Annotated in this window: 223 protein-coding genes, 1 tRNA gene and 1 pseudogene (2 of these 225 cut by a window edge); 126 read left to right on the forward strand and 99 right to left on the reverse strand. The window is 68.3% G+C overall.

Going from position 1 to position 230,686, the window contains the following annotated elements:
- A protein-coding gene (locus tag R2707_10840; GenBank protein MEZ5245585.1) for a ribonucleotide-diphosphate reductase subunit beta crosses the window boundary here: on the forward strand, positions 1–208 show its end. It extends 881 nt beyond the left edge of the window; the window shows 208 of its 1,089 coding nt (coding positions 882–1,089); its start codon lies off the left edge, out of view; it ends in the stop codon at positions 206–208.
- A gap of 140 nt (positions 209–348) precedes the next feature.
- On the opposite strand, the gene R2707_10845 is transcribed toward R2707_10840, so the two are convergent.
- Positions 349–1,581 (reverse strand): threonine ammonia-lyase, encoded by a 1,233-nt coding sequence (locus R2707_10845; GenBank protein ID MEZ5245586.1) that lies wholly within the window; start codon positions 1,579–1,581, stop codon positions 349–351.
- A 97-nt stretch (positions 1,582–1,678) separates the two neighbouring features.
- Here R2707_10845 and R2707_10850 point away from each other — a divergent pair, with 97 nt between their 5' ends.
- A complete protein-coding gene (locus R2707_10850; GenBank protein MEZ5245587.1) occupies positions 1,679–3,886 on the forward strand; it encodes a cation:proton antiporter in 2,208 nt (735 codons plus the stop codon).
- 47 nt (positions 3,887–3,933) lie between these two features.
- Positions 3,934–5,589 carry a thiol-activated cytolysin family protein gene (locus tag R2707_10855; protein ID MEZ5245588.1) on the forward strand — a complete coding sequence of 552 codons (1,656 nt, stop codon included), beginning with the start codon at positions 3,934–3,936 and terminating at the stop codon, positions 5,587–5,589.
- Here R2707_10855 and R2707_10860 read toward each other — a convergent pair.
- The 6 genes from R2707_10860 to R2707_10885 form a co-directional block, all read right to left on the reverse strand.
- Positions 5,583–6,188, reverse strand: a complete 606-nt coding sequence (locus tag R2707_10860) for a hypothetical protein (protein ID MEZ5245589.1) — start codon at positions 6,186–6,188, stop codon at positions 5,583–5,585. The genes R2707_10855 and R2707_10860 overlap by 7 nt on opposite strands.
- 19 nt (positions 6,189–6,207) lie before the next feature.
- A complete protein-coding gene (locus tag R2707_10865; GenBank protein ID MEZ5245590.1) occupies positions 6,208–7,497 on the reverse strand; it encodes an aminotransferase class III-fold pyridoxal phosphate-dependent enzyme in 1,290 nt (429 codons plus the stop codon).
- A 26-nt stretch (positions 7,498–7,523) separates the two neighbouring features.
- Positions 7,524–8,810 carry an aminotransferase class V-fold PLP-dependent enzyme gene (locus R2707_10870; protein ID MEZ5245591.1) on the reverse strand — a complete coding sequence of 429 codons (1,287 nt, stop codon included), beginning with the start codon at positions 8,808–8,810 and terminating at the stop codon, positions 7,524–7,526.
- The gene (locus R2707_10875) at positions 8,807–10,234 is read right to left on the reverse strand and encodes a pyridoxal-dependent decarboxylase (protein ID MEZ5245592.1); all 1,428 of its coding nucleotides are present in this window, start codon (positions 10,232–10,234) and stop codon (positions 8,807–8,809) included. Before R2707_10875 ends, R2707_10870 begins: the two co-directional genes overlap by 4 nt.
- 27 nt (positions 10,235–10,261) lie before the next feature.
- A complete protein-coding gene (locus R2707_10880; protein ID MEZ5245593.1) occupies positions 10,262–11,599 on the reverse strand; it encodes a cytochrome P450 in 1,338 nt (445 codons plus the stop codon).
- A 65-nt stretch (positions 11,600–11,664) separates the two neighbouring features.
- Positions 11,665–12,807 carry a citrate synthase gene (locus tag R2707_10885; protein MEZ5245594.1) on the reverse strand — a complete coding sequence of 381 codons (1,143 nt, stop codon included), beginning with the start codon at positions 12,805–12,807 and terminating at the stop codon, positions 11,665–11,667.
- Between the two features lie 103 nt (positions 12,808–12,910).
- On the opposite strand from R2707_10885, the gene R2707_10890 reads away from it, so the two are divergent.
- Positions 12,911–14,107, forward strand: a complete 1,197-nt coding sequence (locus R2707_10890) for a citrate/2-methylcitrate synthase (protein MEZ5245595.1) — start codon at positions 12,911–12,913, stop codon at positions 14,105–14,107.
- Between the two features lie 6 nt (positions 14,108–14,113).
- Here R2707_10890 and meaB read toward each other — a convergent pair whose 3' ends face one another.
- Positions 14,114–15,106 (reverse strand): methylmalonyl Co-A mutase-associated GTPase MeaB, encoded by a 993-nt coding sequence (meaB, locus tag R2707_10895; protein ID MEZ5245596.1) that lies wholly within the window; start codon positions 15,104–15,106, stop codon positions 14,114–14,116.
- 24 nt (positions 15,107–15,130) lie between these two features.
- Here meaB and R2707_10900 point away from each other — a divergent pair, with 24 nt between their 5' ends.
- The 3 genes from R2707_10900 to R2707_10910 are packed head-to-tail and all read left to right on the forward strand — an operon-like array spanning position 15,131 to position 18,475.
- Positions 15,131–15,598 (forward strand): nuclear transport factor 2 family protein, encoded by a 468-nt coding sequence (locus R2707_10900; GenBank protein MEZ5245597.1) that lies wholly within the window; start codon positions 15,131–15,133, stop codon positions 15,596–15,598.
- 8 nt (positions 15,599–15,606) lie between these two features.
- Positions 15,607–15,900, forward strand: a complete 294-nt coding sequence (locus R2707_10905) for a Dabb family protein (protein MEZ5245598.1) — start codon at positions 15,607–15,609, stop codon at positions 15,898–15,900.
- A gap of 25 nt (positions 15,901–15,925) precedes the next feature.
- Positions 15,926–18,475: an amino acid permease gene (locus R2707_10910; protein MEZ5245599.1), complete on the forward strand. Its 2,550-nt coding sequence runs from the start codon at positions 15,926–15,928 to the stop codon at positions 18,473–18,475.
- On the opposite strand, the gene R2707_10915 is transcribed toward R2707_10910, so the two are convergent.
- Genes R2707_10915 through R2707_10925 form a run of 3 tightly spaced genes read right to left on the reverse strand, consistent with a single transcriptional unit; the run spans position 18,456 to position 23,143 of the window.
- Positions 18,456–19,205, reverse strand: coding sequence for a hypothetical protein (locus tag R2707_10915; protein ID MEZ5245600.1), 750 nt, complete (start codon positions 19,203–19,205; stop codon positions 18,456–18,458). The two genes, R2707_10910 and R2707_10915, sit on opposite strands and share 20 nt — an antisense overlap.
- Positions 19,202–21,322: a methylmalonyl-CoA mutase gene (scpA, locus tag R2707_10920; GenBank protein MEZ5245601.1), complete on the reverse strand. Its 2,121-nt coding sequence runs from the start codon at positions 21,320–21,322 to the stop codon at positions 19,202–19,204. Before scpA ends, R2707_10915 begins: the two co-directional genes overlap by 4 nt.
- 30 nt (positions 21,323–21,352) lie before the next feature.
- Positions 21,353–23,143, reverse strand: a complete 1,791-nt coding sequence (locus R2707_10925; GenBank protein ID MEZ5245602.1) for a methylmalonyl-CoA mutase family protein — start codon at positions 23,141–23,143, stop codon at positions 21,353–21,355.
- Between the two features lie 146 nt (positions 23,144–23,289).
- Between R2707_10925 and R2707_10930 the strand changes: the two genes are divergently transcribed.
- The 6 genes from R2707_10930 to R2707_10955 are packed head-to-tail and all read left to right on the forward strand — an operon-like array spanning position 23,290 to position 29,674.
- Positions 23,290–24,753, forward strand: coding sequence for an ABC transporter substrate-binding protein (locus R2707_10930; protein MEZ5245603.1), 1,464 nt, complete (start codon positions 23,290–23,292; stop codon positions 24,751–24,753).
- 10 nt (positions 24,754–24,763) lie between these two features.
- Positions 24,764–27,025 carry an ABC transporter permease gene (locus R2707_10935; protein MEZ5245604.1) on the forward strand — a complete coding sequence of 754 codons (2,262 nt, stop codon included), beginning with the start codon at positions 24,764–24,766 and terminating at the stop codon, positions 27,023–27,025.
- Positions 27,018–27,740, forward strand: a complete 723-nt coding sequence (locus R2707_10940; GenBank protein MEZ5245605.1) for an ABC transporter ATP-binding protein — start codon at positions 27,018–27,020, stop codon at positions 27,738–27,740. The genes R2707_10935 and R2707_10940 overlap by 8 nt, the downstream gene beginning before the upstream one ends.
- On the forward strand, positions 27,737–28,453 hold the full coding sequence (locus tag R2707_10945) for an ABC transporter ATP-binding protein (protein MEZ5245606.1): 717 nt from the start codon (positions 27,737–27,739) through the stop codon (positions 28,451–28,453). Before R2707_10940 ends, R2707_10945 begins: the two co-directional genes overlap by 4 nt.
- Entirely contained in the window at positions 28,453–28,812 is a 360-nt protein-coding gene (locus R2707_10950; protein ID MEZ5245607.1) for a hypothetical protein, read from the forward strand. Before R2707_10945 ends, R2707_10950 begins: the two co-directional genes overlap by 1 nt.
- A gap of 1 nt (position 28,813) precedes the next feature.
- Positions 28,814–29,674 (forward strand): amidohydrolase family protein, encoded by an 861-nt coding sequence (locus R2707_10955; GenBank protein ID MEZ5245608.1) that lies wholly within the window; start codon positions 28,814–28,816, stop codon positions 29,672–29,674.
- 12 nt (positions 29,675–29,686) lie between these two features.
- Here R2707_10955 and R2707_10960 read toward each other — a convergent pair whose 3' ends face one another.
- From R2707_10960 to R2707_10975, 4 genes are all read right to left on the reverse strand, one after another.
- On the reverse strand, positions 29,687–31,240 hold the full coding sequence (locus R2707_10960; GenBank protein MEZ5245609.1) for an MFS transporter: 1,554 nt from the start codon (positions 31,238–31,240) through the stop codon (positions 29,687–29,689).
- A gap of 190 nt (positions 31,241–31,430) precedes the next feature.
- Positions 31,431–32,981, reverse strand: coding sequence for an AMP-binding protein (locus R2707_10965; protein MEZ5245610.1), 1,551 nt, complete (start codon positions 32,979–32,981; stop codon positions 31,431–31,433).
- 85 nt (positions 32,982–33,066) lie between these two features.
- Positions 33,067–33,492, reverse strand: a complete 426-nt coding sequence (locus R2707_10970) for an arsenate reductase ArsC (protein MEZ5245611.1) — start codon at positions 33,490–33,492, stop codon at positions 33,067–33,069.
- A 60-nt stretch (positions 33,493–33,552) separates the two neighbouring features.
- Complete coding sequence (locus tag R2707_10975; protein MEZ5245612.1) at positions 33,553–34,347, reverse strand: SDR family oxidoreductase; 795 nt, start codon at positions 34,345–34,347, stop codon at positions 33,553–33,555.
- A gap of 64 nt (positions 34,348–34,411) precedes the next feature.
- On the opposite strand from R2707_10975, the gene R2707_10980 reads away from it, so the two are divergent.
- Positions 34,412–35,314: an LLM class flavin-dependent oxidoreductase gene (locus R2707_10980; GenBank protein ID MEZ5245613.1), complete on the forward strand. Its 903-nt coding sequence runs from the start codon at positions 34,412–34,414 to the stop codon at positions 35,312–35,314.
- Here the strand turns inward: R2707_10980 and R2707_10985 are convergent.
- Genes R2707_10985 through R2707_11000 form a run of 4 tightly spaced genes read right to left on the reverse strand, consistent with a single transcriptional unit; the run spans position 35,292 to position 40,553 of the window.
- Positions 35,292–35,870, reverse strand: coding sequence for a GNAT family N-acetyltransferase (locus R2707_10985; protein MEZ5245614.1), 579 nt, complete (start codon positions 35,868–35,870; stop codon positions 35,292–35,294). The two genes, R2707_10980 and R2707_10985, sit on opposite strands and share 23 nt — an antisense overlap.
- A gap of 8 nt (positions 35,871–35,878) precedes the next feature.
- On the reverse strand, positions 35,879–38,140 hold the full coding sequence (locus R2707_10990) for a molybdopterin oxidoreductase family protein (GenBank protein ID MEZ5245615.1): 2,262 nt from the start codon (positions 38,138–38,140) through the stop codon (positions 35,879–35,881).
- 32 nt (positions 38,141–38,172) lie between these two features.
- Positions 38,173–39,312, reverse strand: coding sequence for a nitronate monooxygenase (locus R2707_10995; protein MEZ5245616.1), 1,140 nt, complete (start codon positions 39,310–39,312; stop codon positions 38,173–38,175).
- Entirely contained in the window at positions 39,312–40,553 is a 1,242-nt protein-coding gene (locus R2707_11000; protein ID MEZ5245617.1) for an acyl-CoA dehydrogenase family protein, read from the reverse strand. The genes R2707_10995 and R2707_11000 overlap by 1 nt, the downstream gene beginning before the upstream one ends.
- A 244-nt stretch (positions 40,554–40,797) precedes the next feature.
- Here R2707_11000 and R2707_11005 point away from each other — a divergent pair, with 244 nt between their 5' ends.
- Together R2707_11005 and R2707_11010 are read left to right on the forward strand one after the other, a co-directional pair.
- Positions 40,798–41,880, forward strand: a complete 1,083-nt coding sequence (locus R2707_11005; protein MEZ5245618.1) for an alpha/beta hydrolase — start codon at positions 40,798–40,800, stop codon at positions 41,878–41,880.
- A gap of 96 nt (positions 41,881–41,976) precedes the next feature.
- Entirely contained in the window at positions 41,977–43,161 is a 1,185-nt protein-coding gene (locus R2707_11010; GenBank protein ID MEZ5245619.1) for a steroid 3-ketoacyl-CoA thiolase, read from the forward strand.
- A 91-nt stretch (positions 43,162–43,252) separates the two neighbouring features.
- Here the strand turns inward: R2707_11010 and R2707_11015 are convergent, their stop codons facing one another.
- Complete coding sequence (locus R2707_11015; protein MEZ5245620.1) at positions 43,253–44,485, reverse strand: DUF3048 domain-containing protein; 1,233 nt, start codon at positions 44,483–44,485, stop codon at positions 43,253–43,255.
- 49 nt (positions 44,486–44,534) lie between these two features.
- Positions 44,535–45,062, reverse strand: coding sequence for a nuclear transport factor 2 family protein (locus tag R2707_11020; protein MEZ5245621.1), 528 nt, complete (start codon positions 45,060–45,062; stop codon positions 44,535–44,537).
- Between the two features lie 42 nt (positions 45,063–45,104).
- On the opposite strand from R2707_11020, the gene R2707_11025 reads away from it, so the two are divergent.
- Positions 45,105–46,106 carry a Gfo/Idh/MocA family oxidoreductase gene (locus R2707_11025; GenBank protein MEZ5245622.1) on the forward strand — a complete coding sequence of 334 codons (1,002 nt, stop codon included), beginning with the start codon at positions 45,105–45,107 and terminating at the stop codon, positions 46,104–46,106.
- Here R2707_11025 and R2707_11030 read toward each other — a convergent pair.
- Genes R2707_11030 through R2707_11055 form a run of 6 tightly spaced genes read right to left on the reverse strand, consistent with a single transcriptional unit; the run spans position 46,079 to position 49,993 of the window.
- The gene (locus R2707_11030; protein ID MEZ5245623.1) at positions 46,079–46,444 is read right to left on the reverse strand and encodes a hypothetical protein; all 366 of its coding nucleotides are present in this window, start codon (positions 46,442–46,444) and stop codon (positions 46,079–46,081) included. The genes R2707_11025 and R2707_11030 overlap by 28 nt on opposite strands.
- Positions 46,445–46,449: 5 nt before the next feature.
- Positions 46,450–47,202, reverse strand: a complete 753-nt coding sequence (locus tag R2707_11035) for a 3'(2'),5'-bisphosphate nucleotidase CysQ (protein ID MEZ5245624.1) — start codon at positions 47,200–47,202, stop codon at positions 46,450–46,452.
- 6 nt (positions 47,203–47,208) lie between these two features.
- Entirely contained in the window at positions 47,209–48,048 is an 840-nt protein-coding gene (locus R2707_11040; protein ID MEZ5245625.1) for an SDR family NAD(P)-dependent oxidoreductase, read from the reverse strand.
- Between the two features lie 41 nt (positions 48,049–48,089).
- Positions 48,090–48,680 (reverse strand): class I SAM-dependent methyltransferase, encoded by a 591-nt coding sequence (locus R2707_11045; GenBank protein ID MEZ5245626.1) that lies wholly within the window; start codon positions 48,678–48,680, stop codon positions 48,090–48,092.
- A 4-nt stretch (positions 48,681–48,684) separates the two neighbouring features.
- Positions 48,685–49,317, reverse strand: a complete 633-nt coding sequence (locus R2707_11050; GenBank protein ID MEZ5245627.1) for a Crp/Fnr family transcriptional regulator — start codon at positions 49,315–49,317, stop codon at positions 48,685–48,687.
- Between the two features lie 25 nt (positions 49,318–49,342).
- On the reverse strand, positions 49,343–49,993 hold the full coding sequence (locus R2707_11055) for a FaeA/PapI family transcriptional regulator (GenBank protein MEZ5245628.1): 651 nt from the start codon (positions 49,991–49,993) through the stop codon (positions 49,343–49,345).
- Between the two features lie 104 nt (positions 49,994–50,097).
- On the opposite strand from R2707_11055, the gene R2707_11060 reads away from it, so the two are divergent.
- Together R2707_11060 and R2707_11065 are read left to right on the forward strand one after the other, a co-directional pair.
- Positions 50,098–50,472, forward strand: coding sequence for a VOC family protein (locus tag R2707_11060; GenBank protein MEZ5245629.1), 375 nt, complete (start codon positions 50,098–50,100; stop codon positions 50,470–50,472).
- A 42-nt stretch (positions 50,473–50,514) separates the two neighbouring features.
- Entirely contained in the window at positions 50,515–52,125 is a 1,611-nt protein-coding gene (locus R2707_11065) for a SulP family inorganic anion transporter (GenBank protein ID MEZ5245630.1), read from the forward strand.
- Here the strand turns inward: R2707_11065 and R2707_11070 are convergent.
- The 3 genes from R2707_11070 to R2707_11080 are packed head-to-tail and all read right to left on the reverse strand — an operon-like array spanning position 52,118 to position 57,562.
- Positions 52,118–53,881 carry an SLC13 family permease gene (locus R2707_11070; protein MEZ5245631.1) on the reverse strand — a complete coding sequence of 588 codons (1,764 nt, stop codon included), beginning with the start codon at positions 53,879–53,881 and terminating at the stop codon, positions 52,118–52,120. The genes R2707_11065 and R2707_11070 overlap by 8 nt on opposite strands.
- Before the next feature lie 12 nt (positions 53,882–53,893).
- Positions 53,894–54,901 carry an LLM class F420-dependent oxidoreductase gene (locus tag R2707_11075; GenBank protein MEZ5245632.1) on the reverse strand — a complete coding sequence of 336 codons (1,008 nt, stop codon included), beginning with the start codon at positions 54,899–54,901 and terminating at the stop codon, positions 53,894–53,896.
- Positions 54,902–54,943: 42 nt separating this feature from the next.
- The gene (locus R2707_11080; protein ID MEZ5245633.1) at positions 54,944–57,562 is read right to left on the reverse strand and encodes a hypothetical protein; all 2,619 of its coding nucleotides are present in this window, start codon (positions 57,560–57,562) and stop codon (positions 54,944–54,946) included.
- A 44-nt stretch (positions 57,563–57,606) separates the two neighbouring features.
- On the opposite strand from R2707_11080, the gene R2707_11085 reads away from it, so the two are divergent.
- From R2707_11085 to R2707_11100, 4 genes are all read left to right on the forward strand, one after another.
- Entirely contained in the window at positions 57,607–58,638 is a 1,032-nt protein-coding gene (locus R2707_11085; protein MEZ5245634.1) for an aldose epimerase family protein, read from the forward strand.
- A 20-nt stretch (positions 58,639–58,658) separates the two neighbouring features.
- A complete protein-coding gene (locus tag R2707_11090) occupies positions 58,659–59,438 on the forward strand; it encodes an SDR family NAD(P)-dependent oxidoreductase (GenBank protein MEZ5245635.1) in 780 nt (259 codons plus the stop codon).
- A 106-nt stretch (positions 59,439–59,544) separates the two neighbouring features.
- Positions 59,545–60,744 carry a D-alanyl-D-alanine carboxypeptidase family protein gene (locus tag R2707_11095; protein MEZ5245636.1) on the forward strand — a complete coding sequence of 400 codons (1,200 nt, stop codon included), beginning with the start codon at positions 59,545–59,547 and terminating at the stop codon, positions 60,742–60,744.
- A 4-nt stretch (positions 60,745–60,748) separates the two neighbouring features.
- Positions 60,749–62,251 (forward strand): AMP-binding protein, encoded by a 1,503-nt coding sequence (locus tag R2707_11100; protein ID MEZ5245637.1) that lies wholly within the window; start codon positions 60,749–60,751, stop codon positions 62,249–62,251.
- A gap of 43 nt (positions 62,252–62,294) precedes the next feature.
- Here R2707_11100 and R2707_11105 read toward each other — a convergent pair whose 3' ends face one another.
- Together R2707_11105 and R2707_11110 are read right to left on the reverse strand one after the other, a co-directional pair.
- On the reverse strand, positions 62,295–62,864 hold the full coding sequence (locus R2707_11105) for a hypothetical protein (protein ID MEZ5245638.1): 570 nt from the start codon (positions 62,862–62,864) through the stop codon (positions 62,295–62,297).
- Between the two features lie 71 nt (positions 62,865–62,935).
- Entirely contained in the window at positions 62,936–63,460 is a 525-nt protein-coding gene (locus R2707_11110; protein ID MEZ5245639.1) for a flavin reductase family protein, read from the reverse strand.
- A 124-nt stretch (positions 63,461–63,584) separates the two neighbouring features.
- Here R2707_11110 and R2707_11115 point away from each other — a divergent pair, with 124 nt between their 5' ends.
- Positions 63,585–63,719: a hypothetical protein gene (locus tag R2707_11115; GenBank protein ID MEZ5245640.1), complete on the forward strand. Its 135-nt coding sequence runs from the start codon at positions 63,585–63,587 to the stop codon at positions 63,717–63,719.
- A 27-nt stretch (positions 63,720–63,746) separates the two neighbouring features.
- Positions 63,747–64,142: a hypothetical protein gene (locus R2707_11120; protein ID MEZ5245641.1), complete on the forward strand. Its 396-nt coding sequence runs from the start codon at positions 63,747–63,749 to the stop codon at positions 64,140–64,142.
- A gap of 1 nt (position 64,143) precedes the next feature.
- Here R2707_11120 and R2707_11125 read toward each other — a convergent pair whose 3' ends face one another.
- Positions 64,144–65,067 (reverse strand): phytanoyl-CoA dioxygenase family protein, encoded by a 924-nt coding sequence (locus R2707_11125; GenBank protein ID MEZ5245642.1) that lies wholly within the window; start codon positions 65,065–65,067, stop codon positions 64,144–64,146.
- Between R2707_11125 and R2707_11130 the strand changes: the two genes are divergently transcribed.
- A complete protein-coding gene (locus R2707_11130) occupies positions 65,060–65,686 on the forward strand; it encodes a DJ-1/PfpI family protein (protein MEZ5245643.1) in 627 nt (208 codons plus the stop codon). The genes R2707_11125 and R2707_11130 overlap by 8 nt on opposite strands.
- Before the next feature lie 4 nt (positions 65,687–65,690).
- Here the strand turns inward: R2707_11130 and R2707_11135 are convergent, their stop codons facing one another.
- The 6 genes from R2707_11135 to R2707_11160 all read right to left on the reverse strand — a co-directional run bounded on the left by R2707_11135 (position 65,691) and on the right by R2707_11160 (position 71,840).
- Positions 65,691–66,815 carry a nitronate monooxygenase family protein gene (locus R2707_11135; protein ID MEZ5245644.1) on the reverse strand — a complete coding sequence of 375 codons (1,125 nt, stop codon included), beginning with the start codon at positions 66,813–66,815 and terminating at the stop codon, positions 65,691–65,693.
- 69 nt (positions 66,816–66,884) lie between these two features.
- Positions 66,885–67,757 carry a hypothetical protein gene (locus R2707_11140; GenBank protein ID MEZ5245645.1) on the reverse strand — a complete coding sequence of 291 codons (873 nt, stop codon included), beginning with the start codon at positions 67,755–67,757 and terminating at the stop codon, positions 66,885–66,887.
- The gene (locus R2707_11145; GenBank protein MEZ5245646.1) at positions 67,758–68,729 is read right to left on the reverse strand and encodes an LLM class flavin-dependent oxidoreductase; all 972 of its coding nucleotides are present in this window, start codon (positions 68,727–68,729) and stop codon (positions 67,758–67,760) included.
- Positions 68,730–68,761: 32 nt separating this feature from the next.
- Positions 68,762–70,009, reverse strand: a complete 1,248-nt coding sequence (locus R2707_11150; protein ID MEZ5245647.1) for a cytochrome P450 — start codon at positions 70,007–70,009, stop codon at positions 68,762–68,764.
- Complete coding sequence (locus R2707_11155) at positions 70,009–70,848, reverse strand: SDR family NAD(P)-dependent oxidoreductase (protein MEZ5245648.1); 840 nt, start codon at positions 70,846–70,848, stop codon at positions 70,009–70,011. Before R2707_11155 ends, R2707_11150 begins: the two co-directional genes overlap by 1 nt.
- Entirely contained in the window at positions 70,845–71,840 is a 996-nt protein-coding gene (locus R2707_11160) for an NAD(P)-binding domain-containing protein (protein ID MEZ5245649.1), read from the reverse strand. The genes R2707_11155 and R2707_11160 overlap by 4 nt, the downstream gene beginning before the upstream one ends.
- 23 nt (positions 71,841–71,863) lie before the next feature.
- Here R2707_11160 and R2707_11165 point away from each other — a divergent pair, with 23 nt between their 5' ends.
- Both R2707_11165 and R2707_11170 read left to right on the forward strand, forming a co-directional pair.
- A complete protein-coding gene (locus tag R2707_11165; GenBank protein MEZ5245650.1) occupies positions 71,864–73,516 on the forward strand; it encodes an alkaline phosphatase D family protein in 1,653 nt (550 codons plus the stop codon).
- Positions 73,513–74,688 (forward strand): cytochrome P450, encoded by a 1,176-nt coding sequence (locus tag R2707_11170; protein ID MEZ5245651.1) that lies wholly within the window; start codon positions 73,513–73,515, stop codon positions 74,686–74,688. Before R2707_11165 ends, R2707_11170 begins: the two co-directional genes overlap by 4 nt.
- A gap of 29 nt (positions 74,689–74,717) precedes the next feature.
- Here R2707_11170 and R2707_11175 read toward each other — a convergent pair whose 3' ends face one another.
- The 5 genes and pseudogenes from R2707_11175 to R2707_11195 form a co-directional block, all read right to left on the reverse strand.
- A complete protein-coding gene (locus tag R2707_11175; protein MEZ5245652.1) occupies positions 74,718–75,011 on the reverse strand; it encodes a hypothetical protein in 294 nt (97 codons plus the stop codon).
- Positions 75,012–75,032: 21 nt separating this feature from the next.
- Positions 75,033–75,296: a hypothetical protein gene (locus R2707_11180; protein MEZ5245653.1), complete on the reverse strand. Its 264-nt coding sequence runs from the start codon at positions 75,294–75,296 to the stop codon at positions 75,033–75,035.
- Between the two features lie 121 nt (positions 75,297–75,417).
- Positions 75,418–75,516, reverse strand: a pseudogene (locus tag R2707_11185) (IS1 family transposase).
- 757 nt (positions 75,517–76,273) lie between these two features.
- A complete protein-coding gene (locus tag R2707_11190) occupies positions 76,274–77,458 on the reverse strand; it encodes an acyl-CoA dehydrogenase family protein (GenBank protein MEZ5245654.1) in 1,185 nt (394 codons plus the stop codon).
- A complete protein-coding gene (locus R2707_11195; GenBank protein MEZ5245655.1) occupies positions 77,455–78,558 on the reverse strand; it encodes an acyl-CoA dehydrogenase family protein in 1,104 nt (367 codons plus the stop codon). The genes R2707_11190 and R2707_11195 overlap by 4 nt, the downstream gene beginning before the upstream one ends.
- Before the next feature lie 67 nt (positions 78,559–78,625).
- Here R2707_11195 and R2707_11200 point away from each other — a divergent pair, with 67 nt between their 5' ends.
- Both R2707_11200 and R2707_11205 read left to right on the forward strand, forming a co-directional pair.
- Positions 78,626–79,477: an SDR family oxidoreductase gene (locus R2707_11200; GenBank protein MEZ5245656.1), complete on the forward strand. Its 852-nt coding sequence runs from the start codon at positions 78,626–78,628 to the stop codon at positions 79,475–79,477.
- Between the two features lie 72 nt (positions 79,478–79,549).
- On the forward strand, positions 79,550–80,455 hold the full coding sequence (locus R2707_11205; GenBank protein ID MEZ5245657.1) for a transposase: 906 nt from the start codon (positions 79,550–79,552) through the stop codon (positions 80,453–80,455).
- On the opposite strand, the gene R2707_11210 is transcribed toward R2707_11205, so the two are convergent.
- The gene (locus R2707_11210) at positions 80,452–82,029 is read right to left on the reverse strand and encodes an AMP-binding protein (GenBank protein MEZ5245658.1); all 1,578 of its coding nucleotides are present in this window, start codon (positions 82,027–82,029) and stop codon (positions 80,452–80,454) included. The genes R2707_11205 and R2707_11210 overlap by 4 nt on opposite strands.
- Positions 82,026–83,192: an amidohydrolase family protein gene (locus R2707_11215; protein MEZ5245659.1), complete on the reverse strand. Its 1,167-nt coding sequence runs from the start codon at positions 83,190–83,192 to the stop codon at positions 82,026–82,028. The genes R2707_11210 and R2707_11215 overlap by 4 nt, the downstream gene beginning before the upstream one ends.
- A gap of 77 nt (positions 83,193–83,269) precedes the next feature.
- Between R2707_11215 and R2707_11220 the strand changes: the two genes are divergently transcribed.
- Positions 83,270–84,556, forward strand: a complete 1,287-nt coding sequence (locus R2707_11220) for an amidohydrolase family protein (protein ID MEZ5245660.1) — start codon at positions 83,270–83,272, stop codon at positions 84,554–84,556.
- Between the two features lie 5 nt (positions 84,557–84,561).
- On the forward strand, positions 84,562–85,317 hold the full coding sequence (locus R2707_11225; GenBank protein ID MEZ5245661.1) for an SDR family oxidoreductase: 756 nt from the start codon (positions 84,562–84,564) through the stop codon (positions 85,315–85,317).
- Between the two features lie 13 nt (positions 85,318–85,330).
- On the opposite strand, the gene R2707_11230 is transcribed toward R2707_11225, so the two are convergent.
- Positions 85,331–86,092, reverse strand: a complete 762-nt coding sequence (locus tag R2707_11230) for a glucose 1-dehydrogenase (GenBank protein ID MEZ5245662.1) — start codon at positions 86,090–86,092, stop codon at positions 85,331–85,333.
- A gap of 90 nt (positions 86,093–86,182) precedes the next feature.
- Between R2707_11230 and R2707_11235 the strand changes: the two genes are divergently transcribed.
- Genes R2707_11235 through R2707_11260 form a run of 6 tightly spaced genes read left to right on the forward strand, consistent with a single transcriptional unit; the run spans position 86,183 to position 92,706 of the window.
- On the forward strand, positions 86,183–87,364 hold the full coding sequence (locus R2707_11235; GenBank protein MEZ5245663.1) for an amidohydrolase family protein: 1,182 nt from the start codon (positions 86,183–86,185) through the stop codon (positions 87,362–87,364).
- 1 nt (position 87,365) lies between these two features.
- Positions 87,366–87,560 (forward strand): ferredoxin, encoded by a 195-nt coding sequence (locus tag R2707_11240; GenBank protein MEZ5245664.1) that lies wholly within the window; start codon positions 87,366–87,368, stop codon positions 87,558–87,560.
- A gap of 7 nt (positions 87,561–87,567) precedes the next feature.
- Complete coding sequence (locus R2707_11245; protein ID MEZ5245665.1) at positions 87,568–88,728, forward strand: cytochrome P450; 1,161 nt, start codon at positions 87,568–87,570, stop codon at positions 88,726–88,728.
- On the forward strand, positions 88,728–90,185 hold the full coding sequence (locus tag R2707_11250; protein MEZ5245666.1) for an aldehyde dehydrogenase family protein: 1,458 nt from the start codon (positions 88,728–88,730) through the stop codon (positions 90,183–90,185). Before R2707_11245 ends, R2707_11250 begins: the two co-directional genes overlap by 1 nt.
- Positions 90,182–91,402: a CoA transferase gene (locus R2707_11255; protein ID MEZ5245667.1), complete on the forward strand. Its 1,221-nt coding sequence runs from the start codon at positions 90,182–90,184 to the stop codon at positions 91,400–91,402. The genes R2707_11250 and R2707_11255 overlap by 4 nt, the downstream gene beginning before the upstream one ends.
- 47 nt (positions 91,403–91,449) lie before the next feature.
- The gene (locus R2707_11260) at positions 91,450–92,706 is read left to right on the forward strand and encodes a TetR/AcrR family transcriptional regulator (protein MEZ5245668.1); all 1,257 of its coding nucleotides are present in this window, start codon (positions 91,450–91,452) and stop codon (positions 92,704–92,706) included.
- 8 nt (positions 92,707–92,714) lie between these two features.
- Here the strand turns inward: R2707_11260 and R2707_11265 are convergent, their stop codons facing one another.
- Both R2707_11265 and R2707_11270 read right to left on the reverse strand, forming a co-directional pair.
- Positions 92,715–94,598, reverse strand: coding sequence for a KUP/HAK/KT family potassium transporter (locus tag R2707_11265; protein MEZ5245669.1), 1,884 nt, complete (start codon positions 94,596–94,598; stop codon positions 92,715–92,717).
- Positions 94,599–94,624: 26 nt separating this feature from the next.
- Positions 94,625–95,191, reverse strand: a complete 567-nt coding sequence (locus R2707_11270) for a TetR family transcriptional regulator (protein ID MEZ5245670.1) — start codon at positions 95,189–95,191, stop codon at positions 94,625–94,627.
- A gap of 87 nt (positions 95,192–95,278) precedes the next feature.
- Between R2707_11270 and R2707_11275 the strand changes: the two genes are divergently transcribed.
- Positions 95,279–96,244, forward strand: coding sequence for an LLM class F420-dependent oxidoreductase (locus R2707_11275; protein ID MEZ5245671.1), 966 nt, complete (start codon positions 95,279–95,281; stop codon positions 96,242–96,244).
- 18 nt (positions 96,245–96,262) lie between these two features.
- Here R2707_11275 and R2707_11280 read toward each other — a convergent pair whose 3' ends face one another.
- Positions 96,263–97,090 carry a class I SAM-dependent methyltransferase gene (locus R2707_11280; protein MEZ5245672.1) on the reverse strand — a complete coding sequence of 276 codons (828 nt, stop codon included), beginning with the start codon at positions 97,088–97,090 and terminating at the stop codon, positions 96,263–96,265.
- 1 nt (position 97,091) lies between these two features.
- A complete protein-coding gene (locus R2707_11285; protein MEZ5245673.1) occupies positions 97,092–98,240 on the reverse strand; it encodes an acyl-CoA dehydrogenase family protein in 1,149 nt (382 codons plus the stop codon).
- 115 nt (positions 98,241–98,355) lie between these two features.
- Here R2707_11285 and R2707_11290 point away from each other — a divergent pair, with 115 nt between their 5' ends.
- Genes R2707_11290 through R2707_11320 form a run of 7 tightly spaced genes read left to right on the forward strand, consistent with a single transcriptional unit; the run spans position 98,356 to position 106,204 of the window.
- Positions 98,356–99,780, forward strand: a complete 1,425-nt coding sequence (locus tag R2707_11290; protein ID MEZ5245674.1) for an ABC transporter substrate-binding protein — start codon at positions 98,356–98,358, stop codon at positions 99,778–99,780.
- A gap of 31 nt (positions 99,781–99,811) precedes the next feature.
- Complete coding sequence (locus R2707_11295) at positions 99,812–101,899, forward strand: ABC transporter permease (GenBank protein ID MEZ5245675.1); 2,088 nt, start codon at positions 99,812–99,814, stop codon at positions 101,897–101,899.
- Positions 101,896–102,684: an ABC transporter ATP-binding protein gene (locus tag R2707_11300; GenBank protein ID MEZ5245676.1), complete on the forward strand. Its 789-nt coding sequence runs from the start codon at positions 101,896–101,898 to the stop codon at positions 102,682–102,684. The genes R2707_11295 and R2707_11300 overlap by 4 nt, the downstream gene beginning before the upstream one ends.
- On the forward strand, positions 102,681–103,403 hold the full coding sequence (locus tag R2707_11305) for an ABC transporter ATP-binding protein (GenBank protein ID MEZ5245677.1): 723 nt from the start codon (positions 102,681–102,683) through the stop codon (positions 103,401–103,403). The genes R2707_11300 and R2707_11305 overlap by 4 nt, the downstream gene beginning before the upstream one ends.
- Positions 103,403–104,569, forward strand: a complete 1,167-nt coding sequence (locus R2707_11310; protein ID MEZ5245678.1) for a thiolase family protein — start codon at positions 103,403–103,405, stop codon at positions 104,567–104,569. The genes R2707_11305 and R2707_11310 overlap by 1 nt, the downstream gene beginning before the upstream one ends.
- Positions 104,566–104,994, forward strand: a complete 429-nt coding sequence (locus tag R2707_11315; protein MEZ5245679.1) for an OB-fold domain-containing protein — start codon at positions 104,566–104,568, stop codon at positions 104,992–104,994. Before R2707_11310 ends, R2707_11315 begins: the two co-directional genes overlap by 4 nt.
- 10 nt (positions 104,995–105,004) lie before the next feature.
- Positions 105,005–106,204, forward strand: coding sequence for a cytochrome P450 (locus R2707_11320; protein ID MEZ5245680.1), 1,200 nt, complete (start codon positions 105,005–105,007; stop codon positions 106,202–106,204).
- Positions 106,205–106,287: 83 nt separating this feature from the next.
- Here the strand turns inward: R2707_11320 and R2707_11325 are convergent, their stop codons facing one another.
- Genes R2707_11325 through R2707_11335 form a run of 3 tightly spaced genes read right to left on the reverse strand, consistent with a single transcriptional unit; the run spans position 106,288 to position 108,845 of the window.
- Positions 106,288–107,151, reverse strand: coding sequence for an enoyl-CoA hydratase (locus R2707_11325; protein ID MEZ5245681.1), 864 nt, complete (start codon positions 107,149–107,151; stop codon positions 106,288–106,290).
- Positions 107,152–107,178: 27 nt separating this feature from the next.
- Positions 107,179–107,874 (reverse strand): class II aldolase/adducin family protein, encoded by a 696-nt coding sequence (locus R2707_11330; GenBank protein ID MEZ5245682.1) that lies wholly within the window; start codon positions 107,872–107,874, stop codon positions 107,179–107,181.
- Entirely contained in the window at positions 107,874–108,845 is a 972-nt protein-coding gene (locus R2707_11335) for an NAD(P)-dependent oxidoreductase (GenBank protein ID MEZ5245683.1), read from the reverse strand. The genes R2707_11330 and R2707_11335 overlap by 1 nt, the downstream gene beginning before the upstream one ends.
- A gap of 40 nt (positions 108,846–108,885) precedes the next feature.
- On the opposite strand from R2707_11335, the gene R2707_11340 reads away from it, so the two are divergent.
- Positions 108,886–110,241 carry an FGGY-family carbohydrate kinase gene (locus R2707_11340; GenBank protein MEZ5245684.1) on the forward strand — a complete coding sequence of 452 codons (1,356 nt, stop codon included), beginning with the start codon at positions 108,886–108,888 and terminating at the stop codon, positions 110,239–110,241.
- Positions 110,238–111,149 carry an LLM class F420-dependent oxidoreductase gene (locus R2707_11345; GenBank protein ID MEZ5245685.1) on the forward strand — a complete coding sequence of 304 codons (912 nt, stop codon included), beginning with the start codon at positions 110,238–110,240 and terminating at the stop codon, positions 111,147–111,149. The genes R2707_11340 and R2707_11345 overlap by 4 nt, the downstream gene beginning before the upstream one ends.
- 22 nt (positions 111,150–111,171) lie before the next feature.
- Here the strand turns inward: R2707_11345 and R2707_11350 are convergent, their stop codons facing one another.
- Genes R2707_11350 through R2707_11365 form a run of 4 tightly spaced genes read right to left on the reverse strand, consistent with a single transcriptional unit; the run spans position 111,172 to position 116,506 of the window.
- Positions 111,172–112,005, reverse strand: coding sequence for a hypothetical protein (locus tag R2707_11350; GenBank protein ID MEZ5245686.1), 834 nt, complete (start codon positions 112,003–112,005; stop codon positions 111,172–111,174).
- A 36-nt stretch (positions 112,006–112,041) separates the two neighbouring features.
- Positions 112,042–114,162, reverse strand: a complete 2,121-nt coding sequence (locus R2707_11355; GenBank protein MEZ5245687.1) for an acyl-CoA dehydrogenase — start codon at positions 114,160–114,162, stop codon at positions 112,042–112,044.
- Positions 114,162–115,772, reverse strand: a complete 1,611-nt coding sequence (locus tag R2707_11360; GenBank protein MEZ5245688.1) for an AMP-binding protein — start codon at positions 115,770–115,772, stop codon at positions 114,162–114,164. Before R2707_11360 ends, R2707_11355 begins: the two co-directional genes overlap by 1 nt.
- Before the next feature lie 38 nt (positions 115,773–115,810).
- A complete protein-coding gene (locus R2707_11365) occupies positions 115,811–116,506 on the reverse strand; it encodes an enoyl-CoA hydratase/isomerase family protein (GenBank protein MEZ5245689.1) in 696 nt (231 codons plus the stop codon).
- A 54-nt stretch (positions 116,507–116,560) separates the two neighbouring features.
- On the opposite strand from R2707_11365, the gene R2707_11370 reads away from it, so the two are divergent.
- From R2707_11370 to R2707_11380, 3 genes are read left to right on the forward strand one after another with little or no spacing between them, the layout of a single operon-like run.
- Entirely contained in the window at positions 116,561–117,760 is a 1,200-nt protein-coding gene (locus R2707_11370; protein ID MEZ5245690.1) for an amidohydrolase family protein, read from the forward strand.
- A 2-nt stretch (positions 117,761–117,762) separates the two neighbouring features.
- A complete protein-coding gene (locus R2707_11375; GenBank protein ID MEZ5245691.1) occupies positions 117,763–119,265 on the forward strand; it encodes an acyl-CoA synthetase in 1,503 nt (500 codons plus the stop codon).
- Complete coding sequence (locus tag R2707_11380; protein MEZ5245692.1) at positions 119,265–120,047, forward strand: hypothetical protein; 783 nt, start codon at positions 119,265–119,267, stop codon at positions 120,045–120,047. Before R2707_11375 ends, R2707_11380 begins: the two co-directional genes overlap by 1 nt.
- On the opposite strand, the gene R2707_11385 is transcribed toward R2707_11380, so the two are convergent.
- Positions 120,035–120,859 carry an SDR family NAD(P)-dependent oxidoreductase gene (locus tag R2707_11385; GenBank protein ID MEZ5245693.1) on the reverse strand — a complete coding sequence of 275 codons (825 nt, stop codon included), beginning with the start codon at positions 120,857–120,859 and terminating at the stop codon, positions 120,035–120,037. The genes R2707_11380 and R2707_11385 overlap by 13 nt on opposite strands.
- Positions 120,860–120,902: 43 nt before the next feature.
- Between R2707_11385 and R2707_11390 the strand changes: the two genes are divergently transcribed.
- Positions 120,903–121,403 carry an SRPBCC family protein gene (locus R2707_11390; GenBank protein MEZ5245694.1) on the forward strand — a complete coding sequence of 167 codons (501 nt, stop codon included), beginning with the start codon at positions 120,903–120,905 and terminating at the stop codon, positions 121,401–121,403.
- A gap of 21 nt (positions 121,404–121,424) precedes the next feature.
- Here the strand turns inward: R2707_11390 and R2707_11395 are convergent, their stop codons facing one another.
- The 5 genes from R2707_11395 to R2707_11415 all read right to left on the reverse strand — a co-directional run bounded on the left by R2707_11395 (position 121,425) and on the right by R2707_11415 (position 125,707).
- On the reverse strand, positions 121,425–122,009 hold the full coding sequence (locus R2707_11395) for a hypothetical protein (protein ID MEZ5245695.1): 585 nt from the start codon (positions 122,007–122,009) through the stop codon (positions 121,425–121,427).
- Positions 122,010–122,012: 3 nt separating this feature from the next.
- Positions 122,013–122,387, reverse strand: a complete 375-nt coding sequence (locus R2707_11400) for an HNH endonuclease signature motif containing protein (GenBank protein ID MEZ5245696.1) — start codon at positions 122,385–122,387, stop codon at positions 122,013–122,015.
- Positions 122,388–122,770: 383 nt separating this feature from the next.
- Entirely contained in the window at positions 122,771–123,739 is a 969-nt protein-coding gene (locus R2707_11405; protein MEZ5245697.1) for an LLM class flavin-dependent oxidoreductase, read from the reverse strand.
- Positions 123,736–124,500, reverse strand: coding sequence for a class II aldolase/adducin family protein (locus R2707_11410; protein MEZ5245698.1), 765 nt, complete (start codon positions 124,498–124,500; stop codon positions 123,736–123,738). The genes R2707_11405 and R2707_11410 overlap by 4 nt, the downstream gene beginning before the upstream one ends.
- A gap of 1 nt (position 124,501) precedes the next feature.
- The gene (locus tag R2707_11415; GenBank protein MEZ5245699.1) at positions 124,502–125,707 is read right to left on the reverse strand and encodes a cytochrome P450; all 1,206 of its coding nucleotides are present in this window, start codon (positions 125,705–125,707) and stop codon (positions 124,502–124,504) included.
- A gap of 106 nt (positions 125,708–125,813) precedes the next feature.
- Between R2707_11415 and R2707_11420 the strand changes: the two genes are divergently transcribed.
- The 4 genes from R2707_11420 to R2707_11435 are packed head-to-tail and all read left to right on the forward strand — an operon-like array spanning position 125,814 to position 130,601.
- A complete protein-coding gene (locus tag R2707_11420; GenBank protein MEZ5245700.1) occupies positions 125,814–126,656 on the forward strand; it encodes a nitrilase-related carbon-nitrogen hydrolase in 843 nt (280 codons plus the stop codon).
- A gap of 11 nt (positions 126,657–126,667) precedes the next feature.
- Positions 126,668–128,074: a dihydropyrimidinase gene (gene hydA / locus R2707_11425; protein MEZ5245701.1), complete on the forward strand. Its 1,407-nt coding sequence runs from the start codon at positions 126,668–126,670 to the stop codon at positions 128,072–128,074.
- Positions 128,075–128,089: 15 nt separating this feature from the next.
- On the forward strand, positions 128,090–129,577 hold the full coding sequence (locus tag R2707_11430) for a CoA-acylating methylmalonate-semialdehyde dehydrogenase (protein ID MEZ5245702.1): 1,488 nt from the start codon (positions 128,090–128,092) through the stop codon (positions 129,575–129,577).
- 25 nt (positions 129,578–129,602) lie between these two features.
- The gene (locus R2707_11435; protein ID MEZ5245703.1) at positions 129,603–130,601 is read left to right on the forward strand and encodes a TIGR03842 family LLM class F420-dependent oxidoreductase; all 999 of its coding nucleotides are present in this window, start codon (positions 129,603–129,605) and stop codon (positions 130,599–130,601) included.
- A 64-nt stretch (positions 130,602–130,665) separates the two neighbouring features.
- Here R2707_11435 and R2707_11440 read toward each other — a convergent pair whose 3' ends face one another.
- On the reverse strand, positions 130,666–131,232 hold the full coding sequence (locus R2707_11440) for a TetR/AcrR family transcriptional regulator (protein ID MEZ5245704.1): 567 nt from the start codon (positions 131,230–131,232) through the stop codon (positions 130,666–130,668).
- Positions 131,233–131,283: 51 nt separating this feature from the next.
- Here R2707_11440 and R2707_11445 point away from each other — a divergent pair, with 51 nt between their 5' ends.
- Positions 131,284–131,688, forward strand: a complete 405-nt coding sequence (locus tag R2707_11445) for a DUF6326 family protein (GenBank protein ID MEZ5245705.1) — start codon at positions 131,284–131,286, stop codon at positions 131,686–131,688.
- Between the two features lie 2 nt (positions 131,689–131,690).
- Here the strand turns inward: R2707_11445 and R2707_11450 are convergent, their stop codons facing one another.
- The 7 genes from R2707_11450 to R2707_11480 form a co-directional block, all read right to left on the reverse strand.
- A complete protein-coding gene (locus R2707_11450) occupies positions 131,691–132,476 on the reverse strand; it encodes an ABC transporter permease subunit (protein ID MEZ5245706.1) in 786 nt (261 codons plus the stop codon).
- Positions 132,473–133,357, reverse strand: a complete 885-nt coding sequence (locus tag R2707_11455) for an ABC transporter permease subunit (GenBank protein MEZ5245707.1) — start codon at positions 133,355–133,357, stop codon at positions 132,473–132,475. The genes R2707_11450 and R2707_11455 overlap by 4 nt, the downstream gene beginning before the upstream one ends.
- 69 nt (positions 133,358–133,426) lie before the next feature.
- Positions 133,427–134,593 carry an ABC transporter substrate-binding protein gene (locus R2707_11460; protein MEZ5245708.1) on the reverse strand — a complete coding sequence of 389 codons (1,167 nt, stop codon included), beginning with the start codon at positions 134,591–134,593 and terminating at the stop codon, positions 133,427–133,429.
- Positions 134,594–134,618: 25 nt separating this feature from the next.
- Positions 134,619–135,470 (reverse strand): nitrilase-related carbon-nitrogen hydrolase, encoded by an 852-nt coding sequence (locus R2707_11465; protein MEZ5245709.1) that lies wholly within the window; start codon positions 135,468–135,470, stop codon positions 134,619–134,621.
- A gap of 6 nt (positions 135,471–135,476) precedes the next feature.
- Positions 135,477–136,490 carry an LLM class flavin-dependent oxidoreductase gene (locus R2707_11470; GenBank protein MEZ5245710.1) on the reverse strand — a complete coding sequence of 338 codons (1,014 nt, stop codon included), beginning with the start codon at positions 136,488–136,490 and terminating at the stop codon, positions 135,477–135,479.
- Complete coding sequence (gene hydA, locus R2707_11475) at positions 136,487–137,914, reverse strand: dihydropyrimidinase (GenBank protein MEZ5245711.1); 1,428 nt, start codon at positions 137,912–137,914, stop codon at positions 136,487–136,489. The genes R2707_11470 and hydA (R2707_11475) overlap by 4 nt, the downstream gene beginning before the upstream one ends.
- The gene (locus R2707_11480; protein ID MEZ5245712.1) at positions 137,914–139,281 is read right to left on the reverse strand and encodes an aminotransferase class III-fold pyridoxal phosphate-dependent enzyme; all 1,368 of its coding nucleotides are present in this window, start codon (positions 139,279–139,281) and stop codon (positions 137,914–137,916) included. The genes hydA (R2707_11475) and R2707_11480 overlap by 1 nt, the downstream gene beginning before the upstream one ends.
- A 107-nt stretch (positions 139,282–139,388) precedes the next feature.
- On the opposite strand from R2707_11480, the gene R2707_11485 reads away from it, so the two are divergent.
- Together R2707_11485 and R2707_11490 are read left to right on the forward strand one after the other, a co-directional pair.
- Positions 139,389–140,171, forward strand: a complete 783-nt coding sequence (locus R2707_11485; protein ID MEZ5245713.1) for an IclR family transcriptional regulator — start codon at positions 139,389–139,391, stop codon at positions 140,169–140,171.
- Positions 140,168–141,028, forward strand: coding sequence for a nitrilase family protein (locus R2707_11490; GenBank protein ID MEZ5245714.1), 861 nt, complete (start codon positions 140,168–140,170; stop codon positions 141,026–141,028). The genes R2707_11485 and R2707_11490 overlap by 4 nt, the downstream gene beginning before the upstream one ends.
- 6 nt (positions 141,029–141,034) lie before the next feature.
- Here the strand turns inward: R2707_11490 and R2707_11495 are convergent, their stop codons facing one another.
- The 5 genes from R2707_11495 to R2707_11515 all read right to left on the reverse strand — a co-directional run bounded on the left by R2707_11495 (position 141,035) and on the right by R2707_11515 (position 145,081).
- Entirely contained in the window at positions 141,035–141,832 is a 798-nt protein-coding gene (locus R2707_11495) for an ABC transporter ATP-binding protein (GenBank protein ID MEZ5245715.1), read from the reverse strand.
- Positions 141,829–142,239 (reverse strand): carboxymuconolactone decarboxylase family protein, encoded by a 411-nt coding sequence (locus R2707_11500; GenBank protein MEZ5245716.1) that lies wholly within the window; start codon positions 142,237–142,239, stop codon positions 141,829–141,831. Before R2707_11500 ends, R2707_11495 begins: the two co-directional genes overlap by 4 nt.
- A 115-nt stretch (positions 142,240–142,354) precedes the next feature.
- A complete protein-coding gene (locus R2707_11505; GenBank protein MEZ5245717.1) occupies positions 142,355–143,575 on the reverse strand; it encodes a hydantoinase/carbamoylase family amidase in 1,221 nt (406 codons plus the stop codon).
- Position 143,576: 1 nt separating this feature from the next.
- A complete protein-coding gene (locus R2707_11510; GenBank protein ID MEZ5245718.1) occupies positions 143,577–144,470 on the reverse strand; it encodes an NAD(P)-dependent oxidoreductase in 894 nt (297 codons plus the stop codon).
- Positions 144,467–145,081, reverse strand: a complete 615-nt coding sequence (locus R2707_11515; GenBank protein MEZ5245719.1) for an amino acid synthesis family protein — start codon at positions 145,079–145,081, stop codon at positions 144,467–144,469. Before R2707_11515 ends, R2707_11510 begins: the two co-directional genes overlap by 4 nt.
- An 86-nt stretch (positions 145,082–145,167) precedes the next feature.
- Here R2707_11515 and R2707_11520 point away from each other — a divergent pair, with 86 nt between their 5' ends.
- A complete protein-coding gene (locus R2707_11520) occupies positions 145,168–145,881 on the forward strand; it encodes a hypothetical protein (GenBank protein MEZ5245720.1) in 714 nt (237 codons plus the stop codon).
- Between the two features lie 24 nt (positions 145,882–145,905).
- Here R2707_11520 and R2707_11525 read toward each other — a convergent pair whose 3' ends face one another.
- Positions 145,906–146,655 carry a hypothetical protein gene (locus R2707_11525; protein ID MEZ5245721.1) on the reverse strand — a complete coding sequence of 250 codons (750 nt, stop codon included), beginning with the start codon at positions 146,653–146,655 and terminating at the stop codon, positions 145,906–145,908.
- Between the two features lie 25 nt (positions 146,656–146,680).
- A complete protein-coding gene (locus tag R2707_11530) occupies positions 146,681–147,301 on the reverse strand; it encodes a histidine phosphatase family protein (GenBank protein MEZ5245722.1) in 621 nt (206 codons plus the stop codon).
- A gap of 56 nt (positions 147,302–147,357) precedes the next feature.
- Here R2707_11530 and R2707_11535 point away from each other — a divergent pair, with 56 nt between their 5' ends.
- A complete protein-coding gene (locus R2707_11535; protein ID MEZ5245723.1) occupies positions 147,358–148,449 on the forward strand; it encodes an alcohol dehydrogenase catalytic domain-containing protein in 1,092 nt (363 codons plus the stop codon).
- Between the two features lie 36 nt (positions 148,450–148,485).
- On the opposite strand, the gene R2707_11540 is transcribed toward R2707_11535, so the two are convergent.
- Genes R2707_11540 through R2707_11550 form a run of 3 tightly spaced genes read right to left on the reverse strand, consistent with a single transcriptional unit; the run spans position 148,486 to position 151,224 of the window.
- On the reverse strand, positions 148,486–149,463 hold the full coding sequence (locus tag R2707_11540) for a sulfotransferase (GenBank protein ID MEZ5245724.1): 978 nt from the start codon (positions 149,461–149,463) through the stop codon (positions 148,486–148,488).
- Positions 149,464–149,504: 41 nt separating this feature from the next.
- Complete coding sequence (locus R2707_11545; protein ID MEZ5245725.1) at positions 149,505–150,698, reverse strand: amidohydrolase family protein; 1,194 nt, start codon at positions 150,696–150,698, stop codon at positions 149,505–149,507.
- A gap of 4 nt (positions 150,699–150,702) precedes the next feature.
- On the reverse strand, positions 150,703–151,224 hold the full coding sequence (locus R2707_11550; GenBank protein ID MEZ5245726.1) for a WYL domain-containing protein: 522 nt from the start codon (positions 151,222–151,224) through the stop codon (positions 150,703–150,705).
- Between the two features lie 105 nt (positions 151,225–151,329).
- Between R2707_11550 and R2707_11555 the strand changes: the two genes are divergently transcribed.
- Positions 151,330–151,746 (forward strand): hypothetical protein, encoded by a 417-nt coding sequence (locus R2707_11555; protein MEZ5245727.1) that lies wholly within the window; start codon positions 151,330–151,332, stop codon positions 151,744–151,746.
- A 1-nt stretch (position 151,747) separates the two neighbouring features.
- Here R2707_11555 and R2707_11560 read toward each other — a convergent pair whose 3' ends face one another.
- A complete protein-coding gene (locus tag R2707_11560; protein MEZ5245728.1) occupies positions 151,748–152,251 on the reverse strand; it encodes a GNAT family N-acetyltransferase in 504 nt (167 codons plus the stop codon).
- Between the two features lie 23 nt (positions 152,252–152,274).
- On the opposite strand from R2707_11560, the gene R2707_11565 reads away from it, so the two are divergent.
- On the forward strand, positions 152,275–153,369 hold the full coding sequence (locus tag R2707_11565; protein ID MEZ5245729.1) for an NAD-dependent epimerase/dehydratase family protein: 1,095 nt from the start codon (positions 152,275–152,277) through the stop codon (positions 153,367–153,369).
- Here R2707_11565 and atzF read toward each other — a convergent pair.
- Positions 153,362–155,185, reverse strand: coding sequence for an allophanate hydrolase (atzF, locus tag R2707_11570; GenBank protein MEZ5245730.1), 1,824 nt, complete (start codon positions 155,183–155,185; stop codon positions 153,362–153,364). The two genes, R2707_11565 and atzF, sit on opposite strands and share 8 nt — an antisense overlap.
- An 81-nt stretch (positions 155,186–155,266) precedes the next feature.
- Here atzF and R2707_11575 point away from each other — a divergent pair, with 81 nt between their 5' ends.
- Genes R2707_11575 through R2707_11585 form a run of 3 tightly spaced genes read left to right on the forward strand, consistent with a single transcriptional unit; the run spans position 155,267 to position 159,720 of the window.
- Positions 155,267–156,505: a cytochrome P450 gene (locus tag R2707_11575; GenBank protein ID MEZ5245731.1), complete on the forward strand. Its 1,239-nt coding sequence runs from the start codon at positions 155,267–155,269 to the stop codon at positions 156,503–156,505.
- 7 nt (positions 156,506–156,512) lie between these two features.
- Entirely contained in the window at positions 156,513–158,156 is a 1,644-nt protein-coding gene (locus R2707_11580; GenBank protein ID MEZ5245732.1) for a class I adenylate-forming enzyme family protein, read from the forward strand.
- Positions 158,157–158,199: 43 nt separating this feature from the next.
- Entirely contained in the window at positions 158,200–159,720 is a 1,521-nt protein-coding gene (locus tag R2707_11585) for an S-layer homology domain-containing protein (protein MEZ5245733.1), read from the forward strand.
- 29 nt (positions 159,721–159,749) lie between these two features.
- Here R2707_11585 and R2707_11590 read toward each other — a convergent pair whose 3' ends face one another.
- Together R2707_11590 and R2707_11595 are read right to left on the reverse strand one after the other, a co-directional pair.
- On the reverse strand, positions 159,750–160,913 hold the full coding sequence (locus R2707_11590; GenBank protein MEZ5245734.1) for an acyl-CoA dehydrogenase family protein: 1,164 nt from the start codon (positions 160,911–160,913) through the stop codon (positions 159,750–159,752).
- Positions 160,913–161,698, reverse strand: coding sequence for a phytanoyl-CoA dioxygenase family protein (locus R2707_11595; GenBank protein MEZ5245735.1), 786 nt, complete (start codon positions 161,696–161,698; stop codon positions 160,913–160,915). Before R2707_11595 ends, R2707_11590 begins: the two co-directional genes overlap by 1 nt.
- A 137-nt stretch (positions 161,699–161,835) precedes the next feature.
- Between R2707_11595 and R2707_11600 the strand changes: the two genes are divergently transcribed.
- The 7 genes from R2707_11600 (at position 161,836) to R2707_11630 (ending at position 168,457) form a co-directional block, all read left to right on the forward strand.
- Positions 161,836–162,441 carry a nitroreductase family protein gene (locus R2707_11600; GenBank protein ID MEZ5245736.1) on the forward strand — a complete coding sequence of 202 codons (606 nt, stop codon included), beginning with the start codon at positions 161,836–161,838 and terminating at the stop codon, positions 162,439–162,441.
- Positions 162,431–162,817: a nuclear transport factor 2 family protein gene (locus R2707_11605; protein ID MEZ5245737.1), complete on the forward strand. Its 387-nt coding sequence runs from the start codon at positions 162,431–162,433 to the stop codon at positions 162,815–162,817. The genes R2707_11600 and R2707_11605 overlap by 11 nt, the downstream gene beginning before the upstream one ends.
- Positions 162,814–163,974, forward strand: coding sequence for an acyl-CoA dehydrogenase family protein (locus R2707_11610; protein ID MEZ5245738.1), 1,161 nt, complete (start codon positions 162,814–162,816; stop codon positions 163,972–163,974). The genes R2707_11605 and R2707_11610 overlap by 4 nt, the downstream gene beginning before the upstream one ends.
- Positions 163,975–164,057: 83 nt before the next feature.
- A complete protein-coding gene (locus R2707_11615) occupies positions 164,058–165,512 on the forward strand; it encodes a CoA-binding protein (GenBank protein ID MEZ5245739.1) in 1,455 nt (484 codons plus the stop codon).
- A gap of 5 nt (positions 165,513–165,517) precedes the next feature.
- On the forward strand, positions 165,518–166,963 hold the full coding sequence (locus R2707_11620; GenBank protein ID MEZ5245740.1) for an AMP-binding protein: 1,446 nt from the start codon (positions 165,518–165,520) through the stop codon (positions 166,961–166,963).
- 28 nt (positions 166,964–166,991) lie between these two features.
- The gene (locus R2707_11625; protein MEZ5245741.1) at positions 166,992–168,011 is read left to right on the forward strand and encodes an alcohol dehydrogenase catalytic domain-containing protein; all 1,020 of its coding nucleotides are present in this window, start codon (positions 166,992–166,994) and stop codon (positions 168,009–168,011) included.
- Positions 168,008–168,457 (forward strand): hypothetical protein, encoded by a 450-nt coding sequence (locus R2707_11630; protein MEZ5245742.1) that lies wholly within the window; start codon positions 168,008–168,010, stop codon positions 168,455–168,457. The genes R2707_11625 and R2707_11630 overlap by 4 nt, the downstream gene beginning before the upstream one ends.
- 15 nt (positions 168,458–168,472) lie before the next feature.
- Here R2707_11630 and R2707_11635 read toward each other — a convergent pair whose 3' ends face one another.
- Together R2707_11635 and R2707_11640 are read right to left on the reverse strand one after the other, a co-directional pair.
- Positions 168,473–169,720, reverse strand: coding sequence for a phytanoyl-CoA dioxygenase family protein (locus R2707_11635; protein MEZ5245743.1), 1,248 nt, complete (start codon positions 169,718–169,720; stop codon positions 168,473–168,475).
- A 33-nt stretch (positions 169,721–169,753) separates the two neighbouring features.
- Positions 169,754–170,803, reverse strand: coding sequence for an acyl-CoA dehydrogenase family protein (locus R2707_11640; GenBank protein ID MEZ5245744.1), 1,050 nt, complete (start codon positions 170,801–170,803; stop codon positions 169,754–169,756).
- Positions 170,804–170,870: 67 nt separating this feature from the next.
- Between R2707_11640 and R2707_11645 the strand changes: the two genes are divergently transcribed.
- Genes R2707_11645 through R2707_11655 form a run of 3 tightly spaced genes read left to right on the forward strand, consistent with a single transcriptional unit; the run spans position 170,871 to position 174,099 of the window.
- Positions 170,871–172,073, forward strand: a complete 1,203-nt coding sequence (locus R2707_11645; protein ID MEZ5245745.1) for an acyl-CoA dehydrogenase family protein — start codon at positions 170,871–170,873, stop codon at positions 172,071–172,073.
- Positions 172,070–172,903, forward strand: a complete 834-nt coding sequence (locus R2707_11650; protein ID MEZ5245746.1) for an enoyl-CoA hydratase — start codon at positions 172,070–172,072, stop codon at positions 172,901–172,903. Before R2707_11645 ends, R2707_11650 begins: the two co-directional genes overlap by 4 nt.
- Positions 172,900–174,099, forward strand: coding sequence for a CoA transferase (locus R2707_11655; GenBank protein MEZ5245747.1), 1,200 nt, complete (start codon positions 172,900–172,902; stop codon positions 174,097–174,099). The genes R2707_11650 and R2707_11655 overlap by 4 nt, the downstream gene beginning before the upstream one ends.
- On the opposite strand, the gene R2707_11660 is transcribed toward R2707_11655, so the two are convergent.
- A complete protein-coding gene (locus R2707_11660; protein ID MEZ5245748.1) occupies positions 174,096–175,172 on the reverse strand; it encodes a Gfo/Idh/MocA family oxidoreductase in 1,077 nt (358 codons plus the stop codon). The genes R2707_11655 and R2707_11660 overlap by 4 nt on opposite strands.
- Before the next feature lie 27 nt (positions 175,173–175,199).
- On the opposite strand from R2707_11660, the gene R2707_11665 reads away from it, so the two are divergent.
- Together R2707_11665 and R2707_11670 are read left to right on the forward strand one after the other, a co-directional pair.
- Positions 175,200–176,102 carry an aldo/keto reductase gene (locus R2707_11665; GenBank protein MEZ5245749.1) on the forward strand — a complete coding sequence of 301 codons (903 nt, stop codon included), beginning with the start codon at positions 175,200–175,202 and terminating at the stop codon, positions 176,100–176,102.
- Positions 176,099–177,190 carry an LLM class flavin-dependent oxidoreductase gene (locus tag R2707_11670; GenBank protein ID MEZ5245750.1) on the forward strand — a complete coding sequence of 364 codons (1,092 nt, stop codon included), beginning with the start codon at positions 176,099–176,101 and terminating at the stop codon, positions 177,188–177,190. The genes R2707_11665 and R2707_11670 overlap by 4 nt, the downstream gene beginning before the upstream one ends.
- Here the strand turns inward: R2707_11670 and R2707_11675 are convergent.
- Positions 177,187–178,362, reverse strand: a complete 1,176-nt coding sequence (locus R2707_11675; GenBank protein MEZ5245751.1) for a steroid 3-ketoacyl-CoA thiolase — start codon at positions 178,360–178,362, stop codon at positions 177,187–177,189. The two genes, R2707_11670 and R2707_11675, sit on opposite strands and share 4 nt — an antisense overlap.
- A gap of 85 nt (positions 178,363–178,447) precedes the next feature.
- Here R2707_11675 and R2707_11680 point away from each other — a divergent pair, with 85 nt between their 5' ends.
- The 35 genes from R2707_11680 to R2707_11850 all read left to right on the forward strand — a co-directional run bounded on the left by R2707_11680 (position 178,448) and on the right by R2707_11850 (position 209,830).
- The gene (locus R2707_11680) at positions 178,448–179,548 is read left to right on the forward strand and encodes a ferritin-like domain-containing protein (GenBank protein MEZ5245752.1); all 1,101 of its coding nucleotides are present in this window, start codon (positions 178,448–178,450) and stop codon (positions 179,546–179,548) included.
- 108 nt (positions 179,549–179,656) lie between these two features.
- Positions 179,657–180,187, forward strand: a complete 531-nt coding sequence (locus tag R2707_11685) for a DUF222 domain-containing protein (protein ID MEZ5245753.1) — start codon at positions 179,657–179,659, stop codon at positions 180,185–180,187.
- Between the two features lie 150 nt (positions 180,188–180,337).
- The gene (locus R2707_11690; protein MEZ5245754.1) at positions 180,338–180,931 is read left to right on the forward strand and encodes an HNH endonuclease signature motif containing protein; all 594 of its coding nucleotides are present in this window, start codon (positions 180,338–180,340) and stop codon (positions 180,929–180,931) included.
- A 112-nt stretch (positions 180,932–181,043) separates the two neighbouring features.
- Entirely contained in the window at positions 181,044–183,083 is a 2,040-nt protein-coding gene (gene flhA / locus R2707_11695) for a flagellar biosynthesis protein FlhA (protein MEZ5245755.1), read from the forward strand.
- Positions 183,083–184,249: a hypothetical protein gene (locus tag R2707_11700; protein MEZ5245756.1), complete on the forward strand. Its 1,167-nt coding sequence runs from the start codon at positions 183,083–183,085 to the stop codon at positions 184,247–184,249. Before flhA ends, R2707_11700 begins: the two co-directional genes overlap by 1 nt.
- Positions 184,242–184,643, forward strand: a complete 402-nt coding sequence (locus tag R2707_11705; GenBank protein ID MEZ5245757.1) for a hypothetical protein — start codon at positions 184,242–184,244, stop codon at positions 184,641–184,643. Before R2707_11700 ends, R2707_11705 begins: the two co-directional genes overlap by 8 nt.
- Before the next feature lie 25 nt (positions 184,644–184,668).
- Positions 184,669–185,103 (forward strand): flagellar assembly protein FliW, encoded by a 435-nt coding sequence (gene fliW, locus R2707_11710; GenBank protein MEZ5245758.1) that lies wholly within the window; start codon positions 184,669–184,671, stop codon positions 185,101–185,103.
- 25 nt (positions 185,104–185,128) lie between these two features.
- Positions 185,129–185,431 (forward strand): carbon storage regulator CsrA, encoded by a 303-nt coding sequence (gene csrA, locus R2707_11715; GenBank protein ID MEZ5245759.1) that lies wholly within the window; start codon positions 185,129–185,131, stop codon positions 185,429–185,431.
- Positions 185,352–186,353 carry a flagellar hook-associated protein FlgK gene (gene flgK / locus R2707_11720; GenBank protein ID MEZ5245760.1) on the forward strand — a complete coding sequence of 334 codons (1,002 nt, stop codon included), beginning with the start codon at positions 185,352–185,354 and terminating at the stop codon, positions 186,351–186,353. The genes csrA and flgK overlap by 80 nt, the downstream gene beginning before the upstream one ends.
- Positions 186,354–186,364: 11 nt before the next feature.
- The gene (gene flgL / locus R2707_11725) at positions 186,365–187,255 is read left to right on the forward strand and encodes a flagellar hook-associated protein FlgL (protein MEZ5245761.1); all 891 of its coding nucleotides are present in this window, start codon (positions 186,365–186,367) and stop codon (positions 187,253–187,255) included.
- 159 nt (positions 187,256–187,414) lie between these two features.
- On the forward strand, positions 187,415–187,660 hold the full coding sequence (locus R2707_11730) for a flagellar FlbD family protein (GenBank protein ID MEZ5245762.1): 246 nt from the start codon (positions 187,415–187,417) through the stop codon (positions 187,658–187,660).
- A 1-nt stretch (position 187,661) separates the two neighbouring features.
- The gene (locus R2707_11735; protein ID MEZ5245763.1) at positions 187,662–188,447 is read left to right on the forward strand and encodes a motility protein A; all 786 of its coding nucleotides are present in this window, start codon (positions 187,662–187,664) and stop codon (positions 188,445–188,447) included.
- A complete protein-coding gene (locus tag R2707_11740) occupies positions 188,440–189,366 on the forward strand; it encodes a flagellar motor protein MotB (GenBank protein ID MEZ5245764.1) in 927 nt (308 codons plus the stop codon). The genes R2707_11735 and R2707_11740 overlap by 8 nt, the downstream gene beginning before the upstream one ends.
- 16 nt (positions 189,367–189,382) lie before the next feature.
- Positions 189,383–189,874: a flagellar basal body-associated FliL family protein gene (locus R2707_11745; GenBank protein ID MEZ5245765.1), complete on the forward strand. Its 492-nt coding sequence runs from the start codon at positions 189,383–189,385 to the stop codon at positions 189,872–189,874.
- A 424-nt stretch (positions 189,875–190,298) separates the two neighbouring features.
- Positions 190,299–191,489 (forward strand): flagellin, encoded by a 1,191-nt coding sequence (locus R2707_11750; protein ID MEZ5245766.1) that lies wholly within the window; start codon positions 190,299–190,301, stop codon positions 191,487–191,489.
- A 107-nt stretch (positions 191,490–191,596) separates the two neighbouring features.
- The gene (gene fliD, locus R2707_11755; protein ID MEZ5245767.1) at positions 191,597–193,498 is read left to right on the forward strand and encodes a flagellar filament capping protein FliD; all 1,902 of its coding nucleotides are present in this window, start codon (positions 191,597–191,599) and stop codon (positions 193,496–193,498) included.
- An 18-nt stretch (positions 193,499–193,516) separates the two neighbouring features.
- Positions 193,517–193,909 (forward strand): flagellar export chaperone FliS, encoded by a 393-nt coding sequence (gene fliS, locus R2707_11760; GenBank protein ID MEZ5245768.1) that lies wholly within the window; start codon positions 193,517–193,519, stop codon positions 193,907–193,909.
- Positions 193,906–194,742 carry a hypothetical protein gene (locus R2707_11765; GenBank protein ID MEZ5245769.1) on the forward strand — a complete coding sequence of 279 codons (837 nt, stop codon included), beginning with the start codon at positions 193,906–193,908 and terminating at the stop codon, positions 194,740–194,742. The genes fliS and R2707_11765 overlap by 4 nt, the downstream gene beginning before the upstream one ends.
- Positions 194,742–195,149: a flagellar basal body rod protein FlgC gene (flgC, locus tag R2707_11770; GenBank protein MEZ5245770.1), complete on the forward strand. Its 408-nt coding sequence runs from the start codon at positions 194,742–194,744 to the stop codon at positions 195,147–195,149. The genes R2707_11765 and flgC overlap by 1 nt, the downstream gene beginning before the upstream one ends.
- Positions 195,146–195,472, forward strand: coding sequence for a flagellar hook-basal body complex protein FliE (locus R2707_11775; protein MEZ5245771.1), 327 nt, complete (start codon positions 195,146–195,148; stop codon positions 195,470–195,472). Before flgC ends, R2707_11775 begins: the two co-directional genes overlap by 4 nt.
- Before the next feature lie 67 nt (positions 195,473–195,539).
- Positions 195,540–197,147 carry a flagellar basal-body MS-ring/collar protein FliF gene (gene fliF, locus R2707_11780; protein MEZ5245772.1) on the forward strand — a complete coding sequence of 536 codons (1,608 nt, stop codon included), beginning with the start codon at positions 195,540–195,542 and terminating at the stop codon, positions 197,145–197,147.
- A complete protein-coding gene (gene fliG, locus R2707_11785) occupies positions 197,144–198,151 on the forward strand; it encodes a flagellar motor switch protein FliG (GenBank protein MEZ5245773.1) in 1,008 nt (335 codons plus the stop codon). Before fliF ends, fliG begins: the two co-directional genes overlap by 4 nt.
- Positions 198,135–198,707: a FliH/SctL family protein gene (locus R2707_11790; protein MEZ5245774.1), complete on the forward strand. Its 573-nt coding sequence runs from the start codon at positions 198,135–198,137 to the stop codon at positions 198,705–198,707. Before fliG ends, R2707_11790 begins: the two co-directional genes overlap by 17 nt.
- Complete coding sequence (locus R2707_11795) at positions 198,704–200,044, forward strand: FliI/YscN family ATPase (GenBank protein MEZ5245775.1); 1,341 nt, start codon at positions 198,704–198,706, stop codon at positions 200,042–200,044. The genes R2707_11790 and R2707_11795 overlap by 4 nt, the downstream gene beginning before the upstream one ends.
- Positions 200,041–200,466 carry a hypothetical protein gene (locus R2707_11800; GenBank protein ID MEZ5245776.1) on the forward strand — a complete coding sequence of 142 codons (426 nt, stop codon included), beginning with the start codon at positions 200,041–200,043 and terminating at the stop codon, positions 200,464–200,466. Before R2707_11795 ends, R2707_11800 begins: the two co-directional genes overlap by 4 nt.
- Positions 200,463–201,104: a lytic transglycosylase domain-containing protein gene (locus tag R2707_11805; protein MEZ5245777.1), complete on the forward strand. Its 642-nt coding sequence runs from the start codon at positions 200,463–200,465 to the stop codon at positions 201,102–201,104. The genes R2707_11800 and R2707_11805 overlap by 4 nt, the downstream gene beginning before the upstream one ends.
- Positions 201,101–202,663, forward strand: coding sequence for a flagellar hook-length control protein FliK (locus R2707_11810; GenBank protein ID MEZ5245778.1), 1,563 nt, complete (start codon positions 201,101–201,103; stop codon positions 202,661–202,663). Before R2707_11805 ends, R2707_11810 begins: the two co-directional genes overlap by 4 nt.
- Positions 202,664–202,672: 9 nt before the next feature.
- Positions 202,673–203,167 carry a flagellar hook capping FlgD N-terminal domain-containing protein gene (locus R2707_11815; GenBank protein ID MEZ5245779.1) on the forward strand — a complete coding sequence of 165 codons (495 nt, stop codon included), beginning with the start codon at positions 202,673–202,675 and terminating at the stop codon, positions 203,165–203,167.
- A gap of 61 nt (positions 203,168–203,228) precedes the next feature.
- The gene (locus R2707_11820) at positions 203,229–204,464 is read left to right on the forward strand and encodes a flagellar hook protein FlgE (GenBank protein MEZ5245780.1); all 1,236 of its coding nucleotides are present in this window, start codon (positions 203,229–203,231) and stop codon (positions 204,462–204,464) included.
- Between the two features lie 243 nt (positions 204,465–204,707).
- Positions 204,708–205,457, forward strand: coding sequence for a response regulator transcription factor (locus R2707_11825; protein ID MEZ5245781.1), 750 nt, complete (start codon positions 204,708–204,710; stop codon positions 205,455–205,457).
- Positions 205,444–206,091: an ATP-binding protein gene (locus R2707_11830; GenBank protein MEZ5245782.1), complete on the forward strand. Its 648-nt coding sequence runs from the start codon at positions 205,444–205,446 to the stop codon at positions 206,089–206,091. The genes R2707_11825 and R2707_11830 overlap by 14 nt, the downstream gene beginning before the upstream one ends.
- A 76-nt stretch (positions 206,092–206,167) precedes the next feature.
- Positions 206,168–207,634, forward strand: a complete 1,467-nt coding sequence (locus R2707_11835) for a hypothetical protein (protein MEZ5245783.1) — start codon at positions 206,168–206,170, stop codon at positions 207,632–207,634.
- A gap of 71 nt (positions 207,635–207,705) precedes the next feature.
- Positions 207,706–208,677, forward strand: a complete 972-nt coding sequence (locus tag R2707_11840; protein ID MEZ5245784.1) for a pentapeptide repeat-containing protein — start codon at positions 207,706–207,708, stop codon at positions 208,675–208,677.
- On the forward strand, positions 208,677–209,516 hold the full coding sequence (locus R2707_11845) for an HDOD domain-containing protein (GenBank protein MEZ5245785.1): 840 nt from the start codon (positions 208,677–208,679) through the stop codon (positions 209,514–209,516). Before R2707_11840 ends, R2707_11845 begins: the two co-directional genes overlap by 1 nt.
- 128 nt (positions 209,517–209,644) lie before the next feature.
- Positions 209,645–209,830, forward strand: coding sequence for a hypothetical protein (locus R2707_11850; protein MEZ5245786.1), 186 nt, complete (start codon positions 209,645–209,647; stop codon positions 209,828–209,830).
- 21 nt (positions 209,831–209,851) lie between these two features.
- Here the strand turns inward: R2707_11850 and R2707_11855 are convergent, their stop codons facing one another.
- On the reverse strand, positions 209,852–212,314 hold the full coding sequence (locus R2707_11855) for an EAL domain-containing protein (GenBank protein ID MEZ5245787.1): 2,463 nt from the start codon (positions 212,312–212,314) through the stop codon (positions 209,852–209,854).
- A 68-nt stretch (positions 212,315–212,382) separates the two neighbouring features.
- On the reverse strand, positions 212,383–213,171 hold the full coding sequence (locus R2707_11860; protein MEZ5245788.1) for an enoyl-CoA hydratase-related protein: 789 nt from the start codon (positions 213,169–213,171) through the stop codon (positions 212,383–212,385).
- Positions 213,172–213,200: 29 nt separating this feature from the next.
- Here R2707_11860 and R2707_11865 point away from each other — a divergent pair, with 29 nt between their 5' ends.
- On the forward strand, positions 213,201–213,632 hold the full coding sequence (locus R2707_11865; protein MEZ5245789.1) for an OsmC family protein: 432 nt from the start codon (positions 213,201–213,203) through the stop codon (positions 213,630–213,632).
- A gap of 73 nt (positions 213,633–213,705) precedes the next feature.
- Here the strand turns inward: R2707_11865 and mscL are convergent, their stop codons facing one another.
- Positions 213,706–214,068 (reverse strand): large conductance mechanosensitive channel protein MscL, encoded by a 363-nt coding sequence (gene mscL, locus R2707_11870; GenBank protein MEZ5245790.1) that lies wholly within the window; start codon positions 214,066–214,068, stop codon positions 213,706–213,708.
- Between the two features lie 179 nt (positions 214,069–214,247).
- On the opposite strand from mscL, the gene acs reads away from it, so the two are divergent.
- Positions 214,248–216,239, forward strand: coding sequence for an acetate--CoA ligase (gene acs, locus R2707_11875; protein MEZ5245791.1), 1,992 nt, complete (start codon positions 214,248–214,250; stop codon positions 216,237–216,239).
- Positions 216,236–216,733 carry a hypothetical protein gene (locus R2707_11880; protein ID MEZ5245792.1) on the forward strand — a complete coding sequence of 166 codons (498 nt, stop codon included), beginning with the start codon at positions 216,236–216,238 and terminating at the stop codon, positions 216,731–216,733. The genes acs and R2707_11880 overlap by 4 nt, the downstream gene beginning before the upstream one ends.
- On the opposite strand, the gene R2707_11885 is transcribed toward R2707_11880, so the two are convergent.
- Positions 216,709–217,227 carry a hypothetical protein gene (locus R2707_11885; GenBank protein MEZ5245793.1) on the reverse strand — a complete coding sequence of 173 codons (519 nt, stop codon included), beginning with the start codon at positions 217,225–217,227 and terminating at the stop codon, positions 216,709–216,711. The two genes, R2707_11880 and R2707_11885, sit on opposite strands and share 25 nt — an antisense overlap.
- A gap of 87 nt (positions 217,228–217,314) precedes the next feature.
- Here R2707_11885 and R2707_11890 point away from each other — a divergent pair, with 87 nt between their 5' ends.
- A complete protein-coding gene (locus R2707_11890; protein ID MEZ5245794.1) occupies positions 217,315–218,166 on the forward strand; it encodes a zinc metalloprotease HtpX in 852 nt (283 codons plus the stop codon).
- On the opposite strand, the gene R2707_11895 is transcribed toward R2707_11890, so the two are convergent.
- Entirely contained in the window at positions 218,163–218,651 is a 489-nt protein-coding gene (locus tag R2707_11895) for a YajQ family cyclic di-GMP-binding protein (protein MEZ5245795.1), read from the reverse strand. The two genes, R2707_11890 and R2707_11895, sit on opposite strands and share 4 nt — an antisense overlap.
- Before the next feature lie 30 nt (positions 218,652–218,681).
- Between R2707_11895 and R2707_11900 the strand changes: the two genes are divergently transcribed.
- Together R2707_11900 and R2707_11905 are read left to right on the forward strand one after the other, a co-directional pair.
- Positions 218,682–220,553: a glycosyltransferase family 2 protein gene (locus R2707_11900; protein ID MEZ5245796.1), complete on the forward strand. Its 1,872-nt coding sequence runs from the start codon at positions 218,682–218,684 to the stop codon at positions 220,551–220,553.
- Between the two features lie 26 nt (positions 220,554–220,579).
- A tRNA-Tyr gene (locus tag R2707_11905) sits at positions 220,580–220,662 on the forward strand.
- A 167-nt stretch (positions 220,663–220,829) separates the two neighbouring features.
- On the opposite strand, the gene R2707_11910 is transcribed toward R2707_11905, so the two are convergent.
- Entirely contained in the window at positions 220,830–221,318 is a 489-nt protein-coding gene (locus tag R2707_11910) for an N-acetyltransferase family protein (protein MEZ5245797.1), read from the reverse strand.
- A complete protein-coding gene (locus R2707_11915; protein ID MEZ5245798.1) occupies positions 221,318–222,082 on the reverse strand; it encodes an SDR family oxidoreductase in 765 nt (254 codons plus the stop codon). Before R2707_11915 ends, R2707_11910 begins: the two co-directional genes overlap by 1 nt.
- 62 nt (positions 222,083–222,144) lie before the next feature.
- On the opposite strand from R2707_11915, the gene R2707_11920 reads away from it, so the two are divergent.
- A complete protein-coding gene (locus tag R2707_11920) occupies positions 222,145–222,528 on the forward strand; it encodes a DUF2237 domain-containing protein (GenBank protein MEZ5245799.1) in 384 nt (127 codons plus the stop codon).
- A gap of 33 nt (positions 222,529–222,561) precedes the next feature.
- On the opposite strand, the gene R2707_11925 is transcribed toward R2707_11920, so the two are convergent.
- A complete protein-coding gene (locus tag R2707_11925) occupies positions 222,562–223,599 on the reverse strand; it encodes a TIGR03617 family F420-dependent LLM class oxidoreductase (protein ID MEZ5245800.1) in 1,038 nt (345 codons plus the stop codon).
- Positions 223,600–223,797: 198 nt separating this feature from the next.
- Here R2707_11925 and R2707_11930 point away from each other — a divergent pair, with 198 nt between their 5' ends.
- From R2707_11930 to R2707_11950, 5 genes are read left to right on the forward strand one after another with little or no spacing between them, the layout of a single operon-like run.
- Entirely contained in the window at positions 223,798–227,046 is a 3,249-nt protein-coding gene (locus tag R2707_11930) for a bifunctional diguanylate cyclase/phosphodiesterase (protein ID MEZ5245801.1), read from the forward strand.
- A gap of 56 nt (positions 227,047–227,102) precedes the next feature.
- Positions 227,103–227,237 (forward strand): mycofactocin precursor MftA, encoded by a 135-nt coding sequence (mftA, locus tag R2707_11935; GenBank protein ID MEZ5245802.1) that lies wholly within the window; start codon positions 227,103–227,105, stop codon positions 227,235–227,237.
- 4 nt (positions 227,238–227,241) lie between these two features.
- Complete coding sequence (mftB, locus tag R2707_11940) at positions 227,242–227,508, forward strand: mycofactocin biosynthesis chaperone MftB (protein ID MEZ5245803.1); 267 nt, start codon at positions 227,242–227,244, stop codon at positions 227,506–227,508.
- Positions 227,505–228,677 carry a mycofactocin radical SAM maturase gene (mftC, locus tag R2707_11945; protein MEZ5245804.1) on the forward strand — a complete coding sequence of 391 codons (1,173 nt, stop codon included), beginning with the start codon at positions 227,505–227,507 and terminating at the stop codon, positions 228,675–228,677. The genes mftB and mftC overlap by 4 nt, the downstream gene beginning before the upstream one ends.
- Positions 228,677–229,690 carry a dienelactone hydrolase family protein gene (locus R2707_11950; GenBank protein ID MEZ5245805.1) on the forward strand — a complete coding sequence of 338 codons (1,014 nt, stop codon included), beginning with the start codon at positions 228,677–228,679 and terminating at the stop codon, positions 229,688–229,690. Before mftC ends, R2707_11950 begins: the two co-directional genes overlap by 1 nt.
- Positions 229,691–229,699: 9 nt before the next feature.
- Here R2707_11950 and R2707_11955 read toward each other — a convergent pair whose 3' ends face one another.
- Positions 229,700–230,233 carry a hypothetical protein gene (locus R2707_11955; GenBank protein MEZ5245806.1) on the reverse strand — a complete coding sequence of 178 codons (534 nt, stop codon included), beginning with the start codon at positions 230,231–230,233 and terminating at the stop codon, positions 229,700–229,702.
- A gap of 63 nt (positions 230,234–230,296) precedes the next feature.
- Between R2707_11955 and lon the strand changes: the two genes are divergently transcribed.
- On the forward strand, positions 230,297–230,686 hold the beginning of the coding sequence (gene lon / locus R2707_11960; GenBank protein MEZ5245807.1) for an endopeptidase La. 1,950 nt of this gene lie beyond the right edge of the window; 390 of the gene's 2,340 nt are visible here — the first part of the coding sequence; it begins with the start codon at positions 230,297–230,299; the stop codon falls past the right edge of the window.

Here is a 230,686-nt window from a genome sequence, read left to right on the forward strand (position 1 = left end):
GTCGACCGGCGACACCCGCACCTATCTGGAGTTCGTCGCCGATCAGCGCCTTGCTCAGCTCGGTCTGGCCAAGCGATACGGCGCACAGAACCCGTTCTCGTTCATGGAGCTGCAAGACGTCCAGGAGCTCTCGAACTTCTTCGAGCGCACCGTCTCCGCCTACCAGGTCGGTGTCGAGGGCGACGTCTCCTTCGACGAGGAGTTCTAGCTCCGCCCCATTCCCCATGCGTCCGGCGGCCACGGCCGTCGTGCCACCACCACCCCGTCTCGCGAGGACGGGGCAACCCCCCTGACGGCCGTCCCGATCGCTTCACCGAAGCACGGGGCGGCCGTCCCGCGTCCGACCCGCTACCAGTCGACGAGGTCCGCGTTGAGGCCCTCGGCGCGGATCGCCTCGAGGACCCGGTCGGCATGGGCCGCATCGAGGGTGTCGATCCGCAACTCGAGAATCGTGCTGCGGGCACCGCTCGATCCGAGACCGTCGTGGTCGACCTCGACGACGTTGGCCGCTTCGCGGGCGATGACCTGCGACACCAGGGCCAGGCGGCCGGGGGTGTCGTCGAGCTCGACCCGGATGCGGTTGAGTCGACCCTGCACGGCCAGGCCCCGCAGCGCCACGACCGAGAGGGTGCGGGGATCGATGTTGCCGCCGCACAGCACGAGTCCGACCTTCTTCCCGGCGAAGCGTTCGGGGTAGGTCATGAGTGCGGCCAGGCCGGCCGCGCCGGCTCCCTCGACGACGGTCTTCTCGATCTCGAGCAGCATCGCGATGGCCTGCTCGATCGCCGCCTCGGGCACGACGAGTACGTCGACAGCGTGGGCTTCGAGGATCGCCGAGGTGATCCTCCCCGGCTCGGAGACGGCGATGCCATCAGCGACCGTCGACCCGGAACGGGCAGTGGAGGCACGTCCGGCCAGGCGATCGGCCATCGAAGGAAACCGCTCGGTCTGCACGCCGATGACCTCGACCGGGCGGCCGTGGCCGGTGGTCGCCACCGCGATCCCGGCCGACAGGCCGCCACCGCCGACCGCAGCGACGATCATGTCGAGGTCGGGCTCCTGCTCGAGCATCTCGAGCCCGACGGTCCCCTGCCCGGCGATCACGACGGGATCGTCGAACGGGTGGATGAACTCCAGATCCCGCTCCTCGGCCAGCTCGCGGGCCCGCACGGCGGCAGCCATGACGTCGGCTCCGGCCAGCACGACCTCGGCGCCGAGGTCGCGGGTGCGAGCGACCTTCACGAACGGGGTGTTCTCGGGCATGACGATCGTCGTGGGAAGCCCGAGCAGGGCGCCGTGGTGGGCCACTCCCTGCGCATGGTTTCCGGCCGACATCGCGATGACGCCGCGCCCGGGCGCGACGGCGAGCAGCCGGTTCCTCGCGCCGCGCCCCTTGAACGAGCCGGTGTACTGGAGGTTCTCGAACTTCAGATGGACATCGACCCCCGTGATGTCGCTGAGCGTCTGCGAACGGGTCAGCGGCGTGTATTCGATGACCCCGCGGAGCGCGTCGGCGGCCCGGCGAATGGCGTCGAGCGTCACCTCGTCGGGACTCGGACCGAGGGGTGCTCCTGCAGACATGCACCGAGGGTAGGGCCGTTGTGATCTCGGTGGGGCGAGGGCGCCGACCTTCGTTACTTTGTGAGAACCCCCATTTTCGACCCGTACCGGCACCGAGATGAATCTGAACCCCCCGACCGAGCATCAGCTCCTCGTCTTCTGGGTGGCGCTCCTCGTCATCCTCGTGGTCGCCCGAGGCCTCGGCGCACTCATGCAGCGGATCGGGCAACCGGCGGTCGTGGGAGAACTGGCCGCCGGTCTGGTGCTCGGGCCTTCACTGCTGGGCAACATCGCCCCGGATGTGACCGACTGGTTGTTTCCCGCCGACGACGCCCAGACGGCAATGCTCTTCACCGTCGGGTGGCTCGGCGTGTTGCTTCTTCTCGTGGGCACCGGATTCGAGACCGATCTGGGGCTCATCCAACGTCTCGGACGGGCCGCGTTCTTCGTCTCGGCCGGCTCGCTGATCGTGCCCGCGGCCGCCGGGTTCGCGGTCGGTTGGTTCATCCCGAATGCGTTCGTCGGCAGCGAGACGGAGCGCTACATCTTCGCCCTGTTCGTGGCCGCCGCGCTGTCGATCTCGTCACTACCGGTGATCGCGAAGATCCTCGGCGAGATGGGGCTGATGCGCCGCAACTTCGGGCAACTCACTCTGGCGGCGGGCATGGCGAACGATGTCATCGGCTGGATCCTGCTCGGCTTCATCGCCGGCCTCGCGCAGGCCGGCGGGGTCAAGCTCGACAAGCTGGCGTTCACGGTCGGCGGCGTCGCGATCTTCTTCGTCCTCGCCTTCACCGTCGGCCAGCGGATCGTCGACGCGTCGCTGCGTCGGGTGCGCGCCTCCGGTGGCGATGCCCTCTCGGGGCTGACGGTGGTGTTGATCACTGCCCTCGCCTTCGGCGTGATCACCCAATGGCTCCATGTCGAGGCCGTGCTCGGCGCGTTCATCGCCGGCGTGATCCTCGCACGATCGCGTTTCGCCGATCACGAATTGATCCGCCCGCTCGAGACGATGACGGCAGCGATCTTCGCCCCGATCTTCTTCGCCACCGCAGGCCTTCGCGTCGATCTCGGCCTCCTCGGCGACGGAGAGACCATCGTCTGGGCGATCGTCGTCCTGCTTGCCGCATCGCTCTCGAAGTTCATCGGTTCGCTGGCCGGTGCCCGGCTGTCGGCCATCCCGACCCGCGAGGGCGCCGCGCTCGGCGTGGGGCTCAATGCCCGCGGCGCGCTCGAGATCGTGATCGCCACGGTCGGCCTGTCCCTCGGGGTCCTCAACGACCGGTCCTACACCGTGGTCGTGCTGATGGCCATGGCCACATCCATGGCCGCACCGCCGATGCTGCGCCGCGTGCTGCGCAACTGGGAGGGGACGCCAGAGGAGCGCCAGCGCCTCGACCTCGAGGCACAGTTGACGGCGAATGCGGTCGTGCGCGGCGGGCGGGTCCTGATCCCGACCCGTGGTGGCATGTCATCGCTGCTGGCCGCCCAGGTCACCGGGCTCACCTGGCCCGACGACACCGATGTCACCCTGTTCACGGTCGGCACCGGACCCGCCCCCGACCTGAGCGCCCACGAGGCCGTGCTGCACCACTGCAACGTCGAGAGCGAACAGGTGGATGCCGAGAACGCGACCAACGCGATCCTCGCCGAAGCACGGCTCGGCTACGACGCCATCGTCGTCGGCGCGGGACCACACCGATCGGCGACGGTCACAGCCGAGATCGACGAGCTGCTCCGACGGAGTCCCATTCCGGTCGTGATCGTGCGGTCCGCCCCCGGGAACGGCGGGCGACTCCCGTGGGCGTTCGCCCGCGCGGTGGTGCCGGTGAACGGCGGCCGGTCGTCGCGCCCGGCCCAGGAGCTCGCCGCCTACCTCAGTGCCCGTATCGGCACCCACGTGCACCACCTCCACGTCAGCGCCGATCCGGCGAGCCGCTTCGAGACGATCCTCGGCGAGTACCCCCGACCGGGCTCATCCGGCCGCGGCGTCCTCAACGATGCGGCCGCGCTCGCGTCCACCGCAGGTGCCAACTTCTCCTCGATGCTCGAGCACAACACCAATCCTGCCGAGCAGATTCTCGCGACGGCCGATGAGGTCGCCGCAGACCTCGTGGTGATCTCGGGCGCCAGCCGCACGAGCGACGGCACCCTCTTCCTCGGCCACACCATCCGCCACGTCATCGACAACGCCGCGGCAACACTCATCGTCGCCCTCGTCCCGGAGCGGGATCGACCGGCCGACGACCACCTCGCCGCGGCATCGGGTGGAACCTCCACGACGGAAGAACCGGGTACTCGAAACCACGCCGATCCGCCCACGTGATCTCCGGAATCCACGCCACGCGCACCTCGGGAGGCCACCATGTCACGGTGATTCGCCCTGCCATCTCCCGCCACCGTCGACCGTCGGCACTGCTCGCCACGGCGATCTCCGTCGCCGTCGTCGCCTCGTCGTGTGGCTCCGACAGTGCCGGAGACCTCGTCGCGACGACCTCGACGGCTGCCGTCGTCGACACGACCACGACGATCGACACGACGACGACCGACACGACGACGACCATCGCGCCGGCCGCCGACCCGATCGTCGCCGCCACGCTTTCGGCCTATTCGAACTGGTCGACACCGACCCGTGCGTCGGTCGACGAGCGCGGCCTGACCACCGACGAGTGGGTCGACGTCGCCGACGACAGCACCAAGACCAGCGTCGCGTGTGCGCCGGCCGCGCTCCCCCAGCTCAGCCGGTCGTTCGACCAGTTCCCTGCGTTCGGGTTCTCCGGAACACTCGCGCCCGGCCTGGTCGTCGAGGGGGCAGGGGTCGAGCCCGGCGACCTTCGGGTCGTGCCGTTGGGGCGGGCCCCGCTGACCCTCGTGTCGAGCCTCGCCTCGGAGAATCCGACCGTCGTGGTCGACGATCCGGACTCGACCTCTCTCGCCGAAGCGGTGGCCCGGCTCAAGCGTGATGCCGACGCCCGCCTCACCGGCATCGACGTCGTCCCGAGCGACATCACCTACACCAGAACGGAAACCCACAGCTTCGAGCAGTCGTCACTCGAGATCGGGGTGTCCCTTCGCTACGACGGTCCGCTCCGTCAGGCCGGCCTCGACTCCTCGTTCAACCAGGAGTCACAGACCGAGAAGCACTCGATCGCCGTGCAGCTCATCCAGCCGATGTACACCATCCGGATGGCCGACGACGCCGTGCGGACCGCCGGCGACTTCTTCTCTGCCGACGTGACTCCGCTCGACGTCGAGGCGCTGGTCGACTCCGGCGAAGTCGGCCCCGACAACCCGCCCCTGGTGATCGACGAGGTCACCTACGGCCGCGTCATGTACTTCACGATGACGAGCACGAGCGCAACGAGCGCCCAGGACCTGATGATCGCCGTCGACGCGGCACAGGCCAAGTTCTCCGGCAGCGCCGAGCTGACCGAAGAGCAGCGTCAGACGCTCTCCACCAGCGACATCGCGATGCTCTCCTACGGCGGCGACCAGAGCCTGGCCCTCGGGGCGATCAAGAGCGGCGATCTCGGCCAGTTCTTCGGTCCGGCCAACACCACCACGGCCGCGCCGTTGTCGTTCTCGCTGCGCACCCTGGGCGGCCAGCTCGTGGAGGTCGCCGACACGGCCGACCTGCAGCAGTTGTTGTGCAGCCGCACGGAGATCCCCTACTCGTTCAACGTCTCGGTCTCGAACATCACCGGGCGGGTCCGCGTGCTCGTCAATGGCGCCGAGGTGCTCGATGCGGCGAACACGCCCGACAACCTGCTCACGCTCTTCACCAACGAGTTCCGGCCCGGAAGCGGCAGTGCCAACATCGACAGCAAGCTCCAGCCCGGGATCGACAATGTCGTCGAGGTGAAGTTCGATCGGCTCACCTGTGTCGACGCCCAGTTCAGCCTGCGCATCGACCGCGACGGCACCAACGTCATCAACAAGTCCTTGTCGCCACGATGCGCCTTCTTCTTCACGTGGGAGTACGGCATCGACACCACGACGGGTCGGATCACGGACAACAACGACTACTGAGGCCGACGGTCTCCGGGGCCGAGCCAACGGACCCCGGCCCACGAGCCGAGGAGGCCGCCCGTGCTCGAGAGCACGAGATCGCCGATCGTGTCGCCGTAGGTGAGGGAGAGTCCGTCGGCGCCGCCGATGCCGTCGGTGGACACCAACCACTCGAATGCCTCCCACCCGACGATGGCGAGGGCGCCGAAGCCGTAGCCGAGCAGGAGCGCATCGCGCCGGTCGCCGACGTTGCGGAACCGGAACGCGTGGAACGCGGCGACGAGGGCGATCCAGTTGACGAAGTGCAACACGTCGTCGGTCGACGCGGCGGCGTCGTAGATGCCCAGCAGGTTGCCGAGGGTGTCGAGCAGGAAGGGCAGCGCCAGCAGGGCGTCGGCGACATGCGGGTAGGGATCCCACTTCCGTCGACGGGCGATCAGCGGGACCAGGACGGCACTGGCGAGGAAGATGGGCGCCCGCGCCGGCATGGCCTTGCCGTCGAGATGGTCGAGCGGCACCAGCAACGCGATCGCGAACGCTCCGAACAACGCACACTTCACCGCGGCGTTCACGCGTGCTGCGGCCGGCGTCGGATCGAGAAGGCGAACGCCGGTGGTCATGACGCCGACGTCGCGATGCTCAGCCGCGGCCGGCGTCGTCGATGGCGGCGATGAGAGCGGCCGCTCCCTCGTCGAGCTCCGCCGCGGTCACGTTGAGCATCGGTGCGATCCGGATGACGTTGCCGTACAGGCCGCCCTTGCCGACGAGCACGCCGTGGCGACGGCAGCCCTCCAACACCGCAGCCGCTCGCACCGTGTCGGGCTGCAACGAGCCTTCGTGGACGAACTCGAGCGCCTGCATCAGCCCCTTGCCCCGGAGCTCGGCGATCCACGGAGTCGCCTCGACGACCGGCGTGAGGTGGGCCGCCAGCCGTTCGCCCATCGCGAGCGCGTTGGCCTGCATGCCCTCCTCCTCGACCGCTTCGAGGGTGGCCAGGGCCGCAGCGCAGGCGAGCGGGTTGCCGCCGAACGTGGAGAACGACGTGACCTCGATCGTGTCCATGATCTCGGCTCTGGCCACGACGCCGGCGAGGCCGACTCCGTTGCCGACCCCCTTGGCGAACGTGAGCATGTCGGGCACCACGCCGTGCGCCTCGTAGCCCCAGTAGTGCTCCCCCGTGCGGCCCCAACCGGTCTGCACCTCGTCGGAGATCAGGAGAATGCCGCGAGCGTCGAGTTCCTTCGCGAAGGCACCGAAGAACCCGTCGGGCGGTGCGGCGAACCCACCGACGCCCTGGATCGGCTCGGCGATCAGGCATGCCACCTGACCGGCCGTGACCATGTCGAGCACCTGGACCAGATCGTCGACGCACGCCTGGGTGAAGGCGGCGTCGTCCATCTCGCGAAACGGGCTCCGCAGCCGGTAGCCGCCCTGGATGAAGCTGACGTCGAGACCCGAGATCGAGGTCGACGACCACGAGCTGTGCGAGGTGACCGCCTGCGCGGTGAACGACCGACCGTGGTAGCTGTTGCGCATCGCCAGCACCTGATTGGACTTCCGAAAGGAGGTCGCCAACAGGAGCGCGGTGTCGTTGGCCTCGGTGCCCGACGCGGTGAAGAACACCCGCGCGTCGGGGATCCCCGACAGGGCCGTGATCTTCTCCGCCAACGCGATCATCGGCTCACTGAGGTACAGCGTGGACGTGTGCATCACCTTGGCGGCCTGCGCCTGCACGGCAGCGACCACCTTCGGGTGGGCATGGCCGATCATGGTCGTGAGAACGCCACCGAAGAAGTCGAGGTAGCGGTCGCCCTCACGAGTGAAGACGTAGCTCCCCTCCCCCCGATCGATCGAGATGGGTTCGGCATACATCGGCCGCACGAACGACGGAAGGCTGGCGCGATAGCGGGCGAAGAGATCGTCGGTCATCGCGCCGAACATTACGCCATCGGCGGTCAGGTCACTGCGGAACGGTCGTTGTCGAACTGCTCGTGAACGCCGGATTCGACGACACGCGCCAGTCGCTCGACCGCGGTGTGGACATCGAGGAACGAAGTGGTGAGCGGCGACAGGCCGAGCCGGATGTTGTCTGGGGCCCGGAAGTCGGGCACGACCCGGCCCACCTCGATCAGGGCGCGGGTGATCCGCCAGGCATCGGGGTGGGCGAGCGCGGCGTGGGCACCTCGACGACCCGGATCGGTCGGCGACGCCCAGGCGAACCCCAGCGGCGCGAGCCGCGATGACCAGAGTTCACCGGCCTGCGCAACGAGTGCTCGGCCCTTCGCCGCGATCCCTGGCATTCCCGCCTCGACCACCAGGTCGATGCCCGGCTCCGCGCCGGCCAAGGAGAGGATCGGCGCCGTGCCGACCTGGAACCGCCGGATACCGTCGGCCGGCTGATGGTCGAGGCCGAAGCCGAACGGCTCGGCATCGCCCCACCATCCGGCGATCGGGTTCCGGAGGCTGTCCTGCAGATCCTGTCGGACGTAGAGGAACGCCGGCGATCCCGGCCCCCCGTTGAGGAACTTGTAGGTGCACCCGACCGCCAGGTCGGCTCCGGCCCCACCGAGGTCGACCTCGATCGCCCCGACCGAGTGGCTCAGGTCCCACAGCACCAGCGCACCCGCCTCGTGGGCGGCGGCGGTGATGGCCGCCAGGTCGTAGGTGTAGCCCGACTTGAAGGCGGTGAGCGACAGCGAGACGAGGGCGGTGCGGGCGTCGAGCGCAGCGAGCAGACCGGCCACCGGACCGTCGATGCCGTCGGACGCCACGATCTCGAGCTTGCGACCCGATCGGGCGGCGAGGCCGGCCAGCACGTGCACGTCGGACGGGAAATTGAGATCGTCGGTGACGATGGTCGTGCGATCGGGTCGGGCGTCGAGCGCGGCACCCGCCAGCTTGTGGAGATTGGTGGTCGTCGACTCCGACACGATCACCTCGCCGGCCCTCGCGCCGATCAGTGGTGCGATCCGATCGCCGATCTCTGCCGCGAGATCCCACCACGTCTCGTTCCACGACCGGATCAGCCGGTCGCCCCACTCGGATCGCACCGCGTGATCGACACGAGCGCGCGCGGTCCGGGGCAGTCGACCGAGCGAGTTGCCGTCGAGATAGATCAGCCCGGGGTCGGACACCTCGAACCGCGACGCGAAGGAAGCCAGTGGGTCGGCCTCGTCGCGTCGCACCGCATCGGCGAACCCTGCGACCTCTGGGTAGGGGCCGAGCTCGATCTCGACGCTCACGTGGCGACCGCGTCCTGCAGCAGTTCGACGAGCCGCTCGAGGTGATGGCGCTCGGTCGACTCCACACCGACCGAGATCCGCACCATCCACCGGTCGTCGAGCATCGACGGTGACAGGAACGCTGCACCCGAGGTGTTGATCGCCCGCACCCACTCCAAGGTGTGGGCATCGAGGGCCTCGGCCCGTGACGGATCATCGAACCCGGGCGGCACGTGACGGACGCACACGGTCTGCAGCCGCACCGGAGCCACCACCTCCCATTCGGGCAGCTCGCGAAACCGCTCCGCCAACCAACGAGCGTTGTCGAGGTCGCGTCGCAAGCGCGTCCGGATCGCCTCGACCCCGTCGATGCGCAGCTGATACCAGAGCTTGAGCGCCCGGAAGCGGCGCCCGAGAGGGATGCCCCAGTCGCGGTACTGGGTCGCGTCGCCGCCGGCCGTCGAGCGCAGGTAGCTCGGGCTGGTCGACATCACCCGGATGAGATGGTCGGGATCCCGCAGGTACATCAGCGAGCAATCGAGGATCGTTCCCATCCACTTGTGGGGGTTCCACGAGAGCGAGTCGGCCCCTTCCAACCCGGCGAAGAGCGAACGCATCTCGGGCAACAGCAACGCCGAGCCGGCCATCGCCGCGTCGACGTGCACCCAGGCACCGTGCGGCGCCGCGGCCGACACGATCTCGCCGATCGGGTCGAAGGCGGTGGTGCCGGTCGATCCGGCCGATGCAACCACGACAGCGGGGCGCGAACCAGCGGCTCGATCGGCCGCCATCGCCGCGACGAGAGCATCGGGGAGCATGTCGTGCGTCCACGGATCGACGTCGACGAGGCGGATGTGGTCACCCCCGAAACCGGCGAGCAGCGCCGCCTTGCGAACCGACGAGTGCGCTTCGACCGTGGTGTAGACGCACAACGGTTCGGCGACGCCGGCAAGGCCGGTGGTGACCTGCGCATGATCGGTGACCCGCTCGCGGGCCGCCAGCATCGCAACGAGGCACGCACTCGACGCCGTGTCCTGGATGACCCCGTGCCAACCGTCGTCGAGACCGGTCAGCCGGCGGAGCCAGTCGACCACCACCTCCTCGACCTCGGTGAGCGCCGGCGACGACTCCCACGAGATGCCGAGCGAGGCCAGCCCCGACGACGCGAAGTCGCCGAGCACCGACGAAAGGCTCGCGTTCGACGGGAACCACCCGAAATGCATCGGGTGCTGGACCTCGGTGATGCCGGGAGCCACGATCTCGTGAAGATCGCGCAGGACCTCGTCGGCACCCACGGGCTGATCGGGCGGGTCGGCGGGGAGCCGAGCGACGATGTCACCGGGTTCCACATCGGGTCGCACGGGGCGCGACTCGACATCGGCCCGCCGGTCGGCGATCCAGTCGACCAGTTCGTGCGCCGCAGCGCGGAACTCGTCGGGTGTCATGTGCGTGCCCCGGACATGGGGCGGACGCTAGCCCTCGCGCTCGACCGCGCCGCCGTAGCCGTCGGTACCCGACGCGCCGGCCGCCGAACCGAGCCGATCGAGCGGCATGGTGTTGGTCGACGGGCTCGGGGTGAACTCGACCGGCATGCTCTTGACGCCACCGATGAAGTTCGACCGGAGGTACGCGACATCACCGGCGAGGTGGATGTCGGGAAGACGCTCGGCGATGCCCTTGAACATCAGCCGGATCTCCATCTTCGCGAGATTCGAGCCCAGGCAGAAGTGGGGGCCGCCGCCGCCGAAACCGACATGGTCGTTGGGGCTCCGCGTGATGTCGAACGTCCACGGGTCGTCGAAGGCACGGGGATCGCGATTGGCGGCGATGTGCCACATCACGACCTTGTCGTCCTCCTTGATCTTCACCCCGCCGATCTCGTAGTCACGCATGGCCTGACGGCGGAAGTTGAGCACCGGCGTGGCCCAGCGCACGACCTCGTCGACCATCGTGTCGGCGTACTTGTCGGGGTCGCTCTTGTAGAGCTCCCACTGGTCGGGGAACTCGAAGAACCCGTGCATCCCCCGGGTGATCGAGTTGCGGGTGGTCTCGTTGCCGGCCACGCACAGCAGCAGGAAGAACATGTCGAACTCGACCTCGTCGAGCGCTTCCCCGTCGACATCGGCCGACAGCAGGGTGGTGATGATGTCGTCGGCGGGCTTGCCGCGACGCTCCGTCTGCAAGGCGTTGGAGTAGGCGAAGAGCTCGGCGAACGCGGCCATCACGAATTCTTCGCTCTTCGCGAAGTCGGGGTCGTCGGCGCCGATCATCGAGTTCGTCCAGTCGAAGATCTTCTTGCGATCCTCGAAGGGGATGCCGACCATCTCGGCGATGGCCTGCAGCGGCAGCTCGGCGGACAGCTCGGTGACGAACTCGGCCGAACCGCGCTCGCACACCCGGTCGATGATCATCTGGGTTCGGTTGTGGAGGTAGTCCTCGAGCAGATTGATCATCCGCGGGGTGAAGCCGCGGCTGACGATCCGCCGGTAGCGGGTGTGCTTCGGCGGATCCATCGACAGCATCAGCGAGTCGTTCTGGAAGTCGTCCATCACGTCGGCGCGGGCCCGCTCCTGCATCTGGGTCCCGCCCTTGTTGGACGAGAAGATGTCGGCCTGGCGATTGATCTCCTTCAGGTGCTCGAGCCGGGTGATGGCCCAGAACCCCGGGCCCATGTCGCCCTCGTCGATCCAGTGGATGCCCGGGTCGGTCTCGCGCAACTGTTCGAGCATCGCGTGATGTTCCTGACGCTGGAACGCGTCCATGTCCCAGAGATCGATTCCCTCGAAACCTGTGTTCTCAACCGCGGTCATGCAAACCACTCCTCAGAAGTCTTCCCTGGAAGGTAACCCTAGGTCGCCGGAGACGGGCGGGGAAGTCAGGCCGAAACGCCGACCTCTGGCGCAGGCCCGATGTAGCGGGCGCTCGGGCGCACGATCTTGCCCACGCCGTGCTGCTCGATCACGTGCGCGGACCACCCGATCGAGCGACTGACCGAGAACGTCGGCGTGAACATCGCCCGGGGAAGGCCGGCGAGCTCCAACACGACCGACGCCCAGAACTCCACATTCGTGACGATGCGCTGATCGGGCTTCCACTCGGCGAGAACGCCGAGGATCTCCTCTTCGATGCCTGCGGCGCGAGTGACCAGCTCGCCGCCGAGTCGTTCGGCCGCTTCGCGCAGCACGACGCCGCGGGGGTCCTCGGCCCGATAGACCGCGTGTCCGAATCCCATGATCTTCCCCCCGGCGTCGAGCTCGGCACGGACCCAGTCCGCGGCGCACTCGGGAGTGCCGATCTCGTCGATCATCTGGATGCAACGACTCGGTGCCCCACCGTGCAACGGACCGGTCAACGCGCCGACTGCGGCGACGAGCGCCCCGGCCATGTCCGCACCGGTGCTCGCGACCACGCGACCCGTGAAGGTCGAGGCGTTGAAGCCGTGATCGACCGTTGCGACGAGGTACTGCTCGACGGCCCGGGCCGCCGCGGGGTCGGGCCGTCGACCGGTCGCCATCCGGAGGTAGTCGGCAGCGTGCCCGCTCGTCGGGTCGGGCTCGACGGGCGCATCACCCTGGCGCACCCGATGGTGCCGGGCGAGAATCGTCGGCACGACGGCGACGAGTCGGCGGGCATCGTCGTGGATCTCCTCGATCGAGCGGTCCAGCATCGAGCCGCGGCCCTCATGGTCGCCGAGCGCCAGCAGCCCGACCCGCAACGTCACCATCGGGTCGCCGACCCGTTCGGCGGTGGCATCGACCAGCTCCCCCACGACGGTCGGGAGGCCGCGATGCGCGCCGGCCTCCACGACGGGGGCTGCCGGCGGCAGCGCACCGCGCAGTTGCAGGGTCCACACCTCTTCGAGCGTGTTGTTGCGGGCCAGCTCGGCGGCGTCGTACTGGCGGTAGTGGAAGAAGCCCTCCTGGCCACGGACATCGCCCAGCTCGGTGTCGGCGACGGCCAGACCCTTGAGACCGGGCGGTGCGATGAGTTGTTCGGCATTCTCGGGTGACGTGTGCATGCCTCCACGTTGCGGCATCCTCGATACATTGACAACATTGATTGCATCAACATTGATTGCATCAACATTCACGGCACCACCACATGCGCGAGGGCGACATCACATGAGTGAAAACGACCGGATCGGTGCGGCCGAGGCGGCCGCGCGTCTGGGGGTGAAGCGCGAGACCATCTACGCCTATGTGAGCCGAGGCCTCCTGCACTCCCAACGCCATCTCGACGGCAAGTCCTCCACGTTCGACCCGGCCGAGATCGACCGCTTCCGACGCCGCAAGGCCGACGACCGCCCCGGTCGTCTCGAAGTCCCGATCGCGTCGGGGGTCACCGAGGTCACCGACGGCCGGGTCGAGTACCGCGGCCATCCGTTGGCGGCGCTGGTCGAGGCCAGCCACTCCTACGAAACCGTTGCCGAACTACTGTGGAACGGGACCGTCGCACCGGCCGACGCGTGGACCTCGCACCGCACCGTCGAGGCCGCGGTACGGCGGGCGGGCAAGGCATTGCCGCGCCACGCGACACCGACCGACCGCATGATGGCCGGGGTTGTCGCCGCCGGCGCCGCCGATCCCTTCCGTGACGACCGCTCCACGCAGGGAGCCACCCGCACCGCCCGACAACTCATCCGGGCGATCGTCGACTCGCTGCCGACCCGCACCGACGCCGACGTCGATGCCGACCGGATCGCCGAGCGGCTCTGGGTCCGGCTCACCGCCACGGCCCCGCACCACTGGCCGCTTCTCGAAACAGCGCTCGTCGTCCTGGCCGACCACGGCATGGCCACGTCGACGCTCGCGGCGCGGCTCGCGGCTTCCACGCGCGCCGCGCCGCACGCCGTGCTCCTGGCCGGGCTCGGTCCGCTCGCCGGTCCGCTCCACGGCGCGGCGAGCCGAACCGTCCATCTGATGTTCGAGGATGCGGCGAACCACGGAGCCGAGGCCGCGATCGCCGAGGTCATGCGGCGCGATGGCAAGGTCCCCGGCATCGGCCATTTCATCCACCGGACCTGCGATCCCCGCCACGACATCTTGTTCGACGTGCTCGCCGACCATCCCGTCGACGACGCACGGATGGACGTCGTCGCCTCGGTGATCGCCCTCACCAGCGACCGCATCCCGGCGGCACCCAACGTCGACCTGGCCCTCGGAGCGATGACCTATGTCGCCGCCATGGGACCCGATGCCGGCGAGGTGATCTTCGCCATCGCCCGCACCGCGGGCTGGGTCGCCCACGCGCTCGAGGAGTACGACGAGGCGCCGATCCGCTTTCGCCCGGTCGGGCGCTACATCGCCGCGCGCGCCTGAAACCGGTCAGTCGGCCAGGAGGATCTCGACCGCCATCGACGGGGTCATGTCGCCGGCCAGCACGGCGGCCTCCACGACCCGGCGGCGCTCGACGATGTCGGGATCGGCCTCGAACCGGGCGACCAGCTGGTCGACGAGCATCGCGTTCATCCATTCGAGCTGCTGGGCGCGGCGCCGGGCGGCGCGCTCCCCGGACGCTTCGAGCTTGCGGCGGTGCAACTCGATCTGTTCCCAGATCTCGTCGAGCCCCTCGCCCGTGAGGCCCGAGCAGGTGAGGACCGGTGGAGTCCAGTTCTCGCTGGCCGGCTGGAGGAGATGCAGGGCACGGCGATAGTCCCCGGCGGCCAACGCAGCCCGCTGGGCGTTGTCGCCGTCGGCCTTGTTGACGGCGAGCAGGTCGGCGAGCTCGAGCACGCCCTTCTTGATGCCCTGGAGCTCGTCACCGGCACCGGAGAGCATCAGTACGACGAAGATGTCGACCATGCCGTGCACGACCGTCTCGGACTGCCCGACCCCGACCGTCTCCACGATCACGATGTCGTGACCGGCCGCCTCGAGCACGAGCATCGACTCGCGGGTCGCCCGGGCCACGCCGCCCAGCGTTCCCGCCGACGGCGACGGTCGGATGAACGCCCGATCGTCGACGGCGAGCCGGGACATCCGGGTCTTGTCGCCGAGAATCGATCCGCCGGTACGCGAACTCGAGGGATCGACCGCGAGCACTGCGACCTTGTGATCGGCCGCGGTCAGCGATGTGCCGAGTGACTCGATGAAGGTCGACTTCCCGACGCCGGGGACACCCGTGATGCCGACCCGGTCGGCGTTGCCGGTGTGCGGGAGCAGGGTCGCCAGGAGCGCACCGGCGCGGGCCCGGTGGTCGGCTCGAGTCGACTCGACGAGCGTGATCGCCCGCCCGATCGCGGTGCGGTCGCCGGCCAACACTCCCGCGGCGAGCGCCTCGTCGTCGTCGGGATCGGCCCCGAGCATTTCCGCTGACATCGCCGCCGACGTTACCTTCTGGCCATGGCCCATGAACGAGCAGAGATCGAAGCAACGATTCAGCGCTACCTGGATCTGCGCCGAGCGGCGATCGCCGGCGAGATCCCCTGGAGCGACCTCAAGGAGGTCTTCACCGACGACGCCGTGTTCGTCGATTCGGTGTGGGGCCGACACGAGGGCGTCGACGCGCTCGTGGAGTTCCTCGACAACTCGATGGCCGGCCTCGACACCTGGGACTTCCCCCACTTCTGGGAGGCGATCGACGGCGATCGTGTGTTCCTGCGGTGGAGCAACCGGCTTCCCGGCGAACTGGCCGACGGCTCCCCGATCGACAACTTCGGGATGTCGTACCTGGAGTACGCCGGGAACGGGAAGTTCTCCTACGAGGAGGACATGTACTCCGAGAGCCACCTCCGGCTGACGATGAAGCAGTCGACCTGGGTGCCGAGTGCGGACATGGTGGCACCGCCGGCCGATCGCGACTGGGTCTAGCGACGCCGATGATCCGCCACACGGTCCTTCTCACGTTCGACGGCAGCGACGACGCGCAGATCCGACGGGTCATCGACGAACTCCGCGAACTGCCCTCACTCATCCCCGAGATCCAGGCCTACACGGTCGGACGCGACCTCGGGCTCACCGAGGGGACGGCGACGGTCGTCGTGTCGGGTGACTTCGCGACCGTCGCCGACTACCAGACCTACTCGGGTCATCCCGAGCACGTCCGGGTCCTCGATGACCACATCCGCCCCCACGTCACTGCACTCACGCGGGCCCAGATCGAGCTGCCCTGATCGAGGTGCTCGGCGAGGCCGGCTCATGAACACGCCACGACCGAGGTCGAACAGCGCCCCCTCGGCGGGGACGCTCGGTACGTTCGGTGGGGTCTTCACGCCCAGCCTGCTCACGATCCTGGGCCTCGTACTCTTCCTGCGGCTCGGCTATGTCGTCGGCAACGTCGGTCTCATCGGGTCGCTGCTGATCCTCGTCATGGCGACCTCGGTCTCCGTGCTCACGTCGATCTCGCTCGCCGCGATGGCGACCAACATGAAGGTCCGGGGCGGGGGCGTCTACTTCCTGATCTCCCGAACCCTCGGGCCCGCCTTCGGCGGCGCGATCGGGATCGTGCTCTACGGGGCAATGTCGGTGTCGGTCGCCTTCTACGCGATCGGTTTCGGCGAAGCCGTGGCATCCATGATCGGAGAGGACCCGGCCGACTGGGCCCAGCCGATCGCCGCCCTGACGGTGCTGGCGCTCCTCGGTCTCGGGTGGCTCGGCGCCGACATCGCCACCCGCCTCCAGTACGTGGTGATGGTGCTGCTCGTCCTCGCACTCGGTAGCTACTTCCTCGGCATCGTCCCCGACATCGACGCCGCGCAGATCGGCGACAACGCGTCGGCACCCGTCGGCGCCGACGACTTCTGGCTCGTGTTCGCGATCTTCTTCCCGGCGATCACCGGCTTCACCCAGGGAGTGGCGATGTCGGGCGATCTCCGCAACGCCGGCCGCAGCATCGCGGTGGGCACCTTCGCCGCCGTGGGTCTGTCGACGCTCGTCTATCTGCTGGTCATCATCACGCTGGCCGGTCGGTTCGACACCGCCGACCTGCGCACCGATCCCAACGTGATGAAGAACGCGTCGGCGATCAGTTGGATGATCGACGCCGGGGTGATCGCGGCGACCCTGTCGTCGGCGATCGCCTCGATCCTCGGCGCCCCGCGGACCCTGCAGCGACTGGCCAACGACAAGCTCATCCCGCGCCTCGAGCTCTTCGGTCAGGGTGCCGGCGCCCAGGACAATCCCCGCCGGGCGACCACGCTCACTGCGTGCATCGCCCTGATCACGATCGCGGCGGGCGACCTCAACGTCGTGGCCCCGATCATCTCGATGTTCTTCCTCGTCTCCTACGGCCTCATCAACTACGCCACGTTCTACGAGGCTCGGGCGGCGAGCACGTCGTTTCGTCCTCGCTTCCGGTTGTTCGATGCCCGACTGAGCCTGCTCGGGACGATCGTCTGTGCCGGCGTGATCGTCGCGATCGACCCACTCGCCGGGCTGGTGGCCGGACTGCTGCTCGCCGCGATCTTCGCAGGGCTGCAGCGCACCGCACGCGCCGCCCGGTGGTCCGACAGCTCGCGGGCCCACTACGCCACCGAGGCCCGGCGCCACCTCCGGGCGGCAGCCGCCCAACCGAGCGACGGCCGTGACTGGCGACCGTGTTCGCTGGTGTTCGTACCCCGCGACGCGACTCGCCGTACCCGGCTGATCATCATGGCCGAATGGCTCGAGGGCGGGGTCGGTTACACGACTGCGATTCGAATGGTGGAGGGATCCGGTGCCCGGGTACGCCAGCACGCGGCGATGATCGAGCGTGAGCTCCAGCGGGAGATCAGCACCCGCCATCCGGGTGTGTTCGGTCGCGTCGTCGCCGCTCCCGATCTGGGAAGTGCCACCGCCGCAGCCGTCCAGATGCACGGGTTCGGCGATCTCCGCACGAACCTCGCCGTCCATGGCTGGGCCGATCTCGAGGCCCGACTCGCGCTCGACGGCGCGCCACAACGCGAGGCGCTGTTGCAGAGCACGCGACTCGGCGCCAACGTCGTGATCGCGGCCTGCGAGACGAACGCCTGGAAACAGCTCGGCAGTGTCCCCTCCGATCAGCGGTCGATCGCCGTGCTGTGGACCGACGACCACTCGGGTTCGATCATGACGCTGCTCGCGTGGCTGACCACCCGACACCCCGACTGGACCGGCGCGTCGTTGAAGGTGCTCGTTCCCGACTCTCCCGGAGAAGCCGACCGCATCCGCATCCTGCTCGACGAGGCCCGTATCGACTGTTCGATCGAACGAACCGCCGAGGATCTCGGTGCCGGGCTCCGAGCACTCGAGGCGGCCCATCTGGCGTTCGTCCCCCTTCGTCTCCGGCAGGGCCACCCCCTCGGTCCGGCCGACACCGAGGTCACCGAGCTCGTCGGTCGACTCGGGGCAACCTTCCTCGTCCATGTCGCCGAGGACGTCGAGCTGATCTCCGAACCCGACGAAGGGATCGTCGCCCAGCTCGCCGAGGCCCGCGACCGCGCTGCTGCCGCCACGAGACGGGCGGCCGACCTCGACGCCGAGGCCGCGCGCCTGCTGGTCGAAGCAGAGGCGATGCGGATGTCGGCCGACCGGTCGGCCGACGGGCAGACGAAGTCGGCTGAGGTCGCGGCGCTGGAGGCCGTGGAGACGGCTGCGATCGCGGCACGGCGCCAATACGCCGACGCGCTGACCCGAGCGCGTGAGGCGACCGCCCGCGTCGCGGAACTCGAGGGGGCCACCCGGTCGATCGATGCCGCGCTGTGGCGCAGCGTCAGCGAGGCCGACGACTGAGCAGGTGCCGGCGCGAGCCGGCGACGGCGACGCCACCCACCATGACGAACCCGATCGCGAGAGCGACCAGGACCCCGGCACCGAAACCGGTGACGGCCAATTGCCCGTCGTTCGTCTCCTGCGTGCCGAGGACCTGGGTGGCGACGGTGGTCGGCGGAACCGTCGACGACGCAGACGGCGCGGAGAGTTCGATCGTGGTCGTGGTGGCCGGTGAGACGGAGGTGGTCGTGGTGGACCCCGTCACCGTCTCGTCGAAGCGCACGGGAGCGGACACGGCGCCCTGCGCAGAATCGAAGCTCCACGTGTTGAACACGACGACACAGTCGGCGATCGCACAGTCGGTGCCGTCACCGGTCCACCGGGGAAGCGCCACCGATGTCGACACGACCGCGATGGGCCGGGGCTGCACGGCGAGCGGGCAGCCGGTGGCGAGGATCCGTGAAGCGAGGTCCATGTCGCCGTCGTGGAAGCACACGAGGCCGGTGCAGACGTTGCGGAGCGACACGAGGTCGGTGGCGTCGGCCCCGACCGTCGGTGCCGCATCGGCCGGGCAGAGGGCCAATGTCGCGTAGTCGGAGCCCGTGGTGGTGGCCGACACATCGACCGTCTGGCCGTCGAGCAGGTCGACGGCGGGAGTGACGGTGATGTCGTCGGTCTGGGCCGACACCGGAGCCACCGAGGCGACGACGAGCATCGCCGCTCCCATGACCAGCGCCGCCGGCCGTCTCACAGCAGATCCAGCAACTCGAGTGCTGCGTCGGCGATGACGGTGCCGGGCGGGTAGACGGCGACCGCTCCCATGTCGAGCAGGGTGGGAACGTCGTCGGGCGGGATCACACCGCCGACCGTGATCTTGATGTCGCCGCGCCCGAGCTTCGCCAACTCGTCGCGCAACTCCGGTACGAGCGTCAGGTGACCGGCGGCGAGCGACGACGCGCCGACCACGTGGACGTCGGCCTCGACCGCCTGACGGGCGACTTCGGCCGGGGTCTGGAACAGCGGTCCGATGTCGACATCGAAGCCGAGGTCGGCGAACGCGGTGGCGATCACCTTCTGGCCTCGGTCGTGGCCGTCCTGGCCCATCTTGGCGATGAGAATGCGCGGGCGACGACCGTTCGCCTCGGCGAACGCATCGACCTTGTCGCGCACGGCGGTCACGGAATCGGCGTCGGCTCCCACTTCGCTTCGGTACACCCCTTCGATCGTTCGAATCGTCGCGACGTGACGACCGTAGACCTTCTCGAGCGCGTCGCTGATCTCGCCCACGCTGGCCTTCTCGCGAGCGGCATCGATCGCGAGGGCGAGCAGGTTGCCCGTGCCATTGGCCGCGGCCTCGGTCAGCGCGGCGAGCGCGGACTCGACGGCGTCGTTGTCGCGTTCGGCCCGGAGCTGTTCGAGCTTGGCGATCTGGGCCGCACGGACCTCGGCGTTCTCGATCTTGAGGACGTCGATGTCCTCGTTCTCGTCGAGGCGGTACTTGTTGACGCCGATCACCGCCTGGCGACCGGAGTCGATCCGCGCCTGCGTGCGCGCCGCAGCCTCCTCGATGCGCAGCTTCGGGATGCCGGCCTCGATGGCCGCAGCCATGCCACCCATCGCCTCCACCTCGGAGATGTGGTCCCAGGCCTTCTTGGCGAGTTCGTTGGTCAGCCGCTCGACGTGGCGGCTGCCGCCCCACGGATCGACCGTGCGGGTGGTGCCACTCTCCTGTTGCAGGAAGAGCTGGGTGTTGCGAGCGATGCGCGCCGAGAAGTCGGTCGGGAGCGCCAGGGCTTCGTCGAGCGCATTGGTGTGGAGCGACTGCGTGTGGCCCTGGGTGGCGGCCATGGCTTCGATGCAGGTGCGGGCGACGTTGTTGTAGACGTCCTGCGCGGTCAGCGACCAGCCGCTGGTCTGGCTGTGGGTCCGCAACGACAGCGACTTGGGGTTCTGCGGGTCGAACTGCTTCATCAGCTTCGACCACAGCAGGCGGGCGGCGCGCAGCTTCGCCACCTCCATGAAGAAGTCCATGCCGATCGCCCAGAAGAAGCTGAGGCGGGGGGCGAACGCGTCGACGTCGAGGCCGGCCTCGATCCCGGCCCTGACGTATTCGACACCGTCGGCGAGTGTGTAGGCGAGCTCGAGGTCGGCGGTCGCGCCGGCCTCCTGCATGTGGTAGCCGGAGATCGAGATCGAGTTGAACTTCGGCATCTCCTCGCTGGTGAAGGCGAAGATGTCGGAGATGATCCGCATGCTCGGGGTGGGCGGATAGATGTAGGTGTTGCGGACCATGAACTCCTTGAGGATGTCGTTCTGGATGGTCCCGGCCAGCTGTGCGGGCTTGACGCCCTGTTCCTCGGCGGCGACGACATAGAGCGCGAGCACCGGTAGTACCGCGCCGTTCATGGTCATCGACACACTCATCTCGTCGAGCGGGATGCCGTCGAAGAGCTGGCGCATGTCGAGGATCGAATCGATCGCCACGCCGGCCATGCCGACATCGCCCGACACCCGGGGATTGTCGGAGTCGTAGCCGCGGTGGGTGGCGAGGTCGAACGCGACCGACAGACCCTTCTGCCCGGCCGCGAGGTTGCGCCGGTAGAACGCGTTGGACGCCTCGGCCGTCGAGAACCCGGCGTATTGGCGGATCGTCCACGGCTGGTTGACGTACATCGTCGGGTACGGGCCCCGAAGAAACGGCGGCAACCCGGGGAGCGTCTCGAGGAAGTCGAGGTCGGCGATGTCGTCCGCGGTCGTGACCGCAGGGATGTCGATGCCTTCAGGGGTCTCGTTGACGACGTCGCTCGTGGTGGCGGCCGACACCGGCTCGCCCAGGTCGATCGTCGTGAAGTCCGGGATCACGCTCATCTCCCCACGGTACCCGCGCGCACCCGGAGGTCAGATTCCGAGGTCGGCGTGGAGCCGCGTCAGCGCGTCGAGCACGTCGACGCCGACGTGCCAGAACTCGTCGACCCCCGCAGCCAGGAGTTCGTCGCGGAGATCTCCGGGCGCCCCGGCCAGCACCACCTTGGCGCCCGCCTCCTTGAGCGCGGTCGCAGTCGCCGCGGCCCGCTCGGCGTAGACCCCGTCGGAGGAGCAGATCACGGCGACGGACGCGCCGGTTTCGGAGAAGCGCGCCTCGGCCTCGATCGGCGATGCCGATCCGTCGGTGTCGCCACCGACGGCCGCAACCCCGCCGACGGCGAGGAAGTTGGTGATCCATGTCGATCTGGCGGTGTGGGTCGCGAGCGGCCCGAGGGCGGCGAGATGCACGGACGGGCGGCTGCCGGTGGCGGCGAGGGCACGGTCGGCCGCGTCGCGCAGCGCCTCGAAGGGCGCCGCCATCCGGCGGACCGGGAACCCGGAAGCGGCGGGACGGGCCGATCTCACGACCGGTGTCTCGTCGATGTCGGGGAACTCCGACACGCCGGTGATCGGCGCACGACGCGTACCGATCTCGGCGAGACGGCGATTCCAGGCGGCCTCGAGATCGTCGGCGATCGAGCCATCGGCGAGCGCAGCCTCGATGCCCCCCTTGGCCTCGATTCCCTGGAAGACCCCCCAGGCCGCGGCTGCGAGCCGGTCGGTCAGCGACTCGACGAACCACGAACCGGCGGCCGGGTCGACCACCGTGGCGAGGTGTGACTCCTCGATGAGGAGGAGCTGGGTGTTGCGGGCGATCCGCCGCGAGAACGCATCGGGCACACCGAGCGCATCGTCGAACGGGAGCACGGTGATCGCGTCGGCGCCGCCCACCCCGGCGGCCAGCGACGCGGTGGTCGCCCGGAGCATGTTCACCCAGGGGTCGCGCCGGCTGTACATGGCACGGCTGGTCACGGCCTGGATCGAGTGGGCCCACGATTCCGCAGGCACACCACAGGCATCGAGCACCCTGCCCCACAGGCGACGGGCGGCCCGCAGCGAGGCGATGGTCATGAACTGGTCGGCGCCGGCACTCATCCGGAAGCCGATGGTGGTCGCCGCCGCCCCGGGGTCGGTTCCGATCCGTTCGAACGCACGCAGGTACGCGACGGCCGTCGCGATGGCCCAGCCCAGTTCCTCCGCTTCGGTCGCACCCGCATCGGCGTAGCGCGTGGAGTCGACCGTGATCGTGCGGCCCCGCGGCAGCGTCGGCGCGAGCTCGGCCGCGGCGGCGACACACTCCTCGACGGAGCCCTCCTCACCGCGGGCGACGCCGCCGATCGGGTCGAGGCCGAGCCAACTTCCGGTGGTCGCCGCATGGCCGCGCTCGACGACGAGCGCATGGAGGGCCCGGGCCGACTCGACGTCGGCGTGAGGGGCCAACACGATCGGGGCGAGGTCGAGCAACACCCCGTCGGTGGCCGCCCGGATGGCGTCGAGCGACCATCCACCGGCGGGTGCGGTCAGCTCGATCGACGTCACGCCCCGCTCGAGTTCGGCGATCACCGCCGTTGCGACATCGGGGTCGCCGCCGTCGTGCACCTGGCGCACGTCCCACCCACGCTCGATGCGTTCGGGATCGACCGGCACCGACCGGGCACTCGTGCCGTCGAATTCCGTGTAGAGCGGTTGGATGTCGAGCCCGTCGCGCGTGGCGCCGACCAGGACCCGATCGAACGGCTTGCCGCGCAACACCTTCTCCACGGCCGACAGCCACTCGTCGCGATCCGCGGTCGGGAACTCGGCCCCCAGGCTCAACTCAGTCATGCCCCGACGGTACCGGCGGCACCGACCCACCGTCGATATGGATGGCGGGCGGCAATCGATGTGGCGTTTGGCACAACCACCGGCACTGGCGCTATCGTCCGCGTCGGCCGATCGATCGGTCCAGAGTTCGTCCCGTGGAGGGGTCCATGTCGAAGAGAATCCTGTTCCGATGGTTGACCGCCGTCCTCGCCCTGGGCCTGATGGCCTCGGCGTGCGGCAGTGATCGTGACGACGCCGATGCCGGCGACGGCAACACCACGACGACCGCCGCCCCCGGCGGCGACAGCGGCGACAGCGGCGACAGCGGCGACAGCGGCGACAACACCACGACGACCGCGGCCGGCGCGACCGATCCCTGCGAGGGCGTCGCGCTGGAAGCCACCGAGATCGGGGTGACAGAAGACACCATCAAGGTGATCGTCATGGCCGATGTCGACTCGCCGCTCGCGCCGGGTCTCTTCCAGGGTTCGGTCGACGGCGTGATGGCGTGGGCCGACAAGGTCAACGCCGCGGGCGGCCTCGCCTGCCGTCAGGTCGAGGTCGAGTTCCACGACTCGAAGCTCAACGGCCAGACCACGGTCGAGGGCTTCCTCAAGGCGTGTGATTCTGCGCTGGCCCTCGTCGGCACGACCGTGCTGTTCGGCCTCGACGTCGAGGATCTCAACACCTGCGCCGACCAGGCCGGCAACCCCACCGGCGTGCCCGACGTCTCCTACATCACCACCGAGGTCCCCCATCAGTGCTCGGGCGTCAGCTTCCACCTCAGCCGACCGGGTGCCGAGTGCCCCTACGAGGGCGGCGAGCGCAGCTACCACGCGTCCGTCGGGGCCGTTTCGTACCTGCAGGAGAGCCTCGGGGTCGACTTCCAGGGCATCTTCCTCGTGCCCGCCGACCTTCCGTCGACGATCGCTTCCGCGGTTCCGCTCACCAATGCCCAGCGGGAGGTCGGCGTGACCTTCGACGGCATCTTCGGTGTCTCCGGGGCGGCCACACAGGCAGAGTTCGGTCCGTACGTGCAGACGCTGCGCGACAGCGGCTCCAACTACGTCTACAACGGTTCCAACGACCAGGCGATGCTCAAGCTCAAGCGTGAGGCTGCGCTCCAAGGCCTCGACACCGAGGCGATCAACTGGGTCTGCACCCTGTCGTGCTACACCCCGGCGTTCATCGAGGAGGGCGGCGCCGACGCCGAGGGTGTCTACATCTGGAGCTTCTTCCTCCCGTTCGAGGAGGCCGACACCAACGAGCAACTCGGCATCTTCATGGACAACATCGGCACCGACTTCCCGCCCGCCTGGGCGGCCGGCGCCTGGGTCGACGGGCTGCTCTTCGAACAGGCGGTCAACGCTGTCGTCGATCGAGACGGGCTCAACGGCCTGACCCGTGAAGCGCTCCTCACCGAACTCCGCAGCGTCACCACGTTCGATGCCGACGGATGGTGGTCGACAACCGACTTCACCACGACCGACACCATCGGCAGCTGCTTCGTACTGTTGCAGGTGCAGGACGGCGAGTACGTGCGTGTCCATCCCGAGGAGCGAGGCACACTCGACTGCTCGATCGATCCGGTCGCAGTGACTGCGGACCCCGACGCGTTCACGATGGACTGATCCCGATTTCGTGAAGCGACTCCCGATACGGACCTCGCTGTTCGTCGCCATCGGTGCCGCCCTGGCTTCCATGATCCTGCTGATCTGGAAGTACGGGGCGGACACCGATGTGACGAGCGAGAAGGTCGTCGTCGCCACCGTCGTAGGTCTGACCATCGGCGCGCTCTACGCGCTGTCGGCCACCGGTCTCGTCGTCGTCTACACGACGACCGGCACCTTCAATTTCGCCCACGGCGGCATCGGCGTGTTCAGCGCGTTCGTCTACTGGGAGATCGTCGAGAACCGGACCGGCCCCGAGCTCCCGCAATGGCTCGGGTTGCTCCTCGTGGTGCTGGTGGTCGCGCCGGCCCTCGGCGTGGCGATCGACCTCATCTTGATGCGTCGCCTACGCGATGCACCACTCGTGGTGCAACTGATGGTGACCGTCGGCCTGATGGTGTTCCTGCTCACCCTCACCGGGCAGATCTGGCAGGCCGACAAGATCCGCGGCGTCAGCTTCTTCTGGGAGGGTCAGGGGTTCTCGATCGGCGATCAGAAAGTCGCCTGGCACCGCTTCGCGAACCTGGTGATCGCCGCGATCATCGCGGTCTTCCTGCGCATCCTGCTGTTCCGAACCCGCATGGGCGTCGCCATGCGCGCCGTCGTCGACAATCGCGACCTCACCGCGCTCAACGGCGCGCGGCCGGGCGCCCTGTCGGCCTTCGCCTGGGCGCTCGGGTCGTCGCTGGCCGCCCTCGCCGGAATCCTCGTCGCCCCCGAGGTCGAGTTCAATCCGACCAACCTCAACTCCCTGATGCTGATCGTGGCGATCTCGGCGGCCGCCTTCGGCCAGATCCGCAGCCTCCCGCTGACGGTCGTGGGTGGCCTCCTCATCGGTCTCCTCGAGAGCTACAACCGGGAGTGGATCGATCTCGGCGCCGATTTCCCCTTCGCCGGGCGTGCCGTGGCTCCGATCGTGCTGTTCCTCGTGGTGCTCGCGCTGCCCCAGGCCCGCCTGTCCGTGGGTCGGGTCAGCAACAATCTCCGGCCCATCGAGCGCACGACCCACGTGTGGGAGGGCGCAATCGGCGCCATCGTGATCATCTTCCTGGGGTGGGCTGTCGCCCGCGGCGCGCTCCACTTCCTCGTCTGGGATCCGGGGGAATGGAGTTCGGTCAGCCTCAACAAGGGGATCTCGGCGATGGTGCTCGCCCTGATCGCGCTGTCGCTCGTGCCGCTCACCGGATGGGCCGGGCAGGTGAACTTCGCCCCGCTCGCCTTCGCGGGCTTCGGTGCGTTCCTGTTCCTGCGCCTCGGCTTGTGGTTCGGCATGCCCGACACCGCCGGTACGGGAAACCTCATCTGGCTGCCCGTGATCGGGCTGCTGTGCGCGCCCCTCGGCGCCCTGGTCGCGCTGTTCGCGGCGAGACTCAGCGGGCTCTATCTCGCCCTGCTCTCGCTCGCCTTCGCGCTGATCACCTCCAGCGTCCTCTTCCCCCATCCGCAGGTGTTTCCGCGGGTCCACACCTTCCAGACCCCGTATCTCGACGTCGGACTCTTCCGCCTCGACTTCGACTCCCGCTTCAGCTTCTTCATGCTGCTCGTGACGATGTTCGCGCTCGGCATGTTCGGCCTCATCGTGCTCCGGCGTAGTCGTTTCGGACGCCGCTGGGTGGCCATGCAGGACAGCCAAGCAGCGGCGGCGACGGTGGGCGTCAACGTGATCTGGACCAAGATCGTGGTCTACGCCACATCGTCGGCGATGGCCGGCATGGCGGGAGTGCTGTGGGCCACCAGCAAGTCGACGGTCGACTTCCGCGACTTCGATCTCCTCAACGGACTCACGATCGTGCTGCTCATGGCGGCCGCCGGCATGTCGTTCCCGATCGCCGGCCTGTTCCTGTCGTTCCAGTTCGTGTTCGAGGGTCTGGCCGAACGACTCGACCAGACCGACAACGTCGGCTTCCTCGTGTGGGTGCTCAAGGACTTCCTCGCCAAGTTCGGCCCCGGCATGCTCGCGATCGGCATGGTGGTGAACCAGCGCGGTGCCATCTTCGAGATGGGCAAGGGGTTTGCTCCGCTGCTCCCCTGGCGCAGCGATGCCCGCGCCGAACTCGCGGCGGAGAAGGCGAGCAAGCGCGAAGCCGAGATCGGCGGGCTGGGTCTGACCGAGCCGTTCACGAGCGAGGCCGTCGTCGGCCTCGACGCCGTCCTCGGCATCGTCGACGACGTGACACCCGGTGCCGGATACCACCACGGCGTCGCCCGGCCGATCGAGCCGACGCATGGCTGACGAGACCCTCATCGCCGAAGACATCGATGTCCGCTTCGGCGGCCTCCAGGCGCTCACCAGCGCCGCGGTGACCGCCCGCTCCGGCGAGATCACCGGGCTCATCGGGCCGAACGGTGCCGGCAAGACCACCCTCTTCAACGTGATCACCGGCCACCAGGCGCCCAACGCGGGCGACATCCGCCTGGGCGGCAAGAGCGTCCGCAGCTACGGCGTTCATCGCCGGGCCCAGCTCGGACTCTCGCGCACCTTCCAGAAGCTCGAGGCGTTCAACTCGCTGAGCGCCCGGGACAATGTGCTCGTGGCCGCCGAGATGAGCAAGCACAGTCGCAAGCCCGCCCAGCTGACCGACACGATCCTCGCCCGGGTCGGACTCACCGACGTAGCCGACATCACCGTCGGCACCCTGCCGACCGGCACGGCCCGCCTCGTCGAACTGGCCCGGGCGCTCGCGACCCGACCGCGGGTGCTCCTGCTCGACGAGGCCTCGTCGGGGCTCACCGAAGAGGAGACCTCCGCCGTCGGCGAGCTCCTCAAGCAGCTCGTGGCCGAGGACGATCTCGCCGTCCTTCTCGTCGAACACGACATGGGCTTCGTCATGACCACCTGCACCCGGATCCACGTCCTCGACTTCGGTCAGATCATCGCGGTCGGCACACCCGAGGAGATCCAGAACGACAAGGCCGTGCGCGGCGCCTATCTGGGGACCCACGAATGACCACTCCGCTCCTCGAACTGCGCGGCATTCGGGCCGGCTACGGCATCATCGACGTCCTCCACGGCGTCGATCTCGTCCTCGAGCCCGGCAGCGTGCTCGCGTTGCTCGGCCCGAACGGTGCCGGCAAGAGCACCACGCTCGCGGTCGCCAGCGGGCAGATTCATCCGAGCGGCGGTCAGCTCCTCATCGCCGGCCGCGAGGTCAACGGCGCCAAGCCCGATGCGCTCGCCCGGGCCGGTGTGTGTCTCGTGCCGGAAGGTCGGGGCGTCTTCCCGAACCTCACCGTTTCCGAGAACATCCGCATGATGACCTTCAGCGGCAAGACCTACGGCGAGGTCGCCGACAAGGCCTACGAGCTGTTCCCCCGCCTCGGTGAACGCCGCAAGCAACTGGCCGGGACCCTCTCGGGCGGCGAGCAGCAGATGCTCGCCATGGCCCGGGCGATGGCGACCGACCCGGCACTGCTCATGCTCGACGAACTCTCGATGGGACTCGCACCGATCATCGTCGAGGAGCTCTACGGACAGGTGGCCGAACTGGCCCGGGGCGGACTCTCCATCCTGATCGTGGAACAGTTCGCCCAGACCGTTTTGGGCGTGGCCGACACGGCGGCCATCATGCTGCACGGGCGCATCACCCGTATCGGCCAGCCGGCCGAGATCGCCGAAGAACTCACCGCTGCCTATCTGGGCATCGACTCTGGAGGACATTGATGACCGACGACACCAGCCCGCGGCTGCAGGAGTTCCAGAGCCAGGTCGACGACCTGCGACTCACCGGCGGCAAGGTCAACCCCGAGCGCACGGCCGTTCGCGGCGCGATCGCGCTCTTCGTGATCGCCATCGCGCTCGGCCTCGCCGCCTACTTCAGCTCCACCAGCGCGTCCGACTCGCGGGATCAGAACGAGATGATCATCCTCGCCCTGGTGGCGGTCGTCATCGCGCTGGGCGCGGCGGCGCTGTTCGTGCGGGCCAGCCTCACCCGCTACTTCCGCTACTGGCTGATCCGACTCGTCTACGAGGATCGGGCCAACACCGACCGGCTCATCGAAGCCATGAAGGAACGTGACTGAGATGGCAATGCCCGACGGAATCGGCGCGATCGACTGCATGATCTCGTTTCCCGCAGCCGACTTCACCCAATACGACTTCATCCGTCAGCAGCTGAAGGACACCGAGTCGACCGAGTTCGAGTTCCCGGTCGAATACATGTTCAAGGGCGTCCCCAAGGAGCTCTACGGCTCCGACGACCCGATCGCGTTGACGCTCGGCGAGATGGACAAGTACGGCATCGAGATCGGCCTCATCGGCTGTGAGGGCGAGGTCTCCCAGAAGGCGCTCACCGAGCACCCGGATCGCTTCCTCGCCCAGACCAACGTCGACCCCAACGACGTCGTCGGCGCCGTGCGCAAGATCCGCCGCGAACACGACGAGTTCAACACCCGTTCCGTCGGTGCGTTCCCCGCGGGCTGCGTGCCCCAGGTGCCGATCGACGACCCGAAGTTCTATCCCGTCTACGCGACGTGTTGTGAGCTCGACCTGCCGATCTTCGTGTGTGCCGGCATCCCCGGCCCTCGGTTGCCGTTCTCGCCGCAACACGTCGAGCGCATCGACCAGGTGATGTACGACTTCCCCGAGCTGACCTTCGTGACCCGTCACGGCTGTGAGCCGTGGCAGGACCTGGCGGTGAAGCTGATGCTCAAGTGGCCCGGCCTGCACTACTCAACATCGGCCTTCGCCCCCAAGCACTACCCGAAGGCGATCATCGACTACGCCAACACCCGCGGCGCCGACAAGATCATCTACGCCGGGTACTTCCCCATGGGCCTGTCGATCGAGCGCATCATGACCGAGATGAAGGACGTGCCGTTCCGCGACCACGTCTGGCCGAAGTTCCTGCGCGACAACGCCCGCCGCGTGCTCAAGCTCGACTGAGCGCCGCCGTCATCAGGGGTCGAGCAACCCCCGGGTCGACGCGTCCTCGGGATTGATGTCCTCGAGTTCGCGGTTGGCGGTCTCGGGATAGAGCAACGCGATCATCACCACGACGATCAGGGGCGCGATCCCGAGCAGCACGACCCCGCGCCCCAGTCCGCCGTAGCGATCGTCGAGCTGGCCGGCGATGACGAGACCCGTCGCCGACCCGGCCACGGTGATCGTCGTGATCACCGCGTTCGCCCGTCCCCGCAGCGAGGTCGGGAAGAGTTCGGGACCGTAGACACCGAGGGCCGGCACGGTCGCCGCGCTGAAGACGATCGACACCACTGCGACGAGCCACATCACCGCACCCTCGGAGTTGTACGTGAGGACCGTGGTCGCACCCCCGATCAGCACAGCGACCGCGCCGACGAGTCGACGTCCGTACACCTCGGCCAGCTTGCCGCCGACCACGATGCCGAGGATGCCGGGCAGCGACGTCGCCATGCGGAAACCGGAGATTCCCGAGGCCGAGAAGCCGCGCTCGTCCTTCAGGAAGTCGTTCAGCAGCTGGTTGGTCGGCGCCTGGAACGACGCGTGGATGAAGCCGGCGGCGGCCAGCAGCAGCAGTCGATTGCGGAACTGGCGCCGCGCCGCAGGTGTGCGGCGCACCTCGTCGTCACGGCGGAGCGCATCGGCCGCCGTGAACCGCCGAGACTCGGGCAGGACCCTGGCGACGGAACGACACATCGGAAGGAACAGCAGCGGCACGAGGAACAGCAGACGCCACGTCCAGTCGTCGATCCCGGCCACCGGCAACAACATGATCGACAGGAAGGCGCCGGCCCCTCCCATCATCACCAGCATCGAGACGGCATAGGCCCGGCTCCGCGGACCGACCTCCTCCGCGGCGACCACGCCCAGGAGGATGCTGGCGGTCGTCGCCAGACCGCGGGTGATCGTCTGTGTTCCCGCCAGCAACTCGATGTTCGGAACGATCGCGCCGGTCGCTGCGGCCACGCACGCTGCCGTCACCGTTGCGAGGAGCACCATCCGTCGTCCGCGTCGGTCGGCGATGACCAGCAACCCCAGCGACATGAGCACGCCGATACGAACCGCGGCGAGCGCATTGCCCTGCGCCGCGTCGGACACACCGAACTCGTCGACCGCGAACGTCATCGTCTGCGTCGTGACGCTGATCGCGTAGCCGACCACGAACGCGAGGGCGGACAACAACGCCACCATCTCCGAGACCCGGGCGCTCTGACGTTCCGGCGGGCTCCACCAGGGCCACGGGCGGTCGCCCGAGAGGTCGGCCATCTGGCGGCGGATGGGACGGGCGAACATGGCCCCGAATCCGGCCATCGCGGCCCGATACTCGAGGGTCTGGACGATCTCGGTCCCGAGTGCGGTCTCGCCGCGCACCTCGATCGTTCTCGAGTACTCGTGGAACGGTCCCTCGACGAGGTCGAACCGGCCGGGCGCCGTCTCCCGCTCGAGCACCATGTCGTCTCGGGCCCTCAGCAAGCGGTCGCGGGTCGCCGCGTCCACGACCCGTTCAGTGACGACGACCTCTCTTCGCATCGGCGCAGCCTGACAGACAAAGCGCAGCCTGACAGACATCGCGCGATCGGCACGAAAACGTGACACTCCCGGGGGTGAGCGCCCCCCGGGAGTGTCCCAAGCACAGAACGCACCTTGCTGGACAGGAAGGGTCGGAGCGTTCCAGAGGTGCAATCGGCACCTCCGGAGAGGAACTGAGGACGAGTCGATCTCAGATGGTGCGGCCGGCGTCGGCCCAGTACTCGTCGCGCAGATGGCGCTTGTAGAGCTTGCCGGTCGGATGCCGTGGCAGTTCCTCGCGGAAGTCGATGCTCCGGGGGCACTTGACGTCGGCGAGGTGCTCCCGGCAGTAGGCGATGAGTTCACGCTCGAGCGCTTTGGCGGCAGCGTCGTCGGCCGGCATCTCGACCGGTTGGACCACTCCCTTCACCTCTTCGCCGAAGTCGTCGTTGGGTACTCCGATCACGGCGATGTCCGCGACGGCAGGATGCATCGTCAGCAGGTTCTCGGCCTCCTGCGGATACACGTTCACCCCGCCGGTGATGATCATGTAGGCCTTGCGGTCGGTGAGGTAGAGGAAGCCGTCCTCGTCGAGCCGGCCCACATCACCGAGCGTGGACCAGCCCCGGTGGTGACGTGAGTCGGCCGTCTTCTCGGGATCGCCGTGGTACTCGAACTCGGCGCCACCCTCGAAGTAGACGGTGCCCGCCTCGCCGACCGGGAGCTCTTCGCCGTCCTCCCCCACGATGTGGATGATGCCAAGGATGGCCTGGCCGACAGTGCCCGGGTGTTCGAGCCACTGCTCGCTGTTGCAGTAGACGAAGCCGTTGCCCTCGGTGCCCGCGTAGTACTCGTGGATGACCGGACCCCACCACTCGATCATGTGGCGCTTGACGTCGACCGGACACGGTGCGGCCGCGTGGATGCAGGCCTGCAGTGACGACACGTCGTACTTCGCGCGTGTCTCCTCGGGCAGCTTCAGCATGCGGACGAACATGGTGGGCACGACCTGCGACACCGTGATGCGGTACTCGCCGATCAACCGCAGGTAGTCCTCGGGGTCGAATCGCTCCATCACCACGACAGTGCCGCCCGACATGTGGATTCCCATGCAGAAGCGCAACGGGGCGGCGTGGTAGAGCGGCGCAGGCGACAGGTAGCGCGAGTCCTCGCCGAACCCGAAGAGCATGGCGCCGAGACCACCGACGCCCGAACCGGCCTCCTCGAGCGGGGCAAGGCCGGCAGCGGGGATGATACCCTTGGGACGACCGGTGGTACCCGAGCTGTAGAGCATGTCGGTGCCGGCCACCCGGTTCGGCAGGGGGTCGGCCGACGCCTGATCGATCGCGTCCTCGTAGCTGTCGTAGCCGTCGATGGTGCTGTCGACCATGAGCCGCAACTCGACGTCGGGCATCTGGTCACGCAGCTCGGCGGCCTGGTCGGCCTTGTAGGGCGAGGTGATGAACACCTTCGCACCACAGTTGTCGATGATGTAGGCCATCTCCTCGGTGGTGAGGCGGCTGCTCATCGCCGTGTAGATCAGCCCTGCGTAGTGCGCGCCCCAGCAGATCGCGAGGAAGCGCGGATGGTTCTCCATGCAGAAGGCGACATGGTCGCCCGGCTGGAGACCCATGTCGCGAAAGACGTGTGAGAGCCGGTTCGCTTCCTCGTCGAGCTCGCGGTAGGAGATCTGCTCCCCCGTCGACGCCATCACGATGGCGGGATGATCGGGACGAGCAGCGGCGTGGGCTCCGGGGTACAACGGTTCCTCCTGGGATCTCTGACTCCCGGCAACCTACCCCCACCACATCCGGTGTCAGACACCCGCTACACGCGTGCGGGCCGAGTCAGACGCCGAGGCGTCGCATGAGGTCGCGGACCTTCACCTCGATCTCGTCGCGGATCGGGCGGACGGCGTCGACGCCGCGACCCGCCGGGTCGTCGAGCGGCCAGTCCTCGTAGACGGTGCCCGGCACGTAGGGGCACTCGTCACCACACCCCATCGTGACGACGACATCGACCCGGTCGAGATCACTGTCGGCCCAACGGCGCGGCGTCGCCTCCGAGATGTCGATCCCCCGCTCGCTCATGGCCGAGACGGCCGCAGGGTTGACCGCGTCGCCCGGGGCCGAACCGCCGCTGAGAACCTCGACGCGATCGCCACCGAAATGACGAAGGAACCCCGCGGCCATCTGCGATCGTCCGGCGTTGTGCACGCAGAGGAAGAGGACCGATGGCACCTCGCCGCCGACCGGGATCATGTCCTCGTCCATCCCCGCACCGTAGAACAGCCCGAGAAAGTACGGGTGTCTGACCCCCGGATACTTTCTCGGTCAGAGGGTGAAGCCGCCGTCGACGTCGAGGTGTTGACCGGTGATGAAGCGGGCTCGGTCGGATGCGAGGAAGCACACTGCTTCGGCGATGTCGGCAGCGACGCCGAACCGGCGCATCGGGATGTTGGCCCGAGCCGCATCGAGGGCACGCTCGTCGAGATCCCCCGACGCCATCAGCCGCTGCGCCATTCCGTCGGTGAGCATGCCGGGACCGACCGTGTTGGCTCGGATACCGAAGCGCCCCTCTTCGGCGGCGAGTCCGCGGATCGCAGCCTCCACCGCGGCCTTCGGGATCGACGACAGACCGTCGCGCACCGGGAATCTGCGGGTCGCGGCCGTCGTGACGGCGACGATGTTGCCCTCGCAGACGCGCAGATGGGGGATCGCCGGCTGGGCGACGGCGAAGAACCCCGCCGCGTCGGCGTCGAGCTGCCAGCGGACCTCGCTCGGCTCGACGCGGCTGAGGTGCTTCTGCGGAACGGTCGGACCCGCCGCGTAGACGAGCGTGTGGATCCCACCGGCGGCTTCGGCGATGGCATCGACCGACGCCTTCGCCTGTTCGTGGTTCGTGAGATCGAGGGCGACGGCCCATGCCCGGCGTCCCCACTCGCTGATGTCGGCGGCCAGAGCCTGCGCTGCATCCTCGTTGCCCCGATACGTCAGGGCGACATCGCTTCCCCGCACGGCCAGCTCCCGGCAGATGGCGGCCCCGAGACCACCGGACCCGCCGATGACGAAGGCGGTGCCAGGACGATCGCTGAAGTCGGTCGTGAGGTCGGTTCCGTGTTCGGTCACGGCGCCAGCGTCCCGCACATCGGCGCCCGAGGCCAACATTTCGTCGGCTGGCTACAGTCCCGGCATGCGACTCGGCGTCTCCCTGAACTCCACCCACGCAACCGACGAGCACGCACAGGGCGTGCAATGGATGCTCGAGCGGGCTCGCACGGCTCGCGATGCCGGTCTCGACTCGCTGAGCCTGGGCGACCACCACTCGATGCCGATCCCCTACTACCAAGGCGTGCCGATGGTCGGACGCCTGACCGCAGAGTGGGATCCGGCTCGCCCGCTCGGCTGCCTGTTCCTCCTCCCCCTGTGGAACCCCGTTCTCGTCGCCGAGCAGGTCGGCACGCTCGCGGCCTTGCACCCCGGGCCCTTCATCGTCCAGACCGGCATCGGCGACGGGAAAGGCCAGTTCGCGGCGATGAACGCCGACCTCTCGACACGGGGCGCCACGCTCGACGAGTCGATCCGGGTCATCAAGGGGTTGCTCGCCGGGGAGATCGTCGACAGCGAGCGCTTCGGCATCACCGGCGCCCAGGTCAACCCACGCCCGCCACGCGGCGTCGAGTGGTGGATCGGCGCCGGCGCACCCGGGCCGCTGCGCCGTGCCGCCCGCGAAGGCGACGCGTGGTACGGCGGCCCCCATGTCACCCCCGGCAACGCCGAGATGATCGACGCCTATCGCGAGGAGGCCGACCGGCTCGGCCGCCCGGCCAAGGTGATCGTGCGCAAGGACGTGATCATCCTGCGCGACGGCGATCGGGCCAACGCGCTCGGCGACGAACTCCTTCGCCGCGGCTATCGCGGCATGACCCGGGAGATGGTCGTCTATGGCGGCATCGATGCGGCGATCGAGCAGCTCGCACCGTTCGACGATCTCGGCGTCGACGAGATCGTCATCCGGTGCATGTCGGTCGACCAGGCCGACGCCATGGAGACGCTCGAGCTCGCCGGTGAGGTCAGGGCCGCGCTGGCGAGTTGAGCCACTCGGCGCGGGCGATCTCCCAGACCACCTCGACGCCGCACTCGCCCGGGCAGTCGATCTCGACGTCGCGTCGGACGGCCTCGAGATAGCCGAGCTTCTCGGGGATCCGACCGCTGGCGGCGTTGGCCGCGTCGTGGTGGATCTCGACGATGTCGATGCCCGCAACCGCGAACCCGGCTTCGGTGAGAAGCGTCGCGGCCGCGGTGGCCACTCCGGCACCGGCGCGATCGGAGCGCACCCAGTAGCCGATCTCGAGGCGTCGCGGACCGGGACGGGTCATGAGCCCGCACACGCCGATCACCTCGTCGGTTGCCGGGTCGGTCATGACGTAGTTGAACGCCTCCCCCGTCGTCCACTGCTTCTCGCACAGCTCGATGAACGCGACGCTCTCCTCGAGGGTCCGGGGCTCGTCGGTCATCCAGTCCATGAACGCACGCAGCTCCACCCGGCTGACCTCGATCGCCGCATGGATCCCCTCGGCGTGACGCGTGCGCACCCGTTCGAGCACGACGAGCGGGCCGAGCAGTCGGGTCGGGGGTTGCGGCGCGGCCACGGTGGAACTCATCGGGCGGGCGCGGGGAACACCTCTACCGGTATCCCGTTCAACACCGCGTTGCCCGAGAGCGGATCGATGATCGACGGATCGGTGAGCACATTGCTGTTGACCCCGGCGTGCTCGGCCGCGACAGCCATGCGGGCGCCCGGCGTTCCGTGCCCCCAGCCGTGGGGAAGACTGACGACCCCGGGCATCACCGAGTCGGTGATTTCGACGGGAGCGGTCACTTCACCGACCTGTGAGCGGATGATCGCGGCGTCACCGTCGCGCAGCCCGAGGTCGGCTGCGTTGTCGGGGTGGAGCTGAAGGGTGCAGCGCGGCTTGCCCTTCACGAGCACCGGGAGGTTGTGCATCCACGAGTTGTTGGATCGCAGGTGGCGACGACCGACCAGACGCAAGCGCGTGTCGTCGCTCCACTCCGCCAGTCGGGCCTCCAGACGGGCGAGCTCGTCGGCGAACGGACCGGCGAAGAGGTCGATGCGGTGCTCGGGGGTTCGCAGGTGGCCGGGCAGCCGAGGCTCGAGGGCTCCGAAGTCGATCCCGTGGGGGTTCTGGCGGAGAAGCTCGAGGGACAGCCCGCCCGGTGTCGCGCCGAACCCGTCGCCGCGAGGGCCGGTGCGCAACATCGCGTCGAGCACACGCTCGCTCCCCGTGTCGCCGTCGACCATGGCGAGGAGCTCCTCGAGGTCGCGACCGGCGACCGGCGACTCCTCGGTGTCGATCTCGGCCTGGAGCAGCCCGCCGAGCACCTGGTCGTGCAGCATGCTCGGGTCGGCGTCGGGTCCGAAACCGAGGGCGATGAGCGCCAGCGTCGCCAGGATGTCCTCCTCCGATGGCATGTCGGTTTCGAACACCGCAGGCGAGAAGTTCGCGATGTTGCGGATGCTCAGGTTCGTGAAGTTGAGGTCGTAGTGGCTCTTCTCGAGCGAGCCCGGCGGGGGGAGGATCACGTTGGCGTGACGGGTCGTCTCGTTGAGATAGATGTCGACGCTGACCATCGCGTCGAGGGACGCGAAGGCAAGGTCCATGCGGGCACCGTCGGGACAACTCAGGACCGGGTTGCCGGCGACCGTCACCATCATCTTCAGCTGACCATCGCCGGGCTCCAGGATCTCGTCGGGAAGATCGGCGACCGGGAACTCTCCCTGCACCTCGGGACGATTGTTGACCCGGCTGTGGCGTCGGCCGACACGATACGGCCGTCCGGGTTTCGTCGCCCGCACGCGATCGTGAGACGGTCGGGGGAACATCATCCCGCCGGGCTGGTCGAGGTTGCCGGTCAGGATCGCGATCACGTCGAGCAGCCATGTCGTGAGGGTCCCGAACTCGACGGTGCACGTGCCGATCCGGCCGTAGACGGCCGCACGCTTCGCGGCGGAGATCTCGTCGGCCAGCGCGTCGATCGCCGATGCCGCCAGACCGGTCGCCGCCGCGGCGACCTCGGAGGTGAAGGGCTCGACCGCGACGCGGAGCTGATCGATGCCGTCGACGAAATCGCCGACAGGACCGGTACCGGTGTGGCCGGTGGCGACCAGTCGACGCACGACGGCGGCGAGCAGCACGGCATCGGTACCGGGCTTGATCGGCAGATGGAGATCGGCCTGCTCGGCGGTGCGAGTACGGCGAGGATCGATCACGATGACCCGACCCCCACGCTCCTGCACCGCCTCGATCCGACCGGGGAAGTCCGGCGCCGTGGCGATGCTGCCGTTCGAGGCGTAGGGGTTGGCGCCCAGACACACGAACAGGTCGGTGCGATCGATGTCGGGCACGGGCATGGAGCCACCGCTGCCGTAGAGATAGCCGGAGGCGACGTGGCGCGGCATCTGGTCGACGGTGCTCGCGGAGAACACGGCGCCGGCGCCGAGCCCCTTGATCAGGTGGCGCGTGTGGGTCGCGGCGCCGAGCACATGGGCACCCGGATTGCCGAGGTACATGCCGACGGCCTCGTTGCCGTGCGCCTCGCGGACCTCCCGCAGCAGCCGGTCGACTTCTGCGTACGCCTCGGCCCACTCGACCTCCTCGAACAGGGGCGCACCGGCGTCGTCGAAGCCACGGCGGATCAGCGGCGTGCGGAGACGGTCGGGGTCCTCGTGCAGTTGCTTCAGCGTCGAGCCCTTCGGACAGATGAAGCCGTGGGAGAAGACGTCGTCGCGGTCGCCCCGGATCCGCTTCACCGCGCCGTCGGCGATCTCGATCTCGAGCCCGCACGTGGCCTCGCAGAGCGGGCAGGTGCGAAAGACGGTGCGATCGGCGGTGTCGGTCATGGGCTCATCGTGACACGCGACGAGACGGGCCGTCAGTAGTCGAGGTAGCCCTTGAGGCCTTCGACCGTGTCGATGAACTCCTCGACCATCTCCATCACGACCTGGGTGGCGGACTTGCGCTGGTTCATGGTCCCGACGATCTGACCCACGAAGTAGTTGGCGAGCTTCTCCGCGCCGGAACCGGCGGTGTGCGATGCCCGGTCGATGCGGCGCTGGGCCTGGGCGGTCAGGATCGGCTGGAGCGGCATGCCGAGCGGATCGGGGGTGTCACCGCGCTCCCACTCCTCGGTCCATGCCGACTTGAGCATGCGGGCGTGCTTACCGGTGAGCGAGCGCGACCGAATGGTGTCGGCCGAGCTCGCGGCGAGGAACTTCTCCTTCACGACCGGGTGGGTCTCGGCCTCGTCCGTGGTGAGCCAGACCGAACCGCACCACACACCCTGCGCGCCCAGCGCCATCGCGGCCGCCATCTGGCGGCCCCGACCGATGCCGCCGGCGCCGAGCACCGGGCGCGAGGTCGCGTCGACGATCTCGGGGACGAGCACCATCGTCCCGATCTCGCCCGTGTGGCCACCGGCCTCGGAACCCTGGGCGATGATGATGTCGACACCGGCCCGTTCATGGGCTTCGGCGTGCGACGGCCGGCCGGCGAGCGCGCCGACGAGTCGACCTGCGCCCTTCACCGCGTCGATCATGTGCTGCGGCGGCGGCCCGAGGGCGTTGTCCACGAATGCGGTCCGGTGCGCGAGGGCGATGTCGATCTGCGGCCCCGCCGCGTTCGCCGAGAAGGGAGCCGCGCCGCCACGGCCCAGGCCGCGGCCGCGGTTCCCGTCGTCGTCGGGCATCGGCGGGACCTCGTAACGGGCGAGGATGTCGTCGACGAACTCGCGATGCTCCGCCGGGATCATCTTGATGAGATCGTCGGTCGTGTAGCCGCCGTCCTCGTCGCCGGCGTATTTGGCCGGGATGATCAGGTCGACGCCGTAGGGCTTGTCGCCGATCTCGTCCTCGATCCATTGCAGGTCGATGTCGAGCGCCTCGGGGGTGTGGGCCACTGCGCCCAGGACCCCGAGACCACCCGCCTTCGACACCGCCGCGACCACATCGCGACAATGGCTGAACGCGAAGATCGGGAACTCGAGATCCAGCATCTCGGTGACCTCGTTGCGCATCAGCGGTGTCCCTTCGTTCGTTGGGCCTCGGCCCAGGTGAGTCCTTCTTCGGCATCGGGTTCCTTCGGGAGCCCCAACACCGATTCGGCGATGATGTTGCGCTGCACGGCGAACGTGCCGCCGCCGAGCGTGAGCGCGGGGGCGAACTCCCAGCCGTAGTGCCACACGCGATCGACGCCGGGGAACAGTTCCACCGTGCGGGGATCGGTGTTGATCTCGGTGACCCCTGCGCTCTCGGCGCCGGGGATCCGACCGGCCGGTCCCGATCCCTTCAACATCCCGGCCGGTCCGGCCAGGTCCTTGGCGAGTTCCATCACGTTCTGACCGTGCTCGTCGGCCATCACCTTCTGGATCGAGGCCTCGGGCCCCGGGGTCTTCCCCTTGAGCTTGCTGCTCAGCGTGCGGAGTCGGTTGAGGCGCAGCACCTCGGCGTCGCAGTGCAGCCGTGCGATCCGCTGACGCGTCACAGGATCGTCGATGCCACCACCCTGGCGCAGCACGTCGATCAGGTCGGCGGCGCTCGGGCCGCTTCCCCAGAGCGAACCGGCCGACGACAGTGAAACCCGTTCGTTGGCCAGTGTCATCTTGGCCAGACGCCAGCCGTCGTTCTCGACGCCGACCAGGTTCTCGACCGGCAGCCGCATGTCGTCGAAGAACACCTGGTTGAACGCGTGCGCCGTCGTCATGTCGATGATCGGTTGCATCGTGAGGCCGGGTTGGTCCATCGGGCAGATGAAATACGAGATGCCGCGTTGTTTGGGTCGGTCGACGTCGGTTCGCGCGATGAGGATCCCGAACTTCGCGTAGTGGCCGTAGCTCGACCAGATCTTGGCACCGTTGACGACGTACTCGTCACCATCTCGCACCGCGCGGGTCGAGAGGTTGGCCAGGTCGGAGCCGGCCTCGGGCTCGCTGAACAGCTGGCACCAGAACTCCTCCCCCTTGAGCAGCGGCGGCAGGTAGCGCGCCCTTTGGGCGTCGGTGCCCTCGAGCAGGATCGTCGGCGCGGCCCAGCCGATGCCGATCGGGTTCACCGGTCGCCGTACTCCGGCCCGCCGCAGTTCGTCGTCGATGATCAGCTGGTGAAGCGGATCGGCGTTGATCCCGTAGGGCTCGGGCCAGTGCGGCACGATCAGTCCGGCGTCGAGCAGCTGATCGGGGGTCGGCTTCGGGTTGGCCGACAACCACGACCGGAGCTCGAGTCGGCGAGGGTCGTCGTCGGACGGCAGGTCGAAGTCCATCGATCGCCACGCTAGCCACGAAGTTAGCGATCGTTCACACCCACGGTCGTGGTGTGACGTCCGTCCACGGGCGGAGCTACCCGCTCGATTCGGGAACCGAACGGCCGATCTGGACGTCATAGGTACCGACGATCCCCAACCGGCTGTCCCGATGGACAGCGGCCGAGCACCGCAGTCAGGCGAACTGGTGCATCACCCGACCCATCTCTCCCCTCGCGCGCCCCGGCGCCGATCGATCCGCTCCGTGCCTGGCGCCTTGTTCGCGCTCGCCCCCGTCGCCCTCGTCGCATCGCTCGTCGCCGGTCCCGGTGTCATCCCGGGGCAGGCGGCCGTGAGCGTGGCGCCGCCCATCGAGATCGGCGTCGCCCGCTTCCTCTCCGACCGATCGACGACGATCGCGCCGACCACCACGACATTGCGACCCGACGGCCGGCCCTCCCTCGGTCCCACCCTGGTCGCCGATGCCCGCCCCGGCGATCTCCGGATCGACCCGGAGGCCGATGCGCTTCCGGTCGGCTACGTCGCCGAACCGGCCGACGAGGTCATCCGCGACATCTCGTACGGGCCCGACGACGCCCACCGCATGGACCTCTACCTCCCGGACGCGACGAATGCGCCGGTCGTCGTCTACCTCCATCACGGCGGCTGGACCGGTGGCGACCGCGGCGATGTCCCGGACATGGTGTTGCGCTTCGTCGAACGCGGCTACGCGGTTGCCTCGGTCGGGTATCGCCTTGCGCCCGAGCACCCGTTCCCTGCGCCGATGCACGATGTGAAACGGGCCATTCGCGAGCTGAAGGTGTTCGGCGACGAGACCGGTCTGATCGACGGCGACGCGCTCGTCCTCTACGGGATCTCCGCGGGCGGCCAACTCGCCGCGTTCGCCGCCGCGACCGTCGGGGAGTTCGAGCCGGAGGGACTGACCGCCGCGCAGGCGGCCCGCGACTCGAGCGTGGCAGGGATCGTGGTCGTGGTCGGCCCGACCGATCTGGTCGAGCTGTACGACCATCCGCACGGTTGGGCCCGGCCGATGACCGGCGCCCATGCCGGGTGCGACCCCTGCACTGGCGAGCAGCTCGCCCTCGCAAGTCCGATCACCCACGTCCATGCCGACATGGCGCCCGCGTACTGGGCCTACGGAGGACTCGACCCGCTCGTCGACGCAGCGGCGCAGGGACGCCTGATCGCCGAAGCGTGGGCGGAAGCCGCCGGCGGCGACGCCTCGTGGCTCGACGTGGTGGAGAACGAGAGTCACGTGCTCGACGAGACGATGGTGAACCAGCGGAGTCTCGAAGCCTTCGTCGACCTCGCCGCCGGCCGAAGGTGAAACCTGGACGATCGCGCCACAGCCGGCCGGATCGGCGGCACCGTCCGCCGAAGGTGAAATGTGAACGATCGCTAACTTCCCGGTACGATCGGGTCCATGAGCGAACGTGAAGTAGTGATCGTCGATGCCGTGCGCAGCCCCATCGGGAAGCGCAACGGCGAACTGTCCACCATGCACAGCATCAACCTGTTGGGCGACGTGCAGAAGGCCATCTTCGATCGGACCGGCATGGACCCGGCCGAGGTCGGCCAGGTCGTCGGCGGTTGTGTCGGTCAGGTCGGGATGCAGACGATGAACGTGGCCCGCAACGCGTGGCTCGCCGCCGGCCTGCCCCTCGAGGTCGCGGCAACGACCGTCGATGCCCAGTGCGGTTCGAGCCAGCAGGCGACGAACCTCGCGTACGCGATGGTCAAGGCCGGCGTCGTCGACTCGGCATTGTCGTGCGGCATCGAGCTGATGAGCCAGATCAAGATGGGCGCCACGATCCCCGATCCCGAAACCACCGGTGTGCCGGTCAACCAGCGCTACTGGGAGCACTACGAGTGGACCTCGCAGTTCGAAGGCGCCGAGCGGATCGCCGATCAGTGGGGCATCACCCGTGCCGACGCCGACGCGTTCGGTCTGCGCAGCCAGTTGCTCGCGGCCAAGGCCCGGGCGGAGGACGCGTTCAGCACCCAGATCGTACCGATCGAGGTTCCTGTCCTCGACGACGAGGGCAAGCCGACCGGTGAGACCACGACGGTCACGGCCGACGGCGGCATCCGCGACACCACCCTGGAGGCACTCGCGAGCCTGAAGCCCGTCGCCCGGGAGGACGGCGTGCACACCGCCGGTTCGGCGAGCCAGATCAGCGACGGCGCCGGCGCCGTGCTGATGATGACCCGGGAGAAGGCCGACGAGCTCGGCCTGAAGCCGCTGGCGAGGATCGTCGACACGTGCCTGGTCGGCACCGATCCCGTTCTCATGCTGACCGGCCCGATCGACGCCACCCGGAAACTGCTCGACGACAACGGTCTCACCATGGACGACATCGGTGTCGTCGAGATCAACGAGGCGTTCGCGTCCGTCGTGTTGGCGTGGGAGAAGGAGTTCTCCCCGAACATGGACACCGTCAACCCCAACGGCGGGGCGATCGGTCTCGGTCATCCGTTGGGCGGCACCGGTGCGATCCTGCTGACGAAGGCCGTGCACGAGATGCAGCGTTCCGACATCGAGTACGGCATCGTCACCATGTGCTGCGGTGGCGGCCTCGGCACCGGCACCCTCCTGCAAAAGCTCTGACCCCACCCCCTCCCCTTCGCGGATCTGTGTCGAGTTGCCCCCCGGCGCAGCCGGGGCAACTCGACACAGATCGATCAGGAGGCGGGGAGGTTCAGGCGAGCGTCGTCGCGCCTTCGGGGGCGAGTTCGACCCAGGTGACGCCGGGGGTGAGGGCGACGGGGACACCGTCGGAGGTCGTCCATGTCGCGACGGACCGCAGGCTCGGCTTGGTCCAGGTCACCTCGATCACGTGGCCGTCGGTGAACACCCAGCCGCGCCCCGAGCCGAGGAACTGTTGTTCGAAGACCGTCGAACCGGCGGTGTCGACCGACCCGGTGGCGACCTGGCGCACTTCGGCGACGATCACGTTCGCCGCGACGACCCGCTCGCCCTGCGCGTCGACGTGTTCGGACGTCCCCTGGGTCCGGAGCCAACCCCCGGCATCGGCATCCCAGTCCCATGTTGCGGTGACGGACGGGAACGTCACGGTGACGGTCGATGCCGGTTCGGCGGTCGACGGGAGCCCGATCGTTTCGTCGCGGTACTCGAAGTGCGGGGGCGGCGCACCGCCGTCTCCTCGGTCGGCGGCGACGTCGAGCAGCGTCTGCGCCTCACTCATCAGGTCGTAGGTCCCCGGCCGATCGGGTGAGCGGAAGTACTCACCACGGCTCTGAGCGCCGAGATCGACCATCGGTTGACGACGAAGCAACGCCGCGTGGACGAGGTTGGCGCCGGACCACGCGAACACCGGTTCGTTCAACGAGCCGATGAGCGCGATGTCGGTGGTGCGCCCGGAGCGAATCGGCCCCATCAGCGGGGCATGGGTGTGGAACACCACGGCCAGCCGGGTGAAGCCGCCCTCGATCATCTCCTCGTAGACGAGATCCGCCTGGGTGAGCGCTTCCTGCGGACGGCCCTTGCTGGTGTTGTCGATCTTCACCAGCACCGCCGGGCGGGTCTGGACCGCCGGATCGTCGAGGGCCAGGCCGGTCAGCGGTGCGATCCCTTCGGCTGCCGCGGCCGGGGGGAGAGCGACCGGGGCGACGATGTTGCGATCGATGTCGATCTGTCCGAGCACACCGCGATACGCGGGCTCACCCGCGAGAACCGAGATCCCGCCGAGCGTGCCGATGGGGTCGACGGTCACGGTCGGCGCCGGACCCCGGGTGGTCGGCGGACCGAGGGACGGTTCGGCGGTCGAGGTCGTGGATGAGCCGTCGGCGGGGGCGGTCGTGGTCGACCCGATCTCGTCGGGCCCGACATCGTCGCCATCTTCCCCACCGCACGCAGCGGCAACCAAGGAGAGAACGGCGACGGACGCGAGGGCGGCAACTCGGAGACGCATGGCGGGCCACGCTACGGCGGATCGCCGCCGAGGCGTCGGCGGCCCACCCCTACCCACGATCGGACCAGAATTCCTGCCACGACGGATCGTCGTAGGGAATCGATCCGACACCGACCTGCGATGCCGGCCAGTTCGCCGGGGGTTGCGCCAACGGCGCTGCCTCGTCGTGACACCAACCGAGCCAGAGGAAGTGGCGTCGGCGGGTGAACCGCCACTCGCCGTCGATGCGCGCGTAGCGATCGTCGTACTTGATCAGCTGCTGGATGAAGCCTTCGCCGTGGTCGTCGATGAATCCGTGCGCCCACACCGTGCCGGTGGCGTTGTCGGCGTCATCGAACTCCACGAGATGGTTGGCGACCAGTAGCACCGCCATCCCGACCTCGGCGAGCGATCCGCGAAAGAACGCCCGACACGCGTCGGGACCCTCTCCGTGGACGCCGAAGCGGGCGTCGGGCCGGTAGAGCGACGCGAGCTGGTCGAGGTCACGCCGATCGACGGCGTCGGCGTAGCGATACGCCAGCCGACGGATCTCCTCGGTGGCGACCACCTGTTCGATTGCGCTCATCGATTCCGACATCTTCTTCCCCTCCACGACCTGGCGGACGCTACCGTTCCCGCGGTGGACGACGCAGACCATCCGGCCGCCGTGCGTTTCGCCGTGATCGGTGTCGCCCATCCACACGCGATCATCCTGGCGGCAGGGCTGCTCGATGCCGGCGCCGAGTGCATCGGCTGGGTCGACTCACCCGGGGGCAACGACGGCGCGTTCACCGCGCTGTTCCCCGACGTCCCCGAGCGCGGGCTCGACGACGTGCTGGCCGACGTCCCTGACCTCGCCGTGGTCGCGGCGGTGCCGAACGAGCGCGCCGATCTCGCCGCCGCCGCGATGCACGCCGGTGCCGACGTGCTCGTCGCCAAACCCGCCGTCACCGAAGCCGGACAGATCGACGCGATCGCCGCCGCCGTCGCCATCACCGGGAAACGCTGGTGGGTGGCCTTCACGGAACACTTCACGAGCCGCGCCGTCCTGCGGGCCGACCGGCTCGTCGCCGACGGCCGGATCGGGCCCGTCCGCCACGTGCTCGGGCTCGGCCCCCACCGGCTCGGCGCAGCTCGACCGGACTGGTTCTTCGATCCCGCCCGGTCGGGTCCGATGCTCGCCGATCTGGCCAGCCACCAGATCCATCACGCTGCCCGGTTCCTCGGCACCACCGATCTGACCGTCCTCCACGCCCGAACGACCCCGGCACCGGGCCGGCCGCACCCCGAGATGCTCGGCGAGCTCCTGCTCGAGGGCGGCACGGGTTCGGCCTACATCAAGGTCGACTGGCTCACACCCGACGGACTCGACACGTGGGGCGACGTGCGGCTGATGATCACCGGCGATTCCGGCACCATCGAGGTGCGGGCGAACTGCGACCCCGGTGGCCTTCCCGGCGCCGACCACGTGATCGTCGTCGACCGGGTCGGAACCGAGCGGATCGACTGTGCCGGCGACGAGCTGACCTGGGCCGCCACCCTCGTCGACGACGTGCGCAACGCCACCGAGCATCTCCTGACGACCGAGCACTGCCTCGCGGTCACGCGGACGGCTCAGGCCTGCGCCGACTCGACCACCTGATCCATGAAGCGCCCGATGACCGCCATCGCGGTGTCGAGGAACTCCCGACCCGCCTCGGTCGGCTCGGGGTCGATGACGACGCCGCACGACAGATGGCACTCGTCGCCGTCGTCTCGGAAGACGAACGTCCGCTCGTAGAAGTCGAGCGGCATGTCGCCTTCGACCCGGGAACTGCGCCGCCAGGGCGGCTCGAGCGACAGGACCGTCTCGACGAGCGACTCGTCGTCGCCAATGCCCCGCTCGAGCGCGCCGAGGAAGGCGTCCCAGGCGTGTTCGCGAGACGCCAGGATGTGGCGCTCGAGCGACCGGGACGTGTAACGGACCTTCTTCTCGGCCATCGGAGTCACCTCCGCCCGCTCATCACCCGGGTGATCCCGTCGGCCAGCTCCGGCCGACAGATCACGAGTCCGGGCGACCACGGGTCGTCCTTGTTGAACCAGAGCTCACCGCCGTCGAGTCGGCACGCAACCAGGCCGGCTGCCTCGGCCACGGCCACGGGCGCGCACGAGTCCCATTCGTAGAGACCGCCACCGTGGACGTAGGCGTCGACCTCGCCGCGAACGACGGCCATCGCCTTCACGCCGGCGCTCCCGACGGCCAGCACCTCGGCCCCGAGACCATCGGCCAGCAGGCGACCGTCGATGTGGCGTCGGGACCGCGACACGAGGATCCGGGGACGTTCGCCCACCCGCGACATGATCGGCTGCGGGGTCGGTTCGGTCGCCCAGGTGGTGTCCCAACCCGGCACCGCGACAGCGCCGGCGGTCGGCTTGCCGTTCTCGACGAGCGCGACGTGCACCGCCCAGTGGTCGCTCCACCCGAAGTCGCTCGAGCCGTCGAGGGGATCGACGATCCAGACGCGGTCCGAGTCGAGTCGGGCCGGATTGTCGCGGCCCTCCTCGGAGAGGACGATGTCGTCGGGTCGTTCGCGGGCGAGCTCACGAGTGATGAACTCGTGTGCCGAGCGGTCGCCGGTGTACTCGATCGAGCTCCAGCCCCGCCGATTCGCATCCGGGTCCTCGAGCAATGCCACGAGGAGATCGCCCGTCTCGGAGGCGATGCGCGCCGCGAGCGCGTGATCGGACGCGTCGGCCATCGGGGCTCAGATTTCCCAGCTGACCGGGTCGCCGCCATCGGCGATTCGCATGCCACGAGCCGCGACCTGCGGCCCGTACTGGGGATGGGGAAGGACGTAGAAGCGCTGGTGCCGCACCGCGTCGACGATGCGATCGGCCACCTCGTCGGGCGGAATCCCTCCGCTCACCAGATCGCGCACCGCGGCCCGCATCATCTCCTGCTCGGCCGTCGGTTCCTCGAGTGCGGCGGCCATGTGCTCGGGGAGATTCCGGTCGCTGTCGGCGATACCGGTGCGCACGAAGCCCGGGCACAGGACCGAGACGCTGAGATTGGTGTCGGCGGTCTCGAGGGCGAGGGTCTCACTCATCGCCACGACGGCGTACTTCGATGCCGTGTAGACCCCGAGCCCGGGGGTCGGCAGGAGGCCCGCCATCGAAGCGGTGTTGACGATGTGACACGGTTCGCCGTGGGCCACCATCGCCGCGCCGAAGGCCTTGATCCCGTGAGCGACGCCGAACAGGTTGACCCCGAGCGTCCACCGCCAGACGTCCATGTCGTCGGGCTCCAACATGGGGCCTCCGCCACCGACGCCGGCGTTGTTGAACAGCAGGTGGACATCGCCGAACTCGGCAGTCGCGGCCGCGGCCATGGCCTTGACCGAGTCGTAATCGGCCGTGTCGGTCACCACGCCGATGGCCCGGAAGCCGTCGGCCCGCAGCCGGGCCACCTCGGTGGTCAGCACCCGTTCCTCGATGTCGGCGATCACGAGGTTCATCCCCTCGCTTCCCAGCCGCTCTGCAGTCGCGAGGCCGATGCCGCTCGCGCCGCCCGTGATCACCGCCGTGCGGTCCTGGAAGTGCTCCATCCGCCGATCCTCGCACGTCTACGGGCCGAGCAACGAACGGGTCAATCCTTGACGTGCACCGACACCACATAGTCGCCGTCGTCGAAGGGTGCGCGATCCCATGTCGCCCATCGATGGACGGTCGACAGACCCGCCGTGCGGCAGTGCTGCTCATAGTCCTGCACAGCGAGGCGACCGCCACCGGTCTGGAATCCGGCGACCAGCAACCCGCCGGGACGGAGCTGGCCCGCCATGTTGGCGACGACCGCGCCCTCGGTACCCGGGGCGACGAAGATCATCACATTGCCGGCCATCACCACGAGATCGAAGTCGCCGCCGGCATCGACGTCGAGGAGGTCGCCCAGCACCCAACGCTGCTCGGGGGCCTTGCGGCGGGCCTCTTCGAGCATCGGTTCGTCGAGGTCGACACCGACGGCATCCACCCCGCGCGCGGTGAGCTCGATCGCGACACGACCGGTGCCGCAACCGGCATCGAGCACGCTCGCCGTCGCATCGATCCCGTGCTCTGCGAGCAAGCCCATGACCAGATCCGCCTCGCCGTGGATCGACTCGCCCGCCTCGGCCATCGCCTTCCACCGGGCGTCGTAGTCGGCGCCGCGCGGCACATCGTCTCGTTCGCGCCACCGACTCACGGCGTCACCCGAGTGCCGCGCCGCGCAGCGCCTGGAGGTCGGTGATGCTGATCCGTCGTCGACCGGTCGCGACGCAGCCCAGCTCGCGCAACGTCCGCAGCGATCGAGCCGTGGCTTCTCTGGTGGCGCCGATCCAGCCCGCCACGTCGTCCTGAGTGAGCGAGAGTCCGATCTCGACCGTCACGTCGGTGTGCTCGCCGTAGCGATCCGCGAGATCGAACAGGAGCATCGCCAGCCTCTGCGTGGTGTCGGCGCTGGCCCGCGCCGTCGTTCGATCGACCGCGTCGCGCAGATCGCGGCTGATCCGTTGCAACAGGGAGACGGCGTATCGGGGCTGGTCGGCCAGACCGGCCAGGAAGTCGTCGACGCCGATCTGCACGAGCTCCGACGCCTCGACCGCCACCGCGGTCGCCGACCGCGGACGACCGTCGAGGACACCGAGCTCTCCGAGCACGTCGCCCGGCTCCTTCATGGCGAGCACCAGCCGGCTCCCCGTCGGGGTGTTGACCTCGATGCGGACACGTCCGCTCAGCACGCCGTAGACCACGGCAGCACGGTCGCCCTCGTGGAACAGGGTCGCGCCGGCCTGCAGCCGGGTGACGGTCCCGCGTTCGGTGAGCAGATCGATCAGCGCCACGGTGGATGAAGCTAGTGGCTCGGAATCAACCGCGGGTCCGGATGCGATACACACACCGCTGGTCGCCGGACAGCAGGTGCTGGCTGCGCTCCACGACGCCCGCCGGTCCGATCGCAGCCCGGAACAGTTCGAGCTCGTTGCGACACAGGTTCTGGCATTCGGTCGCGGCCGCGCACACCGGGCAATGGTGCTCGGTGAGCACGAGCTCGTCGCCGACGTGGTTCACCTCGGCCATGTAGCCCTGTCGGGTCCGCTGTTCGGCGAGCACGGAGGCTCGGCCGGCGACGTCGGACGGGTCGAGGTGCGCCATGCGCCGTTCGAGCTCGGCGAGGTGGTCACGGTCCCGAGCGGCGAGGACGGCCTCGATCGCATCCTCACCGAGCACGGCGCGCATCGTCTGCAACAGCTCGACCGTGAGGTCGCCATGGCGGTCGGGGAAGAGTTCGATGGCCAGCGGCGACAGGGCCCATCCGATCGGCGGCCTGCCTCGCGTTCCCGTGACGAGGGTCTCGGCGTTGACCAGGCCGCGTTCCTCGAGCTCGACCAGTTGAGGCCGCACGGCCTGGGTGGTGACCCCCAGCGCGTCGGCGATGGCCGCCGTGGTGCTCGCCCCGGCACGCTTGAGGTGATCGACGATGCGCCGTTGCGCGTCGCCGATCCCGATGGTCTCGTTCATGGCGACCAGGGTACCCGATATTTCACAATGATTTCCTTGACAATTTTGCCGAGCAGGGGAACGATGATTAAACCAATCATCTACTTGCCTATATGGGAGCGATCATGATCCTCGAACACGCGAACGTCACCGTGACCGATCCCGAAGAAACCGCGGCGATGCTCGGCCGCATCTTCGGGTGGCACGTCCGTTGGGAGGGTCCGTCGCTGATGGGCGGGCGGACCGTCCATGTCGGCACCGACACCTCCTACCTCGCGCTCTACACGCCGCCCGACGACCCGGGCGAACGAGCCGACCCGGACCGCGTCGGCGGGCTCCAACATCTGGGCATCCTCGTCGACGATCTCGACCCGGTCGAGACGCGGGTCCGGGCCGAAGGGATCGAACCGTACAACTTCATGACCTACGACCCCGGGCGGCGCTTCTACTTCAACGATCACGACGGGATCGAGTTCGAGGTGGTCGCCTACGACGTGTGACCGGAGCACGGCCACCACCGGGAAACGTGGTTCACTCTTTCGGTGACCGCGTCCGCCCGTCAGAGCCTCCCGAGACCGTCGGTGGGCGATGTCGTGGCCGGAATCTCGGTGGCGCTGGTGCTCATCCCACAGTCGTTGGCCTACGCCGAGATCGCCGGAGTGCCGCCCCACGTCGGCCTGTTCGCCGCCGCGCTGCCTCCGCTGCTCGCCGCACCCTTCACCTCGTCGCCCTACCTCCAGACGGGTCCGGTCGCGCTCACGTCGCTCCTCACGTTCGGCGCTCTCTCGGGCCTCGCGACCGCCGGCTCGCCCGACTATGTCGCCCTCGCCGCGCTGCTCGCCGTCATCGTCGGGATCACGAGGGTTGCGCTGGGACTGCTGCGCATGGGAACGATCGCGTATCTCATGTCGCAGCCCGTCGTGATGGGCTTCACCACCGGCGCCGCGATCCTGATCGTGTCGTCACAGGTCCCGTCGATGTTCGGGGTGGTCCCCGAGAACGAGGGCACGCTCCAACGCGCATGGTGGACCATCACGCACCCGGGTGACTGGCAGGGCGCCGCGCTGGCACTCTCGGCCATCGCCATCGCGTTCGTCATCGGCTCCCGGTCGATCCACCGCCTCTTCCCCGGTGTGCTGGTCGTCGTGATCGGCTCGACCGTGTGGAGCCGGGTCGCCGACTACACGGGCGCAACCCTCGGCGACCTTCCCGGCGGCTTCCTCTCGCTGAGCGTCGACCTCCCCTACGGCGAATGGACCCGCCTGCTCGTCCCCGGCATCGTCATCGCCGTCGTCGGGTTCGCCGAACCGGCGGCCATCTGCCGCACGTTCGCCGCGCAGGACCGGATCCCCTGGAACGCCAACAAGGAGTTCTTCGGCAACGGCGTCGCCAACCTGGCCTCGGCCCTCTCCGGCGGCTTCCCCGTCGGCGGATCGTTCGCCCGCAGCTCCCTCAGCCGCCTGGCCGGCGCCACAAGCATCTGGACCGGAGCGATCAGCGGCGCAGTCGTCCTAGCCGCGCTCCCCCTGGCGACCCGACTCGAGCCGCTCCCCCGCGCCGTCCTCGGTGCCATCGTCGTCACCGCAGTGGCCAAGCTCATCCAACCGGTGCCGATCCTGCAGATGTGGCCCAAGAGCGCGCCGCAGGCCGCGATCGCCTCGGGGACGTTCATCGCGACCCTCGCCACCTCACCTCGCGTCGAGCGCGGCATCATCATCGGCGTCGTCCTCTCGATCGGGTTCCACCTCTACCGGGAGATGCGAGTCGACTACCGCTACGAGCGCGTCGGCGAGCGGGTGATCGTCCGCCCGAGCGGGGTCGTCTGGTTCGCATCGACACCTGCGCTCGAGGACTCCTTCCGCAACGCGCTGGCCGAACACCACGACGTCGACGGCATCACGATCGACCTCGCGTCGTGCGGGCGCCTCGACTACACGGGAGCATCCGCACTCGCCGCCGAAGTCACCGAACTCTCGGACTCGGGCTACGACATCGACTTCGTCAACATCCCGAACCACGCGTTGCGCGCCCTCGCCGGCGCGCTCGGCGGCACCCACGGCATCCCGAAACTCGACGAGCTGCCGGCCGCCACGCGCTACCAGTGGGTCGCACCCTGGCGCCGAGTCGAACCCGCCGCCGACGACGTCAGCTGAGCACCGTCACCGTGGTCGCGATCGTCAACTGCACCGCGACGCTCAGCGGCAGACCCGAGCGCACGTAATCTGCGACGCGATAGCCCCCCGGCCCGTAGACCATGGTGTTGGTCTGGTAGCCGATCGGCGAGATGAACGACGTCGACGCGGCGATGGCGACCGCGATCGCCATGAGCCGCACGTCGACCCCGGCCGGGCCCGCGATCGCGAGGGCGATGGGAAGCACCACCACCGCCGCAGCGTTGTTGGTGATGATCTCGGTCAGCACCGAGGTGGTCAACACGATCGCGAGCACGAGACCGAAGGTCCCGTACCCGTCCAGGGCACCGACGAGATCGGTCGCGATCCTCGAGGCGAGACCGCTCTCCTGCACCGCCGCGCCCAGCCCGAACGCGGCACCGATCAGCAACACCACGTCGAGGTCGACGGCCCGCTTCGCCTCGTCGAAGGTCAACACCCGGCTGACCACCATGGCCGCCGCGGCCAGCAGCGCACCCTCCACGGTCGAGACGACATCGAGCGAGGAGAGGACGACGAACGCGGTGAGGGCCGCGGCGACGACCGGTGCCTTCGCCGTGGCCGCAGGCGGCGGCGCGTCCAGCGCGGCGACGACGAGGAAGTCGGGGCCCTGGGACCATCGGGCCCGGAAGTCGACGCCGGCCACCACCACGAGGGTGTCGCCGTGACGGAGCCGCACCTCCCCGAGCTTCGTCTCGATCCGGTGCCCGGCCCGATGGACGGCGAGCACCGCGGCGTCGTAGCGCGCCCGGAAGTCGGCCTCGCGGAGGGTGTGGCCGGCGATGGGCGACATGCGGCCGACGACGACCTCGTAGAGCCGGCGACCCGCCACATCCAACGTCTCGACCATGTCGCTGCCCCGACTCTCGAGCCCCCGCATCCGCTGGAGGTCGATGACGTTCGACACGTCGCCCGCGAAGACGAGGACATCGCCTTCGTCGACGGTCTCGTCGGGGCCCACCGGGGAGAAGACGCGCGTCCCCCGGCGGATCTCGACCAGATAGACACCCGTCAGTCCGCGCAGCCCGGCATCCTCCACCGTCCGCCCGGCGATCGACGGATCCGATGTCACCCGCATCTCGACGAGGAACTCACGCATCGTCGCGTCGAACTGTTCCGGAGCGGTCAACCGCGGACGCAGCAACGGAATCGACACCCCGAAGAGCACCAACAGGCCGACCGCGGCGACGGGCGCGCCCACCTTGGCGAACTCGAACACCCCGATCGCGTCTTCTCCGGCGTCCTCGAGGAGCCCGGACACGACCAGGTTGGTCGATGTCCCGAGCACCGTCAGGGTGCCACCGAGGATCGCGGCATAGGACAACGGCAGCAGGTACCGCGACGCGTCGCGCCCGTTGCGACGCGTCCACGCCACCACGTCGGGAATGAGGATCGCGACGAGCGGGGTGTTGTTGAAGAACGCGCTGGCACCGGCGACGGGCATCAGCAGGCGGGCGTGAGCGACCCCGCGCCGCCGGGGACGGCCGAGGAGTCGCGACACCCCGGCCGAGAGCAGTCCGGTGCGCTGCGCGCCCGCGGCCAGCACGAACAGGGCGGCCACGGTGATCGGCGCCGCGTTCGAGAAGCCGGAGAACGCCGCACCGGCATCGATCACATCGGCGAGCAACAGCGTCACCGTCGCCGCCAGAACGGTCGCCGACGGCGCCAGCCGGTCGAAGATCAGCACACCGAACGTGACGCAGAGAACTGCGACGGTGATCCACTCGTCGGTGCTCACCCCGTGGTTGGCCTAACCCTTGACGACGTCGGCCAGCACGCGGATTTCCTCGGGCGTGCGCGCCGCCACGTTGAGCATCGTCACCGGGCTCTCCTCCCAGGCCTGGAGACGATCACGGATCCGCTCGACAGGACCGACGAGCGAGATCTCGTCGGCGAACTCGGTCGGCACCATCGCGATCGCTTCGTCGCGCTTGCCCTCGAAGAAGAGGTCCTGGATCTTGTGGGCCTCCTCCTCGAAGCCCATCCGCGCCATCAGCTTGGTGTGGTAGTTCTGCCCCTTGGCACCCATGCCGCCGATGTAGAACCCGAGCGATGCCTTCGTTCCCCACAGGGCGGCTTCGACATCGTCGGTGATTTTCATCGACACGTTGACCGCGATCTGGAAGTCGTCCTTGGCGCCGGCCAGCTGATCGGCATAGACCTCCGGGCGGAACGGTGAGTAGTAGAGCGGGATCCAGCCGTCGGCGATCTGCACGGTCTGGGTCACGTTCTTCGGCCCCTCGGCGCCGATCCAGATCGGGATCTCACGCAGCGGATGGGTCATCACCTTGAGGGGCTTGCCGAGACCTTCCGATCCCTCGCCCGTGTAGGGCATCTGGATGTGTTCACCGTGGAACTCCGCCGGGCCCTCGCGACGGAAGATCGTTCGCAGCACCTCGACGTATTCACGGGTGCGGGCGAGCGGCTTGCGCGACGGCATGCCGTACCACCCTTCGACCACCTGCGGGCCGGAGACACCGAGCCCGAGGATCACCCGTCCGTTCGACAGGTGGTCGAGCGTGATGGCGTGCATGGCCGTCGCCGCGGGGGTTCGGGCCGAGAGTTGCACCACCCCGGTGGCCAACTTGATGCGATCGGTGTGGCCGGCGATGTAGGCCAGGGGCGAGAAGGCATCCGACCCCCACGACTCGGCCGACCAGATGCAGTCGAAGCCGGCCTCCTCGGCCGCGATGCTCAGGTCGAGAAAGTTGTCGGGCATGGCCCGGGCCCAGTAGCCCCACGTGAATCCAAGTTCCATGGCGTGACGCTATCTCGCCGCGACCCACGGGCCGAAACCGCCTCAGCGCGAGGCCACGACGCGATCGACCAGTTCGTAGGTCGCCTCGGCGATCGGACCCCAGTCGAGCGCCGCCCTGCGGTCGGGGATCGCCGATCGTGCCGCGTCCAGGATCTCAGCGGTCAAACCGTCGATACAGGCCGTCAGTTCCTCACGGGTGTCGCCGTAGTAGATGCCTGCGGCGCCCATCGACTCCCTGAGATAACCCCACGATGAACACAGCGCCGGAATACCGGCGCCGATCGCATCGCCGACCGTCCCCGTGGTGAGCATCCCCTCCGAGAACGGCAGGACGAGCGCATCGAGGGTGAAGAGCCGCTTGGCGTAGACGTGGTGCTCGGTCAGCGTGTAGTGCGACGCATGGATGCGGGGATCGTCGGGAACCACCTCGTCGCCGAGCGACCAGCACCACAGCTCGATGTCGTCGCGCGCACTCGCGTGGACCGCGTCGATCACGAGCTGGGTGTCCTTTTGGACCCGCGGCGCTCCCACCACGCCGAGACGCAGCCCGGTGGGCGACATGCCCAGGCCGGCCTCGGCCTCTTCCCGACCTCCGGCCGGCCGCACCGGCTCGAGCATGTGACCCCAGTGACCGTGGGGGATGACGGCATGGACCGTGTGGTCCCCATAGGTGTAGTTCGCCTCCATGACGGCTCGCCCGTACTCGCTGTGGTGCACCACCACGTCGGCCGCAGCCGCCCACAGCTCGTAGATCTCGGTGGCGTCCTGGGCCATGTGGGGCACGCGATTGTGCTGTGTCCAGAAGATCGTCACTCCCGCAGCCCGCAGGCAGTCGATGGTGTGGCGAGCCCGTTCGGGCTCGAGGCCACTCGTCCACTCGGGCCAGTGGATGTGGGCCACATCGAACGTCGACATCGCCGCCGGGTCGTGCAGCGGCGCGGGCGCTTCGAGGACGCGGTCGCCCAGCGGTTCCCAGAGGCTGCGGTCGTACCAGTGACCGTGCGCGGTGCTCGCCACCCGCAATGGCGGGGTGACGCGGCAGACGTAGTCGAGCCGACGAGCCGGTTCGAGCACGAGCTCGTGGGTCCGCCCGTGCTCGTTCCAGAACGACCGGTGCTTCTGCATCCCGCTCGTGTCGATCACCGATGTCGTGTGGGGCTGGTGCGTCGTGAACTCGACCTGCAGCGGATGCCCGGCGACCTCGGGGATGTCGACGACCACCGCGTCGATCGTCGCCGGTTCGCGATCGAGTGTGATCGAGTCCTCGATGACGAGCGAGCGTCCCTCGACCCGATACGTGGCCGTGCGCGTGCCGGCGATCGGTACCTTCGCCGCCTCGCTCGCGCCGAAGTCGAGTGTCGAGAAGTAGTCGTGGGTCACCGTGATCGAATCCGGTCCGTGGGAGACGCTCGACGGCACGCTGTTGACGGTTCGCACCGAACCGTCGGCGTGCACCAGCGGGAGCCATCCGATGTGGCGACCCGACTCGACCGCCACCTCGAAACGACCCGGCCATCGCGGCGACATCGAGTAGTCGCCCCACATCCCCCCGACGAGTGGCAGGACGAAGTCGACGCCGCCGCCACGACGGGCCCAGGCCCCCGCGTTCCGTTCGTCCTCGAACCGCACGAAACGGTCGACGCGGCGGTAGCTCTGCGCCGGCGTCGCCGCCTCGACCGGGTGGGCGGCCCGCAACTCGTGGGCCGCCTGGAGGAGCTTGCCGAGCAGATCGAGCGTCATCTGGAGCCGACGCTCGGGGCCGCGATAGCTCATCGTCATGCGATGCTGATGCGCCGTCACCACACCCTGCGAGAACCACGACTGCAGCGCCGTCGTCGCGAGATCGGCCTTGCCGAGCCATCCCGCCACATCGGAACCGAGGTCGCGACCCGCGGCAGTCGCGCCGAGTTCCACGTTCATCACGACGCCGAGTGCTCCCGTCGAACGACCCCACGAGATGGCACCGCCGGGCGTCGCCAGGTCGGCGAGGTCGTCGAGCACCGCGCCGAGACCGTTGGCCCAGCTGTCACCGAGCTCGTCGGCGAAGGGTTCCGCGAAGAGGTAGACGTCGGGCGTGTACATGTCGTAGTTGGCCCCGCCGAAGTCGTCCCACCACCCGTAGGGGAGACCGCCGAAGAGCCCACGGAGCTTGTCGAGCAGCTCGTCGAGGCGGTTGTCGTCGGGCAGGCGGCCGAGGGCCCGGCGGGCGATCTCGCACCGGGTCAGCACCACGGCGAAATTGTTGGGGAGCGAGCCCTCGTCGAGCATCGACAGCATCGACGTCGAATCGATCGCCGCTTCGACGTTGGCGTGATCCGCATCGGTCCACGCGGCGAGGCGCGGGTTGTCGTCGAGCCCTCCCAGCCGCAGCACCGTTTCGGCGGCCCGGTACGAATAGAAGCTGTGGGTCGCCGGCCCGTCGAGCCGGCGGACGATCTCCAGCGCGACCTCGGCGCAGTCGACCCCGGCGACCTGCTCGACACCTTCACCGTGGAGAAGGCCGAGGGTGAAGGCGAGATCGGCGCGGGCATCCGGACCGACCGCGTAGCCACCGAAGACGAGTGGCAGTTCGAGTCGGGGCGCGTGGTGCGATTCGAGGTCGACGAGGACCTCTGCGGTCAGGGCGAGGAGGCGATCGGCGAGTTCGGCTGGTGTGGTCATGGCGAGGACGTCTCCCGTCGGGCGAGTCCCGTACGGTAGTGGGCGTGCCCACTCCGTACGGAATGACGACCGGCAACTCGCTCCAGGGGCCCACCGAGGTGCGTCGTCACCGACTCCGGGCCGCATCGGGTCTCGCGATCGATCTCCTCGACCTCGGTGCCACGCTCGCTCGCGTCGAGGTGCCGAGCGCCGACGGCCGGCCGGTCCCGTTGATCCTCGACCTCGACTCGGTGGCGGAGCGGGAGGACCCGGTGCGCAATCCCTACTTCGGGGTCACCGTGGGTCGCTACGCCAACCGACTCCGCCGTGCCGAGTTCCCGCTCGACGGCATCACCTACGCGGTGCAGGCCAACGAAGGCGACAACCAACTCCACGGCGGCTCCCCCGGCTTCGCCCATGTCGTGTGGGACACGTCGTCGACGACCGACGACACCGTGTCGTTCACCCGGATCAGCCCCGACGGCGAGAACGGGTTCCCCGGGACGCTCGAGGTGTCGGCGACCTATCGCCTCACCGACGACACGATCCACGTGACCTACGAGGCGACCACCGACGCCCCGACCATCGTGTCGATGACGAACCACGCCTACTGGAATCTCGGGGGGCCGGGCGAGGACGACATCGGTGAGCACGTCGTGCACATCGCGGCCGACGACGTCGTGCCGGTCGACGAGGCGACGCTGCCATCGGGGCCGCCCGCCGCGGTCGACGGCACGCCCTTCGACCTGCGTGCGCCGGTGCGGCTCTCCGACCGGCTGGGCTTCGCCCTCCCCAACGGGTTCGACCACTGTTTCATGATCGATGGGGAGGGGATGCGACGCCATGCCCGGGTCACCCACCCGAGCGGCCGCTCCCTCGAGGTCTGGAGCGACCATCCCGCGGTGCAGTTCTACACCGGCGCCTTCCTGTCCGGCGGTCCGGGGGCCGACGGCCGCCACCACGACCCCTTCGGTGCGCTGTGTCTCGAACCGCAACGAGTTCCCGACGCGCCGAACCTCGGCTGGGCGCCGTCGGCGGTACTGCGGCCGGGCGAGCGCTACGTTCACGAACTCCGGTTCCACCTCACCTGGGACTGACCCCGACGACAGGAGCCGACATGCCCCGCCTCAGCACCCGCAGCCGATCGGTCGAGGGAAAGGTGGTTCTGATCACCGGTGCCGGCTCGGGGATGGGTCGCGCCGAAGCCCACCTGTTCGCCGACGAGGGCGCCAAGGTCGCGGTGACCGACCTGGCGGGCGCCACCGTCGACGCCGTCGTGGCCGAGATCGTCGGGGCCGGCGGCATTGCACGGGGCTATGTGCTCGACGTGACCGACTCCGACGCGATCATCGACGTGACCGACCGGATCCGCCGCGACCTCGGCCCCATCGACATCCTCGTGAACAATGCCGGTGTCGCCGTCGGGTCGACCGTCGACGACGACGCGTTCGACGAGCGTTTCCGATTCGCGCTCGACGTGATGCTCACCCCGCATCACCGACTCATCCGCGCCTGCCTCGAAGACCTCCGGTCCAGCGGTGAGGGCCGGGTGATCAACATCTCGTCCACCGAAGGGCTCGGCGCCTCCCGTGGTTCCCTGCAGTACACGACGGCCAAACACGGCGTGATCGGTCTCACGCGGGCGATGGCATCGGCCCTCGCCCCCGACGGCATCACGGTCAACGCGGTCTGTCCCGGCCCGATCCTCACCGGCATGACCGAGCTCATCCCGCCCGACCACCGGGCCAAGTTCGCCCGTCGCCGCACCGTCCTCGGCCGCTACGGGGACCCCGAGGAGGTCGCCCACATGGTGCTCAACCTCGCCCTGCCCGCCTCGAGCTACGTCACCGGTGCCGTCATCCCGGTCGACGGCGGACAGACGATGAAGAACGACTGACCGCGCGAGGGGACGGAGGGCCGTGCGCGCTGCTACCGTCTCTTCTTTGCGGTTGTGTGACGAAACCGTCGTCGGCCGCCCCTCTTCGACCACCAGCTCTCCGAGAATGCGCCGACTCCTCCGTCCCTTCCGCCGCGGCAACGCGATCCTGCTCGCCCTCCTGGTCGCGCTCGCCCTGGCATCGTCGTTGGCATCGGCCCAGGAGACGCCCGAGGACCTTCGCCAGCAGCGACGCGAAGTGCAGGAGAACGCGGCCGAACTGGCGCTCGAGGTCGATGCCCTCACCGACGACATCGACGAGCTGACCGCCGCGCTCGAAGCGCTCCGCGCCGCCGTCGACGCCCAGCAGTCCGCACTCGACGCGGCGCAACGACGGGTGGCCGAAGCAGAGGCAGCCGAAGCCGCAGCCGAAGCCGCGATCGAATCGCTCGAAGCCGACATCGTCACGACGAGGGGCATCCTCGAGAACACCGCAGTCGACGCCTTCATCAACCACCAGGGTCCCAACAGCGATCAGGCGGTGCTCGACGCGAACCCCTGGGAGTACGCCCGCACCGAGTCGTTGATCGAGTTCGGCGCCGGCGACACGGCCGAGATCATCGACTCCCTCCGGGCGCTCGGCTCCGAACTCGAGCAGCGCCGAGACGATGCCGCCCGACTCACCGCCGAACTCGATGCCGAGCGCGACGAGGTGGCCGCTCGGGTCAGCGAGCTCGACGCCGCGGTCCAACGCGAGGAGGCACTCCTCGACGAGGTCGAGAGCCGGCTCGACGCTCGTCTCGCCGAAGCCCAGGGCCTCGAAGCGCTCGACGCCCAGCTCGCCGCCGAGATCCAGGCCGAGGAACAACGCATCGCCGAGGCCATCGCGGCCCGCAACCGGAGCAATCGGACGGTCACGATCCCCGACAACGCACCCGTCGAGCTCGCCACCGTGCGGGGGATCGTCGTCAACGCCGCGATCGCCGACAACGTCGAGGGCTTCCTCGCGGCAATGGAGGCCCGCGGTTACTCCCTCGGTGGCGGCGGCTACCGCAGCTCCGACTCACAGGTCAGCCTTCGACGCTCGCACTGCGGCTCCTCCGACTACGCGATCTGGGAGATGCCGGCGTCACAGTGCCGTCCGCCGACGGCACGCCCCGGCCAATCGGCTCACGAGCGGGGCCTGGCCATCGACTTCACGTACCAGGGCTCCATCATCCGCAGCCGCAGCAGTGCCGTCTTCCAGGTGATGGCCGAGGTTGCGCCGAGCTACGGCCTCTACAACCTGCCGAGTGAGCCCTGGCACTGGTCCACGACCGGCGGCTGATCCGATGATCGCCGATCTCGCGCACGACCGACCCGACGCGCTCGCCCTCACCGACGATCTCGGCAGCCACCGAACCCGCGCCGAGTTGATGGATCGGGCGACGCGTCTCGGACACCTGCTGCGCGACGACCTGGGCGTCGGCGTCGGCGGCCACGTCGCGGTGTTGACCGACAATCGCGTCGAGGTCTTCGAGATCTATCTCGCCGCCGTTCTCAGCGGGGTGTGGTTCGTCCCCGTCAACGGCCTACTCGCACCGCACGAGGTCGAGTACGTCGTGCGCGATGCCGGCGCCGCGGTGGTCATCACCGAAGCCGAACTCCGCCATCTCGTGCCCGACGACATCCCCGTCGTCGTGATCGGCGACGACCTCGATCAGCGGCTCGCCCACGCCGACGCGACGCCATTCGCCCTCGACGGACCGGCCGGCTCGCGGTTCAGCTACACGTCGGGCACCACGGGTCACCCGAAGGGTGTCAAGCGGGCGATCCCGGCGACGCTGGGCGAGATGCTCGAGCTCCAGCAGCGGCTGGGTACGCAGGTCGGCTTCGACGGTGACGGCACCCAGCTCGTGACCGGTCCCGCCTATCACGCCGCGGTCGGCGGCTACGGATTCTTCGATCTCTGCAACGGCGCCCACCTCCACCTGATGCGGAAGTTCGACGCCGCCCGCACCCTCGACCTGATCGAGGAGCTCCACGTCCGGCGCACCCATCTGGTGCCGACCATGATGGTCCGGATGCTGCGGCTTCCCGAGGAACGCCGCGCCGCGTTCGACCCGAGCGGTCTCGCCATGGTGCTCCACGGCGCTGCCCCCATCTCACCGACGGTGAAGCGGCGCATGATCGACTGGTTCGGTCCGATCCTCACGGAGTACTGGGGCACATCGGAGGCGGGGGTCTTCACGCGCGCCGACAGCGACGACTGGCTCCGCCACCCGGGCACGGTCGGCCGATCCGTCACCGGCTTCGAGGTGTTCGCCGTCTCCACCGACGGCGAACGGCTCCCGGCCGGCGAGGTCGGCACGCTCTACTGCCACACGCCCGGTCAGGATCGCCCGTTCGAGTACTGGAACGCACCCGACAAGACGGACGCCGCCTATCTCGCGCCGGGGGTCTTCTCGCTCGGCGACATGGGCAGCGTCGATGCCGACGGCTGGGTCCACCTCGCCGATCGGGCGACCAACATGATCATCAGCGGCGGGGTCAACATCTACCCGATGGAGGTGGAGCAGGCTCTACTCGACCATCCCGCCGTCGTCGACGTTGCCGTGTTCGGGATTCCCGACGAGGAGTGGGGCGAACAGGTCAAGGCCGCAGTCGAGCTCGTCACCGGCAGCGACGAGTCGACCGTCGACGCCATTCTCCAGTTCGCCCGGGAACGCCTCGGCCGACACAAGGTGCCGCGCTCGGTCGACGTACACCAGTCGCTCCCCCGCCAGCCGAACGGCAAGCTCTATGTGCGCGAACTCCGCGACCCGTACTGGGTCGGCCACGAGCGCGCGATCTGAACGACCGCCATCTGAACGACCGCGATCTGGACGACACTGCCGTTCACGAGCCGCTCGGGGTCACCACATGCAGTTCCGGGGCGAACCCCGTGTCGGCGACGACCGGCTTCTCGAGCAGCGCCTCGACGGCCTCGGCGAAGGAGCCGGAGCCTCCCACGGGGAAGATGCCCGACGAGCCCATGAACCGATCGCCGGTCGCATCCTGGTGACCGTCGGCCGGGACGACGATGTCGGATATCTCGGCGGCCTGGACGACCTGCATGAGGCCGGTGCCCAGCGCCGGCGTGATCGAACGCCAGACCACGACGTCCGCAGCTGCGGACTCGGCGATCTCTCGCGCCCGATGGATCTCGTCGACTTCGACGAACCGTTCGTCGTCGGCCGCGACGAGCACCGCGTCCTCGTCCGGACGCCACGACTCGCTGCTGCGGTCGAACAGGACGACCGCGCCCTGGTTCCCGGCGATCGCCAGCGCCCGGCGGAGCGTGGCTTCGGTCGGCGGGTCCGTCGGTGTCAGACACAGCACACGGGGGCCCGTCTCGGGAAGCAGACCTTCGTCGTCGACGTCACGATCATGACCAGCACGGTCCTGGTCGGGTGTGGAATCTGTCATCGGTTGACCTCCGCTCGGCATGCAACTTGCCTACCCCGGCCAGGGCATCCCGAAACCTCGAAGCGCGCCGGTCAGCGGCCGTCGACCGGGTGACCGGGCTCGACGTCGTCGACATCGGCGAGCCGCAGCGGCCGGTGGAGATCGGCATCGCCCACGATCAGCGGCTCGACGACGACGCACGTGTGGTCACCGTCGGTGTGGCGGCCACAGCGGGTGCCGACCAGCCAGGACCCACAGTCGGCCAGCATGGGGACACCCAACCGGTGGACGGTCTCACACCGAGCGAACTTGTCGATCTCGTCGCCCGTGGTCGCGCCGAACAGGCGGGCCAACTCATGGTCGCCGTCAGCCAGGAAGTGCACCCCGATACGCGAGGCGCCGACGATGATGTCGTGGCTGTGGTTCGCTCGGGAGATCCAGACGCTCCACCGGCGCGGATCGATGCTCGACTGACCGTGGAAGCCGACAAGACACCCGGCATCGTTTCCGTCGAGCGACGCAGTGACGATCACCATCGCCGGGTCGACCGCTGCAGCCAGCCGGTCGAACGCCGGCCCGACGTCGCGTTCGGGGCCACCTCGGGATTCGAGCCCCATGGTTCAGTCCGGGGCCGCCGACGGCGGACGCTGCACTGCGGGGTCAGGAGCGAGATCGGCCATGCCCGAGGGTAGACCGACGACTCGGCAGATGTCCGTCGACTCGCCTCGTACACTCCACGCCATGAACGAGCGCCGTCCGGCCGTCGGGGACCTCTCACCCGACGTCGAGTTCCTCGATTCGGCCGGCCGGCCCTGGAGACTCACCGCCCATCGCGGATCCGTCGTCGTCCTGGTGTTCCATCGCCACATCCATTGACTCCCGTGCGTCGACCACGCGATCGCCGTGCGCGACCGCATCGGGGAACTCGGGGAGGAGGCGATCGTCGCATTGGTGACATTCACCGACGGCGAATCCCTTCGCGACTACGAGGCCCGCCACGAACTCGGATTCGTCGCCTTGAGAGACCCGGACCGGGAGGGATATCGGGCTTTCGGGCTCGGGCGCGGCTCGGTCAGCCGGGTGTGGGGTCTGCGGTCCGCCCGTCGCTACGCCCAGCTGATCCGTCGCAACGGCATCGGTGGGCTGCGGCGCCCCACCGAGGACCCGCTCCAACTCGGGGGCGACTTCGTGATCGGCCCCGACGGCAGGCTTGTGTGGGGCTTTTGGAGTGATGGTCCCGACCACCGCCCGGCCTTCGGCGATCTCGCCGCCGCGGTGCGCGACGCCCGCCGACCCTGAATCAGTTCTCGATACCGGCGCGGGCCCGGAGTTCCTCCTGGGACTGTGTCCCGAACGCGTTCAACGCGTGGGCCGGATTGTCGGGATCGAGCACCACCAGCGGGTCGCGTAGGTCGTCGATGTAGCCGAGTGCGTATGCCCCCATCCGGTAGCCCATCAGTCGCTGGAGGGGTTCGGGGAATGTCGCGGCGACGGACTGCGGTACCGACAGGTACTGGTTCTCCTCCTGGCGAAGGAAGCTCACGTTGTAGGTGATGTTGATGGCCCGGCGGTGCGCGTCGGTCGTGTTGGGGCCTCCGCCGTGATACACGGAGCCGCTGTAGAACAGCACCGAACCCCGGCCCATCTCCGCCGGCACGCTGTCCTCGATACCGAACTGGAGTCCGTCCGGCTCGCGATTGCTCCCGACCACCACTCGGGTGGCGCCGTTCGCCTCCGTGAAGTCGTCGCCGGCCCAGATGGTGTTGCACTGCACCTCGTAGCCCTGCGGAAACGGAAAGAAGTCGAACGCCCACTGGTCGCGATGGATCTGCTGACCGACCGACCCCGGCCCGATGTCGATGATCTGGGTGAGGTGCAGCTGGTAGCTCGTCACATGACCGAGGAAGTCGTCGCAGGTCGCCAGCGCCGTCGGATGCATCACGAGATCACGCGCGGTCACGGACCGGGCCAGGAGTCCCCCGGTACGGCGCGTGTTGCGCCCCGTGAAATCGTCCTGGCCAACGCCGGTGGCATCGGTCCAGGGCTGCATCTCGGCGAAGAACGCATCGAGCTCGGCACCGGTGGCGAGCTCGTCGACGATGACCCCTCCGTCGCGGCGCAGCACCTCGGCGATCTCGGTGCCGGTCGCGGATGGAGGCAGGTGCGTCAGCATGACCGAACCGTAGTCGTCGACGACCGCGTGCGACCATGGGCGGATGCGCATCGTCTTCTTCCTCTACGAGGGTCTGACCACGCTCGACGTGATCGGACCCCACGATGTCCTGTCCCGCCTCCCCGGCGTCGAAGCCGTGAGCGTCTCCACGCACGGCGGGCCGGTGACCGCCGACACCGGCGTGCTCGGGCTCACCGCCACCCATGCCATGGCCGATGTCGAGTCGTGCGACGTGCTGGTGGTCCCCGGCGGCATGGCGGGCACGTTCGCCGCCGCGGCCGACCCCGAGATCCTCGCCTGGATCCGATCGGTCACGGCGAACGCGACCTGGATCACCTCGGTCTGCACCGGGTCACTGATCCTCGGTGCCGCCGGGCTCCTCGAAGGCAGGAAGGCCACGACGCACTGGGCGGCGATCGACCTCCTCGCCGGCTACGGCGCCGAACCCACCAGGGATCGAGTCGTGTTCGACGGCAACGTCGTCACCGGCGCCGGCGTGTCGGCCGGCATCGACCTCGCGCTGACGCTCGCCGCGAGGATCGCCGGCGACGACATCGCCCGGATCATCCAGCTCGGGATCGAGTACGACCCCGACCCGCCCTTCGATTGCGGCTCACCGGCCAAGGCATCACCGGAGCTGATCGAGCGGGCGGGATCGCTCTTCGGTTGACCCGTCAGTCGACCTGCAACATCTGGCGCGTCCGCTCGAGCGAATCGACGCATTCCTCCACCATCTCGTAGATGACGTCGGCGCTGCGCCTGACCTTGTTCATGGTCCCGACGATCTGACCGACCGGGTTGAACGCCACCGCCTGGGCCTTGTCGGGATACCGGCCACTCCGGGTCATCGCCTCGTGCACCGCCATCATCTGCAGCGGCATCCCGAGCGTGTCGGGGGTGTCGGCCCGTTCCCACGCCTCGGTCCAGTCGTTGCGGAGCATGCGGCAGGGCTTGCCGGTGTAGGACCGGCTGCGGACGGTGTCCCTGCTGGTGGCGTTCATGTAGGAGTCGATCTGGGCCGGCGAGGCCGCCGCTTCCTCGACGGCGAGCCACAGTGAGCCCGTCCACACCCCGGCGGCGCCCATCGCGAGCGCCGCAGCCATCTGTCGGCCGTTGCCGATCCCACCGGCGGCGAGCACCGGGATCGGCGCGACCTCGTCGATCACCTGGGGCCAGAGCACCACCGACCCGATGTCGCCGGTGTGGCCGCCGCCCTCGTAGCCCTGCGCGATCACGAAGTCGAGACCGGCAGCGGCATGACGGCTCGCCTGTGCGGGCGTGCCGCACAGGGCACCGACCGCACGCCCGGACGCCTGGATCTGCTGCACGAGATCGGGCGGGGGCGTGCCGAGTGCGTTGGCGACCATCACCACGTTGTCGTGGCGCAGGATCTCCTCGACCTGCGGCACCGCGGTCGCCGCGTTCCAACCCATCAGGCCGGTACCGCGCTCCTCCCCTTCCGGCAGGTCGGGGACATCGTGATCGTCGAGCATCTGGCGCACGAACGCCTTGTGTTCCTCGGGGATCATGTCCTGGAGTTGACCGGTCAACTTGTCGAGATCCATCTCACCGGCGCCGTCGTACTTCGCCGGCAGGACGATGTCGACGCCGTAGGGCTTGTCGCCGATGTGTTCGTCGATCCAGTCGAGTTCGATCTGCAGCTGTTCCACCGAGAAGCCGACCGCCCCGAGCACGCCGAGTCCACCGGCCTTACTGACGGCGACCACCACGTCACGGCAGTGCGTGAAGGCGTAGATCGGGAACTCGATACCGAAGCGTTGTGTCAGCTCGTTCTGCATGGCGCAGACGGTAGGCGCAGCGCGGTCACACGGCCAGACGACCGACCCCCGCGACCGATCCCCGATCGTTCAGATGCTGTGGCGCGACGCCGGCATCCAGTTGGGCCCGGCCCATTCGTCGATGCGAGCGAGGAACGCCTCGTGGTGCGGTTCGACGAGCTCGCACAACGCGATCGTCAGATCCTCGCCGAGCGCTTCCCACATCTGACCGCAGATCTCGTCGGTGCGCTGTTCGAGCCGAGTACGGGCTTCGCGGCCCGCATCGGTGAAGGTCCGGTCGACGGCGAAGCCCTTCTGTTCGAGCCTCGCCCATCCCCGCTCGATCTCGGTGTCGTCGGCCCCCCGGCTGCGGGCGATCCATTCGGCCTCGTCGTAGCCGACCATCACGTTGTGGAGGAGACCCACCTCGGCACCGTTCAAATCCGCCGCCGCACACAGGGCCCAATGCGTGTCGCCCCGCCATTCCCGAAGGCAGTTGACGGCGAGCCAGGCCGACAGGGCCGGAGACTCCACGCGGCGTTCCTTGCGGTCGCGATGGGCGGCGAACAACACACGAGCGCCCTGATGGAGCCCGTCGACGACGGCCCACAGCGGCGCGGCGAAACGACCGAGACCCGCGGCGATCGCCGGTGAGACCTCGTCGAGCCCGGGCACGATCCGAGCATCGCGCATGTCCAGCACCGCATCGGCGGTGGTGTGTTCGCGCAGCAGGTCCATGCCCATGCCGAGGAACACGGGGTTGATCGAATAGGCGGTCGCCGCGATGACGTCGTTGCCACCGCCCTCGAGCGGGGCGAACCGGATCGCTGCGTAGTAGCCGGCGCCGTCGGGCACACCGAGCTCGGCGTACGCGGCGGGTCCGGCCGGATCGAAGTAGATCCACCCGATCAGGTCGTGCGACGCCCGGGAGGCGCGCTGTGCGAGGGCGGCCCAGTCGGTCACTCAGCCTCCCGCCACCGCGGGGAGGACCTTGTCGACCGTCAGCTCGAGCGACTGCCAGGCCGAGTCGATCGGCATGCCGCCGACGAGCGGATGCAACGACAGCGCGCCCGTCTCCCGGATCCGCTCGATCGCCTGCTCGGGCGAGAGGAACTGGTAGATCCCCTCGGCCCGCAACTCGTCGACGTTCGACGCGTGGCTGTGCACCGCCGACGTCTGGTCGGGGGTCTGCCACGAGTCGTACGTCGACGCCTCGAGCCAGAAGTGGTGGCCGAGCTCGGCCCAGGCCTTGTCGGGATCCTCGACCACGTGGACCATGGCGACCTTCTCGGGGGCGATGCAGAACCCGGAAGTGCCGTGCTTCTCGCACTCCTCGTAGTACAACGCCTCGAGCTCCGCGATCGGAGCCGGAAGCTGGAGCGGCAGACCGAGCCGGGCCGCCCGCTTCGCCGCGGCGGGGCCGGACCCGCCGATCATGACCATCGGATGGGGTCGGGTGTAGGGCATCGGCCCGACCTTGATGGTCTCACCGTTGAGCTCGAACTCCTCGCCCGACCAGACCTTGAGCATGATGTCGAGCGACTCGTCGAGGATCTTGCCCCGGCGGGTCCATTCCTTGCCGACGGCGGCGTATTCGGCCGGGCGGTAGCCGAGACCCGTGGTGATCGACAGTCGGCCCTTGCTGATCAGATCGATCACCGCCATCTCCTGTGCCAGCAACACGGGATCGTGGAGCGGGACCAGGAGCGCGGTGATCGCGACCGACAGGTTCTGCGTACGGTTGAGGATCATCGCCGCGGTGAGCAGCGGTGTGGGACTCCAGCCGAGCGCGGTGGCGGTGTGTTCCTCGGTGCTCACCATCGCGAAGCCGTTCTTGTCGGCGTATTCGGCGAGGTCGATGCCGGCGCGATAGCGATCGCTCATGTGCTCGGCATCGGTGGGGTCGGGATGCACGAAGTTGAGGCGCATCATCATGAAGGCCACGGCGGGTCTCCTCGGGTCTGGGTTCAGCTGAACGGATCGGCCACTCCGGACCGGACTCCGGGCGAGAACCTAACCGGCATCGTGACCACGCCCGTCATCAACAGATTGCCCGGGTAGGGCCGGAACCGTTCGAGGTCGATCTCGTAGTCGGGGACCCGGGCAAGCACGTCGGCGATCATCAGCTCGGATTCGACGCGGGCGATGCTCGATCCGATACACCGATGACCGCCGAGGCCGAAGGCGAGGTGTTTGTTCTCGGTCCGCTCGATGTCGACCCGGTCGGCCTGTGGGAACATCGCCTCGTCGTGATTGGCGCTGACCCACGAGATGAACACGACGTCGCCGCGCTTGATCTCGCGGCCGCCGAGCTCGACGTCTCTCGTGGCCGTGCGGGTCAACGATTCGCTCGGGCTGTAGAAGCGGAGGAACTCCTCGACCGCGACGGGTATCGCGGTCGGATCCTCGATCAGTCGCTGCCGGTCGTCGGGGTGCGTGCCGAGATGATGGAGCCCCCACCCCACCAGTGAGGTCGTGGTGTCGAGACCACCCGCCACCAGGTTCCAGAGGATCCCGACGACCTCGTCGTCGCTCAGCAGCCGGCCGTCGATCTCGCTCGACACGATCGCCGAGGTCAGATCGTCGCCGGGGTTCGACCGGCGATGACGTGCGATCTCACCGAGCTCACCCCACATGTCGCCGACCCGCGCGACCGCTTCCTGGAACTGCGCATCCGACGGCTTGAACGACGACGTCGCGTGGAAGAAGTCGGCGTAGTAGCGCCAGTTGGTCGACGGCATTCCCATCATCTCGAGCGTCATCACCCCCGGCACCGGGGTCGCGTAGTCGAGGATCAGGTCGCCCTCGCCGGCCTCGATCATCTCGTCGAGGAACCAGCTCGACACATGGGCGATGCGGTCGCGGCTCGCCTCGACCGCCTTGGTGACCATGAACGGGTTGAGCACGCGCCGCAGGTCGGCATGGGCGGGGCCGTCGATCTCCGACACCCCCATCCGCGGGGTCTGTGGCGGCCGGGGGATCCCGCAGATGCCGTGGTAGTCGATGCCATCGGCCGCGCCCGGCTCGAACTTGTGGGCGAACGTCTCGTTGTCGCGGGCCACGGCGGCGACCGCCTCGTAGTCGGTCACCATCCAGAAACCACCGTGGTGCTCGTTGAAGACGACCGGGCACTCGCTGCGGAGCTCGGCATAGCGGTCGTGACGGGCCGCGACCCAGGCCCGATCCTGATGGTCGACGTCGATGCGATCGGTCATCACTGCTCCCCGATCGCCTCGAAGAAGTCGAAGTCGGCGAAGTGGGTCTCGGCGCGCTGCTCGACGAACCGCCGACCGCGCGGGTGGGTCAGGATCAGGGTGCGATCAGCCTCGATGCCGGCCACGACGAAGCGCCCGACATCCTCCTGCGCCATCGCATACGGGATCGCGCCGACGGTCGGCCCGACCTCGACCGCACCGCCGTAGCGATCCGGGCGATGTTTCATCGACGTTTGCATCAGGTTCGAGTCGACGGTGCCCGGACACAGACACGACACGCCGATGCCGTCTGCCGCGAGCTCGCCGCGCAGTGTCTCCGTGTAGCCGACGACCGCGTGCTTGGTGGTCGTGTAGAGACCGAGGTGGGTGCCGGCGACCTCCTCGGGTCTCGACGCCCACAGACCCGCCATCGACGCGGTGTTGACCACGTGCCCGCCACGCCCGTGGGCCCGGATTCTCGGCACGATTGCGGCGCAGGCGCGGACGATCGTCATCAGGTTGAACTCGATGACCCACCCCCACTCGGCCTCGGTCGCGGCGAGCAGTTCACCGCTGTGGACGACGCCGACATTGTTCGAGAGCACGTCGATCGACCCGAAGGCGGATTCGGCTGCGTCGGCCAGCGCGACAAGCGACGCGGGTTCGGTCGCGTCGACCTGCACGGCCACCGCGTTCGCTCCCAGGCCCACCATCTCGTCGGCCACCGTCGCCGCGGTCGCCTCGTCGATGTCGGCGATCACGAGCCGGGCGCCCTTCGCCGCCAGCCCGAGCGCGATCCCGCGTCCGACTCCACCGCCCCCGCCGACGATGACCGCCGTCGTCTCGTCGCTGATCCTCATGCGGACACTTCGGCCGGTCCGTTGGGCGTGACGTTCTCGCCGAGCCGACGCCGTAGATCGGTCTCGAAGCCGGCGATCGTCGCGTTCGCGTGCTCGGCCCAGAGCTCGGCCAGGCGGGGGTGTCCGGCATCGCGCTGCTCGTCCCACTCGTCGGCGAAACGACCCGACGTGATGTCGTCGAGGAGCTGCGCCATGCGGCCGTGGAGATCGAAGTCGTCGAACGTGCCTCGCCGGCTCAGCTGTCCGTACTGGCTCGTCGGCGAATGGAACCCGAGCTGGCCGACGAAGCCCAACTTGCGCACCAGCGTGTAGCTGCGCTCGACCTCGCCCGACAGCATCAGCTCGGTGATGATCGCCTCGAGCGGGATGTCGTTCTCCATCATGAGCCGCACGAAGGCGTTGTTGACGTGGGTCAGCGCGGGCGACAGCACCTGCTCGACGGCGAGGTCGAGCACCGCCTCCTGCCGCGGCGACATCTCGATCCCGCCCTGCTTCAGCCCGCCGATGCCGTGGGCGATCGCGAGCGTGCGGGCCAGGGCCGTGCCGGTCACATCGCGATGCACGCCGACGCCGGTGATGAACCCCCAGCCTTCCTCGTAGCAGCGCCGCACCTCGGGGCCGAGCATGCGTGGCGCGACCATGGCCTGGTCACCGGCCGGGTCGAAGCGGTCGAAGGCGAGCGTGTAGCCGGAGGCGACGATGGTCAACGCGCCGTCGCCCGGTTCGATCGGGAGCTCGGGGATCACGTCGTCGGGAACGAGGACGCAGATCACGTCGGCCTCGCTCGCCGCCTCGAGGTCACGGGCCTCGAACCCGTCGGCCTCGGCCTCGGCCCGGGAATCGTCGTTGCGCACGCACACGACCGGCGCCACACCGCTGTCGCGCAGGTTGAGCGCCCAGCTCCGTCCCTGGTTGCCGTAGCCGACCACGGCGACGGTCTGCCCGTCGAGTACCGAGAGGTCGGCGTCGGCCTCGTAGTGGATTGTCGTCATGGATGCTTTCTAACATCCGTGTCATGTCGCCCTCCAGTGGTCCACTCACCCGTCGCGGTTTCCTCGCCGCCTCCGCCGGGCTGGTCGCCGCCGCGTGCGCGAGCGACGGCGACGGCGCCGCCCCGCCGTCGACGAGCACGGCACCGACGACCACCACGACCGCGGCGACGACCACGACCGTCACCCCGACGACCACGATCCCCACACCGGTCTTCGACGTCGATCCGTTCCCCTACCTCACGGCCTCGGGCGACCCACTCCCTGATGCGGTCGTCATCTGGACGCGACTCGCCACCGACCCCACGGCCCCCGACGGGGGCATCGGCGCCGATCGGGTCCCCGTCGAGTGGGAGGTCGGAGTGGGTGGCGGCGAGGTGGTCGCCACCGGGACGTTCGTGACCCGCGCCGACCACGGCCATTCGGTGCACGTCGACGTCACCGGGCTCGATCCGTCCACCGCCTACTGGTACCGATTCCGCGTCGGCGAGTGGACGGTCGGCGGAATGACGCGAACCGCGCCGCCCGTCGGTGCGTCGGTCGAATCCCTCCGCTTCGCCGTCGCGTCCTGCATGGCATGGAAGTCGGGCCACTTCACGCCCCTGGCCCACATGGTCGACGAGGACCTCGACGCGGTGATCTTCGTCGGCGACTACATCTACGAGCTCGAGAGCGGCAACTTCCGCCAGCACGACCTGCCGGTCCCCTTCTCGCTCGACGAGTACCGGCGGTACTACGCGATCGCCCGGCTCGAGCCCGAGCTGGCGACCTGCCATCAGAACGTCCCCTGGATCGTGATGTGGGACGACCACGAGGTCGAGGACAACTACGCCGGATGGGAACCGGGCGGCATCGGATCGCTCGAACCCGGCGCGGCCGAGGGGTTCCGCGACCGGCGCACCGCCGCCTACCAGGCCTGGTGGGAGTTCATGCCGGTGCGCACCGGCCCGCCCGTCGACGGGGAGCTCACCGTCTACCGCGCCTTCGACTTCGGCGACCTCGCCCGCCTGACGCTCGTCGACGACCGCCAGTACCGCTCCCCCATCATCCAGGGGGAGGGCAACGGCAACCTCCCCCGCCCGCTCGGCGGCGGCCCCCAACTCGACGGCACCTTCGACGAGTCCCGCACGATGCTGGGCGAGGAACAGGAGGCGTGGCTCGCCGACCGCCTCCGCCACGACGCCCGGTGGACCCTGCTCGCCCAGCAGACGATCATGGCCGAGGTGGACCGCGCCCCCGACGACCCGACCAAGGGATTCTCGATGGACGCCTGGGACGGCTATGCGGCGCCCCGCGAGCGGCTCCTGTCACAGATCGCCGACGAGGGCATCGAGAACTTCGTGGTGCTCGGTGGCGACATCCACACCTCGGCGGTGGCCGACCTCCACGTCTCGTACCGCGAGCCGAACTCGCCGATGGTCGGCACGGAGTTCGTGGCACCGTCGGTCACCAGCCTCGAGCTGCTCCTCCCCGAGTTCGTCGAGGGATCACGGTCGAACGACCACATCCACCTCTACGAGACGGAGCACCGCGGGTATCTCGTCGTCGAGGTCACACGAGACGAGCTGCTCGGCCACTTCCGCTGGGTCGAGACCACCCAGGCCCCCACGTCACCCATCGAGACCGCGTCGACATGGCGGGTCACCGCCGGGGCCGTCGGCGTCGAGCAGATCGCATGACCGACTTCACCATCCCGCCCTACGACGAGTGGGCCGACGCCCAGCCCTACGACATGTGGGCGACGGCCCGCCGGACCTGCCCCGTCGTGGAGACACCGGGAAACGAGTGGGCACCGCTCCCCGGGTTCAGCACCACCACGTTCGCCGACGCCGATCACGTGCTGCGCGATCCGGCGACGTTCTCGGCCTCGATCAACGCCGAGGCCATGGCGCCGTTCATGGGCGAGCTGCTGCTCGGGCTCGACGGCGAGGAGCACCGCCGGTACCGGGCGCTCGTCGCGCAGGCGTTCAAGCGATCCTCGATCGAACGCTGGAAGCCCGATCTGGTCGACGGCGTGCTCGACCGGCTGCTCGACGACCTCGCGCCCCGGGGCCGGGGCGACCTCGTCGAGTCGCTGACGTCGAAGTTCCCGGTGCAGGTGATCTGCGGCATCGTCGGTGTCCCTCTCGAGGACCACGAGCGCTTCAACCAGTGGGCGGAGAAGATCAACTACGGGCCCCTCGACCCCGAGGCCGGGCTCGCCGCGAGCGCGGCGATGGTCGCGTATCTCGAACCACTGGTCGATGCTCGCCGCACGCGTCCGACCGGCGATCTCCTGAGTGAACTCGTCCACGCCGAGATCGATGGCGAACGGCTCAGCGACGCCCGCCTCTTCGGCTTCCTGCGCCTCCTCCTGCCCGCCGGCGCCGAGACGACCTATCGGGTGTTCGGGACGGCGCTGCTCGTCCTCGCCCGCGATGCAACTCTGCGCGACCGGGTGGACGCCGATCGTTCGCTGGTGCCCCGTTTGATCGAGGAGACCCTGCGCTGGGAGACCTCCGTGACGATGGTCAGTCGGCGGGCCACCGTCGACACCACCATCGGCGACGTGCCGGTCGGCGCCGGCTGCCCGGTGACCGTCTACAACGGCGCCGCCAATCGCGACCCGCAGCGGTGCGACGATCCCGACCGATTCGACATCGACCGCGACCCCGTCGCCCATCTCGCCTTCGGGACCGGCCCCCACCAGTGCCTGGGCATGCACCTCGCCCGGGTCGAGCTCGAGGCGGGTGTCAACGCCGTCCTCGACCGCCTTCGCGACCTGCGCCTCGACCCTGCGAGACCCGCTCCCCGAGTCGCCGGCTACGCCTTCCGCGGCCCCGCCACCCTCCCCGCCCTCTGGACCCCCTGACACCGGCACCGCGACCCGCCACACCGGTGTCAGACACCCGCCACACCGGGGAGTTCGGCGCACTGCGGCTGGTCGAGCAGCCGGAGTCGACGGCGGGCATCGACGACGAGCGCCCCGAACGCCGGATCCGATGCGAGGCGGGCCCGTGCCCGCGTCGCCGCCGTACGGACGCCGCTGCCCGATCGGTAGCCGTAGCGCCCGGCCAGCTCCGTCGAAGACCGATTGGTGGTTTCGAGCGCCAGGAGCGCTGCGGCAAGGCGCTGATCCGCTCGGAGGCCGTCTGCCCGCACCAACTCGAGCTCGTCGCTCGAGTCGATCCCCAAGGCCCAGTCGACGGTAGTGGGTCAGTTTGAATCTCGTGGAGATGGGTCAGGGTCTTCGACCCATTCGCCGTCGAGGTCCATCGTCGCGAATCCGGTTGTCCAGTGATCTTCGTCGACCTCGTATTCGTCGATCGTGAAAGCGTCGACAAACCGGCGGAATCCGGGCAGGGTGACTGCCTCGTCGATGCGGGCTGATGCTCGGTCGCGTGACGAGTAGACGCCGAGCAATTTGCCCTCCTCGTCTTCGGGGTGTTGGTGCCATAGGAGAAACACGACTGCGGTCACGTTCCCATCCTGGCCAGAATCAGTCGAGAAGACCAGCGATCTGTTGAAGCGACCACGGATGGTCCGCTATCCCCGCGGCCATCGCCGGGGTCTGCTTGGTCTTGTACCCGTGCCGGTCGGTGATCGTGAGCGACTGATGGGTGCGGCCGAAGTTGTAGTGCATGTAGTGCAGCGACACGGCGTGGGCGAGGTTCTCGACCTTCTTGGAGAACCCGTTCGTCTTGACAACCAAACTGACCCACTACCCAGTCGACGGCCTCAGGGGTCCCGGTCCGGACCGGTCGATGATGTTCTGTGAACCCCCCGATCGGATCGTCCCGGCCGGCCGACACGAATTGGCGATACGCCGCACGCGACCCGATTCGACCGAGAAACTCGCCCGTGGTGAGCCACGGTAGTCGTGCAGAGCCATCGGCGTAAGCGCGATGACTGGACCAGGCGTAGTCGAGGTCGCCGAGCCCGTCCTCGAGTGGGTTGCGGTGGATGTATCGCAGGACGACGAACAGGTACCGATCGCTGTCGATCGGTCGCGAACGGTAGCGACCCCGGAAGAGCGGGCCGTCGAGGCCGTACTTGCCGTTGAAGCGGCGGGTGTAGTTCTCCCCCACGTGCTTCATCGTCCGGGCCAGCGCAGGCGCCGGGCCTTCGACGAGGAGGTGGTAGTGGTTGCCCATGAGCGCGTACGCATGCACGCGGGCGTCGGTTCTCGGGAGGGCCTCGCCGATGCAGTGCAGGAAGAACGAACGGTCGTCGTCGTCACCGAAGATCGAGAGTCGACGTGCCCCCCGGTTCATGACGTGGTGCCAAGTGGCGGCGGATCTCGTTCGTGGTAGGCGTCCCATGCGCGGCGACGCTAGGCAGCCGGTGTGACAGCACTCTCGTAGCGGATGTCTGACACCGGTGTAGCGGGTGTCTGACACCGGCAACGCTTCGCGTTGCTCGGAGTTCGGCTGCGCCGAACTCCCCGGTGTGGCGGGTCAGCCTCGGGGGAGGCCGAGGACGCGTTCGGCGACGATGTTGCGCTGGATCTCCGAGGAACCGGCGCTGATGGTGCCGCCGAAGGTCGTGAAGTAGGCATCGAGCGAGCCCACGGTGCCGTGTCGGGACTGTCCCGTCGGCAGCGAGTCCGGGCCGAACAACTCCGCAGCGACTTGGAGGAGATCGCGGCGGATCTCGGTCGAATACATCTTCATGAGCGCCTGTTCGGGAGCCGAACCGGTCTTCACGTAGCGGGCGAATCCGCGGTACCCGAGGCAGCGGGATGCGAGCGTGTCGATGTAGAGCCCGGCGATCGCGTCGCCGGCGGTCGCCTGTTCGGCCGCCGACAGCCCGGCCAACCTCGACGGGGCGACCGCGAGCAGTTCGTTCATCGACGATTCCATGCCCATCACGCCCATGAGCCACACCATCGAGCGCTCGTGGGCGAGCGAACCGTTGGCCATCGCCCAACCGTTGTTGAGCTCACCGACCAGGTTCGAGACCGGCAGGACCACGTCGTCGAGGAACACCTCGTTGAGGTCGGGGAACTCGGGCGAGATGATCTCGTTCAGCGGACGGACCGTGACGCCCGGCGTGTCCATCGGCATGAGGACGATAGAGATGCCCTTGTGCTTGGGCGCATCCGGGTCGGTGCGGCAGAAGAGGAAGCAGAAGTCGGCGTAGTTCGCACCCGACGTCCACACCTTCTGACCGTTGATGATGAAGTTGTCGCCATCACGCACGGCCCGGGTCTTGAGGTTCGCGAGGTCGCTGCCGGCGTCGGGCTCGCTCATGCCGAGGCAGGCCGACGTCTCGCCGCGCAACAGCGGCATCGCGTACTTCTCGATCTGCTCCTCGGTGCCGTAGTCGAGCAACGACGGCGCGATGATCCCGAGCCCCTGCGGATTGGTCGTCCGGGGAACGTCCGCCTTGTTGAGTTCCTCGAGATACACGAGCGTCTCGATCGGGCCGGCATTGCGCCCGCCACGTTCGGGCGGCCATCCCGGCACCAGCCAGCCGTCGTCGAACATCCGCTTCGTGAACGTGGCCGCCCATTGCGGGACGTACGCGCTCGAGCGGGGCGGATCGGCGGCGATCTCGTCGGCCGGGGGCCGGTTGGCGGCGAGCCATTCGAGGAACTCGGCCCGGAAGGCCTCGACCTCGTCGTCGAATCGGAGCTTCATGCTGCCTCCCCCAGGCCCAAGAGCGCGGCGAGGCGCGCTCGGTGAAACGCTCTGCTTCCGCAGAGGACATCGCCCGCCTTCGCTCGCTTGAGCAGGAAGTGCAGGTCGTTCTCCCAGGTGAAGCCGATCCCGCCGTGGAGCTGGAGGCCGTCCTGGGCAAGCAGCCGCTGGCAGTCGCCTGCCGCGGCCTTGGCCACATGCACCGCCTCGGCTCGCGCGTCGTCGTTCTCTGCGATGGCCAGTGCGGCGTAGTAGCCGACGGCGTTGGCGCGCTCGACCGCGAGGTACATCTCGGCGAAGCGGTGCTTCAGCGCCTGGAACGAGCCGATGACACGGTCGTACTGCTCGCGGACCTTCGCGTACTCGAGGGTGACCTCGAAGATCCGCCGACAGGCACCGACGATGTGCAGCGCCATGGCGACGCTCGCCTGCTGCGACACCTCGTCGATGGCGGCCAGCGCCCCCGGACCTGGTTCGATCAGCACCGACGCCGCCGAATCGGCGAACGTCACGTCGGCGAGCTCGAGGCCCGGGTCGATCAGCGCGGTGGTCTCGACGGTGCACGCATCGCGCTCCACACGGAACACGCCGAGCTCGTCGCCGACCCGGGCGACCACCGCGAAGACCTCCGCCGTCGCGCCGGCGAGCACGGCGTCCTTCGTTCCCGAGACGACCCATCCGTCGCCGGATCGGGATGCGATGGTCGTGACCGACGCCGGATCCCAGCGGCCGTGCTCGGCGTAGGCCAGCGCGCCGACCGTCTCGCCGGCAGCGGCCGCAGCGAGCAACTCCGTCGCGCCCGCCGCCGCGACCATCGGAATGAACTGGCTCACCATCGCGAGCAGCGGACCCGGGGCTGCTGCCCGGCCGAGTTCCTCGGCGAGCAGGCCGACCTCGACGAATCCCATGCCGAGTCCGCCGGCGTCCTCGGCCACGCCGAGGGCCGGCCAGTAGAGCTCGGTCATCTGCGCCCACAGGTCCGCAGACGTCCCCTCACCTTCGAAGATGGCCCGCACCACCGCTGGCGGACAGGCCCCTTCGAGCACCGAACGGATGTTGTCTCGCAGTTCGAACTGGTCGTCGGAGAGTTCGAGATCCATAATTCCCCTGTCGCGCTTTTCTAACAGTGGCGTCACCGTAACCATCTCAACCGGCAATGGAGAAACCATGACCATCGACTTGTTCCGCTACGAAGGCAAACGAGCCATCGTGATCGGCGGCGCGACCGGCATGGGTGCGGAGACCGCCCGCATGGCCGGCGAGCTCGGCGCCGAGGTGATCGTCCTCGACGTGGCCCCCGTCGACTACGACTGCGCCCAGAAGATCGAGGTCGACCTTCGCAACCAGGCGAGCGTCGATGCCGCCGCCGACGCGATCGAGGGCCCGGTCCACGCGGTCTTCGCCTGCGCCGGAGTCGCCGACGGCACGGCCGGCATCATGCTCATCAACTTCACCGCCCAGCGCCACTTCATCGATCGGCTGATCGCCCAGGGCAAGCTCGCCCAGGGCGGCGCCATCGCCTTCATCTCGTCGACCGCGGGTCTGGGGTGGAAGAAGAACATCGAGCGCGTCCGCGACTTCCTCAGCAACGCCGACTGGGCGTCCGCCGCCCGTTGGACCGAGGAGAATCCCGACACCGACAGCTACGGCTTCAGCAAGGAGGCGATCAATCTCTACGTCGCCCAACAGGCGTTCCCGATGCTGAAGGCCGGCTACCGGATCAACTGCATCCTGCCCGGGCCCACGGTGACCCCGCTGGCCGAGGCCAACGCCGACATGTGGCTGACCTACGCCGCCGACTATCGCGAGGCCGCCGGCGTCGACACGCTCACCCCCGATCAGATGGCGAGCACGATGGTCTTCCTCTGTAGCGACGCCGCGAAGGGCATCAACGGTGAGACGCTCCAGGTCGACCAGGGCCACACCAACGCCGCGTTGGTCGACGCCTACGACGCCCCCATCGTCAAGATGATCGCCGGCGAGATCGAATGGGACTTCGGCGCCCTCGGCTTCGAGTAGCCCCATACCTTCTGGGGTCAGACACCCTTACCTTCTCGGGGGCGTCACACCCCCGACCTACGGTGCGGGTGCATGGCACGCATGCTCCGATCAGCACTCGGTGGAACCTGGCACCACGTCATGAACCGGGGGGCTCGTCGACTCCCCGTCTTCGGCGACGACGCAGATCGACTCGCGTTCCTCGGCCTGCTCGCCGATTCGGTGACGACGGCCGAGGTGCGGGTCCACGCGTACGCGCTCATGCCCAACCACTTCCACCTGCTCGTCGAGGCCGAGGTCCCGAAGCTGTCTGCCGCGATGAAGGGTCTGACCGGCCGCTACGCCCAACGGTTCAACATCAAATACGGCTACGACGGCCCGCTGTTCCGGAGCCGCTACCGCTCGAAGCCCGTGCACGACGACGCCCATCTGTCCGCCACGCTGCGGTACATCCACCGGAATCCGATCGTCGACGGGCCGGCAACGCCGGAGGCGTTCCGGTGGACCAGCCACCTCGCGTACACCGATGAGGTCCGGCGACCGCGCTGGCTCACGACCACCAGGCTGCTCGATCGGTTCCCGAGCCGAGCGGCCTACATCGACTTCGTGCTGGACGCAACCGAACGCACCGCGTCCGGCCCCCCGTTCGCCCCAACGGCCCGTCGCCGGCCGCAGATGCTCCGTCCCACCGACGTCGAGGTCGCCCTCGGGGTCGACAGCGATTCGGAGCTCGCCGTGGTGCGCTGCGGTGGTCGTGGAGTGCGCAACGACGTCCGGCTGGCGCTGCTCTACCTGGCGTCGCTCCACACTGCCGTACCGATGGACGACCTGTGCCAACGCTACGGATACGGCAGCGTTGCGGTCGCTCGGTCCGCGGTGGCGCGAGCACGACGCCGCCTCCTGCGCGATCCGATCTTCGCCGAGCTCGTCGACCATGCGAGCGCCCGGCTGGGCAGACCATCGACTGCCGCCGAGAAGGTATGGGTGTCTGACCCCTAGATACTTTCTCGGAGGAGGGTTTTCCTGATCTTGCCCATGGGGGTGCGCTCGAACCCGTCGACGAACGTCACGGCATCGGGGACCTTGTACCGGGCCAGCTGTTCGCGGCACAGCGACTGCAGCTCAGCCTCGGACACCGCCGCGCCATCCATCAGCTCGACGAAGGCGACGACGCGTTCACCGAGTCGCTCGTCGGGGACCCCGATGACTGCGCACGCCGCGACCGAAGGGTTCTCGTGGAGGACGCGCTCGACCTCGGCGGGATAGACGTTGGCCCCGCCGCGGATGATGAGATCGTTCTTCCGATCGTGGATCCTGAGGTTGCCGTCGGCGTCGAGCGAGCCGATGTCGCCGGTGTGCAGCAGGCCATCCCGCAGCGCTTCGGCCGATGCCTCGGGTCGGTTCCAGTAGCCGAGCATCGGCCGGTAGACGTCGGCCCACTCCCCCTCGAGCGCCGGGCCGACACAGACCTCGCCGGCCTCGCCGACCGCGACGGGGACACCCGACTCGTCGAGGATGTGGATCGCGCATTGGGGTAGCGCCCTGCCGCACGAGCCGGGAACCGCCGGCTCGGTGACGTCTTCGACCGTCACCGCGGTCGGCGCTTCGGTCAGGCCATAGCCGGTACCCACGCGAGTCCCGAAGCGTTCTCGGTAGAGACGACGGAACGCATCGGGCATGTCTGCACCCCCGACCCCGATCGCATCGATCGACGCGAGCATCTCGTCGGTCACCGACTCGTTGGTGAGCAGGTCGTGGACCATCGCCGGCACCGCGGAGAAGGTGGTGACGTTCTCCGCCGCGATCCACTCGGCCATGCCGACACCATCGACCCGGTCCATGGCGACGAGGCTCATGTCGCACTGGTAGGCCATACACGGTCCGAGGATGATGAGGTTGAGGATCGTCAGCGGAAGTGGGACCCCCATCACTCCTCCGGAGCGATGTGTCCCGCGCACCGCGCTGACCCGCCCGGGCAACAGCATGTTGTGCTGCGAATGGACCGCTCCCTTGGGGAATCCGGTGGTGCCGGACGTGTAGGCGATCGCGGCGGGCGCCAGCGGATCGATCGCCACCGGCGCGAGGTCGGTGGATGCCGCAGCCACTGCCCCGCGCCACTCGTCGACCGTGAGTAACTCGCGGAGGTCGCCGAGTTCGCCACGACGAGGATCGAGGCTCGCTGCGGTGTCGGCGTCGGTCAACAGGACCGACACCTCTGCGTCGCGCAGCATGTAGGCCTTCTCGGGTGGCGCGAGCGGCCGATTGATCCCGAGCCAGATCGCACCCCGTCGCATCGCGGCGAGATAGCCGATCACGATGTCGACGTCGTTGGGCAGCGACATGGCGACCCGGTCGCCGATGCCCACCCCGAGGGCGGCGAGAGCACCGGCGGCACGCCCGACCTCGGCGTCGAGCTCGGCCATCGTGAAGCGGCCACTCCGACCGACCAACGCGAGCCGGTCGGGATCGCGGGTCAGGGCGTCGTCGAGCAACCGAGCAACCGAGCCCGGTCCTCCGACGTCGCGCGGCGGGGTTGCCGGCGGGATCAGCCCGTGGGCGGCGAGATCGATCACGGAGCGACGGAGAGCGCGGCCATCGTCTCGCCCATGATGAGCGCCTGATCGTGGTCGCTCAGTCCGGTGAGACCGTCGCGGAACGCGAGCGGTTCGGCCAAACCTTCGGCGTGGGGGAAGTCGGAGCCGAACAACACCTGTCCCGCGCCGATCGTCTCGCACAATGCCGGGATGTTCTCCTCGTGGTACGGCGACACGAAGACCTTCTCCTTCACGATCTCGCTCGGTCGCCCGCTCACATAGCCGCCCGGCCACGGGCCGTTGCGGCCCATGCCCTTCATCTTGTCCATCGCGCCGAGCAGGTACGGCACCCACAGCGATCCGTTCTCGACCGACATGATCCGGATGTTCGGGAAGCGGCCGAAGAAGTTCATGAACGTGAGACCCGCGATCGTCTGCATGATCGGGAGGTCGCCGTAGAAGCTCGTCCACTGGAACGCCGACTGCTGGTGCGACGACGGGTTGGCCTCCTCGCCCCACGCGACGGAGAACAGCTCGTTGTAGCCCGACTCGGAGATGTGGAACGTCACCGTCAGCCCCGCCTCGTTCACGCGTTCCCAGAACGGGTCGAAGATCGGATCCCCCGGGTTCCGCCCGCCCTGCGGACCCGGCCGGAGGTGGATGAACCGTGCGCCGCGATCCATCACGAACTCGAGTTCGGCGATCGCGGCATCGACGTCGATCAACGACATCAGCGGCACGCCATAGATGCGACCGTCGGCACCGAAGCCCCAGTCCTCGTCGAGCCAACGATTGAACGAGTGGACGTTGGCATAGGTCCGCGCCGGATTGTCCTTCATGAAGTGCTCGACGCACACCGCCACGGTCGGGAACAGCACCATCGCGTCGACACCCTGCTCGTCCATCAGCGCGAGGCGAGGCCCACGTTCGCGGTACTCGGGCCGCACGTTCTCGATGGCGTCGTTCTCCTCGACGGGGAGGCCCGCCTTCATGTTGCGGAGCATCTCGCGCAACGAGCCGGGCTTGGTGTGCACCTCCGAGAACGGCTCCTTGAGAAAGGTGAACGGCCGGTCGCCGATGAGCACTCGGGACCCGCCGTCGTCCTCGACCACACGGATCGCTTCGTCCATCTGGCCCGAAGGCATGAACCGGGTGAAACAGTCGTCGGGCTCGTAGTAGTGGTTGTCTGCGTCGAAGATCATGGTCTGCCGTCTGGAAGTCGAATGTGACGTTGGTGTTAGATTCCTTTGAGCAGCCGGCTTAGGTCAAGGGGGACCCCGTGGACAAGAACGACATGATCCTGGTCAGTGTCGACGATCATCTGTGCGAACCGCCGCACATGTTCGACGAACACCTTCCGGCGAAGTGGAAGGACGAGGCGCCGAAGCTCATCCGGACCGAGGAGGGCAACGACGTCTGGACCTTCAACGGCGCGGTGATCCCGAACGTGGGGCTCAACGCCGTCGCCGGACGCCCGAAGGAGGAATACGGCATGGAGCCGACCTCGTTCGAGGAGATGCGCCCCGGCTGCTACGACATCCACGAACGCATCAAGGACATGAACGCGGGCGGAGTGCTCGGGTCGATGTGCTTCCCGAGCTTCCCCGGCTTCGCCGGTCGCCTCTTCGCCTCGCACCCCAACAAGGAGTTCGCGGCCGACCTCATCCGGGCCTACAACGACTGGCACATCGACGAATGGTGCGGCGCGTATCCGGGTCGTTTCATCCCGGCCGCGCTGCCGATGCTCTGGTCGCCCGAGGAAACGGCAGCCGAGATCGCCCGAGTGGCAGAGAAGGGTTGCCACTCGATGATCTTCACCGAGAACCCGGTGCCGCTGGGCCAGCCGAGCTGGCACGACGAGCACTGGAATCCGATGCTGGAGGCGTGTGTCGAGCACAACACGGTCCTGTCGATCCATCTCGGTTCGTCGGGCCAGCTCGTGGTCACCGCACCGAACGCGCCGATGGACGTGATGATCCAGATGCAGCCGATGAACATCTCGACCGCGGCCGCCGACCTCTTGTGGTCGACGGTCCCGCGGCGCTACCCCGAGATCAAGATCGCGTTGTCCGAGGGCGGCACCGGTTGGGTTCCCTACTTCATGGACCGCGCCGACAAGACCTACAAGATGCACCACACGTGGACGGGTCAGGACTTCGGCGACCTGTTGCCGAGTGAGGTGTTCCGCCGGAACTTCCTCACCTGCTTCATCACCGACCCGGTCGGCATCATTCTTCGCCACGAGATCGGCATCGACAACATCACGTGGGAGATGGACTACCCCCACTCCGACTCGAACTGGCCCAACGCGCCCGAAGAGCTCGAGGAGGTGTTCACCGGCGTTCCCGACGATGAGGTCGACAAGATCACGCACCTCAACGCCATGGAGTGGTACTCCTACGACCCGTTCTCGGTGATCGATCGAGCCGATTGCACGGTGGGCGCGCTACGCGAAGCGGCCGGCGACCACGACGTGTCGATCAAGTCGATGTCGACCGGACGCCACGACGGTGCGGAGAAGATCTCACTGGTCGACTTCGCGGCGAACGCGAAGGCAAAGGCCTGACCGGGATCTACGGCCTCACCGGCCACACGGCCCTCGTCACCGGTGCGGCCGGTGGCGGCATCGGCAAGGCCACCGCGCGCCGGCTCCTCACCGAGGGCGCCAACGTGGTCGTCACCGACGTGCACGAACGGCGCACCGACGAAACGGTCGCCGAGTTCGCCGACGAGTTCGGCGCCGACCGGGTGATGGGCTCGCTGATGGACGCAGGCGACCGCGCCCAGATCGACGCCACGCTCGCCGCGGCCCGCGAGCGCTTCGGCGTCGTCGACGTGCTCGTGAACAATGCGGCGGTCAATGCGCTGAACCCCGTGGGCGACATGACCCCCGAGCAGTGGGACTGGGCGATCGGCGTCAACCTCTCCGGCCCCTGGTATCTCTGCCGGGCGTTGCTGCCGGCGATGGTCGAACAGGGGTGGGGATCGATCGTCAACATCACGTCCGTCGCCGGTTGGATCCACGGCACCAACGAGGGCCCCTACGCGGGCGCCAAGGCGGCCCTCCACCAACTCACGCGCACCATCGCCACGGAGTACGGGCCGAGCGGCGTCCGCTGCAACGGGGTCGCGCCGGGGATCATCCACACCTGGTTCGTCGACGCGAAAGCACCACAACTACTCGATGAGGCGCCGAGGACCCCCCTCCGCCGACTCGGCACTCCCGCCGACATCGCCAACGTGGTGGCGTGGCTGGTGAGCGACGAGTCGTCGTTCGTCACCGGCGAGACGATCAACGCCAGCGGCGGCTGGTACATGCGCCCGTGACCCCGCCACGGGTTCAGGCGAGTCCGCCGTCCATGCGGAGGATCGCGCCGGTGGTGAAGCTGGACGCGTCGCTCGCGAAGTAGAGCGCGGCGCCGATGATCTCGTGGGGCTCGCCGGCGCGACCGAGAGAGATGCCCTTGCCGATGTTGGCGATCGCCGCCTCACTCCACGCCTTCGAGATGTCGGTCAGGAACGGCCCCGGCTGGATGCAGTTGACGCGTACCTCCGGTCCGTAGGCCCTCGAGAAGCTCTCGGTGAGATTGTGGAGCCCCGCCTTGGCGAGTCCGTAGACGACCTCACCGGGCGTCGGCTTCACCGCGGCAGTGGAACTGACCGAGATGATGGAGCCCTTGCCGTTGGCCTTCATGTGCTCGGCCAGCAGGACGGTCAGCCGGAAGGTTCCTTTGAGGTTGACCTCCATCACCTTGTCGTAGAGCGCCTCGTCGATGGCATCGAGCGACTCGTAGAGGGGCGACATGCCCGCGTTGTTGACGAGGATGTCGATCGTCTCGAACTCGGCGATCGCCCGCGCGGCCAGCGCTTCGGCCTGATCCCAGTAGCCGATGTGGCACTCGACGGGGAGCGCCCGTACCCCGAACCGCTCCTCCACCTCGGCGGCGAGCGCCTCACAGTTCGCGAGCTTGCGACTCGCGATGACGACGTTCGCTCCCTGGGCGGCGAACGCCTGCACCATTTCCTTGCCGAGCCCGCGGCTCCCGCCGGTCACGATGGCGGTGCGGCCGGTGAGGTCGAAGTAGTCCATGGGTGAGTCCATGGCCGGGAGCGTAGAACACGTCATCTAGACATCCGGCCCGACGCGAGAAATACTGACGCCACTGTTAGATCAGCTCGGAAGGGAACATCAGTGGCGCGCACGATCGACTACCCCGTCTTCGACTCCGACAACCACCTGTACGAGACCGAAGAGGCCTTCACCCGCTACCTCCCCGAGAAGTACAAGGGAGCGATCAAGTACGTGCAGGTCGACGGGCGCACGAAGATCGCGGTCAACGACAAGATCTCCGACTACATCCCCAACCCGACCTTCGAGGTCGTGGCCCGACCCGGCGCGCAGGAGGAGTACTACCGCAACGGCAACCCCGAGGGGAAGAGCCTCCGCGAGATCTTCGGTGAGCCGATGAAGTGCCCCGAATGGGCCCGCAACGCGCAGGCCCGGCTCCCCCACCTCGACGAGCTCGGGATCGACGGCACGCTGATGTTCCCGACGCTCGCCAGTCTCCTCGAAGAGCGGATGCGCGACGACCCGGACCTGTGCCACGCCGCCGTGCATTCGCTCAACCAGTGGCTCCTCGACGAGTGGGGCTTCAACCACGAGAACCGCATCTTCACGACACCCGTGATCGCGCTGCCGATCGTCGAGAAGGCCATCGAGGAACTCGAATGGGCCCTCGACAAGGGCGCGCGGTGCGTCCTGATCCGGCCGGCGCCGGCGTGGGGGCTGCGGGGGCCGCGCTCGCCCGGGCTCGAGGAGTTCGATCCGTTCTGGGCCCGGGTGCAGGAATCCGGCGTGTTCGTCGGCATGCACTCGTCCGACTCGGGCTACGCCGATCTCTCGGGCATCTGGGAGGGCCGCGGCAACGAGATGCTGCCGTTCAAGCCCAACCCGTTCCGCTTCCTCGTCATGAACAATCGCGCCATCACCGACATGATGAACGCGATGATCTGCCACGGTGCCTTCACCCGGTTCCCCGACATGCGCTTCGGTACGATCGAGAACGGCGGAACCTGGGTCAAGCCGCTCATCGCGAACCTCGAGGGCATCTACAAGAAGATGCCGCAGGAGTTCGCCGAGCACCCGGTCAACACCTTCACCCGCAACGTCTACGTCAACCCGTTCTGGGAGGACGGACTCGAAGACCTGATCGACATCATGGGCGCCGATCGTCTGCTGTTCGGATCCGACTACCCCCACCCCGAGGGCCTCGCCAACCCGATCGAGTTCGCCGACGACCTGCCCGACAGCCTCAGCGACGCCGATGTCGCCAAGATCATGGGCGGCAACCTCAAGGAACTCCTGGGAGCCTGACGTGAGGATCGAACTCGACCGGGAACGCTGTCAGGGTCACGGACGCTGCTACGTGCTCGCATCCGCCGTCTTCGGATCAGACGACGACGGCTACGGGCTCGTCATCTCCGAGACCGTCGGACCCGAACTGCACGACGCCTCGCGCAAGGGCGCCGGCAACTGTCCTGAAGACGCCATCACCATCATCGAAAGCTGAACAGCCAATGAGCGACACCGACGACGGCATCGACCTGAGCGGACCACCGCAGGAGATGTACAAGTTCCTCCGCGACCACATGCCGGTGATGGCGGTCGAGCACGAGATGATGACCGGCACCAGCGTCGCGCTCCACGGCGACGTGATGACCGTCCTGCAGAACGCCGACGTCTTCTCGAGTCTCGGGGCGGCCGAGATCGGCCAGGTCCGCCCGCTGATCCCGCTCGAGATCGATCCGCCCGAACACTCGAAGTACCGCAAGCTGCTCGATCCGCTGTTCGCGCCGCGCCGGGTCGCCCTGCTCGAAGCGTCGACCCGGGCCCTCGTCAACGACCTCATCGACACGGTGATCGACGACGGCGAGTGCAACTTCCATCGATCGATCGCCGAGCCGCTCCCGAGCCAGGTGTTCCTCACCATGTTCGGCCTTCCGGTCGAGCGCACCCCGGAGTTCATCGAGCTGAAGGACGGCATCATCCGACCTCCGGTCGACGGATTCGACGAGGCGACAGAGTTCCGCAACGTCACCGGCCAGAAGATCTACGCGGTGCTCCAGGAAGCGATCGACGAGAAGAAGGCGAACCCCACCGACGACTTCATCTCGCAGTTTCTCGACGCCGAGGTGGAGGGTCATCGCCTCACCGAGGCCGACGTGCTCGACATCGGCTACCTCTTCTTCCTCGCCGGACTCGACACGGTCACCGCCTCGCTCGACTGCATGCTCGCCTATCTCGCCCAGAACGCGGCGCAGCAGAAGCGTCTGGTCGACCAACCCGCCGACATCCCGGCAGCCGTCGAGGAGCTGCTGCGCTGGGAGAGTCCGGTCGCCGGGGTGATCCGGGTCGCGACCGCCGACACCGAACTGTCGGGCTGTCCGATCCATGCCGGCGACAAGGTGTCGGTCAACCTCGGCTCGGCCAACACCGACGAGCGGTTCTGGGACGATGCCGACACGGTCGACTTCGACCGGGAGATCAACAAGCACATCGCGTTCGGCGGCGGCGTCCACCGCTGTCTCGGCTCGCATCTCGCCCGGATGGAACTGCGGGTGTGTCTCGAGGAATGGCACAAACGCGTGCCGTCGTATGAACTCAAGCCGGGCACCACGCCCGCATACACCATGGGGTTGCGCAGCGTCGACAACCTCGAACTCGTCTGGAGGACGTAGTGGACTCGAAGCTGTTGATCGACGGCAAGCTCGTCGACGCCGAGAACGGCGCACTGTTCGACAACATCAATCCGGCCACCGAAGAGGTGATCGGACAGGTCGCCGACGGCAGCAAGGCCGACATGGAAGCTGCGGTCGCCGCGGCCCGCAAGGCGTTCGACACGACCGACTGGTCGACGAACCACGCGTTCCGCAAGCAGTGCCTGCTCCAACTCCAGGCTGCGATCGAGAGCGAACAGGAGGAGATGCGCGCCGACCTCGTCGCCGAGGTCGGTTGTCCGCTGCTGATCACCTATGGCCCCCAGCTCGACGCGCCGTTGCGTGAGGCGCTCGCCTGGCCGGCCGAGATGATCGACTCCTTCGAGTGGAAGCGCTCGATCGGCACGAAGGACGCCATGGGCGTCGGCTACCAGACCGAACGCGAAGTCTGGAAGGAGCCCCTCGGCGTCATCGGGGTCATCGTCCCGTGGAACTTCCCGATCGAGATCACCCTCAACAAGCTCGGCCCGATCCTGGCGATGGGCAACACGTGCGTGCTCAAGCCGGCGCCCGACACGTCGGCCACGGCGGCGCGGCTCGCCCGATTGATCGTCGAGAAGACCGACATCCCGCCCGGTGTGGTCAACATCGTGTCGAGCCAGGACCACCTGACCGGCGAGGTCCTCACGACCTCGCCCGATGTCGACATGGTCGCATTCACCGGCTCGAGCGCGACGGGCCGCCGCATCATGGAGGCGGCGTCGTCGACCCTGAAGCCGGTGTTCCTCGAACTCGGCGGCAAGTCCGCCAACATCTATCTCGACGATGTCGACCTGTCCCAGGCACTGGCGAGCGCCGTCACCTCGTGCATGCACGGCGGCCAGGGCTGCGCGATCCCCACCCGCCTGCTCGTCCCCCGCAGCAAGTACGACGAAGCCGTCGCCGTCGCGACCGAGAGCTTCGCCAACTGGAACTATGGCGACCCCACGGATGCCAACAACCTGCAGGGCCCACAGGTCTCGAAGAAGCAGCAGGACCGTGTGCTCGCCTACATCCAGAAGGGGATCGAGGAAGGCGCCCGCGTCGCGATCGGCGGCGGCGTGCCCGCCCACCTCGACAAGGGGTACTACGTCGAGCCGACGCTGTTCGTCGACGTCGACAACTCGATGACGATCGCCCAGGAGGAGATCTTCGGACCGGTGATCTGCCTGATCGCGTACGACGACGACGAGGATGCGATCCGCATCGCGAACGACTCGACGTTCGGCCTCTCGGGCAACGTCTTCAGCGCGGATCTCGAGCGAGCCAAGGCCGTGGCTGCGAGGCTCCGGACCGGAACGATCGGGATCAACGGTGGTGTCTGGTACGGCGCCGACGCGCCGTTCGGTGGCTACAAGAACTCCGGCATCGGCCGCCAGTGCGGCATCGAGGGCCTCGAGATCTTCACCGAGACGAAGACCGTGGGTTGGCCCGCATGAGCGGGCCGCTCGACGGCATCCGCGTCGTCGAACTGGCGAGCTGGATGTTCGTGCCGTCGGCGGGTTCGGTGCTCGCCGACTGGGGCGCCGACGTCATCAAGGTCGAGCCCCCCGACGGTGGCGATCCCCAACGTGGCCTGATCACCTCCGGGCTCGTCCCCGGCGGCGCCGGCGGCGTCAACTTCATGATCGAGCAACCCAACCGCTCGAAGCGGAGCATGGCGATCAACCTCCGCAGCGACGACGGGCGCGAGGCGTTCCTGAAACTCATCGAGACGGCCGACGTCTTCCTCACCAACTATCTGCCGCCCATTCGCCGCAAGCTGCGGGTGGACACCGACGACATCCGGGCCCGCAACCCGAACATCATCATCGCCCGCGGCTCCGGTCAGGGGCCCCAAGGGCCCGACGCCGAGAAGGGCGGCTACGACGGCGCGTCGTTCTGGGCTCGCGGCGGACTCGGCGCCGTGTTCCCGCCCGGCGACGACGGCTGGCCGGCCGGCCAGGCATCGCCCGCGTTCGGCGACGTCATGGGTGGACTGAGCGTCGCCGGCGCGATCGCCGCTGCGCTCGTCAAACGAGAGCGCACCGGCGAGGGCAGCGTTGTCGACGTTTCGCTGCTCGCGACGGCGATGTGGCAGATCTCACCGCTGGTCGTGGCGTCGAAACTCTTCGGTATGAGCTCGCTCCCCCGCGGCGACCGACGCATGTCGCCCAATCCGGGGGTGGGCGTCTACCGCACGAAGGACGGGCGCTTCATCAGCCTGATCCTGCTCCAGAGTGACAAGCACTGGGAAGACTTCGCGGCCCGACTCGAACGACCGATCCTGGTGGACGACGAACGATTCAACCATTCCTCGGCCCGGGCCCAGAACGGGCCCGACTGCATCGACATCCTCGACGAGGCGTTTGCCGAACGCACCCTCGACGAATGGAAGGAACGACTCGAGACCTTCGATGGCGTGTGGACGCCGTTCCAGACCCTCGACGAGCTCTACGCCGACCCGCAGGTGATCGCCAACGGCTACCTGCCGGCGATGACGCACGGCTCGGGCGACGAGGTGCAGCTGGTCGCCAGCCCGGCCCAGTTCGACGAGGAACCGATCGAGGTGGAGCGGGCCCCCGAGCTCGGCGAACACACCGAACTCATCCTCAACGAACTCGGCATCGACTGGGACGACATCATCGCGATGAAGGAGTCGGGCGCGATCCTCTGACCCGACCGGGGCGGCGGGCGACCGCTGGCGCCTACCCTGAGAGGTCCATGGAGGACATCACGACTTCCCGGCGCGCACCGTTCGGCACCAACCCGACCGTGGGCGAGGCCGGCCGGGCGACGCAACAACGCATCCTTGCCGCGGCCAACGACGCGTTCGCCGCCACCGGCTACGCGCGCACGAGCGTCGAAGCGATCACCGACATCGCCGGCTGTTCCCGGCCGACCTTCTACCAGTACTTCTCCGGCAAAGAGGATCTCCACCGGCGCCTGGCCGCTCGGTTCGGCGCCGAACTCCTCGAGGTGCTGGACCGCATGGGGCCGATCACACCGGATCGGCGGGGGCGCGACGAGATCGCCTCGTGGCTGACGGGTCTCGCCGCCGTCCATGCCCGCTATCGCGCGGTGGCCGACAACTTCGCCGCTGCGGTCCGCACCGACGACCAGATGGTGACGGGGTCGGTCACGCTCAGTGCGGCCTACCGGTCGCGGCTCTGCGACGTCATCGTCGACCCGCCGGCCGATCCGGTCGCCCTCGAGGTGCAGGCCGTCGCGATCAACTCGGTGGCATACGGCGCGTCCGTCTATCGCCGGCGGGTGGGATCGGTGACCGATGCGCGGGCGACCGATGCGCTCACCGACCTCATCCCCCGCTCGATCTTCGGAGCGATCGACGGCATCAACATCGGCGAATCGCGACCGGGCACCGGTCGTCGCACGCCAGGGCAAACCCGGGCGACGAATCCCGACGACGAACGCCGCCAGGCCCGGGGTATGGCAACGCGGACCAAGCTGATGGACGCAGCCGCAGCCGCCTTCGGCACGCTGGGATACGAGGGGGTGAGGGTCGACGACATCGCGGTCGAGGCGGGCGTGTCGCACGGGACCTTCTATCGCTACTACCGCGACAAGGACGCGGTGTTCTCCGAACATGTCGACGCGGCAACCGACGAGATCGTGGAGCTGTTGGCGTCCTGGCCACTCGCAGCCGGCACGGAAGCCCCGTGGGCGAGCGACTACTTCGACCTCTTCGCTCGCCACGGCGGCATCATCGGATGCCTGCCCGAGGCGCGCGCGGCCGGACTCGACGCTGCGACTCGATCCCGGCTCGAGGTCAGCCGCGCGCTCCGAACCGGACTCGACGCTCGCAGCTTCGGCGACACCGATGCCGACATCGTGAGCTGCTTCGCCCTCCTCGAGGGATTCCCCGCGTCCGCCTTCCGCGGACTCGGCATCTCGGTCGAGGACGCGATCAACACGACCGCGCTCATCCTGCGCCGTGGCGTGTTCGGCGCATCGGCGTGAGGCAGCGATCAGAGGGCGAGCGAACCCGAGATGCTGAGGGTGCGGTCGGCAGGTAGGCGGAAACTGTCGGACGCGCTGCCTGCGTTCCGATGCAGCACGACGAAGACATGGTCGCGCCACGTGGCCCACCAGCTCGCCGAGCCGTCGACGACCGCGACACGCGGACTCAGCATGTAGAGCGCCTCCTCGGCGTCCTTCCCCAACAATCCCGCCAGCGCGGCCGGAACATCGGTCTCCTCCATGAAGCCGAACCGGAGGCGCGCGCCCCGGAACCCGTCGGAAAATTCCTGCATCTCCACGCGGAATGCAGGCTGCACCTTCGGGACGCCGGCGATCTCGACGGTCAGCACGATCACGTCCTCATGCAACACGTGTTGCAGGCGGGCGTGGCTCACCAGCGCCGGCGGCGCATAGCCCTGGATGCCGTAGAGATACACGGCGGTTCCCGGTATCCGCACCACTTCGGTGTCGCGGACACTGTCGATGAAATCGGGGATCGCGATCAGCCCGCCGGCCGACTGACGGCGCATGTTTCGGCGCCCTGCGTGCCAGGTCAGCATCAAGCCGAGCAGGACGGCACCGACCATGAGGGAGAACCAGCCGCCACTGGGGATCTTCGGCAGGTTGGCGCCGAAGAACGCCAGATCCACCGCCAGCATGACAAACGCGAACGCGACTGCGGCAGTGCGTGGCCAGCGGAAGCGGTGACGGGCGATGACCGTGAAGAGGACGGTGGTGATCGCCATCGTCGCGGTGACGGCGATGCCGTACGCGGCCGCGAGGTTGCTCGACGAGCCGAACCCGAGCACCAACGCGCAGCTCGCGATCATGAGCGTCCAGTTCACCACCGGGACATAGACCTGGCCGCGTTCGGATGCCGACGTGTGGACGATCCGCAGCCGCGGCAGGTAGCCGAGACCGACGGCTTGATGCGTGAGCGAGAACGCACCCGAGATGAGCGCCTGCGACGCGATCACGCTGGCCAGCGTCGACAGCACCACGAGCGGCAGGACGGCGGCGTCGGGGGCCATCCGATAGAACGGATTGTCGATCGCCTCCGCATCGCCGATCAGCAGCGCGCCCTGCCCGAGATAGTTGAGTGTGAGCGCCGGCAGCACCAGGGCGTACCAGGTGAGGGTGATCGGACGACGTCCGAAATGGCCCATGTCGGCGTAGAGGGCCTCGCCACCCGTCACCACGAGAAACACCGAGCCGAGGGAGAGGAAGGCGCTCATCCCGTTGTCGAGGAAGAAGCGCACCGCGTGGCCGGGCCAGAACGCCCGCAGCACGGTCGGTTCGCCGACGAGTTGCACCAGACCGAGCAGCGCAAGGGTGCTGAACCAGAGGATCATGGCGGGGCCGAAGACCCGACCGACCGCATGCGTCCCGCGACGTTGCACGCTGAAGAGCGCGACGAGGATGAGGATCGCAATCGGCACCACGAAGTGGTCCAGTCGATCTGTGGCGACCTCTGCGCCCTCCACCGCACTGAGGACGGAGATCGCCGGCGTGATCATCCCGTCGCCGTAGAGGAGGGCCGTGCCGAACACGCCCATGACCACGAGCACCAGACGCACCCGACTGCCCAGCCCCGAGGGAATCAGCGCGGTGAGGGCGAGGATGCCGCCCTCGTGGTCGTTGTCGGCACGCATCACGAAAATCAGATACTTCACCGAGATGATGACGATGAGCGACCAGACGATCAGCGAGAGCACCCCGAGGACGTTCGCCTCGACGACGGGTATCTCGTGGCCGGCCCCCTCGAAGGACTCGCGTAACGCATAGAGCGGGCTGGTGCCGATGTCGCCGTAGACGACACCGAGCGCGCCGATCGCCAGCGTCGCCACTCGGAGGTGTTCGGATCGTCGAGCCCGTTCGGGGCGCGGAGTCATTACCGCTGTCTATCCCGGCAATGGCCTCATTCCGATGACCCGGCGCCAATACTTCCGGCCACCGACGCGGCCAGCACCGCGAGCCGTCGTCGGTACCGCAGCATGGTGGGCTCGTCGTACTTGAATCCCAATGGCGACAGCAGCAGCAGATCGATCCAGGGGGTCGGGTCGTCGACCTCGTCGCCCAGCCGTTCCTCCAGTGCCTTGCGGACCCGTCGGTTCACGTCGTCGACCACCGACTTCGCATGTCCGGCCTTGGCCTCGACGAGATCGTTTCCATGTTCGGTGGATCGGAACTTCTCCATGAGATCGCCCGACCAGCGCTGGAGGAAGCCGTCGAGTCGGCCCTCGAGATCACCCTCGGCGACCAGCGATGCAATGGCGCTGTCGGCGGCATCGGTGAAGACACGCTCAAGCATCGCCCGGAAGATCTCCTCCTTGTTGCCGTAGTGCTGGTAGAGCGCCGGGCGCGACATCGATGCTGCTTCGGCGATGTCGGCCATCGACGTGCGGGCGAAGCCGTAGGCCGAGAACTTGGCGAGCGCCGCATCGAGGATCCGCAGCCGCTTGTCGTCGTCCGCTCCCTCGGCCATGGCCCCATGATGGCGGACGCCGCCGGGGTAGACAAGCTGACATTTTCTGCATATGTTGTCAGAACGTCACAGCACAGGAGCGCTTCCATGACCCGACTCGGCTATCAGATCCCGAACTTCACCTACCCCGGAGTCGCCGCCAACGAGATCTTCGACAATCTCGTCACCCAGGCCAAGACGGCCGAGGCGAGCGGGTTCGACCGGATCTTGCTGATGGATCACTTCTACCAGCTGCCCGGGATCGGTGACCCCGACGACTACATGCTCGAGTGCTACACCACCCTCGCGGCACTGGCGCAACACACCGAATCGGTGCGGCTGAGCGCCCTGGTGACGGGCAACACCTATCGCAACCCGGCGGTGCTCGCGAAGACGATCACCGCGCTGGACCACGTCTCGCACGGTCGCGCCACACTCGGCATCGGCAGCGGATGGTTCGAGCTCGAGCACGACGCCTACGGCATCCCCTTCAACACCTTCTCCGAGCGCTTCGAGAAGCTCGAGGAGGCGCTCAACATCATCCTGCCGATGCTCCGTGGCGAGCGACCGACCCTCGTCGGCACCCACTACCAGGTCACCGAAGCCATCAATTCCCCCGCGCCGGTCTCGAAGGTGCCCGTCATGATCGGCGGCAACGGCGAGAAGAAGACCCTTCGCATGGTCGCCCAGTACGCAGACGAGTCCAACCTCACGTGCGGCATCGAGGAGGTCCCCCGCAAGCTCGAGGCCCTCGCCGAGCATTGCGAGCGTCTCGGCCGCGACCGTTCGGAGATCAAGGTCACGAAGCTCGTGATGATGGTGATCGGCCGGACCATGGACGAGGCGCGGGCCAGCGTCGACACGTTCATCGAGAACCACGGTTGGCCGGCCGAGGTCGCCGAGCTGATGGCCCCCCGCATGACCCTGGGCGGACCCGACGAGATCGGCGAGGCCATCCAGGAGCTCGTCGATGCCGGCATCGACGGAGTGACCCTCAACCTCGCGGCCAACGCACACGATCCGGAACTCATCGCCCTCGCCGGGGAAACGGTGGGGGCGGTGCTGCCGGCCTGACGGGTCGGCCGAGCGGGTTCACCGCGTCGAGAACACGAGCTGGTCGGCACCCAGGCCCATCGCCCGCAATCCGCGGAAGACGGCGCGGCGCAGGAGCTGTCCCGAGGTGTCGATCGGCTCGACCGCCTTGACCGAGGTGCTGATCGTCTCGCGGTGGACCACCGTGAAGCCCGCACGCGCCAACAGCCGCTCGAGACCCCGCGACGTGAAGATGTTGAGGTGGTGTGGCGGACACACCATTCCCCATCGACGGATGCCCTTCACGCGGCGCTGGATACATCCCGGATTCGGCGTTGCGACCACGAGCAGGCCGCCGGGCCGCAGCCTGGCCGTGAGCTGCGACAGCATGCCGGCGGGATCAGCGACGTGCTCGATCACCGAGAATGCCGTGACGACGTCGTAGGTCCCGTCGTGGTCGGCGACATCACCGACGAGCAGTTCGACACCCAGCACGCTGTCGGCGAAACGGGCCGATTCCTCCGAGACCTCGAGTCCGGTCGCCACGAATCCGTATTCCTCGACCGCGAGTTTCGTGAACAGGCCGTTGCCGGCGCCGACGTCGAGGATCGAGGCCCCGGCCGGGCACCGATCGGCGATCCCGTCGAGGACGTACCGCCAACGAAACCCCCATCGCTGCTCGATCGCGTCGAGATCGTCGGACGCGATCGTGTAGTAGGACTCGTCGTACTGCTCGGGGTCGTACGCCGCGTCCGACACCAACGTGCCGCAACTCGGGCACACATAGACGTCGATGCCGTCATGGCGGAAGGCGGGTGCGACCAGATCGATCTCGGGTTCGACCACGCAGGAGATCGCTCGCTCGGGCGCGTCGGCCGATCCGGTCACGTCATCGGCTCCCGACCTTCGGCTCCCGTGGAAGTCCGAGCACCCGCTCGCCGACGATGTTCTTGTTCACCTCGGTCGTGCCGCCGGCGATCGTCAACGAGCGACTACCGCACAGCCGTTCCGCCCACGGGCCGGCGAGCGCGTCGACGCCGAGCACGTCCATCGCCGTCTCGGCGACACGCTGCTCCATCGTCGACCACGCCAGCTTGATCACGCTCGCCTCCGCCCCCGGCATGCGGTCGTGCATCGCTGCGGAGACGGTGCGCTGGGCGAGCAGGCGGAGCAGCTCGGAGTCGATGTAGCGCGCGACCAGTCGTTGGCGAACGATCGGGTCGGCACGCCGACCGGGGCCGGCATCGGCCAGCAGTCGCTCGAAGTTCTCGCGCAGCATGAGTGAGAGTTTCGCCACACCGGCCCGTTCGAATCCGAGCGTGCGGGTCGCAACATGCCAGCCCGAGCCGATCTCTCCGAGCACCGCGTCGACGGGTACCTCGACGTCGGTGAAGAACACGTCGGCGAAGTCGAGGGATCCGCCGATGGTTCTGATCGGTCGGACGTCGACCCCGGGGGACCGCATGTCGACGAGAAGGCAGGTCATGCCCTCGTGCTTTGGAGCCGACGGGTCGGTACGCACGTAGAGCTGACACCAGTCGGCCCGATGTCCCAGCGAGTTCCACGTCTTCTGCCCGTTCACGACGAAACGGTCGCCGTCGAGGACCGCTCGGCACGACAGCGACGCGAGATCCGAACCCGCGTCGGGTTCGGACATCCCCTGGCTCCAGATCTCGTCGCCGCGCAACATCGGTCGGAGGTAGCGCTGCTTCTGGGCGTCGGTGCCGATGGTCATGATCGCCGGAGCGATGTTGGCCACGCCGATCGCGTTCACCGGACCCGGAGCCCGCACCCGGGCGAACTCCTCGTTGTAGATGAGCTGCTCGAGCACGGTCGCGTCGCGTCCGCCGAACTCGCTCGGCCAGTCGATCGCCGCCAGCCCGGCGTCGAACAGGGTGGCGTTCCACGTGCGGCGCCGCGCGAACACGTCGTCGTCGTCGACACCCGCCTCGTCGAGATCGGACGGAAGATTCTCGGCCAGCCACTCCCGCAGCATCTGCCGGAAGGCGTTCCCTTCGGGCCCGAACGAGAGATCCATGTCGTGTCCTCGGCAGTCGTCTGGAGTGAACTGCGTCACCGCGCTAACGTCCCGATCTAACACCAGCGTCAGGTGCGTCACCGCATCCGGCTCGATTGCTTTTCTTGGGGGAAAGATGCATCGACGACTGCAAGGCCTGTTTGCTCTGCTGCTCACGTTCTCGCTGTTCGCGGCCGCGTGCGGCAACAGTGGCGACGACGAGACGTCCACCGACGATCAGACGACCACGACCACCGCGGCACCCGACGACGGCGACACTCCGGACACGACCGAGCCGGACACGACCGATCCCGGCACCGACGACCCCGCGGTCGATCGCGACACCTTCGTCTCGCTCGACGGCGTTCCCGGTGTGAGCGACGAGGAGATCGCGGTCGCCGTGCTCGGCCTGCGAGAAGGCAACCCGCTCGGCACCTGCATCCTCGACTGCTACCTCACCGGGATCCAGGCCTACTTCGACTACCAGAATTCCCTGGGCGGCGTCTTCGGCCGCCAGCTCGTGGTCGGCGATGTCCTCGACGACGAGCTCGTCCAACACCAGACCAAGGCGCTCGAGATCATCGCCGACGAAAACGCCTTCGTCACCTTCTCGGCCTCGCTCACCTCGACCGGCCTGGCCGACCTCGACGACGCCGGCGTCCCCACCTACAACTGGGGCATCCAGGCACCGCTCAACAACGGCCGCGACAACCTCTTCCCCCACATCGGGGTCCTGTGTGCGGACTGCACCGGCCGGGCAATCCCCTACCAGATGTCGCTCGTCGGCGCGACCACCGCGGTCTCGCTGGGCTATGGCGTGTCCCCGGAGTCGCAGAATTGCTCCCGGACCAACGCCCGGGCGATCGAGCTCTACGCCGACGATCTCGGGATCAGCGTCGCCAAGACCTACGACGATCTCGAGTTCGGCCTCAACAACGGCATCGCCCCGCAGGTGACCGAGTGGATCGAGCTCGGTGTGGACTTCGTGGCGTCGTGTCTCGACCTCAACGGCATGAAGAAGATCGCCGAGGAGCTCGTGCGCCAGGGCGTGCGCGACCAGATCACCCTCCAGCACCCGAACACCTACGACGCGGGCTTCGTCGCCGAAGCCGGCGACCTGTTCGACGGCGACTTCGTGTCGGCCCAGTTCACCCCGTTCGAGTTCTCGGATCTCCCGGCCATCGCGCTCTACAACGAGTGGGTCGGCCCCCAGGGCGGACCCACTGCCGAGCAGACCATGATCGGCTGGATGAACGCGATGCTCTTCGTCGACGGCCTCATCGCCACCGGGCCCGAGTTCGACCGTGCCTCGCTCGTCGAGACGACCAACACCGAGTTCACCGCCTACACCTACAACGGAATCACCTTCCCCATCGACTGGAGCCGTCAACACGACTCGGCGAGCGACGACGACCGGGTGACCAACGGCGCCGTGCAGGAGTGCACCACGCTCGTGCGGATGCAGGGCGGAACGTTCGAGAAGGTCACCGAAGAACCATGGTTGTGCTGGCCGCAGGGCGACCGGTCATGGCAGGACCCGGTCGAGGCGACGTTCAGCTGAACCCGCCGATCCAACCGACGAGGCAGGTGTCGTGATTCTCGCGTCCTTCGGTGAAGACTTCTTCCGCGCGCTCCTCCAGGGAACGCCACCGGGAACCGTCTACGCCCTGATCGGGCTGGGTTTCGTGCTCACCTACAAGACGTCGGGGGTGTTCAACCTGGCCTTCGGCGCGCAGGCCTACATCTCGGCAGCGATGTTCTTCAAGGCCCGCCAGGAGTGGGAATGGGGGATCGTTCCGTCCCTGATCCTCTCGGTCTTCGTGCTCGCGCCGGCGATCGGGCTGATCCTCGAACGGCTCATCTTCCGCAACCTCCGCACCGCCTCCGCGGTTTCGAAGCTGGTGATCGCGATCGGGCTGAGTGTGGCGTTGCCCGCGCTGTTCGAGCTGCTCGCCTCGTACAAACCCGTGGCCGGTCGGACACCGACCGGGATCGTGCCCGACGGATCATCGGTGTTCTACGACCCGTTCGGCGTCTACCCGTTCAGCCGCGACGAGCTGGCCCAGATCGTGGTGGCGGTCGTCGCCATGGTGCTGCTCGCCGCACTCTTCCGGCTCACCGCCGCGGGGCTGGCGATGCGTGCCGTGGTCGAGAGTCCGCGGATGACCGAGCTCGCCGGCATCCCGGCCGACCGGATCTCGGCCTTGGCGTGGGCGATCTCCAGCATGTTCGCGGGGATGGCCGGCGTGTTGATCGCCCCCCGGCTCAACACCCTGATCAGCACCGACTTCCTGACGCTGGTGATCATCGCGATGGCTGCCGCGGCAGTTGGTCGCCTGGTGAGCCTCCCCCGAGCCCTCATCGGCGGCATGGCGCTCGGGTGGTTCATCGCGCTCTTCAACACCTACCTCCCCCGCTGGTCGGACGACTACACCTGGCTCAAGCCCTTCCAGGAGAACCTGACGCCGTCGCTCCCGTTCGTGGTGCTGTTCGGGATCCTCGTCTTCTGGCCCGCCATCCGGCGGTCCATCGATGCGACCGATCCGCTCTCGGGGGTCGACCCCCCACCACCGGCCCTCGCGTCGTCGACCCGGCATCCCCTGTTGACGCTCCAGACCCGCGCGTTCGGCGTGGTGTTCTTCACGATCATCGGCGTGTTGGCCTTCACCCAGGCCGACGTCCGCTGGGTGTCGTTGCTGACCCAGGCCGTCATCCTCTCGACCATCTATCTCTCGATCACCGTGATCACCGGCTTCGCCGGCCAGATCTCGTTGTGCCAGGGAGCCTTCGCGGCCATCGGCGGGTTCACCGTGTTCCAGATGGCCGACCGCTACGAGATGTCGGTGCTACTCGCGGCGCTCATCGGCGCGACGATCGCCGCGGCCGTCGGTGCCTTGCTGTCGTTGCCCGTGCTTCGCCTCGGCGGCGTCTGGCTCGCGATCGCGACCCTGGCCTTCGCGTTCTTCTTCGACGCGGTGATGGTCAAGTTCTCCTGGGTCGGCGGCGGCAGCACCGCGCTGCTCACCGGCACCGCCGTGCCCCGGCCGGTGCTCGGGCCGTGGGACTTCGGCGAGTCCGACAAGGCGTTCCTCGCCCTCGCGATCGTGGTCTTCACGATCGTGTCGGTCGCCGTGATCCAGCTACGGGAGGGAACGATCGGTCGGACGTTGCGGGCGCTGCGAGGCAGCGAGGTCGCGGCGGAGTCGATCGGCATCTCGCCGGCACGCGCCCGCATCACCGCCTTCGCGGTCTCCGCCTTCATCGCCGGTCTCGGCGGCGCCATGCTCGCCATGCATCAGGAGAACGTCAACTACGCCCAGAACTTCACCCCGTTCGCAGCGATGTTCTGGCTCGTGCTCGTCGTGTCGCTCAGCGCCCGTACCGTCGAAGGCGCGGCGCAGGCGGGCGCCGCGTTCTCCCTCTTCGGTCCGCTGGTGCTCGAGGGATGGCTTCTCGAGCGAATCGTGCGAAGCGAGGAACGCCTGCCGGGCATCTTCCCGATCTCGGGCAAGTGGCGCTTCGTGCTGTTCGGCCTCACCGCGATCCAGTTCGCCCGCCACCCCGAAGGCATGGTCGAGTTCGGCAAGCGGCGCGCCACGAAGAAGCGCAACGAGCGCTACTACGCCCGCGACGCGCAACGTGCCGCGCTCGCCGCCGAAGAGGCAGGTGCCGCATCGTGACCGCGATCCTCCAGTCCACCGGTATCTCGAAGTCGTTCTCCGGCATCCAGGCCCTCAACGACGTCAGCATCGACGTGATGAAGGGCGAACGCGTCGGCCTCATCGGACCGAACGGTGCCGGCAAGACGACGTTCTTCAACTGCCTCCTCGGCGTGCTCACGCCCGATGCGGGGGTCGTCCGGTTCCTCGGCCGCGACGTCAGCAACCTGCCCGTGTACAAGCGGGCCCACGCCGGCATCGGCCGCACGTTCCAGCGGATCGAGCTCTTCTCCGACACCTCGGTCAAGGAACACCTGCTGATCGCCGAGCGCATCCACAACGGCACCGGCGCCTTCTGGAAGGACCTTCTCGGCCTGGGCAGGCCGACCGCGGCCGAGATCGCCCGCTGCGACGAAGTGCTCGAGTTGCTCGGGCTCCTCGAGCTGGGCGACGAGCCCATCGAATCACTGAGTCTCGGACAGGGTCGCCTGGTCGAGGTGGGTCGCGCCCTCATGACCGAACCGAGCCTGCTCCTGCTCGACGAACCGTCGTCGGGTCTCGACCGCGAGGAAACCGCGGCGCTCGCCACGACGCTGCGACAGGTCCAGGCGGAACAGGACTTCGCCATCCTGCTCGTCGAGCACGACGTGGACCTCGTCGCCGACTTCACCGAGCGGCTCTATGTGCTCGACTTCGGCTCGCTGATCGCCGAGGGCCCCACCGCCGAGACCCTGCGGGAACCCGCGGTTCGGACGGCCTACCTCGGCACGCTCGAGGTGGACCACCACGAAGGGGACCCGCGATGACGGACCGACCCATTCTCGAGATGACCGACGTGAGTGCCGAGTACGGACCGTTCCGGGCGCTGTTCGGCGTGAGCCTCACGATCCAACCGGGCGCCGCCCTCGCCCTCCTCGGGCCGAACGGGGCCGGCAAGACCACGGTCGCCCGCGTGGCCAGCGGCCTCGTCGCCGCGTCGTCGGGCTCGGTGACCGTCGACGGCGACGACATGACGCAGCGGCGGACCTACGAATACGCCCGGGCGGGCATCGCCCATGCCCCCGAGGGCCGATCGGTCTTCGCGACCTTCACCGTCGAGGAGAACCTGACCCTGTCGTTCCACCGAGCGCTCGGGCGATCAAAGGTCCGTGCCGGGCTCGAGGAGGCGTATTCGCTCTTCCCCCGCCTCGGCGAACGGCGCGGCCAGATCGCCGGGACGCTGTCGGGCGGCGAGCAGCGCATGCTGTCGATGGCGCGGGTGATGGTCGAGAAGCCCCGACTCCTGATCGCCGACGAACTCTCGCTCGGTCTCGCACCCATCGTCGTCGACGAGGTCTACGAGACCCTCGAGACGGTCCGAGCGACCGGCACGGCCCTGCTGATCGTCGAGCAGCACGTCCAGCACGCGCTCGATCTCTGTGACACGGTCGCCCTGCTCGATCATGGCGTGATCGCCTGGGAGGGTCCCGCATCGGAAGCCGCCGAGGTCGTCGTGACCCATCTGTTCGACAGAGAGGACGTCTGATGGAGGAACCACTCGAGCGGCGGGCGATCATCAGTGGTGCAGCCCAGTCCGACATCGGCCGGCGGCTCTACCGCAGCGGCCTCGACCTGACGATCGAGGCTTCGCTGCGGGCGATCGACGACGCCGGACTGACCGTTGCCGACATCGACGGCATCTCGACCTATCCCGGCATGAGCGGCCCGTTCGGCGGCTGCACCGGCGCCGAACTCCACGATGCGCTGCGCTTCTCGCTCAACTGGCGCGACGGCGGAGCGGAGACAAGCGGACAGCTGGGTGCGGTGCACAAGGCGGTGTTGGCCGTCGCCGCCGGCCTCGCGAAACACGTGCTGTGCTTCCGGACCGTCTACGAGGGAAGCGGCGGTGCGATGCGAGCCAGCGGTGGCGGTGGTGGGTCCATGCCGCCTGCGTTCCAGTACCTGATCCCCTACGGGGTCACGTCGGCGGCCAACTGGATCAGCTGCTACGCGAAGCGCCACATGCACGAGTTCGGCACGACCCGAGAGCAGCTCGGCGCCATCGCGATCAACGCCCGCACCAACGCGGCGAGCAACCCGAAGGCGATCTACACCGATCCGATGACGATGGACGACTATCTGAACGTCCGGATGATCAGCGACCCGTTCGGCCTCTACGACTGCGACGTTCCCTGCGACGGTTCGACCGTCGTCATCGTCTCGCATCGTGACTACGCGCCTCACGCGCCGAACGGCGCGATCCACGTCAACGCGATGGGAACGGCGCTTCGCGGCCGTCCCTCGTGGGACCAGTTCGAGGATCTGACCACCATGGCGATGCGCGATTCTGCAGCATCGATGTGGGAACGCACCGAGTTGACGGCCGCCGACGTCGACACCGCGCAGCTCTACGACGGTTTCACCTGGCTGACGATGGCATGGATCGAGGCGCTCGGCTTCTGTGAGAAGGGCGAGGGCGGACCCTTCGTCGAAGGCGGGTCGCGCATCGCGCCCGACGGCGAGCTTCCCCTCAACACGTCGGGTGGGCAGCTGTCGAGCGGACGGCTCCACGGCTTCGGCTTCCTCCACGAGGGCATCATGCAGCTCCGGGGCACGGCCAACGTCCAGGCCGCCGACTGCGAGGTCGCCGTCGTGGGCGCCGGTGGGGGACCCGAGTCGGGTTGCCTGCTGTTGACGAAAGGGATCCGATGAACGCCGATTCGGGCAGCACTCCCCCACCACGCTTCATCAGCCCGCACGCCGAAGGCGAGTTCTACTGGACGTCGGGCGCCGACGGCGTGCTCCGTCTCCAACGCTGCGGCGACTGCCGTCGCTACATCCACCCACCGGGTCCGGTGTGTCCCTACTGCCACTCCCGGGACCTGGCCCCCGAGCCCATCGCGGGGACCGGCACGATCGCGACGTTCACGATCAACCGCAAGGAGTGGATACCCGGGTTCGAGCCGCCCTACGTGTTCGCCCTCGTCGAGATCGACGAGGACCCGACGATCCGACTCGGCACCAACATCGTCGGCTGCGGCGTCGACGAGGTCGAGATCGGCATGCGGGTCGCCGTCGAGTTCGAGGCGAACGGCGAGTGGCACGTGCCGTTGTTCCATCCGATCCCGACCGAGTAGAGGACCAGCCATGACCGTCGTCGAGTTCGATCCGTTCAGCCGAGAGTTCTTCGACGATCCGACGGAGATGTACGCCCAGCTGCGGGCCCACGCGCCGTGCTTCCACAGCGAGAAGTACGACTTCTACGCGTTCAGCCGGTTCGACGACTGCGTCGCCGTCCACCGCGACACGACGAACTTCACGTCGACCCACGGCCTCACCTACGAGCAGCTGAGCGATCCGAACCACGACGACAGCTTCAACTCGCTGATCATGATGGACCCGCCCGCGCACACCCGCTACCGCAAGCTGGTGAGCCGGTCGTTCACCCCGCGGGCGATGGGACGCTACGACGAGCTGATCCGCCGACAGATCAACAAGTACCTCGACGCGCTCATGGACATCGACGAGTTCGACCTCGTCCAGGACTTCTCGGGGCCGTTCCCGGTGGAGATCATCTGCGCGATCCTCGGGGTCCCCGAGGCCGACTGGCAGATGATCCGGCACCAGACCGACGCGATGCTGCACCGCGAGGAGGGCGAAGCGCTCGGCAGCCCGGCCCAGGCCGAGGCCGCCATCAACCAGGCCGTGTACTTCATCGAGTTCGCCCGCGACAAGCGGAACCATCTCGGCGACGACCTGACGTCGACACTCATCGAGGCCCAGGTCGAGACCGACACCGGTGAGTTGGCATCACTCTCCGACGAGGACATCGCCGGCTTCATCTCGCTGCTCGGCGCGGCCGGCAGCGAGACCGTCACCAAGGCAGTGGCCAACGCAGGCGTGCTCTTCCATCGCAACCCGGGCGAGTGGGACAAGCTGAAGGCCGATCCGTCGAAGGTCGACTCGGCCGTCGAGGAGGTGCTGCGCTACTGGGCGCCGTCGCAGTACCAGGGCCGGCTCAGCGTCAACGACACCGAATGGCACGGCGTCACCGTGAAGGCGGGCAAGCCGGTGTTCATCGTCACCGGCGCGGCCAATCACGACGAGCGCGAGTTCGGCCCCGACGCCACCGTGTTCGACATCGACCGCGAACAGCGGCTCGCCATCAGCCTCGGTCACGGCATCCACACGTGCCTGGGCGCGGCCTTGGCCCGCATGGAATGCGCGGTCGCAATCGACGAGATCCGCCGCCGCTGGCCCGACTACACCATCGACGAGTCGCGCTGTGAACGTGTCCAGATGAGCAACGTCGCCGGCTACTCGAGCGTCCCCTTCGCGACCTCCTGACCCCCTCCCTCCCCCCGGATCTGTGAGCGGAGAATCGCGCATTGCGAGCGCGAGCGTTCACAGATCAGGGGAGGGGTGGGGGGTCAGGTGTTCTGCTTCTTCATCTCGGAGAGGTTGACGAGCACGGGGTAGCCGTTGATGGACATGGCGTTGCCGTGACCGACCGTGTGCATGTCGAAACCCGACTGCAACGCGCTGTAGAAGCCCTGGATGTCCTGCGTTTGGTTCACGATGCGCTTGGCCTGGGTGAGGGCGAACGGATGCATCTCGGCGATCTGGCGCGCCAACTCCATCGTCTGGTCCATCAACTCGTCGAGGGGGACGACGCGATTGACCATGCCGAGCTTCTCGGCCTCCTCGGCGGGGAAGCGACGAGCGGTGAAGAGCATCTCCTTGGCCTTGCGAGGACCGACCTCCCAGGTGTGGCCGTGGTACTCGACACCGCCGATGCCCATGCGCAGCACGGGATCGGAGAAGTGGGCGTTGTCGGCGGCGATGATCAGGTCCATCGGCCAGCACAGCATGAGACCACCGGCGATGCAGGCGCCCTGGACCGCGGCGATGGTCGGCTTCGGGATGTCGCGCCACTTGCGGCTGTAGCCCAGATAGTGGATGCGCTCCCACTCGAAGATCGCCTGGAGCCCCCGCTCCTCCCAGTCGAGCTGGCTCGACTGGCGGGCCTTCTCCGGGTCGGCGTTCTCGCCGATGGCGTCGTCGGAGCCCGTCATGTCGTGGCCCGAGGAGAAGTGCTTGCCCTCGGCCCGCAACACGATGACCTTCACGTCGCGGTCCTCGGCCGCGGCGCTGAAGCACGCGTCCATCTCGTCGAGTGTCTGCTGGTTGACGGCGTTGGCCTTGTCGGCGCGGTCGATCGTGACGATGCCGATCGGACCGTCGACCTCGTACTTCGTGTGGCCGAGGTCGTTCATGTCGACGGGGTTGGGCATGGTGGTCCTCCTCGGGACACGTGGGACTTACGAGACGTCGGCCAGATGGGGCGGCCGCCAACCGCCCCGGATCAAGCCGTAGATGTTGGTGAAGTTCGTGACGATGTCGTCGGGCAACGGCACCACGCCGCCCAGCTGCTCGGCCCCGGCCACGATCTTCGCCGTGTGTTCGACCACCGCCGCGGTGTGCAGCGCGTCCTGCGGGGACTTGCCGACGCAGAGGAGGCCGTGGTTTGCCATCAGCACCGCCCCCCGGTCGCCGAGATGACGGACGACCTCCTCGGCGAGTTCGTCCGACCCGGTCGTGCGGTACTCGGCCACCGGGATGTCGCCGCCGATGTAGACGATGACCTCCTCGATGCACGCGGGGATCGCCCGGCGGGCGATCGCGAACATCGAGGCGTGGGCCGGATGGCAGTGGACCACACCGCCGACCTCCGGGAAGCTCCGGTAGCAGTTGAGGTGCATCGCCTTCTCGCTCGACGGTCGGGCCGAGCCCTCGACGATCTCGCCGTCGAGGTCGACCACGGCGAGACCCTCCACCGTGATGTCCGGGTACGGCACCGACGACGGCGTCATCGCCACCGAACCATCGGCCTGTCGACCCGACACGTTGCCCGCGGTACCGACCACGAGGCCGGAGGTGAACATCTCCATCGCCACGTCGACGACAGCCTGACGGACCGTCCCCTCCGCGCCAGTGCTCATCGGAACGGTGCTCATCAGCCAAGGACCTCCGGGTTCTTGCAGTGCATCGGTCGTTCCCCGGCCAGGATCGCCGTGATGTCGGCCACGATCATCTCGGTCTGACGGATCTCCACGTCGTAGGTCGCGCCACCGATGTGGGGGGTCAGCAACACGTTGTCGCGACCCAACAGCGGGTGCCCCTCGGGCAGGGACTCGCCGTCGACATGATCGAGCGCGGCGGCCCCGACCTGCCCCGAGTCGAGTGCGGCGATCAGCGAATCGACGTCGTGGAGTCCGGCGCGGGCCGAGTTGAGATAGATCGCTCCCGGCTTCATCAGCGCGAACTTCGCGGCGTTCATCATCCCGAAGGTCTCGGGGGTGACCGCGGCGTGCATCGACACCACATCGGCCTCGGCGAGGAGGTCGTCGAGTTCGTGGGTGGCATCGGCTGCGAACGGATCCGCCGTGATCACCTTCATGCCCAATCCCTCGAGCCGCCACTTCGTCGCCCGACCGACCGCTCCGAAGCCGACGAGACCGGCCGTGCGGCCGGCGACCTGCCACGCCCGATAGCGCTGATAGGGCAACGACTCGCCGTGGACGGTGCCGTTCTGCATGTCGCGATCGCCGGCGACGACACGGCGGGTGAGCCCCATCAGCATCGCCACGGTCATCTCCGCCACCGCGTCGGCGTTGCGTCCAGGGGTGTGGATGACGGGGATGCCGGCGGCGGTGGCCCCGGCGACGTCGACGTTGGTCGGGTCGCCTCTCGTCGACCCGATGACCTTCAGCGGCAGCTCGAAGACCGGCCCCGAGCAGAAGTCGGCCTCGCAGACGACGATCGATGCACCGAGATCCCTGATACGTTCCGCCAGCTCGTCGGGGCCGTGCAGCTTGATCGGCTGGTACTCGATCCAGGGGTCGAACTCGACGTCCGCGATCCGGCGGAGATCCTCGAGAGCGGGGCCCCGCAGTGGGGCGGTGACGAGCGCGACGAGCCGAGACATGACGCAGACGTTAGTTTTGCGCCGGTGAAAGGGGGAATCGATGGGTGAGCTCACTGTCGGCATCGACATCGGCACGACATCGGTCAAGGCCGTCGCCGCCGATGCCGACGGCACGATCGTCGCCCGCACGCGGATCCCCCACGAGCTGCGCGCCCCCGATCCCGACACCTTCGAGCACGACGCCAACGCGGCCTGGGTCGACGGTGTGCTCGCCGCGTGGGACGCCGTCGGCGAACACCGCGACGTCGCGGCGATCACGGTCTCGGCGATGGTGCCGTCGTTGTGCGGTGTCGACACCACCGGCCGACCGGTCACGCCCGGCCTGCTCTACGGCGACGCACGGGGCCGCGGCACCGACCAGGACCCCGGCAACGAGCCCGGCACCGGCATGCCGGGGGAGATGGTCGGGTTCGCCCGCACCCTCGCCGGCCAGCCCGGTGTTGCCGCGCTATGGCCCGCCCAGGCGGTCGCCAACCACGCGCTCTGCGGCGTGGGGGCGATCGACACCTCGACGGCGATGACGATGGCGCCACTGTTCACGGGCACCGGATGGGACCCATCGGTGCTCGCCGAGATCGGCATCACCGCCGACCAGCTCCCGTCCTTCGTGCCGGGGACGGCGGCGATCGGCGACCGCAACGGGGTCGCCGTGTCGGGCGGCACGATCGATGCCCTCGCCGAGCAGACGGTCGGCGCCGCGGCGGCGGCGGGCGACGTGATGGTGATCTGCGGCACGACCCTGATCCCCTGGGCCCTCACCACCGAATGGTTCGACGTCGAAGGACTCTGGACCATCCCCTACGCGGTACCCGGACTCATCGCCGTCGGCGGCGCCAGCAACGCCGGCGGTCTCTTCATCGACCACGTCCGCCGGATGACCGGTGACCCCGACCAGCACGCCGTGCTCGCGGTGCCGCCCGACGCCCGACCCCTGTGGGTGCCCTACATCAGGGGCGAGCGCACGCCCTTCCACGATGCATCGCGGCGCGCCCACCTGCTCGACCTCGGCGTCGACCACGGGCCCGACGAGATCCTCGCGGCTGCCTACGACGCCGCCGCCTTCGTCGTCTGCCACCATCTCGATCTGGCCCGACCCCGGCTCGAAGCGGCCGGGACCCCTCCCACCCGCATCGTCGCCGCCGGTGGCGGCACCCGATCGGCCGCGTGGATGCAGGCGCTGGCCGACGTGACGCGCCTCCCTGTCGATGTCGCCGCGCACCCCGAGGGCGCCGCCCTGGGTGCCGCGTTCACCAGTCGGCTCACCGCCGGACTCGAATCGGACCCGAACGTCAGTCGATCATGGAGCCGTACCAGCCACCGCGTGGAGCCCCGGCCCGAACACCTCGACGCCGCCGACGCCCGCTACACCCGATTCAGAGAGGCCGTCGACGCATGAAGTTCTCCGTCACCTACCCACTGGTCACGCACCCCTACAACCCCGAGTTCCTGACCAAGGAGGGCGTCGTACGCTTCGCCACCGCAGCCGAGGCCGCCGGGTTCTCGGGCATGGGGTTCACCGACCATCCGGCACCCACCAGCCGCTGGCTCGAGGCCGGCGGCCACGACGCCCTCGATCCGTTCGCCGCCCTCGCGTTCGTCGCCGCGGTCACCGACTCGATCCGCCTGATCCCCAACGTCGTGGTGTTGCCCTACCGGAACCCCTTCATCGTCGCGAAGTCGGTGGCGACGATCGATGCCCTGTCCGGGGGACGGTTCACCCTCGCGGTCGGCACCGGTTACCTCAAGGGCGAGTACAAGGCGCTCGGTGTCGACTTCGACGATCGCAACACCATCTTCGACGAGGCCATCGCCGTGCTGCGGGGCGTGTGGACCCAGGACGACTTCAGCTTCGAGGGCACGGGATTCCTGGCCCACGGGCAGACCGCCAACCCCCAGCCCGGCCACGTCCCCATCTGGATCGGCGGCAACAGCAAACTGTCGCGGCGGCGCGTCGCACAGTCGGCCGACGGCTGGGTGCCCTTTCCCGCCCCGCGCGTGCTCGCCACGACGGCGAAGACTCCCCCGCTCGAGACCGTCGAGGACCTGGCCGAGATGCTCGACTATCTGTGGCGCGAGGTCGACGAGGTCGGCCGCGACCCGAGCGAGATCGACATCAGCTTCGGGACCCCGGCCGGCGGCTCGCCCGCCGACGACGACTTCGACGCCGACGCCCACCTGGCCGGACTCGCCGAGCTCGCCACCCTCGGCGTCAACTGGAGCGGCGTGAGCGTGCCCGGCGACTCGCTCGACCATGCGATCGAGACGCTGGAGCGCTACGGCGAACAGGTGATCCGGGCCCGGTAGACGGTCCCCCGGAGGACGCTGGTCAATAGACGATGCCGCAGACGTCGGCATCGAAGGCCTCGACCCGAGCGATCGCCGCATCCATCGGGTCGGCGATGGCAGGGTCCGCCGCCCACTCCTCCACGAGCGGGAAACCGGTGTCGACGTCCCACGCCGCGCCGGCCAGGATGTCGACCACCTCGACGAAGTTGGCGCGGATCAGCTCGAGGTCGGTCCGGAGATCCGCAGGCGCAACGGCCGCCAGATCCTCGAGCCTGGCGAGGAGCCCCTCGTAGTAGGCCTGGACGGCGGCGGGACCCCCATCGAGCGGCGGGTCCTCGACCTGCGACGCCTCGAACGACGCATTGCAGTAGGCCACGAACTCGGCGGGGACCTCCGCGGGTTCGCCGGGCGCATCGGCGGGATCGGCGGGGACGAGGTCGACCGGCGCGAACCCGCACACCTCGATGTCGTAGTCCTCGAGACGCCCATCGGCGGCCAGGTACTCGGGTGCGAGGTAGAGCGGTGTCAGATCGTCGAGGGCGAGCGCGAGATCCCATCCCACGCCGGAGAGGACGTCGATCGTGTCGACCAGCACCGTTCGCTGGATCTCCATGTCCTCGGCCAACACATCGGGCACCACTTCGGCGGCACCGTCCATCAGCACCAGCAGCTCGCGGTAGAACGCCTCGACCTCGGCCGGCGACGCCGTCGACGGCGAGAAGCCCGCGGCGAGAACGGCCGCCTGGTCCGAGAGTGCGCAGTAGGGGTCGTCGCCGATGTCGGTCGGAGGCGGGGACGAGCCCTCGTCGCTGCAGGCGCTCAGGAACAGCCCGAGGGTGACGAGCGCGCCGAGGAGCCGGAGGGGGAAACGCATCCGTGCACCGTACTGTGCGGGGTCCCGGCGACCGGGTCAGGCGTCTCGGGGCAGGCCGAGGAGCCGTTCGCCGATCACGTTGCGCTGCACCTCGCTGGTGCCCCCGGCGATCGTCAGGCTCCGATTCCACAGGAACGAGCTCACCCACCCGGCCGCGTCGCCGACCGCGGCGGCGGCATCCGGGCCGAAGAGTTCGACACCCGCCTCCTGCACGTCCTGGTCGTGGATCACCCCGAGCAACTTGACGATGCTGGCTTCGGGCCCGGCGTCGGCGCCGGCGAGCGAACGAATCGTCATCCGGTTGCGCAGCGCCGCCAGCGCGGCCTCGCGGGCGAGCAGCCGACCGACCGCCGCTTCGGCGTGGGGCGAGGAGTCCTCGTCGAGCAGACCGGCCAGCGCAGCCACACCGGCACCGATGGACGCGCCCGAGCCCATCGACACCCGCTCGTTGGCGAGTGTCGTCCGTCCGGCGCGCCAGCCGTCGTTGACATCGCCGATCACGCAGTCGTCGGGGACGAAGACGTCGTCGAAGAAGACCTCGTTGAACCAGGCGTCGCCGTTGATCTCGCGCAGCGGGCGAACGTCGATGCCCGGGCTCGCCATGTCGACGAAGAAGCAGGTGATCCCGTCGTGGTTCGGCCGGTCGGGATCGGTCCGCGCCAGACAGATCCCCCACTGGGCGGTGTGGGCCATCGACGTCCACACCTTCTGCCCGGTGAGCCGCCACCCGTCGCCGTCGCGCACCGCCTTCATCCGCAGCGACGCGAGATCGGACCCCGCCTCGGGCTCGGAGAAGAGCTGGCACCACATGATCTCCTGGCGCAGCGACGGGCCGACCCAACGCTCCTGCTGCGCCGCGGTCCCGTGGGCGATGAGGGTCGGCAGGGCCCAGGCCGCCACCTGCAGGTGGGGACGGCGGACACCGGCAGCCCGGAATTCCTGGTCGATCACGACCTGTTCGACCGCCGACGCACCGCGGCCCCACGGCTCGGGCCAGTGGGGCACGAGGTAACCCTCGTCGGCGATGCGCTGGTTCCAGGTCTCGCGGGGCGCTGCTTTCAGCGCGGTGAGCCATTCCCTCACTCCGGGGCGCAGGACCTCGGCCTCGGCCGGCAGCTCCATCGGCAGCGTGCGTACGACACCGTCGGCCACGAGGCGTCGCGTCTCGACGGCTCGCGCCGAGGCCGACGGCAGCAGCGCCCGGGTCGCGACCGCCCGGCGGAGGTAGAGGTGGGCGTCGTGCTCCCACGTGAACCCGATCCCGCCGAGCACCTGCACACAGTCCTTCGCGATCCCGACGACCGCGTCGGGCACCACGGTGCCCACGCATGCGATCGCGAGGCGCTGCTCGTCGGGGTCTCCACCACGGCTGGCGTCCCAGGTCGCCGCCCTCGACAGCTCGAGCGATGCGAGCATGTCGGCGCAGCGGTGCTTCACCCCCTGGAACTGGCCGATCGGGCGACCGAACTGCACCCGGTTCCTCGCGTGCTCCGCGGCTGTGTCGACACACCACGCGCCGATCCCGACCGCCTCGCTGCTGAGCAGCAGCGTCGCCAGGTCGGCCACGCGACCGACGGGCAACGACACCCGATGCCCTGCGCCGGCCTCGACCGTCACGTCGGCGACCCCACGGACCAGATCCACACCCCGGCTCGGCCCGCAGTCGAACGCCTCACGGGGGACGACCCGCCAGTGGTCGCCGTCCGGCACGATGACGACCGACGCGCCCGCGGCACCGAGCACGTTGCGAAAGACCCGGCCGTCGTCGGTGGCCGCGAAGGCGACGGCGCCGGTCTCGCCCGCAGCGATGCGCGGCACCCACTCCTCGGCGGGGTCGCCGCCCGCCTCGACCAGCACGGCGACGGCCAGCGCGGTCGGGAGCAACGGTCCGGGCACACCGGCGCGGCCGGTCTCCTCGAGCACGACGGCGAGATCGGCGAGACCGAACCCCTGACCGCCGAGTGACTCGGGGGCATGGAGCACCGGCCAGCCCATCGCCACCATCTCGTCCCACTGCCGCGCGTCCCAGTGCCGCGACCCTGCCTCGTCGTCGCCCTCGAGGCCCACACGTCGGCCCGCAGGCCCCACGACAGCGTTGCACCACCGCCGCACGGTGTCGGCCAACGCGGCATGGTCGGTCGTGATCCCGATCGACATCACGTCGCCTCCGTTGCGGCCAGCGCCGCGTCCTTGGCCCAGGCGTAGTCGCCCTTTCCCGTGACCTTGCGCACCACTTCGGCCACGACGATCAACGCCCGCGGCACCTTGTAGCCGGCGATCACCGCGCGGCAGTGGTCGGCCAGCTCCTCGACGCTCGGCGCCGTGGCGCCGTCGACCAGCGAGACCACCGCGGCCACCCGCGACCCGAAGCGTTCGTCGGGCACCCCGACGACCAGAGCGTCGAACACCGCCGGGTGGCCTTTCACCGCCGCCTCGACCTCCTCGGGGAAGACCTTCTCGCCACCGGTGTTGATGACCATCGAGCCCCGACCGAAGACGGAGATCGAGCCATCGGCCTCGATCGTGGCGATGTCGCCCGGCACCGAGTACCGCACACCGTCGATGGTCGGAAACGTCGCCGCCGTCTTCTCCTCGTCGTTCCAGTAGCCGAGGGGAATCCAACCGGACCGGGCGAGCTTGCCGCGCTCGCCCGAACCCGCCACGATCGGGCGGCCGTCGTCGCCGACCACGGTGGTGTGTTCGTCGGCCAGCAGCTGCAACGGCCCGCCGCCGTCGGCGGAGCGCTTGATCCGCCCCTGTCCACCCGTCTCCGAGGCACCGAAGCGGTCGATGATCCTCGTCGACGGAAGGTACGCCTCCAGCTCGGCCTCGATCGCCGGGGACAGGATCGCGCCCGACGACGAGATCAGCCGCAGCGCCCCGAGGTCGTAGAGCTCGTGGTTGCGGCGCAGTTCGGCGGCGAGCGGTCGGGCCACCGCGTCACCGATGATCATCAGGAACTCGGCCCGCTCGTCGGCCGCCAGTCGCAGCGCCGAGCCGGCATCGAACGACGCATCGACGGTCAGCAGACACGTTCCGCCCGTCAGCAGGGCCGTCAACGCGATCCACTGGGCACCGCCGTGGATGAGCGGGCAGAGCGGCAGACGGCGGGTGATGCCCGTGCCCTGGGTGACGAACGCGCCGATGTCGTCGGGCGACTCGAGCTTCGCCAGACCCTGGCGCGGCGCACCGGTGCCGCCGAGCGCACCGAAGAAGACATCCTCGTGGCGCCAGACCACACCCTTGGGCATGCCGGTCGTGCCGCCGGTGTAGAGCAGGTACCGATCGTCGGAGGACCGGGGGCCGACGTCGACCGCTGTGGTCGAGGCTCCCTCGATCACCGTGTCGTAGTCGCCGCCGATCGTGATGACCGGCCGAGACCCGGCCGCGGCGACGGCCTCGTCACGGATGCCGACCTGGGTGAACACCGCGGCGACCTCGGCGTCGTCGAAGACGTAGGCCAGTTCCTCGGTCGTGTAGCGGAAGTTGCCGTTGATCGGCACGGCCCGGAGCTTGAACACCCCGAGGGTGATCTCCATGAACTCGACGCAATTCATGGCATGGATCGCGACATGATCCCCGGCGCCGATACCGAGCTCGTGGAGCACGTGGGCGACCTGGTTGGCGCGGGCATCGAGCTCGGCGTACGTACGTCGGCGGGTCGGTTGGTCGATGCCGGCGGTGACGACCGCGTCCTGTCCGGGAAGTGCCTCGGCCGCTCCCTCGAAGAGGTCGGCGAGGTTGAAGCTCCGCACGCTCGTCTGCATGGCTGCAATGGTGGCCGCTCGGAAGTGGCGTTGCGAACCTAACGACCCAGCAACTTCGCGAAGGCGGCGTTCTCGATCGCCTCGGCCGTCTCGATGAGCGGCAGCCGCCACGCCCGCATGGTCTCCTTCGCCGCCGCAACGGCCTCGGCATCGTTGTCGGCGATCATGAGACCGATCTCGACCGCCCGTTCGATCAGCCGATCATCGGCGACCGCCTCGAGCGCCAACCCCCACTCGACCGCCGTCGATGCGTCGACCCAGTCGGCGGTCAGCAGCATCCACGAAGCCCGCTGATGGCCGATCTGGTTCGGCAGCAGCCGCGACGAGCCGATTTCGGGGGCCACGCCGATCGCCGCGAACGGGGTACGGAATCGGGCCGAGGCGGCGGCGAGCACGAGGTCGGCGTGGAGGCACATCGTCGTCCCGACCCCGACGGCCATGCCGTTGACCGCCACGATCAGCGGGGTGCGCAGGGATCGCACCGCATCGTTGAACGAGACGGTGTGTTCGGCCGATTCGGTCGTCGCGGCGATTGCCGCGAGGTGGTCGAGATCGACACCGGCACAGAACGCGCGACCCGATCCGGTCAACACGACAGCACCGACCGACGGATCGTCGTCGGCGGCCCGCAGCGCCGCGGCCGCCCGATCGGCGAGGCCGGCATCGAGCGCGTTGAGCTTCTCGGGCCGGTCGAAGGTCAGCACCCGCACCGGTCCGTCGTTCTTCACATCCATGCCCGGACGCTAGGAGCGTTTCACAGCCCCGTCACCTTTGCGTACGCTCGCGGAATGGCCGATCTACCGTTCCTCGCGTTCGACGCCGACAACCACTACTACGAGGCCGAAGACGCCTTCATCCGCCACATCGATCCGAAGATGAAGAAGCGGTGCATGCAATGGGCCGAGATCGACGGCAAGAAGCGCTTCCTCGTCGGGGGCCGGGTCAACAAGTTCATCCCGAACCCGACCTTCGACCCCATCGCCGCCCCAGGCAGCCTCGAGGACTACTTCCGGGGCAAGAACGAGGCCGGCGACATGGACCTCGGGAAGATGTTCGGTGAGCTCTCCCCCATCTCGGAGCACCCCGGCTACCGCGATCGCGACGCCCGCCTCGAGCTGATGGATTCCCAGGGTCTCGAGACCGTCCTCCTCTTCCCCACCATGGGTGTCGGCATGCAGGAGGCGCTCAAGCACGACCTCCCCGCACTCCACGCGGCGTTCACGGCGTTCAACAGCTGGCTCGACGAGGACTGGGGGTTCGACCGGGGCGACGGCCGCATCCACGCGGTTCCGTTCCTGACGCTCGCCGACCCCGAGCTGGCCGTCGCCGAGCTCGACCGGGTGCTCGCCATGGGCGCCCGGATGGTCGTCACCGTGCCCGGTCCGATCCCGACCGAGCACGGCTACCAGTCGCCGGGCATGCCCGCCTACGACCCGATCTGGGCCCGACTCCAGGAAGCCGGCGTGCCCTTCGCCATCCATGCCGGCCTCGGCGGCACGAGTCAGTACGGCAAGATCTGGGAGCCGCCCTCGGGTCAGTTCGAGGGCTTCAAGCACTCGCCGTTCCCGGTCGTCGCCTTCGCCGACCGCACGATCGCCGACACCTTCGCCGCGATGATCTGCCACGGTGTGCTCGACCGATTCCCCGACCTGCGGCTCGTCACCATCGAGAACGGCGCGATGTGGGTACCCGATCTCCTCCGCAACCTCCAGGCCGGCTACGGCAAGATGCCGTTCGCGTTCAAACGACACCCGGTCGAGGCATTCCGGGAGAACATCTGGGTGTCGCCCTTCTTCGAGGACGACATGCACGCCCTCAAGGACGTGATCGGTGTCGATCGCCTCCTGTTCGGATCCGACTTCCCCCACGCCGAAGGGCTTCCCGAGCCCACCGACTACGTGAAGGACATCGTCGGGTTCACCGAGGAGGAGACTCGCAAGGTCATGCGTGACAACGCCTACGAGCTGATCGCCTCCTCGGCCCGATAGCCGTGTACCCCGGGGCGCACGAGCCCGATCGCGCCGCAGTGGTGATGGCGGGGTCGGGCGAAACCGTCAGCTACGGCGAACTCGAGTCGCGTTCGATCCAGCTGGCCCGCCACTGGCGCGACGCCGGCCTGCGCCCGGGCGACCACGTCGCCATCCTGCTGGAGAACCACCCGCGCTACTTCGAGGCGGTCTGGGCGGCGCTGCGGTCCGGCATCTACTACACCCCGGTCAACGTGCATCTCACCGCCGGCGAGGTCGCCTACGTCCTCGGCGACTGTGGGGCCAGAGCCGTCGTCACCTCGCCCGCCCAGGCGGACAAGCTCGGCGAGCCGGCCGACGACATCGACGTGCTCGTGATCGGCGACGGCTACGACGCCGCCCTCGACGCCCAGCCGACCGAGCCACTCGAGGACCAACCGTGCGGCCACGGAATGTTCTACTCGTCGGGCACCACCGGGCGACCGAAGGGGATCCTGTTCCCGCTCCCCGACCGGCAGGTGACCGACGACGACCCCATGGTCCAGAACGGCTCGCCCCTCGGCCTCGCCGACGGCTGCGTCTACCTCCTGCCCGCGCCGCTCTACCACACGTCCCCGGTGGTCACCGGCGCCCTGTGTCATCGCTACGGGGGCACCGTCGTGGTCATGGAACGCTTCGACGCCCGCGCCTGCCTCGAGACGATCGAGCGCTATCAGGTCGACGTCGCCCAGTTCGTGCCGACCATGTTCGTCCGCCTCCTCAAGCTCGACGACGACGTCCGCAACTCGTTCGACCTGTCCTCGCTGCGCCACGTCAGCCACGCGGCGGCGCCGTGCCCGGTCGACGTGAAGCACCGGATGATCGAGTGGTGGGGACCGATCATCCTCGAGTTCTACGCCGGATCCGAGAACGTGGGTTCCACGATGATCACCTCCGAGGAATGGCTCGCCCATCCCGGCTCGGTCGGCCTGCCCCGCTTCTGCACGACCCACATCTGCGACGACGACTTCAACGAGCTGCCCGTCGGCGAGGTCGGCAATGTCTGGTTCGACACACCCGGCGCGGCGATGGAGTACCACGGCGACCCCGAGAAGACGGCCGAGAACCGCAGTCCGCACGGTTGGTACACGATGGGCGACGTCGGCCGCGTCGACGACGACGGCTACCTCTACCTGACCGACCGCAAGACGTTCATGATCATCTCGGGTGGCGTCAACATCTACCCCCAGGAATCGGAGAACGTGCTCGTGGCCCATCCCGCGGTGCTCGACGTCGCCGTCATCGGCGTGCCCAACGACGACCTCGGCGAGGAGGCCAAGGCGGTCGTGCAGCTCGTCGATCCCGGCGCCGCGAGCGACGAGCTCGCGGCCGAGTTGCTCGCCTATTGCCAGGAGCACCTCGCCCGCTACAAGTGCCCGCGCTCGGTCGACTTCACCGAGCAACTCCCCCGCGAGGACTCGGGCAAGCTCTACAAGCGCCGCCTGCGCGACCAGTACTGGGGCGACCAGGAGAGCCGGATCGTCTGATGACGCAGATCATCAACATCTCTGTTCCCCGGACGGGGTCGAGCCATCTGGTCAACCACCTCCGTGCCTTCACGGGGTTGCGCGTGTTCGGCGAGGTGTTCAACCCCAATCAGTGCTTCTCGTTGAAGTCGGGACACTTCGACCACATCGCCGAACGCTGGGGGACGCGCCTCAGCCCGGCGATCGACGACCCGGACACCGTCGCGTGGGTGCGTGCCCACCCCACGGAGACGCTCGAGGTGCTCCGTCATTTCGCCCGAGGTCGCGCGACGGTTGTGAAGCTGTTCCCGGGTCACCTGGACCGCGCCTTCGTGACCGACTCACTGCTCCCCGACGACGATGTGGTCGCACTCGTCCTGCTCCGTCGCGTCATCGACAGCTACGCGTCGGCCGAGAAGGCCCGACGGACACGGCGGTGGCGCACGGCCGACACGACCGACCTGCGAGTGGAAGCGAACTTCGACCACTTCGTGGGTTGGTCGAAGTACCAGCAGCGCTGGTACCTCGACTGTCGGGACGCCATCGCCGGCGCCGATCGCCCTTTGAACATCCTTCGCTACGACGAACACATCGATCGCGACACCGGGCAGTTACTCGATGGCCTCGAGGCGATGCTCCGCGCCAACGACATCGATCCAGGTCCCCGCAAGGAGATCCCGTGGGTCACCCCGAAGCAGGACACGACACGTGACCCCGGCCGGAAGTTCACGAACTGGTCCGAGTTCGAGGCCCGGCTCGACGACGCGGGAATGCTCGACCTCGCCACCGGCTACTTCCTCTGACTCACACCCTGGCCGTCGTAGGGCGAACCGACGAGCGCGACGGGTGCGGCACTCCAGGCATCGAGCAGTCCCACCGAGAGATCGTCGCAGCCGTGCTTGAGCGGCGACGCATCGTCGAGGATCGCCGCGGTGACGCGGGCCGCCGCCTCGGCGGCCGGCGTCGTCATGTGGTCGACCGCCTTGCGACCCTCGTACGACGCCTCCGCCATTTCCCGATAGCCCTCGTAGGAGACGGCCTCGGGCATGCGGTCCGATCCCGCCAGCATGTCGGTGTCGATCGGTCCCGGCATGATCTCGATCACCCGGATGCCGAACGGCGCCACTTCACAGCGCAACGACTCGCCGAAGGCCGACACCGCCGCCTTGCTGGCCCGGTAGACGGAGTAGAAGGGGATGGCGGCCAGGATCGACGACGAGGTGATGTTGCACACCACTCCCCCGCCGCCGGCCCGCAGGACCGGGATCGCCCGCGCCGTCAACTCGACCAGGCCGAAGACGTTGGTCTCGAACACGGCCCGCCAGTCGGCGATGTCGACATGTTCGACCGGCAGGTACTGACGCTCGATGCCGGCGTTGTTGACCAACACCCGCAGCCCGTCGGGCACCACGAACGTGTCGGGGTCGTCCATGTCGATGCGTTGCACCGTGATCGAACCGCCACCGTCCCCGACCAGTGCGGCGAGATCCTCTCCGTCGGCCGGATTGCGCATCGCCGCAACCACATCGAAACCGGCCTGCGCCAGATCGAGGGCGATCGCCCGTCCGATCCCGCGGCTCGCACCGGTCACCCACGCCACTCCACTTGCGTCCATCCGACGACACTACGCTTCGAAACGCCGGCACGTCAGGGGGACCATGCCGCTCGGGAGAACCATGCAGCGCCACGAGTTCAGCTTCGAGATCGACGCCACACCCGACGAGGTGTGGCAGGTGTTCCACGGGCCCAAGCCCCGGGTCATGGAGCACGGCGACGTGCGCATCGAGATCCTCCACCCCGGTGCCGAGGGCGGCAACGGCCTCGTACGCCACTGCCACTTCCGGGTGCCGAAGTACCTGTTCTCCGGCGGCCGGGCCAAGAGCTGGGAGTGGCTCACCGAGCTGGACCCGCCCAACCGGTGGCGCTACGACGCGATCGGCAAGCCGCTCTGGTCGGAGGCCACCGGCATCACCGAACTCGAGGACCTCGGCGACGGCCGCACCCGGGTGCACTTCACCGAGACCTACCACGTGTTCAATCCCGTGATGCGGGTGTTGCTCGAGCGCCGGGTGCACGACTTCATCTCGAAGGACAACGACGTGCTCATGAAGCAGGGCGTCGAAGCCGGGCTAAAGGCCCTGCGGCGGCACCGAGACTGACGAGGGCCGCGCCCGCGCCCGTCAGGCGTCCATCAACGGATCGAGGAACTCGAACCCCGACCGGGCGTTCGCATCGACGGCGAACCGGGCCACCGGCACGGTGAAGAAGTCGGCGGCAACGTGGCCGACCGCCGCAAACCGTCCCTCCGCGTCGAAGGCAACGAACACGACCGCGTAGTCGGACTCGCGATCGACCCCGGCCCAGAGGTCGTAGCCGCCCTGGAGAACGGATTCGACGTCATCGACATCCGGGCCCCACATCGATGTCTCCCCGACAGATCCGGTCAGCGGCACCGCGGACCGGGTCTCGGTCACCTCGAGAGAGACCTCCACCGTCGCATCGCGTGCTGCTCCGTTGACCGCGAGACCGCTGACACGTAGCCAGTCGTAGTGCTCGATGACCTCGATGGTGATCGCCCCCGAACAGGCGCCGCCATCGGGGCAGAGCTCCCCTGAGCTCCAGGATGCACTGTCGGGGATCACGAAACTCTCGGCCGCGTCAGAGAGCGCGTCGTAGGGATGACCGTCGGAGCTGCACGCCGAAACGACGATCGCGAAGCATGCGAGGAGCAGCCCGGCGACTCGGGCGCGATCGTGAAACGGCATGGTTCACCTCCGAATCGCCTGCCATCCCGGCATTGCAACGCTAGCCCGACGGGCCCGCTCGGGGCAGGGCGACACCGGTTCGGACCAGCGGGTGCCCACGGGCCACGACCCGCCACCGCCGGCATCGTCGCGTGCCAACTCCATCTGCCGATCGTGGACGTCGTGATGGCAGCGGCAGCACAGCAGGACCAGGTTGTCGATGTCGGTCGGTCCGCAGGCCAACCAGGCGATCACGTGGTGCGCTTCGCAGCGAGACACCTCGGCCCCGCAGCCGACGCACCCGCGGTCGCGAGCGATGAGTGCCTTCCACTGCTCGAGGGTGGCGGTGCGATGGTCTCGCCCGACCCAGATCGGCTGGCCCGGTCCAGCGAAGACCATGCATGCTCGGCGGTGATCCGCCCTTCGGCCAGCGCCTCGCTCACGCGCTGCATCGACTCCAGCTGCGTGGCCGTCTTCGCCACGACGGCCGCAGCACGCGACGACATCCGACCCGCCGAACGCATCACGCCCGCGCCGTCGAGCCCGGCATCGCCCAACCGGTCGATCGCTCAGACCAGCCGCATCTCGAGTGCAGCGGCCGCGCCCGTGAGACGGCGCAGATCGTCGACACAGTCGGCCAGCTCCCGCCGCGACATCGTGCCGATCGCCACTCCGTTCAGTTCGCAAACCGCCGTTTCGAACACGGATCAAGGAAACGAACATCTGTTCGGTTTGTCTACCCTGAGCTGGGTCTTTCCGTGGCGATCTCGGCGCGTGAGGCGTCAGGCGAGCGCCGGCTGGAGTTCGTCGACGAGCAGTTCCATCTGCCGTTCCACCAGCGCTTCGGGCATCCCACCGATCGATCCCCAGAGGTAGAGATGCTCGATCGGCAGGCCGTCGCAGATCGTCCGCACCCGCGCCGCAGCCTCTTCGACGGTGAGGATCTGCAACGGCGCGATCACGCCGGACCCCCGCCCCTCGCGGACCTCGTCCTCGGTGAGCATCCTCGGCGTGCGACCCGAACCCTTCGCCGCGTTCTGCCGATAGCTGTTCAGCTGGTGGGTCCGGTGGGGCAGGATCTGCTCGAACATCTGCTCCGGGTCGTCGGCCAGTACGAAGTCGACCACACCGCCCATGCGGGCCGCAGCGGTGGGGTGCCCGGCCTCGGCCAGAGCGTCGCGATAGATCGGCCAGCTTTCCGCGTTCCAGGTCATGAGCCCGACCCCGAGCCGCCCGGCCCGCCGGGCCCCGACGGGGCCGAGGTAGCCGGCCCAGATCGGTACCGGGTCCTGCACCGGCCCCGGCGTGCACCCGCCCTCGGCAAAGATCCGGCCGACCTCGGCCAGGGCGTGATCGGTCGACCGGTAGCGGTCGGCGAGATCGGCGCCGAACGCCTCGAACTCAGGGGCGACATAGCCGGCCCCGAGGCCGAGTTCGAGCCTTCCGTTGCTGATCACGTCGACGACGGCCGCCTGCTCGGCGATCGCCATCGGATGGGCCAGCGGAGCGACGATGACACCGGTGCCGAGACGACACTGCCGGGTCCGGGCCGCGATGGCGGCGAGGGCGGTGAGCGGCTGGGGCAGGTAGCCGTCTTCCACGAAGTGGTGCTCGGTCACCCATATCGACCCGATGCCCTTGCGGTCGGCCTCCTCCATCAGGTCGAGATGCCAGCCGTAGTAGGTCGCCGGGTCGCGGTGCCAGGGATCGGGATTGCGGAAGTCGAAGTACAGCCCGAGGGTGGGACTCATGATGTCGTTCCGTTCAGAAGGGTCGGGTCGGCCCGCAGCTCGGTTCGCACCGCGGCTTCCCAGAAGCCGATGAACCGGTCGCCGTCGCTCTTCGCGAACATCGTCGCCGCCGCCGCGCCGAGTCGGGACTCGAGCGGACCATCGGCGACGGCCCGCGCGTGCCACGCCCGCTGCGACCGCTGCTCCAAGGCCACACACCGTTGATGCGCGGCCCGCACCGAGACAGCGGTGACGAACACCCCGTGCGCCGCGAGCAGCGCCATGTCGGCGTCGCCCATCAGGCGAACGGCTGCGGCTGCGGCGTCGGGGTCGTTGGCCGCACCCTCGTATTCGTCGACCAGCACGAGATCGCCGCCGCCGAGCGCCGACGACTGATCGAGCACCGGCGGCACCTCGCCGATGTCGGCCCAGACGGTCGCGTGGAGCGGATGGCTGTGCACCGCGACCTGAACGTCGGGGCGGGCCCGGTGCAGGGCGAGGTGCAGCGGTATGCCGAGCGGCACCGGCCAGTCGTTGCCGTCGAGCGCGCCCTCGACCACGTTGCCGTCGAGATCGATGGCGATCACGTGTTCCGGTCGCAACTCCTCCCAGTGGAGCAGCCACGGATTGCACCAGAGCGTGCCGTCGCCGCGATTGATCGTGATGTGGCCGGCGAGGTGGTCGTCGTAGCCCTCACGCCACAGCGCCCGGGCCAGCAGCGCCAACTCCTGGCGCGGCGTCAGCTCGGGCATCAGGCTCGAGGGGGTCGGTTCGAATGACATGTCAGACCCCCACGTCGACGCGGGCTGGGAACGTGATCGGCAGCGAACGCCACCCCGTGACGTTGCTCGAATGGAAGCGGACCTTCGCCTCGTGATCGACCTCGTAGTCGGGGATGCGGCGGAAGATCTCCTCGACGGCGACCTTCCCCTCCATGCGGGCCAGGGCGGCACCGAGGCAGAAGTGGGCGCCGTAGCCGAACGCGAGATGCCGCTCGGGGCGACGATGGATGTCGAACTCCTCCGCGGTCGGGCCGAACTCGCGCTCGTCGTGGTTCGCGGCGCCGATGACCAGCAGGACCGAATCGCCGGCCTTCATCCGCCGGCCGTGCATCTCGTGGTCACGGGTCAGGGTGCGGTGCATGTACTGCGTCGAGTTGTGGAACCGCAGCACTTCCTCGATGGCCCCGGGCACGAGCGACAGGTCGGCGGCCAGCTCGGCCTTCTGTTCGGGATGACGCGACAGCAACTCCAGCACGTTGGCCACCATCTTGGTGGTGGTCTCGTGGCCGGCGATCACGAAGAGCACGCAGAAGCCGAGCAGTTCCTCGTCGGTGAGGGCCCGACCGTCGACCTCGAAGCCGACGAGGTCGTTGATCAGCCCGCTTCCCTCACCGGCCTTGCGCTTCGGGAGGTCGGCCATGAAGTACTCGATGAGGCCGAACATCCCCTCCGCCGCGGCCGGTGGCACCGACATCACGCCGTCCTCGCGGATCATGATCTTGTCGCTGTTGATCCGCAGGTGGCCGCGGTCTTCGGGCGGAACGCCGAGCACCGCGGAGATGACATCCATCGGATAGGGGCTCGTCAGGTCGCCGACGACCTCCGCCGACCCCTTCGTCACGATCGCATCGAGATAGCCGGTGAAGATCGATCGGATCTCGTCCTCCATCTTCGCGACGGTCCGGACGGTGAAGACCCGGCTGACGAGCTTGCGCAGCACGGTGTGTTCGGGCGGGTCGAACTCGATCATCTGGTCGAACCCGATGCTCTGGCCGATCGGCCGCCGGTTCTCCAGCGCGATCCCGCCGGCCGACGACAGCAGCTCGGTGTCGCGGAACCCCTCCAGCACGTCGTCGAAGCGTGACAGTGCCCAGAACTGGAGCTCGTCGTTCCAGTACAGCGGCGCCTCGTCGCGCATCCGCTTGTAGGTCGCGTACGGGTCGTCGTGGTGCGAGAAGCCGAACGGGTTGAACTCGAGATCGCTCACGCCAACGACCGTAGCGAAGCCCGGCCGCCGCGCTCGATTCCTTGCCCCCGCTGAGGCCATTCGTACGCGAGGATGGGGGAACGACGAACAACGGGGAGACCGTGCAATGCCCGACACCGTGAAGGCCGCCATACTCCAGACCGCCTGGACCGGCGACAAGGAGTCGATGATCGAACTCCACGAGAAGCATCTCGCCGACGCGGCCGCAGCCGGCACCCAGGTGATGTGCTTCCAGGAACTCTTCTACGGCCCGTACTTCTGCCAGGTCCAGGACACCGAGTTCTACAGCTACGCCGAGGCGATCCCCGACGGCCCGACGACCAAGCGCTTCCAGGAGCTCGCCGCGAAGTACGGCATGGTGCTGGTCCTCCCGATGTACGAAGAGGAACAACCCGGCGTCCTCTACAACACCGCAGCGGTGATCGATGCCGACGGCAGCTACCTCGGCAAGTACCGCAAGATCCACATCCCGCAGGTGAAGGGCTTCTGGGAGAAGTTCTACTTCCGACCCGGCAACCTCGGATACCCCGTGTTCGACACGGCCGTCGGCAAGGTCGCCGTCAACATCTGCTACGACCGCCACTTCCCCGAGGGCTGGCGGGCGTTGGGCCTCAACGGCGCCGAGATCGTGTTCAATCCGTCGGCCACGAGCCGCGGCCTGTCGGCCTATCTCTGGCAGCTCGAACAGACCGCCTCGGCCGCGGCCAACATGTACTTCGTCGGGGCCATCAACCGGATCGGCGTCGAACCGCTCGGCGACAACGACTTCTACGGCACGTCGTACTTCGCGAATCCGCGGGGCCAGTTCGTCGGTGAGACGGCGAGCGACACCGACGAGGAGCTCGTCATCCGTGATCTCGATCTCGGCCTGATCCACGAGGTCCGCGACCAGTGGGCGTTCTACCGAGACCGTCGACCCGACATGTACGGCAACATCACCGAAGCGTAGGAGCAGAGCGCATGAAGAAGCTGATCAAGAACGGGACCGTCATCTCCTCGACCGGCGCCGATGCTGCCGACGTGCTGATCGACGGCGAGACGATCGTCGCGGTCCTCCAACCCGGTTCCGACGTCGCCGTGTCGGCCGAGGCCGGCGCCGAGGTGATCGACGCCACCGGTCTCTACGTCATTCCCGGTGGCGTCGACGGCCACACCCACATGGAGCTGCCCTTCGGCGGGACCGTCGCTTCCGACGACTTCGAGAACGGCACCCGGGCCGCGGCCTGGGGTGGCACCACCACCATCGTCGACTTCGCGGTGCAGAGCTTCGGTCAGGGAGTGCGCGACACCCTCGACCAGTGGATGGGCAAAGCCGACGGCAAGTGCGCCATCGACTACGGCTTCCACCAGATCATCGGCGACGTCAACGAGCAGTCGTTGAAGGACATGGACGCCCTGGTCGACGAGGGCATCACCAGCTTCAAGCTCTTCATGGCCTACCCCGGCGTGTTCCTGTCCGACGACGGCCAGATCCTGCGGGCCATGCAGCAGGCGGCCGGCAACGGGTCGTTGATCATGATGCACGCCGAGAACGGGCTCGCGATCGACGTGCTGGCCGAGCAGGCCGTGGAGCGGGGCGAGACCGACCCGGTCAACCACGGTTACGTCCGTCGGGCCGAGTTCGAGAGCGAGGCCACCCACCGGGCGATCCAACTCGCCAAGGTGGGCGCGGCGCCGCTCTACATCGTGCACCTGTCGGCCTCGGAGGCACTCGAGCAGGTGGCCATCGCGCGCGACAAGGGCGCCAACGTGTTCGCCGAGACCTGCCCGCAATACCTCTATCTCAACGTCGAGGACCATCTCGACCGCGGGTTCGACGGCGCCGCCTACGTCTGCTCCACGCCCCTGCGCACGAAGCACGCCCACCATCACGAGGATCTGTGGAAGGGCCTGCGCACCAACGACCTCAGCGTGGTCGCGACCGACCACTGCCCGTTCTGCATGAAGGATCAGAAAGAACTCGGTCGCGACGACTTCCGGGCGATCCCCAACGGCATCGGCGGCGTCGAGCACCGGATGGACCTCATCTACCAGGGTGTGGTCAACGGTGAGATCTCGCTCCCACGCTGGGTGGAGCTCTGCTCCACGACGCCGGCCAGGATGTTCGGGCTCTACCCCCGCAAGGGCACGATCCAGCCCGGCGCCGATGCCGACATCGTGTTGTACGACCCGAAGCGCACCTGGACCATCAGCCAGGACAACCACCACATGAACATGGACCACTCGGCGTGGGAGGGCTTCGAGATCAACGGCCACGTCCACACCGTCATGTCACGCGGCCGGGTCATCATCGAGAACGACACCTACACCGGCAGCACCGGCCACGGGAAGTTCCTCCGTCGCGGCCTCTCCGACTACCTCATCTAGCAACCCCGGGACCCCATGCAGCAGATCCAGCACCTCATCGACGGTTCATCGGTGGCCGCCACCTCCGGTCGCACCTCACCGGTGTTCGACCCGGCGACCGGCGTCCAGACCGGCGAACTCGCGCTCGCCTCGGTCGCCGATGTCGACGCGGCGGTCGCGAGCGCCAAGGCGGCCTTCGTCGAATGGCAGACGGTGAGCCTCGCCCGGCGGACCAAGCTGATGTTCACGTATCGCAACCTCGTGGTCGACAACGCCGACGAGATTGCCGCCCGCCTTACCGCCGAGCACGGCAAGGTCCTGAGCGACGCCGCCGGCGAGATCGCCCGAGCGATCGAGAACATCGAGTTCGCGTGCGGCCTCACCGATCAGCTCAAGGGAAGCCACAGCGAACAGGCATCGACCGGCGTCGACGTCTACTCGGTGCGGCGGCCGCTCGGGGTGGTGGCGGGCATCACCCCGTTCAATTTCCCGGCCATGGTGCCGCTGTGGATGATCCCCAACGCCGTCGCCTGCGGCAACACCTTCGTGCTGAAACCGTCGGAGAAGGACCCGTCGGCGCCGTTGCTCATCGCCGAGCTCTTCCAGGAAGCGGGGTTCCCGCCCGGCGTGCTCAATGTCGTCCAGGGCGACAAGGTGGCCGTCGACCGTCTGCTCGAACACCCCGACGTGAAGGCCGTGAGCTTCGTCGGATCCACCCCCATCGCGCACTACGTCTACGAGACGGGAACCCGCCACGGCAAGCGGGTGCAGGCGCTCGGCGGTGCCAAGAACCACATGGTCGTGCTCCCCGATGCCGACATCGACCTCGCCGCCGACTCGGCCGTGTCGGCGGCCTATGGCTCGGCCGGCGAGCGCTGTATGGCGGTCTCGGTCGCCGTGGCCGTGGGCGACGTCGCCGATCCACTGGTCGATGCCGTCAGGGTCAGGATGGAGAAGCTCACGATCGGGCCGGGCACCGACCCCGCCTCCGAGATGGGGCCGCTCATCACCGAGGCGCACCGGGACAAGGTCACGGGCTACATCGGCGCCGGTGCCGACGCGGGGGCGACCGTGGTGGTCGACGGCCGTTCCGCCGCGTTCGACAACGACGGGTTCTTCCTCGGCGTCACGCTGCTCGATCACGTCACCACCGACATGACCGTCTACCGCGAAGAGATCTTCGGGCCGGTCCTGTGCGTCGTGCGGGTCGACACCTACCAGGAAGCCGTCGATCTGATCTCGACGAACCCGTGGGGCAACGGTGCCGCGATCTTCACCCGCGACGGCGGCGCGGCCCGCCGCTTCCAGGAGGACGCCGATGCCGGCATGGTCGGCATCAACGTGCCCATCCCCGTCCCCGTCGGGTACCACTCGTTCGGCGGCTGGAAGGACTCGGCCTTCGGCGACACGACGATGTACGGGCCCGAGGGCTTCCACTTCTACACCCGCCCCAAGGTGATCACGAGTCGCTGGCCCGATCCGGCCGGCAGTGCCGTCAACCTCGGCTTCCCGACCAACCACTAGCTCGAGACGAAAAGAGAGCAACACCATGGACTTCGGCGTCGTTCTGCAGACCGACCCGCCCGCCTGGCGGGTCGTCGACCTCGCCCAGAAAGCCGAAACGCTCGGCTTCAGCCACGGCTGGACCTTCGACAGTCATGTGCTGTGGCAGGAGCCCTACGTGATCTACAGCCAGATGCTGTCGGCCACGAACCGCATGATCGTCGGCCCCATGGTGACCAACCCGGGCACCCGCAACTGGACCGTCACCGCCTCGCACTTCGCGACACTCAACGACATGTTCGGCAATCGCACGGTCTGCGGCATCGGCCGCGGCGACTCGGCCATGCGGGTGCTCGGCCACACCCCCACCAAGCTGACGACCCTCAGCGAATCGATGCACGTGATCAAGGAGCTGGCGGAGGGGCGCGAGGTCACCTACAACGGCACCCAGCAGCACTTCCCGTGGGCGAAGGAGTCGAAACTCGACATCCTGATGGCGGGCTACGGGCCCAAGGCGCTCGACCTGTGCGGCCGCGAGACCGACGGCTTCATCCTCCAGCTCGCCGACCTCGATCTCGCCGAATGGATGATCACCGCCGTGCGCGCCGCGGCTGCCGACGCCGGGCGCGACCCCGACGACCTCTACATGTGCGTGGCCGCACCGGCCTATGTCGGCACCAACCTCGCCCACCAGCGCGACCAGTGCCGCTGGTTCGGAGGCATGGTGGGCAACCACGTGGCCGACATCGTCGAGCGCTACGGCGACTCCGGCGCGGTGCCCACCGCGCTCACCGACTACATCAAGGGCCGCGAGGGCTACGACTACGCCGGCCACGGCAAGGCGGGCCACGACCACACCGACTTCGTGCCCGACGACATCGTCGACCGGTTCTGCATCCTCGGCGACGAAGACGCTCACATCGAGAAGCTGCGGGCACTCGAGGCCCTGGGCGTCGACCAGTTCGCGATCTATCTCATGCACGACCAGAAGGACGAGACCCTCAACGCCTACGGCCAGCGCATCATCCCGGCCCTGGCCCGCTGACGGGCAGGGCGTTCGTCACGCCGGGTGGCACCGGCAGGCGTGCGTGCCCCGTCAGTGCGTCGCGTCAGCCGGCCCCCTCGAGAACCAGGAGCATCTGGTCGACGTGGACCGCGACGTCGAAGTCTCCGAGATCGTCGTCCGGAGCGAGCGCCCGCATGACGAGCGGAGCCTCGAAGATCAGGAAGGCATCGTGGTAGCTGAAGTGTGGTGCAATCTCGCCGCGGGCCCTCGCGCGATCGAAGATCGCCCGGGTCGGACCGGCGCGAACGTCCATCATCGACCGCTGCAGTTCATGGAGCTTCGGTTCGCGATGGGCTGCAGCCAGGATCTCCAGGAACAGGGCCCGAATCCGTCGATCGGCGAAGATGGGCAGAAGACCCGCGAGGAACTCCCGGAGATCGCCTCGCAGTGACCCCGTGTCGGGCGTGTTCGGTACCGGGGTGAGCCGATCGAGGGCCGCAACCAGCAGCTCCTCCTTCGTCGGGAAGTGGCGATAGATCGTGGTCCGGGCGAGCCCCGAACGACGAGACACCTCGTCGACGGTGAACCGGTGCACGCCCACATCCAGAGCGACCTCCACCGACGCGTCGAGCATCTTGACGCGGGCTTCCTGACTCAGCGGTCGAGCCATGCGACCCGGCCGGCGGTTGCCGTTCCCATTACGCAGCAATACTGTAGCGTTATGCTGAACTCCCCCGTCGACATCCGCCTCCGAATCTCGGCTCTCTGGATCGCCATGTTGTTCATCTTCGCCTATGTCGATCTGTTCTCGCTGTACCGCCCGGATGTCCGCGCCGATCTCGCGAACAACCGTCTCGCCGGCTTCGAGATCGGCCAGCCGTTCCTGCTCGCAGTGACCGTGTTCGTGATCATCCCGAGCCTCATGGTGTACCTCAGCCTGGTCGTGGGCCGGGAGTTGAATCGCATCGCGAACATGGTCGTGGCCGGCACCTACGCGCTGGCAACGATCGGCAGCGCGATCGGCGAATGGAACTACTACGTCGCAGGCAGCGCGGTCGAGGCAGTGCTACTCGCCCTCGTCGTTCGCCATGCGTGGTCCTGGCCGGAACCACTCGCGGCCGAGTAGCGCTAGTGGCCGGTGCTCTGGCGGCGCCAGGGCATGGCGACCCACTCGAGCGCGGCCACGGCCACGAACATCGCGATGCCGACCGCGCTCGCGCCCAGCACCGCGGCCCACGCGGTGTCGTAGCGCGACAGGCCGGCGCTCTGGGTGATCAGCTGACCGAGCGACCCCTGGGTACCGCCGAAGTATTCGGCCACGATCGCGGAGATGATGGCCAACGAACTGGCCAGGCGCAGCGCCGACATCAAGAACGGCAGGGCGTTGGGAATGCGCACCCGCCGGATGACCGACCACTGCGATGCCGCCTGGCTGCGCATCAGTTCGACATGGACGGCATCGACCTGGGTGAGCCCCTTGGTGACGTTGAAGAACACGGGGAAGAAGACGACCACGATCACGACGAGGCGCCGCGAGAACGGGTCAGTGGACCCGAACCAGATGTTGAACACCGGCGCCAAGGACACGATCGGCACCGCGACCATGCCCGACGCGATCGGAGTGACGATGTCGCTGAACCAGCCCCACCGCGAAGCGATCAACGACGCGAACACCGCGAGGACCGACCCGACGACGAGGCCGTAGACGGCATTGCCGCCCGTCACCTCGACACCGTTCCAGATGCGGCCCCAGTTGTCGCCCACTGCGGTGTAGATCGACGACGGGCTCGGCAGGAGGAACTGCTTGATGTCGAACGCCCGCACGAGCCATTCCCACACCCCGAGGAACACGGCGCCGAACGCCAGGGGCACCAGGATGGTCGCGGCCCGGTCCGAGAATCGACTGCCGGTCACAGCGACATCTCCGAACGATGACGGGAACCGGGCATCAGTCGCTCGAGACTGCCGACCGCCGACGTGAACAGGAGCCCGAGCAGGCCGGCGCCGATGATCGCGCAATACATCTTCGGCGGGTCGGTCTGTGCCTGCTGGGCGTAGGCCAGGATCAGGCGACCCACGCCACCGCTCAACCCGATCGAGATCTCACCGACGATCGACCCGATGATCGACGCCGCCGCGGCGAGCTTGAGGGCGGGAACCAGGAACGGCACCGCGCCGGGCAGCCGCACCTTCAGCAGGGTCTGACGCCGCGTGGCGGCATAGGAATCCATCAACTCGATCGAGTGATTGGGCGGCGACTGGAGGCCGCGCAGCCCGTTGACCGCCACCGGGAAGAACGTGAGATACGTGGCGATGAGCGACACGGACATCCACGGTTGCCAGTCGACCAACTCGATGCGGTTGCCCCACGTGACGATGACGGGGGCGAGGGCCAACAGCGGAATGGTCTGCGAGACGATGATCCACGGGAGGATCCCCTTCTCGAGCAGCTTCGAACGCAGCATGACGATCGCCAACGCCATGCCGATGAGGGCACCCATCACGAATCCGGCGAGCGAGATTCGCAAGGTGTACCAGGAGCCCTGCAGCACGGCTTCGAGCACGGTCGTGCCGCTGCGCCGTTGCTGGGGCTCGAAGAAACGCGCCACGATGTCGGACAGCGCCGGCATCGTGATCGCGTTGGTCTTGACGGGGAGGTCACCACCGATGACCGGCCATTGGTCATCGGTCGCGATCCCCATGCGGCGGTAGCCCTCGTAGAGGCCGCAAAGCCCCACGATGGCCACCGCCGCCGGGACGATCCGGAGGGCCCCGTCGATGATCCGTCGGTTCACGACAGCGCGTCCGCAACGGACATCGGTAGGGCCCTCTCGGTGTTCACTCGTTGTCGGTACTGACGGGGATCACTCGCCGCCGGGAGTGGGCTCGACGTCGATCGGCGCGTAGTCGGCACCGGTCACATCGAGTCCCTTCTCCTCGAGCTGGGCGAGGGCTTCCTCCATCAGGTCGGAGCGAGTGGCTTCCTCATCCGGCTGGCCGGCGAGGATCTCGAACTCCACGGCGACGTCGATGGTCTGCTGGTAGAGATCGGGATCGAGGATGCCGACGCCGTCGGGGGACGGCCAGATCAGGTTGTTGACCTCGTTGATCATCCAGCGCTGGTGACCTTCACCGAGGATCGGGGCGTTGTCCAGGACGATCTGGACGCCTTCCTCGAGATTGTCGCGGCAGTAGATCCAACCCTCCATCGAGGCGGCGAGGAAATCGACCGTCTGGGCCCGGAACTCTTCCTCCTGGAGCCGGTTCGTGTCGGCCCACAGGGCGTCCTGGAGCATGGCCACTCCGAGATCGTTGTAGTCGAGGACGTGGAGCTCCTCGGGCTGGATCAGCTCGCCCGTATCGGGGTTGACCGTCTCGAGCATCTGGGCGTATTCGTTGTAGATCGTCGCCATGGCGGCATCGATGTCACGATTGGTGATCGCCACCATGTCGAACTGCTGCTGGACGAGCTCGACGTCGGTCTCGGGATCGAGCCCGGCCTGGCGGATCGCCGCCAGCAGCTCGAACTCGTTGCCGAAGCCCCAGTTGCCGATCTTCTTGCCTTCCCAGTCCGCAGGACTGTTCAGCCCGGAATCGGCCCAGGAGACCTGGCGGGTACCGGAGCGCTGGAAGACCTGGGCGATCTGGGTGAGGTCGGCACCGGCTTCGCGGGAGGCGAGGCCGCGCACCGTGAACGACACGGCGTAGTCGGCGTCGCCGTTCGCGACGACCGTCTGCGGGACGATGTCGACGCCGCCCTCGATGATGGTGAGATCGAGGCCTCGCTCGGCGTAGTAACCCTGCTCGATACCGGCGTAGTAGCCGCAGAACTGGCCCTGCGTGAACCACTGCAGCTGGAGCGAGATCGGGGTGAGCTCGTCGCTCGACGGTGTGTCGCCGCTGTCAGCGCTGTCGCCGCTGTCACCGGCGCCCTCGTCGCCAGAATCGTCGCCACAGGCGACGGCGAACAGCGCGAAGCTGAGCAACAGCGCCAGTACCAGGCGCCAGCGTGATGTACGTGTGTCTCTCATATTCCCTCCAGGGACTTGATGTCTCTCATGTCGAGGACTCCTCGACGAGATCGGTGTAGAGCCGAGGCCTTCGATCGCGAAGGAACGGAAGCCTCTGTCGACGTTCGGCAACGCTGGCGAGATCGACGTGCGCGAACACTACCTCAGCGTCCTGCGTGCCGGCCTGAGACACAATTTCGCCGTCAGGTTGATAGATCGCACTGAGTCCGTAGTAGTCCTTGCCGGTCTCGGCCGACCCCTCGAGCCCGACACGATTGGCGCACACCACGAACATGGAATTGAACACGGCGTGGGCGCGGAGCTCGAGCTGGAAGACCTCTTTCGTCGGCGCGCTCGCGCACGCGACGGGCACGCACATCACCGACGCGCCACCCAGCGCGACGAGACGCCCGAGCTCGGGGAAGTGGCGCTCGTAGCAGATGATGACACCCGCTTTGGTCGGGCCGACATCGACCACCGGCGGCGGCAACTCACCCGGCCGGAAGTAGTACTTCTCGGGGAAGCCGTTGGAGAACGGCAGATGCGACTTGCGGTAATGCACCGCCGGCTCACCGTTCACGAACACACTGGCGGTGTTGTGATACACGCCGGGGGTCGCGCTGGCCTCGAAGATCGACGAGACGATGGCGATCCCGTGCGCCGCCGACCGGTCCGCGACCATCGCGTTGGTGGCACCATCGAGTTCCTCGGCCCAATCGAAGTAGGTCGGGTCGATCTCCGCCGCCACGAAGGGCGCCGAGAAGATCTCGGGGAGGACGACGATCTCGGCACCGAGCGCCGCGGCTTCGTCGATGAGCTCGCCGGCCTCGCGCAGATTCTGCGCCCGGTCGGCGGTCGGCCGAAGCTGGATTGCGGCGACACCACAGGGAGATTCCACTCGTGCTCAGCCTTTCCCGGCCGCGGCGGCCAACGCGAGGAGGGTCTGTTCCTTGTCACCATGGGTGGAGATCAGCGGCAGCTCGACCCCGGCATCGTGGAACTCGAGAAGCTTCTCGTAGGCCTGGCCGGCGCGACCGCACGCCGTCACCTCGTGCACGAGCGAGGTCGGCACGAGGCGCATCGCCCGCCGCACGTCGTCGGGGGTCGCGGGCCAGCCGGCGACCTCCTTGATGCGCTCGACGAGCTCCGGTTCGACCCCACAGTGCTCGGCGATGTGCGGCTGCTGCATCAGATACTGGGTGAGGAATGCGCGACAGGCGTCGACCGCCTCGTCGGGATCGTCGTCGTCGACGCTGCACGCGATGATCTGGGTGACGTGGATCCGGTCACGGCCATCGGAGCGCTTCGCGATCCCCTTGTCGATCGCGGCGAGCGCACCTTCGAGATACGACACCGGCAGCAGGAAGTCGAGGTTCACCCCGTCGGCGATCTCGCCGGCGAGTTGCAGCATCTGGGGCCCGACCGAGCCGAAGTAGATCGGCACGTCGATCGGCTTGTTCTCGTGGTACATGCTGTCGAACCGGACACCGTCCATGTGCACGAAATCGCCCGAGAAGCTGACCAGCTCGTTGCGGAAGAAGGCCTGGAGTACGCCGACATACTCCCGCATCGCGGTGACCGGACGTTCGACCGGTGTGCCGACCTTCGAAGCGATCGGCTCCCACCACGCACCGATGCCGAGAATCGCCCGACCGGGGGCGATCTCGTCGATCGTCTTGAACGTCACGGCCATCAGCGCGGCGTTGCGGCTCTTGTTGTTGACGACGCCGGTGGCCACGCCGACCCGTTGCGTGCGTGACGCGATGACCGCCGCCGGCACGATGCCGTCTCGAGCCAGCCGTCCCTCGGCAACCCAGACCGATTCGAATCCGTGGGTGTCGGCGAATTCGGCCTGCCACCAGGTCTGGTCGAGCGTGAGCCGCTCACCGAGGTGCACGCCGAGCGGTATCGCGGTCATCGCGCACCCGCCGTGGGCGCGATCGGCCGGGCGCGCGGCAGATAGCGACCCCGCCCACGCGCGGCTGTCACTTCGCCGTGCTCGACGACCAGCTCGCCCCGCGAGAACACGTGGGTCGGGCCTCCGACGATCTCGGTGCCCTCGTAGAGGTTGTAGTCGGTCCGCATGTGTTGGTCGGCTGCCCGAACCGTGCGCCGCAGCTCCGGGTTCCAGACCACGAGATCGGCGTCGGCCCCCGGCACGACCGTTCCCTTCTGCGGGTACAGGCCGAACAACTTGGCCGGCCGCGTCGCGACGAGATCCACGAATCGACTGACGTCGAAGCGGCCCTGACGGACACCGGCCTGCCAGATCAACGACAACCGGTCCTCGATACCGGGGACGCCGTTCGGCACGTCGGGGAAGTAGCCGGCACCACGTCCCTTCTGCGGCGGCAGGTCGTCGGGCTGCCCCATGCAGAACGCGGCATGGTCGGTGCCGATCGTCGACAGAGTGTCGCTCACCAGGGCGTCCCACAGGCTCTCCTGGTTGGCTCGCTCGCGGATCGGGGGCGAGCAGAGGTACTTCGCGGCCTCGTGCCCGAGCCCCTCGTAGTCCTCGTAGGCGGCCAGGAGGTACTGCGGGCAGGTCTCACCGTGCACCGGCACGGCGCGCGCCCGGGCCAGCTGGATCTCGGCGGCGGCGTAGCGGCTCGACACGTGGACGACGAAGAGCGCGCTCCCGACCGACTCGGCGATCGCGATCGCGCGATGCACGGCCTCCTGTTCGGACGTGTGCGTGTGTGCCGCGAGGTGGTGGTGTTCCTCGACCATCCCGGCTTCGACCAGCCGATCGGTGGCGTCCTGCACCAGATGACCGTTCTCGGCGTGGACCATGGGCAGCACGCCTTCCTCGGCGGCGGCGCGGAACCCGGCGATCAGGGTGGCGTCGTCGACCATCATCCCGTGGTACGCCATGAAGAACTTCCAGCTCGTCGCACCTTCGGCGGCGAGCTGGCGCAGTTCCGGGATCGAACCCGCCGTGAGCGCGTTGCTGGGAACCATCGGATGGAGCCCGAAGTCGACGACGACCTTCTCCTCGGCGACAGCCCGCCGGGCCTGGAAGGCGTCGTAGATCGATTCCTCCGGGCGGGACTTGACGAAGTCGACGATCGTCGTCGTGCCGCCGACGGCAGCAGCGATCGTGCCCGTGTGGAAGTCGTCCGAGCTCACGGTCGTGAACGAGAGCGCGGGGTTCTCGAGATGGGTGTGGGTGTCGATCCCGCCCGGCAGGACGTAGCACCCGCGCGCATCGATCTCGCGCTCGGCCGTGCCGGTCCCCGGCTCGACGAGCCCGACGATCTTCTCGCCGTCGACGACCACGTCGGCCGAGAAGACTCCGCTCGCCCAGACGACCTCGCCGCCCCGAATGATCAGTGCGGCCATCAGCCGAGCGCCTCGTCGACGAGACCGAGCAGGTCGTCGAGAATCTCCAGACCGAGCTCGAGATCGTCGGGGCTCGTGATGAGTGGTGGTGCCAGCCTGATGATGTTGTTGTAGCTCGCGAGGAACAGTCCGCGCTCCTTGGCCCCGCGCATGATCGCGTTCATCGGCGCCGCGGCATCGCCGGTCGCTCGGAAGGGAACGAGCGGCTCTCTCGTCTCCCGATCGCGGACGAGCTCGACCCCGTGGAACAGACCCATGCCGCGAACATCACCGATGCAGCGCCGCCGCTCGGCCATCTCCACCAGCCGAGCCGACACGACGTCGCCGGACGCGACGGTGCGGGCGAGGATGTCCTCGTCCTCGAAGACCTTGATCGACTCGACCCCGACCGCGCAGGCGAGTGGATGACCGGCATAGGTCTGACCGATCGGGAAGCGGTTGTCCTCCAACCAGTCCCGGATCGGGGCGCTCACGATCATTGCGCCGAGCGGCACGTAGCCCGAGTTGATTCCCTTGGCGACGCACAAGATGTCGGGCACCACGTCGTAGTTGTCGCACGCGAACCAAGTGCCGGTCCGGCCGAACCCGACCATGACCTCGTCGAGGATCAGCATGATCCCGTACTTGTCACAGACCGCCCGGATCGCCTTCAGGTACCCGTCGGGCGGATAGATGATGCCGTTGGTGCCGGTGACGGTCTCGAGCACGACCGCTGCGACCGTCTCGGGGTTCTCGTACATCAGGATCTCTTCGAGGTGCGGCGCACCTGTGCAGACCGGACACGGATCGGGGTGCCCGGCCGGGCATCGATAGGTGTAGGGGTCGAGGATGCGGACCACACCGGGGCCACCCGGTTCGGCATCCCATCGGCGGGGATCGCCACCGACCGTGATCGTGCCCATCGTTCCGCCGTGGTACGAGCGATTGCGGGAGACCACCTTGGCCCGGCCGGTCACGTGACGGGCCAGCTTGATCGCACTCTCGACCGCGGCTGCGCCACCGGTCGTGAAGTAGGTGGCGGTCAGGTTGCCCGGGGTGATCTCGGCCAACTGGGCGGCCAGCTCGCTGCGGGCATCGTTGGCCATGTTCGGGGCCACGTAGCAGATCTTGTCGGCCTGGCGCTTGATCGCCTCGACGAGGCGAGGGTGTTGGTGCCCCAGGTTCATGTTGACGAGCTGCGACTGGAAATCGAGGAACCGTCGACCGTCGTGGGTCCAGAACCAGGCGCCTTCACCGCCCGCCACGAGGAGTGGGTCGAGCGCCGATTGGGTCGACCAGGAGGTCAGCACCAGATCGTGATCGCGCTGCAGGGCGAGCGCCGCCGCATCGGCGTCGATCTCGGGACCCCTGCTCTCGAGTGCATCCATGGCGCTGTCCCTCTGACAACCACCCGGCGGTTCCCGTCGGGTAGGGTGGTCCACTGTATGAACCGACGGCCCACTAGAAACCTAGCACAGCGCTCCGGACGGCCCGCGTGACACAGGCGGTGCTCGCGAACCGGACCGCGGCGGTGCTTCGGCTCGTCGCGTCGAGCCCCGCGCCGCTGGGCCTGAGCGAGATCGCGCGCGAGTCGGCCATTCCGAAGGCGACCTGCATCCGCATCCTTCGCGCGCTGGTCGATCAGGAACTGCTCGACGTCGATCCCGAGACACGCCGGTATCGCGTCTCGTTCGCACTGATCGCCCTGATGGCCGATCGCGTGCATGCCGACGGGTCGATCGAGCTCCTCCGGCGCGAGCTGGTCCGCTTGGGTTCGACCACCCACGAGACGGCGGGCATCGACCTGTTCATCGGCCACGACGTCGTGGTCGTGTTGCAGATCGAGGGACCACAACTGATCAGCCAGACCAGCAAGCCCGTCCCCCGCCGACTTCCGGCCCTGCGCACCTCGACCGGCAAGGCGTTCCTCACCTGGCACCACGATCCGGCCTCCACCGAGGTGCTCACCGCGACGCTCACCGCGGCCGAACGAGACCGACTCGACGAAGAGCTCGCGACCAATCGGCGCCGGGGCTATGCCGTCGCGTTCCAGGAACTCGACCCGGAGGCGGCCGCGATCGCCGCGCCCGTGATGGTCCACGACACGATGGTCTGCGCGGTGTGGATCGGTGGGCCGAGCTATCGCATGACCACCACCGCGATCCCCGAGCTCGCCGCCCATGTGGTGGAATCGGCCCACCGCCTCGCGATCTTGCTGCGCACCGGGCGGGTCTCGCTCGATGATCTCCCATCCACTCCCCTGAGAGAAGTCTCATGACGACGATTCGCATCGCTTGCCTGCAGACCGAGCCGGTGCTCGGTGCCGTGCAACAGAACCTCGCCGACCAGGCGGTCGCCTGCGCCGAGGCGATCGCCAACGGCGCCGACCTGCTGATCCTGCCCGAGTGTTCGACCACCGGCTGGGCCTTCGAGAGCGTCGAACAAGCCCACGAGGTCGCCGAGCCGGTGCCCGAGGGAGCGGCGTGCCGCCAATGGCTGGCCCTGTGCCGCGACGAGGGAGTGCATCTCGTCGCCGGGGTGGTCGAGCGCGACGGCGACGAGTTGTTCAACACCGCGGTGCTGATGGGTCCCGACGGATTGATCGGCACCTACCGCAAGGCCCACACCTGGGCCCTCGAGAAGACCTTCTACGCGCCCGGCAATCTCGGCGTGCCCGTCTACGACACACCGCTCGGCCGGATCGGCATGCACATCTGCTACGACTGCTGGTTCCCGGAGTCGTTCCGACTTATGGCCGCCCAGGGAGCCGACCTGATCTGTGCGCCGTCGAACTGGGTGCCGGTCCCGACGCAGCGAGACGATCTGCCGGCGATGGCCAACCTGTTGTGCATGACCAATGCCCACACGAATCTCGTCTATGTCGCGGCGGCAAGTCGGGTCGGGGCCGACGGCGATCAGCCGTTCATCGGCCAGAGCATCATCGTCGACCACGCGGGTTGGCCACTGGCCGGTCCGGCCAGTGGCGACCGACCCGAGATCATCTACGCCGACGTCGACCTCATCGGATCGCGGGCGGAGCGCCACGGCAACCCGTTCAATCAACCGCTACGAGACCGTCGCCTCGACGTCTACGACGAGATGCTCGGCTCCGACCACCCGGCCGGCGAGTACTGATCGGCGTCAGGGCGCGACCTGTTCGACGGATCGCAGCGCGTTGCGCACCTCGTTGGTCTTCTCGAAGAACTTCGCATCGTTGCGGATGGCGTCGGTGCGTTCACCCAGATCGATGTCGATCGTCGAGTGGATCCGCCCGGGACGAGGCGACATCACCACCACCCGGGACGAGAGGTACACCGCCTCGGCGATCGAGTGCGTGACGAAGATGACGGTGGTGTCGAGCTCCTCGTAGATCCGCAGGAGCTCCGCCTGCATGTGTTCACGGGTCATCTCGTCGAGCGCACCGAACGGTTCGTCCATCAACAAGAGCTTGGGTTCGAAGGTGAGGCAGCGGGCGATCGCCACACGCTGCTGCATGCCACCCGAGAGTTGGAACGGGTAGTGCGACCCGAACTCCTCGAGCTTCACCAGCTGCAGCATCTCTTCGCTGCGGGCCCGGCGGTCGGCCTTGGACCACCCCTTGAGCTCGAGCGGCAGCTCGATGTTGGCCCGGACCGTGCGCCAGTCGAACAGGCCCGCCTTCTGGAAGGCCATGGCATGGTCCTGGTCCAGCCGGGCCTGTGGCGCGGGTTTCCCGAAGACCGACGCGGTTCCCCGGCTAGGCGGCAGGAGGTCGGCCACGACCCGCAAGAGGGTCGACTTGCCACAACCGGACGGCCCGATCAGGGAGACGAACTCTCCTCGGCGAACCGTGAGGTCGATCCCCTGCAACGCGTCGACTGCGTTGGCCGACCCCTCGTTGAAGACCTTGTCGACCCCGACGAGCTCGACTGCCGGCGCGGACGGATCGATCGTGGTCACGCGGGATCCTCGCCCATCACCTCGTCGGGGACGATCCCGAGATCGTCGAGCACCGCCCGCGCCAGGCGGAAGGCCTCGACCCCGGCGGGGACGCCGGCGTAGACCGACACCTGCAGGAGCGTGTCGCGGATCTCCTCGAGCGTGCAGCCGTTGCCGATCGCGGCCCGAAGGTGGGTCTGGAACTCGTGCGAACGGTTCAGCGCCGAGAGGATGCAGAGGTTGTTGAGGCTCCGCTGCTTGTCGGTGAGCACCGACCGCGCCCACACGCCACCCCAGCAGTACTCCGTCACGGTCTCCTGGAACTCGCGGTTGAACGAGTCGACACCAGCGAAGGCCCGGTCGACATATTCGTCGCCGAGCACTCGGCGACGGGCGGCCATGCCTTCGTCGAACTTCGAATCGGTCACTCGCTACCTCGCTTCGGGTCCGGTCGGGCGTCACCCTACCCCACCGCCGTTTCGGCGAGCACGGGCACAACTTTCGAAAGGCTGTCGGGCCGACTCGCTCGTCCTGCCCGCGAGATCACCCCCGCAGCATCGAGGCTGCGGCATCGGCGAGGACCTGGCAACCGACCACGATGTCGTCGTCGTCGCTGTCCTCGGCGAAGTCGTGGCTGATGCCGTCGATGCTCGGAATGAACACCATCGCGCACGGCAGGGTCCCGGTCAGCACCATGGCGTCGTGCGCAGCAGCACTCGGCATCTCGACCCACGCGCCGGGCACCCGGGCCTCGGCCGCGGCGACGAGATGGCGCCGCAACTCGAGCGACATCTCTGCCGGCGGCACCCGGTCGCGGCGCAACGACGCCGACACCTCGACCGGACCCTCCGCGGTCATCTCCGCGGCGAGGTGCGCGACGGTGGCTTCGATCGCGTCGAGGACGTGGTCGTCGGGATCACGGAACTGCAGGCTGCACCACGCCGAACCGGGCACGATGCTCTCTGCACCGGGTTCGAGCCGGGCGTTGCCGATCGTCCACACCGTGGCCGGCCCGGCCAACGCCTCGAGCCGCGAGCGAAGGCGAACGCAGTACTCGAACAGCGCAACGCCGGCATCTCTGCGCCGGGCCATCGGCGTCGTCCCGGCATGATTCTGCTGACCCGTGAACGTGATCTGCATCGCCCGCATGCCCACGATCGACGTCACCACCCCGATCCGGCGGCCGGCGTCCTCGAGATGGGGCCCCTGCTCGATGTGGGCCTCGACGTAGCCGAGGTGACGGCCCGCCTCGAAACCCACCCGCGCCGCGTCGCGCAGCCCGACCCGTTCGATCGCCTCCGCCACGGTCTCCCCGGCCGCATTCGCACGCCCCATGTCGGCGGCGGAGAGCGCGCCGACGAACGACCTGCTGCCGAGGAAGTCCGTGTAGGTGCCCTCCTCGTCGGACCATGCGACGGTATCGATCGCCAGACCTGCGGTCGTGGCGTCCTCTGCGAAGGAGCGGGCGATCTCGATGGCGCACATGACGCCGAATGCGCCATCGAGCCAGCCACCTTCCGGCTGGGTGTCCGAATGCGATCCGATCACCAAGGCCGGACCGTGATTGCGCGATCGTCCGAAGACGTTCCCCACACCGTCGATGATCGCGTCGAGACCCGCGGTCGCCATCTGGTGACGCAACCACTGCCTCGCGGCCATGTCGGCATCGGAGAACGTCGGCCGGACCACCCCCGATCCGGTCGCTCCGAACCCGCGCAGGGTGCGCAATGACGTGAGCAGTCGCTCACCGTCGATGTCGACCACGCTAGGGCGTTTCGGAGCCTCGACGGCCGGGGGCGAACTGGCGCTGCCTCATCATGAGGCTGCACCAGTCGAGGTCAGCGCCCCCGAGCGCGTCGACGTCGGCGAGGAACTGGCTGACGAGCGCAGTCACGGGGAGTGACACGTTCATCGCTCGCGCTTCGTCGAGCACGAGCCCGATGTCTTTTCGCATGAGCGAGGTCGAGAAGCCGAAGTCGAACTCGCCATCGATCATCTGGGCGGCGCGATTCTGCATCTGCCACGACGTCGACGACCCCTGCAACATCGCCTCGACGACTGCGTGCGCATCGAGACCGGCGCTCATGGCGAAGTCGAGACCTTCGGCCAGCGCCTGACAGACCCCGACCACACAGATCTGATTGGTCATCTTGGTGACCTGACCGGCCCCCGACTCGCCCATGAGGGTCATCCGGGCGGCGTAGGCCGCCATGATCGACTCGGCTCGCGTGAACGCCTCCCGACTGCCACCGACCATCACGGTCAGGGAGCCGCTTCGCGCCCCATCGACGCCTCCGGACACCGGTGCGTCGAGGAACTCCACACCCCGACCGCCGAGCGTGGCACAGTGCTCGCGGGCTCCATCGGCGGAGATCGTCGAGTGGTCGATCCACACTGCGCCGCCGGCCAGGGCGTCGATGGCCTCGCCGATGACGAGGCGGACCTGCGCGTCGGCAGGAAGCGAACTGATGATCACCTCGGCATCGGCCACCGCTGCGGCAACCGACGTCGCCACCGACCCGCGGTGCTCGGCAATCCAACTGTCGGTGGCCGACTCGACCACGTCGAACACCACGACGTCGTGTCCGTGCCCGTCCTCGGCCAGGTGCGCGGCCATGTGCCAACCCATGCGGCCGAGACCCAGGAACGCGATCCTCATGCCGGCGTGTCCGGGCGGTCGCGATCTTCGAGGGTGAAGCCGCCGGCGAGTCGAGCGTTGATGCGACCGCCCGTGGCCATCGCGAGCATCAGCACCAACTCGTCGGGGCGGGGTGCGTCGGGGACGCCCATCTCGATGGCGTCGTAGTGGCTCCCGACGTATGACCACGCGAGGTGGGTGAGCGGGATGTCGAGACGCGCACCCATCGGGCCGACCTTCTTCGTCGATGCGACGATGGCCTCACCCCGGCCGATGGCAGCCCGCATGCCGCCACCACCGGGAATGTGCCACATCGCACCGTGCTCGAGTTCACCCGACGTGCCGACGATGGCCCCCTTGCCATAGCTCTCGATCGCGTCGGGATCTCCACCGAGCGCGTCGATGAGCCGGTGCCCGAGTCGCTCCCCGAGCGCTCGCAGTTCATCGGATGCCGGGCTCAGGTCCTCCACGTATCGGTCCACGTACGGGTTGCTCACCACGGCGGCGATCGCCCCCTTCACGGCGGGCGACTCCGGAGCCGGACCACGATCGTGATACGTCTCGTCGACACACACGAGGATCTTGCGCACTGCAAACAACACGAGCTCGTCCTCCCGGACACGGATGTCCATGAAGTGATGTGCCGCTCACCATAGCGAACGCGTCGCGCGCGCCGCTTACGGTGGTCGGCAGGTCGATCCGCCCCTAGGAGGCTGTCGTGTCATTTGTCGAGGAATGCAAGCAATCCGCCGGACCGGTCTGGGAGCGCTGGCTTCACCATCCATGGACCGAAGCCTTCTTCGCCGGGGAACTCTCCGATGAACGGTTCCGGTACTGGCTGATCCAGGACCTCCCGTATCTCGGCCAGAACATCACGAAGATGATCTACCCGAAGGTTCCCGCCCACAATCCGTTCGTCGGCCTGTCGCAGGAGTACGCGCGTCGGGCCGAGACGAGCAGGGTCGAACTGGAGACGCTGGGCGACGCGGGACCGTTCGCCAAGACGAGGTGGGCGGCCCGACCGACTCGCGACGCGGTCATCAACTTCTGGGTCAGAACCGCGCACGAAGGCGACTTCGGCGAGCTCTGTGCCGCGCTCTACGTCTGCTACTCGTTCGCCGAGACCTTCGGTGGCCGCTACCGGAGCGAGGCTCCCTCGGGGCTTCCCACCCTCCAACGCGACTGGGTCGAACAATGGGTCGATCCCTACTTCGAGCGCCTGCACCACTCGGTGAGAGACGGGCTGGACGAAGCCGGCACGCACGCGACGGAGGAGGAGAAGGAGCAGATGAAGTGGCTCTTCCTCAGAGGCACCCAGCTCCAGATCGGAACGTTCGACGCGGCGTGGAACCTGTCCGACCCGTGGCCGGGCGAGGGCGAGGAGATCGGCATCGCCGCCGATGCACCGTGGATGCGGACACCTGAAGGCTGAACCACGGCGGCGACCGGGAACGGCTCAGTCGTCGGGCATCACCTGGTCGACGTCGAGCACGGCCGGCAGATCGCTGGCCCGGATTCGCTCGGCGAACGAATAGTCGAGCGGGGCGATCCCGTCGAAGGGGGCGTCGAGGACGATCTCGGCACCGCCGCCGTAGGGCGCGGCCGCTCGCATCGCCAGCGTCACGTCGGCCGTCACTCCCGACAGCAGATAGATGTCGGCCTCGAGCCCGGGGAAGAAGCGGCTCGCGTACGACATCACGCCGTGGACGCCCTCGACGCCGACTGCCGCCTCGGCCACCGATCGGGCGTCGTCGCCACCACCGCGTCGGAGCACCACCCGGATTCCCGTGTGCCCGAGATGGGGGACGTCGCGGTCGTCGAGGCGCAACGCCGGATCGCCGACGACCCACGAGAGGTCCATCGCGTCGCCGGTCCGCACGGCGCGGCGCCCGGCGCCCTCCATCCGCCCCGCCGCGTCGAGTACCTCGCGGAACTCGGTCATGGCGGCGATGGCATCGCCTGGATCGACCGCAGTCAGATAGATCGTGACGTTGACGCCCTTGCCGTTGTCGAAACCCGGGTGGGTGCCGGTCCTCGGAAGCCGGATCTCGTGGAGCTCCGGCGGGGCGACGTAGCGACAGCCGCCGGCGATCTCCGGCATCGCGATGTTGGGCGGCAGATGCTCCAGGTCGTACCAGCGATTCCAGCTCTCGATGTTGTCGTGGTCGGTGTCGAGAGCGGTGAAGATGATGCCCTTGGCTTCCATGCGGAGACTCCTTGTCGCGGTGGCGCTACTTCTCGAACAGCGGAATGTGAGTCTCGCCCAGGAAGTGCGTCTCGTTGAAGCTTCGCACGGTCACCGCGTCGCTGGAACCCGACGCGAGCACGCGCGACACACCCGCATAGTCGGGCACGAAACGCAGGGTGTCGTCGATCCCGAGCATCTGGGCGAACCACACCGACGTCACCATGCCGTGGCAGAACACGGCGACGCGGCGTCCCGGGTTGTCGGCGATGATCTGCCGGAACGCGGCGTGCACCCCGCGCATCCACTCGTGTCTCTCGTCGTCGGCCAGCACGCTCAGCGGATCGGTCCACGCGTCGTCGGTGCCGCCCTCCTTGATCAGTCGACGGGTCACCTCGGCCGGGACGTAGGTCGAATCGTGCCGGTCGTACTCGGCCACACCTTCGACGACCACCGGCTCAAGCCCGAGCATGCGGGCCAGGGGCGCTGCGGTCTGGCGGGCGCGGGCGAGGGGGCTGGTGACGACCAGATCGATGCCCGCCGGGGCGAGGTACTCGCCCACCCGTTCAGCTTGCCGGTGACCGATCTCGGCCAGGTCGGGGTCGGCTGCGCCCACCGCGTCCTCGATGTGGACCGGGCGCCCGTGGCGGACGATCACGAGTTCCATTTCCGCGTTCCCCTCCGCATTCCACCAACCCGGGCGTCGTGCGCGACACTAACGAGATGCAGGGACTCATCCTCGAAGGAACCACCGAAGACAGCGTTCGTCTCTCCGACGACATCTCGTTCGCCAGCACGGATCTCCAGCCCCGACAGGTCCGGGTCGAGATCAAGGCCGCCGGCGTGTGCGGCTCGGATCTCAGCTGTGTGCACGGCAAGTACTACATGCCGACTCCCCTCGTCCCGGGCCACGAGGCGGCCGGTGTCGTCGTCGAGGTGGGCACGGCCGTGACCTATTGCGCAGTCGGCGACCACGTCATCTTGTCGACGTTCTCGAACTGCGGACACTGCCCCGACTGCGAGGGCGGCAACCCCGGCAACTGCAGCAACTCGCCGCTCGGCGGCCTCTCCCAGCCCTATGCCGAAGGCGACCAACCGCTCTACAACTTCGCCGGCATCGGTGCGTTCGTGCAGGAGACGATCGTCAGCGAGAACCAGTGCATCCCCATTCCGAAGGAGATGCCGCTCACTGCCGCGGCCCTCATCGGGTGCGGCGTGATCACCGGCACGGGCGCGGTCTTCAACCGAGCCCACCTGCAGATCGGTGACACGTGCGTGGTCATCGGCGCCGGCGGCGTCGGCCTCAACGTCATCCAGGCCGCGAAGTTGTGCGGCGCCTCGCAGATCATCGCCGTCGACCGGGTTCCCGAGAAGGGGGTGTTCGCCACCGAGTTCGGGGCGACCGACTTCATCCTCGCCGAAGAGGGCGTCGACGTGATCGCCGAGGTCAAGAAGATGACCGGCGGCGGCGTGCATCACGCCTTCGAGGTCGTCGGTTCGACCCAGCTCCTGGCCGACTGCCTCCAGATGACCCGCCCCGGCGGCAACATCTGCGCGGTCGGTGTGCCCGACCTCACCGCGACGGTCACCTACGGCTTCCAGCAGCTCCACCAGAACAAGAATCTGATGGGCATCCGGGCCGGCGGCGCCCGCCCCCGCAAGGACTTCCCGATGCTGGCCGACCTCTACATGAAGGGGAAGCTGAAGCTCGACGAGCTCATCAGCAACACGGCGGGCCTCGACGGCCTCCAGGGCGCCTTCGACGCCATCAAGGAGGGCAAGGAAGCCCGCACGGTGCTCCTCCCCAACGGCTGACAGCACCAGCCGGCGGAACGCCCCCGGGTGTCTCCGTCAGCTGCGGCGCAGCAGGGCGCGGCCGACCCGCAACGCCCGGCGGCCCGAGCTCAAGGTCAGCTCGTCGGTCACCGAGAGAAGGCTGTTGAGGCGGCGCCGGGTCGACGACCGCGGGTCGGGGGTGCCGTCCAGCGGGTACCCGAACAGACCCATCAGTTCTCGACACTCGAACTCGATCGCACCCACCTGCTTGGGGGTGAGAACGTTTCGCCACGCCCACGCCTGTGAGATGTCGATGCCCCGCGTCGAGCGTTCCTGGAGGGCCTGGCTGGAGAACTCCACCATGAGGTCGCGTTCGGGAACGAACGGCTCCGGTGATGCCGGCACCGACGCGGCGATCGGGCCGACATCGTCCGGGCAGGCCAGCAGATCCTCGTAGCGAAGACGGTGGACACGATCGGGGTAGCGCATCTCGAGCGCGAGACCGCTCGCGATCCGCTGCTTCCAGAACCGGGCACACTCCTGTGCCGTGCGCGGCCCGAAGTCCATTCGGCGAAGGCTCGCCGTCACCCCGCGGGGATCACGCACGAGATGGATGACGTGGGCTTCGGGGAACTCCTCGAGGAGGATGCTGCCGATCTCGATGTTCTCCGGGGTCGACTCCACCACCCGTAGCGGGTGCCCCGGCCCCCGCTGACCGTCGTGGAGTTCGATCATCCTCGACCGCAGGTAGGTCGGCAGCGTCTGACGCTCCGATGTCACCCCCGGATCGATCCCCCAACTGCGCCGTCGCCAATGGCCGACGGCGGTGGACGACGAGACCTTCGCGCCGAAACGACGGAAGGCAACCGCATGGAAGTAGGCCTCCGGCAACGACACGAGCGACAGCTTCTCGGCCAGGATCTTGCCGACGAGGGTCGTACCGCTGCGATCGCACCCTCCGACGAACACCACAACACTGTTCTCGTCCACAACACTGTTCTCGTCGGGAACACTGTTCTCGTCGGGCGGCGATGGGAGTCCGGCAACGGCCACGGCGACGAGGGTACCGCAGATCCCGACCGATCTCGCCCGCCTCAGCGGGCAGGTAGGACGACCTCCGGCAGCGGGTGTCGATAGAGCTTCGCCGCGTTCTCGCTGCAGATCATTCTCAGCTCTTCGACCGGGAGGTCGCCCCAGACGTCGTGGATCACCTGCTGGGTGTCGGGCCAGGTGCTGTCCCCGTGGGGGTAGTCGGTCTCGAGACAGATGTTCTCGACACCGATGACGTCGCGGGTGCGGATCGTCGACGGGTCGTCGAGGGTGCAGAACCAGAAGTTGCGGCGGAGCACGTCGGCCGGACGCTCAGCCCAGCCCAAGCCGTAGCCGCTGCGATCGACGATGTTGTCGAGCCGATCGATCAGCATCGCGACCCATCCGATGCCGCCCTCGCTCATCGCGATCTTCAGCGTGGGGTGCTGCAGCGGATACTCCGACCACAGCCACTCGGCACAGGCACCGAGCGACAACTGACCGAACATCGTGGCGCCGAGCTGGATGGCCGGTGCCCCGGCCGGGATCTCGTGGAGGCCCGAAGATCCGACATGAAGCGAGATGACCGTCTCGGTGTCGACGCAGGCGCCGATGATCGGATCCCAGAAGTCGCGGTCCCAGAGATTGGGCAGTCCGATGGCGTGGGGGCGCTCCGGCAGCGTGACCGAGGTGAATCCCCGCGCCGCGTTGCGCCGGATCTCGGCCGCCGCCGCGACCGGATCGCCGAGGTAGGTGATGCCACCGGGGATCACCCGGTTCGGATGCGGCTCGTACCACTCGGTGAACAGCCAGTCGTTCCACGCCCGCACCGCGTCGAGTCCCACGGCCGCATCGCTCGCCTTCGCGAAGACCGTGCCGCAAAAGCCGGTGACCTGACTCGGGAAGTTGAGCATCGCCCAGATGCCACCGAGGTCCATGTCCTTGATCCGGGCCTCGACGTCGTAGCACCCCGGCCGCATGTGCTCGAACCGGAAGGGTTCGATCCGCACCGTTTCCGGTCGTCGGCCGGCGACCGCGTTCATTCCCATCTGCACATAGCGCGCACCGTCGAACTCCCAGAGCTGGTGCCCCCTGTCGTTCTCGACGAGCTGAGGCCCACGGTCCCGCAGCCCCGGCTGCATGTAGGTCTCGAACAGGTGCGGCGGCTCGACGACATGGTCGTCCACCGAGATCACGGTGTACCTGACCTCGGCGGGCGTCGGGTCGGGCAGGAAGAGATCGGGATCGAGCGTGGTCACCCGCTCATGGTGTCACGGGGGCATACCGCGCGGCGATCCGCTGCGCGGCCGCTCCGACGCGATCGCGCAGCGCCTGCGGCTCGAGTGCCTCGACCTCGTCGCCGAGCGACAGCAGGTCCGCCACCGTGGCATCGAGCGAGCCGAGGCGGAACGTCGCCTCGACCCAGCCGGCCGCATCGGGTGTCACCGCGCGGCGAACCCGCAGCGGCTGGAGTCGACCCAGCACCGCCGCGAGACGCCGGCCCTCCGGCGAGATGCGCACCGTCGCCCGGCGGTTGCGACCCGGACGCCGGTCCCCGTGCCAGGTCTCCGGCCCGGCGAGGTCGGCGGAGAAGCCGTCCAGCAGCTCGAATCCCCCGTTGCGCCCGCGAAACGCGACCACCGGAACGCCGGCGCCGGACAGCGACTCCAGGTCGCGCAACACGGTGCGCTCCGACACCTCGAGCTCCTCGGCCAGCGCTCGCGCGGTGCAGCGGCCCCGGCGCTGGAGCAGGAGCAGGAGGGAGACGAGTCGACCGGCGCGCACGGTGCATCGTCGCAGCTCTCGATGAATCATGACAACTGATGTCATGTTCACGTGCGTACGGTGCGCCCACACGCGAACATCGCATCGACCACAAGGAGCACACCCATGACCGCCGACGTCGAAGGCAATGGCACCCCCGACGACCCGTGGATCCTCACCACGCCACCCGGGAAGTCCGAGTTCGAGGCCTATCGAGATCACGAGTCGGATCCGCCCGCACTCGTGGTCGACGTCGGTTCCACCCAGCTCCGCTACCACCTGCGCTGCATCGACGACCTCCACGCGATGTTGACGACCCACGGCGACTGGATGCTGCTCGGCAACGCCGATGAACAAAAGGAGGCCAAACCAGGCACGGTCGAGGCCTGGGGTCGTTCCAACGACAACCCGGTCGGTGGTTGGTACGGCCTAAAGAAGGGCCTACGGGGCCGCTTCGCGAACTATGTCCCGCCGGTGCTCGAGGTTCTCGGGCTCGCCGAGGTCGAACACAACGCCCGCAACAACTCGATGCGGGCGATCTGACTCAGTCCAGTCGGTAGCGGAGATCAGAGAGGCGTTCGTCGCCGATGCGTTCATCCCTGCGGCCGCCATCGAGCCGCCACCCTCGCGCTTCGTAGAACCTGCGAGCCCGCTCGTTGCCCTCGAGTACCCAGAGGACGATCGGCGCAGTCTCCTCGACTCGCAACCGATCCACGCCGGCGTCGAGGAGCGCGGAGCCGACGCCTCGTCGCCATGCGCCCGGATCGAGGTAGATCGCCAACACCTCGGCGGCGTCCGCGGTGTCGGGCGAGCGACGGACTCCGACGAGGAACCCGACGATCTCGCGGTCGACCTCCGCAACGAGTCGAGGACCATCTCCGGGAACCGAGAGCCGTGCCGTCCACGTGGCGGTGCGCTCGGCAACATCGAGGCCGTCGAGCGTCGCCTGGTCCACGATTCCGGCGTACGCCGCCTGCCAGGATCGCACGTGAACCCGTGCCATCGAGGCGGCGTCGGAAACGGTGGGCTCTCTGATCGAGAAGTCCATCCATGCACGCTACGGTGCCGCTCATGAAGGTTCTCGTCATGGGCGGCACCAACTTCAACGGGCTCGCACTGGTCCACGAACTGGTCCGCCGGGGCCACGACGTCACCGTGCTCAACCGGGGCAGGAGCGAGGCCGACATCCCCGACTCGGTCCACCGCCTCGTCGCCGACCGCAGCGATCCCGATTCGGTCCGCGCCGTCCTCGAGGGCACCGAATGGGACGTCATCCAGGACGTCACCGCCTACCACCCCGACGAGGTCGAGCTCATGATCGAGCTCTTTCGCGACCGGGTGGGGCACTACGTCTTCGCGAGCTCGACCGTCACGTATGCGGCCACCGACCTCCTCCCGATCACCGAGACCCATCCCGACGACCGCACCGACGCCCAGAACGAATACGGCCTCCACAAGCTGCTGTGCGAGGACCGGCTGTGGGCCGCCCACGCCGACCACGGATTCCCGGCCACGAGCGTGCCGTTCTCGATGGTGTTCGGTCCCCACAACATGATCGCCGCACGTGAACAGGCGATGTTCCGCCGCCTCGTCGAGGGCCGACCGATCCTCGTCCCGGGCGACGGCACGACCCTGCTGCAGCTCGGCCACGTCGACGATCAGGCCCGTGCCCTCGAACAGATCATGGGCAAGGAGGTCACCTTCGGTCGGCGCTACAACCTGACCGGCCGGGAGTACGTCACCCGCAACGGCTATGTCGACGTGATCGCCGCGGCCGTCGGGGCCGATGCCCCCGACATCCGCCACATCCCTGCCGACCGGATGGACGCGCTCTGGCTGGGCGACATCCTCGTCGATCTCGGCGACCAGGGCGGGATGAGTCTCGCGGTCCGGTCCCGGGGCGGCGGCAACCCGGCGGTCAACCGGTCGACCGGACGCCAACGGTTCCAACTGAGCCAGCTCGTGCAACACCTGGCGCCCAACATCCACCACTGGAACCGGTCGACCGTCTTTTCGATCGACCGTCTGCGGACCGATGTGGGCTGGGAGCCGGTGCACACGTTCGCGTCGATGGTCGACGACACCTACCGCTGGTGGCGCGACGCCGGCCTCGCCGACCAGCCACACGACTGGACCTTCGAGGACAACCTGCTCGAGGTCATCTGACCCCGGTCGGGGCGCGGTCGTCGTAGGCCCGCCAGCCGCCGAGCGGCGTGATGTCGAGTGCCCCGTCGAGCGCCCGCGGCTCGGCGACGAAGCCCGTCACCTCCGACCCGTCGGCCAGCGTCACGGTTCCGAGCGCGAGCGGTGCGGGCACCATCTGCAGGAACCGGCCGAGGGCGGTCGGATCCAATCGCCAGACGTCGACCTCGATCGAGGACCCGCCGGCATCGTGGACCAGCGCCGGCTTCGGCGGGTCGCTGTCGGCCAGGGCCCAGAGCTTGTAGGTGGGGGCCGTGCTGGTGGTCCGATCCCACACCGCGCCGAGCCCGGCGAGCTGACCCTCCAGCGGCTCCCCGCGCATGTGAGCTCCGGCGACCACGAGCTCGACGAGCCCGTCATCGACGGGGCCGACCGGGCGGGCCACTCCGCGGATGTTCTCGGCGATCGACGCGACCACGGCGTCGTGCCACGCAGGCGCCGACAGCGTCACCCCGACCCCGGCACGGATCTCGCCGTCGAACTGCACCGGGATCGACACGGCGCAGAGATCGGCGAGGTTCGCGAAGGTCGTGAAGCGCCCGAGCGCCGAGTCGACCGCTTCGGGGTCACGTTCGACGTCCGCGAGGCTCGGCGCGACGGGCACGGTGGGCACGAGCAGGGCGTCCATCACGACGAACTGATCGGCGATACGGCGGACGAGCTCCATGCGGCGGTAGGCGCCCCGGTACGCGTCGACGGCATCGAACTTCGCTCCGCCGGCGATGAACGACGCGACCGTCGGGTCGAGATCGCTCGCGCCCCGGGCGAGAACGTCGCCGACCGCTGCGAGGCGTTCGGCCACCCACGGTCCGCCGTAGAGGAGGTCGCCGAGCGCGAAGAAGGGTTCGATGTCGACGGGCAGGATGCGAGCGCCGCCGTCGGCCAACCCGTCGATGGTCGCGAGATAGGCGGCAACGATGTCGGGGGTGCACCCGAGTTCGACCAGCTCGGCCTCGCCGACCACCCCGATGCGGGGGAAGCCCGGCACGAACGGACGCCGGTCGGGAGAGCGACGGGCGTAGGGGTCGGCCGGATCGAACGCCGAACAGTGGCTGACGACCTCCTGGGCGAGCCACACCTCGCGAGCGAACACCGACACCGCGTCGGCGCTGCGGACGGTCGGGACGACTCCGCGACACGAGATCCGCCCGAGCGTGGGTTTGACGCCGACGATGCCGCACATCGCCGCCGGCACGCGGCCCGACCCGGCCGTGTCGGTCCCGAGGGCGAAGTCCACCAGGCCGAGGGCGACCGCGACCGCCGAGCCCGAGCTCGAGCCGCCGGGTATGCGCGTCGGATCGATCGGGTTGCGAGGCGTTCCGAAGGGCGAGCGGGTCCCGACGAGGCCGCTGGCGAACTGGTCCATGTTGGTCTTGCCGACGGGGATCGCGCCCGCCCTGACCAGCTGCTGGACGACCGATGCCGACGCGGCCGGTTCGTAGGAGAAGCTCGGACAGGCGGCGGTGGTGGCGAGACCGACGACGTCGATGTTGTCCTTCACCGCGAAGACCCGACCGCGCAGTGGCACCATCGCGGGCGGACGGTCGTCGATCACGCGGGCCAACGACTCCAGACGGTCGGGCGACGCCACGGCGGTGAAGACGGCCGCGTCGTCGAGCGCCTCGTAGGCGACCCGGAACCGCGCGATGGCGTCTCTCGCGGTCACGTCATCCGCGGATCGTTGCGCACTCGTACGCCGCGGCTGCCGTCTTCCGACCGATATGCATCGGACGCAGGTTACGAACCGGTCGTTTCGGTCTCGTATCCGTCGGGTGAGCATCGGCTTGCACGGATCTGAACCCGACCCCGGCGACCGGCTCGTCAACGGGCGCGCGGGGGCGCGCGCGACCTAGGGTTTCCCATGGCCATCGACGGACTCGATCTCATTTCGTCTGCCCACTACGGCGAGGCGGGGCCGCCCCACGAACAATGGCGCAGCCTCCGCAGCCAACCGCTGACGTACTTCGAACCGGAGGGTTACGAGCCCTTCTGGGCAGTGACTCGCCACGCCGACATCACCGAGATCTCGAGCCGCCCTGACGACTTCTGCAACGGCAAGGGAATCGTGCTGCTGACCGAGGAGCAGGCCTACCGGCGCGACAACCCCGAGATCCCGATGGTCATGAAGACGATCATCGAGATGGACCCGCCCGACCACCGGATCTTCCGCAAGGTCGCGAGCGGCTACTTCACCCCACGAGGCATCGAGCGGCTCGACGAGATCGTCACCCAGTCGGCGCGAGCGGTCATCGATTCCCTCGGCACCGAGGGTGAAGCGGACTTCGTCGAGATGATCACCCAACAGCACCCGCTGCGGGTGCTGTCCACCATCCTCGGTATCGAGCCCGAACAGGAACAGCAGCTGCTCGAACTCACCGCCCAGCTGTTCGGCGGCGACGATCCCGAACTCCAGCGCGAGGGCGAGACCCGCCACGAGGCCAACCTCGCGTTGTTCATGGACTTCTTCACGATGTTCAACACCATCATCCAGGACCGCCGGGCCAACCCCCGCGACGACCTCGCGACGATGTTGGCCACAGCCACCCTCGAGAACGGCGAGCCCCTCGGCGACATGGAGACGCTCGGCTACTACCTGATCGTGTTCAACGCCGGCCACGACACCACCCGCCACTCCCTGACCGGCGCCTTCCAGGCCTTCCTCGACAACCCGGGAGAGCTGCAACGGCTCAAGGACGACCCGGGCCTCATGAAGTCCGCCGTCGAGGAGGTCGTCCGCTTCGCTGCGCCGGTGAACTACATGAAGCGCACGGCCACGCGTGATCTGATCTACGACGGCCACGAGATCAAGAAGGGCGACATGTTCGCCCTCTTCTACGCGTCGGCCAACCGCGATGCCGAGGTGTTCGACGACCCGGATCGGTTCGACATCGGGCGCAGCCCCAATCGCCATCTCGGGTTCGGCTGGGCCGAGCACTACTGCCTCGGCGCCCACCTCGCCCGGGCATCGATCGCGGCGCTGCTCGAACAACTCGCCACCCGTATGGAGTGGATGGAAGCCGCCGGCGACCCCGACTATGTCGCCTCCAGCTTCGTGGTCGGGCCGAAGCGCCTTCCGGTGCGCTACCGGATCTCGAATTAGCGGGGCGATGAACGACGGCCGCGCGTACCAAGAGCCCGACTACCGGGCCACTGCCGGAGAGTTCATCCGTCATGTCGCCCGCGAGTGGGGCGACCGAGACCTCGCCGTTCTCGGCGAGCGGCGGCTGACCTTCGCCGACGCCGACGCCCGGTCAGCGGCGCTCGCCAAGGCCTTGCTGGCCTCGGGGGTCAAGGCCGGCACACACGTCGGCCTGCTCGCACCCAACGGTCCCGATTGGATCGTCGCATGGCTCGCCGCTACCCGCATCGGCGCGGTCGTGCCGCTCCTCAACACGTACTACAAGCCTCGCGAGCTGACGTGGGTCCTGGCCCACAGCGAAGTGCAGGTGCTGTTCACGGTCGACCACCATCTCGGCCACGACTACGCCGAACGACTCGAATCGATCGCCCCCGGCCTCGCCGACCAGGCGCCGGGCGCGATCCGCGTCGAGAGCCATCCCGCACTGCGCACCGTGTGGATGTGGGGCGACGACATCCCTTCGTGGGCCGGCTCGGTCGACGACCTGCTCGTCAGAGCCGATGCCGTGACCGACGCCAGGCTCTTCGAGGCCGAGGCGAGCGTCCGGCCCCACGACGCGATGCTCGTGATCTACACGTCGGGAAGCACGGCCGAGCCGAAGGGGGTCATCCACTCCCACGGCGGCGTGATCCGCCACCCGTACAACCTGCTTCCCTTCCGCGACCTCGAACCCGGCGACGTCTGCTACACCCCCATGCCCCTCTTCTGGGTCGGCGGGCTCACCTACACCCTCCTGAGCTGCATGCACGCCGGCGCCACGGTGGTCTTCGAAGAGCAGTTCGAACCGGGAGCCACCCTCGACCTGATCGAGCGGGAACGCGTCACCCACGTCATCGGCTGGCCCCACATGGCGAAGGCGCTCACGGAGCATCCGTCGTTCCCCGACCGCGACCTCTCGTCGGTCCGGGGCGGGTCGCTCGATGCGCTCCTTCCCCCGCATCTGCGGGTCGGCGATCCCGAACTGCGAGCCAACTCACTGGGCATGACCGAATCGCTCGGACCCCACTCGATCGAGATGATCGGCAGCGAACTCCCACGTGACAAGCGCGGCTCGTTCGGCCGCTCGGTCCCGGGGGTCGAGCACCGGATCGTCGATCCGATCTCCGGGAAGAACCAGCCGCCGGGCGAGATGGGCGAGATCTGGATCAAGGGCTACTCGCTGATGCTCGGCCACCTGAAGAAGAGCCGCAGTGAGGTCTTCACCAAAGACGGCTGGTTCCGAACCGGCGACGCCGGGTATCTCGACGCCGACGGCCACCTCTATTTCAAGGGGCGGATGGGCGACCAGATCAAATCGTCGGGGATGAACATCACCCCGCGCGAGGTCGAGCTCGTCATCGAAGAACAGCCCGAGGTCATGCACGCCTTCGTGATGGGCGTCCCCCACGCAGAGCGGGGGGAGGACGTCGCGGCGGCGATCGTCTTCCGACCCGGCCACTCGGCCGACCCCGCCGACATCCAGGCCCGCCTCAAGCAGGAGATGTCGAGCTACAAGGTGCCGCGTCACATCGCGACCTACGCGTCGCCCGACGAGCTGCCGTGGCTCGACAGCGGCAAGATCGACCGACGGGCCCTCCAGGATTCGCTGATCGCGCGGTTCGGCAGCGACTGAAACACGCCTTGAGGTCGCGTCCCCTCGCGCCGAAGAAACCGGGGTGAGGCTGTCGCGTCGTCCCCTTCTCTGCCTGCTGGTAGCCAGCCTGTCGGCCGCGTCGCTGACCGCGGTCGGCCCCTCAGCCGCCGCCGACACCCCACCCCCCGGCGGCCACTTCACCGACGACGACACCAACATCCACGAAGGCGCCATCGAAGCCATCCGCGCCGAAGGCATCACCACCGGCTGCGCCCCCACCCGCTACTGCCCCGACGAACCCGTCACCCGCGGCCAAATGGCCGCCTTCCTCAACCGCGCCCTCCACCTCCCACCCGCCACCACCCCCTCCGGCTTCACCGACGACGACACCAACATCCACGAAGGCGCCATCGAAGCCATCCGCGCCGAAGGCATCACCACCGGCTGCGCCCCCACCCGCTACTGCCCCGACGAACCCGTCACCCGCGGCCAAATGGCCGCCTTCCTCAACCGCGCCCTCCACCTCCCACCCGCCACCCAACCATCAGGCTTCACCGACACCACCGGCACCTTCCGAGACGACATCGAACGCCTCCGCCACGCCGGCATCACCACCGGCACCAGCCCCACCACCTACAGCCCCCACCGCCCCGTCACCCGCGCCGAAATGGCCACCTTCCTCATGCGCGCCCTGCACCTCGACGAACTCGTCCCACCGCCGCGCGAGGAATGCGGCGTCCTCCCGGCCGACAACATCTGGAACACGAAGATCGACGACCTCCCCGTCGCGTCGAGGTCGTCGCAATGGGTCGACACGATCGGGGCGACGCGAACGATGCACGCCGACTTCGGTGCCGGAGAGTGGCCGCCCGGCTCGGGCGCCCCGATCGGCATTCCGTTCGTCGAGGTCGACGGCGGCGAACCGCTGGTGCCCGTCCAGTTCACCGCCTACGGGAGCGAGTCCGACCCGGGGCCGTATCCGATTCCGCTCGACGCGCCGCGCGAGGGCGGGCCCGCCGCGACCTCCGGCGACCGCCACGTCCTCGCCATCGACACATCGGACTGCGTGCTCTACGAACTCTTCGCCGCGCAACCCGGTGCCGGGGTCTGGCGGGCACAATCCGGCGCAGTCCACGACCTTCGCAGCAATGACCTCCGCCCCGACGGGTGGACATCGGCCGATGCCGCGGGCCTGCCCATCCTTCCCGGCCTGGTGACCTACGACGAGGTCGAGAGCGGCGTGATCGACCATGCCCTGCGGTTCACCGCACCGGCGACCCAGAACGTCCACGTCTGGCCGGCGCGCCACCACGCCGGATCACCCGGCGCCCACCTTCCGCCCATGGGACAGCGATTTCGGCTCCGCGCCGACTTCGACCTCAGCGGCTTCTCCGGCCCATCACTGGTGATCCTCACCGCCCTGCGTGACTACGGGATGATCCTGGCCGACAACGGATCGGCCTGGTACCTGTCGGGATCGCCCGACGAGCGATGGGACAACGACGCGCTCCGTGATCTCGGCGACGTCCCCGGCTCGGCGTTCGAGGCCGTCGACGTCTCATCGCTCATGATCGACCCGGACTCGGGTGCCGTCGCGAGCTGATCGACGCCGGTGGCCAACGGCTCGAGGGCTCACCCTCTCGGCAGCCCCAGCATGCGCTCGCCGATGATGGTGCGCTGCACCTCGCTCGTGCCACCGGCGATCGACGCCGACTTCGACCACAGCCACTGACGCTGCCAGGTCCCGGCAGCCGACTCGCCACTCGGTGGCGGCCACAGCGGCGCCTCGTCGCCCAGGATCGACAGCGCCAGCGCCGAGAGGTGCTGGGTCATGTCGCTCCAGGTGAGCTTCACGACCGACGACTCGGGCCCGGGCTCCTCGCCACGACCGAGCGCCGACAGGGTCCGCCAGTTCTGCAGGCGAAGGAGCCGGAGTTGGACGAACGCATCGGCCAGGTCGTCGGCGATCAGCGGATCATCGAGCACGCCCCGCTGGGCGGCCAGCCGCGCCAGTTCGTCGAGGTACACCTCGTGCACGACCTGCTCCTTGAAGGGGAAGTTCGTGCCCCGTTCGTGAGCGAGCGTCGTGTTGGCCACCATCCAGCCGTTGTGGAGCTCGCCCACGATCTGATCGTCGGGCACGAACACGTCGTCGAGGAAGACCTCGTTGAACTCGGACTCGTCGGTGATCTGGTGAAGCGGGCGGATCTCGATGCCGGGCGACTCCATGTCGATCACCATGTAGGAGATGCCGGCATGCTTCTTCGCGTCGGGGTCGGTCCGCACGAGTGCGATACCCCATTTCGAGAACTGGGCGTAGGACGTCCACACCTTCTGTCCGGTGACGAGCCAGCCGCCGTCGGCTTGCTCCGCACTCGTGCGGAGCGAGGCGAGGTCGGACCCGGCATCGGGCTCGGAGAAGAGCTGACACCAGATCTCGCTGGCGTCGAGAATCGACGGCAGCCAGCGGGCCTGCTGTTCGGCCGTGCCGCATGCCAGCAGGGTCGGTCCGGCGAGATTGATGCCGACCCGGTTGACCGGCTGGGGCGCACCGGCGCGGGCGTACTCCATGTTGTAGAGCGCGACCTCCACCGGGCTCGCGCCTCGCCCGCCGACCGATCGGGGCCAATAGATCGCGACCATCCGGGAAGCGGCCATCTTCGCCTGCCACCGCCGGCCCCACGCCACTTCCTCCTCGATCGAGGCGAAGCGACCCGGTCGATGCATGTTGGCGGCCAGCCAGTCCCGGACTTCCTCGGCGAAGGCGGCGTCGGCCGCCGCGAGGGTCAGGTCCATCAGCGGTTCCAGTCGGCCAGGTAGTCGCCATGGGCGAGGTTGCCGAAGTCGAGGCCGCACAGGGCCCGCATCCGCGGGGAGAGCTGCGCAACGACATCGTCGGAGAGCGACCGCCACCAGTTGGTCTGCGGCCGCAGGAAGCCCGTCGTGTAGAACGCGAAGAGCAGCGCCCGGTCACGATCCGCCGAACGGTTCTCTCCGGAGGTGTGCCACAAGCGGCCGTGCAGCAAGATGACCGACCCCGCAGTGGCGGTGAACGACTCCATCCCGACCTTCGGGTCGTCGGGCACCTCGGCGAACGAGGTGAACTCGTGTGAGCCCGGCAGGTACCGGGTCGCCCCGTTCTCCTCGTCGATGTCGTGCAGGCACCAGATGGCGTTCATCGCCCAGGTCTCGGTCCAGGGCTCGGGCATGACGGTCGACTGGTCGCAGTGGGCGTTCATCGAGCCGCTTCCGGGCAGGGCGGTGTTCGCCGTGAAGTTCGACAGGATCACATCGGCGCCGAGCAGCGCTTCGACCGTCGGCAGTACCGCAGGATGCTCGGCGAGGTCGGCGAACACCTTCGCGTGGGCCACCAGGTCGTAGACCCGGATGTTCCTCCCACCCGGATCGAGCGCCTCCAGGCGCACCGGCATCCCCGCGGCCTCCGATGCTGCGGCCGCGTCGACCAGCGCCGAACGGGCGGCCTCGACCTCGGCGGCCGAGAGCACGTCGGGGATCACGGCGAAGCCGTGGGAGCGGAAGTGGTCGATGTGCGAGGTATCGGGCGCGACGCATTCGACCATGCCCGACAGTATCGACCCGCCGATGCCCGCCGTAAAGAACGCGGAACCCGCCGACCTCGACACCTGCTGCCGCGACGCCCTGCCGGTCTGACCGATCAGGGCGACGTCCGACGGGCGACTGTTCTAACGTCCGTGTCATGTCCGACCTGGATGCCGTCCGAACCGTGCTCCGTCGCCAACGCGCGCACCGGTCCTTCACCGACGAACCGGTCGCGGACGACGTGATCACCGACATCCTCGAGCTCGCCACCCGGGCGCCCAGCGCGCAGAACTCCCAGCCGTGGGAGTTCGTCGTCGTCCGCGACCCCGACCGACGAGCCGCGATCTGGGAACTCGCGTCGCGGCTCTGGGACATGGGCGCCAAGGCCGCGACCGACGGCAAAGTGAGCGACGCCATGCGCGACGACGTGGAGCGCGGCGTGAAGGGTGGCTTCGCCGGAGCACCCGTGTCGATCGTGGTGTGCACCGACACGGCACGGTGGGACCTGAAGCTGGTCGACAGTTCGATCTGGCCCGCCACCCAGAACCTGATGATCGCGGCGACCGCGCACGGTCTCGGCAGCGCCCTGACGACGATCGGGACCATCCTCGCCGACGAGCTGGGCGAGATCCTGCACCTGCCGGCCACCGTCGTACCGGTGGCCGTCATCCCGATCGGCCACCCGGCCCGGTCGCTCGGCTCGTCGCGTCGCGAGCCCGTGAGGGAACATGCCCACCGAGAGGAGTTCGGTCGTGAATGGTGAGGAATCGGAGATCCGAAAGCTGCTGGCGAAGTACTGCCAGCTCCTCGACGACGGCCGCTTCGACGAGTGGATCGAGCTGTTCACCGACGACATCGAGTTCGTCGTGATGGGCATGCACAAGCACGGTCACGCCGAGGTCCGCGGCTTCATCGAGCCGAGCCAGCAGGCCGACGCCCGCGGCAAGCACATGATCAGCGAGCCGTGGATAGAGATCGAGTCGGCCGCCGACGCGACCGCCACCACCGACTTCGCGTGGGTGTCGAAGCAGGGCGCTGTCGGTCAATCCGGCCGCTACCACGACAGGATCGTCAACCAGAACGGACGCTGGCGATTCCAGCGCCGAGAGATCGTCTTCACAGGAGACCGACCCGAATGAGCACGCAGGACCAGGACATCGCCGATCAGATGATCGAAACGATCGCGAAGTGGGTCGACAAGGAGGTCATCCCCAACGCGAGCGAGCTCGAACACGCCGACGAGTTCCCCCAGGCGATGTTCGACCAGATGTGCGAGTTCGGCCTGTTCGGGGCGACGGTCCCCGAGGAGTACGGCGGGCTCGGCCTCGACGTCACGACCTATGCGCGCATCATCGAGGAGCTCAGCCGTGGCTGGATGTCGCTGTCGGGCATCCTCAACACCCACAAGATCGCCGCCACGATGATCGGCCGCTACGGCACCGAGGAGCAGAAGCAGACCTACCTGCCCCGGATGGTCGACGGCAGCTACCGGGCCGCGTTCTCGCTGAGCGAACCCGACTCCGGATCCGATGCCGGCGCCCTGCGCTGCAAGGCGACCCAGGACGGCGACGAGTGGATCATCAACGGCACCAAGATGTGGGTGACCAACGGCGTCCGCGCCCACATCGTGATGCTCCTCGCCCGCACCCCCGATGATCGTGTCACCTGCTTCATCGTCGAAAAGGAGCCGGGCGACCAGTTCGAGGGCCTCCGCACGTCGAAAAAGATCCACAAGCTCGGCTACAAGGGCCTCGAGACGGTCGAGATGTCCTATGTCGACCACCGGGTCCCCGCCGCCAACATCCTCGGCGGCGCCGACGGTATGGGCAACGGCCTGCGCTACGCCCTGTCGGCGCTCGAGCTCGGCCGCATCAACATCGCGGCGCGAGCAGTCGGCGTCGGCCAGGCCGCCTTCAACGCAGCGATGAAATACGCCCAGGAACGCGAGACCTTCGGCAAGCCGATCTTCGAGCACCAGGCAATCCAGTTCAAGCTCGCCGAGATGGCCACCAAACTCCAGGCGGCCCGCCTGATGACCTACGACGCCGCGCACCGCTACGACCGCGGCGAGCGCATCGATCTCGAAGCGGGCATGGCCAAGCTGTTCGCCTCGGAAGCGTGTTTCGAGATCTGCACCGACGCCCTGCGCATCCACGGGGGTAACGGCTACACGCAGGAGTACGACGTCGAGCGGTACTTCCGCGACTCGCCGCTGATGATCATCGGCGAGGGCACGAGCGAGATCCAGAAGATGGTGATCGCCCGCAAGCTCCACGAACGCCACGCGATCGACTAGTCCATGCCCACCCGCCACACCGGTGTCAGACACCCGCTACAGCCGTCACACCGGTGTCTGACACCGGTGTGGCAGGGGGAACGATGACGATTCGGCAACCGGCCGAACGATTCCGAGCGCTCTTCGAGCCCCGCGGCATCGTTGTCGCCGGCGCGGCCACCCATCCCGGCAAGTTCGGGTTCGTGGCCTACCACAACCTGCGCGCCGCCGGCTACGAAGGGGCACTCTACGGCACGAACCTGACCGGCGAGGACGTGCTCGGCGAGCAGACCTACGCGTCGCTCGACGAGATACCCGATGCAGATCTCGATCTGGTCTTCCTCGGCGTGCCGGCAAAGGCGACCGCCGACGTCCTGCGTCAAGCCGCGGACCGGGGTATCACCGCGGCATTCTGCGCGTCGGCCGGCTACGGCGAGATCGACGAGAACGGACGCAGCCATCAGGACGAGTTGGCCGAGCTCGCCGACAGCCTGGGCATCCTGTTCGCCGGTCCGAATGGCCAGGGCGTCATCTCGACACCGGTGAACATGTGCGCCCAGATCGTCGCGCCGATGCCGCCCCGGGGGACCATCGGCATCGCCAGTCAGTCGGGCGGAATGGTGTCGACGTTCGGCAACTTCGCGCGCCAGGCCGGGGTCGGTATCAGCCGGGCCGTGTCGGTCGGCAACGGCGCCCAGGTGGGCGTGGCCGACTTCATGGAGTGGTTCGCCACCGACCCGGAGACCACGGTCGGTCTGGCCTATCTCGAACACGTCGCCGACGACACGGTCGAACGCCTCGGCGCGGTCGCCGCACAGATGCCGGTCGTGGTGATGCGAGGAGGACGGTCGGTGTCGGGGGTCGCTGCCGTCGCCGCCCACACGGGCTCGACAGCCGGACGTGACGACACCGACCACGCCCTCGCCGAGGCCGGGGTCACCGTGGTCGACTCGATCGCCGAGGCCTACCGGACGGCGGCGACGTTCGCGACCCAGCCACTGCCCCGCGGCCCCCGCACGATCGTCTTCGGCACGGCCGGCGGCTGGTGTGTCATCACCGGCGACGCTGTCGAGGCCAGCGAACTCGACCTCATCGACCTGCCCGCCGATCTCGAGGCCGAGGTCGACGCTCGGGTCCCGCCGCGATGGAGTCGCCGCAATCCGATCGATCTCGCCGGGGGCGAAACCCGCGACACCATCCCCGAGCTGTTGCCGATCATCGCCGCCCACCCCGAGGTCGACGCGGTGATCTATCTCGGCCTCGGCATCCAGTCCAACACCGGGGCGATGGAACGCGCCGGGCGCTTCTATCCGGACCATGGCCTCGACCGCATCGTCGAGTACCACGAACGCCAGGACACCCGGTTCGCCGAAGCCGCCGCCACCGCGAGCGACCACAGCGGCAAGCCGGTCATCACGTTCACCGAGCTCGCGCTCACGAATCCCGAGAACGCGGGACCGACGGCGGTACGAGCGACAGGGCGCTACTGCCACAGCGCGGGCGACGAAGCCGTGCAGGCGCTCGAACACCTCTGGCGCTACGCGCGCCGGCGCGGCTGAGCACCGTGCCACTCACCGCGCTGTTCGACGCCGCTCCCCATAGGGACGATCTGATCGTGCACGACGACACCCACGTGTCGACGGGCGAGCTCGCCGCAATGGCGTCCTCGTTGGCCGGTGCACTCGATGCCCGGGGAATCGGACACGGCGACCATGTCGCCTTCCAGCTCCCGACGGGACTCGGCGCGGTCGTCGTCTACCGGGCGTGCTGGTCCATCGGCGTCGTCCCCGTCGCCCTGCATCCGCTCGCCGGTGCCGCACAACTCACCCACGCGCTCGGCCAGTCACGGCCGGCGCTGCTCCTCGCCGACCCGATGATGCCGCTCGCCGAGTTTCCGGGCACCACCACCGTGGCGGAGCTGACCGGAGGGTCATCGCCGCCGGTCGATGTCGCCGACGACGACGATGCGCTCGTGATGTTCACGTCGGGCAGCACCGGAGTGCCCAAAGGTGTGGTCCACACCCATGGATCCCTCGCCTACAAGACGGCCGAGTCCATCGAGGTGCACGGCTTCACCGCCGACGACGTGGTGTTGATGCCGGCACCACTCGCCCACGTGTCGGGCCTCCTGCACGGGGTGCTCGTGCCCGGTGCCATCGGCGCGAAGACCGTGCTGATGTCGAAGTGGGACCCGGGCCGAGCACTCGACCTGATCGAGCGGGAACGGGTGACCTGGATGGTCGGTCCACCCACCTTCTTCCTCGGCCTGATGGACCATCCCGAGTTCGCCACCGAGCGGGTCGATTCGCTGCGACTGGTCTCGTGCGGCGGCGCCGGCGTCAGCCCCGCCTTCGCCGCACGGGCCCGCGCCGAGCTCGGTGTCGTCGTCAAGCGCGCCTACGGCTCGACCGAGGCGCCGACCATCACCACCAGCCGCTACGACGATCCTCCCGAACGCATGGTGTCGACCGACGGGCGCCCCTTCGGCGGGTCGGAGATCCGTGTCGACGAAACCGGCGAGCTGTGGCTGCGAGGCCCGGAACTCGCCCGCGGCTACCTCGATCGCGAACGCACAGCGGAGTACTTCGTCGACGGCTGGTTCCGCACCGGCGATCTCGCGACGATCGAAGACGGTTGGCTGACCATCACCGGCCGACTCGGCGATCGCATCATCCGCGGCGGCGAGAACATCTCCGCGACCGAGGTCGAGCACCACCTCGAGGCCCATCCGGCCGTTCGTCAGGCGGTCGCTCTGGGCGAGCCCGACGACCGGTTGGGAGAGCGCGTCGCCGCATTCGTGGTGGCTCCCGACGGCTTGGACATCGACGCCTGCCGCGCCTGGTTCGTCGAACGCGGCGCAGCCCGCTTCATCACCCCCGAACGCATCGAGCTCGTCGACGAGATGCCGGTGCTCGCATCCGGCAAGATCGATCGTGCCGCGCTGAAGGAGTTGCTGACTCAGACGGGTTCGCCGCCGGCGAAGCCCCACGAGGACGGCGAATTCGCCTGACGGGTCGGGCGCGGCAAAGCTGGACGCCATGTCGGGCCCCGCCCCCACCATGAAAGCCGCGGTCTACCGTCGACGCGGTGAACTGGAGGTCGTCGATGTGCCACGCCCGGACTCCGCCGAGCGCGCCGTCGTCGCCGTCGAGTACTGCGGCATCTGCGGCACCGATCTCCACATGGTGCTCGACGGCTGGGGCACTCCGGGATCGGTCTTCGGCCACGAGTGGTCGGGTCGGATCGTCGATCCCGGCGGCACGGGCTTCGCCGAGGGAACGCTGGTCGTCGGCCTGCCGTCGCCGTCATGCGGCGTCTGCGTCACGTGCCGAGCCGGGCGGCCGAGCCTCTGCCGGGCTCGACCCGAAGCCGGCGTGGCGATCGACCGCGGTGCGTTCGCCGAGTTCGTCGGCGTCGGTGCCGAACGACTGATCGCGGTTCCGTCGGGCATCGACGCGATCACCGCCGCCTACACCGAGCCCCTCGCCGTGGCGATGCACGCAGTAACGCTGTCGGAGATCACGGACGAACAGACCGCCCTCGTGATGGGGGCCGGGCCCATCGGCGCCGCACTGATCGCGCTCCTCTCGGCCCGCGGGATCACGACGACGGCGGTCGAACCCGGGGCGGCCCGGGCCGCGCTGGCCGAACGGCTGGGCGCCCGCCCGAAGGCCGCCGATGAGCTCGAGGTCACCGCGCACCCCGGCGAACCGGCGCGCGATGCCGTCGATGTCGTGTTCGAGACATCCGGCGCTCGCGTCGCCGCCGAGACGGGACTGACCCAGCTCACCCCCGGTGGCACCCTCGTGCTGGTGGGCACCGGCCTCGACTACCCGAAGCTCGACACCAACCGCGTCATCCTCAACGAACTCCGTATCACCGGCGCGTTCAACTACGACGACAACGGATTCGAGGCGGCCCTGAGTCTGCTCGGATCGGGATCGTTGCCGGTCCACGAGTTGATCGCCGACGACGCCGTCTCACTGGACGAACTCCTCCCCACGATGCATCGTCTGCGGGCGGGAGAGATCCCCGGAAAGGCACTCGTACGACCATGAGCGATTTCAGTGGACCGACCCGCTTCAACCACGTGGCGATGAGCATGCCGGCCGACGCCCTCGACGAGCAGGGGCGGGCCGACATCACCGCGTTCTACGCCGAGGTGTTCGGGTGGGTCGAGCACCCGACGATGACCGAGGACCGCAAGCGCCTGGTGATGGGCGTTCACTCCTACGATCAGTTCGTCTTCCTCATCGCCGACGACGAACCGATGACGGCGCCCCGCCTCGACCATTTCGGCCTCGCCGTCGACACGCTCGACCAACTCCACACCGTTCTCGACCGGGCCAGGGCCTACGCGGCCCACGACGACCGGGTCGACATCATCGACTACGAGGTCGAGGACCACGGCGTGCTGAAGCTCCACAACTTCTACGTCGGCTACCTGCTCCCGATGATGGTCGAGGTGCAGTGCTTCGAGTTCGCAGAAGGTATGGGTGTCTGACCCTCGGGTACTTTCTTAGCGGCCGCGGCCGGGGGTGTAGCGGTCGGCGGCTTCGGGGTTGTCGGCCGCCGAGATGCGGTCCTGCACGTTCGTGAGCTCGGCGCGGGCCTCGCGGCTGTAGCGGGGGTCGGGCTTGACCACGTCGCCCGGCAGCGGGGCCAGCCCGAAGCCGGAGTAGACGACCTTGCGCGGTCGCTCGACCGGCGGATGAGCCCGGTGCAGCGTGTCGCTGCAGTGCACGGTGACATCGCCGGTCTCCGTCTCGAGCATGCGGGCCGGAAGGTCCAGCAGCGGGTCGCGCCCCGTGGCCATCGTGTTGGCCCGATGCGATCCCGGGATGACACCCAGCGCCCCGCTGACCCGGTCGGCACCGGTGACCGAAATACCGCAGGTCATGGAGTTGCAGATGTAGGAGTGCTGCCCCTGGCCGCAGTCCTTGTGCCACGGCAGGTCGGACAGGCCCTTGACGATGCCGAGCGGCTTCACGAGTCCTTCGGCGCCACCCTTGTGCTGGTGTCCGTCGCCCGTGAGCCCTGCGAGCCACTGGTAGCGGTCGCTCTCGACCACCTCGCGCAGCGCGGCGGACTTCTCGTAGAAGAAGAGGACCCGGACCGCCTGATCGAGCCCGTCCTCGTCGGTCGCCCACCACGACTCGCCGTCGTCGGGAGTGGCGCGAGCGATCCAGTGGTCGATGTCGTCGGCGACCCTCGACATCTCGTCGTCGTCGAACACGTTGCGGATGTGGAGGAACCCCGCTTCGCTCAGGAAGTGGGCCATCTCCTCGTGGTCGTCGTCGATGGTGAACGTGCGGTCGAGATCGAGCTCGCCGCCGTCGAGATCCACGAACGTGACGTCGCCGGTCTCGTGGACCCTGCGGCCGTCGAACAGCGCCCGCAGGATCGGTTCCCAGCCGATCCACTCGTTGATGTTCCCTGCGGTGAGCCGGACCCGAGACGTCATCGCGAGACCCATCGTCGACTGGGTGTCCTGCACGAGATCCGACAGCGCATCAGCCGACAGCTCGGCGACGACACCAGCGTCATCGACACCGGACGACGCCTGCATGACCCCATCGCGCACGCCGAGCGTCAACCCGCGGCCGTCGACCTGGAACCCGAGCGACGGCGCGTCCTTGTAGGTCGCACCACGACCGGCGAGGTCGCCGTGCGTCGCGAGTGCGGTGGCGATCACCTCGTCGAAGACCTCGTCACACGTCAGGTCCCGCACGTCCTTGCGGAGTCGGGTCCGGTGATCGATCGACATGGGCGACCTCCTGTCGGGTACGACAAGTGTGGTTCACCCGAGGACGGAGCCGCCACTCTCCATGCGTGCGGCGAGCAACGCACCCAGCCGGGCCCGATGGTGGCGGGCGTCGCCGAACGCCACCGAGTCGAGCTGCGCCCGCTTCAGGTAGAGGTGGACATCGGACTCCCACGTGAAGCCGATGCCACCGTGGACCTGCAGGGCCGACTCGGCCACCCGGACCCCGGCATCGCTGCACCAGACCTTGGCAGTGGCCGCCGCCACCGGGGCATCGGGGTCGCCCGCGCCGAGCGCCCAGGCCGCGTGGTAGACGGCGGACCGCATGCCTTCCACGTCGACCAGCATGTCGGCGCAGCGGTGCTTCACGGCCTGGAAGCTGCCGATCGGGCGTCCGAACTGCTCGCGTTCCTTCGCGTAGTCGACGGCCAGGTGCATGACCGCCTCGGCGCCACCGAGCATCTCCGCCGCGTGGAACACGGCGCCCCGGTCGAGGTGCGCCGCCACCTCGGCGGGGCCGCCGACGGTCACCGCCGGGGCGTGATCGAGATCGATCCATGCGAGCTCGCGGGTGAGATCCATCGCCGGTTCGGCGTGTCGTTCGATCCCGCGCAGATCGACGGCCACCAAGGCCTGCTCCGCGGAATCACTGCCGGCGGGCGCCACGAGCACCTCGGCCCGCGCGCCGTAGATCACCGGTTCGGGACGACCCGACACCGTGCCGTCGGCGTGTCGCTCGAGCGAGGTACGGGCGACGGCGGCGATCGACTCGCCGGCCAGCAGCGGGGACCCCCAGTCGCTGTCGGCGAGGACGGCGAGGGCGACCAACTGCTGGGTGAGCGGAACCGGCGCAACGTGCGCGCCGGCCTGCTCGAGCAACACGGCCGCCTCGACGGTGCCGAGGCCGACTCCGCCGAAGGACTCGGGGACGGCGATCCCGGTCCAACCCTGCTCGACCATTGCGGTCCACAACTCGGCATCGAAACCACCGGCGGCGCGGACCCGCTGCGACGAACACTCGCCCGCGAGCAACTCGCTGGCCGCGTCTCGCAGGGCGGTCTGGTCGGGCGACAGGTCGAAGTCCATGCGGCTCGCATCGTAGGTCGGCGAGACGATTTCTGACAGCTGCGTCAGCTCCTGGTAGACCCCACCCGTGGACCTGTCGCCGACCGCCGAACAAGAGGCATTCCGCGCCGAATGCCGTTCCTGGCTGACCGAGAACCTCCCGTGGGAGTACGGCGTCGGCCTGCCGCCGCTGTTCGACGACCTGGCCGAAGAGGTCGCGTTTCTCCGGGGCTGGCAGCGCCGGCTCGCCGAGGCCGGGTTCGTCGGCGTCACCTGGCCCCGCGAGTTCGGCGGCAGGGACGCCACACCCCTGCACCACTACATCGTGCAGGAGGAACTCGCCCGCGCCCGCGCCCCCGAGATGGTCGGCCGGATCGGCGTCAACCTGGTCGGTCCGACCCTGCTGGCCCACGGCACCGAAGAGCAGAAGCAACGCTGGCTCCCGAGCATCCTCGACGCCGACCAGCTGTTCTGTCAGCTGTTCTCCGAACCCGACGCCGGCTCCGACCTCGCCGCGGTCTCGACCCGGGCGACGAAGGTCGACGGCGGATGGGAGCTCCACGGACAGAAGGTGTGGACGTCCTACGCCCAGTTCGCCGACTGGGGGCTGTGCCTCGCCCGTACCGACCCCGAGGCGTCGAAGAACAAGGGCATCTCCGCCTTCATGGTCGACATGCGAGCGCCGGGGATCGACATCCGACCCCTCCGCCAGATCACCGACGAGTCCGACTTCAACGAGGTGTTCTTCGACGCGACCTTCGTGCCCGACGACCAACTGATCGGCCCGCTCCACGGCGGCTGGGCGGTGTCGGGCTCGACGCTCACCCACGAACGCGGCACCAATCCCCGCCAGCTCGTCATCCACACCCAACTCCTCGACGAGCTCTTCCGGCTGGCCGTCGAGCGCGGCGTCGCGACCGAGCCCCGAACCGAGCAGGCGCTGGCCCAAGCGTTCGTCGAGCTCCGGCTGTTCCAGCTCCAGAACTGGCGCTCGCTGAGTCGCCTCCAGCACGGCCGCGAGCTCGGCGCCGAAGCGGCGACGGCGAAGCTCTACTGGAGCGAGATGAGCCAGCGATTCCACCACACGGCGATGGAGGTCCTCGGCGACGAGTCGTCCCTCTGGCGCGGCGCGGCGCACAACCCCGCCGACGGCCGGTGGCAACGATCGTGGCTCTACTACCGAGCCGCGTCGATCTTCGCCGGTACCAACGAGATCCAGCGCAACATCATCGGCGAGCGCACCCTCGGCCTTCCCCGCGAGCCACGCCCACCTGCAAGCATGGGCAGATGAACGAGTTCCACACGATCACCTACGCCGTTTCCGACGCGGTGTGCACGATCACCCTCGACCGCCCCGAGGTCGCCAACGCCCAGAACACGGCGATGATCGACGAGCTCGACGCGGCCCTCGACCTCGCCGACGCCGACGACGCGGTGCGGGTAGTGATCCTGGCCGGCAACGGCAAGCACTGGTCGGCCGGCCACGACCTCAAGGCCCTCGTCGGCGACACCGAACCCGACGAGTGGCGGCTGATGCGCGAGACACCCGAGGGCAAATGGCACCACGAGAAGACCATGTACTTCGACAAGTGCCTGCGGCTGCGCGACTTCCGCAAGCCGACCATCGCCGCCGTGCAGGGCAAGTGCATCGCGGCCGGGGTGATGCTCGCCTGCATGTGCGACCTCATCGTGGCGAGCGACGACGCATCGTTCCAGAACCCGGTGCTGCGCATGACGGGCGCCGCCGTGGAGATCCTCGTGGAACCGTGGGAGATGCCGGCCCGCAAGGCGAAGGAGTTCCTCCTCGCGGCCGAGACGTTCAGCGCCCAGGAGGCCGAGCGGCTCGGCATGGTCAACCGGGTCGTGCCCCGCGACGAACTCGCATCGGCCGCCACCGAACTCGCGGCCCGCATCGCCCTGGTGCCGCCCACCACCGCCCAGGTGGTGAAGCGGTCGATCAACAAGACGCTCGATCTCCAGGGCCAGCGCGATTCGTGGGACTACCACTTCCAGGCGCATCACTGGATGCACAACACCGCCACCGCGCTCGACGCGCTCGAGGCCCGCAAGGCGAAGGGGTCCATGAAGGAAGTCTTTGCCGAGCATCGCGACGACTCGTGAGACGGCCGCTCGAGGGCCTGCGGGTGCTCGACCTGGGCACGCGCATCGCCGCGCCGTTCTGTGCCGGCCTGCTCGGTGAGCAGGGCGCCGAGGTCATCAAGATCGAGCAGCCGCAGGGGGGCGACCCGATGCGGGAGCTCGGCCCGTTCGTCGAGACCGACGACGGCCCGTATTCGCTCTACTGGGCGGTCGAGGGTCGGGGCCGCAAGTCGGTCACCCTCGATCTTCGCAAACCGGAGGGCCAGGAACTCTTCCGTCGCCTCGCCGCCGCGAGCGATGTCGTGTGCGAGAACTTCCGGCCGGGGACGCTCGAACGCTGGAACATCGACCCGAGCCGACTCGACCCCAAGACGGTGACGGTGCGTATCAGCGTGTTCGGTCAGGACGGACCCAAGTCGCTGCGACCGGGCCTCGACCGCAACGGCGTCGCCTACGGCGGCCTCCTGCATCTGACCGGTGAGCCCGACCGTCCTCCGGTGCGGCCCGGCGTCACGGTCACCGACTACCTGACCGGCGTCTTCGCCGCCCAGGCCGCGCTCGGCCTGCTCTACGAACGCGACGCCCGCGGCACCGGCCAGGGCGGCGTGATCGACGCGTACCTCTACGGGTCGGCGCTGCGCATCCTCGAGTGGTCGATCGCCGCCTACGACCGGCTCGGCGTGGTCCGCAACCGCTCGGGCAACCGCCTCGAACACTCGGCCCCGCTCGACAACTACCCGAGCAAGGACGGCCGCTACGTCTGCATCGTCGCCGCCGCCCAGAACAACTTCGAGCGCCTGTGCGCGGCCATGGAACGGCCCGACCTGCTGACCGACGAGCGCTACGCCACGCCGAAGGCGCGGGCCGCCAACAACGACGCCATCAACCAGATCGTGACCGACTGGGCGGCCGCACTCACCGCCGCAGAGATCGAGGAACGCTGTGTGGCCCACGACGTCCCCGTCGGTACCGCCTACGACGCCGCCGACCTGAGCAACGACGAACACGTCATCGCCCGCGGCGACATCGTGTCGGTCGACGACCCCGTGATCGGCGCCGTCCGGCAACAGGCGCCGTTCCCCCGCATCGAGGGTCAGATCGTCGAGACACCAACCGGGGCACCGCGACTCGGCGCCGACACCGACGAGGTGCTCGGATCCGTCCTCGGCCTCGCCGGCGACGAGATCTCCCGGCTCCGGGCCGAGCGGATCATCTAGCCCCGGAGGAACTCCGACATCTCGACGACACGCCTCTCGTCGATCGAGCGGTGCGCGGCCGCGCCGATGGCGACGGAGCGCAGGCCGTCGTAGAGGGTGACCTCAGGTTCGCGGCCCTGGAGGATCGCGTCGCGGAAGTGGAGGTGCTCGAGATACGACGACCCGTCGTGGAATCCCTCGTAGGCGACCGACTCGTCGTGCACCTCGTGGGTCTCGACGCTGCCCATCCAGTGCTCGCCCCGCCGCCCGATGCGCACGAGCGGGTGGGGCACGTAGGTCTCGACCTTGCCCAGTTCGCCGACGACGCTGAGCTGTTCCTGGTCGTGGGTCGCCTCGGCGAACATGCAGAGGTCGAGCATCCCGCGGCCGCCATCGTCGAACTCGACGATGACGAAGGCGTTGTCGAGGATGTCGGGCACCTCGCCGTCGTAGACCTCGTCGAGATGGTTGACGTCCTGCGCGCCGCTGGCCATGACCCGCACGGGCTCGCCGGGCATGATCCGGCACATCAGGTCGAAGAAGTGGCAGGTCTTCTCGACGAGCGTGCCGCCGGTGTTGCGCGAGAAGCGGTTCCAGTCGCCGACCTTCTCCAGGAAGGGGAACCGGTGTTCGCGGATCGACACCATCCGCGGTTGCCCCACGGCCCCTCCGTCGACCTCGTCGATCAGGCGGGTGATCTGCGGGATGTACCGGTACTCGAGACCCACCCAGGTGAGCGCGTCGCGACCCTCGGCGAGGTCGAGCACGGTGTAGCAGTCGTCGACGGTCGTGCAGAGCGGCTTCTCGACCAACACGTGCAGATCCGTCGCCAGGAGATCGGTCAACACGTCGATGTGGGTCATGTTGGGCGACGCCAGCACCACGACGTCGCACACCCCGTCGGCGATGAGTTGCCTGTGATCGTCGTAGACCGTCGCACCCGGCGCGAGCGCCGACGCGGTCTCCCGACTGCCCGGGTGAGGATCGGCCAACGCCGTGATCTCGACCCCGTCGATGTGGAGCAGGTTGTTGAGGTGTTCGACCCCCATCATCCCCGTGCCGATGATGCCGTAGCGCAGTTCCGCAGAGTCCATGGCCATGAGTTGACTAGCTTACGGGCAATGTCAGAAACGCTCATCAACATCGCGCCACGCCGAATCGGGGGGTTCGAGGTCGGACCGCTCGCATTCGGGTGCTGGCGGTTCACCACCGACTCGGTCGACGATGCCCGCGGCCTCATCGAGACGGCGCTCGACCTCGGGATGAACCTGGTCGACAACGCCGACGTCTACGGATTCGACTGGGGCGGCTCCGGTTTCGGGGCCAACGAGAAGCTCCTCGGCGAGGTGCTCGCGTCGGCGCCGGCGCTGCGCGACCGCATGGTGCTCGCCACCAAGGGCGGCATCGCGCCGCCGACCCCCTACGACTCGAGCGCCGCCTATCTCGAGGCCGCCTGCGAGGCGAGCCTTCGCCGCCTGCAGACCGACGTGATCGATCTCTACCAGATCCACCGACCCGACATGTTCGCCCACCCCGCCCAGGTGGCCGCGGTGCTCGCCTCGCTGCGCGAGAAGGGCAAGATCCGAGAGGTCGGCATCTCCAACCACACGCCCGCCCAACACGAGGCCCTCGTCGCCCATCTGCCGTTCCCACTGGCGACGACACAACCGGAGTACTCCCCCGCCGTGCTCGATCCGCTGCGTGACGGCACGTTCGACCTGTGCATGCGCGACGGTGTCGTGCCCCTGGCCTGGAGTCCGCTCGGGGGTGGACGCCTGATCAGCGGCGAGGGTGTGCGTCCCGAGCTGATCACCCTGCTCGACGAGCTGGCCGAACGCGAGGGCGTCGACCGCGCCGCCATCTGCATCGCGTTCGTGCTCGCTCATCCCTCGGCCCCGGTCGCGATTCTCGGCACCCAGACCCCGGCCCGACTCGATGCGGCGACGACCGCGCTGACGGTGACACTCGACCGCAACGACGTCTACGCCATCATCCAAGCGAGCGAAGGAGTGCCGCTCCCGTGAACGCCACCAACGAGCCCGTCGAGATCTCCTGGTTCTCGGCCCTGTGCGACGACGACTACGAGTTCCTCGGCGTACCCGACGACTCCCTGAAGAGCTCGTGGAACCATTGCCGCGACATCGTGCAGACCGCCGACCGCAACGGCTTCGACAACATCCTCCTGCCCTCCGGCTACCAGCTCGGCATCGACTCGACGGCGTTCGCCGCCGGCATCGCGACCCATACCGACCGGATCCATCTGCTGCTCGCCGTGCGCATCGGCGAGATGTGGCTCCCTCAGCTGGCCCGTCAGCTCGCCACCATCGATCAGATGGCCGGCGGCCGGCTGACGATCAACATCATCAGCTCCGACATGCCCGGCCAGTCGCTCGACTCCGAGCCCCGCTACCGCCGCACCGTCGAGTACATGCACGGCCTCCGCGCCCTGCTCGACGGCGGCCGGTTGGAGGCCCACGGCGAGTTCGTCGATTTCGATCTCGATCCGCCCCGCATCGCCACCGTGAACCCGGGCTGCCCGCCGATGTACTTCGGTGGGTTCTCGGAAGCGGCGAAAGAGTGCGCGGCCGAAGCTGCCGACGTGTTCCTCACCTGGCCCGACACCGTTGCCGCGGTGGGCGAGACCATCGACGACATGCGGGCCCGGGCCACGCGCTTCGATCGCACGCTGCGCTACGGACTACGGGCCCACATGATCGTGCGCGAGACCGAGGCCGAAGCCCGGGCCGCCGCCGATCGGCTGATCTCGAAGCTCGATGCCGACACCGGCGAGGCCATCCGCCAGAAGTCGCTCGACACCGCCTCGGTCGGCGTGTCGCGCCAGTCGGAGCTGCGGGAAGCCGCCGACGACGACGGCTACGCCGAGGCCAACCTGTGGACCGGCGTCGGCCGGGCTCGCAGCGGTGCCGGCGCGGCGATCGTCGGCGACCCCGACCAGGTCGTCGCCAAGCTGCGCGCCTATCAGAGCGTCGGTGTCGATGCCTTCATCCTGTCGGGCTACACCCACATCGCGGAGTGCGACCTCGTGGCCGAGCACGTGCTCCCGGCCATCGACCACGCCCCGCTCAAGCCGCGTTTCCAGCCCGGCGTCTAGCCCAAGCGCTGGATCAGCGTGCCGGTGCCGAGTCCGCCACCGCAGCACATGGAGATCAGCCCCCACTCCCCGTCGGTCCGCTCCAGCTCGTGGAGGGTCTTGGTGGTGAGGATGCAGCCGGTGCCGCCGAGCGGGTGACCCAGGGCGATGGCGCCGCCGTTGGGGTTCGTCTTCTCGAGATCGGCGCCGGTGGCCTTGGCCCAGGCGAGCACCACCGACGCGAACGCCTCGTTGACCTCGAACACGTCGACGTCGTCGATCGAGATGCCCTCTCGGCTGAGCACCCGCTCGGTCGCCGGGATGGGGCCTTCGAGCATCAGGACGGGATCGCAGCCGACGAGCGCGGTCTGGGCCACTCGGGCCCTGGGCTTCAGGCCGAGCTCGGCCGCCTTCTCGGCCGACATCAGCAGCACCGCGGCGGCCCCGTCGGAGATCTGTGATGACGAGCCGGCGGTGTGGATGCCGTCCTCACGGGCGACGGGCTTGAGCTTGGCCAGCGCCTCGAGGCTCGTGTCGCGCGGCACCTCGTCGCGGGCGAACTCGACGGTCTCGCCGGTCTTGTTGCCCTCGTCGTCGACCACCACGGCCTGCACGGGGACGATCTGGGTCTCGAAGCGGCCCTCGTCGCGGGCCCGGGCGGCCCGTTCCTGCGACTCGAGACCGAACGCGTCGGTGTCGTCGCGTGTGATGCCGTACTTCGTGGCGATCCGCTCCGCCCCCTCGAACTGCGAGGTGAACTCGTAGTGCTCGAAATAGCTGCGGCTGACCGGACGGCCGGGGCCGTTGGCGGTGTTGGACCCAACCGGCAACATCGTCATGACTTCGACCCCGCAGGCGAGGACCACGTCCTCCACGCCCGAGGCGATCAGCGAGTAGCCGAGGTTCACCGCGTGCTGCGAAGAGCCACACTGCGAGTCGACCGTGGAGCACGCGGTGTTCTCGTCACCCCCGTGGCTGAGCCAGGCGGTGCGGGTGATGTTCATGCCCTGTGCACCGATCTGGTTGATGCAGCCGCCGACGACCTGGCCGACGTCGCTCGAGTCGACCCCGGCCCGTTCCAGACAGGCCATCTGCACCGGCCCCAGAAGGTCCGCCGGATGGGTGTGGCCGAGGGTGCCGTTCTTCTTCCCCACGGCGGAACGGACGGCTTCGACGATGACGACTTCGGTCATTTGCAGATCTCCTGGAACGGGCGGTGCTCCAGCGTGATCCGCCATCCGCTCGAACGCAACCCGGATGCGTCGTACGCTTGCCCCCATGACCGATGTGGAAGCGCGCCGCGACGCGGACATGAACGCCGACATCAAGCTGATCACCGACAACGCCGATCGCATCTTCTCCTGGAAGTACGACCGGGAACGCGACCAGCTGGTCACCCTCTACAACAAGGCGATGGCGTCGCAGTGGGACTCGGTCAACGATCTCGACTGGGCGACCGATGTCGACCCCGACTATCTCGTCCACACCACCCAGAAGGACAACGTCACGGTTGCCCTCGCCCGGGCCGCGAAGGACCTCCCCGGATCGCCCTTCGCGAACTGGAGCGACACGGAGTTCGACCAGCTCGCCATCGAGTCGCTCAAGGCCACGCTCAGCCAGTTCATGCACGGCGAGCAGGGGGCGATGATGGTCGCGGCCAAGATCGTCGAGACGGTGCCGTGGATCGACGCCAAGTACTACGCGGCCACCCAGACGATGGACGAGGCCCGCCACACCGAGGTCTTCGCCAAGTACCTCCACACCAAGCTCGGCGACGCCTACCCGATGAGCCCGTACCTCGAAGAGCAGATCCAGGTGCTCGTGGAGGACAGCCGGTGGGACATCGCGTACCTCGGCATGCAGATCATCATCGAGTCGCTGGCCCTCGCCGCCTTCGGGCAGATGCTGCGGGTCACCGAGGAGCCCCTGTTGCGCAAGCTGCTGCGCTACGTGCTGAGCGACGAGGCCCGCCACGTCGCCTTCGGCATCCTGTCGCTGGGCGAGTACTACGAGAACCTCACCTCGGCCGAACTGCTCGACCGCCAGGAGTTCATGGCCGAGAACACGATCCGCAACCGCACGCGGTCGACCACCCCCGAGATCTGGGAACGCATGGGCGTGTCGGCCGACGTGGCCCGACCCTTCCTGTTGGAGGCGGCCCAGACGCTGGACTCGTCGATGTTCACCACCTTCCAGCACGGCTTCTTCGCCAAGCTGGTGCCCAACACCCGTCGCCTCGGCCTGCTCGACGCCAACGACGGCTTGCTGCGCCGCCAGTGGGGCGAGGCCGGTCTGATGGAATACGAGTTCGCCGACTCGACCGCCGAGGACTACGAGGCCTACGACGCCGTCGCCGCCGACCGGGCTGCCACAGGCTGAGTCGGCTGATCGCAGCCGGGCCCGTCTGTGTCGCGGTGACGACGTCTGCGTCGAGCTCGACTATTCAACTTGATCTGACTGTCACAGGGGTGGCGTAGTATCGAACGTATGTTCGGTTCCGAGGTGAGTTTCGATGCGGATGCGGCAGCCGCAGAGATCGCGCGGCTCGAGCGTGAAGCGCGGCGGCTCGATGCGCAACGGATCGCCTTGCTGGACCGCATCGACCGGTCCGGCGTGTTCGTGGCCGACGCGCACTTCTCGGCCAAGACGATGATGCGCCTCCACGCCCACCTGTCGGGCCCCGAGGCGACCCAGCGCGATCGGGTGATGAAGTGTCTGCGGGATCTGCCGGCGGTGGCCGAGTGCTACGCCGACGGGCTGGTCGGCACCGACCAGGTCCGCCGCATCGCCGCGGTCTGGGCCAACCCGCGGGTGCGTGAATACGTGGCGGTGTGTGAAGACGAGTTCCTGCTCGCCGCCCGGCAGATGGAGTTCGTCGAGTTCGACGCGTTCTGTGTCGAGTGGGTCAACCGGGTCGACCACGACGGCGCGGCCGACAAAGCCAACCGGCGCTGGCGACGCCGCTCGATCGACACCGTGCAGGACTTCAACGGGTTCTGGGACCTCGCGGCCGCATGATGAGTGTCGACGGCGCCCAACTCGACGAAACACTCGACCGGTTGGTCGACGCGTTGCGCCTCGCCGACATCGAAACCGCCCAAACCGAACACGGCGACAACTGGCGCCAACACCTCGCGCACAACAGCGCAGCTGCGCTACGACGCCTTCATGCAACTTCGTCCGCCGCGCGCCGCGGTCGGCCCCGACAGCCAACCCCTCGGCACCTGCCGACCTCGTCATCGACGACACCACCTACGAGCACCACGCGGTCCGCCTGGCGGCGCGGACGCGCCGCCGATCGATGCGACCGACCGCAACCGGTTCTCCCGTACCATCGACGGCCGCTACGTCAACCCCGCCGAGATCGTCACGCCCACTCACTCGTCGACCACGTCCGCTGCGCCGTCGTCAACACCGCCGGAGTCGTCATCGACCCTCGGCCGCCGCTCACGGCTCTTCACCGGCAACGCCCGCGACGCCGCCCTGCTCACCGAAGTGCGCTGCTACTGGACCGGCTGCTGGATCCCCGCCTCCAAATGCCACATCGACCACCTCACCCCGTGGCGTCGACACGGCAGAACCAGCCCCGGCAACGGGGCACCCGGCTGCGGGAAACACAACCGCATCAAAGAACACGGCTTCCACGCCTGGCGCACCGAGTCCGGCGAATGGAAACTCACCCGCCCCGACGGCACCCCCATCCCCGACCACCTCACCCACTGGCCCGACGCGAGTGAGTCGAATGGCCCACCATGGCGATGACGAACCGACCGATGCTGGGCCTCGTTCGCGATGGATCGCGGGCACCCGTTGCCACGGACGGCGAGGACCCAGCCACTGGGGAGCATTCGTGCCTCGTTCGATAACCGCAACCATGGCGCTTCCCGCCGCAGTGGTGGGCATCGTCGTCATGATGGTCATCCCGGTCCCGCCGGTGATGCTCGACCTGTTGTTGTCGCTCAACATCGCGGTCGCGGTGCTGATCCTCCTCGCCACGCTGAATGTGAAGCGGGCCCTCGATCTGGCGTCGTTCCCCTCCTTGCTCCTCGTGGTGACCCTGTTCCGCTTGGGCCTCAACGTGTCCACGACCCGCCTGATCCTCGGTCAGGGCGAAGCCGGCGACGTCATCTCCGCCTTCGGCCGCTTCGTGGTCGGGGGCAGCGTCGTCGTCGGCCTCGTCGTGTTCTTGATCCTCGTGGTGATCCAGTTCGTCGTGATCACCAATGGCGCGACCCGCGTCGCCGAGGTCGGCGCCCGGTTCACGCTCGACGCGATGCCCGGCAAGCAGATGGCGATCGACGCCGACCTGAACTCCGGGATCATCGACGACTTCGAAGCGACCCGTCGCCGCACCGAGGTGGCGTCCGAAGCCGACTTCTACGGGGCGATGGACGGCGCCTCCAAGTTCGTGAAGGGCGATGCCATCGCGGCGATCGTCATCACGGCGATCAACCTCATCGGCGGTCTCGTGATCGGCGTCGCCCAGCAAGGACTCTCGATCGGAGAGGCGGGTTCGACATACTCGCTGTTGACCGTGGGCGACGGTCTCGTGTCGCAGATCCCGGCTCTTCTCATCTCGATCTCCTCGGGCATCATCGTGACCCGGGCGACGGGCACGTCGGACCTCGGTACCGATGTTGCGAACGAGTTCGCCCGCCAGTCGCGTCCGTTCATCGTCGGCGGCATGGTCGTGGCCGGTCTCGGCCTCGTCCCCGGCCTTCCCTTCCTGCCGTTCGCGCTGGTGGGTGGCGGCGCAAGCCTCCTCGGCTACCGGCTGTCGCAGAACGACCTCGCCGCCGAGCGAGAGGCCGAGATCGAACCCGAACCGGCGCCGGTCGCCGATCCCGACGACCCCGCCCATCTCCAGCGATCCATCCGGGTCGAGGCGGTCGGGCTTGAGTTGGCGGCCGACATGGTCGATCTCGTGGACCCGGCCCGAGGTGGCGATCTCCTCGATCGAGTGCGGGCGCTGCGTCGCAAGATCGCCCTCGAACTCGGCCTCGTGATGCCGGCGGTACGGACCCGCGACAACATCGAACTTCCGAACGGCAGCTACGCGATCCTCGTGCACGGCGTCGAGCTCGCCAAGGGCATCGCGCCTCCTGGCAAGGCGCTCGTGATCGCCGACGACCTCTCGCTGTTCCCGGGTGAGGAAGTGGTCGAGCCGGTCTTCGGTCTCCCCGCCAAGTGGGTGCCGGAAACCCATCGGATGCAGGCGGAAGCACTCGGCGCCACCGTGGTGGACCGAGCATCCGTCGTCACCACCCATCTCGCCGAGATCGCCCGCCAGAATGCCGCGGAGCTGATCGGCCGCCAGGACGTGAAGAACCTGCTCGACATGGTCCGGGAGTCCGATCCCGCCGTGATCGACGACCTCGGTTCGAACGATGTCGCGCTGCCCCAGGTGCAGCGAGTCCTCCAGCAGCTCCTCCGCGAGCAGGTGCCGATCCGCGACATGGTCCGGATCCTCGAGGTGATCGGCGAGGCGGCTCGCCGAGCCCAGGGACCGGACGATCTGGTGGAGGCCGTGCGCGAAGTGCTGGCCCCTGCCATCACCGAGCAGCACGCCCGCAACGGTGAGCTTCCCGTCCTTGCATTCGACCCGTTGCTCGAGCGGGAACTGATCGCGGCGCTCGGCGTCGAAGCCGCGTCGACCCGACTCGATGCCGGCCACCTGCAGTCGATCCTCGACCAGATCCGCGATCTCGCGTTGCGGGCGGAGGGGGACGGACACCAGCCGGTCCTCATCTGCTCGCCGCCGCTGCGCCGCCCGCTCTCCCGCATGCTCGAGGGCTACGACAACCCACCGCCGGTGCTCTCGTTCCGTGAGATCGGTCCGCAAGTCCAGATCACGACGGTCGGAACCGTCGTCGATCCCTCAACCGTCATCGATGCCACCGGAGGCACCCAATGATGAACTCCATGCTGTTCGAAGGCCCGAATCTGGAGGAGGTCCTCAACGAGGCCCGCCTGTGCTTCGGCTCCGATGTCGAGATCGAGGCCGCCAACCGTATTCGGCGCGGTGGGCTGCTCGGCTTCTTCGCAAGTGAGTGGTTCGAGGTCTGGGCGCGGCCGTCGAGCGCGGTGGCGGCCAACCCGGCGCTCGCCCTCCTCGACCACGAGGACGAGGGCGACACCTTCCAGGCCATGGTGCGCAACGCCATGGCCGATCGCCGGATGCCCGGCGGGGGTCAGGGACCCGAGCCACTCCTCCAGGAGTACGACGCGGCCCTCGACGACTTCTTCGGCGGTGGCAACACCGGTCCGGCCCGTGAACTGGTGGGTGCGGGTGCGGCGATGGGACGGGCCGACGCGACAACGGCACCGGTCGACGCCGCGTTGGCGGCGGCGATGATTCCGGTGACCGCGCCGATGCCCGTGCCGGCACCCGCACCCACGGCGGCGCCCGCACCGACGACCGGTCTGGCACCGTCGATGACGCCGGCGTCGGTGGCCCTCGAGGACGCGCCCCGCGGCGTCACCGTGTTCGACGAACAGCGGGCCCCGAAAACCGATCTGCTGTGGGCGATGCTCGAGCGGCTCGAACGGGTCCCCGTGGCCCCGGCGCTCCCCGCCAACGGCGTCGTGGTCTTCGTCGGCCAGGCGAAGGCGGCATGGGAATCGGCGCGGACGATGGGCCAGCGCCAGGCGTTGTGGAACGGCGACGTGGCAGTGGTCAGCCGCTCGAGCGAGATCGAAGGTGTTCCGTCATGGCTGGTCGTCAATGACCTCGCGGATCTCGCGAAGCGGGCCGATCGCTGGCGCCAGCGCGGCATCGTGCCGATCGTGCTCGATCTGGGCAGTGAGGTCGTCGACCAGGTCTGGGCCATTCGTGCGCTCACTGCGCTCCAGGCCGATCAGGTCCGTTTCGTGACCGAGGCGTGGCGTCTGGCCGAGGACGTGGGTCGCACGGCCGGCAAGCTCGGCGGGGTCGACACGATCGAACTCGTCGCCGTGGCCGACACCGTCGAACCGCTCGCCATGCTCGACCTCGAGATCCCCATCAGCACGATCGAGGGTCGTCCGGCGACGCCGGAACTGCTGGCCGCAGTGTGGCTGGAGAACCGACGTCGTGGCTGAACTCAAGGCATCGGAGCGGTCCGCGGTGGAGTCGATCGTCGTCGGCGTGCACCGCCGCAACGCGCGTCGGCGCCAAGCCGCCCGCTCCGGTTGGGCGCTGCTCGCAACGGCGGGTATCGCACTCCCGGTCATCGCCTCGGCGATGGAGGACGCGATCAGCCTCACGACCGCGATTACCCGCATCGGGATCGCCTTCTTGCTGACCATGTTCGTCGTGACGGCTCTCGGGTCGCTCCTCGACAACTACCAGATGCAGGCCGCGCTCCATTCCGTGGAGTCGGCCCTCGTCAACGCGCGCAGCGCTGCGGCAGACGCGGCCGCCGACGTTGCGATGGACTCGATCAGTGCCGACAGCGATTCGCAAGGAGGTGCACGAGATGTCACCGGTGCATGAGATGACGACCAGTAACATCCGCCCCATGCAGATCACGACCACCCGCTTCGGTGTGCTCGACGCACTCGACGAACAGATGGTCGAGATCCAGGGCGGCCTTCTCGGCTTCCCCGACGCGAGCCGTTACCTGCGGGTCGAGATGCCCGACGCCGAAGGATGGCTGTGGCTCCAATCGGTCGATGATCCCGAGCTCGCCTTCCTCGCGATCGACGCGTTCTTGTTCTTCCCTGCGTACGACCTCGAACTTCCGGAGTCCGATGTCGCCGCGATCGAGCTCGAGGCGCCCACCGACGCAGAAGTCCTCGCGTTGGTGACCGTCCACCGGGCCGACGACGGCACGATGGGCGGCATCACTGCGAACCTGCTCGGACCGCTCGTGATCAACGATCGGACCAAAGTCGGTCGCCAGGTCGTACTCTCGGACTCGCAGTACTCCACCCGCGAGATCGTGTCCGGTTGAACCCGGGCCGAAGAGGAGCCACCACGTGCTGGTCTTGAGCCGCCGCGCCAACCAAGCGATCGTCATCGGCCCCGACATCGTGATCCGGGTCCTCGACATACGTGGTGACCAGGTCAGGATCGGTGTCGACGCCCCCCGGTCGGTCGCGGTGCACCGTGAAGAGGTGGCGGCCGACATCCGTCAATCCAACGAGGAAGCGGCCCGTCTCGGAGCCGTGGCGGCCCTCGATCTTCCCAAACCCGGCAGAGATTCCGCAGCGCACCGCCGTCCTCGAACAGGCCGACGCGACGATCGACCAGGTCCGGTTCATGGACGATCAGCTCCGTAGCCTGCGTACGGCGGCCGTCGGCGAAGCAAAGGCGCTCGTCACCGAGGCCAACGATCTCGCGACAGAGGTCGCCGCGTTGAACAACTCGCTCCGACCGCTGCTGTTGTCGGGCGCATCACCGAACGACCTCCTCGATCAGCGCGACATCGCGGTCGGTCGGCTGACCGATCTGGTCGGTGGGCGGGTGCAGAGTCGCGACGACGGCACCATCGACGTCTATGTCGGTGGGAGCACGATCGTGGCCGGTGGTCGGACGCTCGAGCTCGTGGCCGAAACGGTGCCCGACGCCGCCTTCGCAGACGTCAACATGCAGCGGCTCGAGTTTCGCTTCACCGGTGGTGGTGCCGTGGTCCCGACGGGAGGCGACGCCGCCGGACTCCTCGAGATGGCGAACAACGCGATACCCGACTCGATCCGCAACCTCGACCAGGTCGTCAACACACTCGTGACGTCCGTCAATGCGCTCCACAGCACGGGACAGGATCTCGACGGGGCGACCGGATGGAACTTCTTCGATCCTGCGGGCACGACCGCGTCGACGCTCGCCATGTCGGCCGACGTGATCGACCAGCCACGCCGGGTAGCCATCGCCACGGTCGGTGCCGGCCAACTCGATGTCGGGATCGGCCAACAGCTCGCGGCCCTGCGCGACGCCGCGGGCGGGCCCGACGATCAGTACGTCGAGCTCGTCGGCGGTCTGGGCGTGCAGGTGGGGTCGGCCCGTGCTCGCGCCGCCGCGCAGGAATCGGTGCTGCGTCGTGTCGACGAAGCCCGGCTCTCGGTGCGTGCGGTCAACATCGACGAGGAGATGATCGATCTCGTCTCGGCCCAGCGGGCCTATGAGGCTTCCGCCCGAATGATCAATGCCGTCGACGAGATGCTCGACGTTCTCGTCAATCGTCTCGGCCTCGTGGGCCGCTGAGGAGGCTCCTGATGCGCGTCACCCAGCAATCGCAGGTCCTGACCATGCGATCCGACCTTTCCCAGATCAGCAGCCGGCTCGCCGACATCCAGCGGCAGGTGGCCTCGGGACGCCAGCTCGAACGGGCGTCCGACGATCCGGCGGGCGCGCTCGAAGCGCTGCGCTATCGGCGTTCGCTGCGGTCCTACGAGCAGTTCGACCGCAACATCGGCGACGCCAAGACCTGGCTGCGTACGGGCGACAGCGCACTCGAGGCGATCGACGGTCGTCTCACCCGTGCCCAGGACCTGACCATCCAGGCCGACAACGGATCGCTCGACTCGGCTGCCCGCAACGCCGTCGCCGCCGAGCTCCGGGCCATCGCCGACGAGATGGTCGGTCTCGCCAACACGCGCCACCTCGGACGTCCGATCTTCGGTGGTGCGTCCGGCAGCTCCCAGGCCTACGACCCGACCGGAGCGTTCCAGGGCGACACCGGAGCGGTCACGCGCACGGTCGGTGGTGGAGTGAGCTACCAGGTCAACGTCACCGGCCCCGATGTGTTCGGCGTCGAGAACCCGGGTGACCCCATGAACGGCAACACGTTCGAAGCGCTGCGCGAGATCGCCGATCGGGTGGAGGCCGGCCTGTCCGCCGCACCCGGACTCGACGCGATCGAGCGCGCACAGGCGAACGTGCACAACTCGCAGGCGACCCTCGGTACCCGCCTGTCGTCGCTCGAGAATCTCGAGTCCCGCAACGAGGGCGTCACGATCGAGATGCGATCGGCGCTGAGCGAGACCGAAGACGTCGATCTCGCCGAGGCGATCCTCGACCTCAAGGGCCAGGAGGCGGCCTACACCGCCGCCCTCAGCGTCACGGGTCGAATCCTCGACCGCTCGCTGCTCGACTTCCTGCGCTGATCCGAACGGCCCAACCGCCCCGTGACGCCGGGGTGAACCGGGTGCGACCGCGGGCATCTCATGGCGCGATTGCCCTCTCATGTGGGCGGTTCGTGTGCCGACACTGGTCCCCGACCAGGCCTGTTCTGCACCTGCGGGGCAGCCACGGAAGGGACGCCGATGATTCAGCTGACGCGGTTGAACAATGACGCATTCGCGTTGAACACCGACCTCATCGAGCGCGTCGACGCAACTCCCGACACGGTGGTGACGCTCATCGACGGCACCAAGTACATCGTGGCCGAGCCGCTGGACGAGGTGATCGACCGCGTCGTCGCCTTCCGGGCCCGTGTCGTCGCCGCGGCCGAGAACGGCGCCGTCCTGCCGCTGCGTCTCGTGAACCCCGACACCGACCAGGACGACTGAGATGGACCCTCTGACAATCGCCGGCATCGTGCTTGCGCTCGCATCGACCTTCGGCGCCATGTTCATGGCGGGGATGGACCCCGTCGGCATCTTCTTCGGTGACCCGGGTTCGATCCTGCTCGTGTTCTTCGGCAGCCTCGGGGCCACGGCGGCGAGCGGCACCCTTCCCGATCTCAAGAACGGGTTGAAGGCGATGGTGAAGGCGTTCGCCGGTGGCGCGCCGCCGGACAGCGCAGGATCGATCGAGCAACTCGTCGGGTTCGCCGACATCGCCCGCCGCGACGGCCTGCTCACCCTCGAGAGCTCGCTCGCCGAGGTCGAGGACGAGTTCTTGAAGCGCGGGCTGATGATGGCCGTCGACGGCACCGACCCCGAGGAACTCCGCGAGACGTTGGACCTGGAGGTGAGCCAGATGGCGGCCCGCCATCGCGCCGGCGCCGCGTTCTTCTCCAACGCGGCGGGCTATGCACCGGCGTTCGGCGTGGCCGGCACGGTGATCGGTCTGATCGACATGCTCTCGAACCTCAGCGACCCGGGCGCTCTCGGCCCCGCGCTCGCCGTCGCCTTCTCCACCACGCTCTGGGGCGTGTTCCTCGCCAACTACATCTACACACCGGTGTCGATGAAGCTCAAGCGTGCGTCGGCGATCGAGGTCGCGTTCCGGGAGCTGCTGGTGGAGGGAATCCTCTCGATCCAGGCCGGGGCGAACCCGCGGGCGCTCTCGGGGAAGCTGTCCGCCTACCTGCCGCCGTCCGAGCGGGCCGACGAGGAACAGCAAAGTGCGTAAGGCGAAGGCCGCCGCACCGGTCGAGGACGACGGTCCGTCGAAGGCGTGGCTCGACAGCTACGCCGATGCCATGACCCTCCTGCTCGCGTTCTTCGTGTTGCTCTACGCGTTCTCCCTGCTCGACGAGAAGAAGTTCGCCGAGTTCAAGTACGGCGTCGAGCAGGCGTACTCGATCTCGAGCCCGGCCCTGCCCGAGGGGTCCGGGTTCCTCGACGAAGGCCTCGGGATCAACGAGAACGCCGGTCAACTCGCCGTCATCCCGTCGGATGTGCAGAACGAGATCGACGACATCCTCGAGAGCATCTCGTCCGATCAGGTGATCACTCCCGACGAGGTCGAGGAGCTGCGTGACGCGGTCGAGGCTGCGCTCGGCGCGGCATCGGTCGACATCTCCGCATTCGATGTCTCGCTCGATCCCCGCGGCGTGGTGATCACGCTCGACGAGCGACTCCTCTTCGCGTCGGGTTCCGCGCGTGTCGGCGATGGTGCCGCCCCCGCACTCGCGGCGGTCGCCCAGGTCATCGCCGGGCTCGACAATCAACTCCTCGTCGAAGGCCACACCGACTCCGTCCCGACCACGGGTACCGCCTGGCCGACGAACTGGGAGCTGTCGGCCGCGCGGGCGACCGCCGTGCTGCGAACGCTGCACGAGAGCTATGGCGTGCCCGACACCCGTATGGCGGCCGTCGGGTACTCCGACACCCGCCCCCGGGCGTCCAACGACGACGCCGATGGGCGTCAGGCCAACCGGCGGACCGAACTCGTGGTGCTCGTGGAGCCCGACAACGCGACCGTGACCGCGATCCCTCTCGTCGACTCGACGGATGGGCTCGCTGGCGACGTCGACGCGTCGGTCGGCCTCGACGAAGTCGCCGCGACCGACATCACCGGATTCGACGACCCCATCTTCGGGTCCTGACAAGGAGACTGCCGCAATGGCGAAGAAGAAGAAGAAGGCTGCCGAGGAAGACGAGGAGGGCGGCAAGGGCAAGGGCAAGAGCAAGGGCAAGATGATCGCCATCGGTCTCGTCGGCCTCGGTGCGGTCTACAAGTTCGTGCTCGCGCCGGCCCCCGCCGAGGAAGCCGTCGATGCCATCGACGAGCAGGCCGAGCGCGTCATCGAGGAGGGCGACATCTTCCCGATGGAGGAGCTCGTCGTGAACCTGACCGACCAGGACGATAGCCGCTACCTCAGGGTCGGGCTCGCCCTGGTCCTCGAAGCGGGAACGTCGCCCGACGCGATGGAGGCCGAGGCGCCGATCGCGATCGACGCGGCGATCGACTACCTCTCGGCCCAGTCCTTCGCGGATCTGCGCGAACCGGGCTCGAAGACCGAGATCCGCGACGAGCTCTCGGCGCGGATCCGGGAGGCGTACGGCGACGAGAAGGTCGTGCGGGTTCTCCTGACCACCTTCGTCATGCAGTAGTCGGCGTACCGCCGTGGCGGCGATGGGCGGGCCACGCAGGTGAGCAATCCGCCGGCCTGAACAGCATTCACCACTTACGGTGACACATGCGACTACCCTATGTTGCAGTGGTCATGGATCGTCGCCCGCCTGATGATCTCGACCATGAGGACAGCCCTCACCCTCCTGGGGTGAGGGCTGTCCGCCTTTTGGGTGCGCTCGCCGATCTGCCTCGCTGACCTTCGGGCAGCCGAGGCGATGTCCTTTGTCACTCGCCCGTGCGCCGATGTCACCGCCACGGGAGCAGGAGGTCACCGGCGAGCCGGGCGCACTCATCACCGGCGACACATGTGCCGATTCCTAGCTCCGTCGGCAAACCGCTGACGGCCTCGATCAACGGATTGAGCGAGGCCTGAACTTCAGTTCATGGAGGACACGGAAGACTATGCGTATCAACAACAACATCATGGCGTTCAATGCCCAGCGCAATCTGGGTGCGAGTGCCATGTCGATGGGCAAGAGCATCGAGAAGCTGTCGAGCGGTCTGCGGATCAATCGTGCGGCCGACGATGCCTCGGGTCTCGTCATCAGCCAGAAGCTTCGTGCGCAGACCTCCGGTCTCCGCCAGGCCGCCCGCAACGCACAGGACGGCATCTCCGTCGTGCAGACCGCAGAAGGCGCCCTCAACGAGGTGCACTCCATGCTCAACCGCATGCGTGACCTCGCCGTCCAGGCATCGAACACCGGCTCGAACGACGCCACCGCCCGTGGCGCCGCTCAGCAGGAGTTCGCCCAGCTCCGTACGGAGATCGACCGCATCGGTACCACCACCTCGTTCGGTGACGTGAAGCTGCTCAACGGCAGCTATGGCGTGACCGCGGCGAACGCGGTCGGCTACGACGCCGACAACTCGGTCGTGATCGGTGCCGGCAACGACACCTTCACCCTCGACATCAACGGCGACGGTGCGGTCACGGTCACCCTGGATCAGGCCACCTACACCGGCGATCAGCTGGCGACCGAGGTCGAGTCCAAGATCCGTTCGGCGCTCCTCGCCGGAACCGCCGCGCAGGTTGCGCACGCCGACAACATCTCCGTGACGTCGGAGCGCGCCGGTGCCGGTGCGACCCTGAAGCTCGAGGTGAGCGGCCTGGCCGACACCGAGACCTTCGTGCTCGCCGAGAACGGTGCCGACACCTTCCTCGCCAACACCAACTTCGGTGCAGCGACGGCAGCGTCGGGCAGCGGTGGCGTGTTCCAGGTCGGTGCCAACAACACCGCCGACGACCAGATCAGTGTGTCGATCGTCTCGGTGTCCGCGGCCGACCTGAGCCTCGCTGCGCTCGATCTCAGCACCGATGCCGGCGCCGCGATCGACGCGATCGATCTGGCCATCGCTTCGGTGAGCGCCAGCCGTGGTGATCTCGGTGCGGTCCAGAACCGCTTCGAGTCCACCATCGCCAACCTCCAGGTGACCAGCGAGAACCTGTCGGCCTCCGAATCCCGGATCCGTGACACCGACGTCGCGGCCGAGATGGTCGAGTTCACCCGGGCCCAGATCCTGCAGCAGGCCGGCACGGCCATGCTCGGGCAGGCCAACGCCGTTCCGCAGTCGGTGCTGCGGCTCCTCGGCTGATCCCTCCAGTCCACCCACCCACCCACGGGCGAGGGGCTTCGGCTCCTCGCCCGCTGGGGTGATCACCCCTGATCTCCCCGAGATTCGACGAAAGCGATGATGACGACATGACGAGCATCGACGGACTGATCACAGGCCTCGATACGACGTCGATCATCAATCAGCTGCTCGCCGCCGAGCGGATTCCGCAGAACCAGCTCCTCGCGAAGCAGGCGCTCGCAGAAGCCCGGGCCGATGTCTTCGCCGACCTTCGGGGTCGCTACGACGCCGTCAAGTCGGCCGCCCAGGCGCTGGACCTCCCGGACGACTGGGCCGCGCTCACCGCATCGAGCAGCAGCGACCAGGTTGCCGTGGCCGCCACGAGCGGCAGCATCACCGGGACCATCAGTTTCGTCGTGCAGCAGCGTGCGGCTGCCCACGCGGTCTACTCGACCGACACGCTGACGTCGCTCGACGACGTGGTCGCGGCCGGCGGCAGCGTCTTCTCCGCCGGCAGCTTCGAAGGACTCGGCTTCTCGGCGCTCGTCGGCGACAGCCTCGCCGAGGGCGTGCAGACGTTCGAGGTCACCGGCGAGTCCAACGCGGCGGTGACCGTCGGCGACACTGCGGTTCCGGAGACGCTGACGATCAGCGCGGCCAACGACGAGATCCAGCTCGCGGTGAACGGCGTCCAACGCACCCTCGACGTCGCCGATGGGACCTACGAGACCCGCGAGGACCTGATCAGCGCCGTCAACGCAGCGATCTCGGCCGAGCCGGACTTCGTCGGCAAGGTGAAGGCGCGGCTGAACCAGGTCAACCAGATCGAGTTCATCACGATCCGTGAGGGCAGCGAAGCGACGATCCAGGTCACCGGTGGGGATCTGAACGGCGACATCGGGCTCACCGACGACCTCGTCGCGCTGACCGGCACGGACGGTGTCGTCAGCGTCAACGGCGTCGAGACGATCATCACCAACACCGACGCCGACACCGAGGTCGTGCTCGATGCCGGCACCGGAACCATCACGGCCACCGTCTCGGGACCGTTGCGTTCCGGAACGGGAGAGGTCGAGCAGATCTCGTTCGGGACCGGTTCGCTCTCCGAGGTCGTGACCGCGGTGAATCGGGCCAAGGGGCTCGGTACGAAGGCGGCGATCGTGAAGGTCGACGAGGGCGAGTACCGCCTGCAGCTCACCGCGACCGAGACCGGCGACGACAGCGCCATCGATCTCGACCTCGGCATGTTCACGGGTCTGGGCAGCGGGTTCACCACGCTGACGAGTGGGCAGGACGCCGTTCTCCAGATCCAGGGCGTCGTGCCGTACACCGTCAGGTCGTCGGCCGACACCTTCACGGACCTCCTTCCGGGTGTCGACGTCACCTTGCAGGGAACGCCGGCCGAGACGATCACCATCGACGTCACCCGCAACGCCGAAGGACTCGCCGAGCGTGTCGGCAAGCTGGTCTCCGCGATCAATAACGTGCTGAAGGGACTGGCGGAGAGTTCGGCCTACGACAGCGAGACCGAGAAGGCGGCCCTGCTCACCGGTGACAGCACGGTCCGCCGTGCCCGCGACGACCTCACGCGAGCCTTGATCTCGCCCGTCGCCGGCGCCACGCTCAGCACGCTCGGGCTCGCCGGCGTCAAGATCCAGAACGACGGTACGTTCACGTTCGAAAAGCAGGAGTTCCTCGACGCCTACGACGCCGACCCGGCTGCCGTCGAACGGCTGTTCTCGGTGGACTTCGACAGCGAGCAGGATTCGGCCATCGGTCGGATCCTCGCCGAGGTCGACGACGCCGTCGGGTTCGGCACCGGATACCTCCGCGGTGCCGAGGATTCCGAGAAGGCCCGCGTCGAGGACCTCGGCCAACAGGCGGCCAAGTGGGATGTGCGTCTCGAGCTGCGTGAGCGGCTTCTCCGCATGACCTACAGCCGGCTGGAGACATCCCTCGCCCAGCTGCAGTCGCAGAGCACCTGGCTCACGGGCCAGATCAACAGCCTGTCGACCCCATCCGCCGGATAGCAGAAAGACCCCTGACCGATGCGATCCGATGACCTTCGGCGACGATTCCAGACCGACGGCATGCAGTCCGTCTCCCCGGAACGTCTCGTCATCCTCCTCTACGAACGGGCGCGACGCGACCTCACCGAGGCTCGTGCGGCGATCGTGGCGCGCGATCACGAGACGCGAAATCGCACCCTCGTCCACGCGCAGGAGATCATCGAGGAGCTCGCCTACTCACTCCAGGTCGATGTGTGGCCGGGGGCCGAGCGTCTGCTCGCGATCTACGACTATCTGCTCCGGTTGCTCATGAAGGCCAACATCGGCTCCGACCTGCGTCCGCTGGACGAGGCCGCGAAGCTGATCGACGACCTCACGGCGTCGTGGCGCGAGGCCTACGTCTCGATCCAACCCGACACGGTGACGGCATGACGGCCGACGCCCTGGGGCTGATCCAGGAGCATCTCGACGCGCTCGCCGCGTTGACGTTGTCGGACGAGCAGGAGCAGCCGCTTCCCGAACCTCCGGACCTGTCCGGGCTCTCGCTCGACGCCGGCGACCTGGAGCGGGCCCGTGTCCTGCTGCGTGACCTCGCCGCCGCCGAGCAACGATTGGTCGGCATGCGGGTGCGCGGCGGGGCGAGATCGAGAGTCTGCGGCGGCCGCGCCGCGAGGCCCCCGCTCCGGCGCCGCGCGTACTCGACACCTCGGCATAGACCACTGGGCCGTTCGGCCCATACGGAATGGGCCATCCGGCCCCAACGAGATGACCTTTCTCATCTCATCGGTGGAGCCCCCGATACTGCGGCTCGAGCACGGACTGCTCATCGCCTGCCATGGACGGCCGGGACATCTCTCAAGGTGATCCGTGATGTACGTGATGGTGTGGACTCCACAACGGAGCGAGGTGAAGGTCCGATGATGATCGGCGACGCCACGACTGCCGGTCTGCACGCCGCGCTCGACGCGCTCGACGCCCGTCGGAGCGCCCACGAGGCCAACATCGCGAACGTCGAGACCCCCGGCTACAAGGCCCGCTCCGTCGAGTTCGAGTCGGAGCTGCGCCGGGCGATGGATCGGGGCGGTGTCCCCGACGTCACCCCCGATGTCTCGATCTCCGATGCTCCCGGCCGGGCCAACGGCAACAACGTCAACGTCGGCCAGGAGATGGTCGGCCTCACCGAGACCGCCCTCACACAGGAACTCCTGATCCGGGCGATGAACGACAAGTTCGGTCTCGTCCGCACGGCAGTCGGGAACGCCTGATGAGCATGTTCGGAAGCCTCGCCGTCACCGCCAGCGGTATGGACGTGTACCAGACCTGGATCGACGCGATCGCCGACAACATCGCCAACGTCAACACCGTCCGCTCGACCGACGACGAGGCGTTCCGCCAGCGCATGGTGGTCGCACAGAGCGTCGGCGGCGAGGGTGGGCAGATCGGCGACGGCGCCCGGGTCGCCGGCATCCGTCTCGGCGATGCCGAGGGCCAGCTGCGTTACGACCCCGATCATCCCCTCGCCGACGACGACGGGCTCGTACGGGCCCCGGACATGGATCTCGGACAGCAGATGACCCACCTGATCGTCGCGCAGCGTTCGTATCAGGCCAACGTCTCGGTGTTCGAACGGGCCCGAGATGCGTATCTGCGAGCACTGGAGATCGGCCGATGATCGGCGCGATCGGAGGTATTGGTGCGGCCGGCGGGGCTGCACCGGTCACTGGCACCGGCGCGGCGGGCGCGGCCGGAACGGCGGGCAAGGCGGGCGCCGCCAGTGGCGAATTCGGATCGTCCATCACCAAGGCGTTGGACGAACTCGACCGGTTGCACGGCACGGCCGACCAGATGGCCAACCGGGCCGCAACCGGGGAACTCGAATCGGTCACCGACTATCTGGTGGCCGCAACCGAGGCCCAGCTCGCCACCCAGGTGACGGTGGCGGTGCGCAACAAGGCCGTCGAGGCCTTCAACGACATCATGCGGATGCAGGTCTGATGCCGTCCGTCGCGGGTGCAGCCAGTGATCCGAGTGATGCAGCACGAGTCGTTCTACGAACCAGTGGGTGGATGAAGTGATCGAACAGTTCAGGGCGCGAGCCGGGGAAGTGACGGCGGGTTTCACCGCCGTGCAGAAGGTCACCATGGGCGCCGTTTTCGCGGCCGTCCTGGGTGGGCTCTGGTTCTTCGGGACCTGGGCGTCGACCACCGACATGGCCCCGCTCTATGCCGACCTCGAGACGGCGGACGCCGCCGCGATCGTGGACCAGCTCGATTCGATGGGCGTCTCCTACGAGCTCGCCGATCGCGGCCGCACCGTCCTGGTGCCGCGTGACCAGGTCTACGAGCTCCGCCTCGACCTCAGCACGGAAGGTCTTCCCAACGGTGGGTCGGAGGGCTACTCGCTCCTCGACAACCAGGGGATCACGTCGACGCAGTTCCAGCAGCGCATCGCGTTCCAGCGGGCCCTCGAGGGGGAACTGGCCGCCACTATCCGCAGCATCGATGCGGTCAACGCGGCCAGCGTGCACCTCGTCATCCCGCAGGACGACCTCTTCGCCGCCGATGACATCCACGCCACGGCGAGTGTGCTCGTCGAAACCGATTCGACCCTGGCCGCCGAACAGGTCCAGGCCATCGTGAACCTCGTCGCCGGCAGCGTCGAGGGACTCCGGGTCGATGCCGTGACGGTCGCCGACCAGACCGGCCTCGTGCTCGCCGCCCCCGGCCAGACGGCCTTCGAACGAGCCGGTGCCGGCGGCGCCACGAACCAGACCCGGGCGTTCGAACAGGCACTGGCGTCGCAGATCCAGACCATGCTCACCGCCGTCGTCGGTCCGGGCAACGTCATGGCGACCGTCTCCGCCGAGATGGACTGGGATGCCTCCAGCACGGTCTCGGAGGTCCACACGCCATCCGTCGTCGGTGAGGGCGAAGGTCGGCTGGCCACGAGCGAGCGACTGGCGAACGAGAGCTACTCCACCAACCAGAGCGACGGCGACGGCGGGATCCTCGGCGGCAACGAGGATGGGATCGGTGCGTCCAACGAATCGACCTTCAACAGCAGCGACATCGAACGCAACTATGCCGTCGACAGTTCCATCACGACGACCGAGGACTCCGGTGGCGACGTCCAGCGGCTCAACGTCGCCGTGCTCATCGACGAGAGTTCGAGCTCCGCGGATCAGCTCGCGGAGATCGAGGCACTCGTCGCCACCGCCGCAGGGATCGATCTCGACCGAGGCGACACGCTGGCCGTCAGCCGGTTGACGTTCGACACGACCATCGAGGACGCCCTCGCCGTGAGCGTCGAACAGATGGCGTCCGGCGCTGCAGCCACTTCGTCCGACGGCATGATCCGCACGATCGTGCTCGGCGTGCTCGGCGTCCTGATCGTCGCCGTTGCCGGTGTGCAGCTCTGGCGGGGGCGTCGGGCCACGGAGGAGATCGAGGAACTCGACCTCGTGACCCTGACCAACAGCCTGACGGCGGGCGCGGCCCGACCGGTCATGGCGGCGGCTCCGGCCGCCGCAGGCACCTCGGGTCGACCCGCAGCGGAGACACATGCGATGACCCCCGAAGAAGAGCTGCGGGCCCTCGTCGACCAACAGCCCGATGAAGTGGCCAGGTTGCTCCGAACGTGGCTCGCCGACCGACGGGCGGTCGCCCGATGAGCCGCCTCCACGAACTCACCGGCGCCGAGAAGGCCGCCATCCTCCTGTTGAGCCTCGATCAGGAGCAGGCCGCCCGGGTGCTCAAGCAGCTCCGTGACGACGAGGTCAGTGAGATCATCACGGAGATCGCCGCCCTGCACGTGGTCGAGCAGGAGACGGTCGCCGAGATCGTCGAGGTCTTCAGTGACACCCGACGCCAGGATGTGCAGTGGACGCGGGGCGGCATCGACCAGGCTCGTGCTCTTCTCGAGAACACGGTCGAGCCGGCCCGGGTCGAGGAGATCTTCGCCCTGATGGACAAGGGTGTCATCGCGCCGCCCTTCGCATGGCTCGCCCCGGTCGCCCCCGACGACCTGGCGGCGATCCTGCAGCGTGAGAACCCGCAGACGGCCGCCATCGTGATGTCGTTCCTCGATCCCGACGCGGCAGCCGCCGTGCTCCGGGCCCTTCCCGAGGAGTACCAACAACTCGTGGGCATCCGCATCGGCGAGCTCGGTGAGCCCTCGCCCGACCTGATCGAGAAGATCGAGGTCGGACTCCGCGAGCGCATCGGCCCCGATGCCTTCAAGCGGCAGTACGGCGTGGGCGGCATCAACACCCTCGTCGCCCTGCTCAACCGGTCGGACCGCGGGACCGAGCGGGAAGTGCTCGAAGCGTTGGCCCAACACGACGAGGAGCTGGCCATCGAGGTCCGTCGCCGACTCTTCGTGTTCGAGGACATCGCCTCGCTCGACGATCGAGCCATCCAGTCGGTGCTCCGCAGCGTCGACTCGAAGCTGCTCCCGATGGCGCTCAAGGGTGTTCGACCCGAGGTGCAGCGCAAGATCACCGACAACCTCTCGCAGCGTGCCGCGCAGAACCTCGTCGAGGAGATCGAACTCCTCGGGCCGGTGCGGGCGGCCGACGTCGAAGCCGCGCAGGCCGCGATCGTGGCGTTGATCGGTCAGCTGGAGCAGTCGGGCGAGATCATGATCAGCAGGGGGAACGATGCACTCATTGCGTGATCATCGTGCGTCGATCCGGGTGGAGGGCGCTGCCGCCGAACCCATCCCCAACCTCTCGATCATCGGTCGTCGCGATGCCCCGGCCGAGGCCCGTCTCGAAGGATTCCGTGCCGGACGAGAAGAAGGCTTCGCAGTCGGCCGGGAGGAAGGCCGGGCCACGTCGGAAGCGGCGGTGGCGTCTGCACTCGGCGCGCTGAGCGCCCTCGTCGCCGACTACCAGCAGCGCCTCGACTTCGCTCGGGGCGAGGTCGAACAGCTCGCGGTCGCGCTCGCCGTCGAACTGGCCGAAGTGCTCCTCGGGCGTCAGCTCGCAGAGATCGAACCGGGGAGTGACGTGATCGCTCGGGCCCTTGCGCTGCGCTGCGGCGCCGAGCCGGTGCGGATCCGCATGCACCCGGCCGACGCCGCGCTGATCGGCGCGTCGGATCATCCCGACGTCACCATCGTCCCCGACCCCGGACTCGCTCGCGGCGCCGCTGCCGCAGAATCCGGCGGAGGACTCGCCGACATCTCGATCGCCGCCGCCATCGAGCGGGTGCGGGAGGTGCTCTCGTGAGCCTCCTCACCGACCCGACTGCGGCAACGCACTGGATGCGAGCGTGCGAAGCGGCGCGTCCGATCCGGCTCGGGACGGTGCGCCGGGTGCTGGGCAACGGTTTCGAGGTTGCCGGATTGGACGCGGCCATCGGCGACCTCGTGATGGTCGAGACCGACAAGGGTCCGCTCTCCGGCCTGGTCGTCGCGCTCCACGACGACTCCGTGGTGGTCAGCGCCTACGGCGAGCTCGATGGTCTGCGTTGCGGACAGCTCGCCTCCGCCCCGGGGGGACCGCCGCGATTGGCGGTCGGACCGGAGTTGCTCGGCCGCGTGGTCGACGCACTCGGCACACCGATCGATGACGGTCCTGCGTTCGGTGCCATGGAGCTGGTGGAGTTGGACGAGCGAGCGCCGCATCCGTTGCGTCGCCAACGGATCACGCAGCCGATGGCGGTAGGGGTGCGGGCCATCGACGCGGCGATCACTTGTGGGCGTGGCCAGCGCATCGGCATCTTCGCCGGATCCGGCGTGGGCAAGTCCACGCTGCTGTCCATGATGGTCCGCGAGGCGACTGCCGACGTGGTGGTCATCGGACTCGTCGGGGAACGCGGCCGTGAGGTCCGCGAGTTCCTCGAGAACGACCTCGGCCCCGAGGGTCTGGCGAAGTCCGTCGTGGTCGTGGCCACCGGCGACGAGCCGGCGCTCATGCGTCTCACCGCGGCCCAGAGCGCCACCCGTATCGCCGAGAGTTTCCGTGACGCCGGCAAGGACGTCCTCCTGCTCGTGGACAGCATCACCCGCTTCGCCATGGCGCAGCGCGAGATCGGGCTGGCGGCAGGAGAGTTCCCGGCCAGTCGCGGCTACCCGCCGTCCGTCCTCTCTGCGCTTCCTCGTCTGCTGGAACGAGCCGGCGCCGGACCGCGAGGCAGTATCACCGCCTTCTACACGGTGCTGGTGGAGGGCGACGACATGAACGACCCGGTCGCGGACGCCGTGCGCGGCATCCTCGACGGCCACATCGTCTTGACCCGGGCGCTCGCTCAGCGTGGACACTTTCCCTCGATCGACGTTCTGGCGTCGGTCTCCCGCGTGATGAACGCGGTCACCACCGCCGACCAGCAGGGGCTCGCCCGTCAGCTCCGCGAGCAACTCGCCTCCTACGAGGAGTCGAGGGACCTGATCGAAGTGGGTGCCTACGTCCCGGGGTCGAACTCCCGCACCGACCTCGCCATCGCCCGTCGCGAGCACGTGCTCGCGTTCCTCCAGCAGGACAGTCACGAACCGGTGCCGTTCGACCGGGTGTGGAGTGAACTGCGAGCGGCCGTCGGGATCACGCCGCAGGGGGTGGCATCGTGAGCCGCACTCCGCACCGCCTGCGTCGATTGCTCGATCTGCGCCGCCGCCAGGAAGAGGCCGCCCGCATTCAGCTTGCGCAGAGCATGGCCAAGGCGGCCGAGCTCTCCGAGGAGGTTCGTCAGCGGACCGAAGCCCTCGAGTCGGTGCTGTCCGGAGCCCAGCCGCCCGCTCGTCGGAGCCATCTCGACGCCCTCGTCGAGATGACGGCGCCGGCCACGCTCGCGGCCCGGGCGGCCGAAGCATCCGCGATGAACACGGTGGTCGAGATCCGCCGGGAGTGGTCCCGCGCCGCGGTTCGTCTCAAGGGGCTCGAACGCCTCGAGGAGAACGACCGTGCCGCCGCTGAGGCCAAGGACGCCCTCGAGACGGCGCGCCAGACCGACGACGCGATCGTCGGCCGCATCGGGAGGCCCACGACATGAGCTTCTCGATGCCGGCGATGCCTATTCCCGAGCGGGTGCTCGAACTGGAGGCGCGTTTCGGCGTGTCCGGTCTTCGCCTGGGCAATTCGGCCGACGCCTACATGTTCGGCGAAACCCTCCAGAGTGTCAGCACGGCGACGGGGTCGACGACCGGCGCCGGGCTCGCGACGACGTCCACCCCATCGATCAACCCCGGCTACGTGGGATCGGTCGTCGACCCGGACGGGACACTCGCGAGCGACGTTCCCTTCGCGGACCTCTTCCGGGCCGCCGGCGCCGCGCATGGCATCCAACCGTCGGTGCTCGCCGCGGTCGCGAAGACCGAGTCCGCCTTCGACCCCAACGCCGTCAGCCCAGCCGGCGCGCAGGGCCTGATGCAGTTCATGCCGGCCACCGCGGCCGACATGGGTGTCGATTCGTTCGATCCCGCCTCGGCGATCGACGGTGCGGCCCGCTATCTCTCGCAGAACCTGCGCCGCTTCGGCTCGCTCGAACTCGCCCTCGCCGCCTACAACGCCGGCCCCGGTGCCGTGCAGCGACACGGCGGCATTCCCCCGTTCGCCGAGACACAGGCCTACGTGCCGAGAGTGCTCGCAGCGGCCGGGCTCACCCCTTCAAGCCAAGGAAGCAACCAGTGATCGAAATCGATGGCCTCATGGCCGCCGTGCTCCCGTCGGCGCAGTCCGCGTCGACCCCATCCGCCGCCGCCCCCGCGGAGTTCGCTGCGGCCATGGCGCTCGCCGCAGGCGAGACGGCACCCGATGGCACGGCGCCGCGTGGACAGCAGGCGGTGGCCGAGGCCGGGACCGCTGAGGCCGGCCCCCTCGATACCGCTGCGGCTGAGGCCGCGGTGACGGTCATCGACGCCGACCCGTCGCTCTCCCTCGAGTCGCTGTCGGGCGCCGAGTCGTTGCTCGATGCCGACGCCGTGTCGGATGCCGAGTCCCTGCTCGACACGGATCCCCGTTCCGAGACAGCGTCGCTGTTCGATGCCGCCGCGTTCGATGCCGCCGCACCCGAGGTCGTCGGAGAAGAGGTCGCGGTACCCGAGGTCGTCGTCGATGAGGTCGCGGTACCCGATGCCGAGTCGCCCGATGGAACCGAGCTCGCCCTCGCGTCGACCGCAGCGATCGCCGCAACGGTCGCCGTCGATCCCACCCGATCCGACCCGGCGCTGTCGTCCGCTCAGGACCCCGGATCCGTCGAGATCTCGACGGGCGCCGTCCCCGCGTCGGCCACGGCGCCCCTCGGCGAGATCGATCCGTCCGCAGTCCCGGCCATCGATGAGTCGACCGGCGTGGTGGACGCCTCGATCCTCGCCACGTCGGCGGTTCCGACCGACGCGAACGCGGTTGCTTCCGACCCGGCGCCGGTGACCGATGCCGCCGATGCGCCGTCGCTGTCGTCGACCGTCGCCGACCCATCGGTCGTCTCGACCGTTGCGGTCGCCAACGAGGCTGTCGAATCCGACGACGCGATCGGCGACGCGTCCACCATCGCCGAGTCCGTCCCCGCCGGGCCCGCCGTCGTTCTGAGCCCGTCGAGCTCCGCCGACACCACCGAAGCCGTTGCGGTCGAACCCGCGGTCGACGCAGTCGAGTCGCCTTCGGGTTCGGTGGCCGCCGACGCGGTCGTCGATGCAGGTGCTCCCGCCGCTTCGGCCGACGCCCTGCACGCGTCGGACAGCCCGCAACCCACGGTGCAGCCCGCCGCGATGAACACGCCGGCACCGAGGTCGGATGCAGCGGTCACCGATGTCGCCGATGTGCTCCCGGCTCCGTCGGTACCCGTGCCCGACGCGTCCCCGACCCAGCAGGTGGCGGAAGCGCTGCGTGAGGTGCGTCGCCTCGCAGACGGGTCGCACCGACTGTCGTTGCAGCTGCACCCCGAGGAACTCGGCGCCGTGCAGCTCGAGGTCGCGATCCGTGATGGTCGGCTGCACGTCCGGGCGGTGGCCGAGACCGAGGCGGCGCGTTCGGCGCTCGAGAAGAACCTCCCCGAGCTCCGCAGTGACCTTCGGGACGCCGGTGTCCGTGCCGGCTCGCTCGAGGTCGGCCCCGATGCTTCCGGCCGCGACCGCTCCGACTCGCCGACGCGTGAGTTCCGCCCCCAGGTCCGTCGCGAACAGCTCGTCGACGCACGGCACGCCTCCATCCCCGAACCGACGGTTTCGTCGGGCCTCGACATCCGTCTCTGAGAGGACATCATGGACACCATTTCCGCAATCGCCGGAACGACCCCGACCACCGATTTCGGGGCTGTCGCCGAGCCGAGTGAGCAGAGCCTCGGGAAGGACACCTTCCTGAAGCTCATGATCGCCCAGCTCCGCTATCAGGACCCGCTCTCGCCGGCCGACTCCCAGCAGTTCATGGCGCAGACCGCGCAATTCACCTCCGTCGAGAAGTTGGAGGAGATCGCCGCCTCCATGGCGAACCTCACGAAGAACGACGAGCTCGCGACGATCGGCAATCTCGTCGGCAAGTCCGTCCAGTACCTCGACTCGTTGGGCAACGTCGTCGAGTCGAAGGTGACGGCGGGCAAGGTCGACGACTACGGCATCGTGCTCGTCGTCGGTGAGCGGGAGATCCGCGTCGAGGACGTGGTGGCCGTGTTGGCCCGTGATGCCGTCGAACCGGCCGCTGCCGCCGCCGAACCGGAGGCACCGGCGGACCCTTCCGAGCCGGTTCTCCCCAACCAGTAGTCCCCAGTCAGTCCATCAACTCCCCATCCAACGAAAGCGAATCCCCACAATGATCCGATCCATGTTCTCCGCCATCTCAGGCCTGCGAAGCCATCGCACGATGCTCGACGTCGTCGGCAACAACATCGCCAACGTCAACACCGCAGGCTTCAAGGGCTCCTCGGTCGTGTTCCAGGACATCCTCAGCCAGACCATCCAGGGCGCCGGCGCCGGTGCGCCGACCGCCGACATCGGTGGCACGAACCCCAGCCAGATCGGCCTCGGCGTGGCCGTCGGCCGGGTCAGCACCAACTTCGCCCAGGGCGCGCTCCAGCGCACCGACCGCGACCTCGACTACGCCATCCGTGGCGACGGCTTCTTCACCATCCAGAACGCCGGCGAGCAGCTCTTCACCCGGGCCGGCTCCCTGTCGCTCGACGCCAATGGCCGGCTCGTCACCGGAACCGGCGGCCTCGTCCAGGGCTGGTCGGCCGATGCGGCCGGCAACATCAACACCAACGCGCCCATCGACAACATCTCTGTGCCGGTCGGCGACCTGATCCCTCCGACCCCGACCACGGATGTGTCCCTCACCGGCAACCTGCCGACAGGCGACCCGATCGGGAAGGCCTACACCACGAGCGTCGAGGTGTTCGACACGCAGGGGCAGGCGACCCTCGCCTCGTTCACGTTCACCAAGACCGCCGCCGACGAGTGGACGGTCACCGGGGCCTATGGCGACCCCGCCAGTCCGACCGCGTTCACGGTCACCGACAGCGTGCTGGCGTTCGACGCCAGTGGCGTGCTCACGGCTCCGGCAGACCTGAACATGAACGTCGCCGCCGGCCAGATCCCGGGCGTCGAAGCCTTCACCGTCAGCCTCGACCACTCGGGCGGGCGGGTCTCCCAGTTCGGCGGGGTCGGCACCGTCGCCGTGACCGCCCAGAACGGTTCGGCGGCCGGCTCGTTGCAGGCCATGTCGGTCTCGCAGGAGGGCGTGCTGATCGGCTCGTACAGCAACGGCCGGAACCGGGCCATCGCCCAGTTCTCGCTGTCCGTCTTCGCCAACCCCGAGGGCCTCGAGAAGGTCGGCGAGTCGAACTTCCGGGCATCGGTCAACTCCGGTGTGGCGCAGCTCAACGTCGCCGGCGTGGGCGGGCGTGGCCTGATCAGCTCCGGCACGCTCGAGATGTCGAACGTCGACCTGGCCTCGGAGTTCACCAACCTGATCGTCGCCCAGCGTGGGTTCCAGGCGAACTCCCGAGTGGTGACGGCGAGCGACGAGCTGCTCTCCGACATCGTGAACCTGAAGCGCTAGTTCCCCGGCGCGCTGACGCTCTGAAGGGCTCCCCACCCGCCTCGGCCCATCTCCCTCCGGGGAGATGGGCCGAGCGCATCAATGAGGCGGTTCCTTTCGTCACCACCGCGCCGGACCAGTGGCACATGACGTGCCATCTGCCCCTTATCGAGATACGTGTCGGGCCGAAGCTGCCTGTCACGGGAAACCGAATCCCGACGCTCATGATGCGCGTCGGCCACAAGCACCAAGGATGGTCAGAACATGGGCGCAGCCCCGGAACAACCTCGCAGCTACGTCTGCCAGGACAACACAACCGGTTCCGACAGTGCTCGCTCCCTCGGTGTCATGGTGGTCGACGATCACCATCTGGTGCGCCTCGCGTTGCACACCCTGCTCGACGCCGAGACCGACCTCCACATTGTCGGTGAGGCCGCCTCGCTCGCCGCGGCCCGTTCGTTGCTCGATCGGGTCACCCCCGACGTCTTGTTGCTCGATGTCCACCTGCCCGACGGCGATGGCCTCGAGCTGTGTGCCGCAGCGACCAAGCGGGGAGTGAAGACGCTCGTTCTCACGGCCTACGACGGTGAGGAGCTCCTCATCGACTCGATGCGTGCCGGTGCCGCCGGCTACGTCCTCAAGCAGGATCCGGCCGAATCCGTGTTGACCGCGCTCCGCACGGTCGGCGCCGGCGGTGCTCACTTCTCCACCGCGGCGACGCCGCAGATGCTGGCCATGATCGCGAACGGCGGGACCCCTGAGGACCCGCTCGCCCATCTGACCGATCGCGAGCGGTCGCTCCTGGAACTGCTGGGCGAAGGTCTCAGCAATCGCCAGATCGCCGAACGGCTGTTCCTCGGCGAGCGCACCGTGAAGAACTACGTGTCGCGACTGTTGCGCAAGCTCGACCTCGATCGGCGGGCCGAGGCCGCGGTCTTCGCCGCCCGAATGGATGCCCAGCGCGAGATGCGCCGGTACTCGGTCGGTGCCCGCGAGCGCGATGTCGTCGGCTGAGCCGGCCTCGGCCTGGTCCGGTCCCGACGACGTCTCGATCGGACGGCAGCTGCACGACATCGTCGTACCCCAGCTCTTCGTCCTGACGGCAGGCCTGACCGCGCTGCGCCGCCGGGGCGAGGTACGCGCCGGCGACCCGCTGGTCGATGACCTCATCGAGACCGCGACGCAGGCGGTCGGCGCCCTCCGGGCCATCAGCCGCGGCGAGTCGGCTGGGTCGGCCGATCGTGTCAGCGCGGTCGTGGCCCGGCTCGAGGCGGAGACGCGAACGATCGGGCAGCTCACCGACTGCGCCGTGGCGTTCGAGCGGACGGGGGATGCGGACATCCCGGCCGAGTTCGGCCTGGACCTGGTCGCGTTCGTCTGGGAGGCGATCGCGAACGCGTTGCGCCACGGCGATGCCGACCATGTCGTGGTGTGCGTCGTCGTCGAGGAGGACGAGTTCGTGGTCCGTGTGGAGGACGACGGCGCCTGGAAGGAACCGACCGACGCGTGGGGGAGCGGCATTCGTGGGCTCGAGGCGCGGGCGGCTCGTTGGACGGGTCGGGTCGGTGTCGCGGGGTCGCCCGAAGGTACTCGGATCGAGCTGCGGGTGTCCCGGGCCGGTGTGGACCAAGGGTGTGCCCGACGGTGACGTTCGGCATCTGACCCGAGACCCGGATCGCGCCGAGGCTGCGGTCATCGCCGAATCGGGAAGGAACGGGGAACTGATGCACCTGCGTCAGGCTGACCAGCCGGACATTGCACACGCTCGAACAGCCGGAGGTTCGATCCTCGCCATCGCAACGGTGGTGGGGCTCGTGGGCGCAACGGCGGCGACCGCCTCGGCATTCCTCGCCGGGTGGATCTCGGAGACCGTTGCCGGCCTGCTCTGCCTCGCTGTCGCGCTCGGCTCATTGCTGGCCGGCCGGCGGGCTCGACCGGTCGGCCGATTCTCCGATGGCACCGGCCTGGCCGCGATGGTGGAGAAGGAACGGGTTGATGGCGTGCTGCGGGTGCCGATGGCGGCCATCGTCGTCGAACTCCGCGGGATCGCCGCCGACACGCTGGTCGACGGCCCCGCCGCCTGGTCCGAACCGATCGGCGTGGTGCTTCGCCGGCTCACCGCCGCGGATCTCGGTACGGGGTTCTCGCTCGCCCGTCTCGGCCCGCACACCTTCGCCGCCGTCTTTCGGTGCGCGGATCACGCCGCCGCACTCGCGGCGGCGGAGAGTCTGGTCGCGCTGTGTCGAGTGCCCGTGCAGACTCCGACTCGCTCGGTGCGGATCGATGCCGTCGCCGGCGTCGGTTTCGCCGACGCCGGCGATCGCTGCGGTGGGGAGGAACTGATCCGGGTCGCCGACGCGGCGCTGCGGTTCGACAGCAAGATCGCCTCGCCGGTCGCGGCTGCCGACAGCCGCCTGATGCAGCACGCCCGACGGGTCATCGAGGTGGAGACGGAGATCAGGCACGCACTCGACGTCGATCTCCTGTCGGCCAAGTTGATCCCCGTGCTCGACGTTCGCCTGGACACCATCGTGGGTGTCCGCTCCGCCTACGACTGGACGGAGGTGTCGTCCAGCGACCCCGAGACACTGGGTTCGGTGGCGGCATCGCTCGGGTTGCGACGCTCCCTCGAGACCCACTATCTGATGCGGTCGATCGCCGCGGCGGAGTCGGTGCCGGTCGCGAGCGCCCGCCGGGTCGTGGCTCGGCTCGATCCCGGCCGCCTGACCGATCCACGGTCGGTCGGCCAGATCGGCCTTCTGCTCGAGGTGAGCGGCATCGACGCCGATCAGCTGATCCTCGAGTTCGAGCACTGGGGTGCGGCGGCGATCGACGACGCGTGCGTGGCCGCGCTCGACCGGCTCGGCGTCGGCGTGGGCCTCGCCGTGAGTCACCAGGGACGCTGGAGCCCGCTTCCGCCGACCCTCGCCGGTCGTCTCGAGAGTCTGTCGGTGACCGCCCGGGATCTCATCGACGCAGAAGACGGCATGGTGCACGAGGGTCGCGTCGAGCAGCTGCTTCGCCTCGTCGGCGAAGAGGCCGGCCGGATCACGGTGTGCGGGGTCGACAGTGCGCCGTGGGCGCTCGAACTGTCGTCCGTCGGCCTGACCAACCAGTGCGGACTCGTGCACGGCGAGGCGATGTCGGCCGCCGACATGCGGCGGTGGGTCGTCCGCCGAGCCGTCGGCTGAACCGGAGCGGTCCGGGCGTTCGACCGTCCTCACGGTCTTGTAGCCCGGCCGGTCCTGCCGAAGCTGTCGTCATGCATGCCACCGACGATCCTGACGTCGCGGTCGAGGACGGGATCGGCCCGGGCGCGGATCTGCGCGGGCGAGATCTCCGAGGCGTGAACCTCGGTCGACTGGACCTGGCCGGCGCAGACCTGACCGAGGCCGATCTCCGCGATGCCGACCTCACCGGAGCGTCGCTGGTCGGTGCCTGCCTCCACGGTGCCGACCTGCGGGGTGCGCGGTTCCTCCACGCCGACCTCACCGGAGCGGATCTCTCGGTCGCGAACGCCGCCGACGCCGCGCTCGGGGGAGCGACCCTCGACAGGGCCGTGGTGTTCGGCTCCGACCTCTCGAACGCGAGCCTGAGCCACGCCTCGCTTCGCGGCGCCGACCTGCGGACGACGCGGTTCGGTGGCGCTCGGCTGATCGGTGCCGACCTGGCGGACGCCGATCTGAGTCGCGCCGACCTGTCGGGCGCCGACATGACCGATGCAGCCGTCGACGGCGCGAGCTTCCACGACGCCTCGATGAGCGCCACGGTCGTCCGCGGAATTCGCGGGGCGGAGCACGCCGATTGGGTCGGCGCGAGCTTCTCGAGCGCCGACTTCACGGGCGCGTACCTGGCTCGGCGTGAGGCGATCGACCAGAACTATCTGCACGAGTTCCGTCGTCGCGGCCGGATGCACGAATGGCTGTACCGACTGTGGTGGGTGACGTCGGACTGCGGCCGGAGTTTCGTGCGATGGGGCATGTTGACGGTGCTCTTCGCCCTCGTCTTCGGCGGGGTCTACTCGTTCGTCGAGATCGACTATGGCGGCCACGAGACGTCGATCTCCTCTGTGTACTTCAGCGTCGTCACGCTCACGACGCTCGGGTACGGCGACGTCGTCCCTGCCTCACAGACCGCCCAGATCGTGGTCATGCTCGAGGTGGTGCTCGGCTACGTGATGCTCGGCGGTCTGCTCAGCATCTTCGCAACCAAGATGGGAAGAAGGGGTGAATGATGGGCCTGCTTCGTAGAACGAGGAGTGGTACGTCGCTGGATCAGGTCGCCGAGCTGCTCGATCGGTTCGAGCTGCCGTCGTTCCCCCAGGTTGCCGCCGAGGCGCTGCAGCATCTCGCCGATCCGGACGTCAAGATGGCCGAGGTCGCCAACGTGCTCGAACGCGATCCCGGCCTGTCTGTGCACTTCCTGCGGTTGGCGAACTCGGCATCGCTCGGCTTGCGGAGCTCGGTCGACAGCCTCGATCGTGCCGTCGTGATGCTCGGCCGGAATCAGGTGGAGTCGATCCTCATCGGGCACTCCGTCGCCGGTTCGCTGACCAGCAGATCGCCCGTGATCGAGGCGCCCCGATTCTGGGGAACCGCCGCGCTGCGGGCCGTACTGGCATCACAGGTCGCCCTGGTGCTCGATCCGTCCCGCCGATCGGAGCACTTCACGGCCGGGCTCCTCCAGGACATGGCGCTTCTCGTTCTCTCCGAACAGGTCAACGGCTACGACACGCTGCTGGCCGCCTGGTACTCGGGGTCGGTCACGGATCTCGTCGAGGCCGAGAACGACCGATTCGGGTGGGATCACGCCACCGTGGGGGCGGTGATGTGTCGAACGTGGAACTTCCCGGAGAAGCTCGTGATCGCGGTCGAGGCCCATCACGACGACGACGATGATCGCTCGCCCTCGCAACTCGTCGCCGCGTTCCACGAGGTCGATGACGAAGCGGGTCCAACGAGGTTCGCGGCCCGGTGCGCGGCGGCGGCCGAGCTCGCGCCGCAGATCGATCAGCTGCTCGACACCGCACGCTCCCAGGTCGAAGAGGTGGCATCGGTCTTCGCGGTGAGGTGACGCGGACGAGGTGACGCAAATCCACGAAAATGTGTCGCTGTCTCTCTCATGTGGCTCCGGGACCGGTCGATGCTGTGGTCCTCGCCGGCCGGCGAGTGCGATCTCCCCACCTCATCAGAGGAGCCATCATGAGCAGCACCATCCACAGCATCCGACAAGAGCGGCTCTCGGAACTCGTGACCCAGCTCTCCGGCGCCCCCCTCGAGCACTCTCGTTCGGTGCTCGCCGACGCCATGGATCACAACCTCCATGCCGGCGACAGCCTGCGTGACGTTGCCGGTGCGCTCGTCGCGATCCGCTCGATCGCCGTGTGACCCGTCAGGGCGAGAGATCGCTCAGTGCGCGAGACCGTCGCCGGAGGAATCGGCGGGCAGAGCCGGCAGCTGCGCCATCTGTCGCTGCCGGAGCGCGGTGAAGAACTCTTCCTCCTGTGCGGGACGGCCGAGCAGGTATCCCTGTCCGAGCTCGACTCCCATCACCTGGAGCATCCGCAGTTGTTCGGGCGTCTCGACGCCCTCGGCGATGAGTTCGAGCCCCAATTCCCCGCTGAGATCGACGAGCGCCTGGGTGATGGCCCGGGTTCCGGAGTCGACCTCGAGATCGCCGACGTAGGAGCCGTCGATCTTGATCATCGAGGCGGGCATCAGACGGAGCTGGTTCAGTGACGAGTAGCCGGTGCCGAAATCGTCCAGCGCAATGGTCGCGCCCGAACGCTTGATGGCTCGGAGCATCTCGATGGCGTCGCCGTCGGTGCCGACGAAGACGGTCTCGGTCACTTCGAGGATCATCTGCGACGGCGAGATCCCGTGGCGTCCCACCGCGTCGTGGAACTCGTCGATGAATCCGCTGTGGGCGAGTTGACGGCCGGACACGTTGACGGAGATCCGGAGGTCTTCTCGACCGATCGCACGGGCTCGAGCCGCGATGCGACACGCGCTGTCGAGGATCCACCGTCCGAGCGGGACGATGAGGCCCGAGTGTTCGGCGATCTCGATGAACTGGTCGGTTCCGGTGAGCCCGTGGACCGGGTGGAACCAGCGGACGAGGCACTCGGCGCCGACCGTCCTGCCGCTCCCGAGATCGCGCAGCGGTTGCAGGAAGAGGCTGAACTCGTTGTTCTCGATCGACTCGAGGATTCCCCGTTGCAGCTCGAAGGTGCGTGTCATCCGGTTGCGCAGGCTGTCGTCGAACGCCGCCCACCGGCATCCACCGGCCCGCTTGGCCTTGTACATCGCGAGGTCGGCGTTGGTGAGGAGTTGTTCGGCCGAGATCGGCTCGAACCCGCGCTCCATGGCGATGCCGACGCTGCAGCTGACCTTGGCATCGGTGCCGTCTATCGCGAAGGGAGCCTCGTTCGCCTCGATGATGCGGTCGGCCAGAGCGGCCGCGTGGTCGAGGTTCGGGCAGTCGGCGATGATCACGACGAACTCGTCGCCGCCGATTCGGGCCAGCAGGTCGTCGTGGCGGAGCACCCGCGAGAGTCGGCCGGCGACCTCGACGAGCAGGTTGTCGCCGGCGTCGTGGCCGAGTCCGTCATTGATCATCTTGAAGCCGTCGAGGTCGATGAAGAGGGCGGCGACGCCGTTCTCGCGGTCCGCATCGGCCAGCCGGTCGTGGAGCCGGTTCACGAGCGACGGCCGGTTGTCGAGTCCCGTCAGGTCGTCGGTCATCGCCTTGCGGCGCAGGCGCGTCTCGAGCTTCACCGAGTCGGTGATGTCCTCGACCGAGGCGATGGCCGTGCGCGGTCCGTCCTCGGAGTCGTCGGCGACGGGCCGAACCCGAACGCGGCAGACCCGTTCGTCGTTGTGTCGTCGGCGGGTCACGCGGACGTCGAGATCGGTCGCTTCGCCGTGGTGACTGGCCGCGCGGAATGCGATGTTGAGCTGCTCGCGGTCCTCGGCCTGGATGGTCCAGAACCGCTGGCCGACCTCGGCCGTGGGGTCGAAGTCGGCATAGTCGCTGAGCCACCCGTTCATGTAGAGGATCTCGCCACCGGCGGCCACGTGGATCACACCCAACGGCAGCGACTCCGTGAGGGTGTTGAACTGCAGTTCACGCTCGCGGGCCCGGGCCAACGCCCGCATCTCCTCGTCGACGTCGACCATCTCGGACTCGACATGACCGTCGGACGCAAGGCGGTCCGTGTGGGTGACCTCGACCCATCGCCAGCCACCGTCGCCGGTCGCCCAACGGATGCGGTGGCGAACCGGGGGCTCGCCGGCGAGCATCGAGAGCCAGGCGTCGATGCCGCGACCATGATCGTCGGGGTGGACATAGTGGAGCGCCGACCGACCGAGCATCTCGGAGGGGTCGAGACCCAGCATCGCCTCGGTGAGTGGATCGACCCAGATCAGCTCGGCGATCTCGTTGCGGTGATGCACGATCCGACGGGGGCGGACCGAGGGGGTCGACACCGGAGAGCCGGGGACGTGCAGGCCGTCGCCACTGAGCCCGACGTAGACGCCGTACTGCTCGGTGACGTCGATGATCGCGATGTGCGTTCCGACCTGCTCGAGGCCCGTGTGCAGTTCCAGCTCGGCCGCGCCACAGCGGCGGGCCCGCCCGATCGCTCCCATGAGGGCAGCACCCTCGCGCGGCGAGACATTGTCCCTGATCTCGCCGACGCCGAGCGGCGTGGGCGAACTGACCACGCCGAGCTCGGCGATCGCCGTCGGGGTGGGGCAGGAGCGGAAGGTCGGATCGAGGCAGATGCCCGTCACGCCCGGAAGGGTGGCCAACTCACGGATCAGCTCCACGCGCTCGGTCGGGGTGAGCGCCGATGCTTGCTCTCGTTCCATACAGCGTTCATCGGCGGCGGGCGCCGAGTGCTGAGCGGCCGCCGCCGCTTTCTCTGTCGGGCGCCTTCTCAGCGCCCCTGCCATCTCGGCGGGCGCTTCTCGGTGCGGGCCGCGCCGCCTTCGGACGCGTCTTCGGACTGGGCGACGACTCGGCGCATCGCTTCGCCCATGCGTACGGCGTCGGTCCACGGAAGACCCCTACCGCGATGGGCCATCTCGTTCGTCGCGCGCACGGCGAGCGGGGCGCCCTGGCACAGGCGTTCGGCCAACGCGTGGGCTTCGTCCATGAGATTGTCGTGTTCGTACACCCGCCACGCGAGGCCGATGTCGCGGGCCCGTTCGGCGTCGATCGAGTCGCCCGTGAGCAGGAGCTCCAACGCGTCGGGCATGGCGACATGGTCCGGTAACCGCAGCGCGCCGACGATGGTGGCGACGCCGATCTTGACCTCCGGATAGCCGAAGGTCGCGCGGTCGCTGGCGAGTACGAAATCGCAGGCGAGCACGGCGGTGAGGCCGTAGCCGATACACGGTCCGTTCACGGCCGCGATCGTGGGCTTCCAGATCTCCATGCCGCTCTCGAAGGTGGTGATCGTGGGCCATTCCCAGAACGAACCCGGCCAGTTGCCGGTCGACCCCTTCCCATCGGTGAGGTCGGCCCCGGCGCAGAACGCTCTCCCGTTGCCGGTCACGATGCCGACCCACGCCTCGTCGTCCTCGCGGAACCGGGTCCATGCCGCGTCGAGTGCCTCGCGCATCGCTGCGTTGACGGCGTTGAGCTTCTCGGGACGGTTGTAGGTGATCGTCGCGACGTGGCCGGAGCGTTGGTAGGTGGCCGCGGGCGTCTCGTTCGAGGGCATGGGCGTCAGTGTTCCCTACGCTGCGACCCATGGCCACAATCACCGCAGACCTCACCACCGGCTTCGCCGTCGAACTTCGTGCCGGCGACCACGTCTGGCACGCCGATGAACCCTCGGACCTCGGAGGGACCGACACGGGCCCGACCCCGTACGAGCTGCTGATCTCGGCCGTCGCGGCGTGCACGTGCATCACCGTGTCGATGTACTGCCAGCGCAAGAACTGGGCCCTCCACTCGATCTCGGCTCGCTACGAGATCGACAAGGTCCACGCCGACGACTGCGGGGACTGCGACGACGACGCCACCGGCTACATCGACCGGATCCGCAGCGAGATCTTCATCGAGGGCGACTTCGACGACGAACAGCGCGAACGACTCGCCGACATCGCACAGCGATGCCCCGTCCACAAGACGCTCGACCACGGCGTGAGCTTCACGACGGAGACCATCTTCGTCGCCTGACCCGCCACACCGGTGTCAGACACCCGCTACAGACCCGCCACAACGGTGTCAGACACCGTTGTGGCGGGTGGGATCAGCGGTTGGCCAGCGAGTCGCGGATCTCGGTGAGCAGATCGATCTCGCTCGGACCGCTCTCTTCCTCCTCCACCGGCGCCTTCGTGGCGTTGTAGGCCTTCAACACGAAGAAGACCGCGAGCGCAATGAACAAGAAGTTGATGATCGCCGTGATGACGGTCCCGTAGAACAGCGGCGTGCCCGCGAGATCGATGGTGAGACCATCGAAGTTCGGCTGATCGAACAACGCGGCGATGATCTGCATGAGGACACCGTCGACCAGCGCACCCACGATGGGGGCGAACGCCCCCGCCATGATCACCGCGACGGCGAGGTCGACGATGTTCCCCTTGTTGATGAAGTCCTTGAATTCCTGAATCACGTAACTACTCCCTCTCGAGGGCCACCCAGGTGTGACCCGCCGTTGCAACCGACGCCCCGCCGGCATCGGAAGTCGCGGCGAAGACTAGATCAGATCGAACTGAACGGCGCTCAGAACGACCGATCGGAGGGGAATGGGTAAGGTCTCGCTCCGACGGACGCGCACGAGGAGCGAACACGATGACGGACGGTTCGATCGAGGTCTACGAGAGTGAGGGACGCACCTTCCCTCCCGCACCGGAGTTCGCCGCGGCGGCCCTCACCAACGACCGTGCCCTCTACGACGAGGCCGACGCCGACTTCGAGGCCTTCTGGGCCCGCCAGGCACGCGAGCTGCTCACCTGGTCGAAGGACTTCGACACGATCCTCGAATGGAAGCTCCCGTTCGCACGCTGGTTCATCGGTGGTGAGCTCAATGTCAGCGAGAACTGCCTCGACCGCCACGTTGCGGCCGGCAGGGGCGACAAGGTCGCGTACCACTTCGAAGGGGAACCCGGCGATACCCGGACCATCACCTACGCCGAGCTGCTGGCCGACGTCGAACGCTTCGCCAACGTGCTCAAGGGACTCGGTCTGGAACGCGGAGATCGGATCGCGATCTACATGCCGATGATCCCCGAGCTGCCGGTTGCGATGCTCGCGTGCACCCGGATCGGTGTGGCGCACTCGGTGATCTTCGGCGGCTTCTCGCCCGACGCGATCACCGATCGTTGTGTCGATGCCGAGGCCCGGCTGATCATCACCGCCGATGCGGGCTACCGCCGCGGTGAGCCCTCGGCGCTGAAGCCCAACGTCGACGCGGCCCTCGATGTCGGTGCCCCGTCGGTCGAGAATGTCATCGTCGTCGATCGCTGCGGCACGAATCCGACCATGGTCGAGGGCCGTGATCACTGGTGGCACGAACTCATGGCGGCCGCTGATCCGAGCTGCCCGGCCGAGCCGATGGACTCCGAGCAGCTCCTGTATCTCCTCTACACCTCGGGGACCACGGCGAAGCCGAAGGGCATCATGCACACGACCGGGGGCTATCTCACCCAGGTCGCGTTCACCCACAAGTACGTGTTCGACCTGAAGCCCGAGACCGACGTCTACTGGTGCGCCGCCGACATCGGCTGGGTGACGGGCCACAGCTACATCGTCTACGGCCCCCTCGCCAACGGCTGTACTTCGGTGATGTACGAAGGGACGCCCGACACGCCCCGCCCGGAGGAACGCGAGGGCGACCGGGCGGCATGGAAGAAGGACCGACTGTGGGACATCGTCGAGCGCTACGGCGTCACCCAGCTCTACACCGCACCCACGGCCATCCGGACGTTCATGAAATGGGGCGAGGAGTGGCCGGCCGGGCGGGATCTGTCCACGTTGCGGGTGCTCGGCACGGTCGGTGAGCCGATCAACCCCGAGGCGTGGATGTGGTACCACCGCAACATCGGCGGCGAATCGTGCCCGATCGTCGACACGTGGTGGCAGACCGAGACCGGTGGCCACATGATCTCGCCGCTCCCCGGTGTCACCACCACCAAGCCGGGTACTGCGACCAACACGATCCCGGGCGTCTACGCCGAGGTCGTCGACGACGCCGGCAATCCGGTGACCACCGGCGGTGGCTATCTGACACTCACCAAGCCGTGGCCGGCGATGCTGCGCGGCATCTGGGGTGATCAGGACCGGTACCGGGAGACCTACTGGTCGACCTACGAGGGGCGCTACTTCGCAGGCGACGGCGCTCGCGTCGACGAGGACGGCGACATCTGGATCCTGGGTCGGGTCGACGACGTGATGAACGTCTCCGGCCATCGGATCTCGACCGCCGAGGTCGAGGGTGCGCTCGTCGACCACCCGGCCGTGGCCGAAGCCGCCGTCGTCGGCGCCACCGACGAGCTGACCGGCCAGGCGATCGTCGGCTACGTGATCCTGATGGGCACGGCCGAGCCGTCGAAGGAACTCGGCGAGGAGATCCGTCAACACGTGGCGAAGAAGCTCGGTCCCACCGCCCGCCCGAAGGCCGTCTTCCTCGTGCCCGACCTGCCGAAGACCCGCTCGGGCAAGATCATGCGCCGTCTCCTGCGAGACGTCGCCGATGGTCACGAGCTGGGCGACACCACGACCCTCGCCGACCCCGGGGTGGTCGCCGCCATCCGCGACGGTGCCGCCGCCGGCGACGAGGAGTGAACTTCTCGAACTGGTTCCGGATCAGCGATCGAGGATTCGAACTCCCCGTCGCGATCTTCGACATGGACGGTGTGCTGTCCGACGCCACCCATCGTCAGCAGTATCTCCGCACCGATCCGCCGGATTGGGACAGCTTCGGCGCCATCGCCCACCTCGACCCTCCGCTCGAATACGGGCACGCCGAGGCGACGCGGTTCGCGGCCGACCACTGCATCGTCGTGGTCACGGCACGTCCGGCTCCCATGTTCGCGACGACCCGCGAGTGGCTCACGCGGCACGGTTTCCCTGTCGATCTCGCAATCCTGCGACCCGAGGACGACTTCCGGCCCTCCCACGAGATGAAGCGAGAGCAGCTGCTGCGGATCCGCGCCCACGGCGGCGACGTGCGGGTCGCGTACGAAGACGAGATCGCCAACCTCGAGATGTACCGGGCTCACGACGTCGAGGCTGTCTACGTCCACTCCGGCTACTACGACGACATCGGCGAGGTTTGAGCCCGTCGGACGAGTTCGGTCACGAGTGCGAACATGTCGGCCCAATCCTCCTTCATGCATTCGATCCGAGCCTGGTCATCGCCGGCCTGGAGCTCGACCCATCGCTGGGTTCGAACGCCCCGATAGGACTGGGAGTCGGTTCCAACCCGGTCTACGTCTCGCCAGCGGATCGCTTCGTGGCGGCGGGGCAACGTCACCCCATGGCTCGTGAACCTCGGACCCCCGGGCGCAGGCTCGAGGGTCGAACCGTTGTCGAGGTGGCGCAGCCACCCGTGGACGCGGATGCTCGGGGCCGACGTCACGGCCTCGCGAAGCGAGCGGTCCTCCTCGTAGTCGCTGCGCTCATTGAAGTGGAAGTACGGTCCGGCCAACGCCCCGATGACGAACCCGATGGCCGCGCCGCTGCTTGCCGGTTCACCGGTCGCAGCGAAAAAGAGGGCCATGCCCGCTGCACACGCGATTGCCCAGAGCAGCGACGCCTTCAACCATTCCACGACGTCGACTGTGTCACACAGGGGTTTGACCTGGAATTTCTGTCGGTCCATCTACTGTTGAAGGCCACCAGGAGGTATCCGACCAACATGGTCAACACCGCAAAGACATTCACACTGCTCGCCGCGCTCGGCGGTCTCGTCATCATCGCCGGCGGCGCCCTCGGCGGTCAGAGTGGCCTCGTCGTCGGGCTGTTTCTCGGCCTCGTCATGGCCGGCGGCGCGTACTGGTTCAGCGACAAGCTCGCCATCGCGTCGGCCAAGGCCCAGCCGGTCACTCCGGAGCAGATGCCCGAGTACTTCCAGATCATGGAGCAGCTCACGAGCACGGCCGGCATGCCGATGCCGAAGCTCTACGTCTCGCCCAACCCGCAGCCCAACGCCTTTGCCACCGGCCGCAATCCCAACCACGCAGCGGTTGCGGTCACGGTCGGCTTGCTCGATGCCATGAGCTGGGACGAGGTGCGCGGCGTGCTCGCCCATGAGCTCGCCCACATCCGCAACCGCGACATCCTGATCGGATCGGTCGCCGCTGCCGTCGGCATGGGGATCACCTTCGCGGCCCGCATGGCGATGTGGGGCGCGATGTTCGGCGGCCGGGGCGGACGCGACCGCAACCCGATCGGTGAGCTGGCCTTCGCCATCCTCGCGCCGATCGCCGCCGCGCTGATCCAGGCTGCGGTGAGCCGCAGCCGGGAGTTCCAGGCCGACGAATCGGCCGCGAGGCTCATCGGCACCGGCGAGCCGCTGGCCCGGGCACTGGAGAAGCTCGACGCCTACGCGATGCGCATCCCGGGCAACGTCGACCCCAGCCAGGCGAGCAGCTACATCATCAATCCGCTCTCGGCCCAGGCGGCCGGCCGTGGCGGTGGCGGCTTCGGCAAGCTCTTCAGCACCCACCCGCCGACCGAGCAACGTATCGCCCGCCTGCGGGCCCTCTAATCGCGGAAGTTGTTGAACTGGAGGGGGAGGCCGAAGTCCTCCTCCTTCAGCTTCGCGATCACCTCTTGGAGGTCGTCGCGCTTCTTGCCCGACACCCTGAGCTGATCGCCCTGGGTGGATGACTGGATGCCCTTGAGGCCGAGTGCCTTGATGAACTTGTTGAGCTCTCGGGCCTTGTCGGCGTTGATACCCGCCTGCAGGGTCGCGGTCTGGCGGACAGTTCCGCCCGACGCCGACTCGACCTTGCCGTAGTCGAGGACCTTCAGGCTGACCTTGCGCTTCACGAGCTTCTCTTCGAGCACCTGCCGGAGCGCGGCGAGTCGATCCTCCGACAACGACGCCATGTCGATCGCCCCGTCGCCCAACTCGATCGAGGAGTTGGTGTTCTTGAAATCGAATCGCTGGGCGACTTCACGCGCTGCTTGGTCGACGGCGTTGCGCACTTCCTGCTCGTCGACCTCTGAGACCACATCGAACGTCGGCATGTTGAGGAACGTACCAAAGCGATGGGTCGCGTGGCGTCCGCTCACATCCGATCGCCGGATGCCGACCTGACGACCATGTCGTCACTGCGTCTAACGGCCCTCGTCACGGGCGCCGTCTATCTGGGTTGGCGGTTGGCCTTCACGTGGCAGGGCGCCAACCCGGTGATGTTCTTCCTGCTCCTCGCCGCGGAGGCCTTCGGGTTCCTGCGGGTGTTCATGGAGACGTCGATGTTCGGCGAGCCCCGACCCGAGGTGCGCACCCCGGACAAGACCCTTGCTCCCGACGGCGACGTCATCGTCGTGGTGACCGATGAACCCACGAGTGAAGTCCGGGCTGCGGTGCTGTCGGCCCGGCTCATCTCCGGCTACAACAACCTGCGAATCGTCGACCGAGACGACCGTCCCGACGTTGCCCAGCTCGCCCAGCGCCTCGGTCTCACCCGCATCGTGGGCGGGTTCGGCGCCGACCTCGGCGTACTGATCGACAAGGCGATGGACGAGTGCACCTCGCTGTTCTCGCTCCTGATGCCCGCCGACGTCGTCGTCCTACCCGACATCCTCGAGGTGACGGCCGGGGCCTTCGACGACCCCGAGATCGCCGTCGTCGCCTGCCGTGTCGAGAACGCCAACGCTCTCGGTGTCGTCGACTTCGGTGGCTACGGCGAGCATCGCCGTCGCGACGAACTCATGCTCGGCGCGCTCGACGAAGCCGGCGCGCTGCCGTGGTGGCCCGGCATGGCCGTGGTCCGCCGCAGTGCCATTCGCGAGATCGACGGGATGAGCCGCGGCCGTCAGGGCGTCACCCTCTCCACCGGTGTTCGTCTCCAGGCAGCCGGCTGGCGAATCGCCGACGTGCCCGTCATCGTCGCCCGTCGGCTGGCACCGTGGAACGACGACCGTCATCTCCACCGTTGGGCCCGCGACCTCCACGAGCGGCTCAGCGTCCTGGTCGACGACGAAGCCCCGCGGCGCAACCAACACGCCACTCGCCTTCGACGCCGGGTGTACCGCACCGCAGATCTCCTCGTCGGCCGGAGCATTCAGCGGCTCGTCCTGATCGGCCTGCTCTTCGCCGTGATGTTCTCCTCGTCGCTGCCCCTGGTCGCCGATCCGCTCGTCCTCCTCGTGCTGTGGGGAGCGTGGCAGCTCTCCTCGCTGCTCTACCGCCGCGCCGCGCAGGCGCCGATCGGCTTCGCTTCGTGGATGAGCAACGACCTCCGGCTCCTGGCCACCGATGTCCACGTCGCGCTGCGCGCCCTACCCGGTCGGCCGCTCGATGCCGACCTGGTCGATCCGGCCCCCGGACGTCGCAGCCGCAAGATCCTCTTCGGCGTCCTCCAGGTGGGGCTGGCGTCGTCGTTGTTGCTGTTCGGCACCGGGCTGCTTCGGCCGTCGCACGGGGACTTCGCGACGCTGGCGTCGCTCTCGATCGGGATCTGGCTGTGGGCCATGACCATGCAGGCCGGGTCCGGACTCAAGCTCCGTCAGTTTCGCCAGAACTTCCGTTCGTCCGACCAGCTCGAAGTGCTCGCCGCCGATGGCGAACTGGACATCGTGGGTGTGTCGCCCTTCGGACTCGACGTGGTGTCACCGACCCCGTTCGACATCGGGCAGACCATCCGGATCGCGTTCGCGTTGCCGCAGGTCGACGGATCGTCGTCGCGCTTCGAGTGCCCGACCGCGGTTCGCCGGGTCTCCCGCACCGGCAACCGCCACCTCGCCTATCTGCGATTCGCCCAGCTCAGCGATGCCGAGGTCGACCGGATCACCGAGTACTGCGCCGTCATGGCCGGCGTCAGTGAGCTCCGTGACCGTGCCGCGGGCGAGTCGATACCGGTCGCTCCGCTCGTCGGATCGGTGGTCAAGCCGAGAGCAGGCGCCGCCATGGTCGCAGACGTCTGAACCGCGGATAGTCTTTTCTCGTCCAAGGGTCGGTGCCCGAGCGGCCAAAGGGAACGGGCTGTAAACCCGTCGGCTTTCGCCTACGAAGGTTCGAATCCTTCTCGGCCCACACGACCGAAGACCCGGCGCCCAGCGCCGGGTCTTCGTATTTTTCCCACCGGCGCATCTGGCTCACGCCAGCATGCATGCTTGTCGGCGCATCTGGCTCACGCCAGCATGCGTGCTTGTCGGCGCATCTGGCTCACGCCAGCATGCGTGCTTGTCGGCGCATCTGGCTCACGCCAGCATGCGCTGCATGACCACGACGTCGAGCCACTTCCCGAACTTGCGGCCGACCTCGCGCTCCGTCCCGATGACCTCGTACCCGCACGCATGGTGCAGACCGATGCTCGCCTCGTGGCCGCCCGAGATACGGGCGATGATCGTGTGGAAACCGCGAGCGGTCGCAACGTCGATCAGTTCCTCCATCAGGGCCCGACCGACGCCGGAACCCCGAGCCGACTCGGCGACGTAGACGCTGTTCTCGACCGAGGTGCGGTACGCAGGACGGGGCCGATACGGCGACAGCGACGCGAACCCCACGACGGCGCCATCGATCTCCGCGACCACCACCCCCAGGGCGCCCTCGCGTTCTCGGATCCACTCGACCTGCTGCTCGAGGGTGCGCGGCTCGAGGTCGAAGGTGTGGGTCGTCTCGAGTACCTCGCGGTTGTAGATCGTCCGCAACGCTTCGGCATCGCGCGTCGTGGCTGGTCGGAGTTCCATCAGTCGGTCTCGATCCGGTTGATGCGTCGTAGCAGTCGCAGCGGCGCCGCCTTCAAGAGCCCGACGGCGACCTTGTTGAGTACCCCGGGAACCACCCGGGCCTTCCCGGCCGCCACGGCAGCCAACGCATCGGCCGCAACCGTCTCGGCGTCCTGCCAGAGGAACTTCGGGATCTCGCGCTGGTCGATGTCGGCCCGAGCATGGAACTCCGTGCGGGTGTAACCCGGACACGCCACCGTCACGACGACCCCGGTGTCGCGCAGATCCTGGTGGAGCGACTCGCTGAAGCTGTTCACGAACGCCTTCGTGGCCGCGTAGGTCGCACCGCTCGCCGATGGCAGGTAGCCGGCGACGCTCGCGATGTTGAGGATCCCGCCCGTTCCCGCTGCCGACATGGCGACCGCGGCCGCGTGTGAGAGCTCGTGGAGCGCGACGACATTGACGGCGACGACCCCGCGTTCGCGCGCCGGGTCGAGCTCGGCGAACCGGCCGGTGAACCCCAGGCCGGCGTTGTTCACCAGAAGATCGATCGGCTCGTCGGTCGCGCCCAGCCGTGCTGCGACCATCGCGACGTCGGCTGGGTCGCTCAGGTCGGCGACCAGCACCTCGGTGTCGACGCCGGCCTCTGCGGCGAGTGCCTCGAGACGGTTGCGGTCCCGGGCGACGACGACGAGGCGAGTGCCGTCGGTGGCGAGCTGTCGAGCGATCGCCGCGCCGATGCCGCTCGACGCGCCGGTCACGAGCGCTCGGTTCCAACGGGGCATACGACCTCGATCTCCAGGGTGACGGTGACCCGCCCGAATCTACTGCCGTGGTTGTATGGGGCATGCCAGGTTCCCGTCCCGCCCGCAATGTGCTCGGCGGCGACCTCGCGGAGTGCGGCGTCGATCCCGTCACCGGCTTCTTCCGCGATGGTTGCTGCAACACCTCCGACGACGACATCGGGTCGCACACGGTGTGCACGACCGTCACCGCGCGATTCCTCGAGTTCTCCAAGGCGGCCGGCAACGATCTCTCGACCCCGCGGCCCGAATGGGGTTTCGCCGGTCTGCAGCCGGGAGACGGATGGTGTGTCTGCGCGGCGCGCTGGCTCGAAGCCGCGCTGGCCGGTGCGGCCGCGCCGGTGCGGCTCGTCGCCACACACGAACGGGCGCTCGAAGTGGTCCCCTTGCAGATGTTGCGCGCCCACGCAGTCGACGCCGAGAACTGACGCCCGGAACCGACGTCGAGCTCGGAGCGTGCGTCAGTAGGCGGCCACGTCGCGGGCCACCTGGGCCCAGCGGTCGAGGATGTCGGGGTGCTTCCTGAGCTGGCTCGAAGCCGTGTAGGTCATGAGCCGCACCGTGGGGGCGACGTCGCGGTAGCGCTCGACCAGCCGGGCCCCGAGGGTCGACCACGATCCCGACACCGTGTAGTGATCGAGAATGTCGTCGGTGATGAGACCGACCATCCCGGCGAGGTCGCCCTCGCGCTGCTTCGCGTGGAGCTGGTCCGACAGTCCGTCGAAACCGTGGGTCTCGAACACGGGGGAGTACGTCCGGGTCGATCCGTAGAACGCGATCATCTGTCGGGCGTGTTCGCGCGTCTCGGCCAGCTCCTCGTCGGAATCGCCGACGGGTGTCATCACGGGGATCTCGAATGTGACATCAGCCAGACTCCGACCGGCCCGGTCGGCGCCCTCCTCCACATGAGGGCGCTGACGGTCCGCGATGTAGGCCGCGGAATTGAACGGATGGATGTGGATGCCGTCGCAGACCTCACCGGCCATTCGGCTCATCCACGGCAGCACGGCCGACACGAAGATCTTCGGATCGGGGGCATCGATCGGGCCGGGTGACCACTGGGCGGGAAGGAGCGAGAACTCGTAGAAGTCGCCTTCGAACGACAGCGCCTCCTCGCCTCGGAAGGCGCGGAAGATCGCCTGGATCGACTGTACGTACTCCTTCATGCGGGGCCCGGGTGGCGCATACGCCGATGAGTAGCGCCGTTCGATGTGCGCCTTGACCTGCGTGCCGAGACCGAGCGTGAAGCGTCCACCGGTCGAGTCGGCCAGCTCCCACGCAATCGATGCGGTGATCATCGGGCTCCGCGGGAACGCCACCGCGACGGCGGTGCCGATGCCGAGGGTGTCGGTGGCGAGGCCTGCTGCGGCTGCGGAGAGATAGGCGGTGCGTCCCGACTCGGTCAACCACATCGTCCCGAATCCCGCGTCCTCGACCGCTTTCGCGTGCCGCTGCATCGCGTGGAGCTCCATCGAGCCGGACATGATGTCGAGTTGCACGATTCCCCCTCGTCGTCGGCGTCGGGCGCCGGAGTCGCCCGTCAACGTAGTCGGGTGGTGCGGTTCCCGGCCTCAAGTCCCGCTGCCCGAAGCCGATCGGAACGGACCACCAGCTCCAGGAATCGCTTCCCCGTGTCTTCTCACGCGTCCCACACCGAACCGGGCGGCCCGCGCTCGATTCCACGCGACCCCCTGGCAGTGGTCGACGATGTGGGCGAAGTCCTCGCCCGGTTCGACGGGGTCGACAGTGCGGCGGGATCGGCGGAGGCGCTCCGCCTGATCGCGGAGGGCTTCGGAGCCCTCATGAGCGTTGTCGTCCGGTTCGCCGACGACGGTCCCCGCGTCGAATGCATGTGGGCGGGTGGTCGCTACTTCCCCGATCCGGACATTCGGATGAACGCCGATCTCCTCCCGACCGACACGCCGGTCCGTTCCCGTCGGACGCCCGTCGCATTCGGGTCCGAGGCGTTCGGAGCGGAGACGGCACAGATGTTGCGCTCCTTCGGCGGCGATCCCGTCCTTCTCGTTGCGCCGATCAACGATGCCGACGAGGTCAGTGGCGCGGTTGCGGTACTCGCAGAGGGCGCGGACGAGTTCTCGAGCGATGCACGGACCGCGCTGCAACTCTGCGGTGAGCTCCTCTGGCGTCAGATTCGGCATCACGAGTCCCGCCGCGAGCTCCACGAACGGGTCGAGGTCGCCGAGATCCTCACGCGGATCGGTGGGCGCCTCCACGGGGGCGGCATCAGCGAGGCACGTGGGCTCCTCTCCGAGGTGTTCATCGCGGTCGGCGACTATCTCGAAGCCGACCTCGTCGCCACCTACGAGCGCGGCGACGAGACGGCCGACGTCCTCATCGAGTGGCCTTCGGATGGCGACGGACTCGCGACACCGTCGGTCCGCTTCACCGATGAGGAATGGGATCGGATCGGCGAGGGGCCGGTCGAGTGGAGTCAGCACGGGTCCGATCCGATCACCGACAAGGTGAGGGGCTCCCATCCGGTCGGGATGCTCGTGCCCGGCCACGCCGACGGTCGGCTCGTGGGTCTCTTCGTCGTGGCGAAGTCCGACAACCGTCCGTTCCGCGACGCACATCGTGATCTCGTCATGTCGACCGTCGGCCTCCTCGGACAGTTCCGGACTCGGATGGCTGCCGAGCTGGCCCTGGTCCGCCGCGGCGTGGTCGAGCAGTGCCGCACCGAGATCGCCGAGGCATTCATCAACTCGCCCGCCAGCGCGATCGAAGAGGTGGTGGCCGCGGCGCTGCAGCGCATCGGCGAAGTGTTCGGCGTTCGTCGGGTGCGCTGGGTCGAGGCGGTGCCCGGCGCTCCCGCCTCGTCGCACGTGGTCGAATGGTCGGACGGGTCTCGTCCGGCTGCACCCGAGCGATTCACGATCGACCCCGAAGACGTCACCGGCCCCGGTGCGGTGAAGGAGCCCTTCCTCATCCGACCGGACGAGGTTGCCGAGTTCTGCGGGGTGGAGAGCCCGTCCCCGACGCTGGTCGTGCCCTCCGTCGTCGGCGATGACATCTGCGCGGTACTCACGCTGACGGGGGAGTCCGCCGAGAACGCATTGCTGCAAGGAGAGGACCGCGCCCTGACCGATCTGGCCGGTCTCGTCTACCAGGCGCGCACGCGCGCGCAGCAGGAACTCGATGCGGAGTATCGCAAGACACTCGACGATCTCCAGCTCCGGCTCGCTCATCGATTCCTCGATCGCACGGTCCAGGAGGACGGACCGGTGCTCGATTGGGTCCTCGGCGAGTTGGGCGTCGTCCTCGGGTGCGATCTGATCGCGTTCGCCGAGTACGTGGGAACCAGTGAGGGAGAGATGCACTGGTGGTCGCGGGGCGACTCCCGAGCCGACGTGCTCGACGCCATCGAGCAGGGCAACGCGGAGTTCGCGTCGTACTTCGAGCGATGTCTGGAGACGGGCGAACCGGTGGTGATGCGCAGCCGACATCTCTCGTCGGAGCTCCGCTCGGTCGCTGAGACCATCGTCGCCCCGGAGGTCTCCCTGCTCGCGGTGCCGTTCCGGGCTCCGGGCGTGGCCCTGCTCCTGGGTGTCTGTGCGCTCGAGGATCGTGACTGGCGAGCGGTGGAGATCGCCCTGCTGCAGCAGGTGATCGGCCAGATGCGTCAGTTCATCGATGTCGTCGCCGGCCGGGGCCGCCTCGAGTTCGATGCCCGCCATGACGCGCTCACCGGGCTGGCCAATCGGCGCAAGATGGCGGAGGAGTTCACCAGTCTCGTGGCCTCCGGCCGTCGTGGCGCGTTGTTGATGATCGACGTCGATCGCTTCAAGGTCGTCAACGACTCGTTGGGGCACAGCGCCGGCGACGCCGTGCTCGTGGCGATCGCGGATCGTGTCCGGGCTTCGGTGCGCGAGGAGGATCTCGTCGGTCGCTTCGGTGGCGACGAGTTCGCGGTGATGGTCCGCGACACCGTCGACGATCTCGAACTCGCGGCGACCGCCAGCCGCCTGATCGAGATCATCCGCGAACCGATCCTGGTGAGCGGAACGACCGTCATCCCCACATGCAGCATCGGCATCGCGGCGGCGAGTGAGATCGACGACGTCGAGGCCGTTCTCCGCCATGCCGATGCCGCCCTCTACGACGCGAAGGCGAGGGGCCGCGACCGGTACGAGTTCTTCGACGACGCTCGCCGCCAGTCGCTGTCCGAGCGCCTTCACCTCGAAACGGCGTTGCGCAGTGGCGTGGCCGCCGGTCACTTCGTGCCCTGGTTCCAACCCGAATACGACCTGATCAGCAACCGGATCGTCGGCGTCGAGGCGTTGGTGCGATGGAATCATCCGATCGAGGGCGTACTCGACGCCTATCGCTTCATCGACACCGCGGAGGAGATCGGTCTGGCGCCGGAGCTGAGTCGGCTCGTGACCCGACGAAGCCTCGAGACGCTCCGCGACTGGCTCGACGAGGGCTTCGACACCAGGCTGCGAGTCAACATCGCGGCCGCCCAGCTGCAGTCGAACGACCTTGCCGACCAGATCGGCGAGTCACTCGACCATCTCGGCATCCCGCCCGGTCTGCTCTGCATCGAGATCACGGAACGGTCGCTCATGCTCGACCTCGACAGCGCGGTGCAGGCGTTGCGCGCGGTCCGCTCGCTGGGCGTCGAGGTGGCCGTCGACGACTTCGGCACGGGCTTCAGCTCGTTGGCCCGGCTCAAGCATCTGCCGGTGGACACCCTCAAGATCGACCGGTCGTTCGTGTCAGGTCTCGTGACCAACGAAACCGATCGCGAGATCGTCCGCACCATCATCTGGCTCAGTCGAGGCCTCGGGCTCGATGTCGTGGCCGAGGGGGTCGAACACCCGGAGCAGGCCGAGTTGTTGCTGGAACTCGGCTGTCGTCGTGCCCAGGGCTGGCTGTGGTCGCCGGCGGTTCCGGCTGCCGAGGTGCCTCGCCTCGCTCGCGTGTGAATACTCTGTTCGGGTATCGCACACCCCGTGACGATCAACTGATCGAGGAGGGCACCATGGAGCCGACCGACGTTCGAGACCAGACCGCCGTCGACGAGACCACCGACACCACGGCCGACGCCGCCGAACTCGTGGAGGACGAGCTCCTCGTCGAGGAGATCTCCATCGACGGGATGTGCGGCGTCTACTAGTCCCATGGACTTCGACGCCGGCCGTCCGTACCGGCTGCACGAGCGAGTGGCCCTGCGCCCCGAACCCTTCGGGGCGCTGGCGTACCACTACGGCAACCGGCGACTGAACTTTCTTCGCGCGCCGGAGCTCGTGACACTCGTGGAGTCGCTCGCAGAGCACGACAACCCCCGTGCCGCGTTCGACGCGGCCGGCATCGAACCCCGACGCTGGCCGTCGTTCGAGAAGGCACTCGCCTCTCTCGCGGCCTCTGATTTCCTGGTGGCCGCATGACCGATCTGCAGATCCCTCACGTTCCCGTGCCCGACAACCTCGTGTTGTCGCCGGTCAAGCAGAGCGGACTCGGCGACCAGATGAAGGCCGGGCTCGACGCACCCATCTGCCTCACCTGGGAGCTGACCTATGCGTGCAACCTCCAGTGCGTGCACTGTCTCTCCTCGAGCGGGCGCCGCGATCCTCGCGAGCTGAGCACCGCCGAAGCCGAGGCCGTGATCGACGAACTCGAGCGGATGCAGGTCTTCTACATCAACATCGGCGGCGGTGAGCCCACGATCCGCCCCGATTTCTGGCACCTCGTCGAGTACGCGGTCGATCACGGCGTGGGCGTGAAGTTCTCCACCAACGGTTCGCGGATCGATGCCGAGGTGGCTCGGAAGCTCGCCGGGATGGACTATGTCGACGTCCAGATCTCGATCGACGGCGCCGACGCGGCGACCAACGACGAAGTGCGCGGCGAAGGGTCCTTCGACACCGCGGTGCGGGCAATGGAGCATCTCCACGCCGCCGGATTCGGCGAGTTCAAGATCTCGGTGGTGATGACCCGCCACAACATCCCGCAGGTCGACGAGTTCAAGGCGATGGCCGACCGCTACGGGGCCCAGCTGCGCCTCACCCGCTTCCGGCCGTCGGGCCGCGGCGCCGACAGCTGGCACGAGCTGCACCCGACCGATCAGCAGCAGCGCGATCTCTACCACTGGCTGCTCGAACGGCCCGACGTCTTGACCGGCGATTCGTTCTTCCACCTGTCCGCGCTGGGCGAAGCGCTTCCCGGACTCAATCTCTGTGGTGCGGGACGCGTCGTGTGCCTCATCGATCCGCTGGGCGACGTCTACGCCTGCCCCTTCGTCCTCCACGACGAGTTCCTGGCCGGCAGTGTCCGCGACACGGGCGGTTTCCAGAAGGTGTGGCAGGAGAGCGAGCTGTTCCAGGAGCTGCGCGAGCCCCAGTCGGCCGGCGCGTGCGCATCCTGCGGCCACTTCGACGCCTGTCAGGGTGGCTGCATGGCGGCGAAGTTCTTCACCGGCATCCCGCTCGACGGGCCCGACCCCGAATGCGTGCTCGGGCACGGTGAGGCGCTCGTCGAGGCAGCCGACCGGGCAGAGCGTCCGGTCGGCCAGGATCACTCGAGGCCGACGCCCGTGAAGTTCCTCGGCCGCAAGTGATGCGTCGGCTGGCGGCGGTCGCGTGCGCGCTCGGACTGCTCGCTGCGGCCTGCGGTGACGATGCCGCTGCACCGCCGTCACCTGTCACCCCGAGTTCGACCACCACCACGGATTCGACCTCCACCCCGAGTTCGACCACCACCCCGAGTTCGACCACCGCGGCGCCCGCGCCGACGACCGATGCGGCCGACGGGTGTGTGGCCGAGGAGACCGAGAAGCGGACGTTCGTCGACGACACCCGGTCGACCCCGGCAACCGAGACGGCCGCCGAGCTGGCGAACCGGACGCTCGAGGTGTGGATCGATCGGCCGACGGCGCCCGGCCCGTGGCCCCTGATCGTCTTCGCCCACGGACTCACCGGGCATCCTCGAAGTCACGAGCTGCACCGCCGCTCACTCGCCGAGCAGTGCTTCGTCGTGGTCGCGCCGGCGTTTCCGCTCACCAACAACGACGTGCCGGGCGCGTGGTCCAACGCCGGCGACGTGCCCGGTCAGATCGGCGACGTGTCGTTCCTCATCGACGAGGTGCTCGCCGATGTCGGGCTCGCCTCGTTCGTCGACGGCGACCGGATCGGCATGATCGGCCACTCGCTCGGTGGGCTCACCACCGCCGGCGCTGCGGTCTCGCCCGATGCCGATGCGCGGATCTCCGCCGCGGTGGTCATGTCGGCCGGGTTCGTCGAGGCACGCGCCGACCTCCCGGTGATGGTCCTTCACGGCGACAACGACACGTTGATCCCCATCGCCACCGGTGCGGCGGCCTATGCCGTGCTTCCCGGCCGGGGTGTCTTCGTGACCCTGCTCGGGGGCGACCACCTCGCCGGCATCATCGACGACGACTCCGACTACGGCTCGGTCGTGCGCGGGGTCACCGGGGCATTCTTCGCCCTCGAACTCGACAACGGCGATGGCACGGTTGAGGACCTGTTCGACCTTCCGCTCGACCTCGCGTCCATCGAGGCCCGGTCGGACGACGGGCCCTTCGCCGACTGGTCGGACTACTTCGTCGCCTGAGCCCGTCGTCTAGCGACGCTGGTCGCGGACGCTCTGCACATGGTCGATCGCGTCGCGCAGCTCGCGTATCCAGTCGTCTTCGTGCTTTCCGACCAGGCGGACACACCAGGCCAACGCCTCGCTCCGGCTGCGGGCGATGCCGCCGTCGATCAGGGTGTCGAGGACCTGCCGCTCCTCCAGCCGAAGCCTGGTCATGGCCGGCGCGTTGACCGTGGTGAACCGAGCCTCGGTGTCGCCGCACACGGCGGCCCAGCTCACCGTGCGTCGAAACACCCGCTCGGCGTCGTCGGCGATTGCCATGCGCTGTTCCCGGGTGGCCTCGCGGAAGGCGACGATCTGTTGCTCGGGGCTCAGTCCCGCGCCGGGGGCCCCGAGGTTGCCGGTGACGAGGATCTCGTCGGCGTCGTGGCGGATGTGCACGACGTCGGTGAACCATCCGTCGGGCAGCGCCTCGGTGAACCAGGCGACGAGAGTCTCGGTGTCGGTGACCGGAGCCGCGGTGGACCGCTCGCTCCGGGATCGTGAGGCAGGTGGTGGATTCATGGGAATAGTGGGCACCATAGGTGGTTGTAAGCGTGTAATCGAATACCTGACGAGGACTATTACATGGCCCAGGAATCGCCGTCCACCAATCCGACCACCGACGCCGTTCGCACGGTTCCGGTCCTGCCGACGTCGGGCGTGGTGTTGCCCGAGATGGTCGTGACGATCAAGATCGAGTCGGCCGAGGCCGCCGCCGCAGTGGCCGCGGCAGCCGACCACGAAGACCACGTCGTTCTGGTGCCGCGTGACGCAGGAGCGTCCCAGGCGGTCGGCACGCTGGCGCGCATCGAACAGCGTGGCGCCCTCCCCGGTGGGGGCGACGGTCTCGTGATCCGTGGTGTCGCCCGGGTCCGTGTCGGTCGTGGATCGCTCGACGGCACCGGCGCACTGCTCGTCGACGCCACCACCATCGATCCGGGTGCGCGCTCCGCTCAGACCGACGAACTCGCCTCC

Source organism: Acidimicrobiales bacterium, from assembly GCA_041394245.1.
GTDB lineage: Bacteria > Actinomycetota > Acidimicrobiia > Acidimicrobiales > Aldehydirespiratoraceae > JAJRXC01.

Bases quoted from the DNA above. Each gene is read 5' to 3' on its own strand.
- R2707_11490 (MEZ5245714.1), top strand. From the start codon at position 140,168: ATGACGACGATTCGCATCGCTTGCCTGCAGACCGAGCCGGTGCTCGGT.
- R2707_11890 (MEZ5245794.1), top strand. From the start codon at position 217,315: ATGGTCAACACCGCAAAGACATTCACACTGCTCGCCGCGCTCGGCGGT.
- R2707_11775 (MEZ5245771.1), top strand. From the start codon at position 195,146: ATGATCGGCGCGATCGGAGGTATTGGTGCGGCCGGCGGGGCTGCACCG.
- R2707_11410 (MEZ5245698.1), bottom strand. From the start codon at position 124,500: ATGTCATTCGAACCGACCCCCTCGAGCCTGATGCCCGAGCTGACGCCG.
- R2707_11130 (MEZ5245643.1), top strand. From the start codon at position 65,060: ATGCGCATCGTCTTCTTCCTCTACGAGGGTCTGACCACGCTCGACGTG.
- R2707_11815 (MEZ5245779.1), top strand. From the start codon at position 202,673: ATGGACACCATTTCCGCAATCGCCGGAACGACCCCGACCACCGATTTC.
- R2707_11165 (MEZ5245650.1), top strand. From the start codon at position 71,864: ATGTCGCCCTCCAGTGGTCCACTCACCCGTCGCGGTTTCCTCGCCGCC.
- R2707_11535 (MEZ5245723.1), top strand. From the start codon at position 147,358: ATGCAGGGACTCATCCTCGAAGGAACCACCGAAGACAGCGTTCGTCTC.
- atzF (MEZ5245730.1), bottom strand. From the start codon at position 155,185: ATGCTCACCCGACGGATACGAGACCGAAACGACCGGTTCGTAACCTGC.
- R2707_10945 (MEZ5245606.1), top strand. From the start codon at position 27,737: ATGACCACTCCGCTCCTCGAACTGCGCGGCATTCGGGCCGGCTACGGC.
- R2707_11690 (MEZ5245754.1), top strand. From the start codon at position 180,338: ATGCAACTTCGTCCGCCGCGCGCCGCGGTCGGCCCCGACAGCCAACCC.
- R2707_11200 (MEZ5245656.1), top strand. From the start codon at position 78,626: ATGACCATCGACTTGTTCCGCTACGAAGGCAAACGAGCCATCGTGATC.
- R2707_11685 (MEZ5245753.1), top strand. From the start codon at position 179,657: ATGTTCGGTTCCGAGGTGAGTTTCGATGCGGATGCGGCAGCCGCAGAG.
- R2707_11135 (MEZ5245644.1), bottom strand. From the start codon at position 66,815: ATGCAGAACGAGCTGACACAACGCTTCGGTATCGAGTTCCCGATCTAC.
- R2707_11020 (MEZ5245621.1), bottom strand. From the start codon at position 45,062: ATGTCGGAATCGATGAGCGCAATCGAACAGGTGGTCGCCACCGAGGAG.
- R2707_11335 (MEZ5245683.1), bottom strand. From the start codon at position 108,845: ATGTCTCGGCTCGTCGCGCTCGTCACCGCCCCACTGCGGGGCCCCGCT.
- R2707_11915 (MEZ5245798.1), bottom strand. From the start codon at position 222,082: ATGCCCCGTTGGAACCGAGCGCTCGTGACCGGCGCGTCGAGCGGCATC.
- R2707_11205 (MEZ5245657.1), top strand. From the start codon at position 79,550: ATGGCACGCATGCTCCGATCAGCACTCGGTGGAACCTGGCACCACGTC.
- R2707_11650 (MEZ5245746.1), top strand. From the start codon at position 172,070: ATGAACGAGTTCCACACGATCACCTACGCCGTTTCCGACGCGGTGTGC.
- R2707_11790 (MEZ5245774.1), top strand. From the start codon at position 198,135: ATGCACTCATTGCGTGATCATCGTGCGTCGATCCGGGTGGAGGGCGCT.
- flhA (MEZ5245755.1), top strand. From the start codon at position 181,044: ATGGCGCTTCCCGCCGCAGTGGTGGGCATCGTCGTCATGATGGTCATC.
- fliW (MEZ5245758.1), top strand. From the start codon at position 184,669: ATGCAGATCACGACCACCCGCTTCGGTGTGCTCGACGCACTCGACGAA.
- R2707_10910 (MEZ5245599.1), top strand. From the start codon at position 15,926: ATGAACACGCCACGACCGAGGTCGAACAGCGCCCCCTCGGCGGGGACG.
- R2707_11765 (MEZ5245769.1), top strand. From the start codon at position 193,906: ATGACGGCCGACGCCCTGGGGCTGATCCAGGAGCATCTCGACGCGCTC.
- R2707_11865 (MEZ5245789.1), top strand. From the start codon at position 213,201: ATGGCCACAATCACCGCAGACCTCACCACCGGCTTCGCCGTCGAACTT.
- R2707_11830 (MEZ5245782.1), top strand. From the start codon at position 205,444: ATGTCGTCGGCTGAGCCGGCCTCGGCCTGGTCCGGTCCCGACGACGTC.
- R2707_11340 (MEZ5245684.1), top strand. From the start codon at position 108,886: ATGGGTGAGCTCACTGTCGGCATCGACATCGGCACGACATCGGTCAAG.
- R2707_10905 (MEZ5245598.1), top strand. From the start codon at position 15,607: ATGATCCGCCACACGGTCCTTCTCACGTTCGACGGCAGCGACGACGCG.
- R2707_11320 (MEZ5245680.1), top strand. From the start codon at position 105,005: ATGACCGTCGTCGAGTTCGATCCGTTCAGCCGAGAGTTCTTCGACGAT.
- R2707_10850 (MEZ5245587.1), top strand. From the start codon at position 1,679: ATGAATCTGAACCCCCCGACCGAGCATCAGCTCCTCGTCTTCTGGGTG.
- R2707_11440 (MEZ5245704.1), bottom strand. From the start codon at position 131,232: ATGGCTCGACCGCTGAGTCAGGAAGCCCGCGTCAAGATGCTCGACGCG.
- hydA (MEZ5245701.1), top strand. From the start codon at position 126,668: ATGAAGAAGCTGATCAAGAACGGGACCGTCATCTCCTCGACCGGCGCC.
- R2707_11745 (MEZ5245765.1), top strand. From the start codon at position 189,383: ATGGCGAAGAAGAAGAAGAAGGCTGCCGAGGAAGACGAGGAGGGCGGC.
- R2707_11560 (MEZ5245728.1), bottom strand. From the start codon at position 152,251: ATGGACTTCTCGATCAGAGAGCCCACCGTTTCCGACGCCGCCTCGATG.
- mftB (MEZ5245803.1), top strand. From the start codon at position 227,242: ATGGACTTCGACGCCGGCCGTCCGTACCGGCTGCACGAGCGAGTGGCC.
- R2707_11680 (MEZ5245752.1), top strand. From the start codon at position 178,448: ATGACCGATGTGGAAGCGCGCCGCGACGCGGACATGAACGCCGACATC.
- R2707_11000 (MEZ5245617.1), bottom strand. From the start codon at position 40,553: ATGGACTTCGACCTGCCGTCCGACGACGACCCTCGCCGACTCGAGCTC.
- R2707_11955 (MEZ5245806.1), bottom strand. From the start codon at position 230,233: ATGAATCCACCACCTGCCTCACGATCCCGGAGCGAGCGGTCCACCGCG.
- R2707_10885 (MEZ5245594.1), bottom strand. From the start codon at position 12,807: ATGCACACGTCACCCGAGAATGCCGAACAACTCATCGCACCGCCCGGT.
- R2707_10875 (MEZ5245592.1), bottom strand. From the start codon at position 10,234: ATGACACCCGACGAGTTCCGCGCTGCGGCGCACGAACTGGTCGACTGG.
- R2707_11470 (MEZ5245710.1), bottom strand. From the start codon at position 136,490: ATGACCGCGATACCGCTCGGCGTGCACCTCGGTGAGCGGCTCACGCTC.
- R2707_11260 (MEZ5245668.1), top strand. From the start codon at position 91,450: ATGGAGGACATCACGACTTCCCGGCGCGCACCGTTCGGCACCAACCCG.
- R2707_10970 (MEZ5245611.1), bottom strand. From the start codon at position 33,492: ATGGACGAGGACATGATCCCGGTCGGCGGCGAGGTGCCATCGGTCCTC.
- R2707_10930 (MEZ5245603.1), top strand. From the start codon at position 23,290: ATGTCGAAGAGAATCCTGTTCCGATGGTTGACCGCCGTCCTCGCCCTG.
- R2707_11365 (MEZ5245689.1), bottom strand. From the start codon at position 116,506: ATGGATGTGAAGAACGACGGACCGGTGCGGGTGCTGACCTTCGACCGG.
- R2707_11040 (MEZ5245625.1), bottom strand. From the start codon at position 48,048: ATGGAGCACTTCCAGGACCGCACGGCGGTGATCACGGGCGGCGCGAGC.
- R2707_11380 (MEZ5245692.1), top strand. From the start codon at position 119,265: ATGACGCAGATCATCAACATCTCTGTTCCCCGGACGGGGTCGAGCCAT.
- R2707_10880 (MEZ5245593.1), bottom strand. From the start codon at position 11,599: ATGACCGCGGTTGAGAACACAGGTTTCGAGGGAATCGATCTCTGGGAC.
- R2707_11435 (MEZ5245703.1), top strand. From the start codon at position 129,603: ATGGACTTCGGCGTCGTTCTGCAGACCGACCCGCCCGCCTGGCGGGTC.
- R2707_11845 (MEZ5245785.1), top strand. From the start codon at position 208,677: ATGGGCCTGCTTCGTAGAACGAGGAGTGGTACGTCGCTGGATCAGGTC.
- R2707_11035 (MEZ5245624.1), bottom strand. From the start codon at position 47,202: ATGGCCGACGCGTCCGATCACGCGCTCGCGGCGCGCATCGCCTCCGAG.
- R2707_10845 (MEZ5245586.1), bottom strand. From the start codon at position 1,581: ATGTCTGCAGGAGCACCCCTCGGTCCGAGTCCCGACGAGGTGACGCTC.
- R2707_11850 (MEZ5245786.1), top strand. From the start codon at position 209,645: ATGAGCAGCACCATCCACAGCATCCGACAAGAGCGGCTCTCGGAACTC.
- R2707_11390 (MEZ5245694.1), top strand. From the start codon at position 120,903: ATGCCGCTCGGGAGAACCATGCAGCGCCACGAGTTCAGCTTCGAGATC.
- R2707_11730 (MEZ5245762.1), top strand. From the start codon at position 187,415: ATGATTCAGCTGACGCGGTTGAACAATGACGCATTCGCGTTGAACACC.
- R2707_11325 (MEZ5245681.1), bottom strand. From the start codon at position 107,151: ATGCCCAACCCCGTCGACATGAACGACCTCGGCCACACGAAGTACGAG.
- flgC (MEZ5245770.1), top strand. From the start codon at position 194,742: ATGAGCATGTTCGGAAGCCTCGCCGTCACCGCCAGCGGTATGGACGTG.
- R2707_11580 (MEZ5245732.1), top strand. From the start codon at position 156,513: ATGAACGACGGCCGCGCGTACCAAGAGCCCGACTACCGGGCCACTGCC.
- R2707_10890 (MEZ5245595.1), top strand. From the start codon at position 12,911: ATGAGTGAAAACGACCGGATCGGTGCGGCCGAGGCGGCCGCGCGTCTG.
- R2707_11430 (MEZ5245702.1), top strand. From the start codon at position 128,090: ATGCAGCAGATCCAGCACCTCATCGACGGTTCATCGGTGGCCGCCACC.
- R2707_11820 (MEZ5245780.1), top strand. From the start codon at position 203,229: ATGTTCTCCGCCATCTCAGGCCTGCGAAGCCATCGCACGATGCTCGAC.
- R2707_11825 (MEZ5245781.1), top strand. From the start codon at position 204,708: ATGGGCGCAGCCCCGGAACAACCTCGCAGCTACGTCTGCCAGGACAAC.
- R2707_11350 (MEZ5245686.1), bottom strand. From the start codon at position 112,005: ATGCGTTTCCCCCTCCGGCTCCTCGGCGCGCTCGTCACCCTCGGGCTG.
- mftA (MEZ5245802.1), top strand. From the start codon at position 227,103: ATGGAGCCGACCGACGTTCGAGACCAGACCGCCGTCGACGAGACCACC.
- R2707_11360 (MEZ5245688.1), bottom strand. From the start codon at position 115,772: ATGCAGACGAGCGTGCGGAGCTTCAACCTCGCCGACCTCTTCGAGGGA.
- R2707_11600 (MEZ5245736.1), top strand. From the start codon at position 161,836: ATGTCCGACCTGGATGCCGTCCGAACCGTGCTCCGTCGCCAACGCGCG.
- R2707_11290 (MEZ5245674.1), top strand. From the start codon at position 98,356: ATGCATCGACGACTGCAAGGCCTGTTTGCTCTGCTGCTCACGTTCTCG.
- R2707_11345 (MEZ5245685.1), top strand. From the start codon at position 110,238: ATGAAGTTCTCCGTCACCTACCCACTGGTCACGCACCCCTACAACCCC.
- R2707_11855 (MEZ5245787.1), bottom strand. From the start codon at position 212,314: ATGGAACGAGAGCAAGCATCGGCGCTCACCCCGACCGAGCGCGTGGAG.
- R2707_11895 (MEZ5245795.1), bottom strand. From the start codon at position 218,651: ATGCCGACGTTCGATGTGGTCTCAGAGGTCGACGAGCAGGAAGTGCGC.
- R2707_11080 (MEZ5245633.1), bottom strand. From the start codon at position 57,562: ATGACCACACCAGCCGAACTCGCCGATCGCCTCCTCGCCCTGACCGCA.
- R2707_11010 (MEZ5245619.1), top strand. From the start codon at position 41,977: ATGAGCGAACGTGAAGTAGTGATCGTCGATGCCGTGCGCAGCCCCATC.
- R2707_11305 (MEZ5245677.1), top strand. From the start codon at position 102,681: ATGACGGACCGACCCATTCTCGAGATGACCGACGTGAGTGCCGAGTAC.
- R2707_11400 (MEZ5245696.1), bottom strand. From the start codon at position 122,387: ATGGTCTTCGCTGGACCGGGCCAGCCGATCTGGGTCGGGCGAGACCAT.
- R2707_11480 (MEZ5245712.1), bottom strand. From the start codon at position 139,281: ATGGATGCACTCGAGAGCAGGGGTCCCGAGATCGACGCCGATGCGGCG.
- R2707_11060 (MEZ5245629.1), top strand. From the start codon at position 50,098: ATGATCCTCGAACACGCGAACGTCACCGTGACCGATCCCGAAGAAACC.
- R2707_11255 (MEZ5245667.1), top strand. From the start codon at position 90,182: ATGAGCGGGCCGCTCGACGGCATCCGCGTCGTCGAACTGGCGAGCTGG.
- R2707_11445 (MEZ5245705.1), top strand. From the start codon at position 131,284: ATGCTGAACTCCCCCGTCGACATCCGCCTCCGAATCTCGGCTCTCTGG.
- R2707_11950 (MEZ5245805.1), top strand. From the start codon at position 228,677: ATGCGTCGGCTGGCGGCGGTCGCGTGCGCGCTCGGACTGCTCGCTGCG.
- R2707_11405 (MEZ5245697.1), bottom strand. From the start codon at position 123,739: ATGAGTCCCACCCTCGGGCTGTACTTCGACTTCCGCAATCCCGATCCC.
- R2707_11630 (MEZ5245742.1), top strand. From the start codon at position 168,008: ATGAGCGATTTCAGTGGACCGACCCGCTTCAACCACGTGGCGATGAGC.
- R2707_11330 (MEZ5245682.1), bottom strand. From the start codon at position 107,874: ATGAGCACCGTTCCGATGAGCACTGGCGCGGAGGGGACGGTCCGTCAG.
- R2707_11615 (MEZ5245739.1), top strand. From the start codon at position 164,058: ATGACGATTCGGCAACCGGCCGAACGATTCCGAGCGCTCTTCGAGCCC.
- R2707_10940 (MEZ5245605.1), top strand. From the start codon at position 27,018: ATGGCTGACGAGACCCTCATCGCCGAAGACATCGATGTCCGCTTCGGC.
- R2707_11510 (MEZ5245718.1), bottom strand. From the start codon at position 144,470: ATGAGGATCGCGTTCCTGGGTCTCGGCCGCATGGGTTGGCACATGGCC.
- R2707_11385 (MEZ5245693.1), bottom strand. From the start codon at position 120,859: ATGGACGCAAGTGGAGTGGCGTGGGTGACCGGTGCGAGCCGCGGGATC.
- R2707_10950 (MEZ5245607.1), top strand. From the start codon at position 28,453: ATGACCGACGACACCAGCCCGCGGCTGCAGGAGTTCCAGAGCCAGGTC.
- meaB (MEZ5245596.1), bottom strand. From the start codon at position 15,106: ATGTCAGCGGAAATGCTCGGGGCCGATCCCGACGACGACGAGGCGCTC.
- R2707_11660 (MEZ5245748.1), bottom strand. From the start codon at position 175,172: ATGGACTCTGCGGAACTGCGCTACGGCATCATCGGCACGGGGATGATG.
- R2707_10995 (MEZ5245616.1), bottom strand. From the start codon at position 39,312: ATGCGCAACGAGGTCACCGAGATGCTGGATCTCGAGTTCCCGATCTTC.
- R2707_10960 (MEZ5245609.1), bottom strand. From the start codon at position 31,240: ATGCGAAGAGAGGTCGTCGTCACTGAACGGGTCGTGGACGCGGCGACC.
- R2707_11610 (MEZ5245738.1), top strand. From the start codon at position 162,814: ATGAGCACGCAGGACCAGGACATCGCCGATCAGATGATCGAAACGATC.
- R2707_11515 (MEZ5245719.1), bottom strand. From the start codon at position 145,081: ATGGACATCCGTGTCCGGGAGGACGAGCTCGTGTTGTTTGCAGTGCGC.
- R2707_11100 (MEZ5245637.1), top strand. From the start codon at position 60,749: ATGATCGCCGATCTCGCGCACGACCGACCCGACGCGCTCGCCCTCACC.
- flgL (MEZ5245761.1), top strand. From the start codon at position 186,365: ATGCGCGTCACCCAGCAATCGCAGGTCCTGACCATGCGATCCGACCTT.
- fliS (MEZ5245768.1), top strand. From the start codon at position 193,517: ATGCGATCCGATGACCTTCGGCGACGATTCCAGACCGACGGCATGCAG.
- R2707_11525 (MEZ5245721.1), bottom strand. From the start codon at position 146,655: ATGGAAGCCAAGGGCATCATCTTCACCGCTCTCGACACCGACCACGAC.
- R2707_11565 (MEZ5245729.1), top strand. From the start codon at position 152,275: ATGAAGGTTCTCGTCATGGGCGGCACCAACTTCAACGGGCTCGCACTG.
- R2707_11860 (MEZ5245788.1), bottom strand. From the start codon at position 213,171: ATGCCCTCGAACGAGACGCCCGCGGCCACCTACCAACGCTCCGGCCAC.
- R2707_11105 (MEZ5245638.1), bottom strand. From the start codon at position 62,864: ATGACAGATTCCACACCCGACCAGGACCGTGCTGGTCATGATCGTGAC.
- R2707_11635 (MEZ5245743.1), bottom strand. From the start codon at position 169,720: ATGTCGATCGATCACCGGACCCGACTCCGCAAGGACGTGCGGGACCTG.
- R2707_10980 (MEZ5245613.1), top strand. From the start codon at position 34,412: ATGCGACTCGGCGTCTCCCTGAACTCCACCCACGCAACCGACGAGCAC.
- R2707_11910 (MEZ5245797.1), bottom strand. From the start codon at position 221,318: ATGGAACTCCGACCAGCCACGACGCGCGATGCCGAAGCGTTGCGGACG.
- R2707_11315 (MEZ5245679.1), top strand. From the start codon at position 104,566: ATGAACGCCGATTCGGGCAGCACTCCCCCACCACGCTTCATCAGCCCG.
- R2707_10925 (MEZ5245602.1), bottom strand. From the start codon at position 23,143: ATGACTGAGTTGAGCCTGGGGGCCGAGTTCCCGACCGCGGATCGCGAC.
- mftC (MEZ5245804.1), top strand. From the start codon at position 227,505: ATGACCGATCTGCAGATCCCTCACGTTCCCGTGCCCGACAACCTCGTG.
- scpA (MEZ5245601.1), bottom strand. From the start codon at position 21,322: ATGAGCGTGATCCCGGACTTCACGACGATCGACCTGGGCGAGCCGGTG.
- R2707_10865 (MEZ5245590.1), bottom strand. From the start codon at position 7,497: ATGACCGACGATCTCTTCGCCCGCTATCGCGCCAGCCTTCCGTCGTTC.
- R2707_11155 (MEZ5245648.1), bottom strand. From the start codon at position 70,848: ATGAGGATCAGCGACGAGACGACGGCGGTCATCGTCGGCGGGGGCGGT.
- R2707_11595 (MEZ5245735.1), bottom strand. From the start codon at position 161,698: ATGGTCGAATGCGTCGCGCCCGATACCTCGCACATCGACCACTTCCGC.
- R2707_11145 (MEZ5245646.1), bottom strand. From the start codon at position 68,729: ATGATGATGCGCCTCAACTTCGTGCATCCCGACCCCACCGATGCCGAG.
- fliG (MEZ5245773.1), top strand. From the start codon at position 197,144: ATGAGCCGCCTCCACGAACTCACCGGCGCCGAGAAGGCCGCCATCCTC.
- R2707_11265 (MEZ5245669.1), bottom strand. From the start codon at position 94,598: ATGACTCCGCGCCCCGAACGGGCTCGACGATCCGAACACCTCCGAGTG.
- R2707_11575 (MEZ5245731.1), top strand. From the start codon at position 155,267: ATGGCCATCGACGGACTCGATCTCATTTCGTCTGCCCACTACGGCGAG.
- hydA (MEZ5245711.1), bottom strand. From the start codon at position 137,914: ATGGCCGCACTGATCATTCGGGGCGGCGAGGTCGTCTGGGCGAGCGGA.
- R2707_11310 (MEZ5245678.1), top strand. From the start codon at position 103,403: ATGGAGGAACCACTCGAGCGGCGGGCGATCATCAGTGGTGCAGCCCAG.
- R2707_10990 (MEZ5245615.1), bottom strand. From the start codon at position 38,140: ATGACCGACACCGCCGATCGCACCGTCTTTCGCACCTGCCCGCTCTGC.
- R2707_10860 (MEZ5245589.1), bottom strand. From the start codon at position 6,188: ATGACCACCGGCGTTCGCCTTCTCGATCCGACGCCGGCCGCAGCACGC.
- R2707_11270 (MEZ5245670.1), bottom strand. From the start codon at position 95,191: ATGGCCGAGGGAGCGGACGACGACAAGCGGCTGCGGATCCTCGATGCG.
- fliD (MEZ5245767.1), top strand. From the start codon at position 191,597: ATGACGAGCATCGACGGACTGATCACAGGCCTCGATACGACGTCGATC.
- R2707_11395 (MEZ5245695.1), bottom strand. From the start codon at position 122,009: ATGCCGTTTCACGATCGCGCCCGAGTCGCCGGGCTGCTCCTCGCATGC.
- R2707_11170 (MEZ5245651.1), top strand. From the start codon at position 73,513: ATGACCGACTTCACCATCCCGCCCTACGACGAGTGGGCCGACGCCCAG.
- R2707_11420 (MEZ5245700.1), top strand. From the start codon at position 125,814: ATGCCCGACACCGTGAAGGCCGCCATACTCCAGACCGCCTGGACCGGC.
- R2707_11750 (MEZ5245766.1), top strand. From the start codon at position 190,299: ATGCGTATCAACAACAACATCATGGCGTTCAATGCCCAGCGCAATCTG.
- R2707_11150 (MEZ5245647.1), bottom strand. From the start codon at position 70,009: ATGACCGATCGCATCGACGTCGACCATCAGGATCGGGCCTGGGTCGCG.
- R2707_11805 (MEZ5245777.1), top strand. From the start codon at position 200,463: ATGAGCTTCTCGATGCCGGCGATGCCTATTCCCGAGCGGGTGCTCGAA.
- R2707_10955 (MEZ5245608.1), top strand. From the start codon at position 28,814: ATGGCAATGCCCGACGGAATCGGCGCGATCGACTGCATGATCTCGTTT.
- R2707_11460 (MEZ5245708.1), bottom strand. From the start codon at position 134,593: ATGAGAGACACACGTACATCACGCTGGCGCCTGGTACTGGCGCTGTTG.
- R2707_11215 (MEZ5245659.1), bottom strand. From the start codon at position 83,192: ATGATCTTCGACGCAGACAACCACTACTACGAGCCCGACGACTGTTTC.
- R2707_11370 (MEZ5245690.1), top strand. From the start codon at position 116,561: ATGGCCGATCTACCGTTCCTCGCGTTCGACGCCGACAACCACTACTAC.
- R2707_11530 (MEZ5245722.1), bottom strand. From the start codon at position 147,301: ATGGAACTCGTGATCGTCCGCCACGGGCGCCCGGTCCACATCGAGGAC.
- R2707_11125 (MEZ5245642.1), bottom strand. From the start codon at position 65,067: ATGCGCATCCGCCCATGGTCGCACGCGGTCGTCGACGACTACGGTTCG.
- R2707_11115 (MEZ5245640.1), top strand. From the start codon at position 63,585: ATGAACGAGCGCCGTCCGGCCGTCGGGGACCTCTCACCCGACGTCGAG.
- R2707_11095 (MEZ5245636.1), top strand. From the start codon at position 59,545: ATGCGCCGACTCCTCCGTCCCTTCCGCCGCGGCAACGCGATCCTGCTC.
- R2707_11090 (MEZ5245635.1), top strand. From the start codon at position 58,659: ATGCCCCGCCTCAGCACCCGCAGCCGATCGGTCGAGGGAAAGGTGGTT.
- R2707_11835 (MEZ5245783.1), top strand. From the start codon at position 206,168: ATGCACCTGCGTCAGGCTGACCAGCCGGACATTGCACACGCTCGAACA.
- R2707_11190 (MEZ5245654.1), bottom strand. From the start codon at position 77,458: ATGAAGCTCCGATTCGACGACGAGGTCGAGGCCTTCCGGGCCGAGTTC.
- R2707_11920 (MEZ5245799.1), top strand. From the start codon at position 222,145: ATGCCAGGTTCCCGTCCCGCCCGCAATGTGCTCGGCGGCGACCTCGCG.
- R2707_11245 (MEZ5245665.1), top strand. From the start codon at position 87,568: ATGAGCGACACCGACGACGGCATCGACCTGAGCGGACCACCGCAGGAG.
- R2707_11700 (MEZ5245756.1), top strand. From the start codon at position 183,083: ATGAACTCCATGCTGTTCGAAGGCCCGAATCTGGAGGAGGTCCTCAAC.
- R2707_11555 (MEZ5245727.1), top strand. From the start codon at position 151,330: ATGACCGCCGACGTCGAAGGCAATGGCACCCCCGACGACCCGTGGATC.
- R2707_11285 (MEZ5245673.1), bottom strand. From the start codon at position 98,240: ATGGATCTCTCGTTCGGGCCCGAAGGGAACGCCTTCCGGCAGATGCTG.
- R2707_11665 (MEZ5245749.1), top strand. From the start codon at position 175,200: ATGTCAGAAACGCTCATCAACATCGCGCCACGCCGAATCGGGGGGTTC.
- R2707_11015 (MEZ5245620.1), bottom strand. From the start codon at position 44,485: ATGCGTCTCCGAGTTGCCGCCCTCGCGTCCGTCGCCGTTCTCTCCTTG.
- R2707_11840 (MEZ5245784.1), top strand. From the start codon at position 207,706: ATGCATGCCACCGACGATCCTGACGTCGCGGTCGAGGACGGGATCGGC.
- R2707_11355 (MEZ5245687.1), bottom strand. From the start codon at position 114,162: ATGTCGATCGGGATCACGACCGACCATGCCGCGTTGGCCGACACCGTG.
- R2707_11675 (MEZ5245751.1), bottom strand. From the start codon at position 178,362: ATGACCGAAGTCGTCATCGTCGAAGCCGTCCGTTCCGCCGTGGGGAAG.
- R2707_11110 (MEZ5245639.1), bottom strand. From the start codon at position 63,460: ATGGGGCTCGAATCCCGAGGTGGCCCCGAACGCGACGTCGGGCCGGCG.
- R2707_11590 (MEZ5245734.1), bottom strand. From the start codon at position 160,913: ATGGACCTGACCCTCGCGGCGGCCGACGCCGCCTTCGCCGAGGAAGTC.
- R2707_11160 (MEZ5245649.1), bottom strand. From the start codon at position 71,840: ATGACGACAATCCACTACGAGGCCGACGCCGACCTCTCGGTACTCGAC.
- R2707_11055 (MEZ5245628.1), bottom strand. From the start codon at position 49,993: ATGAACGAGACCATCGGGATCGGCGACGCGCAACGGCGCATCGTCGAT.
- R2707_11030 (MEZ5245623.1), bottom strand. From the start codon at position 46,444: ATGGCCGAGAAGAAGGTCCGTTACACGTCCCGGTCGCTCGAGCGCCAC.
- R2707_11195 (MEZ5245655.1), bottom strand. From the start codon at position 78,558: ATGGATCTCGAACTCTCCGACGACCAGTTCGAACTGCGAGACAACATC.
- R2707_11230 (MEZ5245662.1), bottom strand. From the start codon at position 86,092: ATGGACTCACCCATGGACTACTTCGACCTCACCGGCCGCACCGCCATC.
- R2707_11275 (MEZ5245671.1), top strand. From the start codon at position 95,279: ATGACCCGACTCGGCTATCAGATCCCGAACTTCACCTACCCCGGAGTC.
- R2707_11640 (MEZ5245744.1), bottom strand. From the start codon at position 170,803: ATGGACTTCGACCTGTCGCCCGACCAGACCGCCCTGCGAGACGCGGCC.
- R2707_11075 (MEZ5245632.1), bottom strand. From the start codon at position 54,901: ATGGAACTTGGATTCACGTGGGGCTACTGGGCCCGGGCCATGCCCGAC.
- R2707_11625 (MEZ5245741.1), top strand. From the start codon at position 166,992: ATGTCGGGCCCCGCCCCCACCATGAAAGCCGCGGTCTACCGTCGACGC.
- acs (MEZ5245791.1), top strand. From the start codon at position 214,248: ATGACGGACGGTTCGATCGAGGTCTACGAGAGTGAGGGACGCACCTTC.
- R2707_10900 (MEZ5245597.1), top strand. From the start codon at position 15,131: ATGGCCCATGAACGAGCAGAGATCGAAGCAACGATTCAGCGCTACCTG.
- R2707_11735 (MEZ5245763.1), top strand. From the start codon at position 187,662: ATGGACCCTCTGACAATCGCCGGCATCGTGCTTGCGCTCGCATCGACC.